Below are 227,842 nucleotides of genomic sequence, written 5' to 3' on the forward strand. Positions count from 1 at the left end.
CCGAGCCGCGGTGGCAGCGTGCCAACCGATTCCACCACCACCCAGTACGGCACCTACACCAACCTGCGCCTGAAGCTGGCAGAGCCGCTGACTCTGGTGCTGGGCGCGCGGGTCAGCTGGTACCGCAACAAGAGCGACTCCTATACCGCGGCCTGGGACTACTGGGTGAACAACCGCAGCCAGGAAAATGGCCAGGTCACGCCGTTCGCCGCCGTACTGTACGACCTGAACGGCCAGTGGACCGCCTATGCCAGCTACGCCGACATCTTCCAGCCGCAGAGTGACAAAGTGAACGCCGAGCGGCAGTCGCTGCAGCCCAAGACCGGTGCCAACTACGAGATCGGCATCAAGGGCGAGTTGCTCAATGGTGCGTTGAACACCTCGTTCAACCTGTTCCGCACCCTCGAGAAACACCGCGCAGAAAGCGACTTCAACGACGCCTGCCCGTCAGGCGATGGCTATTGCTACACCGACAGCGGCAAGGTGCGCGCCCAGGGTTTCGAGGCCGAGATCAGCGGCTCGCCCATCGAGCGCCTGCAGCTACTGGCGGGTTACACCTACACCCAGACCAAGTACCTGAATACCATCGAAGATACTGACCCCACCGAGCTGACCTTCACTTCCAGTTTCATCCCTCGGCACATGCTCAAGGTGTGGGGTGACTATCAGCTGGACGGTGCGCTGCAACGCTGGACCCTCGGTGCCGGCCTGAACAGCCAGAGCGATAACTTCCGTACCACCGGCACTACCCGCGTCGAGCAGGCGGGCTACACGGTGTGGAATGGCCGCGTGCAATACCGCGTCGACCCGAACTGGACTGTCGCCCTCAACGGCAACAACCTGTTCGACAAGAAGTACTACGCCACCATCGGCGCGCCGTCCTGGGGCAACTTCTATGGCGAACCGCGCAACTTCATGGTGACTTTGCAAGGCACGTTCTAACCAGAAAGCAGGGGCCGCTTTTGCGGCCCATCGCCGTCTTGCACCATCACTCCGTTGCTTTATCTGAGGAAAGCTGTGGAACAGTTGCACGATGATCGCGGCTAGAGTCCGTTCGCCACTTCACGCTCGCCGCCCATGTATTGCTGCAAGCGGCTGCGCAGCCAGCGCTCGGCTGGGTCGCTGTCGGTGGTACCAAGCCAGACCATTGCCAGTTCCAGTGCCGTGGTTTCGAACGGCAGTTGCTCGGCCTGCAGGTTTCCCCAGCGCTCCATGCCGTGCGCGGCATAGTCCGGGCAGCAGGCCAGCAGGTCAGTCCCGGCCAGAATTGCCGGCAACGAACTGAACTGCGGCACCGACAACACCACCTTGCGTTCGCGTCCGATCTCTTTCAGCCAGTCATCGACCACCCCTTGGGTATTGGCGGTTGGCGATACCTGAACGTGCGGGCGGGCGCAGAACTCATCCAGGGTCAGTGGCGTGGCTGTCTTGTCCGCGCGCACGACACGGCCCTGCATGGTGCGCAGTACCTTGCGCTTGGCATTGGCCGGCAGCCCCTTGGTCTGGCTGATCCCGACTGTTACATCGCCTGCGGCCAGCAAGTCCGGGATACGCCAATAATCGACATGCTGCACAACCACCACCACATTCGGCGCCTCCACCCGCAGCGCCCGCAGCAGCGGCGGCAACAACCCCGACTCGACGTCGTCGGACAGGCCGATCCGGAAGGTCATCTTGCTGGTCAACGGATCGAAGTCGTGGGTCATGCTGAGGGCGATGGACATAGCGTCCAGTGCCGGGGTCAGGAGCCTGATCACCTCTTCGGCCCTGGCCGAGGGCTCCATGCGGTTGCCCACGCGGATCAGCAACGGGTCGTTGACCATCGTGCGCAACCTGGCCAGCGCAGCACTGACCGTGGGTTGGGCGACGAACAGCTTTTCGGCGGCACGGGTAAGGTTGCGCTCCTGCATCAGGGCTTCGAACACCACCATCAGGTTGATATCGGCTTTGCGCAGTTCGTTTCGGTTCATTGGCGCTCCCGGCCCGAGTTCTTGTCATAGGGATTTTGCACAAGACCGATGTTCCCACAAGGTCCACGTGGCCCTGGAGCCGCGCGCTGTCTTGCGCAAAATTTTTGATGCGTGCGCGATCCCTGTGGGAACGGGTTTACCCGCGAAGAGGCCGGACCTGCCGGCCACTATCCTTGGGCATTCACCGTTGTCTCCGCCACCACATTCGCGGGTGAATCCGCTCCCACACGGATCACGCGGCTCTCTCGATCTACGCAAACCCCTCAGGCCGTGGGGTTCCATCAGCATTACGGTTTCATCCAGACCGGCCGCTCGCCGCTGGACGGCGAAGGCCGTCCGTTCACCTTGCTGCACATGAACGTTCCCTCCGAGGCATGAACAGGGGGGCAAGCGTACTGCAGGGACGATGTCTAAATCTGGTCGTTACAGCCCATTTACTTCTCTTAAACATAGATCAAAGCAATCATTCGCCATGAATTGTCGAAGTAGAGCAATATTTGTTCAGGGTAGTTCATGTCTAGGCCACCTTTCGCAACCCGGCACCCAGCCAACGCCATATAATTGGATCCAATAAACAGGATGAACTGCATGCAAGCATTGGGAATGGATTACCGACACGGCGATGAAATTGCCAGCCATTGCCACGCTGAAGACCAGCTTGTCTATGCCGCCAGCGGTGTGATGCGGGTCAGCAGCGAGGGCGGCAACTGGGTAATCCCTGGTGGGCACGCGTTATGGGTGCCGGCCGGGGTCAGCCATGCCGTCCGCATGCAAGGCGTGGTGTGCATGCGCACCCTGCTGCTCGACGCCGGCATCGACCGCTGCCAGGTGATCGTGGTATCCGGCCTGCTGCGCGAACTGGTCCTGGCCGCTTCGCGCATGCTGGACCTGCGTGATGGCGAGCACGCACGGGCGCTGATCCTTTGCGAACTGGCGGCCGCCAGGCGCATCGATGCCTTTGTGCCCACGCCGCAGCACCCTCGTCTTGGCGCCTGGTGCGAACGCTTTCTGCAAGACCCGGCCCAGGACCTGACCCTGGAACAATGCGGTGCACAACTGAACATGAGTGCGCGCAGCGTGGCGCGACTGTTCCAGCGCGAGCTGGGTATGTCGTATGGCGAATGGCGCGCCCGCGCCCGGGTGATGCTCAGTCAGCAGTGCCTGGCTGAAGGCAAACCGATCCTGAACGTAGCGCTGGAGCACGGCTACCAGAGCGCCAGTGCCTTCGCCGCCATGTTCAAGCGCATCCTCGGCTACGCCCCCAGTGACTGGCAGAACGGCGCCATGCGCCACTCCTGAACTGTTGTCCCACTTGCGCGCAAGGTTGTCCCGCTTGCGGCAGCGCCGTCACCCCCGCCCTCGCTAACCTCGCATCACGACCCTTGAGCGACATTCGTGATGCCCTTACTGCAATCATTCCCCTTCCCTGCCCGGTTCGGCGCCGCGATCGGCATGCTCTGCATGTTGACCGCCTGCGCCCGGCCACCAACCCTTGCCGAGCCACCCGCAGCTTTGCAGGCAAACCCGCTGGCGAACGCACCGGCCGGTGTCAGCAGGCAGCCATTGCCGCAACGTTGGTGGGCGCTGTTCCAGGATCCGCAACTCGACCGCTGGGTACAGCTAGCCCTGGCCCACAACCAGGACCTGGCACAGGCCGAAGCCAATGTGCAGGCCATGCTGGCCGGTATCGGCGAATTTGGTGCGCAGCGCTGGCCATCGACTTCGGTAGGCTTTGCCGCCACCTACGGCAAAAGCACCGATGACCAGACCCTCGCCGAAGCGACCGACAGCCACGCGCCATCACAATGGCAGTTCAACCCGGGCATCGAGCTGGCCTACCAGGTGGATGTCTGGGGCCAGGTGCGCGCCGCCATCCAGCGGGCCCGGGCGCAAGCCGACGCCAGTGCCGCAGCACGGGACCTGATGCGCCTGCACGTGGTTACCCAGACCAGCCGCGCCTACCTCGACCAGTGCCTCTATGCCGCGCGCCTGGTCGAGGCGAGGCAGTCGCTGCAAACCCTCGAACGCAGCGTGCAGCTCAGCGAACGCCAGCACCGGGCGGGCGTGGCCACAGCGCTCGACAGCGAACGCCTGTCGGGCTTGCGCGAGCAGGTGCGGGCGCAGCTGCCGATGCTCGCCGCGCGGCGGCAGATGGCGCTTTACGAGCTGAGCATGCTGAGCGGCCAAGCCTCGGTGGCCGAAACCGCAACGTGCCCAGCCATACCCACGCTGTCGTTGCCGTTGCCGGCTGGCGATGGCTGGCATTTGCTCGAGCGCCGGCCGGATGTGCGCCAGGCCGAACGCGAGCTGCAGGCCGCGAGCCTGGAAACCGACATCGTCCGGGCCGACCTGTACCCGAAGGTCAGCTTCGGCGCCTCGCTGACGTCCTCGGACCATCACCTTGCCAACCTTGGCGACAGCCGCGCGGTGATGTTCGGTATTGGCCCGCTGATCCGTTGGGAGTTCCCCAACATGCAGGCCAACCGGGCACGGGTTGGCAAGGCCGAGGCGTTGCAGCAGGCGCAGGTAGCCCATTACCACAGCGTGGCGCTGAATGCGCTGAAGGACGTACGCCAGGCGCTGGCCAGATACGACGGTGAACGTCAGCGGTTGCAGGCACTGGATACGGCGCTGGTGCACAGCCAGCGTGGGTTTGCCCTCGCCCAGGGCAATTACCGCGCCGGTACGGTTGACGGGCTGGCCATGCTGGACAGCGAGCGGGAACTGATCCGCCTGCGGGCCAGCCACGTCGAGGCCCGAGGGCGACTGGCGCAGGCACAGGTCAACCTGTTCCGTGCCTTGGGCGGGCGGTAGTAGCCCGCAGCAAAAATCCATGGGGCCGCTGCGCGCCCCATCGCCGGCAAGCCCGCTCCCACAGGGATTGCACATCACCTGAGGTCAACACGGTCGAGGTGGGAGCTGGCTTGCCGGCGATGGGCTGCCTAGCAGCCCCTATATCAATAATGGAAACCGAACATGAATGTCGCCTTAAACCGAACCGCACCCGCCGAAACTGCACAACAGACAAGAGCCAGATCCCGTCGCCGCCTGGCCTGCATCACCAGCGGTAGCCTGGCAGCGATCACCCTGCTGGCCTTCACCAGCTACTGGCTCACCACCGGCCGCTACCTGGAGACCACCGACGATGCCTACATCCGCGCCGACTGGGTAGCCCTGAGCCCACGCGTGGCCGGCTACGTGGCCGAGGTCGAAGTAGCTGACGACCAGCCAGTGAACGCCGGCGATGTACTGGTGCGCCTGCAAAACCGCGACTACCGCGCGCGCCGCGACCACGCCCGTGCCGGCGTGGCCGAGGCACAGGCGGCACTGGCAGCCGCCCAGGCCAGCCGACAGGTGGCGAACGAGCGTATCTACCAGCAACAACAAGCCATCCTGCAGGCTGCAGCGGCCGTGCGCAGCGCCACCGCTGAACAACACCGGACTGAACTGGACATGCAACGCTATCGTGGCCTGGTGCGTGACGACGCTGCGACCGTGCAGCGCCTGGAAACCGCCAGCGCCCGTGCCACCCAGGCGCAAGCCGCACTGCAAGCCGCCCAGGCCGCGCTGCGCGAGCAACGCTCACAGCTGGCCATGGCCAAGGCCCGGTCAGCCCAGGCTGACGCCGAACTGCATCAGCACGCGGCAGCCTTGACCCGCGCTCAGGCCCACCGACAGCTGGCCGAGCAGGACGAACAGGACACCGTGATCCGCGCGCCGATCACTGGGGTGGTCGGCCAACGCCGCGTGCGCGCCGGCCAGTACGTGGTGCCGGGCCAGCCGCTGTTGGCAGTCGTACCCCTGCAGCAAGCCTATGTGGTGGCCAACTACAAGGAAACCCAACTGGCCCGCATGCGCCCCGGGCAACCGGTAGAAATACGGGTAGACAGCTTTGCCAGTCAGCCACTGCAGGGCCATGTGGCCAGCTTCTCTCCCGCCTCGGGCAATGTCTTCGCGTTGCTGCCATCGGACAATGCCACCGGCAACTTCACCAAGATCGTCCAGCGCTTCCCGGTGCGCATTTTGCTCGACACACCGCTGCAGGGCCCAAAAGTACTCCCCGGCATGTCGGTAGTGAGCACGGTCGACACCCGCCCTGCAGAGGTTGCCGATGCGCACTGAGCAAACCGTCTCGCTGCGCGCCTGGGTGGCAGTGCTTGGGGGCCTGTTCGGCTGCTTCATGGCCGGCATGAACGTGCATGTCACCAGCGCTGCGCTACCAGAAATCCGCGGCTCGCTAGGCGCCAGCTTCGAGGAAGGCTCGTGGATCTCCACCGCCTACCTGGTGGCGGAAATCGTGATGATTCCGCTGACGGCCTGGCTGGTGGAAGTGTTCTCGCTGCGCCGGGTGATGTGGACCGGCTCGCTGATCTTCCTGCTCGCCTCGGTGGCCTGCTCGTGGGCGCCCAGCCTGGAAGCGATGATTGCCATCCGGGTGGTCCAGGGGGCTGCGGGAGCCGTACTGATCCCGCTTTCATTCCAGCTGATCATCACCGAGCTGCCGGCCAGCAAGATGGCCATGGGCATGGCACTGTTCAGTCTGGCCAACAGCGTGGCGCAGGCAGCCGGGCCGTCGATTGGCGGCTGGCTGACTGATGCCTTTTCGTGGCGCTGGATCTTCTACCTGCAGCTGTTCCCCGGCATCGCGCTGCTGTTCGCCATCGCCTGGTCTATCGACGCCAGGCCGATGAAGCTCGAATTGCTGCGCAAAGGTGACTGGCTGGGTATCGGGGCCATGGTGACAGGCCTGGGTGGCCTGCAGATCGTACTGGAAGAAGGCGGCCGGCTGGACTGGTTCGGCTCGCCGTTCATCGTCGGCATGAGCGTGCTCGCCGGCATTGCTCTGGTAGTGTTCGTGGTGACCCAGCTGTTCGGCCAGCGTGCATTCATCAACCTGCGTTTGCTCGGCCACTACAACTTCGGCGTCGCCAGCGTGGCGATGTTCATCTTTGGCGGTGCCACCTTCGGCCTGGTGTTCCTGGTACCCAACTACCTGTCGCAGTTGCAGGGCTTCAGTGCGCACGACGTGGGCGTAACGCTGATCGCCTATGGCGTGGTGCAGCTGCTGCTAGCCCCCTTGATGCCACGGTTGATGGGCTGGACCAGTGCCAGGTTCATGGTCGCCAGCGGCTTTCTGATCATGGCCCTGGGCTGCTGGCTGGGGGCGAGCCTGAGCGCCGACAGTGCCGACAACGTGATCATTCCGTCGACGGTGGTCCGTGGCATCGGCCAGCCCTTCATCATGGTGGCCTTGTCGGTGCTGGCGGTGGCCGGGCTGGACAAGCGCGAAGCGGGTTCGGCCTCGGCGGTGTTTTCGATGCTGCGCAACCTGGGGGGTGCGATGGGTACGGCGGGTTTGACGCAACTGGTGGCGACGCGCGAGCGCTTTCACAGTGAACGTATTCACGAGCAGGTGACGGTGTTCGAGCCAGGCGTGCAGGAGCGCATCAACCAGACGGTACAAAGCTGGTTGCCGCATCAGCAGCAGATGCTGGAGGGGTTGGCGGGGACCATTCGGCGCGAGGCCTACCTGATGGCCTACAGTGATGCCTTCTACCTTGCCTGCCTGGCACTGCTGGGATGTGCGCTGGCGGCACTGCTGTTGCGGACGCAGCGGGCCACATGAGGCAGCTGTTAAACTGCCGGACATCCCGTATTCCCGACCGAGCAAAACCATGAATCCGACGCGCTACGCCACCGTGGCAAAGCACCTGATGGAGGGTATTGCCAGCGGCCATTATCCGGTGGGCAGCCTGCTGCCGACCGAGCATGAGCTGTGCGCCCTTTATGCTGTAAGCCGGCACACCGTGCGCGCAGCCATCGACCAGTTGCTCGGTCAAGGCCTGGTATCGCGTCGCAAGCGCGTGGGCACTCGGGTCGAGGCCAGCAGCCCGCGCGGGGGGTATTCGCAGTCGCTGTCCAGCGTGGCTGATATTGCCCAGCAGGCGCAGACCCAACAGCGGCAAATCCAGGAGGTGCGCCACTTCGTCGCCGACCTAGGCGAGGCGGCGCGGTTGGGGTTGGTGCCGGGGGAGCATTACTTCTGTGTGTCGAGCATTCGCGTCGATCGTGCGCATCATGCCGCGCCGCTGTGCTGGACCGATGTGTACGCCCCGCGCGACTATGCCGAAGTCATCGAACTGGCGCGCGCGCACCCCGACCAGTTGATTGCCGGGTTGATCGAGCGGCACTTTGGCCGGCCCATCGGGGTGGTCGACCAGCAGGTGCGGGCGGTGTTGCTGACGGCGGAGCTGGCCCGGGCGTTGAAGGCCGAGGCGGGATCCCCAGGGTTGAAGATCATTCGCCATTACCGCGAGGAGAATGGTGACTTGATGGCGGTTTCCGAGACGGTGCACCCGGATGACCGCTTTACCCTGGTGACCCAGATGCGCCGGGACCGTTCTCCATCCTGATCGCGCACACGGGGCCGCTGTGCGGCCCATCGCCGGCAAGCCAGCTCCCACAGGGACCGCGTCGGGCTTGAAGGCTGCGCGGTCCCGTGGGAGCTGGCTTGCCGGCGATGGGCTGCGAAGCAGCCCTCATGGCCCTGACCGACGAACCCAAGGCATAGCCCTGGCCCTGCGTTTTACATCCCCAAAACGCGTTCAGCTTCCAGCAACTGCTGCCCCCGCCCCGTGCTCACCCGATGATCCCGCGCCAGCCAGCCATAGATCGTCGGTAGCACGAACAGGGTAAACAAGGTCCCCACCAGCATCCCGCACACAATCACCACCCCCAGCCCGAAGCGGCTGTTGGCCCCGGCGCCGCTGGCGAACAGCAGCGGCAGCACGCCGAAGGTCATCGCTGCCGTGGTCATCAGCACTGGGCGCAAGCGTATCTGTGCAGCACGGACAATGGCGGCAGCACGATCCAGGTTGTCGCGCACCTGGATCTCGTTGGCAAACTCCACCATCAGGATGCCGTGCTTGCTGATCAGGCCGATCAGCGTCACCAGGCCAATCTGGGTGTAGATGTTCAACGTGGCCCAGCCCAGCGCCAGCGGCAGCAGCGCACCGCAGATCGACAGCGGCACGGTGACCAGAATGATCAGTGGGTCGACCAGGCTTTCATACTGCGCCGCCAGCACCAGGTAGATCACCACCAGCGCGGCGAGAAACGCCCACATCAAGGCAAAACCCTCCTGCACATACTGGCGCGATTCCGATTGCCAGTCGTGGCTGAAGCCCGGCGGCAATTCGGCGGCAAGCTGTTCGAGAAATGCCACGGCGTTGCCCATCGACACACCCGGCGCCGGGATTGCCTGCAGGGTGCTGGCGTTCTGCTGGTCGAACTGCAGCAGGCGGTTGGGCGCTACTTCGATATCCAGGCGCACCACGCTGGCCAGTGGTACCAGGCTGCCGTTTTCGGCGCGCACATATTGACGGTTGAGCGCTGCAGGCGTCAGGCGCTGGTCCTGGATACTCTGCGGAATCACATCGTAGGAACGCCCGAACAGGGCAAACCGGTTGAGGTACTGCTCACCCACCAGCACACCCAGTGACTCGCCTATGGCCTGCATGCTGATGCCCAGGCTGGCCGCCTTGGCCCGGTCGACGTGCACCTTGATCAGCGGGTTGTTGTAGTCGAGGTCGCTGTCCACCACGGCGAACAGGCCACTGTCGCGAACACGCTGCTTGAGCACTTCCATGGTCTGGTAAAGCTCGGGGTAGCCCTGGGCGCTGCGTAGCACCATCTGCACCGGGAGGCCGCCACTGGAGCCCGGCAGTGCTGCAACCTGGAAGGCGAAGATGCTACTACCTTCGATATCAGCCACAGCCTGCTGCAACTGTGCCTGCACCTGTGCGGCGGAACGCTCGCGGGCCTGCCAGGCACTGAGGTTGATACCACCGAAACTCACGGCCGGGCCGTCGGTTCCGTTGATGATCCAGGTATCAGTGGTTTCGCCGATGGACTTCATCACCTGGTCCAGTCTGAGGGCAAAGTGCTCCACATAATCCAGGCTGGCATGCTGCGGCGACTTGATGGCGGTCAGCACCGCCGCCTGGTCTTCCGGTGGCGCCAGCTCCCGCTGGGGCAACAGGTACAGCCAGGGCAGGCTCAGGCACACCAGCAGCGCCACGCCAGCGCTGATCCAGCGATGCGACAAGGTATAGGCCAGCACCCGCCCATAGCTGCCAGTCAACGCCGCAAACAACCGATCGGCCATGTTGGCCATCGCGCCATGCTGCTGACCGGGTTGCAACAGCAACGAACTCATCACCGGCGACAAGGTCAGCGCGACGATGCCGGACACGATCACCGCGCCCGCCAAGGTGAGGGCGAATTCGCGGAACAGCGTGCCGGTCAGCCCGCCCATCAGGCCGATCGGCGCATACACCGCCGCCAGGGTCAGGGTCATGGCAATGACCGGCCCGGCGATTTCCCGCGCCCCGGCCAATGCCGCCGCGACCGGCGACTTGCCCTCTTCGATGTGGCGGTGCACGTTCTCCACCACCACGATCGCATCGTCCACAACCAGGCCGATGGCCAGCACCATCGCCAGCAAAGTCAGCAGGTTGAGGCTGAAGCCGAACAGCAGCATCAGGCCCGCGGCGCCCAGCATCGACAACGGAATGGCCACCACCGCGATCAGCACGTTGCGCAACGATCCCAGGCACAGCCAGATCACCAGCACCACGATCAGCATCGCCTCGACCAGGGTGCGCAGCACCTCGTTGATCGACGCGTCGATGAAGCGCGCAGTCTCATAGGCCAGCGCCACCTTCACGCCGGGAGGCAGGGTCTGCTGGATTTGCGGCAGCAGTTGGCGAATACCCTCGACGATCAGCAGCGGGTTGCCGGTCGGCGTGGGGAACAGCCCCAGATGCACGGCAGGCTCGCCGTTCATGGTGGCGCTGGTCTGGGTGGCCGCCGCGCTCAGCTCGACCGTGCCGACATCGCGCAGGCGCACCAGGTCGGTGCCATCGTTGCGGATGATCAGCTCACGGAAGTCCTCGACCCGGGTCAGGTCGGTGTCCACCTGGATATCGGCCAGCACGTACTGCCCGCGCACCTGACCCGGGGTCGCCTGGTAGTTGTTGGCGCGCACGGCCTGCGCCACGTCCGCTGCCGTCACCCCGCGCCCGGCCATCTGTTCGCTGTCCAGCCACAGGCGCATGGCCAGGCGCTGGCCGCCGAACGACTGCACCTTGGCCACACCCTCGATGCCAGAGAACTGCGGCTCGACTACCCGCGACAGGTAATCGCTGAGTTCCGGTATCGACAGGCTGTCGCTGGCAAAGCCCACGTAGGCCACGGCAGTGGAGTCGCCTGCCGACAGCTCGACCACCGGGTCGTAGGCCTTTTCCGGCAGGCGATAGCGTACCTGGTTGACCTTGGCCATGGCCTCGGCCAGCGCCTGGGTCGAATCGCGGTTGAGCAGCATGCGCAAGGTGATCAGGCTTCGCCCCTGCTGCGACGATGAGGACAGGTAATCGATGCCCTCGACCGACGACACTGCCTGGGTGATCGGCTGGGTCACGAAGCCTTGCATCAGCTCGGCGGAGGCGCCGGGGTACTCGGTGCTGATGGTAATGGTCGAGCTTTCCAGCAACGGGTACTGGCGAATCGGCAGCTTGCCCATGGCAAACAGCCCCAGCAGGATGATCAGGCTGCTGACCACCAGCGCCAGCACCGGACGGCGCACGAACACATCGGTGAATTTCACGACTGCCGCCCTCCCTGGCTGGCCTGCAGGCTGTCCTGGGCCAGCGGCTCGACCGTCATGCCGTCACTGAGCTTCAACTGGCCGGACACCACCACACGGTCACCGGGGGCAAGGCCGGTAGTGACTTCCACTCGCCCCTGCCAGCGCTCGCCGGTGGTCACCTGCACCCGCTTGACCCGGGTGCCGTATTGCGCATCGTTGATGGCGACGAACACGGTCTGCCCGTAGGCGGTGTAGGTGATTGCGGTTTCCGGCACGGCCAGCACGGTCGAAGGCTGCGCGGCGTCCAGGCGCACACCGGCATACATGCCCGGCTGCAACTGCCCGGCCGGGTTGGGCAAGGCTGCCTGCACGTGCACCAGGCGCGCCTTGCTGACCACCGGGTCGACCGCTACTACCCTGGCCTGAAAATCTTGCCCGCGCGCGGCGTCCACCGTCAGTGCCAACACTTGGCCGACATGCACGTCAGGGGCGGCCTGTTCGCCCAGGGCAAAATTCACATGCAACTGGCTGATGTCCGCCAGGCTGACGATGGCCTCGCCAGCACCCAGATACTGGCCCTGATGCACCCGACGAATACCCAGTTTGCCGGCAAACGGCGCGCGGATGGCCTTTTGCGCGATCAGCGCCTCGACATGCTGCAGTTCACCGCTGGCCACATCCACGGCAGTGGCGGCGTTATCCAGGAGTTCCTGCGACACGGCATTCACTGCCCGCAGCTTGCGGCTGCGTTGCAGTACCACTTCGGCGTTACGCAACCTGGCCCGCAACTGCACCCGTTGCGCCTGCTCCGGCGCATCGTTCAGCTGCACCAGCAATTGCCCGGCAGTTACCACCTGCCCCGACTCGAAGGCAATGCGGGTAACACGCCCCGCCATTTCGGCCGCCACCTGTACCTGATTCACGGCCTCCAGCTCCCCCGAAGCAAAGGTCTGCCGTGCCAGCGGCACCTGCTCGGCCGTGGCCAGCGCCACCTTGGTCGCCGGCCACGCCGCCGCAGCGGTTGGCGGCGCACCGCTGCCCACCAGCGCACAGGCAGCGGCCAGCACCCCGGCAACAACGCCAGCACAGGCCAGTAACGTCCGTTTGTTCATGCAGTGCTCCGATCATCAGGAAAAGCGGTTGCGGGGAAGACCGGGCGGGACTATAAGAGCTCAACTTAACTTGAGGTCAACTGGCATGGCAGCGGACAACACGCGGATGCTCACAGTGGGTGAAGTGGCCAGGCGCAGCGGTGTGGCGGTGTCTGCGCTGCACTTCTACGAGACCAAGGGGCTGATCGCCAGCGTGCGTACGGCAGGCAACCAGCGCCGCTATCCCTCGCTGGTGCTGCGCACGTTGGCGATCATCAAGGTGGCGCAGCGCACGGGTATTCCGCTGGAGGAAATCAAGCACGCGTTCAGCCGTTATGCGCCCAACAGCAAGCTTACGGCGGCCCAATGGGGCGAGATGTCGACGGCCTGGCGCGAAGACCTGAACGCCCGCATTCGCACGCTGGAGGCATTGCGCGACAGCCTGGACAACTGCATTGGCTGCGGTTGCCTGTCGCTGGAGGATTGCCCGCTGCGCAACCCTGAGGATGTGCTGGGCAAGGAAGGTGCCGGGGCGCGGATATTGGAGAGGAAAGCCCGATAGCGTGGTGGCTGTCCAGCTGCCATCGGGATCGCATGAGGGCTGACAGGTGCTTGCCGACGCATTTGCAGCGCTTGTGAAATCGAGCGCCGCGCGGGCGGCGCTCGATTTCACAAGCGCTGAAAATGTTGTGGCAAGCATCTATCAGCCCCGTCCAGCCTCCCCCCTGCACACAACTGGAACTAAACAGTTACCCCCGTCCCCTAACCTTCTGCTGCTAACTCAATGCATTTCCCAGGAGGGTTTACCCCATCATGAAGCGCGAACAAATCGAAGGTGTTGCAGAGAACCTTGCAGGCAAGGCGCAGAGCGCAGTCGGTCGCCTGGTTGACGACCCGGCACTGGAAGCTGAGGGTGATGGCCGTCAGGTCGCCGGGCAGGTCACCAAAAGCTACGGTGATGCACTCGATAGCGTCTCCTCGTTCGTCAAGGCAAAACCCTTTACCGCCCTGGCCATAAGCGCCGCCGTCACGCTGGTGGTATCTCGCCTGCTGCGCCGCTGAGCGCTGGCGGCAAGCCGTCGCAACCCGGTGCCAGGTACCCACCCGGCCCGGGCCATCACCAGATGGCAATGTCGTAGGTCAGGTACAAACGGTTGCTGTCTCGCCCCCGGGCAAAGTCAGAGCGGTACACATAGTTGCGCAGCTTTACCCCCAGCCCCTGCAACGGGCCGGCCTGCACCACATAGGCCAGTTCCGCGTCACGCTCCCACTCCTTGATACCGGCGGCACCCGAGCGGCTATTGTCTCCGCTCAGGTAACGGGCCATGAACGTCAGCCCTGGCACACCGGCGGCAGCGAAATTGTAGGCATAGCTGGCCATCCAGGTCTGTTCCTGTTCCTCGACGAACTTGCCGATTCCCACGTTGCTGAACGAATACACCGTCGCACCGCTGATGTAAGGCAAGCCTGCTTCACCATCCAATACCTGATAGCCCGCGCCGACGGTATGCCCTGAGTGCGCATAGGCCACCTGCCCGCTGAACATGTCGTTGTCGATGGGGCCAGCGTAACCCGCTCCGCTGTCCCGGCTCTTGAAGTAACGAAGGTCCGTGGTAAACACTCCGCCAGCCAGCGGCAAGTCGTGGACCACACCAACGAAGTCCTGGCGGTAAAAATGCTCGAGCTGGCCATGGAAGTAGCTCAGGCGCAGTTGTTTGCTTACGGCATAATCGGCCCCGGCAAAGGTGAAATCGCCCGCCTGCCCACCACCATAGCCATCCAGGTAGAGCCCGGTACTGTCAGACGAGTCGCGCTGTTTGAAGCGGTCCAGGTGGCCGGCAGTCAGCGCCAGCCCGGCGATATCGGTGCTGGTCAGTTGCGTGCCTTGATAGGTTTGCGGCAACAGCCGCGCATCGTTGTAGACCAGCACCGGCGTCCTGGGCAGCAGGGTGCCGTGCTTCACTACGGTCTGCCCCATACGCGCCTTGGCCGTGATCCCCGCGCTGGCAAACGCGTCAGCCGCACGCCCGTCATCGTGTACCGGCAAAAGCCCCGTCCCGCTGCGCCCACGGCCTGAGTCGAGGCGCACGCCCAGCAGGCCAACGGCATCGAAGCCCACGCCCAGGGTGCCCTGGGTAAAACCCGACTGGTAGTCGAGCAGAAAACCCTGCGCCCACTCCACCCGCTCGCTTTTGGCGCTGGCAGCGGCGCGGGCACTCATGCCCTGTTCATCACGGAAGTTCTCGTTGAAATAGACATTGCGCAGCTGCAGCTTGAGCTTGCTGTCATCGACGAATCCGCCGGCGCCGGCAACAGGCAGCCAGCCGCAAAGCAGGCCACAGGTGGCCCCACGGAACACAGCTCGGGACATGATCGGTACTCTGTTGTTGTTGTCAGAATGAGCAGTAAATGAGCGCCCGGTAGCGCCTAGACGAAGAAGGACAAGGCTCCGGTAAGCAGTGCCAGCGCGGTGATCACCAGGGAGGTCAGCACCGCCCATTTCACCGTAGCTTTCTGAAAGTCACCGATGTCACGGTCGACCATGCCCACCAGCAGCAGGGTCGATGCGACCAACGGGCTCATCAGATGCACCGGCTGCCCCAGCACCGAAGCGCGGGCGATTTCTACCGGGTCGATGCCATACGCCGCCGCTGCGTTGGCCAGGATCGGCACAACCCCGAAGTAGTAGGCGTCGTTGGACAACACGAACGTCAGCGGCATGCTGGTCAGCGCCACCACCAGCGGAAACCAGTGGCTCCAGGCTTCGGGGATCCAGTCGACGAGGGTCTGCGCCAGGGCGTCGACCATTTTGGTGCCAGAGAAGATGCCGGCGAAGATACCTGCGGCAAACACCAGCAGCACCACCGTCATGGCATTTCCCGAATGGGCGAGGATGCGTTCTTTCTGCAGGTCCAGCTGCGGATAGTTGATCATCAGCGCGGCGACAAAGCCGATCATGAACAGAATGGCGGCATGCATCAGCCCCAGCACCAGTGCGGTCATCACGGCAATCACCAGCACCAGGTTCACATAGGCCAGGCGCGGGCGCTTGTGCGGGTTGTCGCCGAGGATTTCCTTGATGTAGCAGTTGCCACCACCGGACTCCAGGGCAATGTTGCCGATCCGGCGGCGCTCGGCGCGCCCCAGCAGGAAGGCGGTGAAGACCACCCAGGCGGCGCCGCCGATCATGGTCGGCAGCATCGGGATGAAATACTCCGTGGCGTCCAGCCCCAGCGCGGCAATGGCGCGGGTGGCGGGCCCGCCCCAGGGGCTCAGCCCGCTCATGATGCTCAGCGACAGCATCGACACGGTGGCCAGAACCATCGGGTTCATGCCGATCCGTTTGTACAGCGGCAGCATGGCGGCACAGGTGATCATGTAGGTGGTAGTGCCGTCACCGTCCAGCGCCACCAGCAGCGACAACAGTGCGGTGCCGATGGCAATCTTGATCGGGTCGCCGTTGACCCGCTTGAGGATCTTGCGGATCAACGGGTCGAACAGGCCGGCGTCGATCATCAGGCCGAAGAACAGGATGGCGAACAGCAGCAAGGCCGCCGATGGCGCGACCATCTTCAAGCCGTCGAGCATCATCTTGCCCAGCTCGGGCGCGAAGCCGCCGACGACAGCGAAAACGATCGGGACTACGGTCAGCGCAACGATTGGCGACAGGCGCTTGCTCATGATCAGGTAGGTGAAGGTCACCACCATGACCAGGCCCAGGAGTGCGAGCATGGTATTTCTCTCTTGTTTTTATTGTGCGTGGCCACCTGCCGGGCAGGCAGCCCCCTGCCCGCCCGGCATCGCTGTGATGCCGGGCGGGCGTTCAAGTCAGGTTGGGTATAACGCCGTTCAGACGTGACGGCGTGGTTCTGCGGGCCAGGCCGGCTGTTCGGGTTCGACTGCAGCGGTTTGCGCCGGCTGCTCGCCGTCCAGGGTTCGCAACAGTGTTTGCCGGTCACAGGCGTTTTCCGACAGCGAAATCACCACGGTGGCCACCGCGTTGCTGGCAAGGCTGGTCAGCGCGCGGGCCTCGGACATGAAGCGGTCGATGCCGATCAGCAGGGCCAGGCCGGCAAGCGGGATGTCGTGGATCACGGTCAGGGTCGAGGCCAGGGCCACGAAACCGCTGCCCGTCACCCCGGCAGCACCCTTGGATGACAGCAGCATGATCGCCAGCATGGTCAGCGTCTGCCCAAGGGTGATATCGATATTGCAGGCCTGGGCGATGAAGATGGCTGCCAGCGACAGATAGATGGCCGTGCCGTCGAGGTTGAATGAATAACCGGTCGGCAACACCAGGCCCACCACGCCTTTCTTGCAACCCAGCTTCTCGAGCTTTTCCAGCATGCGTGGCAGCACGGGCTCGGTCGAGGAAGTACCGAGCACCACCAGAAACTCTTCGCGAAAGTAACGCAGCAGTTTCCACAGGCTGAAACCATTGGCACGGCAGATACCGCCCAGCACCACCAGCACGAAGAACGCGCAGGCGATGTACAGCGTCCCCACCAGCTTGGCCAGCGACCCGAGCGAGGTAATGCCGTACTGGCCGACGGTAAACGCCAGCGCACCGAAGGCGCCAATCGGGGCGAAACGCATCAGGTAACCAAAGATGCGGAAGACCATGGTGGAAGCGGATTCGAGTACATCCAGCACCGGCTTGGCTTTCTCGCCCATCGATGACAACGCGAAACCACAGAGCACGGCGATGAACAGTACCGGCAACACTTCGCCCTTGTTGAATGCGCCGATGAAGGTGTCGGGAATGATGTGCATGAAGAAGTCCACCACGCCCAGCTTGGCTGCCGAGGCCGTGTACTGGCTGAGGCCTTCGGTGCTGAGGGTGGCAGGGTCGATGTTCATGCCTGCGCCAGGCTTGAACAGGTACACCGCCGCCAGCCCGATCGTCAGGCTGACCACGGTCAGGCCCAGGAACAGCAACAGGGTCTTGCTCATCAACCGCCCCAGCGAGCGCTTGTCGGTCATGCCGGCGATGCCCGTGACGATGGTGCAGAACACCACGGGGGCGATCATCATCTTGATCAGCTTGATGAACGCATCACCCAGCGGCTTGAGGGCCACGGCCTGTTGCGCCCAGAAGTGCCCAACCACCACGCCCAGCAGGACGGCGCAGAGGATCTGGAAGTACAGCGATTTGGCGAGTCTCATGAGGCATCACCCATTGTTGAAATTGTGCGGATGCGCTTGTTGCGAATGTGCAGGTTGGATAACGGCCTGTGCCTACCCCGCCAACCTGCGGAATGTAGGGGCGTAAACGAAGCCTGAGAAGAGCCGCCGGGCAGTTCGTACCACCGATGCCTGCAGGGTCTTGCCATCAGCACCACTGCGCGACAGCGCAACGTCGATACCGCCGCTCGGGTGTTCCAGGCGCACCTCGGTCAGTTGCCCGGCGCTTTCGCCCAGCAGGTCGCCTATCACGGTGCCGGGGCTGACGCTGGCAGTCGCCAGCCCGACCGCACCGGTGATTGCCAGTGCACGGTGGCAGCTGTGCGGCATGAAATAGCGAACCTGCAGGGTGCCGTCGTACCGAGGCTCGGACACCAGCACCGGCTTGGGTATCACCATGCCACTCACATCACCCAGGCCCATGGCCTTGCCGGCCTTCAGGCGCAGCGCTTCAAGGCGCTTGAGCAGGGGGCCGTTGGCGTCCAGTTCGGCTGGGGTTTCCGACCCGGTGATACCCAGTTGGCTGGCCGCTACAACCATCATGGGCATGGCCATGTCGATGCAGGTGACCGGCACGCCGTCGATGACATCTTTAGCCTGGCCAGTAGGGAACAGCTTGCCCGTCTTGCTGCCGACGGCGTCGAGGAAGGTAATGTGTACCGGGGCGGCGGTACCGGGTACGCCGTCGATGGCGGTGCGGCCTTCATAGCGCACGATACCACCAGGTGTTTCCACCAGCGAATTGACGAAGGTACCGGTGTTCAGGTTGCGAATGCGCACCAGCGTCTTGCCTTCCTGGCCTTTGACCAGCCCCTGTTCGATGGCAAACGGGCCAACGGCGCAGAGCATGTTGCCGCAATTGGGTGCGGTGTCCACACGACGCTGGGCGACCATGACCTGCACGAACAGGTAGTCGACGTCGGCGTCGGCATGCAGCGAGGGGCTGACGATCGCCACTTTGCTGGTCTGCGGGCTGCCGCCACCGATGCCGTCGATTTCCAGTTCATGACCGGAGCCCATCAGGTTGATCAGCAATTCGTCGCGTTCGACCACATTGGCAGGCAGGTCCCAGGCGTGGAAGATCGGCCCTTTGGAGGTGCCGCCGCGCATGAGGACGCAAGGAATTCGTTGCATGATTTCGCACTCTTGTTGATCAATGGGCATCATTGATGCTGTGAGCAAAAGAGTGACAGGCATGGATAAATCAATCCAATGCAAATATCGTAGCCATTATTGCGACTCACAAAATAATCGCGGAATGTTCGCCGGCAGGATTCGCTATGGAATATGAGCTTCAAGACATTCGATCTTTCGTGAAAATCGCCGAACTTGGCAGCTTCCACGAAGCAGCAGAGGCGCTGCACTTGTCCCAGCCAGCGCTGAGCCGACGGATCAAGAAGCTGGAAGAGGGCCTGGGCACCTCGTTGCTCGAGCGCACCACACGTCGGGTCAGCCTGACCAGCGTGGGCCGCGATTTTCTGCCCAAGGCCAGGCGCCTGCTGGATGACTTCGAGGACTCGATCCTCAGCATCCGCGAACTGGCCGAGCGCCAGACCGGCCAGGTCACCCTCGCCTGCATCCCGACAGCGGCGTTCTATTTTCTGCCGTCGGTGATTCGCGACTACAACCAGCAGTACCCGAAAATCCGCATTCGCCTGCTGGACCTCAGTGCCAATGACGGGCTCGAAGCCGTGCTGCGTGGCGAGGCCGATTTCGGCATCAACATGATGAGCGGCCAGCACCCTGACATCGAGTTCGTCTCGCTGGTGCAGGAGCATTTCGTGCTGGCCTGCAGGCGCGACCACCCGCTGGCAAACCGTGAAGCCGTGACCTGGACCGAGCTGGCCGACTACCGCCTGATCGGCGTCGGCCGCCTGAGCGGCAATCGCATGCTGCTGGACCACGCGTTGTCCGGGTTGAACCTGCGGCCCAAATGGTTCTATGAGGTGCAGCACTTGTCCACTTCGCTGGGCATGGTGGAGGCCGGGCTAGGGGTGTCGGCCATGCCCAGCCTGGCAATGCCCAGCGCCGACCACCCGACCCTGGTCAGCGTGCCGCTTAACGAGCCGCAGGTGACCCGAACGCTGGGGCTGGTCTATCGCCGCGGGGCCTCTTTGTCACCTGCAGCGGAGAAGTTCGTGTCGATCCTGTTGGAGAAATGGCCCAACCGCTAGAAGCGCAGCCGGGTTGTGGGGCCAATGCGCCCCCTGTAGAAGCGGGTTCACCCGCGAACACGGGCGCAGCCGGTGCCACACCCCACGTCGCCAGCCTGGCGCTCAGTCGCTCTTGCCCAGCACATACCGGTCAAACTGCTCGATATGCTCATCCAGGTTGTCCTCGAGCATCATCCGGTACTGATCGCAGAAATACTTCAGCAGCTCCTCCCGCGCGGCACCCAGCTCCGCCCCGGATTTGAAACTGCGGGCGCTCATCCAGGCATTGAAGCGCGCCGCACCAAAGGTCAACGAAGCACTCACCTTGCCCAGGTCCTCGAGTTTTTCGATCTGCTGGTTCGCCAGTTCGATATGCGCGTCGGCGCGGTCATAAAAGGCCTGGTCGGTAATTTGGGTCATTGCGCTTCACCTTGTTGCGAGAGTCGAACCGGGGGCCAAGCCTTGCATGTCGCGGCGCATACGTGCAAGGCTGAAAAAGGATCACCCATTACAGAAAAGGAAGCAAAGCACCTTATGCTTGGAATCACACGTATCCATCGCTATTTGCGCCCACTGCCTGCAAAACGTATTGCAGCCAGTGGGCGTGACCTTAACGGCAAACCAGGCGCACGCCTGGCCTCGAAGCTCGCAACACTCCTCTGCACGCCCCGCTCCGCCCCGCCTTACCTGTGCGTCACGCCTGAGCGCCCCCCTGTCGATCGTGTCCCTCCTACCTGACTGCCAACGCGGCAGCTCACACGCCATGCCCGCTATTCACAGGCGGGATGTCTGACACGACAACAGAGGCAACACCCCCATGCTTTTTTTCCACGGTAAACGCATTTTCAGCGCCATCTTCGATATGGACGGCACCCTCTTCGACACCGAGCGTTTGCGCTTCAAGACATTGAAGCAAGCCTCACTCGAGATCTTCGGCAAGGCCCTGGGCGAGCACACCCTGATCGGCTCGCTGGGCCTGAGCGCGAAGAAGGCCGAAGCCCTCGCCAAGGCGCACAACGGTGAAGACTTCCCTTATGCGCAAATCCGCCAGCGCGCGGACGAACTTGAGCTGGAGTACGTGCGCAACCACGGCGTCCCGATCAAGGCGGGCTTGCTGGAGGTACTGGAGCGGCTGCGCAAGTCGGGGCTGACCATGGCAGTCGCCACCTCCAGCCGCCGTGCCATTGCCGAGGAGTACCTGATCAACGCCAATGTGCTCAAGTACTTCGACATCACCGTGTGCGGTGATGAAGTCAGCCAAGGCAAGCCCCACCCGGAGATATTCCTCAAGGCCGCCCGCGCACTCAATTGCGAGCCTGACCAGTGCTTCATGGTCGAAGACTCGGAAAACGGCATGCTTTCGGCCATCCGCGCAGAAGGCCAGGCCATCCTCATCGAGGACATCAAGCCGCCCGCGCCAGAAATCAAGGCCGGCGCACTCAAAGCCTACCGCAGCATGCAGGAGTTCCTGGCCGACTTGAGCGAGTGCGTACCCGACCTGGGCATGCCAGCGCTGAGCGAACCCTTCCCGGCTTCGTTGAACCAGTTCCGCGTGGGCATTCATGGCTTCGGAGCCATCGGCGGCGGTTACCTGACGCAAGTATTCTCCCATTGGGACGGCTATACCCGGCCTTGCGAAATCATCGCCGCCAGCCGCTCGCGCATGCTGCGCGAGAGCGTCAGCGCATTTGGCCGCTACAGCGTGCGCTACGGTGCGACTTCGTTCGACCAGACCATCGACAACGTGCGCATGATCGACATGGACGATGATGCTGCCGTGATCGACATGTACAACGCTGCCGAAATCATCGGCCTGAGCCTGCCCGAACAGGCCATCCGCAGCCAGGCCAGGGTGATTGCCCAGGGCCTGCTGCAACGCTTTGAACGCCGTGGCCGCGAACTGACCCTGATGATCGTGCTGAACAAGGTAGGCGGCGGCGCCTTTGTGCGCCGGCACGTTGAAGCTGAACTGGCGTTGCTGTGCCCTCCGGCAATCAGCGAGCAGGTCTTGCAGAAGACCCATTTTGCCGAAACTGTGGTCAGCCGCATTGTCTCCAAACTGGGCAACGACGCGTTGGTGCGACAACTGCGCATCAAGTCGCAGATGTTCAGGAACAGCCTGGAAGACGAACCTGCCGTCACCCGCAAGCCCGCTGCGGCCCTGCCTGAATACGAACGGCTGATTGGCCATTTCAGGCCCTTTGCCCAGCCCAGCAGTGCGATGAACCAGCTGCATCTGATCCTGTTCAACAGCGAACCCGACATGCCGCTGTATGTAGAGCACGGGAGCGAGCTGCTCGAACGCCTGCGCCAGGTGACGACAGTGCCTGACATCACCCAGATCCAGGTCATCAAGAACCGTCTGTGGAACGGCCCGCATGCCATCGTTGCCTGGTATGCAAGCCTGCTGGGCCACGACTCGGTAGGCCAGGGTATGGGTGATGCACGCGTCAGCGAACTGGCCGAACGCCTGATCCGCCAGGAAGTCGGGCCCGCACTGGTGGCGCAATACCCGCAGATGGCGCAGGTGGTGGACCGTTTTGCCAACACTTTCCTGGAGCGCTGTACAACCTCGTTCAAAGACCCTTGTGCCCGGGTGGGGCGCGACCCGTTGCGCAAGCTTCAACGCAACGAACGCATCTTCAGCAGCATCGACCTAGCACGCAAGCACGCCATTGAAACCCCGGCACTGACCCTGGGTGCGGCGCTGGCCATTCATCATGCACTACGCTGCAAAGATGCAAGAAACCTGGAGGCTCAGGCGATCAGGCAGGTGTATGCGGACAACGATGGCAGTGTCGAGGCCGTGCTGACCCATGCTGGCAGCCACCACGGCAAGCGTTTCCCAGGGCTGGACCCGATCAGCGACGCGCAACTGATCAGCGCCATTGCCACGGCCTTCCGGCAGTACCCGCAGGAGGCTGCAACGAGCAGGCGAGACGACCTTTGCGTAGGTGCATGACCTATTGATGTAGCGGACAGGCTCTGGTGCCTGCCAGATAATGTTTATACAGGCTTCACCGGGGCTGCTTTGCAGCCCGGGTCAAGCACTGCCATCAAGCAACAATGCCGCGAGTTTCGCCAGCTCGAACCGACCAACCGGATCAACACCGTCTTCCATCATCCAGGTTGCCGACAACCCTGCCCACGCCAACGCCCATTGCATCAGTCTTTGCCGATCGATATGGGCAGCCTCGCAGATGATCCCGACTTGCTCTTCCGGGCTATGGGAGACTTTCAGCATGGCCGGTATATCGCCATGGCGAACAGGTAACAATTGGCCATTGAGCGATGCGAAGGGATCACCGTCGATGGTCAGCGCCCATACCTTCAAGTACCGATCAAATACTGAGTCGTTCAATTTTGCGTTTTCGCCCCTGTCAGTTCTGGTTTCCCACAATTGCCGCAATCAGCACCTGAACTTCACAAAAACAAGCTCAGGGTCGCCCTCATCCAGGTTTTCAACCTGGCCACTGCCGATGAAACCGAGTTTGCCGAGCAGCGCCTGCATTGGCAGGTTCGACGCGTTGGTCGAGGTGAACAGCTTGGCGCCGAGCGACCGGGATTCCAGTTCACGAACGATGGCTGCCCCTACGCCACGGCGACGTGCCGAACCCAGTACCACAACCAGCGGGATGAATTCCTGCCCGAAAAATGAGTGGTCCAGTACGCCGTAGCCCAACAGCAGCTCAGTATCGTCAGCATCCGTTGCCACCCAGCACTGGCCGCAAGCTACCGCACGGGCAATGAACTCCCGTCGGCTTTCTTCGCGCTGCGCGATGACATCAAGATCAAAAAGCGCATCAAGGTCGGCTTGCCAGGCAAGCCGCACAGGTGATTCGAGAACCATTGCTTCACCGTATAGACAGGTCAGGGAAAAACCCGATCAATCGTGTCACGATTGACAAGGTTCAGTGCACTGGAAAGTAGCCTTTTTTGATCGGTCCAGCGGACTATCAGGCAGCTGCGGTTCTATGGCTTTTCCTAGGTAAATTATTTTCAATCAGACGACCAGAAACTGTGCCGTAGGTAAGAGTTTCGCTGCACAGAAATATATCAATTAACTCGACAACATAAGCTCCAGACAACTTGTAGGAAAAATCTGAATTTCTTTTCAGGCCACTTGATCGCCTTTGGCTGGTGTTAGGTTTTTAACCTCAACCATGCACAGGGAATTTGTATATGCGCGTCAGCCTAGAGGGAAAAGGTCAGGCAGTAGATGGTGATGTCACCACAACGGGCGCTGTCTGTATTGCGACGGGGCATGGTTATCTGGATGAAGGCCGAATGGTGCTCCGTGAAGGCGACCACACTACGCCATGTCCTCGTTGTGGGCAGGTGGGAACTGTCGCCGAAGGTGTGGAGCACTTCATTTCCGATGGCCAGCGGGTGGCCATGGACGGTGCGCTGGTTGTCTGTGGCTGTTCGCCGGGCAGCAACCGGGTGGTCGCGCCGTTGTATGAAGCACCGTCGTCTCTGCATGCCATTGCGGGGCGTGCCAATACTCACTTTGCCGAGCCCTCACCCACGGTCTACCCCGAACGCATTTCACAACCTGTGATAGGCGCATTGCCCGATACGCTGGAGCCTGGCTTCTACGTAGTCCCTCGACGCATGTCGTTCCCTCAGGTGCTGCTGCAACTGGCCGAGCACGATGCCACGTTGCCGATTTCCCGGTTGCAGCGACTCAACCCGACGTTTGCACAAGGCTTCAAGGCCGGGGAAATCTTCGTTATCGGTGATCCTGACAACGGCAATGCCTGCACGCGCGAAGAGGGGGCACTGATGGCAGCAGCGCAACATGCACGCCGCGCACTGGAGGTACTCGACTTCGCTGAAGCGGATTTCATGATGGATCACCAAGCTGAAATCGCCGGGTTGCTCAGTAACGCCAGCCTGTCCATGGGGGTGGGCAAGGACATGCTTGATCAAGGTTTGAAGCAGGTGAGTCATACACTGACGAGTATCGAGCAGTTGCACCAGCGGGAGTTCATGCGCCATGGCCACTTGAACAGCCCGGGCTTTTTCGCTGAACGGCGGCGCCTTCTGCAGCAGCTGGATGGACAGCTGAAAACAGCATTTCTGAACAAACAGTTGGGCCTTGGGAACTATGAGCGTTTGAGGAAGAGCTTGAATATCTCCACCAAAAGCCTCGTGCACCATTGGTCGAAAGCAGGCGGACCGGGGCAGATTCCCGGGTATGCGACTCATCTGGATAAGGTGGCGCGCCTAAGCAAGTACCTTGGATATGGAGGATATGCAGCAATTGGGGTGGGTGGGACTTCGTCCTACCTGAAAGTCCAAGAGGTATGTCGAGCCGGAGAAACCGAAGCTTGCAAGATGGTGCGACTCAGGGAAACTGGAAGTTTTAGTGGGAGTATTGTTGGTGGTGCTGCGGGAGGCTTCATCTCCGGGCTAGCTGTCACTTCAGTCTGTGCGGCTTTCGCTATTGGCACAGCAGGCATTGGGGCTCCAGTGTGCGGCATTGCTCTTGTCGGAGCTGGTTCGATGGCTGGGGGTTTGGCTGGCGAGGCTGTAGGGGAGGTGCTTGGAGAAAAGATCCATGAATTCATCGCTGATTGATATCAATAGTTGGCCACTGACAATCCAGCTATTTTTTCTAGCGGCGCCATTTGCTTTGAGTGCTATTGGCCTGACAGTAAGCGGCTGTGTTGCATGGTCTAGCGAGTTTGAGGTTCTTGATAGCTCTATTCGAACCAATGCCTATTTAGAGCAGATGAAGCGCTTTTTGGGGACCACTACCTACCGATCGCGATGGATGGTGGTCTGTGCTGTCAGCGGCCTCCTGACCTTTCCTCGTTTTCATTCAAGAATAGGCGTTGTTGATGCTGATGAATTAAAGGCTTTTCCTACAAGGCTGAGACGAAAGTTGGTTTTTTCGAGCTGGCTCATACTAATAGGCATAGCGTGGCTAGCGGTCGCCTATGTGATGGTGAGTCATTAGATCGTTACCCCTTCGTGAACTCTCGAAAAGGGTGTAGGCACTTAGCACGTCAGACCCGCATTCGCGGGTCGTCCTCCTTTTGCCCGACCGATCGTTGACGCTTCCTTGCCGCTCCCCTCCCCTCACATGACAGACACCAGCGATGACACATCGCTTGCATATGACACAAAGTGTCATTATGATCGCCGTGTGTCCTGACGACCCCTACGTCGCTCAGCCCAGAACCGCCCCACTCCGGCAGGTACCCCCATGACGACCACCATGCACACCCCCAAGGACCAGTTGGTCAAACTCGCCCAGCAGCAGATGCTGACGGCGCTGGCCGACAACACCTACACCGCACGGCAAAAACTCGCCCTCACCTGCCGCATCCTGTTTGACGGCGGCCATGACTCTGGCCTGGCCGGGCAGATCACCGCACGTGCGCAGGAGCCTGGCACCTACTACACCCAGCAACTGGGTCTGGGCTTCGACGAAATTGCTGCTTCCAACCTGCTGGTGGTGGACGAGGACCTGACCGTGCTGCAAGGCCGTGGCATGGCCAACCCGGCTAACCGCTTCCACAGCTGGCTGTACCGCGCCCGCCCCGACGTCAACTGCATCATCCACACCCACCCGCTGCACAGCGCGGCCCTGTCGATGCTGGAGATGCCGCTGGCGATCTCGCACATGGACCTGTGCCCGCTGTTCGATGACTGCGCATTCCTCAAGGAATGGCCCGGTGTGCCAGTGGGCAACGAAGAAGGCGAGATCATCGCCAACGCGATCGGCAACAAGCGCGCGATCCTGCTTTCCCACCACGGCCTGCTGATCGCCGGCGGCTCGATCGAAGAAGCCTGCGTGCTCGCCCTGCTGTTCGAGCGCGCGGCGAAGATGCAGCTGCTGGCCATGGGCGCCGGAGAAATCCGCCCCATCCCTGAGGCACTGGGCAAGGAAGCCCATGACTGGATCTCCACCCCCAAACGACATGGCGCCGCGTTCGGCTATTACGCCCGCCGTGCCTTGCGTGCCCACGGCGACTGCCTGGGCTGATCGAAGCTGTACTCTTTTCCTCAACAACGGCAAAGGTGCCTGGTCATGTCTACACCTGTAATTCGCGGCGTCATCGGCTACACCATCACTCCCTTCACCGCAGACGGCACGCTCGACCTGGAGGCCCTGGGCACGTCCATCGACCGCCTGATCGCCGACGGCGTACACGCCATTGCACCACTGGGCAGCACAGGCGAAGGGGCCTACTTGTCCGACAGCGAATGGGAAAGCGTGGTGCGCTTCAGCCAGGCACGCATTGCCGGGCGCGTGCCCAGCGTGGTCAGCGTCTCAGACCTGACCACCGCGCGCACCGTGCAACGCGCCCGCCTGGCCCAGACCTGCGGCGCCACGGCGGTGATGGTGCTGCCTATTTCCTACTGGAAGCTCACCGAAGCCGAAGTGATCGCCCACTACAAGGCGATCGGCGCGGCCATCGACATCCCGATCATGCTCTACAACAACCCGGGCACCAGCGGCACCGACCTGTCGGTGGAGCTGATCCTGCGCATTCTCGACGAAGTGCCAAATGTGACCATGGTCAAGGAAAGCACCGGCGACATCCAGCGCATGCACCGCCTGTTCACGGCCAGCGACGGCCAGGTGGCCTTCTACAACGGTTGCAACCCGCTCACCCTGGAAGCGCTGGTGGCCGGCGCCACCGGCTGGTGCACCGCTGCGCCCAACCTGATCCCGGCGCTGAACCTGGCACTGTGGCAGGCGGTGCAGCAAGGCGACCTGGCCGAAGCCCGGGCGCTGTTCTACCGCCAGTACGAACTACTGGAATACATCACCCGCCGCGGCCTGCCCACCACCATCAAGGCCGGCTTGAAAATGCTCGGCCAGGATGTCGGCGCCCCCCGCCTGCCCCTGCAGCCGCTCGACGCCCAGGGCAGCAGTTGCCTGAAGGGCCTGCTGGACACATTGCGCGGCTGATCGACCTCACCGACGCCTGCGCGGCAGCACCCCGCCGCCGCGCAGCGCCCCGCCGGGAACAGATGAGCCAGAAGCTTCAGGTGTTTCCCGACAAAGGGTCGAGGCATACAGAGCCCGCTGAATCAGCGGGTTCCGTCATTTGAAACCTGCATCCAGCAAACAGAGGCAACCATGGACGCGCCTGCACAAAGCTCTTCAGCACCGCTACGGCTGACAGACATCCTTCACCCCGTGATCGCGGGAATCGTCTCGGTCATCGTCAATTACGGCGGCACCTTCATCCTGGTGTTCCAGGCCGCCAAAGTGGCCGGATTGAGCCCGGAGCTGACCGCTTCGTGGGTGTGGGCGGTGTCGATCGGCGTCGGCCTCAGCGGCCTGGCCTTGCCCTGGTACACCCGCGCACCGGTGATCACCGCCTGGTCCACGCCAGCCGCCGCGTTCCTGGTCACCGCTCTGGCCAGCGTGCCCTACAGCGAGGCCATCGGCGCCTACCTGCTCTCGGCAGCCGGCTTCGTGGTGCTGGGGCTGACCGGGTGTTTCGAGCGCCTGGTACGGGTCATTCCCGCCGGGATCGCTGCCGGGTTGCTGGCCGGCATCCTGCTGCAGTTCGGCATCGGTGCCTTCGCCGGGCTGTCGGTCGACCCGGCCCTGGCCGGGCTGCTGATTGCCGCCTACGTGGCGTTCAAGCGCTTCAGCGCTCGCTACGCCGTGGTGGGCATTCTGCTGCTGGGGCTTGGCTACCTGCTGCTTCAGGGGCAGGTGGGCGTGGCAGCGCTCAAGCTGGAATTCGCCTCGCCAGTGTTCACCGCCCCCAGCTTTTCGCTCAACGCCGCCCTCAGCGTGGCCCTGCCACTGTTTCTGATCACCCTGACAGGCCAGTACATGCCCGGCATGCTGGTGCTGCGCAACGACGGCTTCACCACCAGCGCCAACCCGATCGTTGCGGTCACTGGCCTGGGCTCGTTGCTGATGGCGCCGTTTGGCTCGCACGCCTTCAACATTGCGGCCATTACCGCAGCCATCTGCACCGGCAAGGAAGCCCACGAAGACCCGCGCAAGCGTTGGGTTGCGGGGATTGCCGCCGGTGTCTGCTACATCCTGGTGGGGGTGTTCGGGGTGACCCTGGCGAGTGTGTTCATGGCCCTGCCGGGGACGTTCATTACCACCCTGGCCGGCCTGGCCCTGCTGGGCACCATCGGCGGCAGCCTGGCCAGCGCAATGGCCGATGCCCGCGCTCGCGAGTCGGCACTGATCACCTTCCTGGCGGCAGCGGCCAATATCAGCCTGTTCGGCATTGGCGGGGCCTTCTGGGGCCTGGTCATCGGCCTGCTGGCCCATGCGGCGCTGAACGGCCGCCTTCCTCGGGTCAGCCGCAGCGCCCGTTAAACGGGCCCACTCCCTCAGCGCGCGCCACAGGCGCGCAGCGCTCGACAGGTATCGATATGCCGCGAACACCCAAGCTTCTTACCCAGGTTGCTGCCGTGCACTTTGTCAGCCATGTGCACATCATGCTGATCCCCGCCCTGCTGCCCGTGCTTCCCGGCCTGATGGGGGTCGGCTTCGTCGAGCTCGGCGTCGCCCTGGCGGTGTTCAACATCGTCTCCGCCCTGGTGCAGGCCCCGTTGGGCTATGCGGTCGACCACTACGGTGCACGCAAAGTGCTCAAGGCCGGGTTGCTGCTGGGAAGCCTCAGCTTCGTGCTGGTGGCGGTCAGCCCAGGCTATGGGGTGCTGCTGGTGGCCATGGCCCTGGCCGGCCTGGCCAATGGCGTGTACCACCCTGCCGACTATGCGTTGCTGGCCAAGGGCATCGAGCAAAGCCGCCTGGGCCGGGCGTTCTCTATTCATACCTTCGCAGGCTTCCTCGGCGCGGCGGTTACGCCGGCGGTATTTCTGGGTATCACCGCCTTGTTCGGCCTGCAGGCAGCCCTGGCGACGGGCGCGGCATTGGGGGTTGCGGCGTGGCTGTTGATCTCGGTGCCCGGTAGCGGCGTGTATCAGGTTGCCGGCCCAGGCAACAAAACTGCCGCCGCCTGCGCTGATGCGGCCGGCCGCGTGCGCTTGTTCACGCCGATGATCGGCGTGTTGACGGTGCTGTTCATCCTGCTCAACCTGAGCACCAGTGCAATCGAGAAATTCTCCGTGGCCGCTTTGGTCCAGGGGCAAGGCCTGACGCTGGCCTGGGCCAACACTGCACTGACCGCCTTCCTGCTCTGCAGCGCGGCGGGAGTGTTGTGCGGTGGAACCCTGGCTGACCGTACCCGCCGCCATGGCCTGGTGGCGGCACTGGCCTTCGCGCTGGCGGCGGCGCTGACCGCGCTGGTGGCCCTGGGGCTGCTGCGGGACTGGCCGCTGGTGGTGGTGCTGGGCGCGATCGGCTTGCTGACCGGGGTGATCGCCCCATCGCGGGACATGCTGGTCAAAGCGGCTGCGCCGCCAGGGGCCGAGGGTAAAACCTTCGGGCTGGTCTCTACCGGGTTCAATATCGGCGGCGCCATCGGGCCGGTGGCGTTCGGCTGGATGCTTGACCAGCGGCTGGCCAACGGGGTGTTTGCTGCGTCGATGGTGTTCATGTTGCTGACGGTGCTGCTGACTGTGGCGCAGGAGCTGGCAAGGCGGTGCTCGCCCCAAGAGATGCAGCGCCTGTGAAATCGAGCGCTGCGCGGGTTCCGTCGGCCTGCTCCGGGTACAACGGGCGCCCAGCCACTGCAGCGGAATATCAGGCGAGGCCCAGCGACATGCAGGACATTTCTGTACCCCCAGGTCTCAAGCCTGGATAAATTTACCGGCCGCCATTGGTCGCCACCCCCCCGGATGGATTAAAGTATCACCCCTTGCCAGGGCCGCTGACTTCAGCCGCCTGCGGCCCCACACCAGGAACCGTCGACGATGGAACACCGTGAAGCGCTGATCGCGCTGCGCACCTTTCTTTCCACCCAGATCCTAGGCCAGGAAAAACTGGTCGAACGGCTGTTGATCGTGCTGCTGGCCGATGGCCATATGCTGGTGGAAGGTGCTCCGGGGCTGGCCAAGACCAAAGCCATCAAGGAGCTCGCCGAAGGCGTCGAGGCACAGTTCCATCGCATCCAGTTCACCCCCGACCTGCTGCCAGCCGACATCACCGGTACCGAAATCTATCGGCCGGAAACCGGCAGTTTCGTGTTCCAGCAGGGCCCGATCTTCCATAACCTGGTGCTGGCCGACGAAATCAACCGCGCACCGGCCAAGGTGCAGTCGGCGCTGCTCGAAGCCATGGCCGAGCGCCAGGTCAGCGTGGGCCGCAGTACCTACGACCTGTCGCCGCTGTTCCTGGTCATGGCCACGCAGAACCCCATCGAACAGGAAGGCACCTACCCGCTGCCCGAAGCCCAGCTCGACCGTTTCCTGATGCACGTGAAAATCGGCTTCCCCGACGCCGCGGTAGAGCGACGCATCCTGGCCCAGGCCCGCGGCGAGGCCCTGGGCGGCGAAAGCAAACCCGAGCGCCGGGTCAGCCAGCAGGCCATTTTTGCCGCGCGCAAGGAAATCCTCGGGTTGTACATGGCCGACGCGGTTGAGGAATACCTGGTGCAGCTGGTGATGGCCACCCGCACCCCGGCCAAGTTCGACGCCGAACTGGCCGACTGGATCGCCTACGGCGCCAGCCCGCGCGGCTCCATTTCGCTGGACCGCTGCTCGCGCGCGCACGCCTGGCTGGCCGGGCGCGACTTTGTCAGCCCCGAAGACATCCAGGCGGTGCTGTTCGACGTGCTGCGCCACCGCATCATCCTCTCGTTCGAGGCCGAGGCGGCGGGGATCGACCAGGACCGCGTGGTCCAGCGCATCCTCGACGTTGTCGCCGTTGCCTGAACCCATGCCCACCACCCAGCTGGCACAACCCGGCATCCGCATCGGCCTTGCCGAGCTGATCGACATGCGCCATCGCGTGCGCGAAATCCAGCTGTTTTCCAAGCCCGGCCAGCGCAGCCCGCTGGTAGGCCTGCACCACTCCAAGTTGCGCGGGCGCGGCGTGGATTTCGACCAGGTGCGCGTGTACCAGGCCGGCGACGACGTGCGCAACATCGACTGGCGCGTCACCGCCCGTACCCAGGAGCCGCACACCAAGCTGTTCCACGAAGAGCGCGAGCGGCCAATCTTCATCCTCGTCGAGCAGAGCCAGCGGCTGTTCTTCGGCTCCGGGCTGATGTTCAAGTCGGTGCTCGCGGCCCAGGCTGCAGCGCTGTTCGGCTGGGCCGCGCTGGGTCATAACGACCGCATCGGCGGGCTGGTGTTCGGCGACAACGAGCACCACGAAATCAAACCCCGGCGCAGCAAGCAGAGCCTGCTGCAACTGCTCAACCGCCTGGCCAAGGTCAACCAGGGGCTGCACACCGAGGCCACGCCCGGGGCCGACAGCCTGGGCCTGGCCCTGCGCCGCGCCCGCGAAGTGCTGCGCCCCGGCAGCCTGGCCATCGTGATTTGCGACGAGCGCTCGCTGAGCGCACAGGTGGAACAGCACCTGGCCATGCTCTCGCGCCATTGCGACCTGCTGCTGCTGCCGGTGTCCGACCCGCTCGACCATGCCCTGCCCGCCGCCGGCCTGCTGCGTTTTGCCCAGCGCAGCGCGCAGCTGGAGCTCGACACCCTCGACGCCAACCTGCGTCAGGCCTACCGTCAGCAGGCCGAAGCGCGCATCGAGCGCTGGGAGCTGATGGCGCAGAAGCTGCGCGTGGTGCTGCTGCCACTGAGCACGCAGAGCGAAATGATCGAGCAACTGCGTGAACACATGAGCGCCCAGCGGCCGCGGAGCGCCTCATGAACCCGCTTGACCAGCTGCACCCGCTGATCGAGCCGGCGCCGGTCGGGCTGTGGCCACCCGCGATCGGCTGGTGGCTGCTGCTGGCCTTGCTGCCGCTGCTGGCCTGGGGCCTGTGGCGGCTGCGCCGCTGGCGCCCCACCAAGCGCCGCATCGTGCGTGCCGAACAACCGCTCGACCCGGTGCGCGTCGAAGCCCTGGCCGAGCTGGCCCGCCTGCCTCGCCCGTACGACGGCGCCCCGGCCGGTGCGTGGCTGCAGCAGATCAACGCCCTGCTCAAGCGCCTGTGCCGCAACCATTATCCGGGGGCCAACAGCCATACCCTCAACGGCCGCCAGTGGCTGGCGTTTCTCGACAACCGCTGTCCGGCCGCCGGCCTGACCCGCTGGATGGTGCTGGTCGAAGGCGCCTACAAACCCGAGTGCAAGCTCGACGACAAAGCCATCGTCGGGCTCAGCCAGGCCGTCGAAACCTGGATCCGCAAGCATGTTTGAACTGGCCTGGCCTTGGGTCTTCACCCTGCTGCCGCTGCCATGGCTGGCGCGCCTGCTGCTGCCTGCCGCCGACAGCGGCGAGCCAGTGCTCAAGGTGGGCTTCCTGAACGAACTGGAAAGCCTGGCCGGGCGCCGTGCGCGGCTCAACCTCCCAACCTGGCGCCAGCAGGCGCCGTTCGTCATCATCTGGCTGTTGCTGCTGTGCGCCGCCGCCCGCCCGCAATGGCTGGGCGAGCCGGTGCCGGTGGCCGCCAGCGGCCGCGACCTGCTGGTGGCGGTCGATGTGTCCGGGTCCATGGACTTCCCCGACATGCAGTGGCAGAACGAAGACATCAGCCGCCTCGATCTGGTCAAAGCGCTGCTTGGCGACTTTCTGCAAGACCGTGAAGGCGACCGCGTGGGCCTGATCCTGTTCGGCAGCCAGGCCTACCTGCAGGCCCCGCTCACCTTCGACCGGCGCACCGTGCGCACCTTCCTCATGGAGGCGCAGATCGGCATCGCCGGCAAGAACACCGCCATCGGCGACGCCATCGGCCTGGCGGTCAAGCGCCTGCGCGAGCGCCCGGCACAAAGCCGGGTGCTGGTACTGATCACCGACGGTGCCAACAACGGTGGGCAGATCCACCCGCTGACCGCCGCGCGCCTGGCAGCCCAGGAAGGCGTGCGCATCTATACCATCGGTATCGGCGCCAACCCCGAAGCCAGTGGCACCCCCGGCTTGCTCGGCCTCAACCCGAGCCTGGACCTGGACGAAGCCGCGCTCAAGGAAATCGCCGACATCAGCCACGGCGCCTACTTCCGTGCCCATGACGGCGCCGAGCTGGACGCCATTGGCGACACCCTGGACCAACTGGAGCCGGTGGCCCAGCAACCGACCCAGGCGCGCACGGCCAAGGCCCTGTACGCCTGGCCCCTGGCCCTGGCGCTGCTGCTCAGCGTGCTGCTGGTAGGAGCGGTGCAATGGCCCGACAACCTGCTGCATCGCCTGCTGCGCAAGCCGCGCTTCCTGCAGCCGCACCCGGAATGGCGCCAGCGCCTCAAGCGCCTGCGTCTGAGGAGACGGCGATGATCGACCTGTGGCCACAATGGCTGCGCCCGCTCTGGCTGCTGGCCGTGCCGCTGCTCGGCTGGCTGCTGTACAAGCTGTGGCATCGGCGCAAACGTGCCGGGCGCTGGCAGATGATTCTACCGCCGGCGTTTCATGGCGTGCTGCTGGGTGGCGGCAGCGGCAGTAGCAGCAAGCTGCCGTGGGTGGCCCTGGGCCTGGCCTGGGCGCTGGTGATCCTGGCCCTGCTCGGGCCCAGCTGGCAGCGCCTGGAAGAAAACCGCCAGCGCCCGGCCGACCCGCTGGTGATCCTGCTCGAACTGACCCCGCAGATGCTCGCCGAGGACAGCCCGCCCAACCGCCTGGAGCAGGCCCGGCGCAAGGTTCTCGACCTGCTCGAACACCGCCGCGACAGCCAGACTGCACTGGTGGTCTATGCGGGCTCCGCGCACACACTGGTGCCGTTGTCCGATGACCTGGCCACCACCCGCAATCTGCTCGAGGCCGTCGACCCGTCGATCATGCCCAAACCCGGCCAGCGCGCCGACCTGGCCGTGCAAAAAGGCCTGGCGCTGCTGGCCCAGAGCGGCCTGGGCCAGGGCCGCCTGTTGCTGATCGGTTCGGCGCTCAGTGCAGCCGAGCGCCAGGGCATCGCCCAAGCCCTTGGCCGCCAGGGCCCGAGCCTGTTGATGCTGGGCATCGGCAGCCGCGAAGGCGCACCGGTGCGCCAGGCCAACGGTGAATACCTCAAGGACGATCAGGGCGGCATCCTGGTACCGCGCCTGGACAGCAGCAGCCTCAAAAGCTTCATCAGCGGCACCGGGGGGCGCTACCGCCATGCCCGCATTGACGACCTCGACCTGCGTGGCCTGGGCCTTTTCGACAACCCGCGCAGCGCCCGCAACGACGGCCAGACCCTGCAGCTGGACAGCTGGGCCGACCAGGGCTACTGGCTGCTGATCCCGCTGTTGCTGCTGGCCGCCTGCGCCGGCCGGCGTGGCTGGCTGTTCTGTTTGCCGCTGCTGCTGGCACTGCCTCAGCCCAGCCAGGCGTTCGAGTTCAACGACCTGTGGCTGCGCCCCGACCAGCAAGGCCAGCGCCTGCTTGAGCAAAACCGTCCGGCCAGCGCCGCGCGCCACTTCCACGACCCGCAATGGCGTGGCATGGCCCTGTACCAGGCCGGCGATTATGCCGCTGCCGCCGACGCTTTTTCCCAAGGCGACACGGCCGCAGCCCACTACAATCGAGGCAATGCCCTGGCCCGCAGCGGCGAGCTGGAAGCCGCGCTCGACGCCTACGAGCAAGCCCTGGAGCGCCAGCCCGACCTGCAACTGGCGCTGGACAACCAGGCGCTGGTGCAACAAATGCTGCAACAGCGCGAAGCCCAGGCCGAAGAACAGCCGCCACACAGCGATGCCCAAAGCACACCCGGCAGCGAAACCGAAGGCAACAGCAGTTCGGCCAGCAGCCCCGCGCAAGGCACGCCCGGCAGTGACCCACAAGCCAACGCCGAACAACCCGGCGAAGGCAGCAACAACACCCAGGCCACACCCGGTAACCAGGCAGGCGCGGATGACAGCGTCATCCAGCCGCCCCAGCGACCGGTATCGACCAGCCTCGATGCCGAACAGCGCCAGGCCCTGGAACAATGGCTGCGGGAGATCCCGGATAATCCGGCGGAGCTGCTGCGGCGCAAATTCTGGTATGAACAGCAATTGCATCAGGAAAACCCACGATGAGTCGCTTCGGCGTCTTTATTCTCAGTGCACTCTGGGCCGTACTGGCCCAGGCCGAACCGCTGCTACAGGCGAGTGTTGACCGTACCCGCCTGGAAGCCGGCGAAAGCCTGGAGCTGACCCTGGAAAGCCAGGACGTGACGCAGTTCGGTAAGCCCGACCTGCGCGCCCTGGAAGGCGACTTCGAAGTGCGCGGCACGCGCCAGCTCAACAGCCTGCACACGCTGGACGGTGAAACCCGCGCCAGCACCCGCTGGATCATCACCCTGCTGCCACGCCGCAGCGGCAGCCTGCGCATCCCCGAGCTACAGCTGGGCCAGTCGCACAGCCAGGCGATCGAGCTGCAGGTGCTGCAGGCCGATGCCAGCCGCCAGGACAGCGCCCAAGTGTTCGTCGAGGCAACCCTCGACAGCACCGAGGTCTACGTGCAGGCCCAGGCCGTGCTGACCTTGCGCATCTACCATTCGGTGGCGCTGTACGACGACAGCAGCCTCAGCCCGCTGCAACTGGAAAATGCCAAGGTCGAGCCGCTGGGCGAATCGCGCACCTATGAAAAGGAAATCAATGGTGTGCGCCACGGCGTGATCGAGACCCGCTATGCGCTGTATGCCCAGCAAAGCGGCAGCCTCGACATCCCGCCACTGACGTTCACCGCCACCGCCGCTGCCAGCAGCGATGAAGCGCCGCAAGGCAACGGCACGGCCCGCGCCGGTCGCCAGGTGCAGGTCAGCTCGCTGCCTTTGCGCCTGGCCGTGCGGCCGATTCCGCCGGCCTGGCCCGCGGGTGTGCCGTGGTTGCCAGCGCGCAGCCTGACCCTGGAAGAACACTGGAACCCCGACCCCGGCACCCAGCAGGTGCAGATTGGCGATTCGCTGACGCGCAACATCACGCTGCGTGCCGATGGCCTGTCCAGCACCCAGCTGCCACCGCTGCCGGCCACCGAAATCACCGGCCTGCGCCGCTACCCGGACCAGCCGTTGCTGCGCAACGAAATCAGCGAGCGTGGCATGACAGCCAACCGCGAAGAGCGTGAAGCGCTGGTGCCGACCCACAGCGGCACACTGGCGCTGCCGGCGCTGGAGGTGACCTGGTGGAACACCCGCGAAGACCATCTGGAGCACAGCAGCCTGCCGGCGCGCACACTGGATGTGCAGGACAACCCGGCCTTGAGCGCCGACACGCCGGTGGGTGAAAGCAGCAGTGTCAGCGCCCTGCTGTGGCCGTGGCAGCTGGCCACCCTGATGTTTGCCCTGAGCACAGTGCTGGGCTTTGCCCTGTGGTGGCGTGCGCGCTCGCGACCGGCGGTGCTGCGTGCCGCGCAGACCGGGCCCAGCCCGCGCACCTTGCTGGATGACCTCAAGCGCGCGTGCCAGGCCAATGATCCCCATGCCACTCGCCAGGCGCTGGATGCCTGGGCGCGACAGCAGCCGGAGACCCTGGCTGAGATGGCAGCGCGCTTTGTGCCGTTGTCGGATGCGCTGGATGGGTTGAACGGGGCGCTGTACAGCGAGAGCGGGCAGTATTGGCAGGGGGAGGATTTGTGGCGGGCGATCGGGGTTATTCCCTCGGCGGAGCAGGTGTTGGTGCCGGCTGGGGAGAATGGCAGCTTGCCGCCGCTTTATCCGAAATGATCCGGCTGGTGGGCGGCGTATCCGGGGGGGGGGGATCACAATGGGCCTGCCGACAATTCTCCGGCTTGGGTTACCATACCCCCTTCACGCAACGCCCATCCCCAGCCAAGCCCTCGCTTGCTCGACTCGACACCAACAGGTCATCCATGCGTCTGTTTCATACCTCCGACTGGCACCTGGGCCAAAGCCTGCACGGCCAGGAACGCGACTTCGAACACGCCTGCTTCCTCGACTGGCTGCTCGGCCAGCTGCGCCTGCGCCAGCCGGATGCGCTGCTGATCGCGGGCGATATCTTCGACACCGTCAACCCGCCGGTCAAAGCCCAGGAACGCCTCTACGACTTCATCGTCCAGGCCCACGAGCAACAGCCCAAGCTGGACATCGTGATGATCGCCGGCAACCACGACTCCGGCTCGCGCATCGAGCTGCCCGCCGCGCTCATGCGCCGCCTGCGCACCCATGCCCTGGGCCGCGTGCACTGGCTGGACGAGGGCCAGCTGGATGCCGAACGCCTGCTGATCCCGCTGACCAACGGCCGTGGCAAGGTCGCCGCCTGGTGCCTGGCCCTGCCGTTTCTGCGTCCGGCCGAAGTGACTGGCCCGCAACTGGGTGACGACTACCTGCAGGGCATCACCCAGGTGCACCAGCAACTGATCGCCGCCGCGCAGAAAAAGCGCAAGAAAGACCAGGCGCTGATCGCCATCAGCCACGCCCACATGGCCGGTGGCGCGGTGTCGGAAGACTCCGAACGCAGCCTGATCATCGGCAACGCCGAAGCCCTGCCGGCCAAGCTGTTCGACAAGGCCATCAGCTACGTCGCCCTGGGCCATCTGCACAAGCCGCAGAAGGTCAACCGCGAAGAGCGCATCCGCTACAGTGGCTCGCCGATCCCGCTGTCGTTCGCCGAAGTCAACTACCCGCACCAGGTGCTGGAAGTGGAGCTGAACGGCAGCGATCTGGTCAGCATCGAACCCCGCCCGGTACCGCGCGCCGTGGCGCTGCAACGGGTCGGCCCGGCGCCGCTGGGCGAACTGCTGCAGCAACTGGCCGAACTGCCGGTGATCGACCTGCTCGAAGACCCCAACCGCCAGCCCTGGCTGGAGGTGCGGGTGATACTGGATGAACCGCAACCGGACCTGCGCCAGCAGATCGAAAGCGCACTCCAAAGCAAGGCCGTGCGGCTGATCCGCATCAGCGCCGAATACGCCGGCCGCAACAATGCCGAAGACGATGGCCTGGCCTTTGTCGAACTGTCGCAGATGACCCCGCAGGACCTGTTCAGCCGGGCCTGGGAACAGGCCTACGGCAACCCCGCCGACGAGCAGGCGCTGGCCGACTTTGCCCTGCTGTTGCAGGACGTGCAGCTGGAAGAGGAGCAGCCATGAAGATTCTCGCCATTCGCCTGAAGAACCTGGCATCGCTGGCCGGCCCGATCGACATCGATTTCACCGCCGAACCGTTGGCCAGTGCCGGCCTGTTCGCCATCACCGGGCCTACCGGCGCCGGCAAAAGCACCCTGCTCGACGCCCTGTGCCTGGCGCTGTTCGGCACCGTACCGCGGCTCAACGACATTGGCCGCGAGGCCAAGGTGCCGGACGCCGACGGCGAGATCCCCACCTCCGACCCGCGCAACCTGCTGCGCCGTGGCACCGGCAGCGGCTTTGCCGAGGTGGATTTCGTCGGCATCGACGGCCGTCGCTACCGCTCCCGCTGGGAAGCCAACCGCGCCCGCGACAAGGCAAACGGCAAGCTGCAACTCAGCCGCCAGAGCTTCTACGACCTCGACAGCGAGCAGGTGCTGGCCAGCGCCAAGAACGAATTCAAGGCACTGGTCGAAGCCCGTCTGGGCCTGAACTTCGAACAGTTCACCCGTGCGGTGATGCTGGCCCAGAGCGAGTTCGGCGCCTTCCTCAAGGCCGACGACAAAGACCGCAGCGAACTGCTGGAAAAGCTCACCAACACCGCCATTTACACCCGCCTGGGCCAACGTGCCTTCAGCAAGGCCCGCGAGGCCGGCGACACCCACAACGCCCTGAAGGACCGCGCCAGCCACCTGCTGCCGATGGCCGCCGAAGCCCGTGCCGAGCTCGACCAGCAGTTGGAGCAGGCGCAGCAGCAGTTCAAGGCCGACCAGGCCGGCGAGCGCCAGCTGGAACAGCAACGCAGCTGGCTGAATGAACAACGCCAGCTGCAGGCCCAGCACAGCGAGGCCAGCAACGCCCTGCAGGCCGCCGAACAGGACTGGCAGCAGCTGGCCGAGCCACGCCTGGACCTTGCGCGCCTGGAGCGCCTGGCCCCGCAGCGCCACCAGTTTCACCGCCAGCAGACGCTGAATGCGCAGTTGCTGCCACTGGCGACGAAGATCACTGAACAACACCAGCAGCAAACCGAACTGCAGGTGCGTACTACCGAGCTCGAACAAGCGCAGGTCACCGCGCGCCAGGCCCTTGCCGATAAGCAGGCACAGCACGGCGAAAATGCCCCGCGCCTGCGCCAGGCTTTTGCCGTCCAGGACAACCTGGCGCGGCTGGATCAGGAGCTGGTGACACAACACAGCACCCGCCAACAGGCCGAGCAGGAAGTTACCGACGGCCAGCAGCACGTGCAGCAGCTGGAGGCCAATCAACAGCGCAGCCTGCAACAATTGGCACAGATCGACACGGCGCTCGCCGACAGCCAGCACCTGGCGGGCCTGGCCAACGCCTGGCACGCCTACCTGCCGCAACTGAAGCAGGTGATGCAGATCGGCGCCCGCCTGGCCAAAGGCCGTGAAGAACTGCCCGGCCTGCAAGCTCTGGCCAGCCAGGCCAATGTGCACCTGCAAGCCGAGCGTGACGCCCATGACCTGCTGTTCCGCGAGGCCAAGGCCGAGCCCCAGGCCCTGGCGGAGCAGATCGACCTGCTGGGCAGCATGCTGCAGGAAAACCGCAAGCAGCAACGCGCCGTTGAAGTGCTCGCGCGCCTTCATGGCCGTGAACAGGAGCTGCGCCAACAGCTGAATGCCGTGCGCGGGCGCCAGCAGCAGGCCATGCAGCAGCGCCAGCAGCTGATCAGCCAGGGCACCGCAGCCAAGGCCGAACTGGAAGCCGCCGAGCAGGCGCTCAACCTCACCCGCCAGTTGCTGGAACGCCAGCGCCTGGCGCGCAACACGAGCGTCGAAGAGCTGCGTGCCCAACTGCGCGACGGCGAGCCTTGCCCGGTGTGCGGCAGCGCCGAGCATCCCTTCCATCAACCCGAAGCGCTGCTGCAAAGCCTGGGTCGCCATGACCAGGCAGAAGAAGCCGCCGCGCAAAAGCAGGTGGAAAACCTCAACAGCACGCTGGTGGAGCTGCGCACCCAGCTGGGGGTGATCAACGCCCAGCTCAAGGATTATCAGCAGCAACAGCAGCAACTGGATGAGCAGCTGCAACCCTTGATGGCCGAGGTGCAGGCGCACAGCCTGTGGCCGGCACTTGCGCCGCAGGACGACAAGGCCCGCCGCGCCTGGCTGGACAGCCAGCTACGGCGTCTGGACGAAGTGATCAACCAGGACGAGAAGCGCCAGAGCGCGCTGCTCGCCCTGCAACGCGACGCCGCCCGCCTCAACCAGCAGCTGCAAGCCGCGCACGATGCCCAACAGCAGGCCCAGCGCCATCTGGAGCAACAGCATCAGGCCCTGGCAAACGACGAGCAGCAGCTGCAGCAAGGCCTGAACGACCTGGCCGGCGTGTTGCCCGATGAAGCCCTCAAGGCCTTGAACGACGACCCGGCCAATGCCTTTCTCGCCCTCGATCAGCAAATCGCCCAGCGCCTGCAACAACTGGAACAACGCAAGGACGAGCAGGAGGAACAGCAAGCCCGTCAAGCTCAGCTGGACAAGCTGCGCGACCAGCAACAGGCGCGCGCACAGGCGCTGCAGCAATTGCAGCAGAAACTCGCCACACTCGACCAGCAGCGCCAGCAGGCCCAGGCTTCGCTGGCCGAACTGCTGGGCGAACATGCCAGCGCCGAAGCCTGGCAACAGCACATGGACGCCGCGCTGGAGCACGCGCGCGCCCTCGACGCCGACACCGCCCAGCGCCTGCAGGCGTTGCGCACCCAGGGCGTGCAGCTGGCCAGCGAGCTCAACGCCAATGCTCAACAGCATCAGGCGCTGGACAACGAGTGCCAGCAGTTGCAAGGGCAGATTGCGCAGTGGCGCAGCGAACACCCTGAACTGGATGACGCCGGGCTGGATCGATTGCTGGCCATGGACGATGCCCAGGTCAGTGAACTGCGCCAGCGCCTGCAAGGCGCCGAAAAAGCCATTGAGCAGGGTCGCGTGCTCCTGCAGGAGCGCGAACAGCGCCTGCAGCACCACGCCGCGCAAACCACCGTGGAAACTTCGGCCGAAGCGCTGGAGCAAGCCCTGGCCGACTTGCGCGAACGCCTCGCCGGCCATGAGCAGCAATGCGCCGAATTGCGTGCGCAGCAGGCCGACGACCAACGTCGCCAGCAGGCCTCCCAGGCCTTGGCAGCAGAAATCGAGCAGGCCCACCAGCAGTGGCAACGCTGGGCGCGCCTGAGTGGGCTGATCGGTTCAGCCTCGGGCGATGTATTCCGCAAGATCGCCCAGGGCTACAACCTCGACCTGCTGCTGCACCACGCCAACGCCCAGCTACGCCAACTGGCCCGGCGCTATCGCCTCAAGCGCGGCGGCAGCGCCCTCGGCCTGCTGGTGCTGGACACCGAGATGGGCGACGAGCTGCGCTCGGTGCACTCGCTGTCGGGCGGTGAAACCTTCCTGGTGTCGCTGGCGCTGGCCCTGGGCCTGGCCTCGATGGCTTCCAGCACCCTGCGCATCGAATCGCTGTTCATCGACGAAGGTTTCGGCAGCCTCGACCCCGAGTCGCTGCAACTGGCCATGGACGCCCTCGATGGCTTGCAGGCCCAGGGCCGCAAGGTGGCGGTAATTTCCCATGTACAGGAGATGCACGAACGCATCCCGGTGCAGATCCAGGTGCGTCGTCAAGGCAATGGCCTGAGCGATGTGGAGGTGTGCGGGTGATTCTCTACTCGTTCCGCCGCTGCCCATGGGCCATGCGTGCGCGCCTGGCACTGCGCTATGCCGGGTGCCAGGTGCAGATCTGCGAGGTGGCGATGAAGCACAAGCCGGCAGAATTGCTGGCCTTGTCGCCCAAGGGCACGGTGCCAGTGCTGGACACCGGTGCCGGGGTGCTGGAGGAAAGCCTGGATATCATGCGCTGGGCGCTGGAGCAGAACGACCCGCAGGACTGGCGGCTACAAGGCGACCCGGCCGCAGCGCAGCAAGCTGAGGATCTGATTGCGCGCAATGACAGCACGTTCAAGGTGCAGGTAAACCTGTACAAGTATGCCGAGCGCTATCCCGAGCATTCCCGCGAGCATTACCGCCTGCAGGCCGAGGCCTGGCTGGCGGAGCTCGAAGGCCTGCTGGATGGGCGGGGCAACTTGCTGGCTGACCATCCAAGCCTGGCCGATGCCGCGTTGCTACCCCTGATGCGCCAGTTTGCCGGGGTCGAACCGCTGTGGTTCGCCGAGGCGGCTTATCCGCGGGTGCGGAGCTGGCTGGAGAGGTGGCTGGCTTCGGAGCTGTTCAAGTCGGTCATGGCCAAATGAAATCTGCTCCTGCACTGGCCCTATCGCCGGCAAGCCAGCTCCCACAGATACCGCGCTGGGCGTGAGGCCTGCATATCCCTTGTGGGAGCTGGCTTGCCGGCGATAGGGCCAGTACAGGATTCAATGGTTATGTTTGCCACTCAGGGCCGCGTGGAAGTTGGCACTCTGGCGCAGGTACTGCTCGGTGTAGCTGTGGTTTGCGGATGCCTTGCGAGTGGAATCGGCATGGGCATGCGTGGGCAGTACCACTGAGGCAGAAATGGCGGATGCGGCGATGACCGGGAAGAGATTGAAGTTCATCTGGGCTGACCTCGACGGCGGTGGTTTGACGGTGGCCCGTTTGGGCCTTGGATCAAACTTACGCCGCAGAGGCCGCATGCAAAAATTCATTGCGGCAGTATCGATTATCACGCCGATCGATATCACTCCAGGAACTTCAGGTCCGAAGGCGCCTCCTGCTTCAGCGTCTGCACCGTCTCCAGCAGCTTGCCGCTGCGCGGATCGCGGCGCATGACCACGATCTGGTTGCTCTTCTGGTTGGCCACCAGCAAGAAGTTGTCACTCGGGTCGAGGGCAAACTCGCGCGGGTGATCGCCTTCTACCGACCGCCGCTGCAGAAGCGTCAGCTGGCCATCGTCCTTGCCCACACTGAACACCACGATCTGGTTCGCCGTGCCGCGGTTGCTGACATACAGGAAGCGCCCGTCGGCCGACAGGTGCAGCCCCCCCGCCGCCTTGGCTGCCGCATCCGGCTGTTCGGTCAGCGGCAAGCGCTGGCGCGGGAGCAGCGCAGCGTCCTTGACGTCGAACATCACCACTTCGCCGCTCATTTCCAGCGTCAGGTAGGCATGCCGGCCCTTGGCGTCGAACAGCAAATGACGGGGTCCACTGCCCGGCGGCAAGTCCACCGCAGCAGGGCTTGCCGGGCTCAATGGCTTGTCCACGCTGGCACCGTCATAGCTGTAGATGAACACCTTGTCTGCGCCCAGGTCGCAGGCGTAGACATGCTGGCCGTTGGGCGACAGTACCAGCGAATGCACGTGAGCACCGGCCTGGCGCTCGGGGTTGACGCCGCTGGGCTTGTGCCGCAACTGCTGTACCAGCGGCTTGAGCTTGCCGTCCTTGGCCACCGGGATCACCACCAGGCTGCCACCGGGGTCGGGTGCAACTGCATAGTTGGCCACGAACAGGTAACGCTGGTCACGGCTGAGGCTGGCGTGAGTTGGCTCGTCGCCCTTGGTGGTCACCTGGTTGAGGGGCTTGATCTCGCCCTTGGTGCTGACGCTGAAACTGCTGGCGTGACCACCGGGGGTTTCATTGACCGTGAACAGCTGACGCTGATCGGCCGACAGCACCAGCCACGACGGGCTGACGCTCTTCACCACCTGCTGCGGCATGGGGTCGATATGGCCGGTTTTTTCGTCGAACTGGTAACGGTAGATACCCTGGCTGGCGCCATCGGTGTAGCTACCGACCAGCAACGTGGCGGCATGGGCGTTGAAAGTCAGGCTCATCAGGCTAGCGGTCAGCAGGCTGGTCCAGATCCGGTTCATCTTGGTCTTCATCCGGGGCACGAAAGGCACTCATACAGACTAGCCGATGCTCGCCATTGGCATCGTCGAGCTGCCATTCATCACCGTTGGCGATGGCGGCGGCGACTTGTTCAGAGGTGAAAGACCAGCGGCGCAGTTGACGGCCGTCCATGCATTCGATGGTCAGGCCGGTTTCGTCGCTGGTGAAGTCGAAGGCATGCAGGCCGTCGATCAGGAGCATGTCGCAAGACTGCAGGGCGGTGGCGAGGGGGGACATGGAGGTACCAATTTGAAATGAGCCGGCATTATAGCCTTGGGGCTGCTTTGCAGCCCATTCGCAGCACTAGGCTGCTCCTACAGCAGATCGCGAACGCCCTGGCAGGAGCAGCCTTGTGCTGCGAATGGGCCGCACAGCGGCCCCCTGCGATTCAATGGGCGAAAATCGATCCCCCTTCCTTGCCCACCATCTTCTCAGGCTTGATCAGGAACCGCGCCAGCGCCGGCAACAACCACAGCGCACCGAACATGTTCCACAACAGCATGAAGGTCAGCATCAGCCCCATGTCCGCCTGGAACTTGATCGCCGAGAAGATCCAGGTGCACACCCCGATGGCCAGGCACAACCCGGTGAACAACACCGCCTTGCCGGTCGAGCGCAGGGTTTCGTAATAGGCCTCCTGCAACGGCAGCCCGGCACGCAGGAAGCTTTCCAGACGGCTGTAGATGTAGATGCCATAGTCCACGCCAATGCCCACCCCCAGCGCCACCACCGGCAAGGTCGCCACCTTCACCCCGATCCCCATGTAAGCCATCAGTGCGTTGCCCAGCACCGAGGTCAGCACCAGCGGCAGCACGATGCACAAGGTGGCGGCAAACGAACGGAAGGTGATCAGGCACATCACCGCCACGCAGATATACACCAGGATCAGGATGGTCAGCTCGGCCGACTTGATCACTTCGTTGGTCGCTGCTTCGATCCCGGCGTTGCCCGCCGCCAGCAGGAACTGCAGGCCTTCCTTGTTATGGCTGTCGGCAAACGCCTTGGCCGCAGCGGTGACCCGCTCCAGGGTTTCGGCCTTGTGGTCGTTGAGGAACACCAGCACCGGCGCCAGCGAGCAGTCGCCGTTGTACAGGCCGTCGGCGCGGGCAATGGAGTTGTTGAGGATATCGGGGTTGCGCGACAGGGTTTCCCATTTCAGGTTGCCCTCGTTCATACCCTTGATCACCTGCTTGGACACAGTCACCAGGGAAATTGCCGACTGCACGCCGGGCGTGTTCTGCATGGTCCACATCAGCTCGTCGATCGGGGCCATGGTCGCGTGCACCGAGCACTGCTCGGACGGGGTCTTGACCATGATTACCAACACATCTGAACTGGTCGAGTAGTTGCTGATGATGAAGTTGTTGTCCTGGTTGTAGCGCGAGTCTGGGCGCAGCTCTGGCGCGCCCTGGTCGAGGTCGCCGATTTTCAGGTTCTGGCTGTACCACAGGCCACCGGCAAAGGCGACCAGCGCCAGCACCACGGACACCGGTGCCACCTTGGCGCTGGCGAAGTTCGACAGCAGGCGCCAGAACGGGTGCTCGCGGGTCGCGTCTTTCTTGCTGCGCTCGACCGCCTTCTTGCTGATGCCGACATAGGAGATGGCCACCGGCAACAGGATCAGGTTGGTGAACACGATCACCGCCACGCCGATAGAGGCGCCGATCGCCAGTTCGCGAATCACCCCGATGTCGATGATCAGCAGGGTGATGAAGCCCACCGCATCGGCGAGGATGGCAATCATCCCCGGCAGGAACAGCTGACGGAAGGTACGCCGCGCTGCCGTAAGCGCATTGTCGGCGCCGCTCGACTGCAGGGCGATGCCATTGATTTTCTGCACCCCGTGGGAAATACCGATGGCGAAAATCAGGAACGGCACCAGCATCGAGTACGGGTCCAGGCCAAAGCCCACCGCATGCATCAGCCCCAGCTGCCAGACCACCGCTACCAGGGTGGTGATGAGCACGGCGATGGTGCTGCGGATACACCAGGTGAACCAGTACAACAGTACACAGGTAATGGCCAGGGCGACGCCGAAGAACATCGCCACCATCACCAGGCCATCGATCAGGTCACCGACCTTCTTGGCGAAGCCGACGATGTGCACTTTCACATTGGGGTTTTGCGCCTGGAACTTGTCGCGGATCTTTTCTTCGAGCAGGTGCGAGAACTGCTGGTAGTCCAGCTTCACCTGCTTGCCCGGGTCCTGCGGGTCGGGGTAGCTCTCCAGCAGCGGCACGTCGACGATGCTGGACTTGAAGTTGTTGCCCACCAAGCGCCCAACCTGGCCGGACTTGAGCACGTTGTCACGCAAAGTGTCGAGGCTGTCCTGCGAGCCGTTGTAGGTGTTGGGGATCACCTCGCCACCGGAAAAGCCCTCTTCGGTGACCTCGCTCCAGCGCACGCTGGGGCTCCACAGTGACTTCAGCCCGGCGCGGTCGACGCCCGGTATGTAGAACACCTCGTCATGGATCTGCCGCAGGGTCTCCATGTAGTCCTTGTCGAAGATGTCGCCGTTCACCGCTTCCACCGAGATGCGCACGGTGTTGCCAAGGTTGGCCAGGTCGTTGCGGTGCTCCATCATCTGCTCGATGAACGGGTGCTGCAGCGGGATCATCTTCTCGAAGCTGGTGGAGGGGCGAATCTGCGTGGCCTGCCAGAACAGGAAAATGCTGACCAGCACGCACAGGGCGATGACCACGGGGCGGTTGTTGAAGATCAGGCGTTCGAGCAGTGTGGCCTTGTCCTGGTGGTGCGGCTGCATGCTGATGCTCTCCCTGCTGGTCATGGACGCACCTGCGCGGCAGGCTGGTCCGCACCTTCGGCGCTGGCCAGGTGTACACCACCCTGTCCCACCAGCAGCAGGCCACCGTCGGCCAGGCCGCTGACGCCGGCCAGGGCAATGCGGTCGGCGCGGTTGTAGACGCTGAAGGTGTGGCCGTCGTCGCTGCTGCGCAGCACGCTGCCGCCATTGCCGACCAGCACCAGGTTGCCATTATCGAGAAGCGTAGCGCTTGCCAGGCCGAATTCGAGCGCGCCGCGCGCGGCCTTCAGCTCGATAGGCTGCCAGCTGTCGCCGAAGTCGGTGGAACGGAACAGGTTGCCGCGCAGACCGTAGGCCAGCAGGGTGTGTGCCTGGGCAGTGCCGATCACGCCGAACAGCGAGCCCTCGTAGGGACCCTGGACCTTGGCCCAGGTTTGACCGTTGTCGGCGGAGCGGAACATGCCACCCTGCTCGCCAACGATGAACAGCCCGGCGTCACGCACCCGGGCGATGCCGTTGAGGTGCAGCTGGTCGGGGTTGTCCAGGCGCTCGGCCGCGTCCTGCCAGTGCTGGCCGCCGTCAGTGGTTTCCAGCAAGGCGCCGTAGGCACCCACGGCAAAACCGTGCTGGGCGTCAAGGAAGGTGATGTCGAGCAAGGGTGCTTCGCGGGCAAGGTCTTCGAACTGCTTGCTCCAGGTGGCGCCACCGTCGCTGCTGGCGAGGATTTGCGCGTCATGGCCGACCGCCCAACCGCGCTTGTCGTCGAAAAAGAACACGGCGGTGAGCAGTTGCCGGGTGGGTACCCGGGCCTGGGTCCAGGTGCTGCCCTGGTCATCGGAGAACAGGATGTGGCCGCGATCCCCCACCACCACCAGGCGTTTGCCGGCATGGGTGGCGCCGATCAGCAGGCTTTGGCTGGCCTTGGCCGATTCGGTGGAGTATTCGTCGGCTGCGGCGGCCTGGGCGCTGTCGGCCCATACCCCCAATGCCAGCGCCAGCACTGCGCTGGCGGCCAATGGCCAGGCACCACGCCTGGTCTGCGTCATCACCCGCTGCTTCATGACCATCCCCTGTTGTGTTGTTCTTGTTGGGTCTGTGCTGTGAAAAGCCTGTGTTAGAGGCTTGGGGGGATCGTATCGGGGAAGGTTGCGCGATTACAACGCGCGGGACGTTATGTTTTGTTAACCGGAAAAAACCGGGGCCGCTGCGCAGCCCATCGCCGGCAAGCGCGGCTCCCACAGGAATACCACAACCTTCAAGTCTGTGATTATCTTGTGGGCTCCCACAGGACTATCACAACCTTCGGCGCTTGTGATTATCTTGTGGGAGCCGCGCTTGCCGGCGATGGGCTGCACAGCAGCCCCGGTTTCTAGCAGGCTTACGCCAGGCTCTTGCTCACCACTTCATAGACATCGCTGGACAGCTCGCCGGACGCGAGAATCCGCTCCAGCTCGCCTTTCATCAGGCCCTGACGCGCAGCGTCATACTTGCGCCAGCGGGTCAGCGGCGCCAGTTGACGCGAGGCAATCTGCGGGTTCAGCGCATTCAGCTCGATCACCAGGTCGGCCAGGAAGCGATACCCCGAGCCATCCGCCGCATGGAAGTTGACCAGGTTCTGCCCGGCAAACGCACCGACCAGCGCACGCACCTTGTTCGGGTTCTTCAGGGTGAACGCCGGGTGCTGCATCAGCGCCTTGACCCGCGCCAGCCCGCCCGGCAGCGTGCTGGCCGCCTGCACGCTGAACCACTGGTCCATCACCAGCGGGTTGTCCTTGAAGTGCTCGGCAAAGGCTTCCAGCGCCCTGGCCCGCTCGGCTTCGAACGGCGAGTTGACCAGCACCGCCAGCGCGGTAAGGCGCTCGGTCATGTTGTCGCAGTGCTCGAACTGCTCCAGGGTCGCCTCCAGCACCTGCGGCTTGCCGCTCTGCATCAGGTACGACAGCGCGATGTTCTGCAGGCTGCGGCGGGCGAAGTGCTCGGCCGAGGCCACGTAGGCAGTGCCGCGCGACACCTCACGATGGGCCTGGTAGCGCGCCCACAGGGCGTCGAACAACTGTGCGGCGATCTGCTTGCGGGCGAACTCGCGGGCATTGTGGATGGCATCCACGTCGGCCACCTGGCTGATTTCGGTCAGGTAGGCCTCACCCGGCAGCGAGAGCATTTCCGCGACCATGGCCGGGTCCAGCGATTCATTGCCCAGGACAGTGCCCAAGGCCTTGATCAGCCGCTGGTCGAGCTGCAGCGCTTCACCGCGCTGGTGCTGGCCGATCAGTTCCTGCAACACCTGCACCGACAGCTGTTGGCCCGCTTCCCAGCGGTTGAAACCGTCGCTGTCATGCTGCATCAGGAACATCAGCTGATCGCGGTCGTAAGGGAAGCTGAGCTTGACCGGGGCGCTGAAGCCGCGCAGCAGCGACGGCAGCGGCTTGGCCTTGAGGCCATGGAAGGTGAAGGTCTGCTCGGCCTCGGTCACCGACAGCACGCGGCTGCTACCCTGGGCAGCGGTTTCGCCAGCCAGTTGCAGCGGCAGGTCATTGCCTGCGGCATCCAGCAGACCCAGTTCCACGGGAATCACGAACGGCAGCTTCTGCGCCTTGTCCGGAGTCTGCGGGCAGCTCTGGCGGAAGGTCAGGCTGTAGGTCTGCGCGGCGGCATCATAGGCTTCACTGACGTCCAGGCGGGGGGTGCCAGCCTGGCTGTACCAGCGCTTGAACTGGGTGAAGTCGACGCCATTGGCGTCTTCCATGGCCTTGATGAAATCGTCGGTGGTCACCGCCTGGCCATCGTGGCGCTCAAAATACAGGTCGCTGCCCTTGCGGAAGCCATCGGCACCCAGCAGGGTACGTACCATGCGCACCACTTCGGCGCCCTTCTCGTACACGGTCAGGGTGTAGAAGTTGGAGATCTCGATGAAGCTGTCCGGGCGCACCGGGTGGGCCATGGGGCCGGCGTCTTCGGCAAACTGATGGGTGCGCAGGTAGGCCACGTCCTCGATCCGCTTGACCGTGCGCGAGTTCATGTCGGCGCTGAACTCGGCATCGCGGAACACCGTGAAGCCTTCCTTCAGCGACAGCTGGAACCAGTCGCGGCAAGTAACGCGGTTACCCGACCAGTTGTGGAAGTACTCGTGCGCGACCACACCTTCGACGCGCTGGTGCGCGGCATCGGTAGCGGTTTCGGCGCGGGCCAGCACACAGCTGGAGTTGAAGATGTTCAGGCCCTTGTTTTCCATGGCGCCCATGTTGAAGTCATTGACCGCGACGATCATGAAGATGTCCAGGTCGTACTCACGGCCATAGACTTCTTCGTCCCAGCGCATGGACTTCTTAAGGCTGACCATGGCGTGGTCGCACTTGTCGAGGTTCTCGGGCTCGACGTAGATGCGCAGCATCACATCACGGCCTGACTGACGCGTGAAGTTGTCCTCGACGCACCACAGGTCACCGGCCACCAGCGCGAACAGGTAGGCTGGCTTCTTGAACGGGTCTTCCCAGGTTGCCCAGTGGCGGCCATCCTCGGCCGGCCCGCTGCCCGTCGGGTTGCCGTTCGACAGCAGGACCGGGTAGCGATGCTGCTCGGCGATCACCGTGGTGGTGAAGGTGCTCATCACGTCCGGGCGGTCGAGGTAGTAGGTGATCTTGCGGAAGCCCTCGGCCTCACACTGGGTGCAGAACATCTTGCCGGACTTGTACAGGCCTTCCAGCGCGGTATTGCTTTCAGGGTGGATCTTCACACTGGTATCGAGGGTGAAGTTCGCGGCCTTGGGGTGCAGGGTCAGGCTGTCGGCTTCGAGCCGGTAGTCGCCCGGCTGCAGTTCCTGGTCATCCAGAGCCGCGCGCTGCAGCTCCAGCTGCTGGCCATCCAGCACCAGTGGCGGCAGGCCGGCCCCGCGCTCGGGGTTGCGGCGCATGACCAGTTGCGCATGGACCAGGGTGTGGTCCTCGAACAGTTCGAAGGTCAGGTGCGTCTCGTCGATCAGGTACTCGGGCGCCTGGTAGTCCTTGAGGTAGATCACTTGCGGTTGTTCGGTACGCATGTGCAGGTCCTTTTTACTGGAGCACGGCCAACTGGTAGGCCGTGTACTTGCGAATATTGATCACACCGGTATCGAAGATCAGGTACTGGCCCTTGATACCCATCAGCGTACCTTCAACCACTGGGTTCTTGTCCAGGTTGTGGCTGACGATCTTGGTCGGGTAGGCCTCGACCGGGTAGCGCATCTGCACCACTTCGGCGTCGGCCAGCGGCTGGATGGCCTGCAGCCCGAAGCGTCCCTGCAGCTCGCGCAGGCCGTCGGCGCAGGCATCGAAGATCTGGTCGCGGATGGCCGGCAGGTCCAGCACCTCGGCGTCGCTCTTGAGCAGCGTGCGCCAATTGGTGCGGTCTGGCACCTGGCTGCGCAGGATATCCTCGACCAGCCCGGATTGCTGGCGGGTGGCCACGCGCATGATCGGCAGGGCCTGGCTGGCACCCTGGTCGAGCCAGCGGGTGGGCAGCTGGGTGGCGCGGGTGATGCCGACCTTGATGCCCGACGAGTTGGCCAGGTAGACCACGTGATCGGTCATGCAGAACTGTTCGCCCCACGACGGTTCGCGGCAGGTGCCGGCGTCATAGTGGCATTTTTCCGGGGCCATGATGCACACATCGCACTGGGCCAGCTTGGTCATGCACGGGTAGCAGTATCCCTGGCTGAAGCTGGTCTTGGTGCGCTTGCCGCAATGGCTGCAGTGAATGGCGCCGAGGTATTCCAGGCGCAGGCGCTGGCCAATCAGCGGGTTGACCGGCACCTGCGTGTCATCCAGGCGAAAGCTGTACTGCACCACCGGTGCCTGCAGGCTTACCGTCATCTTGCTCAAAGAGCCACGAGCGAGTTCGATCAATGTACCGAGTCCGACTTGAACAGAATATTGGCGATCGGCGCCGACTTGGAGGCGCATTCCTGCGGGCCCATGTAGCCGGTGCGCTGGTCTTCGGGCAGGTTTTTCATCTCCCAGGCAATAACGGCCTGCAGCGACAGTTCTTTCTGCTCGGCGGTGAGCTTGCGGCCATCCGACCATTTACCGATTTCCACGGCCAGTTTCAGGCTCTCGTAGATATCCGGGGTGATGTTTTCGATCATTTGCGCGAAAGTGGACATAGTGTCTCCTGATTCAAGCCGACAGTTTACGCCGGGCCAGCGCCCCGCCCAAGAGCCCGGTCAGGCATCCGATGAGCAACCCGCCGACATGCGCGGCGTTGGCGATCTGGCCCAGGCCCAGGGTGCCGACCACGCCGGTCAGGCACACCACGAGCCAGATCAGCATCATCACCAGCACACCCTTGGGCAGGTTGAAGTAACGGTTGGGGGCAAGCCACTGGTATAGCCAGATGTGCCCGAGCAGGCCGTACAGCACGCCGGACAGGCCACCGAACAGGCTCGGCCCGCTGGTGTAGTGCTGGGCCAGGTTGGACACCAGGCTGAACAGCAGAGTCAGGCCCAGCAGCATCCACGGGCCCTGGCGCAGCTCGATGCGTTTGCCCAGTTCCCAGTACCACAGGCTGTTCATGGCCAGGTGCAGCACGCCGAAGTGCAGCAGCATGGGCGACACCAGGCGCCACCACTGGCCTTGATCCAGGCTTTGTGCCAGCGAGGTGAAGTACAGGTAGTCGCCCTGCACGCGGAAGTCGAGGAAGGTGAACCAGCTGATGGTGGTGAAGTTGTCGCCCAGGCTGGTCAGGCCGGCGACGATGAAGCACAGCAGCAGGGTCAGGGTGGTGATTTTGCAGGCTTTGGCCTGGGCTGCCAGGGAAGGTTGCGTGGGGCCATTAGCGGGTAAACCCGCTCCTGCGGGGTCATCGGTTGCCGGGATATCGGCGTTACCCTCCGGGAAGCGCTGGTAGAGTTCGCGGACGTCTTCGGCCAGGGTATCGGGGGCCCAGAGCACCTGGACCTCGCCCTCTTCACTGACCCGGTGCGGCACCTGCAGGCGCTGCAGCAGGTGGACGAAGCCGCTGAGGTCGACCGACAGCGGCAGGCGCATCACTTCGATAATGTTCATTGGTTGGCCTGTGGGCGGTCGACGTCGACCCAGACGAACTTGTGCGGGTCGATGCGGGTTTCATCATCCAGCCGGTACGCAACCATTTTGCCGTAGAGCACGGCGCTGTAGTCCAGGCAGGCCAGGTTGGGGCGGATGGGCGCGGGATGGCCGCTGCGCCAGTAGTGGCCGACAAACAGCAACGGCTCGTCTTCGCCATAGCGCAGCAGGGCGTTCTTCTGGCTGTGGCTGAGCGGTGCACTGGCCACCGCTTCGGGCAGGGCATCGGGCTGGAACACGATGTCGCCGTAGGTTTGCGGGTCTTCTTCCCAGAACTTGGTGCGGAAAAAGGCGCGGGTCAGGCCATCGCCGCCGGTCAGGGTCAGGCCGTCGGGCAGGCGCATGTCGGTGCCGCGCAGCAGGCGGTTGCACACGGTGGCGGCGAAGCTGTTGCTTACCGCCGAGGCCTGGATGAAATGCTGGTCGATACGCCCATCGGGGTATTGCTGGCGCAGCGGCTCGATCAGCCGTGGGTCCCAGCAGGCATGCACCAGGCGGAAGCGCCCGGCGTCGATGAACAGCGGCAGCTGGTAGAACCAGTTGACGAAGTCGTGCCAGTCGCCCGGGTGTTGGGCGAACTGGGTGAGGGTTTCGTCTATCAGCCGGGCATGGCGTGGCGTATGTTCACGCACGTATTCCTTGCCGCTGCCGGGCAGCGCCGGGGTCACCCAGCCGAGGGCGTTGTATTCGTGGTTGCCCATGATGCAGAACGCCTGCCCCGCCTCGACCATGTCGTGGACGATGTGCAGCGCCTCGCGGATGCGTGGGCCGCGGTCGACGATGTCGCCAAGGAACAGCGCCTGGCGCCTCGGGTGGCGCCATACGCCGGCTACACGCTTGTATCCGAGGGCGTCGAGCAGGCGTTCGAGGGTGAGTGCACAGCCGTGCACGTCACCGATGATGTCGAAACTTCGCGCCGGATCGAGCATCAGTCGTCCCTGCTCCCCAGGCGGCTGCCCCAACCGAGCTTGGTGCGGCAGACCTCGTAGTAATTGTGGTCCAGCGGGTGGATCAGCCGCAGTTTCTGTGGTTTCTTGCTGACCGTGATGGTATCGCCGGGGGCGCAGGTGAAGTGGTTCTGGCCGTCACAGGACACCTGCGGGTAGATCTGCAAGTCCTTGGACACCACGATCTTGAGCTCGCTGTTGCCGTCGACCACGATCGGCCGGCCCGACAAGGTGTGCGGGTACATCGGCACGATGACGATGGCATCGAGCTTGGGGTGCATGATCGGGCCGCCAGCCGACAGCGCATAGGCGGTCGAGCCAGTGGGGGTGGCGACGATCAGGCCGTCGGCCTTCTGGCTGCAGACGAACTGGCCGTCGATATAGATCTCGAACTCGATCATGCGTGTGGACTTGCCCGGGTGCAGCACCACATCGTTCAGCGCATCGCCCTGGCCGATGGCTTCGTGATGGCGACGCACCTCGGCCTGCAGCAGGAAGCGGTTTTCCACCAGGTAGTGGCCGTCGAGCACTTCGGCGACCTTTTCTTCCAGTTCGTCGGGGCGGATGTCGGTAAGGAAGCCCAGGTTGCCACGGTTGATACCCAGCACCGGAATGTTGTGCCGGGCCAGGGCGCGCGCAGCGCCCAGCAGGCTGCCGTCGCCGCCGACGACGATGACCAGGTCGCAGACTTCACCCAGCAGCTTGCGGGTGGAGGTTTGCAGGCCGTGACCGGGCAGCACTTCGGCGATGGTGTCCTCGAGGATCACGTGCAAGTGGCGGTCGAGGAGGAATTTTTTCAGTCGGCGAATGGTGTCGAGCACCTGCGAGCTGCCAAGGCGACCGATGATACCGATATTGCGAAATTGCTCCATGGGGCTCCTGCGAGGCTCTGCGGCGGGTGACGATGCGCCGATTATGGGCGAAACCACCGGGCAGCGGCAAACCGGCTATGCTCGCAGCATGACGCCATTCGCCCAGCTCGACGACCTGCCCCGGCAACTGCAGCGCCCCGCCGTGCGCGACCTGGCCTGGGCGCTGCTGTCGCCGCCCTTGCTCAGTGCCCCGCCCTGCCCCCAGCGCCACCCATTGGCAGGCAGCCTTTGGGCGGATCAACCGCGCCAGCTTGAAGACTGGCTGCGAGCGCTGGATGCCGACGATCGCCCTTTGCAGGACTGGCTGGCGAAATTGGGTAGCGGGCGCCTGGGGCACTATTACGAACGGCTGTGGCAGTTTGCCCTGGGCCAGGCGCCGGGCATCGAACTGCTGGCGGCCAACCTGGCGATCCGCGACGGCGGGCACACCCTGGGTGAGCTGGACGTGGTGCTGCGCGACCGCGACGGGGTGCACCATCTGGAACTGGCCATCAAGCTGTATCTGGGGCCGGAAGGCTCCGGACACGACCCCTGCACCTGGCTGGGGCCGGGCTGCCATGACCGGCTGGGGATCAAGCTTGGGCACCTGGCGAAGCACCAGTTGCCGATGTCGGCGGGGGCACACAGCCGCGTTCTGCTGGCCCGGCTTGGGGTTGGCCAGGTGCAGGCACATGCATGGCTGGGCGGCTACCTGTTTTATCCATGGGCCGGACATGCCGAGCCGCCGGCGGGTGCCAACCCGCAGCATCTGCGCGGGCGTTGGCTGCGGCGGCGGGACTGGGTCATGGCTGAGGGTGAGCGCTGGCAGCCACTGCAAAGGCATGCCTGGCTGGCGCCGGCGCGGGTAGAAGCGGGTGAGTGCTGGCAGGCAGAACAGTTTGCGGCCTGGCTGCATGTGTTGGCACGGCAGGCGCCGGCGCAGTTGCTGGTGCGGCTGAAGCCGGATCCCGACGGTACCTGGCAGGAGGCAGAGCGGGTGTTTCTGGTGGCTGACAGCTGGCCATTTTTGCCCGAGGCATGATGTTGCCTGTACCGGCCCTATCGCCGGCAAGCCAGCTCCCACAGGTACTGCGCAGGCCTCGGGCTCAACGCCGTACCTGTGGGAGCTGGCTTGCCGGCGATGGGGCCAGCACAGACAACACAGTTTTCACAGACCCAGCGCAATGATCTGTTCCCGGTAACCCTTAAAGTGGTACCTGAGCGCCAACAAGAGCGCCATCCCGACCTGATGACGAGGAACGACCATGGTTTCATCCACCCCCGCGACCCATTACGCGCGCCTGTCGATTGCCCTGCACTGGCTGATGCTGGTGCTGCTGGCAGCCGTCTACGCCTGCATCGAACTGCGCGGCCTGTTCCCCAAGGACAGCGCTGAACGCAACCTGATGAAAGACCTGCATTTCATGCTCGGGCTCAGCGTGTTCGTGCTGGTCTGGCTACGCCTGGCCGTGCGCCTCAGCCGCCCGACCCCGCCGATCCTGCCCAAGCCACCGGCCTGGCAGACCGGCCTGGCGCACCTGATGCATCTGGCGCTGTACCTGATGATGATCGGCTTGCCGCTGGCCGGCTGGCTGATCCTCAGCGCCGCCGACAAGCCGGTGCCGTTCTACGGCCTGGAGCTGCCGCACCTGATCGGCGCGGACCCGGACCTGGCCAAGTTCATCAAAGGCTGGCATGAAGGTATCGGCAGTTGGGGCTACTGGCTGATCGGCCTGCATGCACTGGCAGGGCTGTATCACCACTATGTGCAGCGCGACAACACGCTGCTGCGCATGCTGCCTTACAAGTAGCCGCGCCGACCCTGCAGGCCACCGGTATGCACGAAGATCAGGCGAGTGCCGGGCGCGAACAGCCCGGCCTCGACCTGTTCGCGCAGCGCCATCAGCGCCTTGCCAGTGTAGAGTGCTTCGAGAGATACGCCGGTGTGCTGCTCGCAGTGGGCGACGAAGGCTAGCAGCTCATCGTCGAACGTGCCGAAGCCACCCCGGCAAGCATCGTGCAGCTGGTAGCCTTGTCCGCCTGCCAGTGCCGCCACCGTTTCCGCCACGCCATGATCCCTGGGTACGGCCAATGCGCCATGCACGGTGTGCGCACCCGCCTCGGCCATTACCAGCCCGGCCAAGGTGGTACCTGTACCGGCAGCCAGCCACCAGCTGTCATAGTCCGACCAGCCCAATGTCGCGATTTGTGAGCGCGCCTGCTGCAGGATCAGTGCACAGCCTTGGGCACCGGCCAGCCCGCCGCCGCCTTCGGGGATGCAATGCCAACCGGGGTAGTGTGCCTGCCAGGGCTCCCAGAACCCTGGTTCGTTGCGTGCGCGATAGCCGCCATAGCCAAGCCAGTGCAGCTCCATGCCCAGCGCCTGCAGGTCGCGCACCGTGGGCGTGTCCTGGGCGTGGCCCCGCAGCAGGCCGGCGGTGGCAAAGCCGAAGCGCTTGCCGGCGGCGGCAAGCGCGTGCAGGTGGTTGGAATGGTTGCCGCCGAGGCTGATCAAGCCCGGGGCTTTGCTGTTGCCAGCTTGCAGCAGATGATGGCGAAGTTTGAACCACTTGTTGCCGCTGATCAGCGGGTCGATCAGGTCCAGGCGGAGGATCGCGGCTTCAACCCCGCCGTGTTGCAGCCAATGCAGGCTCAGGGGTTGCAGGGGGGCTGGGGGAAGCTCGAGTGCATGCATGCATCGCAGTTTACAGGGAAATCGGGTCGCTTTGCGCCCATCGCCGACAGGCCAGTTCCCACAGGCCTGAAAAGCTACGCGGCACCTGTGGGAGCTGGCTTGCCGGCGATGGGCCGCATAGCGGCCCCGGCATCCTCAAAGCTCAGCCGCCAGTCTCGACCCTTGATTGATCGCCCGCTTGGCATCCAGTTCGGCCGCCACATCAGCCCCGCCTATCAAGTGCACCGACTGCCCCTGCGCCACCAGCCCTTCCTGCAGTTCGCGCAAGGGATCCTGCCCGGCGCAGATCACCACGTTGTCCACCGGCAGCACCTGCGGCTCGCCGTCCGCCACGCGAATATGCAAGCCGGCGTCGTCAATACCCAGGTATTCGACACTGCTCAGCATCTGCACCCGCTTGTTCTTCAGCCCGGTCCGGTGAATCCAGCCGGTGGTCTTGCCCAGGCCATCACCCACCTTGGATTTCTTGCGCTGCAGCAGGAATACCTGACGCGCCGGGGCATGCGGCTCGGCCTTGATCCCGGCCACACCACCGCGCGCTTCAAGATGGCGATCGATGCCCCACTCCTTCCAGAACGCATCACGGTCCTGGCTGGTGGCCACGCCCTGGTGTACCAGGTACTCGGAAACGTCAAAACCGATGCCGCCCGCACCAATCACCGCAACCGCCTTGCCCACCGGCTTGCGCTCGAGAAGCACATCCAGGTAGCTCAGCACCTTGGCATGCTCGACCCCGGGAATGGCCGGGGTGCGTGGGGCGATACCGGTGGCCAGGATGATCTCGTCAAAGCCACCGTCTACCAGCGCCTGGACGTCGACACGGGTATTCAGGCGCAGGTTCACGCCCGTGCTGGCCACCTTGTTGCGGAAGTAACGCAGCGTTTCATTGAATTCCTCCTTGCCCGGCACGCGCTTGGCCACGTTGAACTGCCCGCCGATTTCGCTGGCGGCGTCAAACAGGGTCACCGTGTGGCCACGCTCGGCCGCCACCGTGGCCGCAGCCAGGCCGGCCGGGCCTGCGCCGACCACGGCAATACGCTTCACCTGCCGCACAGGCAGGTAGTTGAGTTCGGTTTCATGGCAGGCACGCGGGTTGACCAGGCAGCTGGTCAGCTTGCCGCCGAAGGTGTGATCCAGACAGGCCTGGTTGCAGCCGATGCAGGTGTTGATGTCATCAGCCCGGCCGGCGGCCGCCTTGTTGACGAAATCCGGGTCGGCCAGGAACGGCCGAGCCATCGAAACCATGTCCGCATCACCCTCGGCCAGCACCGCCTCGGCCACCTCGGGGGTGTTGATGCGGTTGGTAGTGATCAACGGAATGCTCACCACGCCGCGCAGCTTGGCGGTAACTTTGCTGAACGCCGCGCGCGGCACCTTGGTGGCGATGGTCGGGATACGCGCTTCGTGCCAGCCGATGCCGGTGTTGATCAGGGTCGCGCCAGCCTGCTCGATGGCCTTGGCCAGCAGCTCGATCTCGTCCCAGGTGCTGCCCCCCTCCACCAGGTCGAGCATCGACAGGCGGAAGATGATGATGAAATTCGGCCCCACCGCGCCACGCACCCGGCTGACGATCTCCACCGCCAGGCGCATGCGGTTCGCATAACTGCCGCCCCAGCGATCGGTACGGTGATTGGTATGGGCAGCGAGGAACTGGTTGATGAAGTAGCCTTCCGAACCCATGATCTCGACGCCGTCATACCCCGCGCGCTGGGCCAGCACCGCGCAATTGACGAAGTCGGCGATCTGCTTCTCGATGCCCGCTTCGTCCAGCTCCTTGGGCTTGAACGGGTTGATCGGTGCCTGGAGCGCACTGGGCGCCACTTGGCGCGGGCTGTAGGCATACCGCCCGGCATGCAGGATCTGCAGGCAGATCTTGCCATCGGCAGCATGTACCGCCTCGGTGACAATGCGGTGCTTGTCGGCCTCTTCTTCGGTGCTGAGCTTGGCCGCACCGGAGTACACCCCACCCTCATCGTTGGGCGCGATACCACCGGTCACCATCAGGCCGACGCCACCACGGGCGCGCTCGGCAAAATACGCCGCCATGCGCTCGAAACCACCGGGGCGTTCTTCCAGGCCGGTATGCATCGAGCCCATGAGCGTACGGTTACGCAAGGTGGTGAAGCCCAGGTCCAGCGGTGCGAGCAGGTGCGGGTAGCGGTCGGCGGCCATGGAAAGGTCCCCAGGTGGCGTGATCACGGAATGCGGGTGCCTCACCGGGCCCCGTCGATTGTCTGTCAGCGACATTAAACAGCCGTTTGAATCTGCTCAATGATCTTAACTCACAAGTTCATGACCCTATCGAACAGCTGGTCGCGCAATTGTGCCGGTGGGGTATCCTTGGTGGCGTCGATAGCAGGTTATGAACAAATGACCTTCCGCTGGCAGACGGTTTGCTCGTACCCTTGTCACGGTTTCAACTGAAATAGACACGGTTCAATGCGAAAACTCCTGGCAAGCGCCTTGGCGCTGGTGATGATCGCCGCCCTTTGCGGCTACGGCTTCTGGACCCAGCAGCGCCCGGAAGGCCACTACCTGTCCGACCTGCGCATCGAGCTGGCACTCAACCATGGGGTGCCAGGTGAGCGCGGCAACCTGCTGGGCGTCGAGCCACTGCTCTACCCCAGTGATTACCAGAACCTGCAGCGCCTGCACCGCAAGCTGGCCGCTTACCTGGAGCAGGCGCGTGCCCACGGGCTGGTCAGCCCACGCACAGTGGTGGTGCTGCCGGAGCACATCGGCACCTGGCTGTGGGCGCGCGGTGAGAAAAACGAGCTTTACCAGGTGACACAAAGCCGCGAGGCCCTGCAATGGCTGGAGCTGAGCAACCCGCTGCGCTACGGCCTGGCCATGCTCGGCAGCGACGGCGACGACTGGCGCGCCGATGCGCACCTGCGCATGAAGGCCGAACAGATGGCGGCGGACTACCAGCAACTGTTCGGCGGCCTGGCCAAGGAGTTCGGCGTTACCTTGGTAGCCGGCTCCATCGTGCTGCCTGCGCCCTATGTGAAACACGGCGTACTGCATGCCGGCCGTGGCCCGCTGTTCAACAGCAGCGTGGTGTTTGCCGGTGACGGCTCGCTGCTGGGAGAGCCCCAGCGCCAGCAGTTCCCCGACAGCGAAATGCGCCGCTACGTCCACGATGGCCGCCAGCACCCGTTGCAGGTCGTGCAAACCCCTGCCGGGCGCCTGGGCGTGCTGGTGGGCAGCGACAGCTGGTACCCGCAGAACCACCAACAGCTGGCACAGCAGTCGGTACAGCTGATTGCCAACCCGGTGTTCCTGTCCGGCAAGGGCAGCTGGGACGCGCCGTGGCGTGGCAATCGTCATCAGCAGGCCAGCAACGGGCTTGCCTTGCAGCGCGGTGAAGTCAGCGAGCGCACCGCCTGGCAACGTCTGACCGAGGCAGCCGGAGCCAGCGTCAGCAGCATCAGCGTGTTCATGCGGGGGCAGTTCTGGGAGCAGGCCGGTGATGGCCAGGGCTTTGCACGCCAGTCGGGTGAGTTGCTGGCGGGTACGCCAAGCCCCGGCGCCCGCCTGCTGAACCTGTGGTTGTAGGCCCATGCCCCGCCCCCGCGTGCGCCTGGGCGACCTGTCGGTCGGCTTTGTCCAGCCGCTGAGCGAAGCCCTGCTCCAGCTGGGCCATGACCCCGAGCCGCTGCTGCGCCGCTATGGCCTGGACGCGGCACGTCTGGGTACAGCGGGCGCGCGCTTGTCGATCCCCCGCTACATGCACCTGGGCCACGCCGCCATCGAACTGTGCGGGGAGCCTGCGCTGGGCCTGTACATGGGGCGCCTGAGCCGCCTGGCGCATGCCGGCCTGGCCGGGGTCACTGCGGCCCAGGCGCCCACCCTGGGCGAGGCGGCGCGTACCCTGCTGCGCTTCGAGCCGCTGTATGCGGCCAACTACCGTGGGCACTCCAGCTTCCATGAAGATGCCCACGGTGCCTGGCTGCGCTTCTACTCCATCAGTCCTTACAACGCCTACAACCGCTTTGTGGTCGACTCGCTGCTGGCTGGCTGGCTGGCACAACTTGCGGACCTGGCCGGTACGCCGGTGCACGCCGAACGCCTGGAAATAGAATTCGCCGCGCCCGCCTATGTTGCCAGTTACCAGCCCCTGTGCAGCTCACCCGTGCAGTTCAATGCCGACGGCAACCAGCTACGCCTGAGCCAGGCTACGCTGCAGCTGGCCAACCCACGGCATTGCCCGAGCACCTGGCAGCACCTGCTTCAACTTTGCGAGGGCGAGTTGCAGCAGCGCACACGGGTGCGCAGCCTGGGTGAGCGCATCACGCACCTGCTGGGCCCGCTGCTGCATGGTGGCCGTGAACCGGACCTGGAAGAAGTGGCGCTGCACCTGCAACTGCCGACCTGGACGCTACGCCGCAGGCTGGCCGAGGAAGGCACGCGGTTTCGCGACTTGCTCAGCGAGACACGGCGCGACCTCGCCGAAACCTACATCCGCGATACGGAGCTGGCCTTCGGCGAAATTGCCTATCTGTTGGGGTTTGCGTCGGCCGAGGCGTTCCAGCGCGCGTTCAAGCGCTGGACGGGCCTTACGCCGGGGGAGTTCCGCCGCAGCCAGCGGCGGGCGGGCTAAAGCTCGGTGGCGTCGTCAGCCGGTTCCGGGGTGTCCAGTTCGTAAGCCTGGGTTTCGAGTAGTTCTTCCTGGTATTCATCCATGGCCCTGCGTCCTCTTGCTCATTTATCTTGGTCGGTATCGCCTTCAACCTAAGCAGGTAGGGTGAAGAAATGATGACAAGCTTATGAGTGGTAAACGTAGCAGGTGTTCCGGAAGTTATCGCCGCGCGTCTGTTACAGAAGTTGTGTACGTTCCGCACCGGTCGATCAAAGAGAGGGGGAAGCGGCTTCGGCAGGCTGCGCGTCTTGCTGTACCTGAATCGGCGCCGCATCCGCGGGCGGCGCCACAGGCTGCGAGCCTTGGCTGTCATCCACTACTGGCGCCGCTACCGCCTCAGTGGCCGGTGCAGCAGCCTCAGGCACCGGTGCCGCTTCAGGGGCTGGGGCTGGGGCTGGAGCCGGAGCTGGAGCTGGAGCTGGAGCCGCAACAGCCTGCTCGGGCAGGCCGAGGGTCACGGTCGGCTTTTCGGCCTTGGGCGCCTCGGCCTTGGGCTTGTCCACTTTCTTCGGCTTGGGCAGGTAGCTCTCCACCAAAGCGAAATAGCGGTCATAGAACTGCGCCGCCGTCACCGTCTCGCTGGCCACCTTGACCATCGAGTCGTCACTGGAGCCGATCGGCATCGACACCGAACCGAGCACCCCCACACCCAGGCTGGCAGAGGTGTTGGACTTTTTCAGCGCGTAGCGATCCTGCAGGGCGTTGGCGAACATGGTCGAGCGCTGCTCGTCACTCGCGTCCGGTGCGCAGGTGACGTTGAAGCTGATCTGCAGGTGATTGTCGCTGTTCTGCTGAAAGCTCTTGTTACCCACCACCTGGTTGGCGCCGCTGTTGGTGATGATGTAGCCCTGGCTGAGCAAGGCACGCCGGGCGGCCTCGCAAGAGCCGGCGTCGCTCACCGGAAAGCTGCGCGAGTAGGTGCCCGAGTCATCGAAGTTCTCGTGCTCGTAGACGGCGGCCTTTTTCGAAGAGCAACCGCTCACCCCCGCCAGCACCAGGGCCAGCCCGAGCGCACCAAAGACGGAAGATCTGGTCATTGCGAATTCCGGGTATGTCGAGAAGGTGCCTATTGTGCAACACAGCAGGCAGGCACAGGAACCGCTGGTCGGTGAAGAACCTGTCAGGTTGGTGTAAATCCGGGTAAAGACAAAGGATCGCCAGGTGCAGAAACGAAAAAAGCGACCCGAAGGTCGCTTTTTTCGTAGCTTCAAGGCGTTCAAGGGGCCTTGAGGCGAAGATGGCGCAGCGGACGGGACTCGAACCCGCGACCCCCGGCGTGACAGGCCGGTATTCTAACCGACTGAACTACCGCTGCGTATCATTCAGGCTTGCGCCCGATTGAAACCTGGGTCTACCCTTCCGGCGCAGTGGCCTCAGGGCAGGCACAAAAAAAGCGATGACGTGATCGCTTCCTCTGTGTGTGCTTCAAGGTGTTCTAGGGACCTTGAAACGAAGATGGCGCAGCGGACGGGACTCGAACCCGCGACCCCCGGCGTGACAGGCCGGTATTCTAACCGACTGAACTACCGCTGCGTATCGTTCAGGCTTGCGCCCGATTGAAACTGGGATCAGCCAAAGGCAATTTGCCTTGTGGCTTCAGACCGGTGCCAGGCACCCATCTGTTACTTGAAAATGGCGCAGCGGACGGGACTCGAACCCGCGACCCCCGGCGTGACAGGCCGGTATTCTAACCGACTGAACTACCGCTGCGCAGTGCATTCCTCTCCGGCATTCAGCTTCTTGCGAAACCGTTTGCACCAGGAACTCTCAGGAAGTGGTGGGTGATGACGGGATCGAACCGCCGACCCTCTGCTTGTAAGGCAGATGCTCTCCCGGCTGAGCTAATCACCCCGCGATGTTGCTTGTTGCGTTTGCTTCGCTGAGGCCGCGAAATTTACGCAGGTGGCGAATCTAAGTCAATAGCCCCATTGAATTTTTTTCAAAAAGACAGGGCAGAGCATCACGCTCAGGTGTAGATCATCTTGCGGGTCATGCCGCCATCGACCACAAACTCCTGGCCGGTGACAAAAGCCGCCTGACGCGACAACAGCCAGGCCACCATGGCCGCTACATCTTCGACGGTCCCTACCCTGCCCGTGGGGTGCTGGGCATGGTCGGCTTCGGTCAACGGCTCGGCACGGCGCTGTGACGGGTCGCGGGCGTCGATCCAGCCCGGGCTCACCGCATTGACGCGGATCTCCGGGGCCAGGCTCATGGCCAGCGCATGGGTCAAGGCCACCAGGCCGCCCTTGCTCGCCGCATAGGCTTCGGTGTCAGGCTCGGACTGGCGCGCCCGGGTAGACGTCAGGTTGACGATCGCCCCATTGTGCGCACGCAGGTACGGCGCACAATGCTTGGCCAGCAGCATCGGGCCGTTGAGATTGACCGCCAGCACGCGGTTCCACTGCGCCAGGCTGAGGCTTTCGAGGGTCTGGTTGTGCGGGTTGGCGATGGCCGCGTTGCACACCAGCGCGTCCAGGCGTCCAAACTGGCCCAACACCTCGGAGACCCCGGCGCTGACCTGGGCCTCGTCGGCGACATCCATGGTGATGAACCAGGCATTGTCGCCCAGGGCCTTGGCCGCCTTGGCACCACGCGAGCGATCAAGGTCGCTGAGCACCACCTGCCAGCCTTCGCAGATCAGCCACGCGGCAATGCCCAAGCCGATGCCGCGGGCGGCACCGGTTACCAAGGCTACCCGGCCGTTGTGGCCGGGCACAGCGCCGCCGATCTCCATCACAGCGCGGCCAGCCCACGCGCCAGGTCGGCCTGCAGGTCGGCCACGTCTTCCAGGCCCACGGCAACGCGGATCAGGCTGTCGCGGATACCTGCGGCTTCTCGCTCCTGCGGCGACAGGCGGCCGTGGGAGGTGGTAGCCGGGTGGGCGATGGTGGTCTTGCTGTCACCCAGGTTGGTGGTGATCGAAATTACCCGGGTAGCGTCGATGAAGCGCCAGGCGCCTTCCTTGCCACCCTTGACCTCGAAGCTGACCACCGCACCAAAACCACTCATCTGGCGCTTGGCCAGTTCGTGCTGCGGGTGGCTCGGCAGGCCGGCGTAATGCACCTTTTCCACGCCATCCTGCTGCTCCAGCCATTCAGCCAGCGCCTGGGCGCTTTCGCAGTGCGCGCGCATGCGCAAGCGCAGGGTTTCAAGCCCCTTGGTGAAGATCCAGGCGTTGAATGGGCTGAGGGTGGGGCCTGCGGTACGCAGGAAGCCCACCACTTCTTTCATCTGCTCGGCACGGCCGGCAACCACGCCGCCCATGCAGCGACCCTGGCCGTCGATGAACTTGGTGGCCGAATGGAACACGATGTCGGCGCCCAGTTTCAGCGGCTGCTGCAGCGCCGGGGTGCTGAAACAGTTGTCGACCACCAGCATGGCCCCACGAGCATGGGCAATTTCGCTGAGGGCGGTGATATCGACCAGCTCGGCCAGCGGATTGGATGGCGACTCGACGATCAGCAGCTTGGTATTGGCTTTTATGGCCTGTTCCCAGCCACCGAGGTCGACCAGAGGCACATAGTCCACCTGCAGGCCGAAGCGCTTGAAGTATTTTTCGAACAGGCTGATGGTCGAGCCGAAGACGCTTTGCGACACCAGCACATGGTCGCCGGCACTGCACAGCGACATCACCACGGCCAGAATCGCCGCCATGCCGGTGGAGGTGCCCACGGCCTGCTCGGCGCCTTCCATGGCCGCCAGCCGCTCCTCGAAGGCGCGTACGGACGGGTTGGTGTAGCGCGAGTAGACGTTGCCCGGCGTTTCACCGGCAAAGCGCGCAGCAGCATCGGCTGCCGTGCGGAACACATAGCTGGAGGTCAGGAACAGCGCTTCGCTGTGCTCGCCCTCCGGTGTACGGTTTTGACCGGCGCGTACCGCCAGGGTGTCGAATCCGACACCCTCGAGGTCGCTGTCCAGTCGCCCGGCATCCCATTGATCCGTCATGCCGTCGCTCCCTGAATCAGTTGTTGTAGAGGTCGATGATCGCGCTGACCGCCTGGTGCTTGACCTTGGCCAGGTCATTACGGGCCTGCTCGATACGCTCGAGGTAGGCTTCGTCGATATCGCCGGTGACGTACTCACCGTTGAATACCGCGCAATCGAAGTGATCGATCTTGATCTTGCCGCCACCGACCGAATCGATCAGGTCCGGGAGGTCCTGGTAGATCAGCCAGTCGGCGCCGATCAACTCGGCCACCTGGTCGGTGGTACGGTTGTGGGCGATCAGTTCGTGAACACTCGGCATGTCGATGCCGTAGACGTTGGGGTAGCGTACAGCCGGGGCTGCGGAGCAGAAGTAGACATTCTTGGCGCCAGCTTCACGGGCCATCTGGATGATCTGCTTGCAGGTGGTGCCGCGCACGATCGAGTCGTCCACCAGCATCACGTTCTTGCCGCGGAATTCCAGCTCGATGGCGTTGAGCTTCTGGCGCACCGATTTCTTGCGCGCGGCCTGGCCGGGCATGATGAAGGTACGGCCGATGTAGCGGTTCTTGACGAAGCCTTCGCGGAACTTCACGCCCAGGCGATTGGCCAGCTCCAGCGCGGCCGTGCGGCTGGTGTCCGGGATCGGGATAACCACGTCGATATCATGCTCGGGGCGCTCGCGCATGATCTTGTCGGCCAGCTTTTCACCCATGCGCAGACGGGCCTTGTACACCGAGATGCCATCGATGATCGAGTCCGGGCGCGCCAGGTACACGTGCTCGAAGATGCACGGCTGCAGTTTTGGCGCTTCGGCGCACTGCTTGGTGAACAGCTGGCCGCCTTCGGTGATGTACACCGCTTCGCCCGGGGCCAGGTCGCGGATCAGGGTAAAGCCGAGCACGTCGAGGGCCACGCTTTCGGAGGCGATCATGTACTCCACGCCTTCGTCGGTGTGGCGCTGGCCGAACACCACCGGGCGGATGCCGTTAGGGTCACGGAAACCGACGATGCCGTAGCCGGTGATCATCGCCACCACGGCGTAACCGCCGACGCAGCGGCTGTGCACGTGGGAAACTGCAGCGAATACGTCTTCCTCGGTGGGCTGCAGCTTGCCGCGCACCGCCAGCTCATGGGCGAACACGTTCAGCAGCACTTCCGAGTCGGAGTTGGTGTTGACGTGGCGCAGGTCGGACTCGTAGATCTCCTTGGCCAGCTGCTCGACGTTGGTCAGGTTGCCGTTGTGTGCCAGGGTGATGCCATACGGAGAGTTGACATAGAACGGCTGGGCCTCGGCCGAGGTCGAGCTGCCCGCAGTCGGGTAGCGCACGTGGCCGATGCCGATGCTGCCGACCAGGCGCTGCATGTGGCGCTGCTGGAACACATCGCGCACCAGGCCATTATCCTTGCGCAGGAACAACCGGCCGTCATGGCTGGTCACGATACCGGCAGCGTCCTGGCCGCGGTGCTGGAGGACCGTAAGCGCGTCATACAGCGCCTGATTGACGTTCGACTTACCGACGATACCGACGATGCCACACATGCGACGCAACCCCTACTTTGACGAAACTTGAGTGAATAGCGCTCAGGGCTTAGCAGGCCCGAGCAACTGTTCCTTGAACGGAAGATCAGCGGGAGCGCTGATCAGTCCACCGGGCGTCCATTGGCCGGTAAAACCCAGGATCAGGTTTTTCGACCAGTCGGCGACCAGGAGAAATTGTGGTATCAGGCGTGATTCCTGCCACCAGGTATCTTGTTGCACCGGCCCCAGGCTGATCAGGCCTATGGCCACCACCACCAGCAAAGCCCCGCGCGCGGCACCGAATGCCATGCCCAGGAAACGATCGGTGCCGGACAATCCGGTCACGCGGATCAGCTCGCCGACCAGGAAGTTGACCATGGCCCCCACCAGCAAGGTGGCGACGAAAAGAATGGCGCAGCCAGCGATGACGCGCATCGATGGCGTCTGGATATAGCTCTCAAGATACACCGAGAGCGAACCGCCGAACATCCAGGCAACCGCACCGGCAATGATCCAGATGAGCAAGGACAAAGCCTCTTTGACGAAGCCGCGCTTGAGACTGATCAGTGTGGAGACGGCGATGATCGCGATGATCGCCCAATCAACCAGGGTAAATGCCACGGTGCTGCCTGCAGACGTTTGAGGCGGCGCATTTTACCAGAGCGCAGGGCTGGGAGTAAGCGGAATGTCAGCTGGATTGGTGTTTGCTTCATCGCCGGCAAGCCAGCTCCGACAGGGATCGCGCAAGCTTCTGGAATCAGGGGAAAACAGCTGCTTCCACCGGGATTGCACATGACTTGAGGCCGATGCGGTCGAGGTGGGAGCTGGCTTGCCGGTGATGGGCGGCATAGCCGCCCCGCGGCTATCAGCTGCGCTCGGGCTGGAAGCGCACGACAAAGCCCTTGAGACTGTTCTGGCGGTTGACCGCATCACGCACGCGCTCGGCCTCGGCCCGCTCGATCAGCGGCCCGACGTACACCCGGTTCATGCCACCCGCCGAACGGATATAGGCGTTGTAACCCTGGCTACGCAAGGTCTGCTGGAGTTTTTCTGCCCCTGCACGGTTGGACAGGCTGGCCAACTGGATAGACCAGCTGACCGGCAAGCCATTGACATCGATCTTCGAGGGCGCTGCAGCCTTGGCCTCGACTTTAGCTGCAGGTGCCGACGCCTGCGGCTTGACCGGTTGGGCCTGGGCCTGGGCCTGGGCCTGGGCCTGAGCCTGCGGCGACGGCGTGATCGGCTGGCTGGGGGGGCTGGCCGGTGCCGTCGACTCGTTGACCACCACCGGCGCCGGTTGCGGTTCTTCCGGAATCACCTGTGGCTCAGGCACGGCGACCGGCTCTACCTTCACTTCCGGCAAGCTGGGCATGGCCGGTGCCTGCGGGGCCTCGACGTGCACCTGGCGCATCTCGTCCTCGCGGGTGAACAGCATGGGCAGGAAAATCACCGCCAGCGCCACCAGCACCAGCGCACCCACCATGCGCTGTTTAATCCCTTTATCCAGCACTGCCATCTACTCCACCCTCATGGGCGTGCCGCTCCAGCCATTCCAGCGCCTGGGCAACACAGAAAAACGAACCGAACAGCAGGATCTGGTCATCCGCCGTCGCCTGCGCGCATTGCCCCTCAAGGGCGGCGTCGACACTGGCATAAGACTTCACTGCGGCGCCGAGGTTCGTCAAGGCCGTAGCCAGTTCTGCAGCCGGGCGGCTACGCGGGGTATCCAGCGGCGCCACGGCCCAGTGGTCGACCAGACCCTGCAGCGGCGCGACAACACCGCCCAGGTCCTTGTCCGCCAGCAGGCCGAACACCGCCAGGCGGCGCCCCTTGAGCGGCCGGGCTGCCAGGCGTCGGGCCAGGTACTGCGCAGCATGGGGGTTATGCCCCACATCCAGCAGCAGCTCCACCCGCTTGCCCTGCCAGCTCAGCACACGGCGGTCGAGGCGACCGGTGATGCGGGTATCCAGCAGCGCCTGGCGAACCTGCCCTGCGTCCCAAGGCAGGCCCATCAACAGGTAAGCCTGCAAAGCCAGGGTAGCGTTTTCCATGGGCAGATCGAGCAGCGGCAGGCCGCCTAGTTCGACTTGCGCGCCATCGGCTGCAGTGCCGCGCCAGCTCCAGCTGCCATCGGTGCTGCTCAGGTCGAAATCACGCCCGCGCAGGAACAACGGCGCGGCCAGGTCGGCAGCCTTGTCCAGCAACGGCTGCGGCGGATCCAGGTCACCGCACAACGCAGGCTTGCCCTGGCGGAAGATGCCGGCCTTCTCGAAGGCCACCCGTTCGCGGGTATCGCCCAGGTAATCGACATGGTCGACGCCGATACTGGTCACCAGTGCCAGGTCGGCATCCACCACATTGACGGTGTCCAGGCGACCACCAAGGCCCACTTCCAGCACCACGGCATCCAGCTGCGACTGGTAGAACAACCAGAACGCGGCCAGAGTGCCCATCTCGAAGTAGGTCAGGGAAATTTCGCCCCGCGCCGCCTCGACGGCGGCAAAGGCGTCGCACAGTTGCTGATCGCTGGCCTCTTGACCCTCGATCAGCACCCGTTCGTTGTAACGCAACAGGTGCGGCGAGCTGTACACGCCAACCTTCAGCCCCTGGGCACGCAACAGCGAGGCTACGAAGGCGCAGGTGGAACCCTTGCCGTTGGTGCCGGTTACCGTCACCACGCGTGGCGCCAGCTTGCCCAGCGCCAGCCGGGCAAGCACCTTCTGCGACCGCTCCAGGCCCATGTCGATGGCCGAGGGGTGCAATTGCTCGAGGTAGGCGAGCCATTCGCCCAGGGATCGTTGTTTCATCACGCGACGGCAGCCGCCTCACGCGCTTGCTCCGGGGTTTCCTGGCCGGTCATCTGCGCCAGCAGGCGGGCCAGACGCGGGCGCAGTTCGCCACGGGAGATGATCAGGTCGATGGCGCCGTGCTCCAGCAGGAACTCGCTGCGCTGGAAGCCTTCTGGCAGCTTCTCGCGCACGGTCTGCTCGATCACCCGCGGGCCGGCGAAGCCGATCAGTGCCTTCGGCTCACCGACGATAACGTCGCCGAGCATTGCCAGGCTGGCGGAAACACCGCCGTACACCGGGTCGGTCAGCACCGAGATGAACGGGATGCCTTCCTCGCGCAAGCGCGCCAGCACGGCAGAGGTCTTGGCCATCTGCATCAGCGAGATCAGCGCTTCCTGCATGCGTGCACCGCCAGAGGCGGAGAAGCAGATCATCGGGCAGCGGTTTTCCAGCGCGTAGTTGGCAGCACGCACGAAACGCTCGCCGACGATGGCGCCCATGGAACCCCCCATGAACGAGAACTCGAAGGCGCTGACCACGATCGGCATGCCCATCAGGGTGCCGCTCATGGAGATCAGCGCGTCTTTCTCGCCGGTCTGCTTTTGCGCGCCGGTCAGGCGGTCCTTGTACTTCTTGCCATCACGGAACTTCAGGCGGTCGACCGGCTCCAGGTCAGCGCCCAGCTCGGCACGGCCTTCGGCGTCGAGGAAGATGTCGATACGCGCGCGTGCACCGATGCGCATGTGGTGGTTGCACTTGGGGCAGACATCCAGGGTCTTTTCCAGCTCCGGACGATACAGCACGGCCTCGCAGGCCGGGCACTTGTGCCACAGGCCTTCTGGCACCGAGCTCTTCTTCACCTCGGAACGCATGATCGAAGGGATCAGTTTGTCGACTAACCAGTTGCTCATGCTTTCTTTCTCCAGTATTGGCAGGCGGGGGACCGGTGTCGCCGGCCCTGCCCTTGAGCTCAAAATCTTATGGAACGTTGCTGGACCGGCCGCGAGACTTCCCGCGCGCCACTCCAGCGCTAATGTGTTGTTTTGCCGTCAGATGTACTGACGACTGCCGCGCAGGGCTGCGAAAGTTATGGACGATGGCGCGCAGCCAGCCGTCACATCTGCCATCACGCCTGTTTCACCGCACGCATGAAGGCTTCGATTTTAGCCGCATCCTTGATGCCCTTGGCCTGTTCGACGCCGCCGCTGACATCCACCGCGTAAGGCTGCACCTGGGCAATGGCCCGACCGACGTTATCGGCCGACAGCCCGCCGGCGAGGATGACTGGCTTGCTCAGGCGCGCCGGCACCAATGACCAGTCGAAGGCTTCACCGGTTCCCCCGGGTACGCCCTTCACGTAGGTGTCCAGCAAAATACCGCGGGCACCCGAATAGGTTTTGCAGGCTGCTTCCAGGTCGTCGCCCGGGCGTACGCGCAAGGCCTTGATCCAGGGGCGGTGGAAACCCTCGCAGTCCTGCGGGGCTTCATCGCCGTGGAACTGTAGCAGGTCCAGCGGCACCACTTCGAGGATCTCGTTCAGCTCGCAACGCGTGGCGTTGACGAACAGCCCGACCGTGGTCACGAACGGCGGCAGCTCGGCGATGATCGCCCGAGCCTGGAGCACGTCCACAGCCCGGGGGCTCCTGGCATAGAAGACGAAGCCGATGGCATCGGCACCCGCTTCGGCAGCGGCCAGTGCGTCCTCGATGCGGGTGATCCCGCAAATCTTGGTGCGTACATTGCTCATGGACAGCGAACCCTGCTGGTTACGGTGAAAGGCCGGATGTTAGCAAATGACTTTAGCGCCCGTCAGTCAGCCAACGCCTCGAAACCGGTCAGAAAGTGTGGGCCAATGTAACGCTGGGGCAGCGCGAACTCCTCCGGGTACTCCACCTGCACCAGATACAGCCCGTAAGGATGTGCGGTCACCCCGCCTTCGCTGCGGTTGCGCCCTTCCAGCACCTCGCGCGCCCAGGTAACCGGGCGCTCGCCGGCACCAATGGCCATCAGCACCCCGGCAATGTTGCGCACCATGTGGTGCAGGAAGGCGGTGGCGCGCACGTCCAGCACGATCATCTGGCCATGGCGGGTAACGCGCAGGTGGTAAATGTGCTTGATTGGCGACTTGGCCTGGCACTGGCTGGCGCGGAAGGCGCTGAAGTCGTGGGTGCCGAGCAGGAACTGCGCGGCTTCGGCCATGCGCTCGACGTCCAGTGGACGGTGGTTCCAGGTAACTTCCTCGGCCAGGTGCGCCGGGCGGATCGGGTCGTTGTAGATGACGTAGCGGTAGCGCCGGGCACAGGCCTTGAAGCGGGCATGGAAGTCGGCCGACATCGGCCGCGACCAGACCACGCTGATGTCGTGCGGCAGGTTGAAGTTGGTGCCCATGGTCCAGGCGCGTTCGTCGCGCACGGCGCGGGTGTCGAAGTGCACGATCTGCCCGCAGCCGTGTACGCCGGCATCGGTACGCCCGGCGCAGACCACCGCGATTGGCTCGTTGGCCACCGTGGACAGCGCCTGCTCCAGCGCTTGCTGCACGCTCGGCACACCGCTGGCCTGGCGCTGCCAGCCGCGGTAACGCGCGCCCTTGTATTCCACGCCCAGGGCGATACGGGAGTAGCCTTCGGCCGCAGATTCGGTGGCGGCGCTGTCGATGATGTCCAAGAGCATGAAACCTGTGGGGTGTACGGAATGGCGGGGATTATAACGACAACGGCAGCCGCGTAGGGCTGCCGTTGAAGGTGTATCGCGTTCCAGGACCTCGATCAGACCAGTCGAGACAACATGTCCTCGGCTTCCTGACGCTGGGTGTCGTCGCCGTCCTTGACTACCTCATCAAGGATGTCGCGCGCGCCCTGGTTGTCACCCATGTCGATATAGGCACGGGCCAGGTCGAGCTTGGTGGCCACTTCATCACTGCCGGAGAAGAAGTCGAAGTCGAGGTCGTCCAGCGGCTCTGGCTCCGGCTGTGCAGCCGCATCCTCGCTGGTGAAGTGCGGCTCCAGCGACGGCGACTCGAGGCTCTGCGACAGTTTGTCCAGCTCGGCGTTGACGTCGTCCAGCTCCGAAGCGAAGCTCTTGGCGGCTGGCGAGTCATCTTCCAGCGACAACGACAGGTCGAAGTCTGACGGCAGGTCGAAATCGGAGATCGGGTCGAACGCCGGCACGCTGTCGAAGGCATCCAGCTCCGCAGCGACATCCACCGGGGTCTCTGCCACTGCTTGCGGGGCAGCCGGGGTGACAGGCTCGGTGATATCGAGGTCGAAATCGGACAGGTCCACAGCAGGCTGGGGCTCGGCCTGGGCCAGCATGGCCTCGAAGTCTGCATCGGCCTCAGCCTGCAGCTCGGCGTCCACGGCAAACGGTTCTTCTTCAGGCTGCGCCTCTTCCAGCGAAGGCTCATCCAGTACCGGTTCGTCGGGCTCGGGCGCCTGCGCCAGCGGCTCGTCCAGCAGCGGTGCTGCCAGCGGGTCCTCTTCGGGCAGGTCTTCACCCAGGCTCAAGTCAAAGGCGCTGTCCAGGTCCTGCTCGTCCAGGCCTGGCTCATCGAGGGTCGACACTTCGTCGAAGGCATCCAGTTCAGCCTCCGGCTCGAGTGCTGCCTCAGGCTCCGCTTGCGCTACAACATCCGGCTCGGGCTCGAATTCCGGCACTTCTTCAGGCACAACGTCAGCCACCGCTGGCGCTTCAGGCTGATCCTGCAGCAGGCCCTGCACGTACTGCTCATCCATTTCGGCAGCCAGCGCCGCCGCACCCAGGCCGGCTGCGGCCAGGCTGAGCATCGCCGGGTAGCGTTCCTTCAGCCCGGCGACTTCTGCAGCATTCTGCTCGGTTGCCGGCAGCTTGCGCTCCTGCTCGACGAACGCGCTCTGGTCACCTTGGCGGGCGTACACGTCCATCAGCTTCAGGCGCAGGTCATCACGCTGCGGCGCTGCGGCCACGGCGGGCTCCAGCAGCTCGGTAGCGCGGTTCAGGCGGCCTTCGGCCAGGCATTGATCGACCTCCGCCAGCAAACCGGGGTACGGATCTGTTTCAGGCTCGGGCAGCGGTTCGGCGACTGGCGCAGCCGCTTTTTCTGCAGCAACGGCAGCGGCGGCCGACGCGGCCACCACGGCTGGCGACAGGGTGACGCTGGGCTCCGAGACTTCAACGCCATCAAGGCTATCGGTATCGGTGTCAAAGCCCGTGCCTTGCTCTTCTTCCAGTGCCCGCGCCATCCGCAAGTGTTTCTCGGCCTCTTGCTGGGCCTTGCGCTTGCGCGCCAGCAGCCACAGCAGCAGGGCCAGTACCAGAAGGGTAGAACCGGCAATCAGCCAGAGCAGCCACGGGTTGCCGAGGATCTGCTGGAGTGCGCTGTCCGGCTGGCTGGCAGGCGCTGGCGCGGCAGCAGGTGCCGACTCGGGCGCGGTGTCGACGGCAGCGGGCGCTGGCTCGACCGAAGGCTGCGCAGCGGCGGCTGGCTGGCTCACAGCAGCGGCAGCCGTTGCCGGGGTGGCTGCGCCCTGCCCTTCGAGGCGCGCGAGCTGGTTGTTTTTCAGCTCGATCAGACGCTGCAGCTTGTCCAGCTGGCTCTGCAGGTCGGACATGCGGCTTTGCAGTTCTTCGTTGTCACGGCGGCTGGTGTCCAGACTTTCCTGGGCCAAGGCCAGCTTGTCGCTGAGGGCTTTGGTCTGACCGCCACTGGCCTGGTTGCCCGGGCTGACCAGGCGCAGGTTGTCACCTTGGGCGATAACCGACGGCGCGGCCTCGGCGGCGCCACGGCGGGTGGCGTCCAGCTGGCGGGCACGCGGGCCCAGGCGGCGGCCTTCACGCCAGGCGGCATACTGTTCGGCCACCTCGCTGTTGGCCTCTCCCTGCGCGATGTTCTGGACCTGCTGCTGGTCGGGCAGGCGCAGTACCTGGCCAACCTTCAGCTGGTTGATGTTGTTGCCGATGAATGCGTCCGGGTTCAGCGCCTGGATGGCGATCATGGTCTGCTGGATCGAGCCACCCTGGGTGTTGCGCGCGGCAATCTGCCACAAGGTGTCGCGGCGCTGGGTGGTGTAACTGCTGGCACCGGTGACCGCCGAGGCAACGTTGCCGGCCGCCTGCTTGTCGCCCTGGGCCCTGGCCTGGTCGAGCAGTACGCTGTAGTCACGCAGCAGACGGCCTTGCGGCCACATTACCTGGACCAGGAATTTGACCACTGGCCCCGGCAGCGGTTGGCTGGAGGTCACCCGCAGCACGCTTCTGCCGTTGGGGTTGATCACTGGTGTGAAGGTCAGGTCTTCGAGGTAGGTCGGAAACGCCACCCCGGCCTTGCTGAACTCTTCCGGGGGCGCCAGGCTCGGCGCTACTTCGGCCGCCTTGAGGTCGCGCACGTCGAGCAATTCGATCTCGGCGTCCAGCGGCTGATTCTGTGCCGACTTCAGGGTCAGCTCCCCCAAGCCCAGGGCATTCGCCATGCCAGACGACAGCGCGGATGCTGCAGCCATGGCCAGAACCAGTTTGCGAATTCGAAGCATGACCTCTTCCCTTGTATGAATCGTCCCGAAACCTGCATGCGGAGCAGGACAAATATGCTCGCCAGTATCTTTTACGGCATGTGTTTAATCAACAATTGTGCCACTTGCACGGCATTGAGCGCGGCGCCTTTGCGCACGTTGTCGGTGGTGAGCCAGAGGTTGAGCTGCTGGTCTTCATCAACACCGTGACGTACACGACCAACATAGACCACGTCTTGGCCCACTGCGTCACCTACCGGGGTCGGATAATCATCACGCTCCACCAGCTCGAGGCTGTCAGCCGCCTCCAGGGCCTGGTTGACGGCGTCCAGGTCGACCGGGCGACGGCTTTCTACGGCCACACTGAAGCTATCGCCGAAAAACACCGGGACTTGAACGCAGCTCACGGAAATCTTCAGCTCAGGCAAGTCCAGCAGCACGCGCAGCTCGCTGACCAGGCGGCGCTCCAGCAGCGTGTGGCCCTGCTCATCGGCTGCGCCGACCTGGGCCAGCAGGTTGAACGCCACCTGACGGTCGAAGAAACGCGGCTCAAGCGGGCGGGCATTGAGCAGTTCGGCGGTTTGCCGGGCAAGTTCGCTGACCGCTTCGCGGCCTTGTGCAGACACCGCCAGCGCGGCCATCACCTGCACCCGCTCGATGTCCAGCAGGCTTTTAAGCGGCGCCAGCGCCACGGCCAGGGCAACGGCGGCCGAGCATGGGCTGACAATGCGTGCCGGCAGTGCCAGGCCGGCCAGGCGTTCGGCGTTGGCTTCGGGCACCAGTGCCAGGGCATCGTCCAGGCCACCGGACAGGTCGATGACCGAGCAGCCGGCCTGCAGCGCCTTGCCGGCGAAGCTGCGGCTGACAGCGGCGCCGGTGGCGAAGAAGGCCAGCTTGACCTGGGCGAAGTCGAAGCTGTCGACTTCACGCACCTTGAGCTTTTTGCCGGCGAACATGACGCTGCTGCCTGCCGATTCCATGCTGGCCAGCAGGTGCAGGGTGCCGACCGGGAACGCCAGTTCTTCGAGGACCTGTACCAGGGTTTCACCGACGCTGCCGGTGGCGCCGACGACGGCGATATCGAATGTTGGGTTCATGCGGGCTGCCTCTGGCGAAACGGGAGCGGCACTTTACTCGGATTGTTGGGGCGAGGCCAATGCCGTCTATGCGCTTCTCGTATCGGCCTCGATGAACATTTGCGGATATAAAAAAACCCGCGCTGTCGCCAGCACGGGTTTTCGGTCACAGCAGAACGATCAACGCTCCAGCAGGATCCGCAGCATGCGGCGCAGCGGTTCGGCGGCACCCCACAGCAGCTGGTCGCCCACGGTGAACGCACCCAGGTACTGCGAACCCATGTTCAGCTTGCGCAAACGGCCAACCGGTACGTTCAGGGTACCGGTGACGTTGGTCGGGCTCAGTTCCTGCATGCTGATTTCACGCTGGTTCGGCACCAGCTTCACCCAAGGGTTGTGCTGGCTGATCATGCCTTCGATATCGGCGATCGGCACGTCCTTGTTCAGCTTGATGGTCAGCGCCTGGCTATGGCAACGCATGGCGCCGATGCGCACGCAGATACCATCGACCGGGATCGGGCTCTTGAAGCGGCCGAGGATCTTGTTGGTCTCGGCCTGGGCCTTCCATTCTTCGCGGCTCTGGCCGTTTGGCAGCTCCTTGTCGATCCAAGGGATCAGGCTGCCCGCCAGCGGCACACCGAAGTTCTCGGTCGGGTACGCCTCGCTGCGCATCGCTTCGGCCACCTTGCGGTCGATGTCGAGGATGGCGCTGGCCGGGTTGGCCAGGTCTTCGGCGACGGCCGCGTGGGTGGCGCCCATCTGCTTGATCAGCTCGCGCATGTTCTGCGCACCGGCACCCGAAGCTGCCTGGTAGGTCATGGCGCTCATCCACTCGACCAGGCCGGCTTCGAACAGGCCGCCCAGGCCCATCAGCATCAGGCTGACGGTGCAGTTGCCGCCGATGTAATTCCTGGTACCGGCGTCCAGCTGCTGGTCGATGACCTTGCGGTTGACCGGGTCGAGGATGATCACTGCGTCATCCTGCATGCGCAGGGACGAAGCAGCGTCGATCCAGTAGCCCTGCCAACCGGCTTCACGCAGCTTGGGGAACACCTCGTTGGTGTAGTCGCCGCCCTGGCAGGTCAGGATCACGTCGAGGGTCTTGAGTTCTTCAATCGAATAAGCGTCCTTGAGCGGCGCTGTATCCTTGCCGACGTTGGGGCCTTGGCCACCGACATTGGAAGTAGTGAAGAACACCGGCTCGATGAGGTCGAAATCCTGCTCCTCCAGCATCCGCTGCATGAGCACGGAACCGACCATACCGCGCCAACCGATCAGACCTACACGTTTCATCGCAACTACACCTTTGCTAAAAGTGGGCCGCCACCAGGAATTTGGGGTGGCGGGCCAGAGAGATTACAGATTCCGCAGCGCTGCGACTACTGCGTCGCCCATTTCCTGCGTACCTACTTTACGGCAGCCTTCCGAGAAGATGTCGCCGGTGCGCAGGCCCTGGTCCAGGACCAGGCTTACCGCCTTCTCGATGGCATCGGCGGCAGCCGTCTGGTTGAAGCTGTAGCGCAGCATCATCGACACCGACAGGATGGTCGCCAGCGGGTTGGCGATGCCAAGGCCGGCGATGTCCGGCGCCGAGCCGTGGCACGGCTCGTACATGCCCTTGTTGTCGGCATCCAGCGACGCCGAAGGCAGCATGCCGATGGAACCGGTCAGCATGGAAGCTTCATCCGACAGAATGTCACCGAACATGTTGTCGGTCACCATCACGTCGAACTGCTTGGGTGCACGTACCAGCTGCATGGCAGCGTTGTCGACGTACATGTGGCTCAGCTCGACATCCGGGTAGTCCTTGGCCACCTCTTCGACCACTTCACGCCACAGCTGGCTGGAAGCCAGGACGTTGGCCTTGTCCACCGAGCACAGCTTCTTGCCACGTACCCGGGCCATGTCGAAGCCGACACGGGCAATGCGGCGCACTTCGCTTTCGCTGTACGGCAGGGTGTCATAAGCCTGGCGCTCGCCACCTTCCAGCTCGCGCTGGCCACGCGGGGCACCAAAGTAGATGCCGCCGGTCAGCTCGCGGACGATGAGGATGTCCAGGCCGGCGACGATTTCCGGCTTCAGCGACGAGGCATCGGCCAGTTGCGGGTAGAGGATGGCCGGGCGCAGGTTGGCGAACAGACCCAGTTGCGAACGGATTTTCAGCAGGCCGCGCTCCGGGCGGATATCACGCTCGATCTTGTCCCACTTCGGCCCACCCACGGCGCCCAGCAGCACGGCATCGGCCTTGCGCGCACGCTCCAGGGTTTCGTCGGCCAGCGGCACGCCGTGCTTGTCAATGGCAGCGCCGCCGATCACGTCGTGCTGCAGGTTGAAACCGAGCTGGAACTTGTCATTGGCCAGGTCCAGCACCTTGACCGCTTCGGCCATGATTTCCGGGCCGATACCATCACCTGGGAGAATCAGAATCTGCTTGCTCATGCTTTCCTCTATTCATTCACGCGGTGCGGCCATGCGGGCCCCACCGAAAGGTTCTTAACGCTCTGCCCACAACACCAGCACGTCGGTGCTGAACGAGCCATCGGCCTCGATCTGGTAATACTGCCGTACTTCTTCACCCATCGCTTGCTGCAATTGGCGAATGGCCACGCGCATCGGCTCGGGCGTACGCATGCGCTCGACCCAGGTGCTCCACTCAAGGCGCAACGGCTGGCGGGTGTGACTGCGCACATGCAGGCCGGCTTCGCTGACCTGGCGCTGCCATTGGGCGGCGGAGTAGTCGCGCACGTGGCTGGTGTCGCGCAGCACTTCGACCGTTTGCAGGTAGGTGTCGAGCAGCGGGCTGCCGGGTGACATCACATCGATGAACGCCGCCACGCCACCAGGCTTGAGCACCCGACGCACTTCGCGCAGGGCCAGGCCCAGGTCGCTCCAGTGGTGGGCGGAGTAGCGGCTGAAGACGAAGTCGAACGCGCCATCGGCGAACGGCAGGCGCTCGGCCGCGCCGCGCTCGGTGGTGATATTGGCCAGGCCGCGCTCGCTGGCGGCGCTGGCGACCACGTCGAGCATGGCTTGCGAGAGGTCGTAGGCGACCACTTCGGCGACCAGCGGGGCGACGTGGAAGCTGACATGACCGGCACCGCAGCCCAGGTCCAGCACGCGGGCATGGCCCTGGCCTGCCAGCTCGGCTTGCAGCAGGGCAAATTCACTGCCCTGGGCGTGCACGGCGCTGCTGAGGTAGGCGCTGGCCTGTTCGCCGAACTGGCGCTGGACCACATCGGTGTGCTGGGTGCTGGTCATGGCTAAATCCTTTGGTATTTTTTGTTGCCTGTGTCGGCCCTATCGCCGGCAAGCCAGCTCCCACAAAGAACCCACAGTATTAAGACCTGTTGTATTCCTGGGGGAGCGGGTTTACCCGCGAAGAGGCCGGCACAGCCAGTACAAATGCCGGCTATATCAATCAGGCATCACGGAACAGCCAAGGCTGGCTGGCGCGGTGCTTGCCCTCGAAGGCCTTGATCGCATCGCCGTCCTGCAAGGTAAGGCCGATATCGTCCAGGCCATTGAGCAGGCAGTGCTTGCGGAACGCGTCGATTTCGAAGTGCAGCACCTTGCCATCCGGGCGGGTCACTGCCTGCGCCTGCAGGTCAATGGTCAGCTGGTAACCCGGGTTGGCCTCGACCTGCTTGAACAGCTCGTCCACTTCCTCATCGCTGAGGATGATCGGCAGCAAACCGTTCTTGAAGCTGTTGTTGAAGAAGATGTCGGCAAAGCTTGGCGCGATCACGCTACGGAAGCCGTACTCGTCCAGGGCCCACGGGGCATGCTCGCGGCTGGAACCGCAACCGAAGTTCTCCCGCGCCAGCAATACACTGGCACCCTGATAACGCTCGTGGTTGAGCACAAACTCATTGTTCAACGGGCGTTTGCTGTTGTCCTGATAGGGCTGCCCCACGTCCAGGTAACGCCATTCGTCGAACAGGTTGGGGCCAAAGCCGGTGCGCTTGATCGACTTCAGAAACTGCTTGGGGATGATCTGGTCGGTGTCGACGTTGGCACGGTCCAACGGCGCGACGAGGCCAGTGTGCTGGGTAAAGGCTTTCATGCTGCGCTCCCTTGGATCAACTCGCGAACATCGATGAAGTGGCCAGTCACCGCAGCAGCGGCAGCCATGGCCGGGCTGACCAGGTGGGTACGCCCACCGGCGCCCTGGCGGCCTTCGAAGTTGCGGTTGGAGGTGGACGCGCAGTGCTCGCCACTCTCCAGCCGGTCCGGGTTCATCGCCAGGCACATCGAGCAGCCTGGTTCACGCCATTCGAAACCGGCTTCGACGAAGATCTTGTCCAGGCCTTCACGCTCGGCCTGGGCCTTGACCAGGCCCGAACCCGGCACAACGATGGCCTGCTTGACGGTAGCCGCCACCTTGCGGCCCTTGGCGATTTCCGCCGCAGCACGCAGGTCTTCGATACGCGAATTGGTGCACGAGCCGATGAACACGCGGTCCAGCTGGATATCGGTGATGGCCTGGTTGGCGGTCAGGCCCATGTACTTCAAGGCGCGCTCGATCGAGCCACGCTTGACCAGGTCGGCCTCGGCGGCCGGGTCCGGTACGCGCTGGTCGACGGCCAGGACCATCTCGGGCGAGGTGCCCCAGCTGACCTGCGGCTTGATCTGGCCGGCATCCAGTTCGACCACGGTGTCGAACACCGCATCGTCATCGGAAACCAGGTCTTTCCAGGCTTCTACAGCACGTTCCCACTGCTCGCCCTTCGGCGCGTACGGGCGGCCTTCGACGTAGGCAACGGTGGTGGCGTCAGTGGCCACCAGGCCGACACGTGCACCGGCTTCGATGGACATGTTGCAGATGGTCATGCGGCCTTCCATCGACAATTCGCGGATCGCGCTGCCGGCGAACTCCATGGCGTGGCCGTTACCGCCGGCGGTGCCGATCTTGCCGATCACGGCCAGGACGATGTCCTTGGCGGTAACGCCGGCAGGCAACTGGCCTTCCACGCGCACCAGCATGTTCTTCATCTTCTTGGCGACCAGGCACTGGGTGGCGAGCACATGCTCTACCTCGGAGGTACCGATGCCGTGGGCCAGGGCACCAAAGGCGCCATGGGTGGAGGTGTGCGAGTCGCCGCAGACCACGGTCATGCCTGGCAAGGTGGCACCCTGCTCCGGGCTGATGACGTGGACGATGCCCTGGCGCACGTCGTTCATCTTGAATTCGACGATGCCGTATTCGTCACAGTTCTCGTCAAGGGTCTGCACCTGCAGGCGCGATACCTGGTCGGCGATGGCCTCGATGCCGCCCTTGCGCTCTGGCGTGGTCGGCACGTTGTGGTCTGGCGTGGCGATGTTGGTGTCGATGCGCCAAGGTTTGCGGCTAGCCAGGCGCAGGCCTTCGAAGGCTTGGGGCGACGTCACTTCGTGGATGATGTGGCGGTCGATGTAGATCAAGGACGAGCCGTCATCACGGCGCTTGACCTCATGGGCTTCCCAGAGTTTGTCGTAGAGCGTTTTGCCAGCCATCAGACTGTTCCTCATCAGCGTTCTTTCTATGCCAAAAACCCCTTGGCTTGTATGGACGATGCTATGGGGTTAGATTGAATAACTCAAATTCATAATTTTTATGCTTTGGATAACCCAAAGGAATACAAGCCCATGGATCTGGCCAACCTCAGTGCCTTTATCGCCATTGCCGAAACCGGCAGTTTCTCCGGGGCGGCCGAACGCCTGTTCCTGACCCAGCCGGCCATCAGCAAACGCATCGCCGGCCTGGAGCAGCAACTGGGCGTGCGCCTGTTCGACCGCCTGGGTCGTGAGGTGACATTGACCGAGGCCGGGCGCGCCTTGCTGCCAAGGGCCTACCAGATACTCAATGTGCTCGATGATACCCGACGGGCCCTGACCAATTTGACCGGGGAAGTGAGCGGTCGCCTGACCCTGGCCACCAGCCATCACATCGGCCTGCACCGCCTGCCCCCACTGTTACGGGCATTCACCCGCCAGCACCCCGCCGTAGCGCTGGATATTCAGTTCATGGATTCGGAACAGGCCTACGATGAGATTCTGCATGGCCGCGCCGAAATTGCCGTGATCACCCTGGCCCCCGAGCCCCACCACCTGGTCAAGGCCGTGCCGGTGTGGGACGACGCCCTGGATTTCGTCGCCGCCCCCGAGCACCCACTGGCGAACGACCAGGCCGTCAGCCTGGCGGATGTCGCCCGCCACCCGGCGGTGTTCCCCGGCGGCAACACCTTTACCCACCATATCGTCCAGCGCCTGTTCGAAAGCCAGGGCCTGACGCCGAACATCGCCATGAGCACCAACTACCTGGAAACCATCAAGATGATGGTCTCGATCGGCCTGGCGTGGAGCGTGCTACCGCGCACCATGCTCGACGAACAGGTTGCACCCATCGCCTTGCCCGGCATACAGCTGTCGCGCCAGCTAGGCTACATTCTGCACACGGAGCGAACGCTGTCGAACGCAGCCAGGGCATTCATGGCACTGCTCGACAGCCACGCAGGGCCCGCCTGACCGGTAGTCAGCTCGGCATTTCCAAGTTCAAGGACGCGTCATTCGCCAAAGGTCTGGTACCGATGCCCAAATCAGCAAACCGCTTTTTGCGCCTGCCGCGCATACCGGCGGCCGACCCCCAGGAATCGGAGCAAGCCTGGCAGAATGCCCCACAACTGCTGGCCGCGCTCAACGGCGCGCGCCTGGGAGCCTGGCTGTGGGACATCGAAAGCGGCCGGGTAAGCTGGTCACGGGGTACCCAGGCCCTGTTCGGCTTCGACCCGCAGCGCCCGTTGCCGGCCGATGTCGACTACCTCGACCTGCTGCCCGAAGAAGACCGCGCCCGCACGCGCCAGGTGTTCCAGGCGGTGTTCAATGGCGAGCCGGTGGAGCAGGCGATGCGCCACCGCATCCGCTGGCCGGACGGCAGCCTGCACTGGCTGGAAATAAACGGCAGCCTCACCCTTGACCAGCATGGGCGGCCGCAGATGATCGGGGTAATCCGCGAAATCACCCGCCAGCGCGAGCGCGAAACCGCGCTGATCAATTCGGAAAAACGCTTCGCCACCCTGTTCCACCTGAGCCCCAACGCCATTTTGCTGACCCGTCGCCACGACGGCATGATCTTCGAGGTCAACCAGCACTTCGAGGACATGTTCGGCTGGCCCGGTAGCCAGGTGATCGGCAAGACCAGCCTGGAGCTCGGCCTGTGGGCCAACCCCGAGCAGCGCCATCAGGTGATTGAATCGACCCGCGCCAACAACGGCCCGCTGATCCTCGAAGTGCAGTTCCGCGCCTCCAGCGGCAAGGTACATGACGGGATCCTGTGCACCCAGGGCATCGAACTGGAAGGCGTGACATTCCTTATAAGCACCTTCGTCGACACCACCGAACGCAAGCGCGCCGAACAAGCCCTGAAGGACAGCCAGGAACGCCTTGACCTGGCCCTGGACTCGGCGCAACTCGGCACCTGGGACTGGCATATCCCCAGCGGCATGCTCTACGGCTCGGCGCGGGCTGCGCAGCTGCACGGCCTGCCGCCCATCCCGTTTCACGAATCGTTCGATGCCTTTTTCGAAGGGGTGCCCGAGGACGAGCGCAACTCGATGCGCCAGGCCTACCGCAGCCTGCGCGAAGGCCCGGCGGGCAACTACCAGATCACCTACCGGGTACAGCTGGAAAACGGCATATCGCGCTACATCGAAAGCCGCGCGCGGCTGTACCGTGACGACCAGGGCAACCCGCTGCGCATGGCCGGCACCCTGCTCGACATTACCGACCAGGTGGAACGCGAGCAGCGCCTGAGCGCCTCTGAAGAGAAATTCGCCAGCCTGTTCCAGGTCAGCCCCGACCCCATCTGCGTGACCCGCCAGGACACCGGCCAGTTCATCGAGATCAACCCGGCGTTCACCCAGACCTTCGGCTGGGCCACCGACCAGGTGATCGGCCGCACCGCCGAAGAAATCGGCCTGTGGGCCGAGTCCATCGAGCGCGCGCAACGCATCGAACGGGTCATCCGCGAGCAGGCCCTTAGCAACGTCGCCGTAGTGGTCAACCACCGCAACGGCGCGCCGCTGACCTGCGTGATTTCCAGCCGCCTGATCACCGTCGACGACCAGCCCTGCAGCGTCACCACCCTGCGCGACATCACCCAGCAGCAACGCGCCGAGGCGGCCCTGAAGTCCAGCGAGGAGAAGTTCGCCAAGGCCTTCCACTCCAGCCCCGACGCGATCACCATCACCGAACGCCACAGCGGCCGCTACCTGGAAATCAACGACGGTTTTTGCCGCCTGACCGGCTACAGCACCGCCGAGGTGGTCGGCCACACCGTGTACGAGCTCGGCATCTGGGCCGATGACAAGCAGCGCGCCGCCCTGCTCGGCGAATTGCGCGATCGCGGCCGGGTGCACCACCGCGAGATGCTTGGGCGCAACAAGCGCGGCGACATCCTGACCGTGGAGGTGTCGGTGGAGCCGATCACCCTCAACGAGATCGATTGCCTGCTGCTGACCGCCCGCGACGTAAGCCAGCTGAAGAATGCCCAGGCGCAGATACGCCACCTGGCCTACCATGACCCGCTGACCAACCTGCCCAACCGCGCCCTGCTGATGGACCGCCTGAGCCAACAGATCGCCCTGCTCAAGCGCCACAACCTGCGCGGTGCCCTGCTGTTCCTCGACCTCGACCACTTCAAGCACATCAACGACTCGCTGGGCCACCCGGTGGGCGACACGGTGTTGAAAATCATCACCGCACGGCTGGAGGCCAGCGTCCGCCTGGAAGACACTGTGGCGCGCCTGGGTGGCGATGAGTTCGTGGTACTGCTCAGCGGCCTGGAGGGCAGCCGCGAGTTGGTGGAAGAGAAAGTTCGCGAGCTGGCCGATACCCTGCGCGAACTGCTGGCCGAACCAATGACACTGGACGGCCAACGGCTACAGGTAACGCCCAGCATCGGTGTGGCGCTGATCCCCGACCATGGCACCACCCCGGCCGACCTGCTCAAACGCGCCGATATCGCCCTGTACCGGGCCAAGGACTCCGGGCGTAACACCACCCAGCTGTTCCACACCACCATGCAGAAGGCCGCCAGCGAGCGGCTGCGCATGGAAAACGACCTGCGCCTGGCCCTGGCCCGCGGTGAACTGGCGCTGCACTTTCAGCCACAGGTAGACGCCCGCGACAACCGCATCGTCGGCGCCGAGGTGCTGCTGCGCTGGCACCACCCGCAGCTGGGCCAGCAACCGCCAGGGCAGTTCATCCAGGTGCTCGAGGAAAGTGGCCTGATACTGGAAGTTGGCAGCTGGATCCTCGACGAAGCCTGCGATGCCTGCGCACGCATGCTCGCCGACGGGCTGATCGATGCCGATGATTTCAGCCTGTGCGTGAACATCAGCCCGCGGCAATTCCGCCAGAACGACTTTGTCGGCCGGGTGCTGCGCAGCCTGGACGACTACCGCCTGCCGCGGCAGATGCTGAAACTGGAAATTACCGAAGGCATCGTCATCCAGAACCTTGAGGACACCATCAGCAAGATGCGCGAGCTGAAGCGCTACGGGGTCAGTTTTGCCATGGATGACTTCGGCACCGGCTACTCCTCGCTCACCTACCTCAAGCGCCTGCCGGTGGATGCGCTGAAAATCGACCAGACCTTCGTCCGCGATGCGCCCATCGACCCCAACGACGCCGAGATCGTCCGCGCCATCGTCGCCATGGCCCGCAGCCTGGACCTGGCGGTCATTGCCGAAGGGGTCGAATTGACCGAGCAACTGGAGTTTCTCGAACAGCTGGGCTGCCACCTGTATCAAGGTTACCTGCACAGCCGGCCACTGCCGCTGCAGGAGTTTCGGCAGATGCTGATGGAGGCGCCGGCGGATTACTGATCACCACAGACGCAAAAAGGGCACCCGAAGGTGCCCTTTTTTTCACATCAGCGCGATCAGTTCAGCGCTGGCTTGTCGCCATTGATCGGGATGCGCTTGGCCTTGGCTTCTTCAGGCACGATGCGCAGCAGGTCGATGCTGAGCAGGCCATTGGCCAGGCCTGCGGCCTTGACTTCGATATGGTCGGCCAGGCGGAAAGACAGCTTGAAGGCGCGCTGGGCGATCCCCTGATGCAGGTAGGTCACTTCAGCGGCAGCATTTTCGCGCTTGCCACCGGTCACGGTCAGGACACCTTTTTCAACCTGCAGGTCGAGATCCTGCTCCTGGAAACCGGCTGCAGCAACCACGATACGGTAGTGGTCTTCGGCATGCTTTTCCACGTTGTAGGGCGGGTAGCTGCTACCGGCCTCGTTACGCGCTGCGGATTCGAACAGGTCGTTGAAACGGTCGAAACCAACAGAATGACGGAACAGTGGAGCGAGAGAGAAAGCGGTAGTCATGGTCATGAACTCCTGAGATTCAGCAAGTAAGTCATTACGCGACCCGACTTCGGCATCGCGCACTCAAGAGATATGGCCGAGAGAAATCCTTTCAAGGGGCAAGCAGAAAAAATCTGGATTATTGCTCTGGATTGGCCTTTCGCGGGTGAATCGGCCCGCTCAGGCTACACAGGCCTCGAAGGAAGGCGCATCCCCCCCCAACAACCGACTGATCCGCGCGCAATCATCTTCCCGGCGCAACTCGGCAAACAGCACCACCGCCTCGGGGTAACTACGGGTCAACATCGCCAGCCATTGCTTCATGCGCCCCGGCGCATAACGCGGCGAAAGCTTGTGCTGGGCCTGGCGCCAGAATTCGCGCAGCAACGGCAGCAGGTCATCCCAGCTCATCGGCTGATAATCCCGACCATCACTCGCCGCAGCAATCTGCAGGCCCAGGTCGGGGCGCGAGACCAGGCCACGGCCCAGCATGATGTCCTCGGCCCCACTGACCTCCCGGCAACGCCGCCAGTCATCCACGGTCCAGATCTCGCCATTGGCGAACACCGGCACCTTGACCACGTCCTGCACCCGCGCCACCCACTCCCAGTGTGCCGGTGGCTTGTAGCCCTCGACCTTGGTCCGCGCATGCACCACCAGGTGCGCAGAGCCACCTTCGGCCAGTGCCGTGGCACATTCCAGCGCGCCATCAGGGCTGTCGAAGCCCAGGCGCATTTTCGACGTCACCGGGATATGCGCGGGCACTGCCCGGCGCACTTCACGCACGATGGCGTGCAACAGCTCGGGCTCTTTCAGCAGCACCGCCCCACCGCGCGACTTGTTCACGGTCTTGGCCGGGCAACCGAAGTTCAGGTCGATCACCGGTGCGCCCAGCTGACAGGCCAGTGCGGCATTGTCGGCCAGGCACACCGGGTCCGAGCCCAGCAACTGCACGCGCATGGGCACCCCGGCGGCTGTGCGGGCGCCCCGCCGCAGCTCGGGCGCGAGCTTGTCGAACGAGGAAGGCGGCAGCAGGCGGTCGCACACGCGAATGAATTCGGTGACGCACCAGTCGATACCGCCCACGCGGGTCAGCACGTCGCGCAGGATGTTGTCGACCAGCCCCTCCATGGGGGCCAGGGCAATTTGCATGTCGGGGTCTCGGCGGAAAAAGCCGGCAGTCTAGCAAACATTGCCGGCGTTTCAGCCGCCGATCAGCGCCTGGCCGTAACCCTCGACAAATTCTGCCGGCATACGCTTGGGTTTGCCGCTGGACAATTCGATGCAGGCGAAGGTGGTCCGAGCCCGCAGCAGGGTAACGCCGTCACGCGGGCGCTTGAGCTGGAAGCGCCGGGTCATGCGCAGGCGCTGATCCCAGTCGATGATCCAGGTGGCCAATTGCAGCTCGTCATCTTCATAGCCGGCGGCCAGGTAGTCGATTTCGTGGCGCACAACGGCCATGGCCCGGTCCAGCCGGCGGTACGCGGCCAGGTCCAGGCCCAGGCGCTGGGAATGGCGCCAGGCGCAGCGTTCCAGCCAGGTCACGTAGACGGCGTTGTTGGCGTGGCCGAGGCCGTCGATATCCTCGCTGCCGACGCGCAGGTCGATGACGAAGGGTGTTGCCAGGTCCCAGCTCATGTTCGCTTCCTTGGCGCAAAATTGCGATTTAGCAGCGACCGGCAGGGGAAGTCCAGCCCTTGGATGGATTTACCGGGCTCATCAGGCGCTTTGCCGCGCTGGCGCACCCGCCCTGGCGAGCAATTCGAGCACGGCTTCACCCAGGCGCGGGTCGGCTAGCAGCCGTTGGTGGCCGCCCGCCTCCAACATCAACAGCCGGCTGTCGAACCAGGCCTTGTGAATGACCTGGGCTTCATCGGCAGCCACCAGGGCGTCATCGGCAGCGTGCACTACCAGCCCCGGAAGCTCCAGCTGGTAACCGGTAACATCCAGCCGCGCAACCTGCATGCCCACATCCCGCTCCACCTGGCGAATGAACGCAGCCCGTGCACGCGCCGGCAGCCCCAGGTGACGGGCAAACCCTCGCAACACCCCCAGCAACCGCGCCGGGCCCGCGATGCTCACCGCCGCCTCCGTGCGCAGGCCCATCTGCAAGGCCAGCAGCACGCTGGCAGCGCCCATCGAATGGCCAATGACCGCACGCAGCGGCGGCAACTCGGCGGCGGCCTCGAGCAGCGCCCTGGCAAACAGCACCACGTTGGCCTGCTCACCCGGCGAGCGACCATGCCCTGGCCCCTCCAGCGACACCACCGTGTGCCCGGCCTGGACCAGGGTTTCAATCAAGGCGGCGAACTGTGTGGGGCGGCCTTCCCAGCCGTGCATCAGCAGCACCGTCGGCCCCTGCCCCCAGCGTAATGCCGACAGGCCGAAGCGCAAGGTAATGCGCTCGGCACTTGCCTGCATGGGCAATTCCCAGTGCCGTGGCGGCAGGTTGCGCGGGGTCATGAAGGCACGGCGCATCTTGCCAGCGACGTGCTCGGGGGCCAGGCGGCCCAGGGTGCCATTGACGCCACGAATCCAGCTCAGGGTAGTCATTGCCATGCTCCAGGGTTACAGCACTGCCGATTTGGCGGCGCGCAGGATTCGGTCAGAAAGGTCGCTGGTGCCCAAGGCGCGGGCCAGGGCCAGCCCGCCGACCATGAGGGCCAGGTCGGCCAAGGCCTTGTCGGCATCCTCGGGGCGGTCGACCATGGCCGCTGCCATCAGCTCGATGTGCTCGGCCAGTACCTCACGGAAGGCTTCCGGCAGGCGCTGCATTTCTGCCAGTGAGTTCGGCAGCGGGCAGGCATGCACCTCGGCATCCCGGTGCTTGCGCGACAGGTAGAACGCACTGGCCAGCGCGCGCCGCCCGGCGCCATCGAGGCTGGGGTCGACCTGCGAAAGCAAGGCACGGCGCTCACCCAGCAGTTGGCTGAATGCTTCGAGCATCAGCTCGTCCTTGCTCTCGAAGTGGGCATAGAAGCCGCCAACCGTCAGGCCTGCCGCACCCATTACCTGGCTCACACTAGGCTCGGCCGGGCCATGCTGGATCAAGGCACTGCGCGCCGCCTCGAGGATGCGTTCGCGGGTTTTGCTCTTCTTGTCGCTCATGGGGCGGTCGCCGGGAAAAATATGATGATCGAAATATTATCCATATCATATTTTTTGGCAAGCAGATTTTCTCGCCGCCCGTCGGCAGCGGAATTTTCGCGAGGGAGAAAAACAAAAGGCCCATTCAATAAGCGAATGAGCCTTTAAAGTCCCGCAAAACGCGGGTAAACGTGGCGTCCCCTAGGGGACTCGAACCCCTGTTACCGCCGTGAAAGGGCGGTGTCCTAGGCCACTAGACGAAGGGGACGTAACCTTCGCGAAGATTCACTAACGTGAACCCTGGCAGAAATGGTGGAGCTAAGCGGGATCGAACCGCTGACCTCCTGCATGCCATGCAGGCGCTCTCCCAGCTGAGCTATAGCCCCGAAACAAAAGGCTCATCAATAATCGACGAGCCTTTCAAGCCCTGCAAAACGCAGGAAAAGTGGCGTCCCCTAGGGGACTCGAACCCCTGTTACCGCCGTGAAAGGGCGGTGTCCTAGGCCACTAGACGAAGGGGACGTAACCTTCGTGCCGGCTTGCTTACGCAAACCGCGGCAAAATTGGTGGAGCTAAGCGGGATCGAACCGCTGACCTCCTGCATGCCATGCAGGCGCTCTCCCAGCTGAGCTATAGCCCCGGATTTCTAGCCTCGCGGCCCAGCGACATAATGAAACATCGCTTGTGTAAAACTGGCGTCCCCTAGGGGACTCGAACCCCTGTTACCGCCGTGAAAGGGCGGTGTCCTAGGCCACTAGACGAAGGGGACGAACCTTCTTACCTTCAAGACCCGGTTGCTGGACCCGGTCTTGCTTGCCAGCCTGAGCTGCCAAGCGGAATTTGGTGGAGCTAAGCGGGATCGAACCGCTGACCTCCTGCATGCCATGCAGGCGCTCTCCCAGCTGAGCTATAGCCCCACAATGTCGCTTTGAACCGAATCGCTGGCTGGGTGCCTGGCGTTTCGTTTTCGTTCATCGCTGTGGACGGGGCGCATATTAAGATCGGATTGCACTGCTGTCAAACGAAATTTCGAAAATATTCAAAAGTTTTTTCACAGATAACAATCACTTACCGCCCTGTCCTAGTTTTTCCGGGTTTAGCTGGACCTGTGGAAGCGGGCGTGCCCGCGAATGCGATGGTAGATCAAACACCGCATTCGCGGGCACGCCCGCTCCCACAGGTCAGGTGCAAAGCTGAATCAGGCGATTGAGGCCAGCAGCTTTTCCCACTCTTTGTTTTCTTTCTTCGACACACCGCCCAGCAGGTCCAGCGCCTGGCGCAGGCGATAGCGGGTCAGGTCCGGGCCGAGGATTTCCATAGCGTCCAGTACCGACACCGAGCTGGCCTGGCCAGTAATGGCAGCGAACATCAGCGGCATGGCGTCGCGAAGCTTGAGCTCCAGCGCCTCGACCACAGCCTGGATGCAACCGGTGATACGCTCTTTTTCCCACTGGCGCAGGCTTTCGAGCTTCCACAGGATCAGCTGGATGACCTGGCGCACCTGGTCGGCAGACAGTTTCTTGCTTTCGAACAGCTTGGCGTCCAGCTTCAGCGCGCCTTCGAAGAAGAACCCGCCCAGCGGTGCGACCTGGCTGAAGGTTTCGACCCGGCCTTGTACATGCGGGGCAATCTTCATCATGTAGTCGCTGTTGAACGCCCACTTCTGCAGGCGCGTGGCGAACTCCTCGACCGGCAGCTCACGCAACCACTGGCCGTTAAGCCAGGACAGCTTCTCGATGTCGAAGATCGGCCCGCCCAGCGAGACGCGCGACAGGTCGAAGTGCTCGACCATCTCGGCCAGGGAGAACTTCTCGCGCTCGTCCGGCATCGACCAGCCCATGCGGCCCAGGTAGTTGAGCATCGCCTCGGGCATGAAGCCCATGCGCTCGTAGAACGTGACCGAAGTCGGGTTCTTGCGCTTGGACAGCTTGGACTTGTCCGGGTTGCGCAGCAGCGGCATGTAGCACAGCTTGGGCTGCTCCCAGCCGAAGTATTCGTACAGCTTGATCAGCTTGGGCGCCGATGGCAGCCACTCTTCGCCACGCAACACGTGGGTGATGCCCATCAGGTGGTCGTCGACCACGTTGGCCAGGAAGTACGTCGGCAGGCCGTCGTTCTTCATCAGCACCTGCATGTCCATGCGGTCCCACGGGATCTCGACGTCGCCACGCAGCATGTCAGGCACTACACACACGCCTTCGCTCGGCACTTTCATGCGGATCACGTGCGGCTCGCCAGCGGCCAGGCGGCGCTGCACTTCCTCGGCGCTCAGCAGCAGTGCGCGGCCGTCATAGCGAGGGGTTTCGCCGCGGGCTTGCTGTTCGGCGCGCATCTGCTCCAGTTCTTCGGCGGTGCAGAAACAGTAGAAGGCGTGGCCGGCGTCGACCAGCTGCTTGGCGTATTCGGCATAGATCGCGCCACGCTCGCTCTGCCGGTACGGGCCGTGCGGGCCGCCGACGTCCGGGCCTTCGTTCCATTCGATGCCGAGCCAGCGCAGGGCGTCGAAGATCTGCTGTTCCGATTCGCGCGTGGAGCGCAACTGGTCGGTGTCTTCGATGCGCAGGATGAACTCACCGCCGTGCTGCTTGGCAAAGCAGTAGTTGAACAGGGCGATGTAGGCAGTGCCGACATGGGGGTCGCCGGTAGGCGATGGCGCGATACGCGTGCGTACGGTGGTCATGGAGGGTCTCGAACGAAAGATGAAACAAAGGCGGGATGTTAGCAGGAGGCAGGCACCGGGCTCCAGCAATGGCGCGAACGTCACTTGTCGACGGGCCCTGCACCACTGTTAAATTTGCTTACATTTCTGCAACGATAGCCGCCATGCCTACCCAACTCAAACGCCGCCTGGCGATCTTTTTCACCTTGGTGGCCATCATCGCCCTCGCCTTTCTGGCCCACTGGTATTTCAAGGGCCGCTTCTACGAAGGCACCGACAACGCCTACGTGCAAGGCGAGATTACCCGCATTTCCAGCCAGCTGGGTGCCCGCATCGACACGGTGCCGGTCGAGGACAACCAGCACGTCGACAAAGGCGACTTGCTGGTGCGCCTGGAGGCCGCTGACTTCGAGCTGGCGATCGAACGCGCCCGCGCTGCCCTGGCTACCCGCGAGGCCGAACACGCCCAGGCGCAAAGCCGCCTGACCCAGCAGGGCAGCCTGATCGCTGCCGGCCAGGCCCAGGTGGCGGCCAACCAGGCCACCTTCGACCGCTCGCGCCTGGACCTGAGCCGCGCCGAAAAACTGCGCAAGCCAGGTTATGTCTCTGAAGAACGGGTCACCACTCTGTCGGCGGACAGCCACGTGGCCGGCTCCCAGGTCGACAAGGCCCGCGCCGACCTGCAAAGCCAGCGCCAGCAGGTGAACGCCCTGAACGCCGACCTCAAGCGCCTGGATGCGCAAATCGCCAACGCCCGCGCCGACCTGGCCCAGGCCGAGCTCAACCTGAGCCGCTGCGAGATCCGCGCGCCCATTAGCGGCACCATCGGCCAACGCAACGCCCGCAATGGCCAGGTGGTGCAGGCAGGTGCCTACCTGCTGTCGATCGTGCCGGACGAAGACATCTGGGTGCAGGCCAACTTCAAGGAAACCCAGATCGGCCATATGCAGCCCGGCCAGCGCGCCGAACTGGTATTCGACAGCTACCCGGACACCCCCGTCGAAGGTCGGGTCGACAGCCTGTTTGCCGCCTCAGGCGCGCAGTTCAGCCTGCTGCCGCCGGACAATGCCACCGGCAACTTCACCAAGGTGGTGCAGCGTATTCCGGTAAAACTGACCTTCACCGCCGACAACCCGCTGCGAGGGCGGATCCGCCCCGGCATGTCGGTCACCGCCACCGTCGACCTGCGCAGCGAAGACGAAGGCCCCCATGGCCGGTGACGCTTTGCTGCGGCCTGTTGCCGAGCCCAGCCGGCGCGACTGGATTGCGGTAATGAGCGTGATGCTTGGCGCCTTCATGGCAGTGCTGGACATCCAGATCACCAACTCGTCGCTAAAGGACATCCAGGGCGCGCTGTCGGCGACCCTGGAGGAAGGCTCGTGGATTTCCACCTCCTACCTTGTCGCGGAAATCATCATGATCCCGCTGACCGCCTGGCTGGTGCAGCTGCTGTCGGCGCGACGGCTCGCGGTGTGGGTCTCCGGCGGTTTCCTGCTTTCGTCACTGCTGTGTTCGATGGCCTGGAATTTGGAGAGCATGATCCTGTTCCGCGCCCTGCAGGGTTTTACCGGCGGCGCGCTGATCCCGTTGGCGTTTACCCTTACCCTGATCAAGCTGCCGGAACACCACCGCGCCAAAGGCATGGCCATGTTCGCCATGACCGCCACCTTCGCCCCCTCCATCGGCCCTACTCTAGGCGGCTGGCTCACCGAAAACTGGGGCTGGGAGTACATTTTCTATATCAACATTCCGCCGGGGCTGGTGATGATCGCCGGCCTGCTGTACGGGCTGGAGAAGAAAGAAGCGCATTGGGAACTGCTGAAAAGCACCGATTACGCGGGCATCCTCACCCTCGGGCTGGGCCTGGGCTGCCTGCAGGTATTTCTTGAGGAAGGCCACCGCAAGGACTGGCTGGAATCACACCTGATCGTCGGCCTGGGTAGCGTTGCGCTGGTCAGCCTGATCACCTTTGTCATCGTGCAGTTTTCCAAGCCGCATCCCCTGATCAACTTGCGCATCCTTGGCAACCGCAATTTCGGCCTGTCGAGCATCGCCAGCCTGGGCATGGGCGTCGGCCTGTACGGGTCGATCTACCTGCTACCGCTGTATCTGGCGCAGATCCAGGGCTACAACGCCTTGCAGATCGGCGAGGTGATCATGTGGATGGGCGTTCCCCAGCTGTTCCTGATCCCGCTGGTGCCGCAATTGATGAAGGTGATTTCACCCAAGGTGCTGTGTGCGCTGGGGTTCTGCCTGTTCGGCGCCGCCAGCTTCGGCTCGGGTGTACTCAACCCGGACTTTGCGGGGCCGCAGTTCAACCATATCCAGATCATCCGTGCGCTGGGCCAGCCGATGATCATGGTGACCATTTCGCTGATCGCCACGGCCTATATCCAGCCGCAGGATGCCGGCTCGGCTTCGAGCCTGTTCAATATCCTGCGCAACCTGGGTGGGGCGATTGGTATTGCCCTGCTGGCCACCCTGCTGGATGCGCGGACCAAGGTGTATTTCGATTACCTGAGGGAGTCGGTGGTGCCAAGCAACCCGCAGGTGGCGGAACGGTTGGCGCAACTGGCGGAGCGGCTGGGGAATGACAGTGCGGCGCTGGGCAAGTTGAGCGAGATTACCCACCAACAAGCGTTGATCATGGCTTACAACGATGCCTTCCACTTTGTCGGGATCGGGTTAGCAGTGAGCATGATAGCGGTGTTGATGACCCGCAAGTTGCCGCAGGGGTTGAAGGCTGGGGAAGCCCACTGAATTTTCGGTTGCCTGTAGCGGCCTCTTCGCTTGAGCGAGCGGGCTCGCCCGCGAAGAGGCCATTGCAGATAACGTGGCAATCAGCTGGTAATCAACCGCTCGCGCAGCTGGGTAATCTCGTCGCGCAGTTGCGCTGCCGCTTCGAACTCCAGGTCGCGGGCGAACTGCATCATCTTCTCTTCGAGCTGCTTGATGCGCTTGGTGATCTCGCCCGGGGTACGCAGTTCGGCCTCGTAACGGGCGCTCTCCTCCGCCGCCTTGGCCATGCCCTTGCGCTTTTTGCTGCGCGAGCCGGGCACAGTGGCGCCTTCCAGGATATCGGTGATGTCCTTGACCACGCCCTTGGGGACGATGCCGTTGGCTTGGTTGAACGCGATCTGCTTTTCCCGACGACGCTCGGTTTCATCGATGGCCCGCTGCATGGAGCCGGTCATGTTATCGGCGTAAAGGATGGCCCGACCGTTGAGGTTACGGGCGGCCCGGCCGATGGTCTGGATCAGTGATCGTTCGGAGCGCAGGAAACCTTCTTTGTCGGCATCGAGAATCGCCACCAGCGACACCTCGGGCATGTCCAGGCCCTCGCGCAGCAGGTTGATGCCGACCAGCACGTCGAAGGTACCCAGGCGCAGGTCACGAATGATCTCCACCCGCTCCACGGTGTCGATGTCGGAGTGCAGGTAACGCACCCGCACGTCGTGATCGGCCAGGTAATCACTGAGATCCTCGGCCATGCGCTTGGTCAACGTGGTCGCCAGCACCCGCTCACCCGCCGCGACCCGCTTGCGGATTTCCGAAAGCAGGTCATCCACCTGGGTCAGTGCCGGGCGAATTTCGACCTGCGGGTCGACCAGGCCGGTCGGGCGTACCACCTGCTCGACCACGCGCCCGGCATGCTCGGCCTCGTAAGGGCCCGGGGTGGCGGAAACGAAGATGGTCTGGGGGCTGACATTCTCCCACTCGTCGAAGCGCATGGGCCGGTTGTCCAGCGCCGAGGGCAGGCGAAAGCCGTACTCGACCAGCGTTTCCTTGCGCGAGCGGTCACCCTTGTACATGGCGCCAACCTGCGGAACGCTGACGTGAGACTCGTCAATTACCAGCAGGGCATCGGCTGGCAGGTAATCGTACAGGGTGGGCGGTGGCGCCCCGGCGGGCCGACCGGACAGGTAGCGCGAGTAGTTCTCGATGCCGTTGCAGTAGCCCAGCTCCAGGATCATCTCCAGGTCGAAGCGGGTACGCTGCTCCAGCCGCTGCGCCTCTACCAGCTTGTTGCCCTGGTGCAGGTACGCCAGGCGATCTTTCAACTCTTCCTTGATACCCTCCATGGCATCGAGCAAGGTCTCGCGCGGGGTCACGTAGTGGCTCTTGGGGTAGAAGGTGAAACGCGGCAGCTTGCGGAATACTTCGCCGGTGAGCGGGTCGAAGGCGGCGATGTTTTCCACCTCGTCATCGAACAGCTCGATGCGGATGGCCTCGAGGTCGGATTCGGCCGGGAAGATGTCGATCACATCACCGCGCACACGGAAGGTGGCCCGGGCAAAATCCATTTCGTTGCGGGTGTACTGCAGGTCGGCCAGGCGGCGCAGCAGCGCGCGCTGGTCAAGCTTGTCGCCGCGGTCCACGTGCAGGACCATTTTCAGGTAGGTCTCGGGGCTGCCCAGGCCGTAGATGCACGAGACCGTGGTCACGATGATCGCGTCGCGTCGCTCCAGCAACGCCTTGGTTGCCGACAGGCGCATCTGCTCGATGTGGTCGTTGATCGAGGCGTCCTTCTCGATGAAGGTATCCGACGACGGTACATAGGCCTCAGGCTGGTAGTAGTCGTAGTAGGAAACGAAGTACTCCACCGCGTTGTTGGGGAAAAACGCCTTGAATTCGCCGTACAGCTGCGCGGCCAGGGTCTTGTTCGGCGCCAGCACCAGCGTCGGCCGCTGCACCTGCTGGATGACGTTGGCGATACTGAAGGTCTTGCCCGAGCCGGTCACCCCGAGCAGCGTCTGGTGCGACAGGCCCGCCTCGATACCTTCGACCAACTGGCGGATGGCCTCGGGCTGGTCGCCGGCCGGCTGAAAACGGGTGACGAGCTGGAACTCGGACATGACGGACCTCGCGGTGTTGCAGCAACTGTAAATTTAGCCAGTAGTCTATACCCAAATGCGCCCCTAGGGTGGCGCTTTCAAGGCGCAGCTGTGAACGCTTGCTACGGTGGACACGGCAATTGGACCAATGGTCGAAAAATATTTGCGCAAAACGTCTGAAAAGGTGCGCCAGAGTGTCGCGGTGACCGGTCGGTATCACTATACTGACTCCCCGTTTGTGCACCGCTTCAGTGCATTCGGCTGGAGCGTGTACGTCCTATCACACTCCTATTCAGAGCCAAGGTAACAATGAGCCTGTTTTCCGCTGTCGAGCTGGCACCCCGCGACCCTATCCTGGGCCTCAACGAAGCATTCAACGCCGACCCACGTACCGACAAGGTCAACCTGGGCGTAGGCGTGTACTGCAATGAGGAGGGCCGCATTCCGCTGCTGCGCGCCGTGATCGAAGCCGAAACCCAGCGTGCCGCCCAGCACGCCTCGCGCGGCTACCTGCCGATCGACGGCATCGCCACCTACGACCAGGCCGTGCAAAAACTCATCTTCGGCGCCGAGTCACCACTGCTGGCCGCTGGCCGCGTGGTCACCGTGCAGGCCGTTGGCGGCACCGGTGCGCTGAAGATCGGCGCCGACTTCCTCAAGCGCCTCTCGCCAAACGCTGTGGTAGCTATCAGCGACCCGAGCTGGGAAAACCACCGCGCACTGTTCGAGACCGCCGGCTTCCCGGTACAGAACTACCGCTACTACGACGCACCGAGCAACGACGTCAACCGCGCCGGCATGCTCGAAGACCTGAACAGCCTGCCGGCCGGTTCTATCGTCGTGCTGCATGCCTGCTGCCACAACCCGACTGGCGTCGACCTGGGCCTGGACGACTGGAAAAACGTGCTGGAAGTGGTCAAGGCCAAGGGCCATGTGCCGTTCCTCGACATGGCCTACCAGGGCTTTGGTGACGGCATCGCCGAAGACGCGTTCGCTGTACGCCTGTTCGCCGAGTCGGGCCTGGACTTCTTCGTTTCCAGCTCGTTCTCCAAGTCGTTCTCGCTGTACGGCGAGCGCGTTGGCGCACTGTCGATCGTCACCGCCTCGAAGGACGAGAGCACTCGCGTGCTGTCGCAGGTCAAGCGCGTCATCCGCACCACCTACTCCAACCCGCCGACCCACGGCGCGACCATCGTCGCTACCGTGCTCAACAGCGAAGAACTGCGCCTGATGTGGGAAACCGAGCTGGCTGAGATGCGCCAGCGTATCCACGGCATGCGCCAGCAAATGGTCAGCCTGCTGGCTGAATATGGCGCCAACCGCGACTTCAGCTTCGTTGGCCGCCAGGCAGGCATGTTCTCCTACTCGGGCCTGACCGTTGAACAGGTCGCCCGCCTGAAGAACGAGTTCGGTATCTATGCCCTGGACACCGGCCGCATTGCGGTAGCTGCGCTGAACCAGAGCAACATCCACGTGGTCACCAAGGCCATCGTCGAAGTACTGTAACTGCTTGATTGCAATATAATTTGCCTGGGGGAGGGTTGACTTCCCTCGGGCAATTAGTAAGATATGCGCAGATTCCGCGATAGCTCAGTCGGTAGAGCAAATGACTGTTAATCATTGGGTCCCTGGTTCGAGTCCAGGTCGCGGAGCCAAAATTTGAAAAACCTCCAGTTGCGCAAGCACTGGAGGTTTTTTTGTGCCCGCCCCCCCTAACAGCCGGTTCGACCTCCCCATCGGGCGTTTGAGCAAGAAGGCCGGAGCGTCACTGGCGAGTTGATCCAGGCTCAGTGCGCAGCCCCTGAGGCCGGATAGGGCAATGTGACCTCGCTACCCTCCTCTACCAGGCTCCAGACCAACAGCTTGGCTGGCTGGGTGTCGCTGGCGTTGCGCGACACGCTGTGCACGGTACCCGGTGCCTCGTACCAGTAATCGCCCGCTTTGTAGGTTTTCTCCGGCTCGCCGTTCAGCTTCGATATCACCGCGCCTTCAAGCACGTAGGCCATTACCGCGCCCGGGTGCTGATGCGCGGGTGATGCCTCGCCAGGTGCGTAGCTGACGGTGAGCATGATGGCATTCTTGCCGGGGGCGTTGCTGGGCTGCTGTTGCTGCAGCAGCTTGACCTGGCTGGCAACGTCGCCGTGCGCCCAGACAGGCGCCTGGGCGGCGAGCAGACCGAAGAGGATGAGGGCTACGGGTTTCATGGGGGCTTCTCCTGCATGGCGATTGCCTGCAGGTTAGGCCCCGGGAAGCGAGAGGCAAATGGCCAATCCGGGGTAAAAGCAGGAGGCCAGAGCAGACCCCGGGCCCTTAGTGGCTACGCCCGATCGGATAGAACTCGCCGTGGCTCCACACGCCAAGCCATTCCTCCCCCGCTATCGCCTGCGGCACCGCCAGTTCCACCAGTTGGTAGAACACATTGCGATGAATCAGCGCCTCAAGGTTGCTGCGCATCAGCACATAGGGCGATGGCTCCTGCGTCAGCGGGTCGGTCACCACGCGCAGCGGGTTGGCCGGCCCGGCCTCGACCTGGTCCTCGACATTGCTGGTGAAGCGCAACACTTGTTGCTCACCGTCACCCAGCACTTCAAGCGCCACCGCCACGAACGGCGCGTCGTCGACGCGAATACCGACCTTCTCGACCGGGGTGATCAGGAAATAGTCATCGCCGTCGCGCCGCATGATTGTCGAGAACAGCCGCACCATCGGCTTGCGCCCAATCGGTGTACCCAGGTAATACCAGGTGCCATCACGGGCGATGCGCATGTCGATATCACCGCAAAAATCCGGGTTCCACAGATGCACCGGCGGCAGGCCCTTGGCCTTGGGGATTTGTGCCAGGAGGTCATTGGCCTTGCCCGAATCGCTCATCTTGCTTGCCTCATTCACTCATGCCCAGAAGGCTACGAGCGTACTCGCGCATCGGCGCCGCAAGCAAATCCCGCGGCGTGTTGTCGTGGAACGTCAACAAACCGCCACGGCTCTTGATACGAGCGGTATCTATCAGGTAGCGGGTGTTGGTTTCAATCAGCATCATCTGCACCACGCCGGTGTCCCAGCCCAACCGGTCGACGGCCTGTTCGTCATACCACTCGTCACCATTGCCGATACGGTCGTCGGTGCGCGCGAAGCGAGTGTACAGCACATAGTCGGCGCCCACAGCGCGGGCCTGGGCAATGGCCTCTTCCAGGCCAAGCGGGCCTTGCGCGCGGCGCACCAGCGGGAAGTACTCGACGAAGCTCTTGAAGGCCTCATCGGCCACCGCGTTCTGCCGTGGCACCGGCCCTTTGCCTGGGGGGACGAATGCACCCTGACCGATGAAGATGAAGGAATCGGGCTGCAGGCGGATCGACAGCGTGCGACGGGTCTCGCTGTGGTCCAGCAGACCAGCATCGCTCATGTGGTAACGGACGCCCTCGCCCATATCGCTGACATTCATGCAGCCGCCCAGCGCCATCAGCGCCAGCAGCAAGACCAGGCTACGCATCTTTCCTCCAGTGGCCGGCGACGAAAAACCGGCGAATAGCCGGCGGATGCAGCTTTTGCGCCAGCTTCAGCCACCGATCACTTTCATCACCGTCACGCCACCGGCAAACGCCAGGTCCTGCTTGTCTGCCAGCGCCTTGACCAGCAACCGCTGTAAGGCCGGCAGCGCCTGATGGCGGGGCTTTTCCAGCAGGTCGCCGATGAAGTGACGGTTGCCCGACGACAGGCAACCATGCAGCCACCCCGTAGACGACAGGCGCAGCCGCGAGCAGGTGCGGCAGAACGGGACGCTCTCGTTGGCGATCACACCGAAGTGGCCTTTGCCGGGGACTTGATAACGCAAGGCAGTGGCGTCCAGCGGCGCGTCGACCTGGGCATAGGCATGCTTGCCGCCGATCAGTGCAAGCAGTTGATCAAGGCCGACAAACTGCTGCAGGAAGGCATTGCGGTCACGCGCCAGGTGGCCCATGCGCATCAGCTCGATGAAGCGCAGCTCAAAGCCGCGTTCAAGGCAATAATCCAGCAGCGGCAGTACCTGGTCGAGGTTTTGCCCGCGCATCGGCACCATGTTCACTTTCACCCGCATACCCAAGGCACTGGCCTGCTCCATGCCCGCCAGCACGCTGCTCAGGTCGCCGCCCCGGGCGATCGTACGGAAAGCCGTGGGGTCGAGGGTATCGAGGGACACATTCAGGCGCCGAATACCAGCTGCCTGCAGCTGCGGCAGTTTGCGCGCCAGCAGCTGGCCATTGGTGGTCAGCGAGATATCGTCGAGGTCGAGCTTGCTCACGGCGGCAAGGAAGGCATCCAGGCGCGGGCTGACCAAAGGCTCGCCACCGGTGATGCGCAGGCGTTCGATGCCGGCGGCTTCGATCAGGTAGGCCACGCCGCGAGCCAGGGCATCTGCGGACAGTTCGTCCTGTGCTGCTACCAGGCGCTTGCCGTCGGGCACGCAGTACGTGCAGGCATAATTGCAGGCAGCCGTCAGGCTGACACGCAGGTTGCGAAAACGCCTGCCTTGACGATCGACGATCATGGATGACTCCGGCACTGATGATGGGGGGCTGGCAAAACCTGACTCATAAATCAGGTTTTTGCAAGCCCCGGGCACATTGCCGAGTGTTGTCGGGGTGTCAGCTCGAGGGTTCAGGGTCGCGCTTGCGCTTGTTGCCCATACGCACACCGATGTCCATCAGGAACTGGAAGAAGCCTTCCTGATCCTCCAGCACATTGCTCCAGAACGGCGAGTGGTACAGCGCCACGGCGCCATGCACCAACGCCCAGGCGGCGCAGTAGTGGAAATACGGCGGCACGTCTTCGAGCTTGCCTTCGCTGATACGGCCCTTGATCAGCTGGGTCAGGCGGTCGAAGTTGGAGGCACGAATGCTGTGCAACTGCTCGACCATTTCCGGTACCTGGTTGCCCTTGACCACCTTTTCTTCAAGGCGGTCGAACAGCCGGTAGCGTTGCGGATCGCGCATGCGGAACTCGAAGTAGGCGCGCGACAGGGCTTCCTTGTCGCGGTCGACGTCGGCCGAGTGCAACAGCTCGTTCAGGTCGCGCTCATAGTCGAGCATCAGGCGCAGGTAGATCTCCGCCTTGGACTTGAAGTGCTTGTAGATCGTGCCTTTGCCGATACCCACGGCGTCGGCGATCATCTCGACGGTGACACTGTCCTCACCCTGTTCGAGAAACAGCTTGAGCGCGGTGTCGAGGATTTCCTGTTCGCGGCGGCGAAATTCACGGACCTTACGAGGTTCTTTCTGCATGGGAAGGACTGGATGACAATCGAAGCGGTTTATTATGCCTATCTTGCGGGAAATTGCACGGATCATCCACGCACGGCAGTGTTTCACGATGCTTACGGCCATTCGCTGAAGGAGGAATGAAAGCGCGGCGTATTCCAAATCTGTTTAAAAAACGATCAATAAACACTGGCACTGCGCCAAACCTGGCCAATACTTGAAGTGTTGGCGCGACGCATCCCCCCCGAGTGGCGCGCTGATAAAGGTGCTCAGGGACCGCGTACCTTTGTTTTACTCCTAATGGTCTTAACCCGGATTCCCCCCCCAGAACCCGGGTTTTTTTTTGCTTGCGCACGGGCTGCGAATCAGCGCACCCGCGCCAACGGGAACAACCGCTTGAAGTTGGCAGTGGTCTGCTCCGCCAGTTGCTCGTAGCTGGCCCCCCGCAACGAAGCCACATACTCCGCCACGTCCCGCACATACTGCGGCAGATTCGGCTTGCCCCGATGCGGAATAGGCGCCAGATACGGCGAATCCGTTTCCACCAGCAAGCGGTCAACCGGCACTTGCCGCGCCACTTCACGCAGGGCATCGGCATTGCGGAACGTCACAATGCCGGACAGCGAGATGTAATACCCCAGGTCCAGCGCCGCCTTGGCCATTTCCCAATCCTCGGTAAAGCAGTGCAGCACGCCCGCCTGGGGCAGGCTGGCCTCACGCAACAGCGCCAGAGTGTCGGCCCTGGCCGCCCGGGTATGCACGATCACCGGCTTGCCCGTTTGTCGCGACGCCTCCAGGTGCAAGCGGAACGACGCCTGCTGCAGCTCGGCTGCCTCCGGCTCGTAATGGTAGTCCAGCCCGGTTTCACCAATCGCCACCACATGCGGGTGGGCCAGCTCGCGCAGCAGCCACTCCAGCGCCGGGGTTTCGCCTGGCGCCAGGTCCAGCGGGTGCACACCCACCGAGCAATCGACATCAGCGTACTGCTCGCTCAGCGCCTTCACCGCGCCAGCGTTCTCGGCACTGACGCCGATACACAGAAAATGCCCGACCCCGCGCTCACGCGCTGCCTGCAGGGCAGCATCGAGCGACCCTTGGTGGGCACTGAGGTCAAGACGGTCGAGGTGGCAATGGGAATCTACGAGCATGGGATAACGGCACACATGAAGAAAAGGAAAATCAGCGGGCGCCCGGCAATTGCAGCCAGTGCGCCAGCAGCGATTCAAGCAACAGGACACGGTTGAGGTTGGCCTTGCCCAGCACCTTCTGGCGCTGCTCCAGGATCCACGCCTGCACTTCCAGTACCTTGGCCTGGGGGCTTTTTTGCGCAAGGTATTGCAACACCTTGCGCATATCGGCCAAGCCTAAACCTTCCTCGTCCTGGGTCAACTGATAGCGCAGGACCAGGTGCGCCCAGTCGCAGAACCAGTCGAACAGCAGCAACAACGGCACACCGCTCCAGGCATCGGCGAGCTGACTGGGCGATTGCTGCTGCTTGAGCAGCTTCTTCACCCCGTCGGCGACCAGCGCACGCTGCTCGCGCACGCCTTGCGCCTGCAAGCTGACCGCCATCAGTGGCGACCCGGCAGCCAGGGTCAGCAGCTCGTCACGCTCGGCCTCATCGCTGTCAGGCAGGGCCCCGGCAAGCCACGCCCGGCTCTGCGCCAGGCTGGGCTGCGGACAGGCTACCTGCTGACAGCGGCTCTTGATGGTCGGCAACAGGCGGCTGGGCTGATGGGTGACCAGCAGCAGCACAGTATCGCCGGAAGGCTCCTCAAGGCTTTTGAGCAGTGCATTGGAGGCGTTGACGTTCATCGCCTCCACCGGCTCGATCAATACCACCTTGCGCCCGCCCTGCTGCGCGGTCTGCACCACGAAGGCCACCAGGTCGCGCACTTGGTCGACCTTGATCGGCTTATCGGCTTCTTCTGGCTCAAGGACGAAGTTGTCCGGGTGGCTGCCGGCCCTGAGCAACAGGCACGACTTGCACCCGCCACAAGCGTCCAGGCCCTGCGGTTGCTGGCACAGCAGGCGGGCCATGAGCCGCTCGGCCAGCGCTCGCTTGCCGATACCTTGCGGGCCATGCAGCAGGTAGGCGTGCGCGTGCTGGCTGCGGCCGGCCAGCTGTGACCACAGCGCCTGCTGCCATGGATAGGCCTCAGCCACGGCAACGTTCCAGGATACTTGGCAACAGGGCGTCGATGGCACGCTGCACAGCCTCGAGGGATTGTGCGGCATCCAGCAGGCTGTAGCGCTGCGGCTCGCGCTGGGCGCGCTGCAGGTAAGCGTCGCGCACGGCTTCGAAGAAGCCCTGGCCTTCCTGCTCGAAACGGTCCAGGCGGCCACGGGCGGCGGCCCGGGCCAGGCCCACTTCGACGGGCAGGTCGAAGACCAGGGTCAGGTCCGGGCGCAGGTCGCCCTGGACGAATTGCTCCAGGGTCGCGATGCGCTCGACCGACAAACCGCGACCACCGCCCTGGTAGGCATAGGTGGCATCGGTAAAGCGGTCACACAAGACGATAGCCCCGCGATCCAGGGCTGGACGAATCACCTGAGCAAGGTGCTGGGCACGCGCCGCGAACACCAGAAGCAGCTCAGTGTCGGCCGCCATGCTCTCATCGCTGGGGGCCAACAGCAGTTCACGGACCTTCTCGGCCAATGGCGTGCCGCCAGGCTCACGGGTCAGCACCACGTCCAGGCCATGCTCGCGCAGGCGTGCGGCCAGGTAATCACGATTGGTGCTTTTGCCCGCGCCTTCGGGGCCTTCCAGGGTAATAAACAAGCCGCTCACAGGCAGTCCTTAAGGTTGTTCGTCGGGCGTCGGCCGTTCGGCCGCTTGCGCGCCCCCGGCAGGGGCATCCTGCGCAGGTGGCGCATCGGGCGCTGGCTCCGCGTCCGGCTCATCCGCCGGCGGTGCTTCAGGCGGCGCGGCTTCATCAATACCCGGCTGCGACTCAGACTGCGGCGCGGGGCTGGAACGGTAGTCCGACCGGCGCTTGAGCTGGAACTCGCGCACCGCCGAGTTGTGATCGTCAAGGTCGTCGGAGAACACATGGCTGCCATCGCCACGGGCGACGAAGTACAGGCTGGTGCCGTCCGACGGGTTGAGGGCTGCGTGAATCGCTTCGCGACCGACCATCGCGATCGGCGTCGGCGGCAGGCCAGTGATGGTGTAGGTGTTGTAGGGCGTCGGCTCGCGCAGGTCGGCGCGGGTGATCTTGCCGTTATAGCGCTCACCCATGCCGTAGATCACAGTCGGGTCGGTCTGCAGCATCATGCCCAGGCGCAGGCGCCGCACGAAGACGCCGGCGATCTGCCCACGCTCCTGAGGGATGCCTGTCTCCTTTTCCACCAGCGAGGCCATGATCAGCGCCTGATACGGGTCGCGGTACGGCAGGTCGGTGGTGCGTGCGGCCCATTCCTTGGCCAGCACTTCATCCAGGCGCATGTAGGCCTGCTGGAGCAACTCGACATCGCTCATGCCGCGCACGAAGCGATAGGTATCCGGGAAGAAGCGACCCTCGGGGAACACGCCGGCATGGCCGAGCTTGTCCATTACCTCGGTGTCCGACAGGCCTTCCAGGGTGTGCTTGATCTTTTCGTGCCTGGCCACGGCCGAGCGCACCTGTCGGAAGGTCCAGCCTTCGACCAAGGTCAGGTTGTACTGCACCACGTCGGCACGGCGCCAGGCATCGAACAGCTGCTCGACAGTCATGCCGGGGGTCAGGCGGTATTCACCGGTGTGCAGGGGGGTACCCGCCATGTTGAAGCGCCAGTACAAGCGCAACCAGACGGCATCATCGAGCAACCCCTCGGCCTGCATGCGGTAGAACATGCGGTTGGGGTTGGTGCCATTGGGCACGTCAAGCAGGCGTTCCTGCGTTACGTGCAGGGGCTGCTCCAGGACCGAGTTGATCTTCCACGCCGACCAGCCAAGCGCCAGGCCGGCGAGGATCAAGCTCATTTCCAGCAACAGCAGGAGTTTGCGTCTCACGAATTCAGTTTTCCAGTAACGTACGGGCAACGGCCTGCAGTTTACGGGTGAGCGGGCCCGGCGACCAGTTTAGCGCGGCTACGCCACGCACGGGCCAGATGCCGTACACGCTATTGCAAACGAATACTTCATCAGCCTGCTCCAGCGCATCGAAAGGCAAGTCGCAAACCTGTACCGGGATACCCAGCAGCGCAGCCTGTTCCAGCAGCGCCGCGCGCATGACCCCGGCCACACCGCAGCGGTGGAGGTCGGCGGTTAACAGCACACCATCGCGGACCATGAACAAGTTGCTGTACACCCCTTCGATCACCCTGCCCTGCCCGTCACGCATCAGGCCTTCGGCATGCTCGCTGTCCTGCCATTCGGCGCGGGCCAGCACCTGCTCCAGGCGGTTGAGGTGTTTGAGGCCGGCCAGCAGGGGTTGTTCCCCAAGCCGGGTCTGGCAGGGGAACAGCCGCACGCCGTGTTCGGCATGCTCCACAGGATAGCTGGGCAACGGGCTGCCCTGCAGGATACGCCGCGGCGCGGCCGTCGCAGCCGGGGCATAGCCACGCTGGCTGTCGCCACGAGTAAGGATCAGTTTGGCTACGCCGTCACCCAGCTGGCCGGCATAACGCATCAGTTCGTCGCGCACCAGCGCCAGGTCGACGCTGATTGCCAGGCGCTGGCAGCCCAGCGCCAGGCGTGCACAGTGGCCGTCCAGCAGGCTGGGCCGGCCGCCACGCACGGCGATGGTCTCGAACAGCCCATCGCCGTAGGCCAGCCCGCGGTTCTGCAGGTTGACTGCAGCAGCCGGCTGGCCGTCGATCCAGCTTTGCATCAACCGGCGAACCGGCGGAACACCAGCGAGCCGTTGGTGCCACCAAAGCCGAACGAATTGGACAACACCACGTCGATCGGCATGCTCCGCGCCTGGTGCGGCACGAAGTCGAGGTCGCAGCCTTCGTCCGGCTCGTCCAGGTTGATGGTGGGCGGTGCCATCTGGCTGTTGATCGCCAGCACGCTGAAAATCGCCTCTACCGCACCGGCGGCGCCCAGCAGGTGACCGGTCATCGACTTGGTCGAGCTGACCGCCAGCTTGTAGGCATGCTCGCCGAACACGCGCTTGATCGCCGCCACTTCAGCGACATCGCCCGCGGGGGTCGAGGTGCCGTGGGCGTTGATGTAGCTGACCTGCTCTGGCTGAATACCGGCATCACGCAAGGCATTGGTCATGCAGCGGGCAGCGCCTTCACCGGTGTCGGGTGGCGAGGTCATGTGATAGGCATCGCCACTCATGCCGAAACCGACCAGCTCGGCATAGATGGTCGCGCCGCGGGCCTTGGCGTGCTCCAGCTCTTCGAGCACCAGGGCGCCGGCACCGTCGGACAGCACAAAACCGTCACGGCCCTTGTCCCACGGGCGGCTGGCCCGGCTTGGCTCGTCATTGCGGGTGGACAATGCGCGTGAGGCCCCAAAACCGCCCATGCCGAGGCCGCAGGCGGCCATCTCGGCGCCACCGGCGATCATCACCTCCGCTTCACCGTAGGCGATGTTGCGCGCGGCCATGCCGATGCAGTGGGTGCCCGTGGTGCAGGCAGTGGCAATGGCGTAGTTCGGCCCCTGCAGACCCAGGTGGATCGACAGGAAACCGGAGATCATGTTGATGATCGAGCCCGGCACGAAGAACGGCGAAATACGCCGCGGCCCCGAATCGTGCAGGGTGCGGCTGGTTTCCTCGATGTTGGTCAGGCCGCCGATACCCGAGCCCATGGCCACGCCGATGCGCTCGCGGTTGGCGTCGGTGACCTCCAGGCCCGCATTACGCACGGCCTGGAAACCGGCCGCCAGGCCGTACTGAATGAACAGGTCGAGCTTGCGAGCCTCTTTGGCCGACAGGTATTGCTCGACCTCGAAGCCTTTCACCGAGCCGCCAAAACGGGTGGAGTAGGCAGACAGGTCCGTGTGTTCGATCGAACCAATGCCACTGCGGCCAGCCAGAATGCCCTGCCAGGTGCTCGGTACATCTGTACCCAGTGGCGACAGCATACCCATACCGGTGACCACGACGCGTCTACGCGACACAGTACTCTCCTTTTCTAATGACAGAGTTTCTTGCCATTGCATTCAACGCAACGGAATGAAATGGCAACAAGCTCTCGACGCTCGGGGATCGAGACCCCGACAAACGAAGCAGGACGCTCGCAAAGAAAAAACCGCACGCCGGCAAAGGCAGTGCGGTTTTTCCCGACAAGAAGCGTCGACTACAGCGTCTTAGGCCTTGTGGCTGTTGACGTAGTCGATGGCAGCTTGAACGGTAGTGATCTTCTCGGCTTCTTCGTCAGGGATTTCGGTCTCGAATTCCTCTTCCAGAGCCATCACCAGCTCAACGGTGTCAAGCGAATCGGCACCCAGGTCGTCGACGAAGGACTTCTCGTTGGTCACTTCCTCTTCCTTGACGCCCAGTTGCTCGGCGACGATTTTCTTGACGCGTTCTTCGATGGTGCTCATACCTAGTTTTCACTCCTAATGGACATATGTCAGGCAGCTGGCCGGTGGCTAATTTTATAGAAACACGTTTGCTTTTCAAGCTAAACGCACCTTAAAACTGGCCACCCTACCCGCTGCCTGGAATCTGGTTGCAGCTTTATAACGGATTTTAGGCTCGCAGTATGACTCTTTTTTTACGAAATCCGTCACATTGAGTTGCAGTGTTACATGTACATCCCGCCGTTGACCGGCACAGTAGCACCGGTTACGTAGGCTGCGCCGTCGGAGGCCAGGAACGAAACCACCTTGGCGATTTCATCAGCCTGGCCCAGGCGGCCCAGCGGGATCTGGGTTTGCAGGGCCTCGCGCTGCGCTTCTGGCAGTTCGCGCGTCATGTCGGTGTCGATGAAGCCCGGGGTTACCGAATTGACGGTAATGCCACGCGAGCCCACTTCACGCGCCAGGGCGCGACTGAAGCCTTCCAGGCCGGCCTTGGCGGCAGCGTAGTTGGCCTGACCGGCGTTACCCATGGCACCAACGACCGAGCCGATGCTGATGATACGACCCCAACGTGCCTTGGTCATGCCACGCAGCACGCCCTTGGACAAACGGTAGAGGCTGTTCAGGTTGGTGTCGATCACGTCGAACCACTCGTCGTCCTTCATGCGCAGCATGAGGTTGTCACGGGTGATGCCGGCGTTGTTGACCAGGATCGCCGGAGCACCGAACTGCTCGCCAATGGCGCCCAGCACAGCTTCTACAGACTCGGCGCTGGTGACATTCAGTTCCATGCCGGTGCCGGCAATGCCGTGCTCCTTCAGGGTGGCAGCGATGCGTTCGGCGCCAGATGCCGAAGTAGCGGTGCCGATCACGGTCGCGCCCTGGCGGCCCAGCTCGAGGGCGATGGCCTGGCCAATGCCACGGCTGGCGCCGGTGACCAGTGCAACTTTACCTTGCAGGCTCATGCAAGCTTCTCCAAATCAGGCCAGAGCCGCGCGGGTGGCGGCAACGGCGTCAGGGGTGTTGAGGTTGTAGGTGGTTACGCCCTCGGCGCAACGCTTGTTCAGGCCAGCCAGAACCTTGCCCGGGCCGCACTCGACCAGGTTGACCGCACCGTTGGCAGCCAGGGTCTGCACGCACTCGACCCAGCGTACCGGCTGATACAACTGGGCCAGCAGGTCTTTTTTCAGCGTAACGAGGTCGGCTGCGATAGCAGCAGTTACGTTCTGCACCACCGGAATCTGCGGAGCCTTCCAATCGATGGCGTTGACTTCATCGGCGAAACGATCGGCTGCCGGCTTCATCAGGGCACAGTGCGAAGGTACGCTTACTGGCAGCGGCAAGGCGCGCTTGGCGCCTTTGGCTTTGCACAGCTCCATGGCGCGCTCCACCGCGGCCTTGTTACCGGCGATGACCACCTGGCCTGGCGAGTTGAAGTTGACAGCGCTGACCACCTGGTCTTCGGCCGCTTCGGCGCAAATTTCCACGACTACAGCGTCATCCAGGCCGAGAATGGCGGCCATGGCGCCGTGCCCGGCAGGCACGGCTTCCTGCATCAGCTGACCGCGACGCTCGACCAGGCGAACGGCGTCCTTCAGGCTGATGCTGCCAGCAGCGACCAAGGCGCTGTACTCACCCAGGCTGTGACCGGAAACGAAGGCCGGCTGCGCGCCGCCCTCCTCCAGCCACAGGCGCCACAGCGCGATGGACGCGGTGAGGATGGCCGGCTGGGTCTTGTCGGTCTGGTTGAGTTGTTCTTCCGGGCCTTCCTGGACCAGCTGCCACAGGTCGTAACCCAGTGCCGCGGAAGCCTCCTTGAAGGTTTCGATGATCACTGGCTTCTCGGCGCCGAGCTCGGCGAGCATGCCCAGCGACTGGGAACCTTGACCGGGAAAGACGAATGCGAGAGATGCAGACATTGAACAAGCCCTTATGATCTTGTCGTCGGATAGGGTGCGCCGGGCGCTCGGCCAGGCGCGGAATCTGAAAGCTTGGATGAAGACACGGACCAAGCGGTCACATTTAAGCACTTCATCGGGATTCTGCCTAAGGTCTTTGTTCCTTCAGCCACGGCCCTCTCGCGGGTAAACCCGCTCCCACAGCGGCCGTACAGATCACAACAACAGGTCTTCCAGCCGCCCATGCAGGCGCTGCGGCAAGTTTTCCTGAATTTCGATCAGCGCCCGCTGGATGGCACTCTGAAAGCCCTGCACGCCAGCCGAGCCATGACTCTTTATAACGATACCCTGCAAGCCAAGGAAGCTCGCGCCATTGTGTCGCGCCGGTGCCAGGTCGGCCTGCAGGCGCTTGAGCAACGGCATGGCCACCGCCCCCGCCGCCCGCGACAAAAGGCCACCCTTGAACAACCGCTCGATACGCGCACCGATCATCGTCGCCAACCCCTCGCTGGATTTGAGCAGGATATTGCCGACGAACCCGTCGCAGACCACCACGTCAGCCTCACCGCGATACAACCCGTCACCTTCCACGAAGCCTACATAATTAAGGCCCCGCGCATGCTGCAACAGGCTGGCCGCCAGCTTGACCTGCTGATTGCCCTTGATGTCTTCGGTACCGATATTGAGCAGCGCCACACGCGGACGGTGCACCCCCAGGGCCTGGGCGGCCACCGAGCCCATCACGGCGAACTGGTAGAGGTTCTCGGCGCTGCAGTCGACATTGGCGCCCAGATCAAGCAGCTGGCAGTAGCCCGCCTGGGTCGGGATCGCCGCCACCATGGCTGGCCGATCAATACCCGGCAACGTCTTGAGCACGAAACGCGAGAGCGCCATCAGCGCACCGGTATTGCCGGCACTGACGCAGGCGTGGGCCTTGCCGTCACGCACCAGTTCGAGGGCAATGCGCATCGACGAATCCGGCTTGCCCCGCAATGCCTGGGATGGCCGCTCGTCCATGCCGATCACCTCGCTGGCCGCCACAATTTGCAGGCGCGCGCGATCTGCAGCCGCAAGGCCGCTGACAAGATCTTCAAGGAGGGAGGGTTGACCGACGAGGGTCAGGTGCAGCGAGGGAGTAGCCGAAAGGCAGGCAATGCTAGCCTGGACAATGCTGCGGGGACCGAAGTCCCCGCCCATTGCGTCGATCGCGATGATCTGAGCGGACAAGGATTACTCGTCAGCGCCCTTGTCGACCACTTTGCGACCACGGTATACGCCTTCTGGCGAAACGTGGTGACGCAGGTGAACTTCACCAGTGGTTTTCTCTACCGACAGCGCGTTTTCCGACAGAGCGTCGTGCGAACGGCGCATGTCACGGGCAGAGCGGGATTTTTTGTTCTGCTGAACAGCCATAATTGATTAACTCCTAAACGTTTGGGTCACGCTTTAACTGCGCCAAAACACTGAACGGGTTGGACCGCGATACCTCGTCCTTGCTCGAATCGGGCTCGTCTGCGCCCGCCGGCTGCTGGCATTCTTCCGGATGATGAGCAGGCACGATGGGCAAGGCGAGCAGAAGCTCCTCCTCGACCAGTGACTGCAGATCCAAAGGATCTTCGCCCAGTTCCAGCACGTCATAGCCTTTCGGCAACGACTGGGTATTCGCACCCTCCTTCACCACGGCGTAAGTACATTCGCTGTGGATTGGCAGGGTGACCAGCTCAAGACAACGCTGGCAAACCATTTTGACTTCGATGTCCAGCTCGGTGTGGATAACCACCACGTGCTGTTCATCTCGTTCAAAATCGAACTTCGCCTGCACCGTACCGACATTGTCGGAAAGCGGGTCGCAGAGTCTTTCCAAATCAGCGAGTTGCAGCGAACCGTTAAGGGTTACGCCACGATCGGCTAATTTGCGCGGGTCAACGTGAGGTGGAATCGGGTCATTCAACATAGGCGCAGCATTCTAGGGATGCCCCCCGCCCCTGTCAAAGGAAATTAGGCGGCATCGTGCGTGATAGAATTAGTTCAACTGATTCAGGAGTCTACCATGCTTCCTCTGTTACTGGCTTCCAGCTCTGCCTATCGCCGTGAACTGCTCGCACGCCTGCGCCTGCCCTTCACCTGGGCAAGCCCCGATATAGACGAGCAGCGCCTCGCTGACGAGCCGGCAGTGGACCTGGTGCGCCGGCTGGCCAGGCAGAAAGCCGAGGCATTGGCAGGCAGCCATCCCGGGCACCTGATCATCGGCTCGGACCAGGTGGCGGTACTGGGCGAACAGGTGCTCGGCAAGCCCCAGACGTTCGACCGGGCGTGCGAGCAGTTGCTGGAGTGCAGCGGGCAGCAGGTGAGCTTTCTGACCGGACTGGCATTGCTGAACAGCGCCACCGGGCAGTGCCAGGTGGACTGCGTACCGTTTACCGTGACCCTGCGCGAGCTGGACCGGGAGCGGATCGAGCGGTATGTGACGGCGGAACAGCCACTGGATTGCGCCGGGAGCTTCAAGGCCGAGGGGTTGGGGGTGAGTTTGTTCAAGAGCACCCATGGGTGCGATGCGACCAGCCTGATCGGCCTGCCATTGATTCGGCTGGTGGATATGTTGACCAAGGAAGGGGTGGTGGTTCCTTGAGCCTGGCTTGAGGGTTGTGGCGCCTGGGAAATCGAGCGCCGCGCGGGCGGCGCTCGATCTCAGAAACACCACAAAATGCGTGACGAACTTCAGCGCAACTGCGGCCCCTGGAACCCCATCCACATCGCCAGGTGCTCAGCCACGCTGGCCCCCACGCGCTTGGAAAACCGATCAAACGGCGATTCCTGCACAGTGAAGTCCACCAACTCCTTCTCGCCAACGATCTCACGCGCCACATAGCTGGCACTGCCCAACCCATCCACCAGCCCCAGCGCCTTGGCCTGCTCACCCGACCAGACCAGGCCACTGAACAGCTCCGGATGCTCCTTGTCCTTCAGCCGGTCACCGCGCCCCTGCTTGACCATGGCAATGAACTGGTTGTGCGTGGTATCGAGCACGCCCTGCCAGAACCGGGTTTCCTCGGGCTTTTGCGGCGAGAAAGGATCAAGGAAGGCCTTGTGCTCGCCCGACGTGTACAAGCGCCGCTCGACACCCAGCTTCTCCATTGCGCCGACAAAGCCATAACCGGCCGCCGTGACGCCAATGGAGCCCACCAGGCTGGCCTTGTCGGCGTAGATTTCGTCTGCCGCACTGGCGATGTAATAGGCACCGGAAGCGCCAAGGTCGGTAATCACCGCATACAGCTTGATGGCCGGGTACTCGGCACGCAGGCGGCGAATCTCGTCATACACGTAACCCGCCTGCACCGGGCTGCCGCCCGGGCTGTTGATGCGCATCACCACACCCTTGGTCTTGCCGTCCTTGAACGCTTCGCGCAGGCTTTTGACGATGTTGTCGGCACTGGCAGACTCCTGATCGGCAATCACCCCGCGCACCTCGACCAGCGCGGTGTGGCTGGCACTGCGCGACGCCGCCTTGTCCATGTCCATCAGCGGCGAAAACAACGCCAGCAGGCCGAACAGATACACGAAGGTCAGCAGCTTGAAAAAGATGCCCCAGCGCCGCGCCCGGCGCTGCTCCTGCACGCTGGCCAGCAAGGTCTTTTCCAGCAGCCTCCAGCTTTTGCGCTCTTCGCGCCCCTCGGGCTCGGCCTCGGCCTCGGGGGCTTTCCATTCGTCTGCCATGCTTACCTACCTTGGAAGTGGAATCAGGGAACCCGCCAGCCACTCGCGCAGCTGGGAAAAATGATCGATGCACACCTGCGGAGCAAATTCGGCCAGCGCCTGCAGCGACATGGCACCGTAGCCCACAGCCACCGAATGCATGCCAGCATTGCTGGCCATCAGCAAGTCGAAGGCCGAATCGCCGACCATCAGCGCCCGCCCCGGTTCGACACCACAATGGCCGAGGATTTCCTCGAGCATCAACGGATGCGGCTTGCCACGGGTTTCGTCGGCGGCGCGGGTAATGTCGAAGAACTGGTCCAGGCCATTGGCCTTGAGCACCCGGTCCAGCCCGCGCCGGGCCTTGCCGGTCGCTACCGCCAGGCGGTAGCCCTCGGCGCGGAACGCATCCAGCGATTCGATGACGCCCTCGAACAGCGGCGATGGCTGCTGATCCAGCGCCATGTAGATATCGGCATAGTGCTGACGAAAGCGCTCGACCTGCGCCGGCTCCAGGTGCGGATACAGGGTATGGATGGCCTCGCCAAGCGCCAGGCCGATAATGCCCTTGACTGCATCATCGCTGCTTTGCGCCTCACCGGCACGCTCGGCGGCGGCATTCATGGCCTCGACGATACGCCCAATGGAATCGGCCAGCGTGCCATCCCAGTCGAAGATCAGTAGTTCATAGGCTTTTTTCATGGATCAGGGCGCACTCAACCGCTCGATGGTTTTCGCCCAGACTTCGTCCACCGGTGCCTCGAGCTTCAGCTCACCACCGTCCGGCAAAGGCACGGTCAACGCATACGCATGCAGGAACAGGCGCTTGCCGCCCAGGTCACGGATCTCGCGACTGAAGTCTTCGTCGCCATACTTGCTGTCGCCGGCAATCATGTGCCCGGCATGCAGGGTGTGCACACGAATCTGATGGGTGCGACCGGTAATGGGACGCGCCTCGACAATGGTGGCGAAATCGCCAAAGCGGCGCAGCACGCGGAACAGGGTCAGTGCCTCCTTGCCCTCGTCGTTGACTTCGACCATGCGCTCGCCAGAGCGCAGGTTGCTTTTGAGCAACGGCGCGTTGACCTGTTTTTTTGCGGTTGGCCAGTGGCCGCGCACCAGCGCCATGTAGCGTTTGTCGACACCATCGCCGCGCAACGCGGCATGCAGGTGGCGCAGCATGCTGCGTTTCTTGGCAATCATCAGCAGGCCGGAGGTGTCGCGGTCCAGGCGGTGCACCAGCTCCAGCTCCTTGGCGTCCGGGCGCAGCTGACGCAGCGCCTCGATGACGCCAAAGCTCAGGCCGCTGCCGCCGTGCACGGCAATGCCGGCCGGTTTGTTCATCACGATCAGGGCCTTGTCTTCGTAGACAATGGCCGCCTCAAGGCGCTGCAGCAGGCCCTGGGCCACCGGCGCCGGAGCATCACGCTCGGGCAGGCGGACCGGCGGTACGCGCACGATGTCACCGGCCTGGATCTTGTATTCCGGCTTGACGCGCCCTTTGTTGACCCGCACCTCACCCTTGCGCAGGATGCGGTAGACCAAGGTCTTGGGCACGCCCTTGAGGGCCGTGATGAGGAAATTGTCGATGCGTTGGCCGGCAAGCTCCGGCGCGACTTCGATCAGCTGAACGCCGGAAGTCGGAGGGGTATTGGTCGTCATGGCGGGATCATAACAATTTTTTATGGAATTGAAGCACTTAATCATTGCTGCTATAGTCGCGAACGCCGCCAAAAGCGGCAGGCCAGCGGAATCAGGCTCTTGGCCGGTCCCTGACCATCGCAATTCTCCAGGACGCGAGGCCGTCCTACGGGGTTTTCGCCAGTTTACCGAATTGCCTGGAATCGCCACCAGCGCTGTGTAGAGAAGACCGAAAAAAACGACAAGTGCGGTGTTTCACCTGCTTACCCGATTCTTTTCGCTGTACCTCTGCCCGCCCCGTCGCTTCCACGCAACGCACGGCGAATGCTTCGGAAATACCTGCCTTGGACATGAATGGCGTCAGCGTCGAACCAGCGCTGGCGAAAAATGCAACCCGTTGCGGATTCAGCGCGCGGCAGCACCCGAATTATCAGGGATACGTGCAGGGTGGAGATGCACAGCCCTCGGACCGTGTAGCACCGCGTCCGGCCACCGGCCCACTGATATGGCCGGCGAGCGGATAAGGTCCTGAACAGATGCCCCCGGGCGTCCACGGCTGAAGGTTGATTCCTCCTCCTGACTGAGTGCACAAGGCCCGCTTGGTTGATTCGGATTCCAATTCGAAGCCACCGGGGCCTTGTTGGCACCGCAGCAAACAGGACGCGTCGTCGCGACAACGGCAGGCTGGGCAACCGGCTGGTGCCGAACGTCGCTCGACACGGGGGTGGCCCCGCCACCCTTTGCGCACCTTGGCACCGACCATGAGACGTCGTGTGTGCCGAACGCCGTTTCCGGCAGCCCGGAAACCGACGGTACAACATGAAAAGAATGCTGATTAACGCAACTCAACCCGAAGAGTTGCGTGTAGCCCTGGTGGACGGCCAACGTCTCTACGACCTGGACATCGAGTCCGGCGCGCGCGAGCAGAAAAAGGCCAACATCTACAAAGGCAAGATCACCCGCATCGAACCCAGCCTCGAAGCCGCCTTCGTCGACTTCGGTTCCGAACGTCACGGCTTCCTGCCGCTGAAAGAAATCTCCCGCGAATACTTCAAGAAAGCCCCTGAAGGCCGGGTCAACATCAAGGAAGTGCTCAGCGAAGGCCAGGAAGTCATCGTCCAGGTCGAGAAGGAAGAGCGCGGCAACAAAGGCGCCGCCCTCACCACCTTCATCAGCCTGGCCGGCCGCTACCTGGTGCTGATGCCCAACAACCCGCGTGCCGGTGGCATCTCGCGCCGCATCGAAGGCGAAGAGCGCAACGAGCTGCGCGAAGCCCTGAACGGCCTGACCGTACCGGGCGACATGGGCCTGATCGTGCGCACTGCCGGCCTTGGCCGCAGCAGCGAAGAAATGCAGTGGGACCTCGACTACCTGCTGCAGCTGTGGACCGCCATCAAGGAAGCGTCCCTGGACCGCGCCGCGCCGTTCCTGATCTATCAGGAAAGCAACGTCATCATCCGCGCCATCCGCGACTACCTGCGCCAGGACATCGGCGAAGTGCTGATCGACAGCATCGATGCCCAGGAAGAAGCCCTCACCTTCATCCGCCAGGTGATGCCGCAGTACGCCAGCAAGGTCAAACTGTACGAAGACAGCGTACCGCTGTTCAACCGCTTCCAGATCGAAAGCCAGATCGAAACCGCCTTCCAGCGCGTGGTCGAACTGCCGTCCGGCGGCTCGATCGTGATCGACCCGACCGAAGCCCTGGTGTCCATCGACATCAACTCGGCGCGCGCCACCAAAGGCAGCGACATCGAAGAAACCGCCCTGCAGACCAACCTGGAAGCGGCCGAAGAAATCGCCCGCCAGCTGCGCCTGCGTGACATCGGCGGCCTGATTGTCATCGACTTCATCGACATGACCCCGGCGAAGAACCAGCGCGCTGTTGAAGAGCGCGTACGCGAATGCCTGGAAGCCGACCGCGCCCGCGTGCAGGTTGGCCGCATCTCGCGCTTCGGCCTGCTGGAAATGTCCCGTCAGCGCCTGCGTCCATCGCTGGGCGAAAGCAGCGGCATCGTCTGCCCGCGCTGCTCCGGCACCGGCATCATCCGTGACGTCGAGTCGCTGTCGCTGGCCATCCTGCGCCTGATCGAAGAAGAAGCCCTGAAGGACCGCACCGCCGAGGTACGCGCCCAGGTGCCAATCCCGGTGGCCGCGTTCCTGCTCAACGAGAAGCGCAACTCGATCACCAAGATCGAACTGCGTACCCGTGCGCGCATCATCATCCTGCCGAACGATCACCTGGAAACCCCGCACTTCGAAGTCCAGCGCCTGCGCGACGACAACCCGGAAGTGCTGAACAACCAGTCCAGCTACGAGATCGCGGCTGCCGAGACCGAAGAGGCGCCGGTGCCGACCGCCACTCGCACCCTGGTACGCCAGGAAGCTGCGGTCAAGACTGCCCCGACCCGCGCCAACGCGCCGGTTCCCGCCGCCGCTGAAGAGCCGCAGCCTGCCGCCCCCGTCGTCGCCCCAGCCCCGAGCGCTCCGGAGCCGAGCCTGTTCAAGGGCCTGGTGAAGTCGCTGGTCAGCCTGTTCGCCGGCAAGGACGAGCCCGCCGCCGCACCGGTTGTCGCCGCCGCCGAAAAACCGGCCGCCGAGCGCAGCCCGCGCAACGAAGAACGCCGTAACGGCCGCCAGCAAAGCCGCAACCGCAACGGCCGCCGCGACGAAGAGCGCAAGCCGCGCGAAGAACGTGCCGAACGTGCTCCACGCGAAGAGCGTCAGCCACGGGAAGAACGCGCACCACGTGAAGAGCGTGCACCGCGTGAAGAACGTGCCCCACGTGAAGAACGTGCACCGCGTGAAGAACGCGCACCACGTCAGCCACGCGAAGATCGCCGCAGCAACCGCGGTGAAGAGCGCGTGCGCGAGCTGCGTGAACCGCTGGATGCCACCCCACCAGCCGAACGCGAAGAACGCCAGCCACGCGAAGAGCGTGTAGCCCGTGAAGAGCGTGCTCCACGCGAAGAACGCGCACAACGTGAAGAGCGTGCACCGCGTGAAGAACGCGCACCACGCGAAGAACGTGCGCCGCGTGAAGAACGTGCACCACGTGAAGAACGTGCACCACGTGAAGAACGCGCACCCCGCGAAGAACGCGCCCCACGTGAAGAACGTGCACCGCGCCCACCACGCGAAGAGCGTCAGCCAAGCGCCGCTGAAGGTACAGCCGAGCAGGCTGCCGAGCTGGCCGAAGAGCAACTGCCGAACGAAGAGCTGCTGCAAGACGAGCAAGAAGGCACCGATGGCGAGCGCCCGCGTCGCCGCTCCCGTGGCCAGCGTCGTCGCAGCAATCGTCGTGAACGCCAGCGCAATGCCAATGGCGAGCTGATCGACGGCGACGAAGAAGGCAGCGAAGAGCAGCCACAGCAGCACCAGGCCACCGAGCTGGGTGCCGAACTGGCCGCCGGCCTGGCCGTCACTGCTGCTGTCGCCAGCAGCAATATCAGCGCCGACGCCGAGGCCCAGGCCAATCACCAGGCCGAGCGCGCCACCGCCGAAGTCGCTGCCACTGCAGAAACCGACAACAGCGAAGCCGTCCAGCCGGTTGAGCAGGCTGAAAAAGCCGAGCAGGTCGAAGCGGTCGCCAAGGCTGAAGAAGCCGCCGTTGCCCCAGCTGTGGAGCAACCGGTCAGCGAGCCTGTCGCCGTGGTCGAGGCAACTGCCGAGCCTGTGGTGGAAGTGGCTCCAGCGCCGGCTGCCGAAGCAGCACCGGTGATCGAGTCGACCGTTGTTGCCGAAGCCGGGGCTGTTGAAGCACCGGCAGAAGCCCCCGCTGTCGAAGCCGGTGAAATCGAACAGGCTCCGGCCGTGATCGAAATCGCTCCGGTTGCCGAGCAAGCTGCCCCGGTTGTCGAAGCCCAGCCAGAAGTGGTGGCCGAGCCTGCACCTGCAGTGGTCGAGCCTGCAGTTGACGAAGCCCCTGCTGTGGTAGAGCCTGCCACTGTCATGCTGTCTAACGGCCGTGCGCCGAACGACCCGCGTGAAGTGCGCCGCCGCAAGCGTGAGGCCGAGGCTGCTGCCAAGGCCGCACAGCAAGCTGCTGTAACTACCGAGGAGCCAGCCCTGGAAGCCGCCGATGAGCACAAGCCTCATCACGGTTGATAACCAAGGCTGAATGAAAAAGCCCCGCCAGTGCGAACTGGCGGGGCTTTTTCTTGGCCGGGGGTTTTGCCTGCAACAGCGAACAGGCCAGTACAGGCAAGGAATCAGTAGAGATTAGGCTCCATCTCCAGCTCAACCCCAAACCGCTGCAGCACATCCGCCTGGATCTCCAGCGCCAGCGCATGCATCTGCGCCCCGCTCGCCTGGCCGTAGTTGACCAGCACCAGAGACTGCAAGCGATGCACGCCCGCATCCCCTTCGCGATAGCCCTTCCAGCCCGCCTGCTCGATCAGCCAGCCCGCTGCCAGCTTCACCTGCCCATCAGCCTGGGGATAAGCCACCACCCCCGGATGCTGGCCACGAATACGCTCGACCAGCTCAACCGCTACCACCGGGTTCTTGAAAAAGCTTCCGGCATTGCCGAGCTCCGCCGGGTCTGGCAGCTTCTCGCGGCGAATGCTGCAGATCGCATCACTGACCGCCTGAGCTGTCGGCTGGGTCACGCCCTGCTCGGCCAGGCGCTGGCGCACCGGGCCGTAGTCCAGGTGCGCCCGCAAGGTCCGGCTCAAGGCAAACCGCACACGCAGGATCAACCAGCGGCCCGGGCTGCGCTTGAACAGGCTGTCGCGATAACCGAAGGCGCACTCCGCCAGCCCGAAGTCATGCAGCTGACCGGTCTCACGGTCCAGCGCGGTCAGGCCGGCGAACACGTCCTTGATCTCCACCCCATAGGCACCCACGTTCTGCATCGGCGCAGCCCCTACCGTACCCGGGATCAGGCTGAGGTTCTCCAGCCCGCAGTAGCCCTGCGCCAGCGTCCACTGCACGAACGGATGCCATGGCTCACCGGCCTCGGCCTCGACTACGACACGTTCGCCGTCATCACTGAGCACGCGGCGACCGCGGCTGGCCATGTGCAGCACCAGCGCATCGATATCACGGGTCAGCAACAGGTTGCTCCCGCCCCCGATCACCAGTACCGGCAGCCCCCGTTGGTGCGCCATGCTCAGGGCCTGGCGCACTTGCTGGTCATCGTGCGCCTGGCTGAAATACCGCGCCTTCACGTCGATGCCGAAGGTGTTGTACGGCTTGAGCGATACCTGCTCCTGCCACTGCACTGTCATAGCCGCCCCTTGATTTCCAGCACCAGCGCCTGGCAGGCCGCTTCAACCAGGTCGAGCACCTGCTCGAAACCGTCGGCACCGCCGTAATACGGGTCTGGCACTTCATCCAGTGCAGCACCGTAGCGGCGCAGGAACAGGTCAAGCTCACCTGCCGAGGTATGCGGGCGCAGGGCGCGCAGATCGCGGAGGTTGCTCTCGTCCATGGCCAGGATCAGGTCATATTCGGCAAAATGTGCCGCCTTGACCTGCTGCGCACGCTGCTGCGACAGGTCGTAACCACGCGCCAGCGCGGCTTTGCAGGTACGGCTGTCGGGGGCCTTGCCGACGTGCCAGTCACCGGTGCCGGCCGAGGCCACATGCACCCGGTCGGCAAGCCCGGCGGCTTGCAGTTGCTGGCGCAGCACGCCTTCGGCGGTGGGCGAGCGGCAAATGTTGCCCAGGCACACGAACAGGACGCGCATCAGGCCTCCAGCAAGCGCCGCACGCGCTCCAGGTCTTGCGGGGTATCCACGCCCACGGCAGGCGCCTCGATGGCGTCCTCGACGTGAATCCGCACCCCATGCCACAGGGCCCGCAGTTGCTCCAGCGCTTCGGTCTGCTCAAGCCAGCACGGGCCCCAGCTGACGAAGTCCTGCAGGAAGCCGACGCGGTACGCGTACATGCCGATGTGGCGGCGGTAAGGTACGCCCGGCGGCAACTGGCTGCGGTCATTGGCGAAGGCATCGCGGGCCCACGGCAGCGGCGCGCGGCTGAAACTCAGGGCCAGGCCATGCTTGTCGCTGACCACCTTGACCGCATTGGGGTTGAATACGGTTTCCGGCTCATGCACCGGCTCGGCCAGGGTGGCGATGCCAGCCTCTGGGTGAGCGGCCAGGTTGGCGGCCACCTGGTCGATGATCACCGGCGGGATCAGCGGCTCGTCGCCCTGCACATTGACCACGATGGCGTCGGCGGGCAGGCCGAGCTGCGCAGCCACTTCGGCCAGGCGGTCGGTGCCCGACTCGTGATCGACACGGGTCATCAGCACTTCAGCACCAAACGCCTGGCAGGCCTCGAAGATGCTGGTGTCGTCGGTGGCGATGACCACCCGGCTGGCGCCGCTTTTGCGCGCCTGTTCCCAGACATGCTGGACCATCGGCTTGCCGGCGATCAGCAGCAGCGGTTTGCCCGGCAGGCGCGTGGACCGCAGGCGGGCGGGGATCACCACAGTGAAATTCACGCTCATTTGTCCAGACGCTCGTCGTCGGTCAGGGTCCGCGCTTCGCTTTCCAGCATCACCGGGATGCCGTCGCGGATCGGGTAGGCCAGGCCGGCGCCCTTGCTGATCAGCTCGGTCTTGTCGGCGCTGAGCTTGAGCGGGCCCTTGGTGATCGGGCAGGCCAGGATATCGAGCAGTTTGGTGTCCATTGGAGGCTTCCTTGAGGCCAGATGGCCGGAAAATGAAAAAAGCTCAGGGCTTGCGCAGCAAGCGCCGCAGCTGGCTGTCGAACCAGGCGCTGAACGCCGCGGTGGGCTGGGCCTCGACGGCCAGGTACCACCAGTCGTCAGCAGCGAAGGCCCGGCATTTAACCGCGTCCTTCTCGGTCATCACCAGCGGCAACGGCGGGCTGAAAGCCAGGCGCTCGGCGCTGAACTGCGCATGGTCGGCGAAGGGGTGCGGCAGCGGCTGCCAGTTTAGCCCCAGCAGGGTGTTGAAGAAACGTTGCGGGTTGCCGATACCGGCTACCGCATGCAGACGCTGGCCGGCGGGGAAATAATCGAGCGCGCGGCGCTCGCCACTGCGCAGGTTGACCAGCGCGCTGGGCTGCAGGCAGAAGCCGAAGCCATCGGCGCGGTCTGCGCTGGCGCCGTTGAACAGTACCGCGTCAGCGTCTTGCAAACGTTCGGCAGGCTCACGCAGGGGGCCGGCGGGCAGGCAGTGGCCGTTACCCAGGCCGCGGGCAGCATCGATCAGCACCAGCTCCAGGTCGCGAGCCAGGCGGTAGTGCTGCATGCCGTCATCACACAGGATCAGGTCGAGGGGTTCGCTGGCCAGCAGTGCCTGCACCGCGCGCGAGCGGTCGGGGTCGATCATCAGCGGCACGCCGGTGCGCTGCACGATCAACAGCGGCTCGTCACCCGCCTGGGCAGCCAGCTGGTCAGCCCGCACCCGCCAAGGCAGCTGTGGTGGCTTGGCACCATAGCCACGGCTGACCACGCCGACCTTCAGGCCCTGCTGGCGGCAGTGCTCGATGAGCCACAGGATCATCGGCGTCTTGCCGGTACCGCCCACGGTAATGTTGCCCACCACGATGACCGGCACCGGCGCCCGGTAGCTGGCGCTTTCACCACTGAGAAAACGCGCCCGCTTGCCCGTGACCACACGGCGGTACAGCGCCTCCAGCGGGCGCAGCAGCGCCAGCGCCGGGTGGCCGGCGTACCAGGCAGCGAGCAGGCGGTCGGCGAAGGCCATCAGGGCGTGCCCTGGGCCGCCTCGACGGTGGTCATGCGCAACTGGCTGAAGCCGAGCTTGCCGGCGGCATCCATTGCAGTGACCACCGCCTGGTGCGGGGTCTTGCCGTCGGCACTGATAGCCAGCGGCAGCTTGTTGTCGCCGCCCGACTCACGCTCGATCGCCTCGCTCAGGGTGGCCAGGTCGCTCTTGGGCAGCAGGTGGTTGTTCACCGAGTACACGCCTTCGGCGCTGATGGTGATTTCCACCAGCTTGCCCTGCTCGGCCGGCGCCGGCTCGGCGCTGGCGGCCTCGGGCAGCTCGACGCGCAGCTGGGTCTCGCGGGTGAAGGTGGTGGTGACCACGAAGAACAGCAGCAGGACGAACACCACGTCGATCAGCGACGCGAGGTTGATGTCGACGTTCTCCCGCTGGCGATTGCGCCGAAACTTCACGCCTTGCCTCCGGCCACTTCCACTTCACGGTCGCCCTGGATCACCTCCACCAGCTTGATCGCCTCCTGCTCCATGCCCACCACCAGCTCATCAATGCGGCGCAGCAGGAAGCGGTGGAAGAACACCGCCGGAATGCCGACCATCAGGCCGGCAGCAGTGGTCACCAGCGCTTTGGAAATACCACCGGCCAGCACTGCGGCATTGGCGGTCATCTGCGAGCCCATGAAGGCGCTGAAGATGTCGATCATGCCCAGCACGGTACCCAGCAGGCCCAGCAGCGGGGCCATGGCGGCGATGGTGCCGAGGGTGCTGATGTAGCGTTCCAGCTCGTGGATGACACGCGAGGCGGCCTCCTCGATGCACTCTTTCATGATTTCGCGGCCATGGCGGGAGTTGGCCAGGCCTGCCGCGAGGATTTCACCCAGTGGCGAGTCGGCACGCAGGGCCTTGAGCTTGTCACTGGTCAGTTGCTTGTCCTTGATCCAGATCCACACCTGGCCCAGCAAGTGCGGCGGGGTGACGCGACTGGCGCGCAGGGTCCACAGGCGCTCGCCGACGATAGCCATGGCAGCGATGGAACTCAGAATGATCGGCAGCATCATCCAACCACCGGACTTGACCAATTCCCACACAGTAAACGCCCCTTCGGAAAAAGGCCGCCACTCTACCATAGGCGCGCCGAGGGCTCATCTGCCAGAGGTCAGGGAATTGGTGGGGGCCGGGAGGTGTTTGCCGCGACATTTTCAGCGCCTCCGAGATCGAGCGCCGCACGAACCCGCCAAAACCGCCGCTGCCCGCGCATACCCTCAACCGCCCCGTGCCCCCCCAAAACCAGCCGCAATGCCCCCTCCACCTCCGTGTCATGCATCACCACCCCATGCCGCCGATACCGCTCCACCACCTGCGCATGCGGATGCCCAAAGCTGTTATTGCGCCCCCGGGAAATCAACACCCCCTGCGGCGCCGTCGCACGGATGAAAGCCTCGGTGGACGAACTCCGGCTGCCATGATGGGGCGCCTGGAGCCAGTCGATTCGGGGCATGTCAGCCTGCGCAAGCCAGGCACGCTCCGCTGCGGCCTCGATATCACCCGCCAACAGCAATCGCTCACCCTGCGCCTCGACCAGCAGCACACAGGAGCGGTCATTGCTGCTCTGCCCGTCAGCCCAGCGCCACAGCGAAAACCGCACACCATCCCACTCCCAGTGCTCGCCGCTGCTGCACGGCTGCAACTGAACATGCTCCAGCGCTTCGCCCCCGATCATCCGCCTGACCGGCAAGCCCCGCTCGACGGCCGCTGCACCGCCCGCATGATCGGCATGCGCATGGCTGATCAACATCATGTCCAGGCTGCCCACCCCCAACTTGCGCAAGGTCGGCAGCACCACCCGCTCACCCAGGTCACTATCCCCCCTGGCCGGCCCGGCGTCGTACAGCAGGTTGTGATGGCGGGTACGCAAGAGCACCGCCAACCCTTGACCAACGTCCAGCTGCAACACCTCGACCTGCCCCAGCGGCACTGGCTCCCGGGGCACCCACAGCGCCAGCAGCATCACCCCGCCCAAACCGCGCAGCGGCACGCCGCGGGGTAGCAGCACCAGCAACGCCCCAAGGCACACCAGCAGCCAGGCCCACAGTGGCGGGGCCGGCGGCAGCCACGCCGCGCGCTGTTGCGCCACCAGGTCCAAACCTCGGAACAACAGGTCCAGCAGCCCACCCGCCAGCCACAACAACGCCTCACCTGCCCCGCCCAGCGGCAGCAGCAGCGTACCCGACAGCGCCAACGGCAACACTGCCAGGCTGATCCACGGCACTGCCACCAGGTTGGCCAGCGGCGCACTCAGGCTGACTGGCAGGCCTGTAGCCAGCAGCACCGGCAATAAACCGATGGCGATCACCCACTGCGCACGCGTCCAGGCCTGCCAGGGTCGCCAGCCGCCCAGGCGGGCACTGAAGCAATAGATAAGCGTGGCCACGGCGGTAAACGACAGCCAGAAGCCAGGCAGCAGTGCCGCCAACGGCTCGACCAGCAACACGGCAACCAACGCCAGCAGCAAAGGCAAGAACGCCCCAAGGTGGCGAAAACGCAGCCTCCAGAGCAACACCACCGCCAGCATCAGGCAGGCCCGCTGCACCGGCACGCCGCCACCGGCCAGCCAGCCATAGGCCAGCGCCGCAGCCATGGCCAGGCCACAGGCCCAGGGCAACCAAGGCAACCGCGCAGGCCACAGGCCCCAACGGGCCAGCCCGGCGACCAGGCCATACAACAAACCAGCGACCAGCCCGATGTGCTGCCCGGAAATTACCAGCAGGTGCACCGTGCCGGTGGCCTGCAGCGTCTGCCAGTCCTGCCGGGCCAGGCCCGCGCCATCGCCCAGCACCAGCGCCACGAGCGCGGCTTGCCGGCCATTGGCGTCCACGGCCAACAGGCGCTGGCGCAGCGAATCACGCCAGCCGCCAGTAACCGGCGCCAGCAATTGCCCGGCTTTGACCGTGCCCGTGGCGCCAACGCGCCGCGCCAGCAATTGCGCTTCGCGGTCTGGCCCATGCGGGTTGAGCAGCCCGGCCGGGCGCTGCAAGGTCACCGCCAGCCGCCATTGCTCACCCGCCCGCAGCGGTGGCCCGTCGAACCAGTTCAGCTGCAAGCGCCCTGGTAGTTGCGCCCGCCGCGACTGGGCGGCCTGCAGCTCGAAGCGTACGCTTTGCGCCGTGCGCGCCGGCAGACCCACCACCCTGCCCTCCAGCCACAAGGTGCGACCGTCCAGCGCGGGGGCCAGGCGGTCATCCAGCGCCTGCTGCGCCAACCAGCAGGCCCAGCACAGCCCCAGCAAGAAAACCCCCAACGGCCACAGCCGGCCGAACAGGCTGGCAACCGCACAGGCAGCCAGCAGCATCAGCCATCCGACCGATGGCAAGGCGGGGAGAAAGCCCAGGGCCAGAAGCCCGAGCGCGAGCGCCAACATCCCTGTGCGCATGAGATAGAGCTCCAGAAGCGAAATCACCTTCTGAGGCATAGCGCAATTGTCGGCCCAGCTTGCTCAACAATTGTCACAAACTCTAAACGAGGCTGAACGGGAATAAGGGCATACTGCCTCGATCAACGCCCCGGGAGCCTACATGCCGCGCCGACTTTTCAAACGCTACATGCCGGATCCGACCAGCATTCGCGAACACAAGTCCTTACGCTTTTTCGGCAAGCTGCTGCACGACCCGAACCTCTGGCACCTGAACCGCCATTCGGTAGCACGGGCCATGGGGGTAGGCCTGTTCGCGGCGCTGATACCCATCCCCATGCAGATGTTGCTGGCTGCCGCGCTGGCGATCCCGGTGCGTGGCAACCTGCCCATTGCCGTCAGCCTGGTGTGGCTGACCAACCCGCTGACCATGCCGCCGGTGTTCTTCGTCACTTACATGACCGGCGCCTGGCTGATGCAAGTCCCGCCACGCAGTCTGCCCGACGCCCTCACCTTCGAATGGATCACCGACCAGCTGGCGACCGTCTGGCAACCGTTTCTGCTGGGTTCGGTGGTGTGCGGGGTGGTGCTGGGCGTCGCTGCCTACTTCACCACCCTGCTGTACTGGCGCTGGTGGATTGGCCGGCAGTGGCGCCGGCGCAAGCTGCGTTGCTCATGCACGCATGCCACGGCCGCTGACCAGCAGGCGAACGCACAGGGTATAGAGCACCGCAGTGGCCACCAGCATGAAGGTGATCGCCGTACCAATACTGATATCCGACACCCCTAGAATGCCGTAGCGGAACGAGTTGACCATGTGCAGCACCGGGTTGGCCAGCGACACGGTCTGCCAGAACGGCGGCAGCAGGTTGATCGAGTAGAACACCCCACCCAGGTAAGTCAGCGGCGTCAGCACGAACGTCGGAATGATCGAAATGTCATCGAAGTTGCGCGCGAACACTGCGTTGACGAAGCCCAGCAGCGAAAAGATGGTGGCGGTCAGCAGCACCACGACCACCGTCACACCGAGGTGATGCACCTGCAAGTCGGTGAAGAACATCGACAGGATGGTCACGATCACCCCCACCGCCAAGCCACGCAGCACGCCGCCCAGCACATAGCCGACAAGGATGATGTGCGGCGACACTGGCGACACCATCAGCTCTTCGATCGAGCGTTGGAACTTGCTGCCAAAAAAACTCGACACCACGTTGCCGTACGAGTTGGTGATCACCGACATCATGATCAGCCCCGGCACGATGTACTGCATGTAGGTGAAGCCACCCATGTCGCCGATCTGCCGGCCGATCAGGTTACCGAAGATGACGAAGTACAAGACCATTGTGATCGCCGGCGGCAGCAACGTCTGCGGCCAGATACGCAAGAAGCGCCGCACCTCGCGGTAGACGATGGTATTGAGGGCGACCCAGTTGGTGCGCAGTTCCACACTCATACCGCCACCTTCGACAGGTTTTTTTCCACCAGGGACACGAACAGCTCCTCAAGTCGGTTGGTCTTGTTGCGCAGGCTCTGCACTTCGATGTTCTGCAGCGCCAGCTGGCCGAACAGCGCGGTGATGCCGATGTCCTTGTCCACCTGCACTTCCAGGCTATGCGGGGTCAGCAGCCGGCAGGGGTAACCTTGCAGCACAGGGGCGCTGGCCAGGTCCTGCTTGATGTCGAGCACGAAGGTTTCGACATGCAGCTTGCCCAGCAGTTTGCGCATGCTGGTGTTCTCGACGATGGTGCCGTGGTCGATGATCCCGATGTTGCGGCACAGCTGCTCAGCCTCCTCCAGGTAATGCGTGGTGAGGATGATGGTGATGCCCTTCTGGTTCAGCTCGGTGAGGAAGCTCCACATCGAGCGGCGCAACTCGATATCAACGCCCGCAGTAGGCTCGTCGAGGATCAGCAGGCGCGGTTCGTGGATCAGTGCGCGGGCAATCATCAAGCGACGCTTCATGCCGCCGGACAGCGAACGCGACTGCACGTCGCGCTTGTCCCACAGCCCCAGCTGGGTCAGGTACTGCTCGGCGCGCTCCTTGGCCAGCTTGGGCGGGATGCCGTAGTAGCCGGCCTGGGTGACGACGATGTCGAAGGTTTTCTCGAACTGGTTGAAGTTGAACTCTTGCGGCACCACGCCCAGGCAGCGCTTGAGCGCCGACGGCTCGCGGTCCAGGTCGTGGCCGAACACGTTGACCGTGCCGCTGGTCTTGTTCACCAGGGTGGAGAGAATGCCGATGGTGGTGGACTTGCCGGCGCCATTAGGGCCGAGCAAGGCGAAGAAGTCGCCTTCGGCAACGTCCAGGTCGATGCCCTTGAGGGCCTGGAAACCGTTGCCGTAGGTCTTGGTCAGCTGTCGGATGGACAGGGCGGAACTCATAGCGGGTCACTTACCGAGGAAAAAGGTGCGGGACACGCCAGGCAAAGTCACTGGCGCAGTGAGTGCGGCCCATGGTGCAAGGCCGGGCCGCACAAGTACAGTCATGTGTATTGATAATGACTATCGAGGCACGCGTTGTGTTCGATCAGGTCAGTGCAGTCATCACCGCAGCCTGGTAGGCCGGGCGTGACTTGAGCCGTTCATACCAGGCTTCGAGGTGATACATGGCCGGGCGTTCGATGGGCATCTCGAACCAGGCATAGATGAAACTACCCAGTGGGATGTCGCCCATGCCGATCTGGTCACCGGACAAGTACGGTTGTGTGGCCAGGGTTTCGTCGGCGATGGCCAGCAACTGCGCGCACTGTTTGTGGGCAGCGTTGATGCCAACCCAGTCGCGCTGGTCTTGCGGGGTGCGCAGCAGGCCCCAGAACAGCGGGCGGAACGGCGCGGCGAAGGATGAGGTGGTCCAGTCCATCCACTTGTCGGCCAGGGCGCGCTGGCGCGGGTCTGCCAGGTACCAGCCCTGCTGGGCGCCGTACTCGGCGCACAAGTAGCGGACGATCGTATTGGACTCCCACAGGGTCAGGTCGCCATCTTCGAGCATCGGCACCAGGCCATTGGGGTTAAGGGCGCGGTAGTGCGGCTCGTTGACCACGCCGAAGGCGCCGCCAGCGTCGATGGATTCGAAATCAAGGCCCAGTTCGTGGGCGATCCACAGCGCCTTGCGTACATTGCTCGAATTCTTGCGGCCCCAGATCTTCAGCATGGCAACGTCCTTATGAATGCGCAGGTGGCACAGTCTACTCCAGAGTTTCGTCGCCTGTACCGGCCCGATCGCCGGCAAGCCAGCGCTCATAAGTACCACGCAAAGCTTCAACCCGTGGTGACCTGTGGGCGCTGGCTTGCCGGCGATTTGGGCAAGTACGGAAAAACAAGGATCTGAAACTCCCGCCGCCACACCCTGTCACTGTTCTGACCCTGTCGTTCCCGGCGTTGCGTCTAAGCTATCCGGGACGGCTCAAGCCCTTGGTTCCAAGGAGGACCGATTATGTTGCTGTTGTGGTTGGTAGTGCTGGTGGTCGGCGCGGCGTACCTCACGCACCGGCGCCTGGCGCCCTTGCAGATCCTGGGCACCATGGCGGCGTATGTGCTGCTGATGGGCATTTTCAGCAGTGCCCCTGGCTGGCTGCTGACGTTGATCTGGATCGTGCTGGCGCTCAAAGTCGCCTTGGTCGCGCTGCCGGACTGGCGCCGCAAGGTATTCACCGGCCCGGTGTTCAGCTGGTTTCAGCGCACCCTGCCGCCGATGTCGCAGACCGAGCGCGAAGCGATCGACGCCGGCACCGTGTGGTGGGACGGCGAGCTGTTCAGCGGTCGCCCCGACTGGCGCACCCTGCTCGCCTATCCGGCACCCAAGCTGACGGATGAAGAACAGGCCTTCATCGATGGCCCCACAGAAGCACTGTGCGCCATGGTCAGCGACTGGCAGATCGGCCAGGACATGGACCTGCCAGCCGAAGCCTGGGCGCATATCAAGGACCATGGCTTCTTCGCCCTGATCATTCCCAAGGAGTACGGCGGCAAAGGCTTTTCCGCCTACGCCCACTCGCAGGTAGCCATGAAGCTGGCCACCCGCAGCGGCGACCTCGCCTCCACGGTGATGGTGCCCAACTCGCTGGGCCCGGCCGAACTGCTGCTGCATTACGGCACCGACGAGCAGCGCAACCACTACCTGCCGCGCCTGGCCCGCGGCGATGACATCCCCTGCTTCGCCCTGACCGGCCCGCTGGCCGGCTCCGACGCCGGCGCGATGCCCGACACCGGGGTCATCTGCAAAGGCCAATGGCAGGGCGAAGAAGTCATCGGCTTGCGGCTGAACTGGGAAAAGCGCTACATCACCCTGGGCCCCGTCGCGACGCTGCTGGGGCTGGCGTTCAAGGCATACGACCCTGACCACCTGCTGGGCGAACAGGAGGAACTGGGGATCAGCCTCGCACTGATCCCCACCGACACCCCGGGTGTGGATATCGGCAAGCGTCACCTGCCCTTGGGGGCCGCGTTCATGAACGGCCCCAACAGCGGCAAGGACGTATTCGTACCGCTGGACTTCCTCATCGGCGGCCAGGCCATGCTCGGCAAGGGCTGGATGATGCTGATGAACTGCCTGTCGGTCGGCCGCTCGATCTCCCTGCCCGCAGTCGGTACCGGCGCCGCCAAGTACACCAGCCTGGTCACCGGCCAGTACGCCAACATCCGCGAGCAATTCAATGTGCCGCTGGCGGCCTTCGAAGGCATCCAGGAGTCGCTGGCTCGTATCGGCGGCAACGCCTGGCTGATGGACAGCGCACGCCTGCTCACGGCCAAGGCCGTGGACCTGGGCGAAAAGCCCTCGGTACTGTCGGCGATCCTCAAGTACCACCTCACCGAGCGCGGCCGCGAATGCATCCAGCACGCCATGGACGTGCATGGCGGCAAGGGCATCATCATGGGCCCGAACAACTACCTGGGGCGCAACTGGCAAGGGGCGCCGATCTTCATCACCGTCGAAGGCGCGAACATCCTCTCGCGCAACCTGATGATCTTCGGCCAGGGCGCCATCCGCTGCCACCCGTTCGTGCTCAAGGAAATGGCCCTGGCCGGGCGCGATGACCGTGAGCAGGCGTTGCGCGAGTTTGACGACTTGCTGATGAAGCACATCATGTTCGCCACCGGCAACGCTGCCAGCACGCTGGTGCTGAACCTGGGCCTGGGTCGCCTGGAGCGCGTGCCCGGTGATGCCTTGAGCCAAGGCTACTTCCGCGCGCTCAACCGCCAGGCTGCCGCCTTCGCGATGATGGCCGACCTGTCGATGATGCTGCTGGGCGGCGCGCTCAAGCGCCGCGAACGCCTCAGTGCGCGCCTGGGTGATGTGCTGAGCTACCTGTACCTGGCCAGCGCTGCGCTCAAGCGCTACCACGACCTGGGCTCCCCTGAACACCTGCAGCCGCTGTTGCGCTGGGCCATGGAAGAAAGCCTTGGCCAGGCCGAGCGCGCGCTGGACCGCCTGCTCGACAACTTCCCCAACCGCTTCGTCGGCTGCGCGCTGCGGGTGCTGGTGTTCCCCTTCGGCCGTCGCCATACCGGCCCCTGCGATGAACTGGATGCCGAAGTGGCAGAGCTGATTGGCCGTCGCAAGGGCGACCCGGCGCTGGAAGAACTGCTGGCGGGCTGCTATCGCCCGCAGGGCGAAGATGACCCGGTTGCAGCCTTGCAAAGGGCCAGCGACCTGCTGGACGATGCGGCGCCAACAGGTAAAGCATTGCACCAGGCCATCAAAGAAGGAAAAGTACAGCCTGCACCTGGCCAGTCCGCCATCGACGCCGCTGTCGAGGCCGGCGTGCTGCAGCCGGGCGAAGGCCAGCGCCTGCACGAGGCCGAACAGGCGCGCCGCAAGGTGATCGATGTCGATGCCTTCGACAAGGCGCAGCTGCTACCTGAACCGGGCAAAGTGCGCTGACCCTTCGCGGGCAACTGGGGGCGGCGTATACTCCGCCCCCGTTTCAGCCATACCGAGGACCCATTCCATGGCCACCCCCCACCTGGAATATCACCTGCAACTGCTCCAGCACCTGCGCACCATCCTGGTGGCACTGGGTGAAGCAGAGCAGGTGCCAGAAGAAAGCCACGCCCTGTTCCTCGAACGCTTCGACGAACTGCTCACGCTGTTGCCACAGGATCCGCTGGAAAGCCAGTACCTGGGCCAGGACCTGATCTGCCAGGTGATCCAGCGCTACCCGCAGATTGCCCATCTGGTCCCGCGTGACTTGTTGTGGTTCTTTGCCGGCGACTGCCTGCACTTCATGCCGGATGATGAGCTGGCGCTCTACCAGCAACTGGAAGAGCGTCGCTATGAGGCCGAACAGGCCGATGAACCTTTTGACTGGAACCAGGAAAAACAACTGCTGAGTTTCAATGGCGGCGACAGCTCGCACTAGCAACCTTTCCCCGACGCCTCGACCCTGCACCGCGAGGCGTCTGCACCTTCTCGGCACCGCGCCACCTCTGCCTTGTCGCCAGCGCACAACTGTTCTCCTGCGCTCGCCCGCCGCTCTCCCCGCTTGCCCCCCTTACATGCAATTACGTCATGCCCTCTGACGGTAACGCATCCAAATCATAATTCAGAAAACACTTATTGCACCCACAGCACTCAACACAGCATCGGTAAATATCCGCCACCACACACAGAAAATACAACAGCAAATAACCCCGCCCCCTATACATAAATAAATAACAAATAAACGGCTTAAATTCCCATTGAAATAAACCAAGTACCATCAATAGAATCAGCGCCGAAGCGCAGCAGTGGCAATGCATAACGCACCCACATATAGCCGTGACTTCAGCAGTACTCCATCACAACTTGACTCAGGAATTATCGAACCCATGAAACAATCCCTCGTGGCACTTTCGCTCGGCCTGCTTACCCTCACCGCAGGCACTTCGGCTTTCGCCAGTACCGGCACCAACCTGAAATTCGAAGGCCGCATTACCGCGGACGGCTGCCCGATTGAAATCGTCAATCCTGGTGACAACAGTCCCGTCAGCGTTGTCAGCCTGGGTGACGTGCCAGCCAGTAAGTTCGAGAACGTGGGTGAGGAATATGTTGGCAAACGCTTCGATCTGGTAATTCGCGATGGGGCCAAATGCGGCTTCGCTGACAATAGCGCTACCGTCACCTTCACCGGTACCGCCGATCCAAGCGGTGACTACTTCGCGGTGACAGGAGGCTCTGACGGCGCAAAAGGTGTGGCCATTTCGCTGCGTGATAAAGACAGCAAAGTCATCAAGCCCGGCACCGCCACTGATGCGTATGATCTGAATAACACCGGTGAAACGCGCCTGCCGTTTAACGCCTACTACCGCTCCATTGCGCCTACGGTGACCGCTGGCGCAGCCTCTGCAGTGGTAACCTTCACCGTCGATATCATCTGATAGCAAGCGCGCCCGGCCTGGCCTGGCGTGTCACTTCGTTTCGTCGCTTCACCCAGGCGTCCTCGACGTCTGGGTCCCAAAGGAACCTCCTTCATGCCCGGCTTATTTCCAGCGGCGGCATGCCTGCGCCCGTTCATGGGCGCCTGCATGGCCATATTGCTGTACACCTTGCCCATTACCAGTGCCCAGGCGGCGTTGGCCTTGAACAATACCCGACTGGTGTTCCACAGTGACAAGCGCAATACAACGGTGGTCGTGCGCAATCCCAGCACGCAGACATATGCCGTGCAGACGTGGATCAACACCAGTGCCGATGACAATACAACCGCCGTACCGTTTCTGCCAGCGCCACAGTTGTTCAAATTGCTACCTGGCAAAGAGCAGCTTGTACAAATCAATGGACTACCCCGCACACTGCCCGACGATCGCGAGTCGCTGTTTTTCCTCAATGTCCAGGAAATACCCGAAGCCAGTGACGCGCCTGGCAATACCCTCAACATTGCGATGCGAACCCGCATCAAGATGTTTTATCGACCGCAGCAACTGAAAGATTCGTCCACCAGCCAATTGAAATCCCTGAAGTTTTCATTGATAGAAAAAAACGGTAAGCCCTATTTGCGGGTTGATAACCCCTCACCGTTTCATGTCACCTTCATTCGCCTGAGCGTGCATGGCCCAGGGCAGCAACACAAACTAAGGAACACCGCCATGGTAGCGCCCTTCGCTGCACAGGATTACCCCGTTGACGGTATTGCCCGAAGCGCCGGCTTGCGCGCCGAATTTTCCGTTATCAATGATTACGGTGGATATACCACCCCACTGACTTCACCTATTCATTTGCCCAACTAGGGCCGGCCTCGCAGCAACAAAGGACATTACCATGTTCCTCCCCTCACTACGCTGGTGCATTTCGCACAGCCCGCGCAGCGCACTGTTGCGCGTGTTGGGTGGCTCCGCCTTGGTCGCACTGCCGTGCGCACACGCAGACTCAGGCTTCCAGAGCGGCTTCCTGCGCCAGGTACCGGGCCAGCCTGAAGAGGTTGGCGTCTGGTCCCTGAGCAAACTCACCAGCGACCAGGCACTGGCGCCTGGCGTTTACCGCGTCAGCGTGCAGGTCAACCTCGAACCGGTCGGTCAACATGAGCTCGACTTCCAGCCGAACCCGGACGGCGAACTGCAACCTTGCCTTGCCGCAAAGCTGCTGGGCGAATGGGGCCTGCGCCTGGAAGCGCTGGCCAACCCGGATGATCAGAGCAAAGATTGCCTGGACCTCACGGCAGTGGTGCCGGGCGCGCAAGTCATCTTTTCACCGGGGGAGCTGCACTTGGGCATTTCAATCCCCCAGATCGCCATGCGCCGAGACAGCGCCGGGCAGGTCGACCCGTCTCGCTGGGAAAGCGGTATCAATGCCGCCTTCATCAGCTACCAAGCGTCGACCCTGCAAGGCAACAATCGCTACGCAGGCCGCTTCAACAGTGGCGACCTGTACCTGAACACTGGCGTCAATCTAGGCGAGTGGCGCCTGCGCAGCACACAATCCTGGCGCCACGACAGCCAGGGCGGGCGTGAATGGACCAGAGTGCAAACTTTCGCTCAGCGGGATATTCCGGGTACCCGTGCCAATATGACCCTTGGCGAAACCTTCACCGACAGCGACGTGTTTCGCTCAGTCCCGATCTCGGGTGTGCGTGTGGCGTCTGACATGAGCATGCTGGCCGACAATCAGCGCGGTTACGCCCCCATCATTCGCGGGGTAGCGCAAAGCCGGGCAAAGGTCGAGGTCTGGCAGAATGGCTATCCGATCTATTCGACATACGTCAGCGCCGGGCCCTATGCCATCGACGATCTCAGCACAGCAGGCAGTGGCGAGCTGGAAGTCGTCCTGACCGAGGCCGATGGCCAGGTACGGCGGTTCATACAGCCGTTCTCGACCATCAACAGCCTGATGCGACCGGGTGTCTGGCGCTACAGTGCAACCTTGGGGCGCTACAATCCTTCTTCTCAACTCGACACCCCCCTGCTCTGGCAGGGCACACTGGCACTTGGCACCCAGTGGAACACCACCCTTTACGGCGGGTTGATGGCAAGTGAGTTCTACCGCGCGGGCAACCTGGGCCTGAGCAAGGACCTCGGCAACTTTGGGGCGCTGGCCTTCGACGTTACTCAGGCATTCAGCACAATAGACAACACCCATGAGCGCGACGTGCAGGGTACGAGCTACGCATTGAAGTACGGTAAAGCGTTCACTAGCAATACCAACTTGCGTTTCGCAGGTTACCGCTATTCGACACAAGGTTACCGTGACTTCGATGAGGCGCTGCGCCAGCGCAGCAATGACGCAAAGTTCAGCGGCGGCCGCCGTAGTCGGCTGGAGGCATCGGTGCACCAGAGCCTGGGCAGGAGCAGTTCGATGACCCTCACCTTGTCACACCAGGACTACTGGCAGCGCAGTGCTACCCAGCGGCAGTATCAGTTCAATTTCAACACCCATCACCGCGGTGTCAGTTACAGCCTGTTCGCCTCACAGTCATTGGCCGACCGCTACGGCAGCGATCGCCAGTTCGGCCTGAGCGTGTCGATGCCATTGCATTTCGGCCGCCCCCTCAATGCCTCTTTCGGCCTGCAGCACAACGCCAGAGGCCACAGCCAACGCACTACGCTCAGCGGCAATGACACCGAACGCGCACTCAGCTACAGCGCCAGCCTCAGCCGTGACGAAAGCGACCGTAAAACTGCAGCCCTGTCCCTCGGCCACCAGGCGCCCTACGCAAGCTTGAGTGGTGGTATTACCGAGGGCAGCGTTTATCGCAGCCTGTCGTTGAATGCCAGTGGCGCTGTGCTGCTGCACGCGGATGGGCTGGCATTCGGTCGCTACCTGGGTGATACCGCAGCCTTGGTCGAAGTCCCCGGCGTGGCCGATGTCGGCCTGCAGAACGCGGTCGGCACCCGCACCGATGCCCACGGCTATGCACTGCTGCCCCACCTGCAACCTTACAGGGCCAACGCGATCGTGCTGGAAACCGACCGCCTGGACCCTGATGTGCAAATCGACAATGGCACCGCACAAGTGGTGCCACGGCGAGGTGCAGTGGTGAAACGACGCTTTGAGGCCAGCCGCGTCTCGCGCCTGGTGCTCACCCTGCACGGCGCGGGCGGCCAGCCCCTGCCCTTTGGTGCCCAGGTGCTGGGTAAAGACGGGGAGCCGATCGGCATGGTTGGGCAAGCCGGCGTAGTCATGCTCACCAGCCCGAGTGTGGATCACCCCTTGCTGGTGAGCTGGGGCGACCAGCCCGAGGCCAGTTGCCAGCTACACGTCGACCCGCTGGCCGCCCCGCTGGTCGACGGTTATCGCCTGCAAACCCTCACCTGTATCTAGCAAATCAATCGCACGGCAGCCTCGCAAGTGGCTGCCCTACGCGCTTCAGGAAAGCCATGAAAGACATCAAGAAAAACCTGCGCCGAGCCTTGCTGATGGCGCTGGTCTGGCCAGCAGCTCAGGCTATGGCAACGTCCGACCGAGACGAGCGGTGCTGGTTCGACCCCCTGCGCGGCGCCGGGATCATGCAATATGAACGGAACCTGGGCACCCTCTACGTCCCGCGCGATGCTCGGATCGGCAGAACGATCGCCACTTTCGGATCAACGTCTCTTCCTGACAGAAACCTTTTGGTCCTTACCTGTGATCCCAAGGGCAAGCGAATCAACTTCGACATGGCAGCCTCCTTCGGTGTTCACCCCCCCATAGCCACTGTTGACAGCCACCTTTCGGATGCACCTATCCTGAACACCAGCATCCCCGGCGTCGGCGCGATCATAATGATGGGGCTTCCGTTTCAGGGGGGAACCGACCAATTCAACCCGGAACCTTCACCCTATGTGCCATTCACCTCCTGGTACGAGCAAGTGAGGTTGGCCCCCGTCGAGATGTTCTTTTTTAACCACACGCTCACCTTGGTCAAGACGGGCGACTTGTCACCTGGGATCCATGTAGTGGACGGCCCACTGATCACTGGCCACGTGGATACCGGCCTGGGCAAGGTACTCGAATTCAGCCTGCGGGCATCGATCATCCAGACCCAGTGCGATGTACTCGCTGCGACCAGCGCCTTACCGGTGGATCTCGGCGAATGGAACACCAAAGACTTCACCGGCCCGGGCTTCACCACGACCGCGAAGCCTTTCCGGATTCGCTTGAGCAATTGCCAGGTGGATAGCGATCCGGACAATGAGACGTTGGCCACCATCGAGCTCCATGGCATCAATGGTTCAAAGCCAGTAGGCCCCGCGGGAGAACACGTGTTCAGCCTGACCGACGACTCCGATGCACGCGGCGTGGGCATCCAGATGCTCTACGCCGGGAAGCCGATGCAACTGGGCACGGAGCACGAACTGATACCCTTGAAGAAGGGCGAGGTACCCTTGGACTTCGAGGCTCGCTTCTATCAGCTGGAGGCGAGCGGCGCAGTAGGTGCTGGCCTTGCCAAAGGGGCCCTGAACTTTACCATTCGCTACCGCTAGCAAAACAAGGCCGGCCATGACACCGGCCTTGCTTCAGCGTAAGCCCTCAGCCAGATGAGGTCGCGGACAGGACGTTCTCGGGGTCGTAATGATAGAGGCAGTGTTCACCTGTGGAGGTCTCGACCCCCAGCAGGCGGTTGAGTGAGTCATAGATCAACACCCGGCCTTGCTCATCCCTGGTCAAATTGCCATTCAAGTCGTACTCCAGTTCGACAGGCGACAGCGGGGCAGGTGGGACGATTCTGGTCAGTTGCGCCGGGTCGGCGATATTGGTGAACTCGTACCGCGTTAGCTGTGGGCGGGCTTCCTCCGGGCTCTGGGTGCTGACCGAGATGATGTTGTCGACCGCATCGAAGCCGAACGTCTGGCGGGCAATAACCTTACCGGAGGGGTCGACAGGCGCCGCGGGGCCCGTGCAGGTGTAGTTCTGCAGCCGACCACGCCGATCATACTGGTATGTTTCGTGACGCAGCAGCTTGAGGTAGCTTGGGTCAGCTTTCTTGTCGAGCTCTTCCAGGATTCGATAGTTCAGGCAATCGAACTGGTCATAATCCTGCTTGAGGGTTTGCAGGGTGTCGCCAAAATCGAAGGTACGGAGTATCTCTCTGTCGAACTCGTCATATTCAAGCCGGGTGGTCAACGCCTGCCCCGTCACGACATCCTGCGTGGAGTAGGACGCCATGCGCCCCTGCTCGTCATACTCGAACGTCGATATCAGCAACAACTGCTGCGCTGCCGGTTCACGACGCATTCGGTAGCGGGAGTTCGCAGCCACCGGCGCGCTCAACGTAGTTTTCACCAGGCGGCCGAAGTCGTCATACTCGTAGCACTGCATCTGGTTCAGCACGTCCAGGTAACCGCGCAGGCGACTGCGGTAGCTGTAGTCGTAAACCATGGTGAAGGCTTCACCCTCCACGGTCCGCGTCTCTGTCCGGACCTCACCATTGCCGAGGAAGTAGTCTCGGTCCATGAGATAACGGGTGCCATCGTCAGCACTGTTCTCTTCGCAATGCCTCAGCCTGGCGTTTTTAGGGTCGTAGTCATATTGCGCGGTTTTTCCGGCCAATACCCGCCTTACCGGCTCCTCACTGAGCGAGGGGTCATACTGGTATTCGATCACCCTGCCGTCAGCCGCTCGCACCCTGCACGGTTGCCGTTCGCCCGGGGCGAACTCGAACACCTGTCGCCGTCCGCCTGTCGTCGCCATGATGCGCCGCTCGAGGCCATCGAATTTCTGCAGACCGAGCAAACGCGCCGTCGCCTCGGAACTACCCACGCTGATGCTTTCAGGCAGGTCATTGCGACTATGAAAGGCGTACGTACGATAAACCTTGTTGGTACGGTCCGGCAGGCCATGTTCTAGAACACGGTCAAAAACGTCATAGCGATATTGGTCGATGCGCTGGCCGGTACCGCTCCCGCGTTTTTCCGCGCTGAGGCGACCGAGGCCGTCGTACTCATTGACCTGCAGGCTGACCACAGTACTGCCGTCGAGGGCAAAACGCTCGATCCGCGACGGTTTTTCAAACAGGTTTTGCCAAGTTTCGGTGATACCGCTACAGCGTACTCCACCCACTTCTCGCCAGGTGCGATGCACCGGGCCATCCTTGCTTGCCACCTGATCGACTTCCTCGACCTCGGTCACACCCTCGGGCAGCGTGACACTGTACTGCTGACCCCAGTCGTCGTAGTGGTAGGTGCTGGTCAACTCGAGCAGGCGATCACCCAGCCAATCGATCTCTGTTTCCTTCGACAGCTGGCCGAGCTCGTCGTATTGCGCGCGATAAATAGGCCGGGATGCACCGGCGAACGTGGCGCTGTCCCGGTCTTCACGCTCTTCGAAGACCGGGCGACTGAGGCCGTCGAACAGGGTATGGGTCTCTACCTGCTTGACATCGGACGCCCATTGCTGAGCCTGCTCGTTGTCGTAAGCGCACAGGAAATACTTGTACCGACGGTAAGCCTCGGTTGGCTTGCCTAGCGCAACGATTTCAACAATCACTCGGCGCAAAGCATCGTATTCATAGCGGATTTCGACATCGTTATCGTCCCGATTGAGCACCGGCTCACCCGTTTCAAGGCCATGCTGCAAGATAATGGTCTTGGTTTCGCCGTCAAAACCTACCTGCGTTTGCAGGGTCTGCAATGCACGCGTGTCGTCAGGCAGGCTGTAAACGTAATGCGTTGCGGTGTCGAGCGCCTTGCCCGGCTCGTCGCCCGGGTAACTCAGGGTCTGCAACTGCACTCGACCATAGCTGAATGGCTCGGCAGGGGCGTCGAAATACACCCTGGCGACTTTTTCGTGGAATTCGCCAGGCTGTGCGCCAGGCTCGCTCAGTGTCTCGACATCGACCAACCGCCAGGCTTTCTTCAGATAGCCGCCCAGCGGCATCAACTGCCTGTACTGGTACTGCTGGATCAAGGTACGCGCACTGCCCTGCCCTGTAGCTGCAGGCTTCACCTCCCTGGATTTCAGGTTGCGCACGAAACCGTGCGGGTCCCCTTCCTCTGCGCCCTGATACCAGACATTGGTCTCAAGCACCTTGTTCGGCAGTAACCGAGTCAGCACATTACCGTGGGTATCGTAGGTTGTCGCCTGCGTTTCTTCGCGCTGCTTCAAAGGGTTGCTGACCAGTGACCAGCGTTGGGTTTCCTGGTGGGGCAACTGGAAGAAAGGCGGCTGCTGATCGAACGAACCGTCCACTTCCCCATAGACGCTGAACGCCTGCAGCCGTTTGTCTCCCTGAACGGTGTCCTGGTCGGTCAGCAGATGAAAACGGTTGAACGTACGCGTGATCGAGCGCACGGTTCTACCCTGCACTTCATGGCGCTCAACGGTCTGGTAGGTATACCCCTTGTCTACCCGGTAAAGGTTGTCCAGGCCTTCATCAGACCAAGGAACCGTACTGCCGCCACCGATGAAATTGTGCGCGTCGGGGTATTCATAGCGCACCACGCTGGCAGGCTGGCCAAAACCTGGCAGCGTTTCGTGAAGGGTGACCCGTGGCAGATTTGCCCGGTTGGCGCTGGGCGGGAACTGGTGCCCGGCGTCCTCGTGAAAAATCCGCTCGTGGCCGCCAAAAGGCGTACGCACCTCGCTCACACAAAGGTACCCACGCACATCCCGATAGGTGAAGCGCCAACGTGCCTGGTTGGCCGTGGGCAGGGTGATCTCGCTGACCCGCAAGTCGCTGCCGCTCAAGGTCATGCCATAGCGCGCCAGCGGGTCGCCGCCCGCGCCCCCGTAGGGATAGCACAGGATTTCGACGCGGCTGTTGCCCACACGCTGCAACGTCAGCAGTGTTTCATCCTCATCCCGCACCTCACTCAGTAGCACGTGACCGTTCTGAAAAGGCGTGTATTGCAGGTACAGCACATGGCCAAGCGGCGAATGCAGTTCGATGGGCAAGGCAACCTGGCCTGCGCCCGAGCCCATCGTTTTCAGCACCTCGACCAGGCCGGAGCGATGCTCCACACGGAAACGCTCGGCACCGTCGGGGCCTGCAGGTTCCGGGTACAGGTCGAAGTGCCGCAGCTTCTGCTCGCTCATTTCCAGGCGCCCGGTAGACGAGGAGGTACCGGTAATCTTGTAAGACTCACCACTGCTCAGCGTCACGAGGTTATTGCGCACTTGCGTAAGTTGCAGATTCCAGCCTTTGCCGAACCCGGAATCCTCGTTGTTCAACGGGCTGTAGAACAACGTCAGACCGAAATCCGGGCCCTGCAGGGCGTTGCCCTTCAATGCAGGCAGTTTGATGGACATCGTATATTGACCGGTACGCGGATCGACACCGGTTTCAATATAGGCAGAGAAATTGAAAGCGTTGGAGTGCACAGCGGTGGATGCGCTCATGGTCGCTCTCCCTCTGCGACAGAGGCGGAGCCTCCTGGCGCATAGACAGTTGCGCAACTCAGCTTGCCTTCAATATTGCCGCTACTGTAGCGATCATGACTTTTAATCAGGCCCGGTTGAATGATAGTTCCTTCTTTCACGTTTACGAGATTTCGAATGTCTACCCACTTTGAGGTGGTGGGGTGCTTGATTGCCCGCACACCAAACATCCAGTCGCCCCCCGCGCAACTCAGCTCGGATGATAAATGCACGTTCGTCGTGGACGGGACATCGACGAATCTGAAGAACGTCACAACGTCATTTTTACACACGGTATCGGACATTTTATTGAATTTGTGTCCACTTTCCGGAATACCGATTGAGCATTGCCGGCCGCCAGGCCTCTGCTCGCCATCCATCTTTTGCGCAAACTCGATTCTGGGATTGAGCTGCTTGGGCAAATTCGGTTGATCGGCCCAGGCAAAGCTACACACTGAGAGCAAACAGGCGAAAACGCTGTTCAAGGTTGTTGATTTCATACCGACTCCCCCGCATTCAAGTTAACCAGGCGAATGATCGAGTCATCGCCGGCCGTTGGCCGTGAAGGCACGCTGTGCACCAATACGTTTCGATCACCGATTGTGGTGGAAGGCAGATAATCGAGTTGCACCACATGGACATGCCCCAGTGCATCATGCAACTGCACGCGTAATGGCCTGGACAGTTTCGACAGCACGTTCGGATCAACCTCACCCAGCGCACGATTCATGTTTCGGTAGTTGGCGATCACCAACAGCCCCGCTTCGTATTCCGAGCGCACCGGGCGATGGTAATCTTCCGTCCCCAGCAGGTCCTTGATTCGTTTATCGAAAGAAACAGCAGTGGGTTCCGGCTCGCCATGATTCTGGAACATATATCCCGTGTAACTGTAGAAGCGCTCATTCGAGTAAGGGCTTTCCCAGCGAGCGATCGACGTGTTGACATCGCCCTCCTCATCACTCGCCTTGGATTTTATGAACTCCGCTGTATAGAAAGTCCCGCTCCGGTAGTCCAGCAACCAGTAGTCTTCAGTGACCGGGTGCATGTCGAAGGCTTCATGTTGCGGGTCCACAGGGACGCCTGGAGGATCCATAACTGCACCACCACCAACCACACGCTTGCGAGTCAACGTATAATCGCTGGACTTGTACGGCTCCGGTGTCCGCACCTGAACCTCGATGGTGGCGTTGCGATGATCCGTGTCATTGGAATAAAACCACCTGCCACTCGCGGACTTGAAACCCGCGTAAAACACTTGCGACCCCGACGTTCCGCGGCGGTGCAGGTGGAGCGTCTGGCGTATGGTCCGGTCCTCCGGACCACGCGGCGTTGCAGATTGCATGGGGCCTTCATTGGCCAATACGAACCGGTTTTTTGTCAGGCTGGTACGCCAGACATTGCCATACTCCTTGCCGATTCCTTCCTCGTTGTCGCACAGGCTGGCAACTTTCTGCCCTGCGCGGTCGAAAAGCGTGAGCGTGCCAATTTCTGTCGGACTCAACTTGTAGTCCGCGCCATCCGCTTGCAAGGTTTCCACGGTGAACTCGACTTCCAGTTGCTGGAAGCCACTGGAGCCGACTGTCCCGCGCACGCCCTCGGGGCTTTTGCCAACCGTGACGGTGAAGCGCTGCAGTGCCACCCAGCTGCTCAGTGGCTTTACCGGCGTCTCTTTCAGCACGCTATAGCCCGATGCGAATACCACGCCATTGCGCACCACTTCACAGGCCACCACATTGGGTTGCTGTATGCCTTGTGTAGAGGCCGTGAACTGCCCCGATGGGGACACGTTGCCGGGGCCTGACAACATTCGCCAGCGCCGCTGTTCATTGGGCATGATGCGGTTCACTTCGCGCAGCTGGGTGGTGCCACCGAAGGCCTGTTTCGGCACGAAGGGTGGGTCGAGCGCCACCAGGGGCTGGTTGTGAACCAGAACGAGAGCAGTGCGATTCTGCTCCGCCGACTCGGCCTGCAGTTCCTGCACACTAAGGACTCGCCGCCGGGCTTGTCCACCCGGTACGAACCTTGATCGCCCGCCTCCCACATACGCCAGCTCGCCCAAAGGCTGGCCCAGCAATCGGAATCTGACCGGATCATTGCCCGCGTTCCACACATCTATCCCATTTGCACTCTGCCTGGGCTGATAGGCGCCAGCAACGGGCATCGCCAGCACCTCCGCGGACGTCACCAGCAAGCGAGCAGAGGCCTTGTAGGTATCGTCACCTTTCTTGAATTCCGCCGTGATGATGACGTTCAGCACATCCTCCCCTACCTCGTCCGCAGCGGGGGCAGTGTAGAGGCCATCGGCGCTGATCGTGCCATGCCCTTTATAGTCATGGCTTTGTGGATTGAGCGCTGACCAGGCGCTGGCTTTTTGCTTCTTGTCCTCGCCATCGTACAGTTCGAACTGATGCGTTTGGCCCGCCGGCACAACCGTACCCATGGCCGGCTTTACCTTCATGCTCATCAGCAACGGGTTTATATTGCCGAACAGGGCTCGATCCAGCGGCGTATGGTCTGCCGTTTTGACAAAGGCATTGAGTTCCGGAAACAGCAGGGTAGCGAGCAGCTCGAAGCCTTCAGCGGAAGCGTACTTCAACAAATCCTTGTTCAGCACCAGCGTGGCCGAATAGTCGCCTTCGGGGAGCAGATAAGGGTATGCGCCATCGGGCTGTTCGCCATCAGTAGCGTTGCCACGCAGGCGCATGAACACCAGCACTGCGCCATCACCGTAATTGTCTGCATTTCGTATACGTGCCCCGGGGGCCGCTTGGGTGCGCAGTATGAAGTTGGTAGGGGTCAACTCGTCATAACCGGCGAAGTCCACCGTGCCCAGTTCAAACATCACGCAGCGCGCTGGCATGGCGCCTAGCCAATCTCCCAATGCCCTGTCCAGCTGTTGGTGGAGGTGGTCCTTGTCTTCCTCCTCCTCATCGAAGAGCTTGCTGGTGAACTTCGCACCCTTGGCCAGATTCAGCGCGACCCGACCATAGGGGGCCACCTCACCGCGCACGGTCTGGAGGTCGACCTCCATTGTCAGCGAATGCCCCTGCGCTTCGGTGATTACATAGCTGCGCAGCAGTTCCCCGTTGAAGGTCAACGTGCCGCTGATGATGTTCAAGGTCAGCGTGGCCTTGGAGTCGCTGACCGAGGCGCTGCTGAATGACAACATCGGCGTGCCGAACTCGAGCCCTTCCACCGAGACTGTCTGACCCACCGCCTTGCGCTTGAGTATGTCGCTGAACGGTGGAAGAAAGTTGTTCTCCGCAAGACGTTGCAGATACTGCTGCTCCAGCAAACGATTGAGCTGGCGACGGCTGTACACCGCGACTGCGCCCCAGCCAAGCGTCACCGATCCTTGCTTCATTTTTTCAAGCAGTTGCTCCAATGAATAGAACATGGCTTCAACCTCCAAGCGACGGTGCGGGGGCCACGCGCAGGCCTGCCGGGCTGGCGGCGCGATGCATGGCTGCAAAATGCTGTGACAAAGGCAGCTGCAGCAGCAGGTGGCCTTCGAAGATGAAATCGGAACCCTCTAGCGCCCATTTGCCGATGATCAGGGTGAAACGCGCGTCGGAATCAGCAAAGGGCGGCGTGTAGTGGTCGTTTTTCTCGCCATCGATCGTGCCAGTACCATCAATCGGCAGTTTCCACTCCACGTCCACCAGGTCCGTGCCGTAGGCGCGGCCCTGCAATTGGAACTTGCCGTCTGGCCGTTGGGTAAGCGTCACCGCGATCTCCGGGCCGCGCTGGCGCACCAGCACATAGGTCGAACGCACCTCGTCTGTCAGCGTGTTGCGCACCCTGACTTCGTCGAGTACATAGGTTTCGTTGCCTTCAACCTTGGCACCTGTGGTGTAGGTGCAACGCTTGCCATCAGCATCGGGTGCTACCGAACCGCGTCCGTCCTCCCCGGCGTCAGCCACCGACCACTCCAAGGCTCCGCCCAGGGTGCCGGCCGTCAGTGGAAAAGTGTCATCGACGTAGCACACCTGAACCAGCGGGTTGACCGTCATTGCAGAGGGCACCACGGTGACCAGGGTGGTGCTGTTCTGGCCGGTTTTCGAGTCAGTGGCGACAACCGTGGCGCGCATCGGCTCGCTTCCCATGGCATGCGCTGGAGGAGCCCGGTAGTCACCGGTAGCGGGATCGATCCGGCCAAGGTCACCGACGCTGCCAGGGAGCTCCCGCAACGACCATGTCACGTTTTCCAGCGGCGGGTTGACGGTAAAGGCATGACGCTGTGCCGGGGCCAGTGTGATGGGTGGATCGACGATACGAAACCCTGCAGCGCCACCGTCACTGGCAAACAAGGCCATGCCATTGGGCAGTTCGTGCCGGAACGGCGCGAGCTTGTACCACCCCGCCAACGTGGCGCCGTCCAGCACTTGCTCCGGAATCAACGCGGTCAGCTGCTTGGCCAGGCCTTCCAGTACCGCCTGTTTGATCAAGAACGCGACAAACGCGCAGATCTCGTCGCGTAGCTCGGCCGGCATGTTGGTCGGCAGGCCACTGACAGGGGTCACTTCGGCCGACTGCTGCCATGGCCACAACACTTGCCCGAGCAGCATGCCGCCGGCGCTTTCCTCGGATGACGCCGGTTCATTCAAGTTGAACAACGTCTGCAGGTTGAACTGGAAGGTCGCCGTGTGAGTCTGCTCCGCTCCGTTCGGCTTGGCGCTGTAGGTCAATGACAGGGTGCAGTGGGACTTCCAGTGCTGACGTACTTCATCACGCTCGAACGAGATACTGAGGGGCGATTGGAAATCAGCCTGAGACTCCTGGCCCTGCGCATTGCTCAGGGCTGATGTGCAGCAGCAGCATCCTTGGCCGTGTTGGCTGGCGATCCGCGCATCGGTATCGGCGTCAAGCGGAGCGCCGGCCACGGCAATCTCGAACGCCTCACAGCTGAACTGATAAGCGTTGCTCTCGTAGGTGCTTGGGTGCACAGGCAGCAGACCAGCCTTGGCATCCAGGCGCTGCAGGTTGTTATCCGCGTCGAAAGTGGCGTCGAACGCCCCACCTTCAAGCATATGCTCAAGGCCGACACCGTAGGCGGCCCGATGCAGGAAGCGCGAGGTCAGCAACACACTGCTACTCACCGGTGTTTCCAGGTCGTCAGGTAACAGGAAAGGATACCCGGAGTCCTCGCCTGGGAAGTCGCCCGTCGGCCCGCTGTCAACGCCTGCGAAGATGACTAACGCAGGCGTGCCATTGGCTTTACTGACATGGGTACGTACCTCAGTGCGGCGCACCTGCAGGTAAGGGTTGCCGATGGGTGTCCTGAACGTCACCAAAGGATAGATTTGCCGGGCACTGCCCAGGCCGCTGAGCACATCCTTGAAGAAGCGCCCGGCGGCCAGGCGCTGGGGCAGGCCGCCGCCCAGATCGAGTTCGGTATCAGTGCCATCGCGCAGGTCGGCCCTCACGCCCTGGGCATCGCTGGCAAGCACCAAGGCCTGCGACACTGGCAGCGGGTCCAGCACATCATGCACCGCCAGACCGAGCAGGCCGTCGACCTTGTCCACGGTCAGGTGCGTACCACCCTCAAGGGCGATGCGTTGCTGGACCTTTGCCGAAGCATGCGCTGCCTGCATGGCCGCCAATACTGGCGGCCCCATGCGGTAGCCGGTCAGGATATGGGTAACGCCGGAACCCGGCAGGGCGATCTCGCCTTCGATATCGCCATGGGCACTGTCCTCTTGGCTGTAATGCGCCTGCTCGACCAGCTGGTTCAGTTGCTCGGGACGTGTGGCAAATGTGAGGTCCCAGTTAAGATGGCTTGTTTGCTGTTTCATCCAAGCCGTGATGACCGACAGATAATTGGTAGCCATGATTTAACCCTGTTCCATTGATGTGCTGGACTGCATGCGTGCACCCACGCGTTGTGCAGCCTGTTCGAGGGCCTGATAAGCGTTGATGTGCTCACCCAAGGGCAGCGGCAACACGATGAAACCCTCCAAGCTGAAGGGGAACCCTGGCGAGGGCTGCCAGAAGGCGCGGACAACGCAGAAATGTGCAGGGCTCTCGGCGGTCGCCTGGTAGTAAGGCTTACCGCCCTGATCGATGTCGATCCGCCCCGGGCCATACGCGACTGTCAGTTCACTGACGCCGGCCGCCCCCCCCGCACTGATGGAAAGCCAGACTCTGCCCAACTTGTCATCGCGTTCGTCCACCAGCACATCAGCGGGGCGGTTCCCGGTCATCTGGGTGACGATACATAGCGTCCGGCGTTCATCGGTCAGGCTGTTGCGCACCTCCACCTCCTCGACCACGAACGATTTCCCCACCACGTCCTTGCCTGGGTGATAGGTGTTGGCCGTGCCGGTCGGATGCGCCAGCTTGCCAAAGGGTTGTGAGCCCAGGATGCGCCATTGCAGTTCACCACCGGTCACGTGCTCGGCCTTGAGGCTGACCCCCTCGTCGCCCGATTGACATACGTCCAGCAAAGGGCTGACCTGAAGGGCGTGCTTGACCACGGTGAGCAGTGCTGAACTGAAAAAACCGCTGACCGGATCCGTGGCGGTGACCCGTACTCGGGTGAACTCACCCTGAATACCTGTGCTGCCCGGCGCCAAGTACAAGCCGTTGGCATGCTGATCGAAATGGCCCGCGTCGTCCGTCGCCCCCTCGACCGACTCGGCCGACCACTTCACACCGGCTTGCGCAGGCACGCATGCAAGCTGCAACTTGTCGCCGTGGACCAGGATCTTTTCCAGCGGCGTCACGGTGAACGTGGTCGACCGCGGGTCGACGCGGCCGAAACAGATGATGTCATTGGGCATATGCTGTTCGCGGCTCAAAATTGCGCCACCGAAATTCAGCTTGATGGTTTGCTCGACCACCTCATCCATACGTAACTGGGTGGCAAGGTCCTTGGCGAGCGCGGCCCTCATCGGCCCAAAAGCTCTCAACTCGCCTATGTCGAGGTAGGACGTGTAGGGGAGCATCAGGACAAACATCATATGTTTCACATCCAGCGCCCCTCCCGTCGACTCCCCATCCCATGGGAAGAGCCGCTCAGGGTACTTGAGCATTCCTGGTTGTGCGATAAAGCTGGACAACTCCAACGTGGCGCCTTGAAGATCCTTAATCCGCCATTCACCGCGCACTGTTAAACTGGTTTCACACTTCCAGATGCCCACGACAAAATCCGGGTTCACCCAGGGGTGCGGTGCGTAGCTGACTTCCCGGTACGCCTCCAGTAGGGTGAAAACTTCATGCCGACCAGTCAACAGTTCCAGCGTGACGCGATCTGCCACCACGTTGATTTTCAAAATGCCTGCAAGGGGAACTTTATCGGTAACCAGAAGAGCATCAATTTCACAGTGAACGCTGCCTCTAGCATCGTTTTTGCCTTGGTAGCTAAATGTCTTGCGCTCTGACAGAACGGCCAACTCCCCCGCCGTTGCGATCGCTGACATCTCACCGTTTGGCGTCCGCTCAATCTTGAATTCCACGTTCTGGAAAATGTCACGCGGAAGGAGCCTGATGACGGTCGCAAGCGCCACGCGTTTACGCTCGAAAAGCACACTGGCCGAGTAGACGTCACTGTCATCAGGGATCAAGTAGCGGTATTCCGGCCCTGGTATATCTGGCTGCCCGCTGCCTGCAACCATGCTGATCAACCCGACTACCGCGCCATCAACATCTTCATCATCCTCTTCCATCGGCGAAGGATTGACCGCCGGATTACGCTGAGTGAACAGTCGGAACGATTCGGGTCGAAGCAGTTCATCATTACCTTGCTCGATACGCCCTAGTGACCAGATGCGTTTGCTGTCGGGTAACGCCTTGAACAAGGTCTTGAAAAAATCGCCTCCCAATTCTCGAATACGTCTGGAATCGGAGAAGGTCACCACAAAATCATCACTGTTGCGCAAATCGAGGATCAGGCCTGCCTCCTCACTCACATAGCCTGGCACATCGGCAAGCTCAAGGCGCAGGCGCAACTCCGGGCCCACCAGGGGTTCAATCCGGTCAATGCGCTGGGGATACCAGTGTGCACCAACCTTCTTCAACCCTACCTGGTTACCGCCAACGATCCTCATGCGCAGGCTGGCCCGCGAGCTTGTGATTTCGGCGTTGTCAAAAGACAAGCGCGGATGATCCAGGATAAAGTTTTGCATATAAACTTTATAACCATTGTCCGCAGGCGTTTCGCCGTTTATCGGCTCCAGGTAGGAGCCTGTGTGAAAACGCCTTATATATTCCTGGATCAACAAGGGGTTGGCCTTGTTCTTTTCAATGGCAAAGATCGAATCGCAGTTCAGCATTCGATCGCCGGCCTGAAGCCACGCCAGCAGCGCCGCCTTCGAATTATTCGACACGGGTAACCTCCGAAATTAATTATATTCAGCCAACCAGTTTAATATCGGCAGAGCGAAAGGCTCGCCACGTCTCACCGTCATCGAAACTGGCATATGCTGTCAGTCTCAGGGTGCTGTTCAAATTCAGGCCTTCGAGAAACTGTATGGGAAGAAGCGCTTCAATGCTGCCGTCATAGTACTCATCCTCGGTCACTTCCGCGGTGCGCGGGCGTAGAACATGAGTGGGGGGTTTACCGGTTCTCGGCTCACCCTCTGCCTCGATGCCGAGCAATTGCCCTTCTGCCATGAACGTCCAACTGTCCTGCGTGCAGAGGGCCCCGTGCGTTGGAACTTCGCTCAATTTCAACTGCCCGTTTTCAACGCCTGAAACCTGGATAGGGAGGTAACTTGCGCTGTCGAAATCGGCCACCCGCAAGTCAAACTTTTGCGACTCCCTAGGCGCCTCGCCGTGACGCGTGAGGGTGTAGTACACGTCAAGCCGCCTGCCCAGGTTGGCCGCCATTGCCGATCGCGGCACCCTGAACAAGCGCTGGTCGCCAGAAGCAGGCTGAGGCACGATGACGTTCCCTGTGCTGCCGTGTCCCTGCCAGTGGAGCCTGATCTGCGGCGCAGGCACCTCTCCCTCGCCGAGTTCTGCATCCTGCGGAATCCTGACTTCAGCCCCACTGCCCAGGTTGCGTGGGTGGACCGTGGCTTGGTGCGACTCATCACCAGGCTCCTGCACTGCATGTTTGATTACCGGCAGCGGCAGGTGGAGTTTGCGTTGCAGTATCACAGTGAGCACCTGCGAGCGCTTCTGCACGCCTTGCCGCGCAAATTCATAGCTGAAAGTGACCTGCTTGCCACGGTTCTCGTCGCTCTGCAGCCACGCGCGGTCCAAAAGCACGGCAACCTGCTTGCCGTCCAGGGAGCTCACATCCGCGCGCAAACTTCGCAATGTCACTTGAGGACCCACTGCGTAGAGCATCAACGAATCACCGACTCGCATCTGCGGGTCAACCTCCAGTTCCAACCACACCCCGTCTTGATAGGCTTCGTCATCGGGGTCCAGGGCGCCCCCCGTATGCCCGTCGATGCGGGGTGGCGGCAACAGTGGCGCGGGTGCCGGGTCGGTGGGTTCGGGTTCGGGTTCGGGTTCGGGTTCGGGTTCGGGCCAGACGATCTCGAAGCGCTGCACCAACGACTCGCTGCTAGTACCGCTGGCGTACTTGATGCGGTATTGCAACAAACCGTAACCATCCAGGTAGTTGTATACATCGCCATATTCCAGGTGCCACAACAGTGGCTGACCGATGTCGTGCTCCTCAACTACATATTCCTGCTGAACCGGTGTGCCCTCTGTAGTTTCGTTATAGAAAGGCGTCCAGGTCAGCGTAATCTCGTCACCTTCGCTCATGGCCGCATACGGCGCTGTCGCCAACAGCACGCCCTCAGGCTTCAGCGCACTGGCATCGATTTTCCCCTGATGGGCGTCCTGAAGGTGGGGAACCGGTAATGACCAGTAGCCTTCGTCCGGCCGCTGGACATAAAAGGCCCGACGCAGGGACTCCTCACTGAGCGGCTCGCCTGCATCAGTCACTTGCATGTACGAGTAGAAAACCTGACCACCGCGCAAGGCGTTGATTTGGGCGTTAGCGATTGGAAACAGCCAGCCCTTTACGGGGTCCAGACGAAGGACTTGGCGAGCCCCAAAGATATCATCGGCCGTATTGTCCGCCCTGCACCCTCGCCAGTTGACACGTACGTAATCCCCTTCGGCGATACCGGGGTATTTGATCCAGGTCTCCAGCTCGGCATCGCCTAGTGCATCCAGGCTGACCGAGTTACTTCTTTCATCAAGGTGCGCGACCTCTGGCATTTCCATTGTGGCGTCTCCGTTGCAACACAGGGCCAATCGGCAACTTGAGCTAGATATAACACCCGCCCTGTTGCTCGACACCTGGCAAAACTGCTAGGTGCCAGCCCAGGTAACTTCAACTACTGTCGACCCGTATCGCAGCACCGCGCTGTCATGTTCCAGCTCTGTACAGCATGGGCGCATTGAAAGTTGAAACGCCTTTGTTCATTCCTCATGCACACGATGAGACACACCACCATGAGCTCAGAACCTTCAATTCACTCCAACGCCCTTAACTTCATGAGTTTCATGGAAAACGGTGTCGATACGCGCACCGGCCAGTACACGTTGTCGATCAAACTTCCCGACCTGCGCGCCAATGACTTCCAGGGCCCCGACCCGGAACTCAGCCTCAACTTCAGCCCGCTCAACAAGAGCGACTCTGGCTGGGGCAAAGGTTGGAACCTGTCACTGACCCAGTTCACTGCGCACAACCAAGTCGTCACCACCTCTACCGGTGAAACTTTCAAGGTCACCGGAACCGCCGGCGACCGCCTGCACCTGCGCGAGCAACGGCTGGCGCACTTTCATTTGTATCGCGAACCTGCCGGCCCCGGTGGCAACGCGCGTTATCGGGTGGTACACCGTTCTGGCGTGGTGGAAATTCTCGAAGAAATGGGCAGCATGACCGGGCGCATCGCCCTGCCGGTGCAGATCTATTCGGCGACAGGGCACCACATCAGCCTGGCGTACCAGCCGTTCAACCCGGCCTACATGATGCTCAGCTCGATCACCGATGGCAGCGGGCAGATCCTTCTGGAAGTAGAGCGCAAGGATGGCCGCATCGAGTTGCGCGAACGGCCTTACCAGGGCGATGACGGCCAGCCCTTCGCCCGCTATGTGATGAACCTGATCAACACCGACTGGGTCGAATCGGTTGTTTTGCCAACCGCCGAGCATGCAAGCTGGCGCCTGGATTACAGGCAGGTGCTCGATCATCTGTGCCTGAGCAAGGTCGAGAACCCTACCGGCGCTCGGGAATACTTGCTTTATCAAGATGCTGGGCATCAGTTCCCAGGTACCAGCCGCCCCCTGGCCTTGCCCCGGGTTACCCGCCACATCATCGAGCCAGGTCAGGGACAACCCGCATTTCAGCGAGCCTATGTCTATCCGGGCTCGCACAATTTCCTGGGCTTCGGCAGTGGCATTGGTTGGAGTGACGACGGGCTGGACAACCTCTACAAGTACTCGGCCGACTACGAGTATCAAACCGTCGAAACCTTATGCGACGCAGATAGCAACCCACTGCAGAGCGTTACCCGTACCTTCAACCGTTTCCATCTGCTGACTGCCACCAGAACCGTCCAGAACAACTGCGTTCATGAAATCAACACCACCTACAACCTCAGACCAGGCTCATTCGACGAGCAGGCGCCAACCCTGCAGATGCCGATCAGGGAGCAGACCCGCTGGTCATTGGCCAACGACATTACCCGCAGCCGCCTGGAAACGGTTGAAACGCAGTACGACACCCATGGCAACATCACCTGGCGCAAACTGGCCAGCGGGGTGACCGAAACCAATACCTGGTACGGCGTAGAGGCTGAAGACGGGTACCCGGGGGATGCCAATGGTTTCGTTCGGCACCTCAAGAGCCGGACCACCACACCCTCCAGCGACGGCCAAGGGCCGGCACCCACCCTGACCCGCCACTACCGGTACCGCGCCCTGACGCCGCTGGCGAGCGACACCATCACGCTTAGCCCAATGGTTGTCGAGCACACCGAAACACTGGTGCAGGAAGCCAACCCGGCAGAGGTGCTCGCGCAAACGGTGAGCGCCTACATTGACGCGCCGTTTGCCAGCCTGCTGCATGGCCGCCTCTATCAGCAGACGCTCAAACGCAACACGCTGGAAACCACCACCCAGTATCAGTTCAGGAGGATGGTCGACCCACTCAGCCAGCACCCGGTGCTGGAAACCCGCACCACCCTCATCGGTTATGACGGCGCGCTGCGCTCAACCGCTGAAAGGCGTTCGCTGCTGGTCGGTGAGACGGTCTTCGAATCCGATGAGAACGGCGTGCAGACACATTGGGAATTCGATGCACTGCGCCGTGTTATCCGTGAGCGGGTATCGGCCGGGACCGACTTCGAGGCGGGCAGACGCTACGCCTATGAACTGTGTGCCCGCGACGGGGACATCGCCCGGCATCGAGTGACCAACGCGCGCGGTATCACTACCGAGACGGTACTGGACGGCCTGGGCCGGCCTGTCCTCGAGCAAAGGGACAACGTTCATCCCTCACGGCCGGGCAGCTTTTTCAAAGTCATGACCCTTGAATACGACGCTTTCGGCCACCGGGTCCAGGAAACCGTTACCGACTGGCTGCAAGGTAGCCAGTTCCTGACGCTGACCAAGCGCATGAGGTATGACGATTGGGGTGAGCAATGCTGCTCCATTGGCCCGGATGGCGTTGAACAACACAACGTACTCGATCCTATCGGTAATGCCGCTCACAAAGGCGCCATCCGTTACACCTGGCGCGAAGGCGGCAAGCTGCAATCACGTACCCGGACACACACCCGCAACGGTGTCAAAACCCAGGTAACCCACGTGGCGCGGGCGATCAGCGGCAAGACCGAGACCTGGCTCAACCTGTTCAACAAGCCCGTGCGGCGCAAGCGCCTGGATGCCTTCGACGAGCTGCTCGGCGAGCGCAGCTACACCTATGACGGCCTCGGACACACCCTTAGCGAAAGGGATGAACGCAACCACACCACACTATTTTCCTACGACCCCTGGGGCCGCATGCTGAGCACCCGGCAGGCCAACAATACACAGCTGACCCGCACCTACGCCGAGCATTCCAGCGAAGAGCTACCCGCCAGCCTGGTGGTGACCCCGGCGAACGTCTCGTTACCCGCCCGCGAAATCGGTGCGCAGTACCACGACGGGCTGGACCGCCTGGTCGGCGCTACCACGGGCGGGCGGACTGAGTATTACCTGTTCCGTGAAGGCGAAAGCATGCCACGCCAGTACATCACCCCTGCCGGGGACACCATCGAGCTGGATTACAACCTGCAGCTCACCAACATGCCGACCAGCAACAATGCGCCCGAAGACCACGCCCGCTTCGGCTATCACCCCACCAGCGCGCGTTTGCTTAGCAGTGACAACGGGCAAGGCAAGCGACGTTACGAATACAACATGGCCAACCAGCTGACTGCAGAACACTGGGACGACGTGCACACAGGCAAGTCCTGGAGCAGGACCCACGTCAGCACCTTGCATGACCGATTGAAAAGTACACAAGAAGCCAATGGTGTACCTACCACGCACGAGTACTACCCGGACGGTCGCTTGAAATCTACGCTTCAGGGCCAGTTGCAGGCAGTCTTCGAATACGATGAGCTGGGCCGCGTGCAACTGATCACCAGCCACGACCGGGCAGGCAGCCATTCGCTGCAAACGGCGATTGAATATGATGATCATGATCGCGAATTAAAGCGCTCCTGGCGCCAGAGCGGTCAGCCAGATCGCCTGCAGGAATCGGCCTGGGGCGCGGATGACTTGATGCTCAGCCGCACACTGCATGTCGCCGGTGTTTTGCGTCTTGAAGAAGGCTTTGGTTATGACAGCCATGCGCGTCTGGTCCGGCACACCTGCAAGGGGCCGGACTTGCCGCGCGACACGCTGGGCCGCGGTATCGAATCCCAGGTATTCACCTTCGATGCCTTCAACAATATCGTGATCACAATTACCAGTTTCACCAGCGTGCCGCGCCCGGAAAGGGCCGAGTTCATTCATGCGGAACGCGACCCCTGCCAGCTGCAACACATCAAATACACGCCTGCGCGTGCCGAGCCGGACCCCTGGTTCAGCTACGACGCCAATGGCAACCTGACCCGCGACGAGCGTAACCGCCCGGTGCGTTATGACAGCCAGAACCGGTTGCTGGGCCTGAACGCTGCGGGCCAGCCCGATACCTATGGCTATGACGGCAATGGCCTGCTGGTCAGTCGCCACGACGCCGGCAAGCGCACCCTGCTGCTGCATGACGGTGAACGATTGCGCCTGGCCGTGCGTGACGGCGTGCAGACACTGTACCTGCACCACGGCGAGCAACCGCTGGGTGTGCAGCAAAGCGGCAGCGGCGCGCACTCACCGTTGCTGCTGCACACCAGTGCCAGCCACAGCGTGATTGCCGAAAGCCAGGCCGGTAGCACGCGGGCCATACGTTATACGGCATACGGCGAAGGCCACAGCGACGACCCTGCGCTGGCTGCGCTGGGCTACAACGGCGAGGCGCTTGACCCGCACAGCGGCTGGTACCTGCTGGGCAACGGCTATCGTGCCTACAACACGGTGCTGATGCGCTTCCACAGCCCGGACTCGCTCAGCCCGTTCGGCGAAGGGGGGCTGAACTATTACGGCTACTGCCTGGGCAACCCGGTTACCTTCCGCGACCCTACCGGGCATTTCAGCACCGGTTACAGCGGTACCAGCCAGTCGCGGCAGGAGCTTGAGCGGCATCGGATCTCGCCGCGCGTGGAGCTCGGTGTGATGGGCTGGATCGGCATGGGTGTCGGTTTCATTTTCGCCGCCATCGCCTCGGTGGTGGCGATTGCGGTGACGTATGGTGCAGCTACACCAGCGGTAGCCAGCGCTTGGACGGCAGGCACGACAGGTTTCGCCATAGTAGGTGCCGGTGGGGCAGCCGTCGGTGTAGGCGCGGGCACGGCAGCCGCAGCACCAGCCGTCGCGGCAGGTACAGTTGCGACAGCGGCATTCTCCGCAGCATTAGCAGCGTCAGCAGCAGCGGCAGCAGCGGGAGCTGCGGGAGCTGCGGGAGCCGCGGGAGCAGGCACGCTCAGCACCGCCTTCAACGTTGCGACTTCGATCATCACGGCAACGTTGACAATCGCAGGTACGGCGGTACAGACGGAGGGCGTTCTTGCAGGGAATGAGACACGCAGCAATATCGGCATGATCTTGAGCTACGCGGCGGCAGTCGTAGGTCTCGCTGGCGGCGGTCTGGCATATGCTGCAAGTGCACTGCGAACGGCTCCAAAAGTTGGAATTTATTCACAAAGTCAAATGATGAAAAACCATCTAAATTACAACGGACAAGCAACCCCTAAAAAAGCACCAGTGGGCCTGGAAAGACTCTGGTACTACATGCCTAAAGAAGAAGCTTTTAAAATCCCAAGAATATAAGCTTAACGCTCTCTTATGTCCCTCCACACATATCTTTGCACTGCGAGGATCCAATATGAAAGACTCAACATCGCTTTCAGACAACCGCAGCAAAGCTGAAGAAACCCGCAAGCGCTATCTGAAGTCAAAAACAGCCAACTTACCGCCATCCCCAAAGAGCCTGGACGCCCCCGATGTCAAAGGCATCATCGATCCCTCAGATGGCACTCTGCACCGAGATGCCTTGACGGATGATCTTAAAGTCCGCATTCCGCCATGGCCATTTCTACCGAACGACCCCAAGTTGGACTCGGAAATACTACAGCTGGAATATTCCCTGACCGGTACCAATGACTCTTTCAAAGACATCGGCACCCCGGAGGAATGCTTTCCGCCGATCGTGCCGGACGATTTCCCTATTCCCGTGTCATACCCTAAGGGCCATATCCCCGCCAATGGCGCGCTATGGATCCGCTACAGGCACGAAGATTACATGGGAGTTCACCGTCGGTCGGAGGCCATCAGGCTGATCTGTGACAGCATCCCGCCATGGGGTGAACAGATAGTGCCGAATCCGGTACAGCTGCCCGCCGGCTACATCAACGAAACCTACCTGGCCGCGCACCCCGGTGGGATTGAAGCCATTTTACCGCCCCGGGCAAATCAGCAGCCGGGCGATACGTTCAAGCTGTACTATCTGGAGAAATGGCCAGAAGAACAGAGCGAATTCGGCACGCCAGCGGCCCAGGGGCCCGTTCCCGATGACCGCAAGGTGATGATCCCGGTCGACCAGATACGGCGCATGGGCGATGGCCGCTTCTTTATCACCTACTTCGAGTTCGACAAAGCGACCAACAAGAGCCGCATGGCTTTCCCGGGCTCGGTCGACGTAGTGCTCGGGGACGAACCGGAAGATCTGCAGAAACCACAAGTACCGCTGACACTGGACGGCGTACTTGACCTGAAGGATGCGCAGCTCGGGGTCACGGTGGACATCCCGGAGTACAAGAACCGCGGCTTGCGTGACACCATCGAAGTCACATGGCACGGGGTAACCCCAGCCGGCTCCGTGTTGCGCCCTGAGCCTGTGGGCTCACGCCCCTTCCCTATCAGCGTCCCGGTTCCCCCGGACGTATTGCGCGAGGAGTACGGCGCCAGTACAGGTGTAGAAGCCACCAACGTCAGCTATCGAATCTTGCGCGGCGAGGTGCCCTATGGCCCGGCAAATGACGGCATCAACGTCGACTTTTCCATCGCAGGCCCCGGGCGCCCCGACCCGGACCCCGAATGGCCGGCGCCTGTCAACCCTTACTTGACCGCACCGCAGATCACCAGCGAGTCGGGGCTGAGCAACCGACTGGTGCGGGCTGACGCCGGTAAGGACGCGACGCTGAGTATCGATCTGTACGACCGCATCGAGGTCGGACAGGTCGTCGACTTCTATTGGAATGGCATCCTGATGGATGAGGCTAGCTGGGTGGTCGACCGGGTGACTGGCGCGGTCAAGCAAGTCACGATCCTGTGGAAGTACATCCATGCGGCCGGCAACAACCCGAGGCTGCCGGTGCACTACACCGTGCGCGCAGCAGCCGACGCGCTCAATGAACAAGAGTCGGAGCGCCAGTACGTCGATGCCGACGCGGTGACGATTACCCCGGATGCCGGGCAGTTCGAGGGGCTGACGCCCCGAGACTGGCTGAGTTGCTCATCCTTGTGGGACCCGGACGACGCTACAGCCCCTCCTGCATTCAGGATCAGGATCCCGGCCAGTGCCCAGTACAACCTCGTCCCTGGCGACAAGATCACGCTCGAATGGACGGTCGTCCAGGGGCTTGACGGTGAAGTCCCCATCGACGTGGGCCTCCCCGAAACGCTGACGCTGACTCAATCAATGATCGAGGACGGCTTCGTCTGGAAAATTCAGCCGTACGAGGATCGTATTCTGCCGATCTATGTCCCTTCACCGCTGGCGGCACGCGGCCGGGTGAAGTACAGCTTCCCCGGAAAAGGGCTGGTATCGGCTCTCGCGGAAAAAAGAGTCAGCATCGCTGACAACGGCACAGGGAGCACTTGCGATTTGACCCGCCCCTGACCGCCGCTGGCAGCGGCCTTTGGATATCGGGCCGCCGCCAGCACTAAATGTAGGACTTATCCTGGTGAATTGTAGGGTAATTCCTACATTCATCGCGAAGTGGCGCACATAGGCTGACGGCCTGAAAGATCCCCCTACAAAAAGGAGAGATGGATCTTACAAACGCAGCCATATACACAAGGAAATTCCATGTCTAGCCACCCGCGATCAACTTTCTATTCTCTTCGGCATCTGACCCTGCTGGGCAAACTGAGCCCGCTGCTGCTGGCAACCTCCGCCTGGGCCCAGACCAACGTTACCAAGGACACCCTGATCGATGCCGGCAGCGCACTCGACAGCTACCGCGTCATAGGTCCCGCCACCTTGACGGCCAATGGCGCGAAGATGTTGCAGGTGTTTGCAGAGGCGGGCGCCACAGTCACGTTCAGCGACAGCCGTATCGACGCCTTGAACAATGCCAACGGTCTCACCCTGTGGGGGGCAGATGCTACCTTGCAGCGCACCACTGTGGTGAGCGAGTCCCGCGGCCTGAGCCTGACAGCGGATGGCAGCGCGGGCAGGCACTCACAGGCGCTTGTCATCGACAGCAACATAAGCGGCGCACGCCAGGGCGCGCTGGTCAACGACAGTACGCTCGAACTGCAACGCAGCGAGCTGCGTGGCACTGGCGCAGCCGGCCTGGGCGCCGATTTGTTCAACGGCACGCTGATAGCCCGCGAAGGCTCCACCATCAGCGGCAGCCAGAACGGCGTACGCCTGCGCGAAGGCAGCAGCCCTTCGGGCAACTCCACGCTGGTGGTGGACAACAGCCTGGTCGAGGGCGTGAACGGATCGGCAATCGTCGTGGGTATCGGCGCCATCCGCCCGGCTTCTGCGCACATCGACGTGCTCAACCGCTCGACCCTGCGCGCGGGCAATGGCGTGCTGCTGGAAGTGGAGCACAGTGCTGACGCGACCTTGCGGGTGAATGACAGCCAGCTGGAGGGCGACGTCGTCGTCGCCGAAGGCGGCAGTGCCGCAGTTCAGCTCGAAAATTTTGCCACTCTCAAAGGGCGCCTGGAAAACGTCGCCAGCCTGGCCATCGACAGCAATGCCCAATGGGTGATGGTCGGCGATGCCCATGTCGGCGCATTGAGCATGGATGGCGGCTCGGTGCGCTTTGGCGAGCTGAAAGAGTTCTTCACCCTCTCGCTGGACAGCCTGGCGGGCAACGGCACCTTCGTGATGGAAGCTGACTTCAGCAGCGGCCAATCGGACAAACTGGACGTGACCGGCAACGCCAGCGGCAACCATACCTTGCTGATCAACAGCAGTGGCCACGACCCGCACGCGGAAAACAGCCTGCACATGGTGCACACCGGCGGCGGCGACGCGCAATTCGAACTGCAAGGCGGGCCGGTGGACCTGGGTGCCTACTCCTACGACCTGGTGCGCAAAGGCGACAACGACTGGTTCCTCGACCTGACTACCCGAGTGGTCAGCCCTGGCACGCAATCGGTCATGGCCCTGGCCAACGCAGCCCCAACCATCTGGTACGGCGAACTAGGCACCTTGCGCAGCCGCATGGGTGAGGTGCGACGCAACCCGGCCAACTCCGGCGCCTGGGTGCGTACCTTCGGCAATAAATACAATGTCGCGGCCAGCGCTGGCGTGGCCTATCAGCAGCATCAGCAAGGTTTGTCGTTCGGCGCCGATACCCCCTTGTCAGCCGGTGATGGCAACTGGCTGGTCGGGGTTACGGCGGGCATCAGCACGTCCGACCTCAACCTGGCACGTGGTTCATCTGCAACCGTCGACAGCTACCACATCGGTGCCTATACCAGCTGGTTCGAGGCCGAAAGCGGCTATTACTTCGACGCCACGGCTCGGCTCAACCGCTTCGAGAACAGCCTGGACGTACGCCTGAGCGACGGCAAGAAAACCGAGGGGGACTACACCAGTCAAGGGCTGGGGGTTTCGCTGGAAGTCGGCCGGCACCTGAGCCTGGCAGACGGCTACTTCCTCGAGCCATTCGCGCAGCTCTCGGGGCTGGTGGTGCAGGGCAAGGACTACAGCCTGGACAACGGTATGAGTACCGAGGGCGAACGCACACGCTCGCTGCTGGGCAAGCTCGGCGCCACAACTGGGCGCACCTTCACCGCGGCGGACGGGCGCACCCTCCAGCCCTACCTGCGCGTCGCGGCCGTGCATGAATGGGCCAACGATAACCAGGTCAAGGTGAACGGCAACCGCTTCGCCAACGACCTGTCCGGTACGCGCGGTGAGGTTGGTGTGGGCCTGGCGCTGTCATGGGCAGAGCAATGGCAAGCGCATGCCGACTTCGACTACAGCCACGGCAGCAAGATCGAACAGCCCTGGGGCGTCAATCTCGGGGTGCGGTACAGCTGGTGAACACTGAGGGAAGGCCGTAGCGCCTTCCCTTTTTCGTCTCAACGTCAGGCTCGGAGAAGGCCGATGACTCGTAAAAGAACCACCCAGGAAACCACAGCCCCGTGCAATACATCGACCGCAGCGCCGTCACCGGCCACGGATACGGCACTGCTCGTTCCGCCAACGGTATTGGACCTGGTGCCTGATGTGGAGGGAGCGCCGAGCAATGTCGTGGCGTTTGTCGCCACCTACAAGCCATTGCGCGTCGAGTTCCCGCTGTGGGCACACTCGGCGCCAGAGCTGGGGACCGAGTACCTGACGTTGTACTGGAATGGTAAAGAGGTCGAGAAAAAAGCGTTCGACAAGCCAATTCAGCCTGCAGATCTGTATATCCTCGCACCTGTCCGCTTGATGATCGAAGGCGAGCATGATCTGCATTACGACGTGCTCAACTACGCGGGTGAACTTTCCGAGTCGCGGCCGCTGACTGTTTACATCGACAAGACCCCCCCCTTGCTCCCAGATGAAGACCAGCTGGAGTTTCCCCCGCTAATCATTCGTGATGGGGTGACCGAGGACTACCTGAAGGCCAATGACGACGAGGTCACGGCCAAGGTTCCATCGTTCTTTGGCGCCGAACCCGGTGACAGCGTGAAATGGTACTGGAGCGCCGACCCGGTCGGGCGACAGATGGTCGGCATCATCACGCTGACCGAAGCCGACATCGAAGTCCTGGGTACTCGAAGTAGCAGCAAACCGCTGCAGCTGGTCTTTCCAGGCGACTTTATTCGCCAGTCCGGCGAGGGCACTCGCTTTGCCCGTTATGAAGTCCAGGACCGGGCCGGCACGGCAACTCAGCGAGCCTTGGCGTGCTCGGTAAAATCAGACCCGTCCCCCCCACCCCGCGAGCTGCCACCGCCGCGCATCAAAGAGGCGACAGGCAGTGATTTCTTCAGCACGCTGGAGCCAGGCAAGGCCGTCAATGGCGTCACATTCGTCATACCGGACGATGCCGACATCAGGCCCGGTGAAACAGTCACCGCATACTGGGGCGAACCAGGCACACTCGGCGGCTACTCCACCAGCACACCCACCTCGCCAGGTGCACGTGAATACCTGATCCCTCGCGTGCATGTGCCGCCGCACATGAACAGCCGGGTCGAGTTGCATTACCAGATCGACAAACCTGACGTGCCGCCATCACCTTTGCACTTTGTCACAGTACGGAAAATCGAAGGCCTGCCAATGGTCCAGTGCACCAAAATCATCAACGGCGCGTTGAACGTGCGCAATCTGGGCAGCGCCACCTTTACGCTGGGCGACTGGGAATCCGGCATACATCACAGTTCGTCAACGCCTGGATCCTTGGGGTGAGCCGCACCAATACCGAGGTGGAAATCACACTACCCATTGCCAATGCGCTACCCGTTCCTACCGAAGCTGGCGAGATGGTGCTGGGTAACGTGAGCGAAACCGACCTGCGGAAGTTGGCCCTCACCTTCCAGTTCCATGTGCTCGTCGAGGTGTCATTCGACGGCAAGGTGAGCTGGCTGAAGTTCCCGAGTGCCGCTGCCCAGCTGGAAGACAAGGCCTGATCCCAAGCAAAAAAAAACGCCACTCGAAAGAGTGGCGTTTTTGTATTTGGAGCGGGAAACGAGACTCGAACTCGCGACCCCGACCTTGGCAAGGTCGTGCTCTACCAACTGAGCTATTCCCGCAATTTGAAGCTTTACCGCTATTGGCGTGAAGCGCCATGAAGACCTTCACCACCACTGTACCGCATAGACGCCACAGTATTTAAACTGGAGCGGGAAACGAGACTCGAACTCGCGACCCCGACCTTGGCAAGGTCGTGCTCTACCAACTGAGCTATTCCCGCATTTGGCGTCCCCTAGGGGACTCGAACCCCTGTTACCGCCGTGAAAGGGCGGTGTCCTAGGCCACTAGACGAAGGGGACACACAACACTTTTCAGTGCACCAGGACCTGAACCTCACGATTCAGACTGGATTTCTATTTCCTGCCCCGCCGTTAAGCGTTGCCGGATAATTTGGAGCGGGAAACGAGACTCGAACTCGCGACCCCGACCTTGGCAAGGTCGTGCTCTACCAACTGAGCTATTCCCGCAATTTGGCGTCCCCTAGGGGACTCGAACCCCTGTTACCGCCGTGAAAGGGCGGTGTCCTAGGCCACTAGACGAAGGGGACACGCTGCTGGCATTGCTGCCTGCTTTCACTCCCTGCCGCGTTTCGCTGTGTGCTTTACGCTGCAAGTGGCGCGCATTCTATGGATGGTTGGAACATGCGTCAACCCCTTTGTAGAAATTTATTTAAATCAATGACTTCCGGGTCGGTAGGGGTGCAGCTGCGCGTCAGGTGGTCGATATAGAGAGAGGGCCAGCACAGACATACGGCGCCTGTTCGCTCACGCGCAAACTCACTACACTCAAAGCTGCAATTCTTCTTCAATGAGGCATTAACGGTGACACCACTTCTGATCACCCTGCTCATCGTGGCGGGTATCGCGTTGCTGATCGTGATCGGCTACCTCAACAATGTGGTCGAGAACGGCAAGCTCGAGCGCGCCCGGATGAAGATCGAGCTGGCCGACCGCCTGCGCCGCTGCGGTGAAATCACCGAGACCTTCCCCGGCCAGTTCATGACCCCGGCGCTGAAGCTGCTGCTGACCCGTCTGGAGCTCAACCTGAACCAGCGCCAGTTGGCGGTGGACAAGCACAATGCCGAGCTCAAGGCGCGCATTGCCGAGCTTGAAGGTTTGATAGCCCAGGGCGAACAGATCCCGGTCAACAACCCGCCCAACCCGATCCAGACCGAGGTCAAGGCCAAGGACGTGCGTTTCTTGCTGGAAGCCTTGCACAACCAGGTCACCCGTGCCGCCCAGGAGGGCTTCCTGCCTGCCGCCGAGGCCAAGCACTGGGTCAAGGAAATCCGCCATATCCTGGTGCTGCTGCACATCGAGTTCTTCAACAGCCTCGGCCAGATGGCCCTGCAGAAGAACCAGCCGGGCCAGGCCCGCCTGGCGTTCGAGCGCGGGGTGCAATACCTGCGCAAGCAGCCGGAGCCAAAGGTGTATGAAGAGCAGCTGACCTATCTGGAGAAGCTGCTGGCCCGCGCCAACGCCCAGGTGCTGGACAAGATGGAACCGGCGCAGGACGAGCAGAACGAACTGACTGAAGGGCTCAAGACCGATGAGGAAGAGACCTGGAAGAAGAAGGTGATGTACGACTGATGCATTAACCTGTACCGGCCTCTTCGCGGCTAAAGCCGCTCCCACAGGGACCGCAAGGCCGTCAAGCCTGATGCAGTCCCTGTGGGAGCGGCTTTAGCCGCGAAGAGGCCAGTACAGGCGACACACCAATCAGCAGTCAGTCAACGCCAGAAAAACCGCCGCCAACCGCTCCAGCCCAATTTGGTCCGCTTCGCTGAACCGACCGAGCTTCGGACTATCCAGGTCCAGCACACCAATCAACCTGCCCTCCTTCACCAGCGGAATCACCAGTTCGCTGTTCGACGCACTGTCACACGCGATATGCCCCGGGAACGCGTGCACGTCTTCCACGCGCTGGGTTTGCCGGGTAGCCGCCGCCGCCCCGCACACACCTTTGCCGAATGGAATGCGCACACAGGCTACCTGGCCCTGGAACGGCCCCAGCACCAGCTGTTCGTTGCGGTTGAGGTAGAACCCCGCCCAGTTCAGGTCGTCCACCTGGTTGTACAGAAACGCCGAAAACTGCGCGGCGTTGGCGATGAAGTCACGCTCGTCGGCAAACAGTGCCTGCACTTGCGCCGCCAGCAGGTTGTAGCCGTCGAGGCCGGCGCCACTGGCATTGAGGTCGATCATTTACTTTTGCTCCAGCAATTGCAGCCCGACCCAGTAGCGGGCGAACTGATAGGCACAACGGCCATTACGGTTACCGCGGCCGGTAGCCCAGCGCACGGCGAGGATGTCCAGGGCTTCGTCACGCTGCCAACGCAGGCCGGCCGGGCTTGCCAGCTGGCCGATCCAGTGCTCGACCACATTGAGGAAGTGGTCCTGGGTGAAGGGGTAGAACGACAGCCACAAGCCAAAGCGGTCCGACAAGGCAATCTTGTCTTCCACCGCTTCGCTGGGGTGCAGCTCACCGTCAACCCGCTTCCAGTTCTCGTTGTCGCTTTCTTTCTCCGGCACCAGGTGCCGGCGGTTGGAGGTGGCGTACAGCAGCACGTTGTCCGGGGCCTGCTCCAGCGAGCCGTCGAGCACGCTCTTGAGCACCCGGTAATCGCCCTCCCCGGCTTCGAACGACAGGTCGTCGCAGAACAGGATGAAACGCTGCGGCAGCTTCTGCAGCTGCTCGACCACCCGTGGCAGATCGGCCAGGTGGTCGCGTTCGATTTCGATCAGGCGCAGCCCGGCGTCGGCATGTTCGGCCAGCAAGGCGCGCACCAGCGACGACTTGCCGGTGCCGCGTGAACCCCACAGCAGCGCGTGGTTGGCGGGCAGGCCATTGATGAACTGGTGCGTGTTGCGGCCCAGCTGGTCACGCTGCTGGTCGACGCCGATCAGGTCGCTCAGGCGGATATCCAGGCTGACTTCCAGCGGCAGCAGGTAGCCGCTACGGCCATCGCGCTGCCAGCGCGCGGCCAGGGTGGTGCCCCAGTCGATGTCCGGGCGTACTGCCGGCAACAAGGGTTCGAGGCGCGCCAGTACCGATTCGGCGCGGTCCAGAAATGCAATCAAGCGAGCGTCCATCAGGGCTCCTGAAAATTCGGATTTGGGGCCTGCTGTGCCGGCCTCTTCGCCACTGAAGCCGCTCCCACAGGTTTTGTGGTATCCCTGTGGGAGCGGCTTCAGCCGCGAAGAGGCCGGTACAGGCCGGTGAGCTATCAAGGCTGAATGTGTGACAGGCCCGCCAGCAGCCGGGGCTATTCGGCTATGCTTGCGCAGCGCAAGGGACGTGAAACCGGCTCGGGACTCATGGATATCAAGTTCACCAATCGCCTGTCATACAAGCAAGCCCGGTTGACAGTCCTGGTCGGCTTCATCCTGGGAACATTGCTCAGTCTCATCCAGATCGGCATCGATTATGCCAGCGAAGACGCGTCCATCAACCGCGAAGTGCGTGCCTTGCTGCAAATCAGCCACAACCCGGCCTCGCGCATCGCCTACAACATCGACTCGGAGCTGGCGCTGGAGCTCACCCGCGGCCTGCTGCAGTCGCCGGCAATCATCCGCGCACGGCTGATCGACAACAACGACACGGTGCTGGCCGATGTCGAGCGCCCCCGCCTGGAGGATCGCTACCGGCCACTGAGCGACTTCCTGTTCGGCGAGAAGCGCCAGCTCGACGAGCGCCTGTACCTCACCCACATGCCCGAGGAGTACCTCGGCACCCTCTACCTGGACGTCGACACCTATGCCTTCGGCAGCCGCTTCCTGGAGCGTGCCGGCATTACCCTGCTCAACGGCTTTGCCCGCAGCCTGGTGCTCACCGGCATCCTGCTGGGGCTGTTCTACATGATGCTGACCAAGCCGCTGGTAACCGTGATCGGCGCGCTCAGCGGCAGCGACCCGCGCAAGCCGCGGCAAACCCGCCTGGCATGCCCACACGGCCACGAGCACGACGAAATCGGCGTGCTGGTGAAGGTCGCCAACCAGCAGTTCGTCAGCATGGCCACCGAGATCGAACAGCGGCGCACGGCGGAAAACCGCCTCACCCAGTACCTCAACGAGCTGGAAGACATCGTCTCGGCGCGCACCAATGAGCTGAAAGCCAGCAACAGCAGCCTGAGCCTGTCCAACCAGGAGCTGGAGATCGCTCGCTGCCGTGCCCTGGACATGGCCCAGGCGCGCGCCGCCTTCCTGGCCAACATGAGCCACGAAATCCGCACCCCGTTAAACGGCATGCTCGGCATGATCGCCCTGGCGCTGGACAGCCCGCTGCCCAGCGAGCAGCGCCAGCAACTGGCAATCGCCCACGACTCGGGCAAGGTGCTGGTGGAGTTGCTGAACGATATCCTCGACCTGTCCAAGTTCGACGCCGGCCAGCTGGAGCTGGAGCGCATCGCCTTCGACATGGGCTCGATGGTCGAAGACACCGCCAACCTGCTGTCGCAAAACACCGCACAAAGCGTCGAGCTGACCTGCCTGATCGCCCGCGACTTCCCCAGCAGCGTGCTCGGCGACCCCACACGGGTGCGGCAGATCGTCAGCAACCTGTTGTCCAACGCGCTCAAGTTCACCCGCTTCGGCCGCGTGGACGTGCGCCTGGTGGCCATCGTCGGCGGTGTGCGCCTGGAAGTGCGCGACACCGGCATCGGCATCCCCGAAGACGCCCAGGCGCGCATCTTCCAGCCGTTCACCCAGGCCGGCGCCGGCATTACCCGCCAGTACGGCGGCACCGGCCTGGGCCTGGCACTGACCCGCAACCTGTGCAAGGCCATGCACGGCCACCTGCACATTCGCTCCGAAGCGGGCTTTGGCAGCTGGTTTACCGCCGAGCTGCCGCTGGCCGTGCACACCGAAGCAATCCCGCCGGCGCCGCTGCATGGCCGTGTGGCAGCGCTGAGCGCCGCCGGCAGCGGTCTCAATGAACTGCTGCAGGAATTGCTGCCCGGCTGGGGCCTGAGCTATCAGCGCCATGACAGCGTCACTGCGCTGGACGCCGCCACCATCGACCTGTTGATCACTGACGATGTGGACCACCTGTTCGAGCTGCGCCCGGCCCTGAAAATACCGATTCTGCTGGTAACCGCCTATGGCAATTTCCTGTCCAGTGAGCAGTCGCTGGCCCTCGCCCCCTTGCACCAACTGGCCCGGCCCCTGGCCCGCAACGCCCTGTACCAGACCCTGCGCCGCACCCTGCAAGGCCAGGAGCCCGAGCACCCGCTGGCCAGCCCCGCCATCAGCCGCGAGCAAGGCCGCGCGCGGATTCTGCTGGTGGAAGACAACCCGGTGAACCAGCTGGTGGCCAAGGGCATGCTGGCCAAGCTCGGCTGCCAGGTGCAACTGGCCACCCAGGGCGCCGAGGCCCTGGAGCTGCTGGAGCAAGACGCGTTCGACCTGGTACTGATGGACTGCAACATGCCGGTGATGGATGGCTACGAGGCCAGCCGGCGCATCCGCCACAGCGGGCGCTGGCCAGATCTGCCAATCGTCGCCCTCACCGCCAACGCCATGCCCGAAGAGCGCGAACGCTGCCGGGCGGCGGGCATGAACGACTACCTGGCCAAGCCGTTTCGCCGCGAAGAGCTACTGGCGCTGGTCGACCACTGGGTGCCGCTTAACGGCTGAGCAGGCGCTCGATGTCCGCTTCCAGGGCTTGCGGCTTGGTAGTGGGGGCATAGCGCGTGACCTGGCCGCTGGCCGGATCGACGAGGAACTTGGTGAAGTTCCACTTGATCTTCTGGCTACCCAGAATGCCCGGCGCACGCTGCTTGAGCTCGACAAACAGCGGGTGCGCCCCCGCGCCGTTGACCTCGACCTTGCGAAACAGCGGGAAGCTCACGCCGAAATTGCGCTCGCAGAACTGCGCAATCTCCCGCGCTTCGCCCGGCTCCTGCTTGCCGAACTGGTTGCACGGAAAGCCCAGCACCACCAGGCCGCGCTCGCGGTAGTGCTGCCACAGCTGCTCCAGGCCTTTGTACTGCGGGGTAAAACCGCACTGGCTGGCGGTATTCACCACCAGCAGCAGCTTGCCCGGGAAGTCGCCGAGCTTCTTGTGCTCGCCGCCCAGGGTCACGCAGGGGATGTCCAGCATCGATGCAGCCATGGTCGGGCTCCTGTCAGTCGCGCGGGCGCAGGTCGATGCACACCGAGTTGATGCAGTAACGCAGGCCGGTCGGTGGCGGGCCATCGGGGAACACGTGGCCCAGGTGCGCATCACATTTGGCACAGGTGACTTCGGTGCGGATCATGCCGTGGGTAGTGTCACGGATCTCGATCATTGCGCTGTCTTCGATCGGTGCGTAGAAGCTCGGCCAGCCGCAGCCGGAGTCGAATTTGGTCTGCGCATCGAACAGCGCCAGGCCGCAGCAGATGCAATGGTAGATGCCGTCGCGGCGCTCGCTGTTGTACTTGCCGCTGAACGGTCGCTCGGTGCCCTTCAGGCGGCAGACCTGGTACTGCTCGGGGTCGAGCATCGACCGCCATTCATCCAGGGTTTTTTCGATCTTTTTCATGTAGGGACCTCGGCAGGCTGAATTTCACCCCGCGCCGTCTTTTCCGGGGCGCGGGTGGCACGTATATTAGTTGGCTTCGTGTGCCAGGCGTTCAGTCTGGCACCCGCGCCCTGCCCTTTCAAACCTTTCGGCGGGGCATTGTGCGTATTCTCAACCGGGATCCCATCATGCAGTTCAGCAAATCGAACAAGCTCGCCAATGTCTGCTACGACATTCGCGGCCCAGTGCTCAAGCACGCCAAGCGCCTGGAAGAGGAAGGCCACCGCATCCTCAAGCTGAACATCGGCAACCCGGCGCCGTTTGGCTTCGAGGCGCCCGATGAAATCCTTCAGGATGTGATCCGCAACCTGCCCACCGCACAAGGCTACAGCGACTCCAAGGGCCTGTTCAGCGCGCGCAAGGCGGTGATGCAGTACTGCCAGCAGAAGGACATCGAAGGCGTCACCATCGAGGACATCTACCTCGGCAACGGTGTGTCCGAGCTGATCGTGATGTCGATGCAGGCGCTGCTGAACAATAACGACGAGGTGCTGATCCCGGCGCCGGACTACCCGCTGTGGACCGCCGCCGTGAGCCTGGCCGGTGGCAAGCCGGTGCATTACCTGTGCGACGAGCAGGCCGACTGGTTCCCCGACCTTGAAGACATCAAGGCCAAGATCACCCCCAATACCAAGGCGCTGGTGATCATCAACCCGAACAACCCGACCGGCGCGGTGTATTCCAAAGAGCTGCTGCTGGGCATGCTGGAGCTGGCACGCCAGCACAACCTGGTGGTGTTCTCCGACGAGATCTACGACAAGATCCTGTACGACGAAGCCGTGCACATCAGCACCGCCTCGCTGGCCCCCGACCTGCTGTGCCTGACTTTCAACGGCCTGTCCAAGTCGTACCGGGTGGCAGGCTTCCGTTCCGGCTGGCTGATCATCTCCGGGCCCAAGCACCACGCGCAAAGCTACATCGAAGGCATCGACATGCTGGCCAACATGCGCCTGTGCGCCAACGTGCCGGCGCAGCATGCCATCCAGACCGCGCTGGGCGGCTACCAGAGCATCAACGACCTGGTGCTGCCGCCGGGCCGCCTGCTGGAGCAGCGCAACCGCACCTATGAGCTGCTGAACGACATCCCCGGGGTAAGCTGCGTGAAGCCGATGGGCGCGCTTTATGCGTTCCCGCGGATCGACCCGAAGGTTTGCCCGATTCTCAACGACGAGAAGTTCGCGCTGGACTTGCTGCTGTCAGAGAAACTGCTGATCGTTCAGGGTACCGCGTTCAACTGGCCGTGGCCGGATCACTTCCGCGTGGTGACCTTGCCGCGGGTGGATGACCTGGAAGCGGCGATTGGGCGGATTGGCAATTTCCTGAAGGGGTATTCGCAGTAGGGTTTGATTGGGGTGGCGAGAGGGTTCGACGGGGGGTAGGTGGTGGCGCGGAAATCGAGCGCCGCGCGGGCGGCGCTCGATCTCCTAGGCGCCGCAATTCTCAAAGTGAACACCATTTCTTACATCCTGCAACGCTCTACCCCAAAGCCCCCACGCCATCCTCTGCCATACTCCGCCGTACACAGTTTGAAATAGTCGCCCGATTGAATCAGCGCCGCAGGGCCCTTATATACCCCGCAGTAAGCGACAACTTATCCGTCAGGAGAACGTAACAACCATGATGCGCATTCTGTTGTTTGTAGCCACCAACCTTGCGGTGGTGCTGGTTGCAAGCATTACCCTGAGCCTGTTCGGTTTCAACGGGTTCATGGCGGCCAACGGCGTCGATCTCAACCTCAGCAGCCTGCTGGTGTTCTGCGCCGTGTTCGGCTTTGCCGGCTCCCTCGTCTCGCTGTTCATCTCCAAGTGGATGGCGAAGATGACCACGGGCACCCAGATCATCAGCCAGCCGCGCACCCGCCATGAGCAATGGCTGCTGCAAACGGTCGAGGAGCTGTCCCGCGAGGCGGGCATCAAAATGCCCGAGGTGGGTATCTTCCCCGCCTACGAGGCCAACGCCTTCGCCACCGGCTGGAACCGCAACGACGCCCTGGTAGCGGTTTCCCAGGGCCTGCTGGAGCGATTCTCGCCCGATGAAGTGCGCGCGGTGCTGGCCCACGAAATCGGCCACGTGGCCAACGGCGACATGGTCACCCTGGCGCTGGTGCAGGGCGTGGTGAACACCTTCGTGATGTTCTTCGCCCGCATCATCGGCAACTTCGTCGACAAGGTCATTTTCAAGAATGAAGAAGGCCAGGGCATCGCCTACTACGTGGCAACCATCGTTGCCGAGCTGATCCTGGGCATCCTGGCCAGCATGATCGTGATGTGGTTCTCGCGCCGCCGCGAGTACCGCGCCGACGAAGCCGGTGCACAACTGGCCGGCACCGCCGCCATGATCGGCGCCCTGCAGCGCCTGCGCGTGGAGCAAGGCCTGCCGGTGCACATGCCCGACACCATGAAGGCGTTCGGCATCAACGGCGGTCTCAAGCACGGTCTGGCCGGGCTGCTGATGAGCCACCCGCCACTGGAAGACCGTATCGAAGCCCTGCGCCGTCGCGGTTGATTCATCAGGCAAACGAAAAGGGCGACTTCGGTCGCCCTTTTTTGTACGCCTGTCAGCGGCTGACCCGGTAAACCCGCTCCAGCAAACTGGATACCCCGGCCTGCACAAACTTCGGGCTGCTCCCGATCACCTGCACCCCCTCCAGCTCAACTACCTGCCAGCCGGCAAACCCGCGCCGCAACTCTCCATCCCCCACCGAAAACGGCGGCCCGGCCAGCAGCGACTGGTCATATTCCAGCGTCACCACCAACCCTCGGCAACTCTCCGGCAACAAAGCCGATAGCGCCTGCATGTACGTCGCACGCATTTCTACCGGCAACGCAATCAGCGCCGCCCGGTCATAAAGCCCCACGCAGTCGCCAATGTCCTCACTGCGTAGCGCAAAGAAATCGCCACACCACAGCTCCAGGTCACCACTGCGCCACACCTCAAAGGCCCCGCACTGCCGCACCTCGGCTTCAAGACCATGCTCGCGAAAGAAATCCTCCACCGCCCGCCGCGACAGCTCCACGCCCGATACCCGATACCCCTGCCCCGCCAACCAGACCAGGTCCAGGCTCTTGCCACACAGCGGCACCAGCACGCGGCTGCCCGGCGCCAGCTGCAGCTGTGGCCAGTACTGCTGCAGGTAGGGGTTCACCTGCGCCTGGTGAAAGCCGATCTGATTGTCTGCCCATCGCTGCTGCCAGAACGCTGGCTCCATGATCACTCCCGATTTTTAGATGGTTTGTTGGTAAAACTTGGTTTGGATTTCGATCTGTACTTGCTCGAAGATGAGTGCATCTTAACCCTCAGGACCCCGCCATGCTGCCCAGCCTGTTCATCTCCCATGGTTCCCCCATGCTCGCCCTGCACCCCGGTGCCAGTGGCCCAGCCCTGGCCGGGCTCGCCAACGCTCTGCCACGGCCGAAAGCGATCGTGGTGGTGTCGGCGCACTGGGAGAGCCGCGAACTGCTGGTAACCGGTAGTGCACAGCCGCAAACCTGGCACGACTTCCACGGCTTCCCGCCCGCCTTGTATGCGGCGCAATACCCCGCGCCCGGCGAGCCCGGCCTGGCCGGCCAGGTCAGTGACTTGTTGCAGGCTGCGGGGTTGCCAGCGCGGCTGGACGCGCAGCGGCCATTCGACCATGGCGCCTGGGTGCCGCTGTCACTGATGTACCCGGAGGCCAGTATTGCGGTGGTGCAGGTTTCGCTGCCCAGCCACAGGGGGCCGCTGCTGCAGGTAAAGGTCGGCCAGGCGCTAGCGCAGTTGCGCAACGAAGGTGTGCTGCTGATTGGCTCGGGCAGCATTACCCATAACCTGGGCGAGCTGGACTGGCACGCCGGGCCCGAGGTGATCGAGCCTTGGGCGCTGGCGTTCAGGGATTGGGTGGTGGAGAAGCTCCGGACGGATGATCAGGAGGCATTGCTGGGCTATCGGCAGCAGGCGCCGTTTGCCGTGCGTAACCATCCGAGTGACGAACATTTGCTGCCGTTGTTCTTTGCCCTGGGGGCTGGGGGCAGGTTTGGGGTGGTGCACCAGGGGTTCACCCTGGGAGCGCTGGGCATGGACATTTATCGGTTCGACTGAAGATCGCCGGGGGCGCTTTGCACCCCTTTCGCGACACAAGGCCGCTCCTACAGGGGACCGCGCGCCGCGATGGATTGCGCAGCAGCCGCAAAATGGTTCAGGCAAAAAAAATCCCCAGCCGAGGCCGGGGATTTTTTTATTGCGCCAGGATCAATCCTCGCGATAGCGACGCAGCTTCAGCTGCTTGCCGGCCACGCGGGTGTCCTTGAGCTTGGTCAGCAGCTTCTCGAGGCCGTCTTCCGGCAGCTCGACCAGGCTGAAGCTGTCGCGCACCTGGATACGACCGATCGCATCACGGGCCAGGCCACCTTCGTTGAGGATCGCGCCCAGCAGGTTCTTGGCTGCGATGCCGTCACGGGCACCCAGGGCAGTACGGCAACGTACGCGGCCTTCGGCCAGCGGCAGCGGCGCACGGCGCTCGCGGTCACCACGATCACCACGGTCGCTGCGCTCGCCACGGTCCGAGCGCTCGGTACGCTCGCCACGCGGGGCACCCACGCCCGGCACCAGCGGCTGCTCACGCTCTACCGCTGCCAGGTCCAGCGCCTGGCCATTGGTGGCCTTGCGCAGCAGGGCCGAAGCCAGGGCACGGGCACTGCAACCCAGGTCGGCGGTCAGGCGGTCGAACAGTTCGCCATGGGTGGCTTCTGCTTCGGCTACCAGCGGCGCCAGGCTCGAGGTCAGCTTCTTGATGCGGGCATCCAGCACAGCCTGAGCGTTCGGCAGGCGGGCTTCGGCAACTTTCTGCCCGGTAACACGCTCGATCACCTGCAGCATGCGGCGCTCACGCGGGGTGACCAGCAGCAGTGCACGGCCATCGCGACCGGCACGGCCGGTACGGCCGATACGGTGTACGTAGGACTCGGGGTCGTACGGCATGTCGACGTTGAACACGTGAGTGATGCGCGGTACGTCCAGGCCACGGGCAGCGACGTCGGTGGCGACGACGATGTCCAGGCGGCCATCCTTGAGCGATTCGATCACGCGCTCACGCTGGTTCTGGGCGATGTCGCCGTTCAGCGCGGCAGCCTTGTAGCCCTTGGCTTCCAGCGCGGCGGCCAGGTCCAGGGTGGCTTGCTTGGTACGTACGAAGGCGATCAGCGCGTCGAACTCTTCCACTTCCAGCAAGCGCAGCACAGCCGGGATCTTCTGGTCGGCATGGACCATCAGGTGGGCCTGGTCGATCGCGGTGACGGTCTGGGTCTTGCTCTGGATCTTGACGTGTTTGGGTTCGCGCAGGTGGCGTTCGGCGATCGAGCGGATCGACGACGGCAGGGTAGCGGAGAACAGCACGGTCTGACGGGTAGCCGGGATTGCGTCGAAGATCACTTCGAGGTCATCCATGAAGCCCAGCTTCAGCATCTCGTCGGCTTCGTCCAGTACCAGGTACTGCACGGTCGACAGGACTTTTTCGTCACGACGCAGGTGGTCGCACAGACGGCCTGGGGTGGCCACGACGATTTGCGCACCGTTACGGATGGCACGCAGCTGTGGGCCCATCGGGGCACCACCGTATACAGCTACCACGTTAACGCCCGGCATCTGCTTGGCGTAGGTTTCGAAAGCGGTAGCAACTTGCAGCGCCAACTCACGGGTTGGCGCCAGGATCAGGGCTTGCGGCTCGCGCTTGCTCACATCGATCTTGTTGAGGATCGGCAGGGCGAAGGCAGCGGTCTTGCCGGTGCCAGTCTGCGCCTGGCCGATCATGTCGTGACCGGCGAGGATGATCGGGATCGATTGTTGCTGAATGGCGGACGGCTCTTCGTAGCCGGTCGCCAGAACGGCAGCAACAATATTCGGATTAAGATCGAGAGCGGCGAAGCCGCCGGTTTCCTGGGTCATGGGTCTGCCTCTAAGTGCATCCGCAAAGACCCATGCTGCAAAGCTGCACATGCCTTGAAAGACCGGAAGGTCACCCAGGCAGCTTTGTCGGCGGGGATTTGCGAAAACGATTGAAAAAGAAAACTTGGGAAGGTCCGCCTAGCGGACGTGCAGCCGAAGCTGGACTCGGAGGATTTGCACCACCTGATTTTGAGGTCCGCTAAAAGACCGGCGCGTACTATACCCGAAATAGCGCAGGAAGTGAGGAATATTTTCAGGGTGCGGCGCCAGTATCGGGCCATCAGATGGCCTGGGGCTGAATCGATAATGCTTTACTGCCTGCACCGGCCCTATCGCCGGCAAGCCAGCTCCCACAGGGACAGCATCAGGATTGAGATCACTGCACTCGCGAAGGGGTACATGAATCTAAAGCCAAAAGCGCCCCCTGTGGGAGCTGGCTTGCCGGCGATAGGGCCAGCAGCCACAGCACAGTTTCATCAAGTAGCGGGGCGAATCTCGCGGATCAACCCTTCAAGGCCATACCCCAAGGTCGGGGCCAAAGCCTGCGCCCGTGCTCGCAGCCCGTCCATATCCAGCATCTGCTCCAGGTCCGCCGGCACCAGCAATATCACATTGCCCTCCTTCACCGGCAACTCCCAGTAATGCCGGTGGTACAACCCGCGCAGCAACGCCGCGCCCAGCGGCTTGCCGTCATCGGTGGCCCACTGGTTGATCACCAGCCACCCACCCGGGTTCAGCTGCTGCTGGCAGTTTTCCAGAAACTTCCACGCCAGGTGCCCTACCCCCGGCCCATGGTCGGTATACAGGTCGACGAACAGCAGGTCGGCCTTCTCTGCCGTGGGCAGCAACTCCAGGGCATCGCCGATACGCACGTACAGCCGCGGGTCGTCATCCAGGCCCAGGTGCTCCATGGCCAGGCGCGGCACGTCCGGGCGCAGCTCGATGGCTTCGATGTCTTCCAGCGGCAGGAACTTCATGCAGGCCTGGGTCAGCGTGCCGGCACCCAGGCCAAGAAACAGCGCGCTCTCCGGTTGCGGATGGCACAGCGCCCCGACCAGCATGGCGCGGGTGTAGTCATACTCCAGCCAGCTGGGGTCGGCCGTGAACACGCAGCTCTGCTCGATGGCATCGCCGAACTCCAGAAAGCGGTAGTCGTCCACTTCATACACGCTGATGACGCCAAAGGCATCCTCCACCCGTGCCAGTAGCCGCTCTTCCCGTTCCGCCGTCATGCTCACACCCGCCCGCGCAAAACGCGCATTGTCCGTCAACACCCGTGATGCAACAAGCACAGCGCCAACTGATACCATGGCCTGAAGCCTATAACCTACAAGACCGAGCCCGAGATGAACCAACCGTGGAGCCCCGACAGCTGGCGTGCCCTGCCGATCCAGCAGCAACCGACCTACCCCGATGCCGCGCACCTGCTGAAGGTTGAGCAAACCCTGGCCAGCTACCCGCCGCTGGTGTTCGCGGGCGAGGCACGCGAGCTGCGCCGGCAGTTTGCAGAGGTCACCGAAGGCCGCGCCTTCCTGCTGCAGGGCGGCGACTGCGCCGAGAGCTTCGCCGAGTTCTCGGCGGCAAAAATCCGCGATACCTTCAAGGTGCTGCTGCAAATGGCCATTGTCATGACCTTTGCCGCCGGCTGCCCGGTGGTCAAGGTGGGGCGCATGGCCGGGCAGTTTGCCAAGCCACGTTCGGCGGGCGATGAAACCATCGGCGACATCACCCTGCCAGCCTATCGCGGCGACATCGTCAACGGCATCGGTTTCGACCCGAAAAGCCGCATCCCCGACCCGGAGCGCCTGCTGCAGGCCTACCACCAGGCCACCGCCAGCCTCAACCTGCTGCGTGCCTTTGCCCAGGGCGGCTTTGCCGACCTGCACCAAGTGCACAAGTGGAACCTGGACTTCATCGCCAACTCGGCGCTGGCCGACAAGTACCACCAGCTGGCCAACCGCATCGACGAGACCCTGGCGTTCATGCGCGCCTGCGGCCTGGACAGCGCGCCGCAACTGCGCGAAACCAGCTTTTTCACCGCCCACGAAGCACTGCTGCTGAACTATGAAGAAGCCTTTGTCCGCCAGGACAGCCTGACCGGCGACTACTACGACTGCTCGGCGCACATGCTGTGGATCGGCGACCGTACCCGCCAGCTGGACGGGGCCCACGTCGAGTTCCTGCGCGGCGTGCACAACCCGATCGGGGTCAAGGTTGGCCCCAGCATGAATCCCGAAGAGCTGATCCGCCTGATCGACGCGCTCAACCCGGCCAACGACCCGGGGCGTTTGAACCTGATCGTGCGCATGGGTGCGAGCAAGGTCGGCGATCACCTGCCGGGGCTGATCCGCACCGTCGAGAGCGAAGGGCGCAAGGTGCTGTGGAGCTCGGACCCGATGCACGGCAACACCATCAAGGCCAGCAGCGGTTACAAGACCCGTGACTTTGCGCAGATCCTGGACGAGGTGAAGCAGTTCTTCCAGGTGCACCAGGCCGAGGGCAGTCATGCCGGCGGCATCCATATCGAGATGACCGGGCAGAACGTCACCGAGTGCATCGGCGGCGCCCGGCCGATCACAGAGGATGCGCTGTCGGACCGCTATCACACCCACTGCGACCCACGGATGAACGCCGACCAGTCGCTGGAGCTGGCCTTTCTGATTGCCGAGACGCTCAAGCAGGTGCGGCGCTAAAAGCATTCGCGGGCACGCCCACTCCCACAGGTTTTGCACAAGACTTGAGAGCTGTGCAGTACCTGTGGGAGCGGGCGTGCCCGCGAATAGGCCGGTAAGCCCACCGACAAACTCAGCCTATTTACGCAGCGGATCATCCCAGAAATGCCGCTCGGCCTCTTGCTGGATATCTGCCCTGCTCAACCCCAGGTCATGCAAGATCGCATCGCTGAGACTGGCCAGCTCCCGCCGCTGACGGTGCAGTTGCAGCCAGCGCAACGGGCGCTGCAAGGCAACATGCCACAGGTGATTCAGGGAAAGCACAGGTTGCCGGATGCTGCTGACTTGACCTTTCATCGTGAAGCCCTCCGTGTTGATGGCCTCAGTTTCACGCCGGGCTTAAGATCAATCCAACGAATGTTTCTGATGCCATGCATCTCGGAGATTGATGCAATGTCCCAGTACCAGAGCCTCGACCCGGACGTACTGCGCACCTTCGTCGCCATCGCCGAACAAGGCGGCTTCACCCGTGCCGGCGAGGTCGTCAACCGCACCCAGTCGGCGGTGAGCATGCAGATGAAACGCCTGGAGGAAGACATCCTGCAGCGTCAGCTGTTCGAGCGTGATGGTCGGCAGGTACGCCTGACCGCCGAGGGCCAGGTGCTGCTGGGCTATGCGCGGCGCATCCTCAAGCTGCACGGCGAGGTGTTCAACACCCTGCGCATGCCACACATGGTCGGGCAGGTGCGCATCGGCACGCCAGACGACTACGCCATGCGCTTTCTGCCGACCATTCTCTCCAGTTTTGCCCAGGCCTACCCGCTGATCCAGGTTGAGGTGCACTGCGATTCGTCGCGACAACTGATGCTGCGCCAGGACCTGGACCTGACCATCGTCACCCGTGAACCGGGCAACGAGATTGGCCAGCTGCTGCGTCAGGAACGGCTGGTATGGGCGGCTGCCGAAGGCTTCTGCCCGCAGGAGCAACGGCCGATGCCTGTAGCGTTGTTCAACACCGATTGTTTCTGCCGCGCCTGGACGTGCAATGCGCTTGAGGCACAGGGCATCGATTACCGCATTGCCTATACCAGCCCAAGCCTGGCGGCGATCTTTGCCATTGTCACAGCGGGGCTGGCGGTGACGGCGCAATTGCAAAGCCTGATTGGCGGAAACATCCGCATATTGGGTGAACAGGATGGGCTACCGCAGTTGCCAGTGGCCAATGTGATGCTGGTGCGCAGTACCCAGAACCCTTCACCGATTACTGACTGCATGGCCGATTATATCGTCGAAGGGTTCAAGTAAGCCGGGGGCGCTTCGCACCCCATCGCCGGCAAGCCAGCTCCCACAGGGTTATCACAGGCCCGAACACTGTGGGGTGCCTGTGGGAGCTGGCTTGCCGGCGATGGGCCGCAAAGCGGCCCCAAATTCTCAAAGTTCAAAGCCGAGCATCACCGCGCACACCACCAGGAACACGCAGAACATCGCCCGCAGTACCTTCTCCGGCAAGGCATGGGCCAGCCTCACCCCCCAGCTGATGCTGAGCATGCCACCCACCGCCAGTGGAATCCCCACCCCCCAGTCAACGCTCTGGTGCACGCCATAGGTCACCAGCGTCACCAGGGTACTCGGCGCCGCCAGCGCCAGCGACAGCCCCTGCGCCACCACCTGCGTGGTACCGAACACGCTGGTCAGGATCGGCGTGGCCACCACCGCCCCACCTACCCCGAACAACCCGCCCATGGTGCCGGCAAAGCTACCTAGCACCCCCAACCAGGGCCAGGCATAGCGCAACTCGGCACTGGGCGGCGTAACCCTCATGAACATGCGCGCCACGTTCCACACCGCCAACGCCACCAGAAAGCCGACAAAGCCCAGGCGCATGGAGTGCGCATCCAGCCCCACTGCCCAGATCGATCCCAGCCAGGCGAACAGGAAGCTGCACAGCGCCAGCGGTACTGCGTGGCGCAGCTCGATGCGGTTGCGTTGGTGGTAGCGCCACAGCGCCAGCAGCACGTTCGGCACCACCATCACCAATGCCGTGCCCTGCGCCAGCTGCTGGTCCAGCCCAAACAGCACGCCCAGCGCCGGAATCGCGATCAGCCCGCCACCTATGCCGAACAGGCCACCCATGGTGCCCAGCGCAGCGCCCAGCACGATATACAACAACCACTCGATCATCAGGGCCTCGTCCGCCTGTCTATGAATGCGAGCATGCTAACGATTGCGCGCTAGCGGGGAAACGCACAGCAACGCACAATGGCTGTGCGTTTTCCGCAAAACCAAGGCACCCATGAGCCCCGACACCCTGACCGACCAACTGAGCCTGTTTCTCGATGTGCTCGAGACTGGCAGCTTTTCCGCCGCCGCCCGCCGCCACCCGCTGACCCCATCGGCCGTGGCCCGGCGTATCGACAACCTGGAAAGCGCCGTCGGCAGCCGCCTGTTCACCCGCAGCACCCACGCCGTGCGTGCCACACCCGCCGGCAACGCCTTCGCCGAGCGGGCCCGGCGCATTATCGAGGAACTGCGCCTGGCCCGGGCCGAGGCAGTGTCGCTGAGCAGCGCCCCCGAAGGCCTGATCCGCATCGACGCCCCCGCGGCCTTCGGTCGTCGTCACCTGGCCCCGGCCATCGCTGATTTCCTGGTGGCATACCCGGGCCTGGACGTTCAACTGCGCCTGATCGACAGCTTTGTCGACATGCATGGCAGCCACCTGGGCGAGGTCGACCTGGTGTTGCGCGCCGGCCCGCTGGCCGACACCCGCCTGGTCGCCACGCCGCTGGCGTACATGGTGCGCATCGCCTGCGCCAGCCCTGCCTACCTGGCCAGCCGCGGCATACCCACCTGCCCCAGCGAGCTGCCTGGGCACCACGGCCTGGACTGGGACGGCCTGGCGCCGCCTTTCGCCTGGCGCTTCAGCGTGGCCGGGCAAACCCGCTTGTACCGCCCCGCGCGCATGCGCATGGCCGCCAACAACGCCGAAACCCTGCTGTTCGGCGCGCTGGCCGGTTTGGGCATCGCCCACCTGCCCACTTGGCTGATCAGCGAATACCTGCTGCGTGGCGAGTTGATACCGCTGTTTTGCGACGGCGGCCTGCCCGCAGCCGAGACCAGTGGTATATACGCGCTACGCCTGGCACATGAAACGAACTCTCGCAGCCGTTTGCTGCTCGAATTTCTCAAGAGCCGCTTCAGCCCGATTCCACCCTGGGACCTGGCCTTGCGCAGTGAACTGCGCCAGTAACGCGCGCACTAATGATCAGCGTGCCAGACTATCCCATTGATTATTCCAAGGACCTGCATGAACGCCGACACCCAAGCCTCCTGTGACGAGCTGCTGCTGGACAACCAGGTCTGTTTCGCCCTGCACTCCACCTCGTTGCTGATGACCAAAGTCTACAAACCGCTGCTGCAGGCCCTGGGCCTGACCTACCCGCAGTACCTGGCCATGCTCGTGTTGTGGGAACGTGACGGGCTGACCGTGGGCGAGATCAGCCAGCACCTGCTCACCGACCCGGGCTCGCTGACCCCACTGCTCAAACGCCTGGAAAGCGAAGGCTTGCTGCAGCGCAACCGCAGCCGCGAGGACGAACGGGTGGTGATGGTGCAACTGACCGACAAAGGCCGCGACCTGCAAGACAAGGCCAAGGACGTGCCGCAGTGCATTCTGAAGGCCAGCGGGCGCAGCCTGCAGCAGCTTCAGCAACTGCAGGCTGACCTGCTGAACCTGCGCGAGAACCTGCAGAAAAACCTCTGATTGCTATGCTGTGCAATGGCCGTTCGGCGGACCGGTAATTATTTATCTTGCGCGCAAACTAATTGCGCGCTAATTTAAATCCCACACCAACCCTGCCCTCCTGCAACAGGGAGCGCACAGCACATTAGCGAGGCTCAAGATGCAAAAGGTCACTCCGCTGTACATCGCAGAAGCCACCTCCACCGGTGGGCGTGACGGTAAATCCCGCTCCAGCGACGGCAAGCTGGAAGTCAAGCTGAGCACCCCAAAGGAGCTGGGCGGCGCAGGGGGTGAAGGCACCAACCCCGAGCAGATGTTCGCTGCCGGCTACTCGGCCTGCTTCATCGGCGCCTTGAAATTTGTCGCCGGCCAAGAGAAAAAAGCCCTGCCGGCCGATGCGTCGATCACCGCCAAGGTGGGCATCGGCCAGATCCCGGGCGGTTTTGGCCTGGACATCGACCTGCACATCAACCTGCCGGGCCTGGCACAGGCCGATGCCGAAGCGCTGGTGGAAAAGGCGCACCATGTGTGCCCGTATTCCAACGCTACACGCGGTAATGTGGACGTTCGGTTGCATGTGACCGTGTAAATCCCAGGCATAAAAAAACCCGGCCTTGGCCGGGTTTTTTTGCAGTTCGCAAGAAGGATTACTTCTTGGAACGGCCCTTGTACACGCCACCTTCACGAGTGTCGATGTCGATCCACTCGTCGATGTTGATGAAGTCGGCAACCTGCAGTTCGGTACCGTTCTTCAGCTTGGCAGGCTTCATGACCTTGCCCGAGGTGTCGCCGCGAGCAGCGTTTTCAGTGTAGACAACCTGACGGCTGATGGTGGTCGGCAGTTCAACCGATACCAGGCGGCCTTCGAAGAACACGGCTTCGCAGATGTCTTCCATGCCTTCTTCGATGAACGGCAGAACGGCCTCGATGTCTTCGGCGTTCAGCTCGTACATGGTGTAGTCGGTGGTGTCCATGAAGGTGTACGAGTCACCGCTGATGAACGACAGGGTCGCTTCTTTGCGATCCAGGATCACGTCGTCCAGCTTGTCGTCCGCACCGTAGACGGTTTCGGTCTTGTAGCCGGTCAGCAGGTTCTTCAGCTTGGTCTTCATGATCGCGCTGTTACGGCCCGATTTGGTGAACTCAGCTTTTTGTACCAGCCACGGGTCGTTGTCGATCCGCAGGACGGTACCGGGTTTCAGTTCTTTACCAGTTTTCATTGCGAAGTATCCGAATCTGGATGGATTTATAAAAATCGAGGCCGCATATCATAGCCAATTTCGGTAAAACTGTACCAGCGTCATGGCAAGGTCCGGCTGAGCGGCCTGCCGGGCTGCCCAATCGCGGGCGTGCTGCTGCAGTTCTGGCCAATGCTGGCGGGCCGCTTGCCACGCCAGGCCCATGTCGCGACCCATGTTCCAGGCACGCCACAGGCCAAGCAGTGCGGCGTCGGCAGCGTCTGACAGGCCACGTCGATAATGCCCGAGAAATGCTTCGAGCTTTTCCCAATGGGCATTTTCGTCCTGCACGTAGATGTGCCATAGCATCGGCTGACCGGCCCACTGCGCGCGTACAAATGAGTCTTCGCCGCGCACCGCATTGAAATCACAGCTCCAGAGCAGCCGGTCGAAATCGTCCTGGCTGACGAAAGGCAACACTTGCACGGTCAGCGCCCCGCGCTTGTGCACCGCACCTACGTTCAACTGCGCTTCGCCCAGCCACTGGCCAAGGCCGGCAACAACCCGCCCTTGCGGTACCAGCAAGTGGCAGGGCTGGGCGTCGGTGGCCAAGGCATCGAGCCAGCTGGCCAACTGCGGGTTTTCGTAGGCGAATAGCGAGATCAGCAGTGCACCCGGCGCTGGATGCACGCCAAGCCCGTGCAGGAATGCCTGGCGAACGTCGGCAGACTGCTGGAACGCGTCACGCCGTGCCAGCAGCGAACCCTCGCGCAGCAGGCCACCGGTTTTTTCGGTAAAGCCGGGGAAGAAAAACACCTTTCGCAGGCCGTTGGGCTGTGGCGAGGGCAAGCCATGACAACCTTCCACCCAGTCTTCGGCGCTGAGGTATTCGAGGTTGAGCCACAGCGGCGGCACGGAGCGCGCGCGCATCGCATCTACATACGCAGGCGGCAGCAGGCAGGCGAACGCACCGATTACCACCTCGGCCGGCGCCACCGGCAACCAGGTCGCCGGCCACTGCCGCACATCCACGCCGTGCTGCCATTGCTGGGCGGCAGTGGCATCCGCCCCGGGGCACATTGGCACAAAGGCATTCAGGTCATCCACCCACAGGCGCACCGCCAGGTTGTGCTCAGCGACAAGCTGGCGAGCCAGGCGCCAGGTCACGCCGATGTCGCCATAGTTGTCGACGACGCTGCAGAAGATGTCCCAGGTGGCTTTCATGTGCCCCTCCCCTTGCCTACTGAAAAACGCGGATTTTGCCCGACAGCATGCGACAATGCACCCCGCCCCACCCTGCCAAGGAGGTAGCCATGCCCCGCCCACGTGAACTGAAGATCACTTTGAAGCCGCTGCCGTTGATACTCTGTGTAGCCTTCGGCCTCTGGCTTGGCGCCGTCGCCATCGCCCTGAGCCTGTGGCTGGCCCTGCAACTGTGGCCGGCCCAGGTACTGCCGGTGGCCCAGGCCGTGGCCCCGGCGCTCGCGCCGGCTGTAACCCCGGCGGCACAGCCGATGGACGCGCAGGGTGAGATGTTCGAACGCTACCAACACATCCTGAACAAACAGCAACAGCAGCAGGCTGCCGATGCCGCCCAGGGCAACCCGCGCAACCTCAACAGCCCCAGGTGCCAGTTCTGGCTGCAGCAGAACCGCACCGCGCCCACCGACAAAAGCCAGGCCAACGTGCTGGAGTTCTGCTACTGATCATGAACAAGCCCCACCTGCTGGCACAGATCGTCGCCACCCTCGAGCATGATCTGGAGGTGCTGACCCGTGCGGCGCAAACAGCCTACGAAACCGCCACCGCCGAAGAGAACATCGCCGAGAACAAGTACGACACCCTCGGGCTGGAAGCCTCGTACCTGGCTACCGGGCAAGCCCGCCGCAGCGCCGAAATCCGCCAGGCGCTGCTGATCTACCAGCAGTTGCTGCTGCGTGAGCATGACCCGGCGCGCGGGGTGCAGGTCAGCAACCTGGTGACGCTGGAAGATGAGCACGGCGGCCAGCGCCGGGTGTTCCTCGGGCCCGAGGCTGCCGGCCTGAAGATTGGCCAGGGGGATGAACTGGTGACGGTGATCACCCCGCGCTCGCCCCTGGGGCAGCAATTGCTCGGCAAGAAGGTGGATGACGAGGTGAACCTGGGGCCGCAGGTACTGTTCATAGTGGATGTGGTCTGAACTGGCCTCTTGACAGGCACAGGCGCTACACAGTCAAAGGGTTTGCAAGGCATCGAAGCGCCCCGCCAACCCCTGCTCGGCAAATTGCTCCACGACAAAATCGACAAACGCCCGGGTCTTGCCGGGCAACAGCTTGTGTTGGGCGAAATACAGGCTGATATGCCCATCGTCTACGTACCAGTCCGGCAACACCCGCCGCAGGCGCCCGGCCTGCAGGTAGGGCACGGCAAACGGCAGGCTTACCAGGGCCACCCCCAACCCCTGCTCGGCCACCGCACACGCCGCATCCGAATCGCTCATGGTCATCGCCTGGCGCAGTTGCAGCGGCTGCTGCGCCTGCCAGCGGCTGGTCAACGGCCACGACCGCACCCGCCCGCTTTGCGGTGAGCGGATCAGGATGCCGTCATGCCGCTGCAGTACCTGCGGGTCGTTGATCGGTGCATGCCGATCCAGATACCCCGGCGCCGCCACCAGCACCCGGTGGGCTGGGGTCAGTTTGCGCGCCACCACCCCCGGCGGCAGCTCGAAACCGCCACCAATCGCTGCGTCGAAACCCTGGCCGATCAGGTCCACCTGGCGGTTGTCGAAATGCCAGTCCGGGGTAATGGCCGGGTAGCGCCGAAGGAATTCAGCCAGCAAGGGCAACACATACAAACGCCCGAATACCGTGCCCATGCTCACCCGCAGCAGCCCGGCAGGCTGGCCTTCGGAACTGGCCAGGTTGGCCACGGCGTACTGGATAGTGCGAAAGCTATCGCTGATCTCCCCAAGAAAACGCTGCCCCGCTTCGGTCAAGGTCAGCTTGCGGGTACTACGCTGGAACAACCGCACCCCCAGCCGCGCTTCCAGCTGGGCAACATGCTTGCCCACGGCAGCCGGGGTGATGCTGAGGCGCCTGGCGGCTTCGGCAAAACTGCCGACCTCGGCACTGCGGATGAAGCACTCCAACGCGTTGAACGATTCCATGGCCATGATTGGCAACCAAAGGTTTACTCTGCTGATAGTTATTGCCATCTTATCAGCAGGTAATCGAGCGCCGATACTGCGCCCATCCAAGGCATTTCAGCCTGGCTTCCAGCAGGAGATGAGCATGTCCAAGCAATTTACCCTCGAAGGCAAAGTGGCCCTGGTACAGGGCGGTTCCCGTGGCATTGGTGCGGCCATCGTGCGGCGCCTGGCCAAGGAAGGCGCACAGGTCGCTTTTACCTACGCCAGTTCCGAAGGCCCGGCCAAGGCCCTGGTCGATGAAGTCAAGGCATCTGGTGGCAAGGCCTTGGCGCTGCGCGCCGACAGCGCCGATGCCGCTGCTGTGCAATTGGCCGTGGATGACGCCGTGAAGGCCTTCGGCAGGCTCGACATCCTGGTCAACAACGCCGGCGTGCTTGCCGTGGCGCCATTGCTAGACTTTGACCTGGCAGACTTCGACCGCACCCTCGCCATCAACGTGCGCAGCGTGTTCGTCGCCAGCCAGGCCGCGGCGCGCTACATGGGCCAGGGTGGGCGCATCATCAATATCGGCAGCACCAACGCCGAACGCATGCCGTTTGCCGGTGGCGCGCCGTATGCCATGAGCAAGTCGGCGCTGGTTGGCCTGACCCGCGGCATGGCCCGTGACCTGGGGCCGCAGGGCATCACCGTGAACAACGTGCAGCCAGGGCCGGTGGACACCGACATGAACCCGGCCAGCGGCGAGTTTGCCGAAAGCCTGATCCCGCTGATGGCGATCGGGCGGTATGGCGAGGCCGATGAGATTGCCAGCTTCGTGGCTTACCTGGCGGGGCCTGAGGCGGGGTACATCACCGGGGCCAGTTTGACAGTGGATGGGGGGTTTGCGGCCTGATTGGAGGGTTGCCTGTGTGGGGCTGTGTGCGGGCAAGTCTGCTGTTTTTGTAATCGCATCGGGTTGCCCGCCTTAGTGCACGGACTTGAGACAGGTGAGGCTGCAGTAATGCCCACCGAGAAATCCAGTCAAGCCAACAAGGCTGACAACCATGGCCTGACAGGTTTGGTACGTTGCAACAAATGTGGGAGCGGGTTTACCCGCGAAGCGCCGCGCGGGCGGCGCTCGATCTCACAGGCGCTGCATATCTTGCGGCAAGCACCTGTCAGCCCTGATGCAATCCCAATGAGAGATTCCATGACCATAGAACAAGGCTCATCCTTCGCCAGCCCCCAAACTCTGCTCCATCACCTCCAAAAACGCCCGGGCGGCCGGTGTCGGGCTGGATGACCACACGGCATAAAGGTGCCGCACCGGCGCATCCACCAACCGCGCCACCGCCACGCCGTCTATACCTTCGGCCACCCGCTCCGGCACCAGGCCGACCGCCATGCCCCGCTGCACGAACTTCTCGACCAGACGCACATGCCCAATCTCGAACTGCACCCGATGCTGCAACCCCGCCGCCTGAAACGCCTCGTCCGTCTGCCGTCGCGCCCCGGTGCCTTCGGGGAAGTCCACCAGCACTTCACCGGCCAGATCGGCCAGCGCCAGCTGCGCCCTGCCCGCCAGCCGATGGCCCGGCGGCAACAACGCCACCAGCGCTTCCCTGGCCAGCAAACGATGCTGCACACCCTGCACCACTTCGCCCTGCCACAGGCCGATGAAACCTACGTCCAGGCGCCGCTCGATCACATCGGCGATCAGCAATTCGCTCTTGGCCGTAAGCCAGCGCACGTCCACATCCGGGTAACGGCCGTGAAACACCGCCAGCAGGTCGACCAGATCCAGCGCGGTGAGCGAGCTGATTTCACCAATCGCCAAGCGCCCACGCACTTGGCCGCAAGCCGCCGCCACATCATCCGCAATGCGCCGGGCCGCCTCCACCGCCGGCCTGGCGCTGAGCACAAAGGCCTCGCCGGCAGGCGTCAGGCGCACCCGCCGCGAACTGCGCTCGAACAGGCTGACGCCCAGGTGTGCCTCAAGGCGCGCCACCTGGTGGCTAAGCGCCGACTGCACCACATGGCAACGTTCAGCCGCACGGGTAAAACTGCCGGTGTCGGCCACGGCGAGGGCGTACTCAAGCTGCTTGAGGTTCATTGATCTATCTGTTTTCGAGATTGATAAGTTGAAAACTATACATTGGCGTCATGCCTGACACTTCCAGATAATCACCACCACTTACTACTGCCCGCCACGAGAACCGCATGAACACCCCCACTCTCAGCCGCGCCCTGATCCTGCTGATGGCGACCGCCACCGGCCTGGCCGTGGCCAGCAACTACTACGCGCAACCGCTGTTGCACAGCATTGCCCAGCAATTTGGCCTGAGCACCGCCAGCGCAGGCAGTATCGTGATTGCCGCACAGCTCAGCTACGGCGCCGGGTTGCTGTTGCTGGCGCCACTGGGCGACCTGTTCGAACGGCGCCGGCTGATCACCGTGATGACCGTCATTGCCACCCTGGGCCTGGTCATCAGTGCCTGCGCACCGAGCCTGCCGTGGTTGCTGCTCGGCACCGCGCTGACCGGCCTGTTCTCGGTGGTGGCGCAGATCCTGGTGCCCATGGCCGCCGCGCTGAGCCCGCCGCACCAGCGCGGCCGCGCGGTCGGCACGCTGATGAGCGGCCTGCTGCTGGGCATTCTGCTGGCGCGGACCGCTGCCGGCTTCATGGCCGAACTAGGCGGCTGGCGCAGCATCTACGTGCTGGCTGCCGTACTGATGGCGGTCACCGCCGTGGCCCTGTACCGCAGCCTGCCACAGCACCACAGCCATGCTGGTTTGAAGTACCCCGCACTGATCGGCTCGGTGTTCCGCCTGTTCATCGAAGAGCCGGTGCTGCGCCTGCGCTCGCTGCTCGGCCTGCTGGCGTTCAGCCTGTTCGCGCTGTTCTGGACGCCATTGGCCTTCCTGCTGGCGCAAGGCCCGTACCACTATTCCGATGCAGTGATCGGCCTGTTCGGCCTGGCCGGTGCGGCGGGCGCGCTGTCGGCCAACTGGGCCGGGCGCCTGGCCGACCGTGGCAAGGGCTCGCTGGGGACCACGGTGGGGCTGGTGGTGTTGCTGCTGTCGTGGGTACCGCTGGGGTTTGCCCAGCAATCGCTGCTGGCCTTGCTGCTAGGTGTGCTGATGCTCGACCTGGCGGTGCAGCTGGTGCACGTGAGCAACCAGAACGCAGTCATTGCGCTGCGGCCCGAGGCGCGCACGCGGCTGAATGCCGGGTACATCACCTGCTATTTCATTGGCGGGGCACTGGGGTCGCTGCTGGGGACGCAGTTGTTCCAGCGCCAGGGCTGGATGGGGATTGTGGTGGCAGGGTTGGTGATTGGCGCTCTCGCATTGCTGGCGTGGCTGCTGGCGAACCGCAAACCTGCCACATCAGTTGGGTAGGCGCGTGCCGGCCTGAGGGCGACATTGCACCGCACTACCCTCCGTCGTATTGCCGTTGACTTGCCTGCCCGGGCAGCGCTCAGTAGGCGCTGGTCAATGCCCTTTCCCTGACAGGACGACGTTATGACAAGACTCACGGTGCAATCCGGCGATTTCTTGCAAGGTGAAGGCGAGTATCGCAACGGATCGCTCACACTCAAGACCCCGCGCAGCCCCTCCCCGGGCGAGCGGATTTCCCTGGCACGTATCAGCGACCTGAGGCTAGCCAGCCTGGAGTCCAGCCGCAGCTTCGGCAGCACCCTTGGCTGGGGCGTGGCCGGGGCGTTGGTGGCCGGGCCGGTGGGGTTGCTGGCCGGGCTGTGGCTGGGTGGCAAGGAAGAAGAAGCCACCTTCCTGGCCACCTTCAAGGATGGGCGCAAGCTCATGGCCATTACCGATGGCAAGACCTGGTCGAAGATCGATGACAACTGGCGGCAGCACAAGCGGCCAACCCGCGCAGACTGACTGAATATCGCAAGGCCTGGATCGTTTTGTATTGAAGGCGGCTGCTAAGATGCCGCCTTTTTTCATGGCCTGTGCGGGCCTCTTCGCGGGTGAACCGCGCCTACAACGGGTGGCGATGCCCCTGTGGCAGCGGGTTTACCCGCGAAGAGGCCCGCACAGGTGTCGCGCATCCAGGAGCCCCCGCATGCCCCCGCGTCACCCCCGCCTGCCCCTGAGCCTGCTCAGCCTGGGCCTGGCCCTGCATTGCCCCAATGTGCTTGCCGAAGACAGCGTGTTACTGGCCCCGCTGCAGGTTTCCGACAGCTACGCCAACGATGGCTACCAGGCACGCCAGGCTGCAGTGGGCGGCTTCCAGCCCGCACCCTTGCTCGACACCCCCGCCTCGGTCAGCGTGTTCAGCCAGCAATTGCTGGAAGACCGTCAGGTGCGCAAGCTCAGCGAAGTGCTGCAAAGCGACGCCTCGGTGGGCGAAAGCTATGCGCCCATCGGCTACTACGAAAACTTCAACGTGCGCGGCTTCGAACTGAACGCCGCCAGCAGCTACCGCATCAACGGCCGGACCATCGCCGGCGAGCAGAACGTGGCCCTGGAAAACAAACAGCAGGTCGAGCTGCTCAAAGGCCTGTCCGGCCTGCAGAGCGGCGTGTCGGAGCCCGGCGGCCTGATCAACTACGTGACCAAGCGTGCCGAAGACGTGCGCAGCGTCACCGTGTCGACCAACGAACAAGGCGAGCGCTACCTGGCCACTGACCTGGGCGGCTGGTTCGGCAGCGAAAAGCAGTTTGGCCTGCGCGCCAACCTGGCCCATGAGGACATCCGCTCTTACGTCGACCACGCCGATGGCAAGCGCGACTTCGCCTCGCTGGCCTTCGACTGGCAGATAAGCCCGGATGCCACCTTGCAACTGGATGCCGAATACCAGCACCGCGAACAACGCTCGGTGCCCGGCTACCAGCTGCTCGGCGGCAACCAAGTGCCCCACGGCATCGACCCGGATGACCGCCTGGCCTACCAGCAGTGGGCAAAACCCGTGCAGAACGACTCGCTGAACCTGGGCGGGCGCTTCGAGTACCGCTTCAACGAGGCCTGGACCGGCACCTTGAGCGCCTCGCGCAGCAAGGTGGTGATCGATGACTACAGCGCGTTTGCCTGGGGCTCGAGCGAAGGCGCGTTCTTCGCCAGCAATGGCGACTACGACATCTACGACTTCCGCAGCCCCGCCGACACCCGCCGCACCGATGAGGCACAGGCCATGCTCGCCGGGCGCTTCGAGGCGCTGGGAGTGGGCCATGAGCTGACCCTGGGTACCAGCGCGCAACGGCGCACGCTGGACCAGCGCCCCAGCTATATGGAGTGGATCGGTACAGGCAACATCCATACCGGTGCTCCAGCCCTTGACCCGTCCAATAAGCCCATCAGGTCTAGCGAACGTCGCCTGGACAGTCGCCAGTACGGGTTGTTCGTCAGCGATCGCATCAGCTTCAACGAGCAATGGCAGACCTTACTGGGTGCCCGTGAAGTACGTCTGGACGAAAAGACCTGGGATGAGGACGGCGTTGCCGGGCGCCATACCCAGCAATACAAGTTGCTGCCGAACGCTGCGCTTATCTACAAGCCGCAGCCGGACACCACTGTATATGCTAGTTACGCCGAAGGCCTGTCAGCGGGCAGTGCGGCACCTTGGTTCGCAGAGAACAAATTCGAAATCCTCGCACCTAGCACGTCCCATCAGCTCGAGCTGGGCCTCAAGCACGACTGGCAGGGCCTGAGCCTCAGCGCCGCGCTGTTCCAGCTCCGCCAGGCCTACCAGTACGCGCGCCCGGACGGTGCCGGCAACTTCACCTACGTGCAGCAAGGCCGGCAGAAAAACACCGGCCTGGAGCTTGGCGCCAGCGGCTGGGTAACGTCGAACCTGCAGGTGCAGGCCAGCGCGGCGGCCATTCGTGCACGGGTGCAGAACAGCGGCACCGATGCCTACGAAGGCCATCAGGCGATCAATGTGCCCAGGTTCCGCGCTGCGCTGCACGCGGAGTACAGCCTGCCGGTGCCGGGGCTGGCGCTGCTGGGTGGGGCGCGCTACAGCGCCAGCAAGTATGCGAGCCAGGCGGGCAATGTGCAGGTGGGCGGGTATACCGTGTTCGATGTGGGTAGCCGCTACCGTACGCAGGTAGGCGGGTATGACACGGTGCTGCGGCTGACCGTGGATAACGTGTTCGACAAACGCTACTGGCGCGATGTGGGGGATTACCTGGGGGACAACTACCTGTTCCAGGGTGCGCCGCGTACTGCCCGGCTGTCGGCTTCGGTCAGCTTCTAGCGGGTTGGGGCTGCCTTGCAGCCCATTCGCAGCACAAGGCTGCTCCTACCGAGAACGTATCAGCAGCAGGTTCGCGGTCATTTGTAGGAGCAGCCTTGCGCTGCGAATGGGCCGCAAAGCGGCCCCAAAAAAGTAGCAGAAACAAAAAGCCCCCGAGCTTTTCAGCGCGGGGGCTTTTCGTAGAATGTGGCGGTGAAGAAGGGATTTGAACCCTTGATACGATTTCTCGTATACACACTTTCCAGGCGTGCTCCTTCGACCACTCGGACACTTCACCGTTTCTCTTCAAGCCCTGCGGCCTGTCGAGGTGCGCTAATTTAGTGAAAGACATTCCCTTTGGCAAGCATTTTTTTCAAATTTTTCATGTATTTGCACTTGAGCCACGCTGAGCGCTGACCGACCAGTCAGCCTTGCTGCTTTACCTTGCCCCTGGCGCTGGGTAACGTCGTCGCCACGCCAACAAAAGGACTCTGCCATGAGCGAGCTGATTACCTACCACGCCGAAGACGGCATCGCCACCCTGACCCTGAACAACGGCAAGGTCAACGCCATTTCGCCGGATGTCATCACCGCCTTCAACGCCGCGCTCGACCGCGCCACCGAAGAGCGTGCGGTGGTGATCATCACCGGCCAGCCGGGCATTCTCTCGGGCGGTTACGACCTCAAGGTGATGACCAGCGGGCCAAAAGAGGCAATCAGCCTGGTCACTGCCGGCTCCACCCTCGCCCGCCGCCTGCTGTCGCACCCGTTCCCGGTGGTGGTCGCCTGCCCGGGCAACGCCGTGGCCAAAGGGGCCTTCCTGCTGTTGTCGGCCGACTACCGCATCGGCGTCGAAGGGCCGTACAAGGTCTGCCTGAACGAAGTGCAGATCGGCATGACCATGCACCATGCCGGCATCGAACTGGCCCGCGACCGCCTGCGCCGCTCGGCTTTCCACCGCTCGGTGATCAATGCCGAGGTATTCGACCCGCAAGGCGCGGTGGATGCCGGCTTCCTCGACAAGGTGGTGCCGGCCGAGCAGTTGCACGATGCGGCACTGGCAGCGGCGCGGGAACTGAAAAAGCTGAACATGCTGGCGCACAAGAACACCAAGCTGAAAGTGCGCAAGGGGCTGCTGGATGCGCTGGACCAAGCGATCGAGCGGGATCAGCAGCATATGGGCTGACCTTGCGGGCCTCTTCGCGGGTAAACCCGCTCCCACACAGGTATGAATGCCCGTTGTAGGAGCGGGTTTACCCGCGAAAGGGCCGGAACAGACTTACACCAAGGTTTGCCCCAACCAGTGCACACCCGTACACTCCCCCGCGACTGTCTGGTGTGAGTCGTACCATGCTTTACTCGTTGCGCATGCTCCTGCTGGCGCTGCATTTTCTTGTCGTCGGCGCCGTTGGCCTTGTCATTGGCCTGTGCCGCCCCTTCAACCCCGACAACAGCCGCCTGTTCGCCCACCTCTACAGCCTGCCGGCTACCTGGCTGATGCGCATCAAGGTCAAGGCCGAGGTAGGCCCGCTGTGGGACCAGCCGCCCGGCTGCGTGATCGTCGCCAACCACCAGTCCAACTTCGACCTGTTCGTGCTCGGCCAGGCAGTGCCAAAACGTACTGTGGCCATCGGCAAGAAAAGCCTGGGCTGGATCCCGCTGTTCGGCCAGTTGTTCTGGCTGGGCGGCAACGTGCTGATCGATCGCAACAATGCCTACCAGGCGCGCAAGGCCATGCACAAGACCACCCGCGTGCTGCAGGCTGACACCTCCATCTGGATTTTCCCCGAAGGCACGCGCAACCCTGGCGAGCACCTGCTGGCCTTCAAGAAAGGCGCGTTTCACATGGCCATCGAGGCTGGCGTGCCGATCGTGCCGGTGTGCGTCAGCCGCTATGCCGGGCGACTGAACCTGAACAGCTGGCGCCAGCGTACGGTGATCGTGCGCTCGCTGCCGCCGATTGCCACGGCAGGCATGACGGTGCGGGACCTGCCGGTGCTGATCGAACAGTGCCGGGCGCAGATGCAGCAGTGCATTGACCGCATGGAAGCGGAATTGGCCGAAGGCTAAATCGGCGCCCGTGCAGGTTGCCCTCGCGCCGGCTACGGCCCAAGCTGTAACCCGTGTTCAATCGGGGAAGCGCACAACCATGGGGCGAGTCGTGGCATCGGCGGTGTACAGCGCCGGCAGAAAGGTCACCAACATCAGCATCGACGAAGGCAGCGAATGGGCGCGCAAGCCGGGGCACTTCGTGTGGATCGGCCTGGAAGAACCCAACGCCGAGGAGCTGGCCAACCTGCAGCGCCAGTTCAACCTGCATGAACTGGCCATCGAGGATGCCCTGGAAAAACACAGCCGGCCCAAGCTGGAAACCTTCGGCGATGCCCTGTTCATCGTTACGTATTCGCCGGTGCGCCACGAGGGCAAGCTGGAGTTCATCGAAACCCACATCTTCGCCGGCAACGGCTACATCATCACCTGCCGCAACGGCCACTCCAAATCCTATGCTTTGGTGCGCCAGCGCTGCGAGGCGCGGCCATTGCTGCTGGAGCACGGTGAAGATTTCGTGCTGTACGCCCTGCTCGACTTCGTGACCGAGAACTACCAGCCGGTCAGCGAGGCCATTCATGGCGAGATCGAAGAACTGGAGCAAAGCGTGCTCGGCGGTTCGCTGCAAGACGAGGACATCCGCCGCTTGCACAGCCTGCGCCGCGACATCCTGCGCCTGCGCCGCTACGTGGCGCCGATGGTGGAAGTGAGCGAAGAGCTGCAGCGGCTGAGCTTCCCGTTCATCGACAAGAACATGCGCCCGTACTTTCGCGACGTGCAGATCCACGTGACGCGGCAAATGGAAGACCTGGCCGGCATCCGCGACATCGCCAGCCAGACCATCGAGATCGGCATGCTGCTGGAATCGTCACGGCAGAGCATCGTGCAACGCAAGTTCGCGGCCTGGGCGGCGATCCTGGCGTTCCCCACGGCCATTGCCGGGATTTACGGGATGAACTTCCAGAACATGCCCGAGCTGGGCTGGCATTACGGGTATTTCGTGGTGCTGGGGGTGATTGTGGCGGGGTGCACAGGGTTGTATGCCAGCTTCAAGCGGTCTGGCTGGCTGTAAGAGAGCCCGGACCCTATGCAAGTCAGTCAAGGTTAATGGGGCTGCTGCGCAGCCCATCGCCGCGGTTCGTCGCCACGACAAGCCAGGCTCCTACAAGTACGGCGGATGGGTTGAATTTGGTGCGGTCTGTGGGAGCCTGGCTTGCCAGCGATGGGCCGCCAAGCGGCCCCGGCCATCAGGCGGCGTCGTGGTTGCTGGCCGGCTGCTGGATAAACCGCAACATCCATTCGCCCACCAGGTCGCCCTGGTGTTCGGTGGCCAGGCTGGCCACTGCCTTGTGGTACACCTCGTCGCCCAGGTACGCCTGGCGCGCATCGAGCAGCGCGCGGGAGTAGTCGTGGACGAACTCCGGGTGGCCCTGGAAGCACAGCACCTGGTCGCGAATGTGGTACGCCGCATTCGGGCAGAAATCGCTGGACGCAATCACCGTGGCGCCCTCAGGCAACTGGGTCACCTGGTCCTGATGGCTGATCAGCAACGTCAGCTCGGACACTTCCGGGTCCATCCACGGCGCATGGGCCGCCAGCGTGTAGCGGTGGATGCCCACGCCCCAGCCTTTCTCGGCGCGCTCGGCCTTGCCGCCCAGGGTCAACGCCAGCAACTGATGGCCGAAGCACACACCCAGCAATTTCTCGCCACGCTCGTACAGTTTCAGCAGATACGCCTTGAGGGTCTGGATCCAGGCATCGGTTCCGAACGAATCGGCCTTGCTGCCCGTCACAAGGTAGGCATCGAACACTTCATTGTCGGCGGGGTAGTCGCCGTGCATCACGTTGTAGACACAAAATTCGGCGGCGATCGGCTGACGCGAAAAGAGCTGCTCGAACATCCTGCCGTAGCCCTGATACTGCGCGGTCAACTCCGGACGCAGGACATCGGTCTCAAGGATGCAGATGCGTAACGACATAGGAATAGTCCTGAACGACATGAGTGGGAATCTGCTGTAGAGACTGACGCGAAAGGCACGTACAAGCAAGTAGGCTGCACTGACGAACGGTCACATTTTGTCGGTATGTCGCCAGCAGTTGCGCCAGTGTCTAGTCAGAGCATGCCAGCCGGCTGGCACAAGGCCTCATAGCCACACGGAATCGTGCGGCTATACGGTTAGAACAAAGGGTTCTCAAACATGCCTGACACACACCCTACTGTTGGATGTATATGCACTTACAAGAGGCAGGCAGTTCAGGCGCCATCGACGCCACTGCGATCGACCCGCAGTACGACAGGGAAGCCAACGGGTATTCAGGAATAACAACAAGAAGGCGGTCCGCCATGTTCAGACAATCGAAAATTCGCCAAGCTGGGCTCATTCTTTTCGCCACGACTTTGCTGTTGATCTTGCCGAACCTGACACGTTTGTTCGGCTGACTGCGGCGGTGGCGCCAGCGGGCAGTGCACAGGTAATCTGCTGGCCTTGATGGTCGGAGATTGCCCATGCGCCACTGCCTTGCCCTGTTGATGATGCTGCTGAGCCTGCCACTGTCGGCGGCGCAGCTGCACCTGGCGCTGGGCGCCAGCACGCGCGAGTGGAGCAGCGCCGAACTGCTCGGCCACCCGCAGGCGCGTGAAATCAGCATCGAACAGGACGTGTCCTATAAACGCCCCATGCACTATCGGGCGGTGCCGCTGGCCGCACTGCTGGAGGGTGTGAACGCCAGCGACCACCTGCAAGCAGTAGCGCTGGATGGCTTTGCCGCCGAAATGCCAGCTGCGCCGCTGCTGCAGCAAGGGCCTGCACGGGCCTGGCTGGCCGTGGAAGACCCGAGCAAGCCTTGGCCGCCACTGAGCAAGGGCAAGCCGAGCGCCGGGCCGTTCTACCTAGTGTGGACGGCGCCGCAGGCCAGCGGCATACGCCCGGAACAGTGGCCGTTCCAGATTTCCACCCTGCGCCAGCTGTCGCCGGTGGCGCAGCGTTTTCCGGCGCTGCTGCCCGACCCGACGCTGCCTGGCGACAGCCCGGTGCGCCAGGGGTTTGCGTTGTTCCAGCAGAACTGCCTGGCGTGCCATACGCTTAACGGCGCGGGAGATGCGCAGCTAGGGCCGGATTTGAACGTGCCGCACAACCCGACCGAGTATTTCCAGCCTGCTTACCTGCGCAAGCTGATACGTGACCCGCAGAGCCTGCGTCGCTGGCCGCAGGCGAAGATGCCGGGGTTTGCCGAAAGCGTGTTGAGTGAGCAGGAGCTGGATGCGCTGCTGGCTTATCTGGGGCATATGGCCGGGCGCAGGCCTTGACTGCGGTGCCTGGCCATTCGCGAGCATGCCCGCTCCCACAGGGATCGCACAGGTTTCAGGCCTTGTGAATATCTGTGGGCGTGGGCAAGTTTGCGAAAAAGCCACTACGGACCGTCAGGCAGTCAGCCGTTCGTGCTTGACGCCCCAGCCTTCCACTTCACCACCATAAGGTGTCACCAGCTGCTCGAAGGCCTCCTCGAAATCGCCAATCCCGCCATACGTGGCGTACATGACCTTGCTCAGCTCCAGGTGCCAGGCACCGTCGCCCATTTCGGTTACCTGGGCATTGAGGGATTCACCGCGAAACTGCCCGGCCGCACGGCGGGCCCCTGCTTCGTCGGGGAATACGGCATAGAACTCGATGGGGTGGATCCGGGTGAAGTCGAAACCGCCTGCTTTCATCTGGCGCAGGACGTTGCTGCTGATATCGTCGTTCTGGCTGCTCATGAATCGTCCTCCTGAATAAAGCAATGGATAGACTTTCCGTGCACTACGCACCTGCCGGCAGTGGCCGCGCAGTTCGAGCTGATGCAAGACGCGAATAGAAAAGGCACCAACCCGCAGAATAGGCAGGCACCTTCCACCAGCGTAGTGCCTGCAACGGCACCACGCAAACGTGTGGTTCAGGGCGCTTCGTGGATGCTGGTGATGGTGACGCCGCTCTGTTCCTTGAGCCAGCGTGCAGTGGGGGAAATGGCGCGGTCCTGGAAGTCGTTGAGGTCAAGCTCGTCCATCACCGGGAACAGGTGCGAACGGATCGCCCGCGCGGCGTCCTCTTCGCTGGGGATATGCTCGGCATGCAGCAGCAACCTGGACGGTTCGCCTTTCTGGTCGGCAAAGATGACTTCCCACTCTTTCATTGAACGAGCCCTCTCCATCAAATACCACAAGGTGTGTGATGCCTGAATAACTGACCTTGGGGTTGGGAGAATGTTCAGTCTGTGCCGGCCTCTTCGCGGGTAAACCCGCTCCCACACGGATACCATCAACCTCAGGCCCTGTGACTTCCCTGTGGGAGCGGGTTCACCCGCGAATGGGCCGCAAAGCGGCCCCTGTTGCCGCCTTACTTCGGCGTACCGTGCACTACACCCGCGGTGTTATCCAGCAGGCTCTTGGTCGCCGTCTGGATATACGCTTCCAGCTTCTTGAGCATTTCCGGCTGGTCCGGGCTTTCGATCAGCTCGGCCTTGAACTCGCTGCCCAGCTGGTAGCGGTACATGCGCGGGGTCATATCCTTGGACTCGATCAGGATACGGTCGCCCTGCACCAGGCCGACGATCTGCTCGCTGCCCGACGGCTTGATCATGCCCGAACCCTGGTCGCCCTCAGGCAGGTTGAGCAAGTCGCGGCCCCAGCACTGGTGCCGGGCCTGGCCACCCAGACGGCCCATGATGGTCGGCACGATGTCGACCTGGGTGCCCACGGTGTGGTCGACCGCGCCGAACTTCTCCTGGATACCCGGGGCGATCAGCAGCAGCGGTACGTTGAAGCGGCCCAGGTCCAGCTCGGTCACCTGCTGGTGGTTGCCAAAGCCATGGTCACCCACGATGACGAACAGGGTGTCCTTGAAGTACGGCTCTTTACGCGCCTTCTCGAAGAACTGGCCCAGCGCCCAGTCCGAGTAGCGCATGGCGGTCAGGTGCTCGTCCAGGCGGCCTTGCCCGGTAACCTTCTCGACCGGCAGGTCTTTAGGCAGCGCGTACGGGGTGTGGTTGGACAAGGTCTGCAGCAGGGCGTAGATCGGCTTTTTGCCATCATGCTTGGCCAGCTCCTCGTTGCCGCGGTCGAACATGTCCTGGTCGGACACGCCCCACGTCGGGTCGGAGAACACCGGGTTGACGAAGTCGTTGCGGCCGATGAACGTGGTCATGCCCTGGTTGCCGAAGAACCCGGACTGGTTGTCCCAGGCGAAGTCGCCATTGTACACGTACACGTCGTCGTAATTGCGGGCGCTGAGCAAGGCCGGCAGGCCCGACAGCTTGTGGCCGCCTTCCGGGGTCTGCATCAGGTATTCGAACCCGGGCAAGTTGGGGAAGCAGGCCATGGTGGCGAACATGCCCTGGTGGGTATGGGTGCCGTTGGAGAAGAAGCGGTCGAACAGCAGGCCTTCTTTGGCCAGCTTGTCGAAGTACGGCGTGATGTTGTTGGGGCTGCCCAGCGCGCCCACCGAGTGGCCGGCGAAGCTTTCCATCAGGATCACCACCACGTTCTTGATCGGCAGGGTGCGCTCGGCCGGCGGCAGGAAGTCGCGGCGGATGGCAGCCTCATCGGCATCGACCAGCGTGTCGTGGGCGGTCAGCAACTGCTCGCGCACGCTTTGCGTGGCCACAGCCTGGTCCAGCACCGGCTTCCAGATGTTGGCGCGGTCTTCGCCGAAGCGGCTCTTGGCGGCGTCGATCAGGGTCAGGGTGCCGTTCAGGCCCAACTGGTTGACGAAGTTGGAGTCGGTGGTAAAGGCATCACCCCAGCGCATTGGCGGGCCCTGGCGCAAGGTGCCACGGGCGGCGACCACGGCCACCAGCAGAATCACCATGAATACCGCCAGGCGGTTGTACCACGGCGCCACGCGCTGCACGCCATCGCCACGGGTGATGCGGTCGATGCCCTTGAACAACAGGCTCAGCAGCCAGGTGCCAAAGGCCCAGGCCAACAGGTAGCGCACCACCGGGAAACCGTACCAGAGCATGCTCATGACGGTTTTCGGGTCTTCCTTGATGTACTGGAACACCAGGCCGTTGAGGCGCTGGTGGAACTCGCGGTAGAAGTCCATTTCCATCAGGCCGAGGAACATCACCACGCTCGAGGTGAGGGTCAGCCAGAAACGGAACACGCCACGCCGGGCCATCGCCCAGGGGCTGAGAATGGCCAGCAGCAGCGGTATGCTGAGGTACACCACCACCCGCAGGTCGAAGCGCAAGCCGTTGAGGAAGCCCTCGGCGACGGTTGTATAGGGTGTATCGCCGATCATGTCGCTGTTGTAGACCAGCAGCGCGAGGCGCACGAGGCTGAGCATCAGCATGATCACCAGGGCGCTGAGCAGCGTGTAGGCCAGGTGGGATTTCAGGGTCGGCGAGAACGACGCTCGCCCGCCCCGTTGCTTCAGGGCGTCCGTGTTAGCCATGAATGGGAAGGTCCTAGGATTGCGGTTTGCGGAGATGGCGCTGGTGCTAGACCAACGCAGCATTGTGCGGGTGCGGATTCTGTTTAAACCAATGTGAAAATTTTGTCACGAGGGTGTTGCCGGTTTTGTCTGCGCCGGCCTTCAAATGCGCGCATTCCCCCGCGGGCCGGCAATCGCCCAGATCACCAGGCCCACCACCGGCAGCAGTGCGATCAGCAAGATCCACAACACCTTGATGCCCACCTCGCGGCCACTCTTGATCACGTTGAAGATGGCCCAGATATCCAGCGCCAGTATGATCAGCCCTACCAGGCTGTTGAATGTAGACCCCATGCCATGACTCCTGTGCTAAGGCTTTGCTGCACAGCATAGCCAGCTATCACGTCGATAGAGGGGAAACCTTGGCAATGCGGGCCGGTCACTGCATAAACTGCCTTATACGCCGAATCCGAGGTTCACATGCCCCCAGCCCAGAGTCACAGCGCCGCCCCGCCCTCCCCCCTCAGTGCCTGGCGGCAACAGATAGCCAGCAGCCCGTGGGTGGGCGCCGGCCTGGCGTTGAGCCTGCTGGCCGTGCTGGCGCTGCTGGCGGCGAGCCTGTGGAATGCCATTCATGGCGACCATGCCGAAAACCTGCACCTGGCGGCGCTGGGCGGGTTTGCCGGCTTCGGCGCCACCGCCCTGGGCGCGGTACTGGCCGTGGTGCTGCGTGATGTCAGCACGCGCAACCAGGATGTGATGCTGGGCTTTGCCGCCGGCATGATGCTGGCGGCCAGCTCATTTTCGCTGATTCTGCCGGGGCTGGACGCCGCCCGGGACATCACCGGCAGCGGGCCCGCCGCGGCCTTCACCGTGGTGCTGGGCATGGGGCTGGGTGTGCTGCTGATGCTGGGCCTGGACCGCTTTACCCCGCACGAGCATCAAACCGTCGGTGTGGTCGGGCCGGAAACCGAGCGGTTCAGTCGGGTGTGGCTGTTCGTGCTGGCAATCACCCTGCACAACCTGCCAGAGGGCATGGCCATTGGCGTGAGCTTTACCAACGGCGACATGAACATCGGCCTGCCGCTGACTACCGCCATCGCCATCCAGGACATCCCCGAAGGGCTGGCCGTGGCCCTGGCCTTGCGGGCAACCGGGCTGTCGAACATGAAGGCGGCTCTGGTGGCGGTCGGGTCGGGGCTGATGGAGCCGCTGGGTGCGGTGATCGGCCTGGGGATTTCCACCGGCTTTGCCCTGGCCTACCCGATCAGCATGGGGCTGGCGGCGGGGGCAATGATCTTTGTGGTCAGCCACGAGGTGATACCGGAAACCCACCGTAACGGGCACCAGACAGCGGCGACCCTGGGGTTGATGGGCGGGTTTGCGGTGATGATGTTCCTCGATACCGCGCTGGGCTGAACTTGAAGTTACCTGAACCGGCCTATTTGCGGGTGAACCCGCTCCCACAGGTGTTCCACTGCAATTGGGTCCAGTGATGATCCTGTGGGAGCGGGCGAGCCCGCGAAGATGCAAACGCCGAAATCAGACGTGGACAGCCACTTTCAGGGCTTCCAGGGCCGGCTCGACCTTGATGCCCACTTCAGCCCCAAGCGCCTGGACCCGCGCCAGGTCATGCTGCCCCACCATTACCATCTGCAGCTCGTCATCCAGCAACTGGCTGAAATTCAACAGCACATAACCGCCGGCCTCTTTGTTCAGCGCGCCCATCTGCACCTGGATGCGGTTAAGTGCAGTCAGCGGCTCGGTACGGGCCAGCTGCTTGGGCTTGAGGGTGAACGGCACGCTGTTGTCGAATGAATCGCTGATCTGCTGGAACAGGTCCTGGTAGCTGTCAGCCTGGAACACCACGGTGTCCGGCAGGCTGCCCAGCACCACCCATTCGCCCAGCGGCATGGGGAAGCTGTCGTCGTAATTAATGTCAGGGTTGGCGGCCAGGAAGGCGGCCGGGTCGGCGTAGGCCTGGGCGGCCTCGTCGGCAATGCGCTCGATGTCTGCCTCGAGCATGCAGCCAGCGCCGATGAGGCTGATGAATTCGAGCAACTGAGTTTTCATGAAAGGGGCCTGCGACGGGTGAAAAGTCGCCAAGGATAGCCGCAAAAGCCCCTTTGCTGTTAGCCGGCCAGCGCCTGCAGGCGCGCCGTGGCGTCCACGGCACCCATGGTCTGCGCCGCCATCAGGGCGGTGGCACCGCGGGCGTCCTGGTGGGCCGGGTCGGCGCCTTGTGCCAGCAGATAGTCGAGGATGTCGCTGCGGTTGAACATGGCCGCCAGCATCAGCGCGGTGCGCCCGTCCTGCGCGCAGGCGTCCACTGGCACGCCATGCTCCAGCAGCAGGCGGATCATGGCCAGGTCGCCTTTGAAGGCGGCGCCGGCGATGGGCAGTTGCCCGTTGTCGTTGGCGATCAGCGGGTCGGCACCCTGCGCCAGCAGCACGCGCACCGCGTCATGGTGGCCATGGTAGCTGGCCAGCATCAGCAGGGTGTCGCCCTTGTGGTTGCGCAGGTTGGCCGGCAGGCCGCTGGCAAGCAGGCGCGCGAGCATTTCGGCATCGCCGTGGCGGGCAGTGTCGAACACCTGTTCGGCGAAGGCAGCGGTTTCATCGGCAGTCATGGTGGCGGGCGCGGTTTGGCTGGACATCGGGAACCTCCTGGCAGAAATCGGTGCCTAAGTGTTTGTCAGGCTCACGCTTTGGGTCAAAGGTTCAGTTTCTATCGAGCCGATAGGCACAAGCCGGGCCGTGCAAAATGCACTGTGCAAATTGCACGACCTTGCAGGATGCACGGTAACCCCTCTGAAAAATCTTTATAAATCACTGATTTCAAAGGACTTTTCTGCAAATCAATTTCTGGCACGGTCACTGCAATCTACTTCATCACGATTGCCACACCACCTTTGTCAGGAGTTGATATGGACCTCATCCAGGAAAAGTTCGTTTCGGTATTCTCGGCTTATCAGGTCAATACCCAGCCCCGCCCCGATGGCGGCGTGCTGCTGACCTTGCGTGCTGCCGATGGCAAGGTGACCCGCCGGGTGCTGACCTACGGACAACTGCACAGCGCCGAACAGCTGTCCTGGGCGATCAGCGCCATTCGCCGCGATCTGGCTGAGCAGGCCAGTGAATTGCCGGTGATTACCATGCTGCAGAGCCAACAGCGGTTTGCCCTGCCGACCTATCGTTGATTTTTGTGGTGGTATCACGGGCCTCTTCGCAGGTGAACCCGCTCCCACACTGATCGCGTAACCCTCAGGGTTCGCGGTCAATCAATGGGGGAGCGGGTTTACCCGCGAAGAGGCCCGCGAGGCCACTACAGCTCGTCAATCCCCGGGAATGCCCGTGCAGTCAGATCTCCGGTAAACCGCGGTTCCACGCCCTGCTCGCTGCCAAACACGCGCACCGCGAGGCAAAACGGCGTATCACCCAGCTCCACCCAGCGCCGGGTCCCCGCCGGGACCAGCAGTTGGTCACCCTTCTCGCACAGCACCGAGTACACCCCTCCAGCAAGCCGCAGGCCAACTTGTGCGCGCCCGCTGACAACTGCAAATACCTCGTCGCTGTCGTGCACATGCTCATCGCGCACATCCACCTGCGCCGGGTCTTCCCCATCACGGTTGAGCAGCACGAAGGCCTTGCAGCCATGCGCCGTCATCAGCTGGTCCAAGTACCCTCGGCAGGCATCCAGTACCTCGTCCCGGGCCGTACCCGGGCGCACCCGCAGGCCGTGTTCGGCATGCGCAAAATGCACGCCCTGCTCGGCCAGGGTGGCGGCGATGTCATCATGGTGAGTCAGCACCTTGTTCGGCAGTTCCGGGCTGGCGGGGTGGAAAACGCTGAGAATGCTCATCAGGGGCGGGTCCTGGCAGGTTGCGAACAAAGGGCCATGATAACGGCTGCAGCCAAGGCTGCGGCACTGGCCATACCAAAGGTGAAGGCGGACCCCAGCAGCTTCCAGCTGTAGCCCGAATACAAGGCGCCCAAAGCGCCGCCGGTACCCGACAGCGCGGCGTACAGCGCCTGGCCCTGGCCCTGCTGGCGGGCACCGAAGCTGGCCTGGACGAAGGCAATGCAGGCGGCATGGAAGCAACCGAACGTGGCCGCGTGCAGCAACTGGGCGAATATCAGTACTGTCGGCTCGTCCGCCAGGTTACCCAGCAGCAACCAGCGCACAGCCGCCAGCAGGAAGCTGACCAGCAGCACCCGTTGCACGCTGAAGCGGGCGAACAGGCGGCTCATGAGCATGAACATCAGCACTTCGGCCACCACCCCCAGCGCCCACAGCAAGCCGATGGCACCCCGGCTGTAGCCCAGATGCTCCAGGTGCAGGGTGAGGAAGGTGTAGTACGGCCCGTGGCTGAGCTGCATCAGCGCCACGCAGGCATAGAATGCGATCACCCCCGGGGCGCGCAGCTGCTGCAGGAAACCACCCGCGCTGCGGCGCTCGCCCTGCTCCACCGGCTGGGCATTGGGCACCCACAGGCTGGCCGCGACGATGCCCGCCATGATGGTCACCAGCGCTACCGGGTAGATATCCAGGCTCAGCCATTCGAACAGCCGGCCCAGCCCCACCACGGTGAGGATGAAGCCGATCGAGCCCCACAACCGCACCTGGCTGTAACGCGCGGTCTGCCCGTGCAGGTGCGCCAGGGTTATCACCTCGAACTGCGGCAGCACGGCATGCCAGAAGAACGCGTGCAGGGCCATGACCAATGCCAGCCAGGCGTAGCTTTTGCCGAAGAAGATCAGGGCGAAGCTCGCCAGGGTCGCCAACGCCCCCAGGCGCACGATCAGCAGGCGCTGGCCGCTGCGATCGCCCAGCCAGCCCCACAAGTTGGGCGCCACGCAGCGCATCAGCATGGGGATGGCCACCAGCTCGCCGATGCGCGCCGGGGAAAAGCCCAGGTGGTCGAAGTACAGCGCCAGGAACGGGGCGGTGGAGCCGAGCAGGGCGAAGTAGAACAGGTAGAAAGTGGACAGGCGCCAGTAGGGGATGGGTTGCATGGGGTGGCCTTGTGGGAACCTGGGCCGGCCCTATCGCCGGCAAGCCAGCTCCCACAGGATCACCTCATACCTGAAGACTGTGGGGTACCTGTGAGAGCTGGCTTGCCGGCGATAGGGCCGGTGCAGGGGAATCAGCGCTGGCCCAGCACCGGGGTATTCACGCGCACATCGGCATTCTGCGCACGGTGGCGCAGCAGGTGGTCCATCAGCGCAATGGCCATCATTGCCTCGGCGATCGGTGTGGCACGAATGCCCACGCAAGGGTCGTGGCGGCCTTTGGTGATGACATCCACCGGATTGCCGTCAACGTCGATGGAGCGGCCCGGGGTGGTGATGCTGGAGGTCGGTTTCAGCGCCAGGTGCGCCACGATCGGCTGACCCGAAGAGATGCCACCCAGGATGCCGCCAGCGTTGTTGCTGAGGAAGCCTTCGGGGGTGAGCTCGTCACGGTGTTCGGTACCGCGCTGGGCAACGCTGGCAAAGCCGGCGCCGATTTCCACGCCCTTGACGGCGTTGATGCTCATCAGCGCGTGGGCCAGCTCTGCGTCGAGGCGGTCGAAGATCGGCTCGCCCAGGCCCGGCATCACGCCCTCGGCGACCACAGTGATTCTGGCGCCTACCGAGTCCTGGTCACGGCGCAGCTGGTCCATGTAGGCCTCCAGCTCCGGCACCTTGTCGGGGTCGGGGCTGAAGAAGGCGTTGTGCTCCACCGATTCCCAGGTCTTGAACGGGATTTCGATCGGGCCCAGCTGGCTCATGTAGCCGCGCACGGTGATGCCCTGGGTGGCCAGGTACTTCTTGGCGATGGCACCGGCGGCCACGCGCATGGCGGTTTCGCGGGCCGAGCTGCGGCCGCCGCCGCGGTAGTCGCGGATGCCGTACTTGTGGTGGTAGGTGTAATCGGCGTGGGCTGGGCGGAACAGGTCCTTGATCGCCGAGTAGTCCTTGGACTTCTGGTCGGTGTTGCGGATCAGCAGGCCGATCGAGCAGCCCGTGGTACGGCCTTCGAACACGCCGGAGAGGATTTCCACCTCGTCGGCTTCCTGGCGCTGGGTGGTGTGCCGGCTGGTGCCGGGCTTGCGCCGGTCCAGGTCGTGCTGCAGGTCGGCGAGGGAAATTTCCAGGCCGGGTGGGCACCCATCGACAATGGCGACCAACGCCGGGCCATGGCTTTCGCCAGCGGTGGTGACAGTGAACAGCTTGCCGTAGGTATTGCCGGACATGGACGCTCCGCGAGATCAGCCTGAAATGGACGAAAGCGGCAGTATACAGATGGATTGGTTGTCTGTACTGGCCCTATCGCCGGCAAGCAGGCTCCCACAGGTTTACCACAGGCCCAGGCATTGTGGATTCCCTGTGGGAGCTGGCTTGCCGGCGATGAGGCCGAACCTGCATACAAAGCCCGAGAACCTTCCCGCAGACATTGGGTCAAACCCTCATCTCCCCATGTAGTACCACCTGATGTCGCGCCTCGTCGCCTTGTTCCTGCTGTTGTGCTCCGGCCTGGCCCAGGCCGCCGCCCCCACCGTGCTGCAACGCCCGATTGACCTGGATACCGGCCAGGGCGTGCTGCACGGCAGCCTGCTGTTGCCGCAACAGGCCACCCCGCCACCGGTGGTGCTGATCATCGCCGGCTCCGGCCCCACCGACCGCAACGGCAACAACCCGGCTTCAGGCAGGGTAGACAACCTCAAGCGCCTGGCCCTGCTGCTGGCCAACGAGCATATCGCCAGCGTGCGCTACGACAAGCGCGGTGTGGCTGCCAGCCAGCCGGCCACGCCCGACGAGCGTGACCTCAGCGTGGAGCGCTACGTGGCCGATGTGGTCGCCTGGAGCCACAAGCTCAAGGCCGACCCGCGCTTTGGCCCGCTGATATTGATCGGCCACAGCGAAGGCGCACTGATCGCCAGCCTGGCCGCCGAGCGGGCCGGCGCCAGCGCCGTGATCACCCTGGCCGGCAGCGGCCGCCCGCTGGCCGATGTGCTGCGCGAGCAGCTGGCACAACGCCTGCCGCCGGCGCAGCTGGCCGGTGGCAGCGCCCTGCTCGACCGCCTGCAGGCCGGGCAGACCAGCCTGGAAGTGCCGGCGCCGCTGCGCCAGGTGTTTCGCCCCAGTGTGCAGCCGTACCTGATTTCGCTGTTCCGGCAAAACCCGGCTGCAGCCTTTGCCCGCCTGCCCATGCCCGCGCTGATCGTGCAGGGGCGCAACGACGTGCAGGTGGACGTGGTCGATGCCCAACGGCTGAAGGCCGCCAAGCCGGATGCGCAGCTGGTGTTGATCGACGGCATGAACCACATGCTGCGCATCAGCCCCAAGGGCATGAGCCAGCAGCGCGACAGCTACCTCAACCCCGAGCTACCGCTGGCGCAGGAACTGGGTGAGCGGATTGTGACGTTCATCCAGCATTTGCCTTCGGCGTGAGCTGAACAGGCTCAGGTCCTTGGCAAGCCTGCCGATACAGCAGGCATAGCCGAGGACAAGCCCCGATGACAACCACACCCGCCGCCGTAGAGCCGGCCGAAGAGGCCCAGCAACCCCCTGCCCTGCCCTGGGCCGACCTGGCCCCGGAACACTTCCAGCTGCTGCGCCTGGCCGCCCTGCCCACCGACCGCAGCACCGGCGCGCGGCCGCTGCGCTTTGTGCAGTTCGGCTATGCCGAGCGCCATGACAAGGCGCACAGCCTGCTGCGCATGGAGATCCAGCTGCCCGGGCAGAAGGTGCACAAAGAGCAGAACCGCCTGGACATCCGCGTCGACCATGCCGAGCACCTGGTGCGTATCGGCAGCGAGCATGGCCTGCAACTGGAGCCCGTCAACCGGGGCATCGGCCGCTTCCTGCTGGCCCAGGCTGCGCAGTGGCTGCAACGCCGCTGGTCGCATTACCGGGTCGAGGGCATGGCGCTGCCGAGCAAGGATGCGCTGAGCGAAGACTCGCGCCTGCGCCGTGACCACTGCTTGCGCGGGGTGGGTATCGCCGTGGAGTACGAAGACAGCCAGCACCTGAAGGGCCGCACCGTGGACATGCCCGTGGGCCAGCTGAAAGCGGCCTGGAGCAACGAGCGCCTGCAGCGGGTGGACATTCTGGATGCCGCCAACCTGCTGCAGCAGGCTGACCAGCAATTGCTGGAGAAGGAAGCGCAATTGCGCGAGCGCGATGAACGGGTGGCCAAGTACCACCGGGAAGACAGCGGGTTGCGCTTTACCATCACCTGCCTGGTGGCATTTGCGGTGTTTCAGGCGGGGCTGCTGATCTGGATTGCTACCCGCTGAGACCGCGTTGCCTGCTTCGCGGGTAAACCCGCTCCTACAGGGATAGCACCGGGCCCGAGGCCAGTGATGGCCTTGTAGGAGCGGGTTCACCCGCGAAGAGGCCCTGCAGGTCAGACCCGGGCTTTGAACAGTTCCTGATGCTGGCGGCACTGCTCGGAGGTCAGCATGAACACGCCATGCCCCCCGCGCTCGAACTCCAGCCAGGTGAAGTCCACCTCAGGGTACAGCGCCTCGACATGCACCTGGCTGTTGCCCACTTCGACAATCAGCAAGCCCTTGTCGGTCAGGTGGTCTGCCGCCTCGGCCAGCATGCGCCGCACCAGGTCCAGGCCATCATTGCCGCAGGCAAGGCCCAGCTCGGGCTCGTGGTGGTATTCGGCCGGCATGTCGTCGAAGTCTTCGGCATCGACATACGGCGGGTTGGACAGGATCAGGTCGAAACGCTGCCCCGGCAAGCCGCTAAAGCCGTCACCCTGCACGGTGAACACACGGCCGTCCAGGCCATGCCGTTCGATGTTCTGGTTGGCCACTTCAAGGGCCTGGAACGACAGGTCGGCCAGCACCACCTCGGCCTCGGGGAACACGTCGGCGGCGACGATGCCGATGCAACCCGAGCCGGTGCACAGGTCGAGGATGCGCGCCGGTTCGCTGGCCAGCCACGGCTCGAAGCGCTTTTCGATCAACTGGCCAATCGGCGAACGCGGCACCAGCACCCGTTCGTCAACGATGAACGACATGCCGCAGAACCAGGCCTCGCCAAGCAGGTAGGCGGCCGGCACGCGCTCTTCGATCCGGCGTTTCAACAGGTGCTGCAGGCGTACCCGCTCGTCGTCCTCGAGCATGCAGTCCAGGTAGCTGTCGGCCACTTCCCACGGCAGGTGCACCGCGCCCAGCACCAGCAGGCGGGCCTCGTCCCAGGCGTTGTCGGCACCGTGGCCGAAGAACAGATCATGCTCGTGGAAGCGGCTGACCGCCCAGCGGATGTAGTCGCGCAGCGTGCGCAGACGGGATGTGATCACGGGGTACTCCTATTTCAGACCGTACAAAAGTCTAACAGCCCAGGCCGTACATTTGTTCCCCCGGATCGCCCCCAGGCTAGCCACAAGCCAGTAACTACGCCGCTTGCGTTGTCAACCATTCCCATTGGCGCCAATGCAAGGGAGAATAGGTGTACAAAAGCCCTGCTCAAGGAGCCATTGATGTCCGTTCCAACCACGATGTTCCGCCTCACTGGCCGCGACTACCCGCCGGCCAAGCTGAGCCACGCCAGCCTGATCATCATCGATGCGCAAAAGGAGTACCTCAGTGGGCCCCTGCAGCTGTCGGGCATGGACGAGGCCGTGGCCAACATCGCCAGGTTGCTCGACGCCGCGCGCAAGAGCGGCCGTCCGATCATCCATGTTCGCCACCTGGGCACCGTTGGTGGCCGCTTCGACCCCCAAGGCCCGGCCGGCCAGTTCATCCCGGGGCTGGAGCCCCTGGAAGGCGAAACCGTCATCGAAAAACGCATGCCCAACGCCTTCAAGAACACCCAGCTGCACGAAACCTTGCAGGCGCTGGGGCACCTGGACCTGATTGTCTGCGGTTTCATGAGCCATTCCAGCGTCAGCACCACCGTGCGCCGCGCCAAGGACTATGGTTATCGGTGCACCCTGGTGGAAGACGCCTCGGCCACCCGTGACCTGGCCTTCAAGGACGGGGTGATTCCGGCCGCACAGATCCACCAATGCGAAATGGCCGTGATGGCCGACAACTTCGCTTGCGTGGCCCCCACCGCCAGCCTGATCTGAACGGCGGGCACGACCGCCCGGCAGCCGGGCGGAACCCGATGGGCGGCAGCAGGTCGAATTCCGGATATCCACAGAGGAGAGCGGAATGAAGCTCAAAGGCAGTTTTGACGCCAAGCGCCTGCGCCCGCGCGAACCGCGTAACTGGGGCGCTCGCCTGGCGGCTGGGCTGTCGGCCCTGCTGGCGACACTCGGCGTGCTGCTGGCAATGGCCGGGGTTGCCGGCCTGCTGGGCAACTACCCTGCGCTGGCGGAACTCAACGCCAACAAACCGCTGGCCGGCATCCTGGCCGGGGCGGGCTTGCTGCTGTTGTGGCTGGGGGTACGCTTTTGGCGGCGCAGCCGCATTCGCTTGCGCCGGGGGCGGGAATTGAACCTGTCGCCGCACCTGATGAAAAAACACGATTGATGTGTGTATAGCCTTTGCGGGCCTCTTCGCGGGTGAACCCGCTCCCACAGGGATGTCGGATTGCCCGGGCCTGTAGCGATCCTGTGGGAGCGGGTTTACCCGCGAAGAGGCCGGCACAGGCTGCAGAAGGCCCCACAGTCGCGTAAACTACGCCGCCCACGTGGAGGCATCATGCAAGACGACGATTTTTCCCTGTTCAAGGCCGAAGTGCGCGGTGTCAAACCGATCCGGCACGACCGCGCCGAAGTCGGCAAGCCCAAGGCCGACCGCACCCAGCTGGCCGGCCTGCGCCAGGCGGCGACCGTGCGCAGTGACAAAGCCCTGGTGATCGACGGCATGTCCGACCAGTTCGTCATCGACGTTGGCGCCGAAGACGAGCTGATGTGGCGCCGCGACGGCGTGCAGGAAGGCCAGTTGCGCAAGCTCAAGCTGGGCCAGATCCCGTTCGAAGGCAGCCTCGACCTGCACGGCATGACCGTGGAAAAGGCTCGCGAGACGCTGTGGGACTTCATCGCCGAAGCCACCAAGCTGGAAGTGCGCTGCGTGCGCGTGACCCACGGCAAGGCCGCACGCCTGGACGGTAAGCGCCCGATGATCAAGAGCCACGTCAACACCTGGCTGCGCCAGCACCAGCAGGTGCTCGGTTTTGCCTCGTGCAGCGCCCGCCACGGCGGCACTGGCGCGGTGTATGTGATGCTCAAGCGAACCATGCTCGAAGGCCGCGACGAGTAACGCCGCGCTTGCAGCGCCGCCGTTGCCGCCGTACCCTTCGTTTTTGCGATTTTTCCAACAGGTAGATCCATGTCCCTGGAACAGAACTACACCGAGATCCTCAGCGAGATTGGCGAGGACGTCTCCCGTGAGGGCCTGCTCGACACGCCCAAGCGGGCTGCAAAGGCGATGAAGTACCTTTGCCGCGGTTATGAGCAAACCCTGGAAGAAGTCACCAACAACGCGCTGTTCAGCTCTGACAACAGCGAAATGGTGCTGGTCCGGGACATCGAGCTGTATTCGATGTGCGAACACCACATGCTGCCCTTCATCGGCAAGGCCCACGTGGCCTACCTGCCCAAGGGCAAGGTGCTGGGCCTGTCGAAGGTGGCGCGCATCGTCGACATGTACGCCCGCCGCCTGCAGATCCAGGAAAACCTCAGCCGCCAGATCGCCGAAGCCGTGCAGCAGGTCACCGGCGCCGCAGGCGTGGCCGTGGTTGTCGAAGCCAAGCACATGTGCATGATGATGCGCGGTGTCGAAAAGCAGAATTCGAGCATGATCACTTCGGTGATGCTGGGCGAGTTCCGCGATAACGCCGCCACCCGCAGCGAGTTCCTCAGCCTGATCAAGTGATCGGTCGCTGACACCAGGCCGACCCTGCCGGGTCGGCCTTTTGCATTTCAGGAGTTGCCCATGATCGTCAAAGCCCTGCGGGTTGGCCTCGGCCAGCTCATCGTGTTCGGTGACTGGGTCAGCCGCCCGGCCAAGCGCAAGCGCGACGCCGCGGCCCAGGCCCGCGTCGAGCAAGCGGCCAAGGGCCTGGCGCTGTACCAGTTCCATGCCTGCCCGTTCTGCGTCAAGACCCGCCGCACCCTGCACCGCCTGAACGTGCCGTTGGCGCTGCGCGATGCCAAGAACGACCCGGTGCACCGCCAGGCCCTGCAGGAAGGTGGCGGGCGGGTGAAAGTGCCGTGCCTGCGCATTGAAGAGGCCGGCAAGGTGACCTGGATGTATGAGTCCAAGGCCATCATTGCCTACCTGGATGAGCGGTTTGCTGCCATTTGACAGCTTGTAGCTCTCCTGTCCGGGCCCTATCGCCGGCAAGCCAGCTCCCACAGGTTTACCACAGCCCCAGGCATTGTGGATTACCTGTGGGAGCTGGCTTGCCGGCGATAGGGCCGGTACAGGCTGAAGGTCAGCCCACCATCGGCACATGCCGTGGGTGGCTGGCGACGCGCTCCAGCCAGGCCCGTACCGCCGGGTAGTCGGCCAGGTCGAACCCGCCCTGCTGCGCCACATGGGTATAGGCATACAACGCCACATCGGCAATCGAATACTGCTCACCCACCAGGTACGGGGTCATCTGCAGCTGCCGCTCCATCACCTTCAGCGCCTTGTAGCCGCCCTTGTGCAGCTTGCGGTATTCCTCTACGCGGTCATCCGGCAGGCCCAGGTAAAACTGGATGAAGCGCGCCACGGCAATGTACGGCTCATGGCTGTACTGCTCGAAGAACTGCCATTGCAAAACCTGAGTGCGCAGGCGCGGCTCGCTGGGCAGGAACGCACTGCCATCGGCCAGGTAGTTGAGGATGGCATTGGACTCCCACAGGTAGCTGCCGTCTTCAAGCTCCAGCACCGGCACCTTGCCGTTGGGGTTCATGGCCAGGAACTCGGGCGTTTCGGTCTCGCCCTTGAGGATGTCCACCGGGTGCCATTGATAGGGCTTGCCCAGCAGGCTCAGCATCAACTTGACCTTGTAGCAGTTGCCCGACTGGTAATCGCCATAAACCTTGTACATCGCCCCTCCCCCTGTGAAACAGAAATGCCCATGTCGGGCGCCAACCTGTGCAGTTGTGTAATCCCGCCCAATAGTTGGCGACTGTACGGCTAAAAGCAATGGCCGCTGTATGGCAAGGATCAACCTTTCGCGCTGTAGTCTGAAAAAACTGCTTACACCTTTACAAGGATTTTGTTCATGACCGATGCCACTTCCGCACGCCTGCGGCCCCTGGCAGATACCTCCCCGTCGGCGGTTGTCGCCGGTTTTATCGCCATGCTGACCGGCTATACCAGCTCACTGGTGCTGATGTTCCAGGCCGGCCAGGCCGCCGGGCTGACCACTGCGCAGATCTCGTCATGGATCTGGGCGCTGTCGATCGGCATGGCGGTGTGCAGCATCGGCCTGTCGCTGCGCTACCGCACGCCCATCACCATTGCCTGGTCCACCCCCGGCGCCGCCTTGCTGATCACCAGCCTGGGCGGGGTCAGCTATGGCGAAGCGATTGGTGCGTACATCACCTGCGCCCTGCTGGTGCTGGTGTGCGGCCTGACCGGCAGTTTCGAGCGGCTGGTCAAGCGCATTCCGGCCTCGTTGGCGTCGGCGCTGCTGGCCGGCATCCTGTTCAAGATCGGCAGCGAGATCTTCGTCGCCGCGCAGCACCGCACCTTGTTGGTACTGGGCATGTTCTTCAGCTACCTGCTGGTCAAGCGCCTGTCGCCGCGCTATTGCGTACTGGCGGCGCTGCTGGTGGGCACGGCGTTGTCTGGCGCGCTGGGCTTGCTGGACTTCAGCGGCTTCCATCTGGAGGTGGCCAAGCCGGTGTGGACCACGCCGAGCTTTTCTTTGGCAGCCACTATCAGCATTGGCATTCCGCTGTTCGTGGTGGCCATGACCTCGCAGAACATGCCCGGCGTGGCCGTGCTGCGCGCCGACGGCTACCAGGTGCCGGCCTCGCCGTTGATTTCGGCCACCGGCTTTGCCTCGCTGCTGCTGGCGCCGTTTGGCTCGCACGGGGTCAACCTGGCGGCCATCAGTGCGGCGATCTGCACCGGGCCGCATGCCCATGAAGACCCGAGCAAACGCTACACCGCTGCGGTGTGGTGCGGGATTTTCTACGGCATTGCCGGGGTGTTCGGGGCGACGCTGGCGGCGCTGTTTGCCGCATTGCCGAAAGAGCTGGTGCTGTCGATTGCGGCGCTGGCGCTATTTGGCTCGATCATGAACGGGCTGACCGTGGCCATGAGCGAAGCGCGTGAGCGTGAGGCGGCGGTGATTACCTTCATGGTCACGGCTTCGGGGCTGACCCTGTTCTCGATCGGCTCGGCGTTCTGGGGGATCGTGGCTGGGGTGTTGGCGTTGGTGATCCTTAACCCCCGCAGGGTCTAACGGGAGGTCGGGGTTGTCGCTGAGATCGAGCGCCGCCCGCGCGGCGCATCGCGGATAAATCCGCTCCTACATTTGTTGCAACGTGGCCATGCCTGTGAGGCCATGGTTGTCAGCCGGTTTGCAAGACTCAAGACATGCGCCAAGGCTGGCAACCATGGCGTAACAGGTTCGGCACGTTGCAACAAATGTAGATACTCTGTTGGCGGTCAAGCTTTTCTGAGGTGTTCAGAGCTGAAAAGCTTGGCCGTATCAAATGGCACATCCCCGCGCATGCATGCCCAGATACCTGTCAGGTATTTGCGCATGACAGCGGCGATAGCTTGCATTTTTTTCTTGCCTCTACCGATCAGCGACTCGTAAAAGGCCTTTGCATAAGGGTCACAGCGCACCGCAGTCAACGCTGGCATATACATGGCTGCGCGTAGATACGCATTCCCACTCTTACCGAGCCGGCCTGGCTTGTCGATGCTTGTTCCAGATTGTGTCTGTCGAACATCCAGCCCCGCATGGCGTGCTACCTGAGAGGACTTGAGCAGTTCAGGCAGTGTGGTCAATTCAGCCAAAGCTGCAAGTGCCGTAACTTCTCCTATTCCGGGGCCTGCGAGTAGTTGCTTGTATTGCTGGGTGAGGGTTGGACATTGGGCGATCAGTTCGCGTCCTGCTTTACGAAAGCGCTCAATGCGAGTGTCCAGGGTGGCAATCGCCTCCTCCTGATCCTCGATCAAAATAGGAATGGTCGTAGCGGTCGCCTGCAGTGCATGCAGCTCATTTTTCGCCCTGGTGCGGTGTCCTACCAGCCGATTGATGTGCCGACCGAGGGCCCTGAGCTCAAGCTGTACAGGGCTTGGCGGTGTCCACAAGCGCGGCGTCATACGCTCGCCGTACTCGGCTAGCAACTGAGCATCTATTGCATCAGTCTTGCTGTTGACCAGCATGAGCTTGGCGAAGTTATGGAAACTTTTGGGGTTGATGACTGAAACAGGAAGGTCGGCCGCATGCAGCTCAAGCGCGAGGTCCAAATAATAGATCCCCGTGGCCTCCATCACGATCGTCTTGGGTTTGAGGGCCTGCAGTTTTTTCACCGCTGCCTTGCGGCCAGCGGGTGTCTGGGCGATGTCCCATTGCCCGACAGGGCGCCCATCTTTACGCACCCCAGCAATCGAAGTACGCGAACCGATATCCACGCCAACACAGACACTCATTCTTCCCACCGCATGTGAGTTAGGTAACAATGGCCTCCGGTTCCCCGACCTCGAAATTCATGCCGCTGCAACCTTGTAATGCGAAGTCCGACTAGTCGGCTTCTCGATACTCTTCGTAGTGGGCAATGAGGCGGGGGACCTCTCTACATACAAGGTCAGGGCAAGCCTGCCTTCAGGAGCGATCGGTCTCCCCGGAAGTGCTTCTCGAACCTGACCAGAATAACCTCTCTCGTCAGGGTCAGACACAACATACAAGGAGCGGATTTATCCGCGATGCGCCGCGCGGGCGGCGCTCGGTCTCAAAACCAGCAAATAACCTGAGCCGAGCCCTAAAGCCGGAAATGCCCCACCATCCCCTTCAGGTCGGTACCCAGCTGCGCCAGCTCGATACTCGACCGGGCATTGTCCTGCATCGCCAGCGCCGCCTGGTCCGCACTGCCGCGGATCTGCGTGACACTGCGGCTGATCTCTTCGGCCACCGAACTCTGCTGCTCGGCGGCCGCCGCAATCTGCTGGTTCATCTGCTGAATCAATGACACCGCCGCCGCAATGCTGCCCAACGCACTCTCCGTGTGCAACGCATCCGCCACCGCCAGGCGCACCAGCTCGGTACTGCCGCGAATCTGCGCCACCGATTGCTGGGCATTGCCGCGCAAGCTGGCAACCAAGGCCTCGATCTGTTCGGTGGACTGCCGGGTACGCCGCGCCAGCGCGCGCACCTCATCGGCCACCACGGCAAAGCCACGGCCCTGCTCGCCGGCCCGGGCGGCTTCGATGGCGGCATTCAGCGCCAGCAGGTTGGTCTGCTCGGCCACGCTCTTGATCACCGCCAGCACGTCGCCAATGGTGTGGATCTCGGCACTGAGGCTATCGATGCCGGCGCTGGCGGTTTCCGCCGCCGCCGCCAGCTGTTCGATGCGCTGCATGCTCTGGCGCACCACCTGCTGGCCGGAACCGACCTTGTCGTCCGCCGCCTGGGCCGCCTGCGCCGCCTGTTCGGCATTGCGCGCCACATCGTGCACGGTGGCGGTCATCTGCTGCATGGCGGTGGCCACCTGTTCGGTTTCTTCCTTCTGGCTGCCGACCTCACGGTTGGTCTGCTCGGTCACCGCCGACAAGGCCTGGGCGTTGCCCGCCAGTTGCTCGATACCCTGCTGCAAGCCGCTGACCATGCCCGACAGGCCCACCGCCATCTGCTGCATGGCCTGCAGCAGCTGCCCCACTTCGTCACGGCGCGGGGCCTGGGCAGCAAAGCCCAGCTCGCCGGCGGCAATGCGCTGGGCGCGGGCGATCACCTGCTTGAGCGGGCCGACCACGGCGCGGGTGATCAGCCAGGCCGCCAGCACGCCTACCAGCAGCGCCAGGCCGGTGGCCAGGGCGATGGCCACGGCATTGCGCTGCAACTCAGCCTGCAGGGCCTGCTGCTGCACCCGGAAGGCCTGATCGACACGGCCAGTCACCTGCTCGGCAGTGGCCTGCAACTGCGCCTTCAGCCCTTGCTCACGGGCCAGCTGGTCAGTGTATTCATTGAGTTTTTCCGAGAAGCTGCCAATGTGCCCGGCCACTTCGCCCAGCACGCTCTGGTAGCCGGCATCACCCACCGCGCCCTGCAGCTGGCCGACCAGGCTGGCCGCCTCCACTGTCTGGGCGATGCGTTGCTGGCCAGCGCCCTCTTCGCCTTTGCGGCTTTTTTCCAGGCGCACCCGTGCTTCGTCCATGGCCTGCAGCATCAAGCGCGAAACCTGCGCCACCTGCGCGGCCTGCTCCAGAAACTCGCCACCCTGCTGGCCCTGGGACTGCTTGAGGGTATACACGCCGTCATCGGCCAGCCCGGCCTGCAGCACATCCAGGTTGTTGGCGACACTGGACACCGACCAGCTGGCCGTGTCCAGCGCCAGCTCCTTGGCTTGCACCGCCTCGACAAACGCCTCGAATGCCTGGCCGTAAGCCGCCAGCTCGGTTTCGGCCGCCGCCAGCGCCGGCAAGCTGCGGGCGCGCTCGGCCAGGCCCTGCAGCCCAGTGCGCAAGGCCTCGGCCTGGTGGATGTCCGAGCTCAGGGCAAAGGCCTGCTCATGCTGGCGCAGGCGCAGCAGGTCGGTATTGAACTGCGACAACTGGCGCAAACCGTCGAAGCGCTGGCCGACGCTGTGCAGTGCGGCGATGCCGATGGCCGCCACCGCCACGGTCAGCAGCAGCACCAGGGCAAAGCCCAGGCCTAGTTTGCGGGCCATGCCCAGGTTGGCCAGCACACCATGCTTGCTCGTGCCCATCGCCGATCCCCTTTCAGCCAGTGAGGTTATCCAGAGGCCAAGGGTGGCAACGTTGTCAGCCGCTGAACAAGGGCTTGGCGCCGGAATAGTGTCAAATAGCTATGTATTGTCGTTTTTGGCTGCCTTGATGTCGTTTCTGGTGAATTCTCGAGTGCCATCACAAAGCCATCAAGCTTAGCCCAGCCTGATCCTTCACAAAGTCCGGAACAATATTAAATAGAAGCAACTCAAGTCCCGATTTATTCCGTTCCTTTCTTTATGAAGTTACCTTGGCGCCATTTAATTTGCGCCAAATCTGGGGCATCAAAAAAATATTAAAGAGCCACTACCGCGGCAGAAACACCGCTATCGTGATGCGTAACTGGCCCGCCCTCTGGACCCGTAGTGCATCAATGGAGTTCTTTATGAAAAGAGCCATTTTTACTGCAGTGGTCACCCCCTTGCTGTTCGGCAGTATTGCAACTGTTGCCCACGCCGCCACTTCCACAGGGCCGCTATTGACCCTGGGCGCGCAAGGCAGCTACACCGAGCTGGAATTGAATGGCCGCGGCAATGACACCGAGCACCTGCCTGAAGGCGGCGTGTTCATCAGCTACGGCAACAAGATGACGGCCAAGGCGGGCCTGGTCTACAACGCAGAAGCCAGCGGCATGTACTCGAAGCAGCATAACCAGAAGCTCAAGGACGGCCAGGCCGACCTGGACCTGGGCTGGCGCGTCGAGCTGAGCGAGCGCCACTCGCTGGACGTGCTGCTGGGCGGCGGCTACAAGTGGAACCGCCTGCAACCCAATACCAGCCGCTATGACGTCGACCTCACCAACCGCACCCCGTTTGCCAAGATTGCCGCCGGTTACAACTACCGCTTCAACAATGCCACGCTGCGTTTTGAAGCGGGTATACGGCAAGTTATCAATGGCGATTCGCAACTGGAAATACATGGCATCAGTAGCGAAGACGTTGATTTGAAAGATACCAGCAACCCCTTTGCCGAACTTAGCCTGCTGTTCAATCAGAACGGTTCCGTCCCGGTACTTGCTTCGCTGTATTACAGCCGCTACGAGTACGACCTGGACGGGCAGTTCCTGATGACCGATTCGGACGAGCAGACCCGCAATGAATATGGGGTGAAACTGGGTATCAGCTTTTAGCCCGAGCGGATCATGACCGGCCTGCTTGCTCAAGGAAGGCCTGGGCACGTGTATCCTGCCCATACGCGACATTGATGCGCAGCCAGTCGCTGGGGGCGCCCTGGTAATCGAAGGCACTGCCGGGTGTCAGCAACACGGCATGCGCCAGGGCCAGGCGCTCCAGGCTGGCAAAGCTTTGCCCCGGCATACGCGCCCAGATGAACATCCCGCCATACGGCTCGCAGAACACCTGCCACCCCCACTGCTCCAGCTGCCGCAGCAACCGGGCCATGTGCTGGCCCAGGCGCACACGCAGGCGCTGCACACTCTTGCGATAACTGCCATTGGCCAGCATCTGCCCCACTACCTGTTCGGCAAAGCGCGACGTGCCGATGCCGCTGACCATTTTCAGCTCGGCCAGGCGCGCCAGCAGCGCAGGGTCGGCGACCAGGTAGCCCACCCGCAGCGAGCTGCTGAGGGTTTTCGAGAAACTGGCCATGTAGATCACCCGCTGCTCACTGTCCAGGGTGGACAGGCGCGTGGCCGGGCCTTCCTGGAAGTCTGCATAGATGTCGTCCTCGATAATGCGCAGGTCATGCTCGCGCGCCAGCTCCAGCAGGCGGTAGGCCACCTTGGGCGTAAGGCTGGTGCCGGTTGGGTTCTGGTACAGGCTGTTGATGAACAGGCAGCGCGGCTTGTGCGCGGCCAGCAAGGCTTCGAGGGCAGCCAGGTCGGGGCCTTCGGCGGTGCGCGCCAGCGGCAGCATGTGCACCTGGTGCTGGCGCAGCAGGTTGTACAGGTTGTAGTAGCCGGGGTTTTCCACCAGCACCGTGTCGCCCGGGCGCAGCAGGGTGCGCACCAGCAGGTCCAGCCCGTGGCTGGCGCCGTGGGTGGTGAGGATGCGCTCGGGGCCGGCGGCGATACCGGCTTGCGCCAGGCGTTTGTGCAACTGCTGGCGCAGGCTGGCCAGGCCCAGGGGTGGACAATAGTCGAACAGGTCCTGCGGGTTGCCGCGGCTGACCTGGCGCACGGCCTGGGCCAGCTCGGTGGCGGCGCGCCAGCTGTTGGGCAGCCAGCCACACCCCAGTTTCAGCAGTTGCTCATGGCCTTCGCGAAACTGCCGCCAGCTGCCGTCGCCCGCGTCGCCCCAGGGTTGTGCGTCTTCCACCGGCAGCCCGGGTTTGCGCTCGGCGACGAAAAAGCCGGTGCCGTGGCGGGCCTCCAGCCAGCCGCTGGCGACCAGGCGGTCGTAGGCCTCGATCACGCACGACGCACTGACCGCCTGGCTGCGCGCCAGCGCACGGATCGACGGCAGGCGCGCCCCTGGGCGCAGGCGTTGCTGGCTGATCCAGGTGTGCAGGTGGTCGGTGAGTTGCTGCACCAAGGGGGTGGTGCTGGTGCGGTCGAGGGGGAAGTGCATGGGCCAGGTGTTCGCTGATTTTGAGCGAACAGTTAAGCATAAATGGGCGCTGGGTGTATCTGGAGAGGCGATGGGGCAGCGATCACAGTGAGCAGGCCCGGCGTTTTCGCAGGTAAACCCCGCCAATATGCCGGTACAGCCACCCAGAATCAGGACCCAACCCCATGCCCTGCGCCCCGGCCCGCCTGGCCTTCGCCCTCTGCCTGATCACCCTGGCGGTGAACCTGCAGGCCCCGCTGTACATCACCTACGCCGACCTGTCTGGCCAAGGCGCGGCAGCCACCGCCGTGGCCTTTTCCGGCTACGTGCTAGGCGTGCTCCCGGTACTGCTGGCCCTGGGCGGCCTGGCCGACCGGGTCGGCCGCCGGCCACTCATCCTGGCGGCACTGGCGCTGTCGATGATCGCCACAGTGTTGATGCTGCTGGCCCCCAGCCTGCAAACCCTGGCCCTGGCGCGCCTGTTGCTGGGCCTTGGCACCGGCCTGGCTTCGGCTACCGCCACGGCCTACATGGGCGAACTGATGGGCGGCGAGCACAGCACCCGCGCCGCCAACTGGGTTACCGCCAGCACTTCGCTGGGCTTTGGCCTGGGCGCCGCGCTGACCAGCCTGTTCCTGCTGCGCGGGCCCAGCCTGACCCCCGGCAGTTTCCACCTGCAGCTGTTGCTGGCGGCGCTGGCCGTCGTGCTGGCATGGCGCCTGCCCGACCCGCGCCCGGCACAGCGCCACCCCATGCTGCGCCTGCCCTTTTACCCGCGCGGCAGCGTGCCTTACGGCCTGGCGATTTTGCTGGCATGGGCCTGCGTGGGGCTGGTGATTGCCCTTCTGCCGGGCATCCTGCGCCAGCATGGCCTTAGCGACTGGTCGGGGTTCTCGACGTTTTGCGTGATCAGCTGCGGGCTGCTGTTCCAGCCGATGGCACGGCGCCTGAGCAGCCACACCGCCACCTTGCTGGGGCTGGTGATATTGCCGTGCAGTTATGCGCTGCTGGCCTGGGGCGCGCACGCCGGGCAGCTGGTTGCGGTGCTGCTGGGTGCGGTGGCGGCCAGCAGTGCGTGCTACGGGTTTGTCTACCTGGGCGGGCTGGCAGCGGTGAACCAGCTGGCGGGCAGCGAGAAGACCCGGGCCAGTGCCGGGTTTTTCCTGCTGGCGTACCTGGGGTTCAGCTTGCCGGTGATCTTTACCGGGATGCTGAGTGACCGGTTGGGGGCGGGGCTGGCCCTGGCGGTGTTTGGCGGGGTGCTGGTGCTGGGGTGCCTGGGTGTCGGGGTGGGTTTGCGGCGGGCTGACAGGGCCGTTTCACGGACAGATCCGCTTTTGGGGTGATAGGCCTTGGGGTGGGTTTGTGGGGGCGGGAAATTTACCAACATAAATTGCATCAGGGCTGACAGGTGCTTGCCATGAAATATGCAGCGCCTGTCAGCCGGGAGTGTCAGGTTTTTTGTGTGCGGGCCGGTAATGGCCTGCCGCCCGGCAGGCCTTGATTTCACCAGGTTGGCCTGATGAACCGATCTCCGTACAGAATCGCAAATTGATTCATCGCACTTTTCCAGTCATGCGCCGCTGACCCCCAGTTCGCTGTGATGTTGCGCAGCCCCAGCCAGATCAGTTTGGTCGCCGCGTCGTCGTTCGGGAAGTGACCGCGGGTTTTGATGATCTTGCGTAGCTGAGCGTTGATACTCTCGATGGCGTTGGTGGTGTAGATCACCTTCCGGATGGCCGGTGGGAAAGCAAAGAACGGAATCACTCGATCCCACGCCCGTCGCCAGGCAGTCACCACTGTTGGATATTGCGTGCCCCAAGGCCCGCTTTCAAACTCATCCAGTGCCTGTTCAGCCGCCTGGGCGTTGATGGCCTGATAGATCGGTTTGAGAGCCTTGGCCAAGGCTCGACGCTTGTCCCAGGCCGCATAAGCGAGGCTGTTGCGGATCAGGTGGACGATGCAGGTCTGCAGTGTCGTCTCCGGAAATACTGCACTGAGCGCTTCCGGCATGCCTTTGAGGCCGTCGGTTACGGCAATCAGCACATCCTCGACGCCGCGCGTCCTGAGGTCATTGAACACCTTCATCCAGAACTTCGCACCTTCGGTGTTCTCAATCCAGATGCCAAGAATATCGCGCGTTCCATCTGGCAAAACGCCCAGTGCCAAGTAGATCGCTTTATTGCGAACCAAGCCTTCTTCGCGAATTTTGACCCGCAGAGCATCAAAGAAAATGACCGGATACATCGGTTCCAGAGGCCGCTGTTGCCACGCGCCAATCTCCTCCATGACCTCGTCGGTCACGGAACTGATGAAGTCGGGCGAGACCTCTGTTCCATACTGCTCGGAGAGAAAGGCACGGATTTCTCTGACCGTCATACCGCGGGCATACATGGCGATGATCTTGTCGTCAAAACCGGTGTAACGGCGCTCATGTTTGGGGATCAAAATGGGCGAAAAGCTGCCATCCCGGTCACGAGGGATATCCAGCCTTAGCGGGCCATCACCAGTGAGTACCGTTTTGCCGCTCTTCCCATTTCGCTGGTTGGTTTCATCCTCCGGGCGCTGCGCGCCCGGTGGATAGCCCAGATGATGACCCAGTTCGGCATTCAAGGCTCGCTCTATCAGCGCCTTCTTGAATGCCGCAGAGGCTTCTTCGATGGCTTCTGCGGTCATCAGCGGAACAGCGGAAAACTGTTCCAGCAGCTCTTTCGGAACCTTTGGTAACTCTCGGAGCGGTTTTTTTTTGGTTGGCATACATGCACCTCTTACTCATGTTATGCCCGAACACAAAATTTCTGACACCCTCTGTCAGCCCTGATCCGAGCCCATGGAAACAGCAGCATCACCCAATCAGCCAACCAAAATCAAATCGCCGTAGCCCCACCATCCACGGTCAGGCAATGCCCGGTGGTAAACGCGGCGCCATCGCTGCACAGATACAGCACGGCGCTGGCGATTTCCTCGACCTTGCCGATGCGCCCCACCGGGTGCATGGCAGCGGCAAACTCGGCCTTGCGCGGGTCGGCCTCGTACGCACGGCGGAACATGTCGGTGTCGATCACCGCCGGGCACACGGCATTCACGCGGATGCCCTTCTTCGCATACTCGATGGCCGCCGACTTGGTCAGGCCGATCACCGCATGCTTGGAAGCGCTGTAGATGCTCATCTTCGGCGCCGCCCCCAGCCCCGCCACCGAGGCGGTATTGACGATCACCCCGCCGCCCTGGGCCAGCAGCAACGGCAACTGGTACTTCATGCACAACCACACGCCCTTCACGTTCACGCCCATGATGGCATCGAACGCTGCCTCGCTGCCCTCGGCCAGGCGGCCTTGCTCGGTCTCGATGCCGGCGTTGTTGAAGGCGTAGTCCAGCCGGCCATAGCTGGCGATCAGGCGTTCGTGCAGCTGACGCACCTGGGCGTCGCGGGTAACGTCGCAGGCAATGAACAGCGCTTCCCCCCCTGCAGCGTGGATCAGCGCCACGGTAGCTTCGCCACCAACCGGGTCAAGGTCGGCCACCACCACTTTCAGGCCTTCCTGGGCGAACGCCAGGGCCGTTGCCCGGCCAATGCCGGCGGCGGCGCCGGTGACCAGGGCTACCTGGCCAGAAAAGGTCATGCTCATCGCGTGCTCCTGTACAAGGGTGGAGGGATTCAGAGCATAGCCAGCCACCACTGGGCCGAGCAGCATCATCACACCAACGGTTGAGCTACCATGCTTGTCAGTGATGTTGGCCACCTGCCTACATCAACAAGGTAAATTGAACGCCTTATACCCTCCACTGCCCACAAGGACCCGCCATGACCCAGACCAACCGCCGCTTCCTGCTTGCCAAACGCCCGGTCGGCGCCGTGCGCCGTGACG

At 63.1% G+C, this 227,842-nt stretch carries 195 protein-coding genes, 17 tRNA genes and 2 pseudogenes (2 of these 214 cut by a window edge); 83 read left to right on the forward strand and 131 right to left on the reverse strand.

Annotation, left to right across the window (positions count from 1 at the left end; genetic code table 11):
* Positions 1-942: the 3' end of a TonB-dependent siderophore receptor gene (locus tag AC5O5R_RS19360; protein WP_494514646.1), read on the forward strand. The gene continues 1,545 nt to the left of window position 1, outside the view; only the last 942 of its 2,487 coding nucleotides appear in the window; its start codon lies off the left edge, out of view; it ends in the stop codon at positions 940-942.
* Positions 943-1,043: 101 nt separating this feature from the next.
* On the opposite strand, the gene AC5O5R_RS19365 is transcribed toward AC5O5R_RS19360, so the two are convergent.
* Complete coding sequence (locus AC5O5R_RS19365) at positions 1,044-1,970, reverse strand: LysR substrate-binding domain-containing protein (RefSeq protein ID WP_494514647.1); 927 nt, start codon at positions 1,968-1,970, stop codon at positions 1,044-1,046.
* 255 nt (positions 1,971-2,225) lie between these two features.
* Here AC5O5R_RS19365 and AC5O5R_RS19370 point away from each other — a divergent pair.
* The 6 genes and pseudogenes from AC5O5R_RS19370 to AC5O5R_RS19395 form a co-directional block, all read left to right on the forward strand.
* Positions 2,226-2,348: pseudogene (locus AC5O5R_RS19370) on the forward strand (GNAT family N-acetyltransferase); the annotation flags it as partial.
* 210 nt (positions 2,349-2,558) lie between these two features.
* Positions 2,559-3,269 carry an AraC family transcriptional regulator gene (locus AC5O5R_RS19375; protein ID WP_172227982.1) on the forward strand — a complete coding sequence of 237 codons (711 nt, stop codon included), beginning with the start codon at positions 2,559-2,561 and terminating at the stop codon, positions 3,267-3,269.
* 99 nt (positions 3,270-3,368) lie between these two features.
* Positions 3,369-4,784, forward strand: coding sequence for an efflux transporter outer membrane subunit (locus tag AC5O5R_RS19380; RefSeq protein ID WP_172227984.1), 1,416 nt, complete (start codon positions 3,369-3,371; stop codon positions 4,782-4,784).
* A 162-nt stretch (positions 4,785-4,946) separates the two neighbouring features.
* The gene (locus tag AC5O5R_RS19385; RefSeq protein WP_172227986.1) at positions 4,947-6,092 is read left to right on the forward strand and encodes an HlyD family secretion protein; all 1,146 of its coding nucleotides are present in this window, start codon (positions 4,947-4,949) and stop codon (positions 6,090-6,092) included.
* Positions 6,082-7,596, forward strand: coding sequence for a DHA2 family efflux MFS transporter permease subunit (locus AC5O5R_RS19390; RefSeq protein ID WP_172227988.1), 1,515 nt, complete (start codon positions 6,082-6,084; stop codon positions 7,594-7,596). The genes AC5O5R_RS19385 and AC5O5R_RS19390 overlap by 11 nt, the downstream gene beginning before the upstream one ends.
* A gap of 49 nt (positions 7,597-7,645) precedes the next feature.
* Complete coding sequence (locus tag AC5O5R_RS19395; protein ID WP_172230571.1) at positions 7,646-8,383, forward strand: GntR family transcriptional regulator; 738 nt, start codon at positions 7,646-7,648, stop codon at positions 8,381-8,383.
* A gap of 173 nt (positions 8,384-8,556) precedes the next feature.
* Here the strand turns inward: AC5O5R_RS19395 and AC5O5R_RS19400 are convergent, their stop codons facing one another.
* Together AC5O5R_RS19400 and AC5O5R_RS19405 are read right to left on the reverse strand one after the other, a co-directional pair.
* Complete coding sequence (locus tag AC5O5R_RS19400; RefSeq protein WP_172230574.1) at positions 8,557-11,637, reverse strand: MexW/MexI family multidrug efflux RND transporter permease subunit; 3,081 nt, start codon at positions 11,635-11,637, stop codon at positions 8,557-8,559.
* A complete protein-coding gene (locus AC5O5R_RS19405) occupies positions 11,634-12,731 on the reverse strand; it encodes an efflux RND transporter periplasmic adaptor subunit (protein ID WP_494514648.1) in 1,098 nt (365 codons plus the stop codon). The genes AC5O5R_RS19400 and AC5O5R_RS19405 overlap by 4 nt, the downstream gene beginning before the upstream one ends.
* Positions 12,732-12,816: 85 nt before the next feature.
* On the opposite strand from AC5O5R_RS19405, the gene soxR reads away from it, so the two are divergent.
* Both soxR and AC5O5R_RS19415 read left to right on the forward strand, forming a co-directional pair.
* A complete protein-coding gene (soxR, locus tag AC5O5R_RS19410; RefSeq protein ID WP_172230580.1) occupies positions 12,817-13,272 on the forward strand; it encodes a redox-sensitive transcriptional activator SoxR in 456 nt (151 codons plus the stop codon).
* Between the two features lie 251 nt (positions 13,273-13,523).
* Complete coding sequence (locus tag AC5O5R_RS19415) at positions 13,524-13,772, forward strand: CsbD family protein (RefSeq protein WP_172229409.1); 249 nt, start codon at positions 13,524-13,526, stop codon at positions 13,770-13,772.
* A gap of 55 nt (positions 13,773-13,827) precedes the next feature.
* Here AC5O5R_RS19415 and AC5O5R_RS19420 read toward each other — a convergent pair whose 3' ends face one another.
* The 4 genes from AC5O5R_RS19420 to AC5O5R_RS19435 all read right to left on the reverse strand — a co-directional run bounded on the left by AC5O5R_RS19420 (position 13,828) and on the right by AC5O5R_RS19435 (position 19,028).
* Complete coding sequence (locus AC5O5R_RS19420; RefSeq protein ID WP_172286486.1) at positions 13,828-15,081, reverse strand: OprD family porin; 1,254 nt, start codon at positions 15,079-15,081, stop codon at positions 13,828-13,830.
* A 56-nt stretch (positions 15,082-15,137) separates the two neighbouring features.
* Positions 15,138-16,442, reverse strand: a complete 1,305-nt coding sequence (locus AC5O5R_RS19425) for a CitMHS family transporter (protein ID WP_172229413.1) — start codon at positions 16,440-16,442, stop codon at positions 15,138-15,140.
* A 117-nt stretch (positions 16,443-16,559) separates the two neighbouring features.
* A complete protein-coding gene (locus AC5O5R_RS19430) occupies positions 16,560-17,876 on the reverse strand; it encodes a dicarboxylate/amino acid:cation symporter (RefSeq protein ID WP_172229415.1) in 1,317 nt (438 codons plus the stop codon).
* A 72-nt stretch (positions 17,877-17,948) separates the two neighbouring features.
* A complete protein-coding gene (locus AC5O5R_RS19435) occupies positions 17,949-19,028 on the reverse strand; it encodes a 4-oxalomesaconate tautomerase (RefSeq protein ID WP_172229417.1) in 1,080 nt (359 codons plus the stop codon).
* A 146-nt stretch (positions 19,029-19,174) separates the two neighbouring features.
* On the opposite strand from AC5O5R_RS19435, the gene AC5O5R_RS19440 reads away from it, so the two are divergent.
* Positions 19,175-20,068: a LysR family transcriptional regulator gene (locus AC5O5R_RS19440; RefSeq protein WP_172229419.1), complete on the forward strand. Its 894-nt coding sequence runs from the start codon at positions 19,175-19,177 to the stop codon at positions 20,066-20,068.
* Positions 20,069-20,170: 102 nt separating this feature from the next.
* Here the strand turns inward: AC5O5R_RS19440 and AC5O5R_RS19445 are convergent, their stop codons facing one another.
* Positions 20,171-20,467, reverse strand: coding sequence for a DUF3144 domain-containing protein (locus AC5O5R_RS19445; RefSeq protein WP_172229421.1), 297 nt, complete (start codon positions 20,465-20,467; stop codon positions 20,171-20,173).
* 397 nt (positions 20,468-20,864) lie between these two features.
* Between AC5O5R_RS19445 and mtlD the strand changes: the two genes are divergently transcribed.
* Entirely contained in the window at positions 20,865-23,009 is a 2,145-nt protein-coding gene (mtlD, locus tag AC5O5R_RS19450; protein WP_494514649.1) for a bifunctional mannitol-1-phosphate dehydrogenase/phosphatase, read from the forward strand.
* Between the two features lie 81 nt (positions 23,010-23,090).
* On the opposite strand, the gene AC5O5R_RS19455 is transcribed toward mtlD, so the two are convergent.
* Together AC5O5R_RS19455 and AC5O5R_RS19460 are read right to left on the reverse strand one after the other, a co-directional pair.
* Complete coding sequence (locus AC5O5R_RS19455) at positions 23,091-23,408, reverse strand: aminoglycoside phosphotransferase family protein (protein ID WP_172232796.1); 318 nt, start codon at positions 23,406-23,408, stop codon at positions 23,091-23,093.
* Positions 23,409-23,456: 48 nt separating this feature from the next.
* The gene (locus AC5O5R_RS19460) at positions 23,457-23,897 is read right to left on the reverse strand and encodes a GNAT family N-acetyltransferase (protein WP_172232799.1); all 441 of its coding nucleotides are present in this window, start codon (positions 23,895-23,897) and stop codon (positions 23,457-23,459) included.
* A 332-nt stretch (positions 23,898-24,229) separates the two neighbouring features.
* Between AC5O5R_RS19460 and AC5O5R_RS19465 the strand changes: the two genes are divergently transcribed.
* From AC5O5R_RS19465 to AC5O5R_RS19535, 15 genes are all read left to right on the forward strand, one after another.
* Positions 24,230-25,630, forward strand: coding sequence for a PAAR domain-containing protein (locus tag AC5O5R_RS19465; protein WP_172231377.1), 1,401 nt, complete (start codon positions 24,230-24,232; stop codon positions 25,628-25,630).
* Positions 25,611-26,012, forward strand: coding sequence for a hypothetical protein (locus tag AC5O5R_RS19470; RefSeq protein WP_172231374.1), 402 nt, complete (start codon positions 25,611-25,613; stop codon positions 26,010-26,012). Before AC5O5R_RS19465 ends, AC5O5R_RS19470 begins: the two co-directional genes overlap by 20 nt.
* Before the next feature lie 249 nt (positions 26,013-26,261).
* The gene (locus tag AC5O5R_RS19475; protein WP_172231371.1) at positions 26,262-27,044 is read left to right on the forward strand and encodes an aldolase; all 783 of its coding nucleotides are present in this window, start codon (positions 26,262-26,264) and stop codon (positions 27,042-27,044) included.
* A 45-nt stretch (positions 27,045-27,089) separates the two neighbouring features.
* On the forward strand, positions 27,090-27,977 hold the full coding sequence (locus AC5O5R_RS19480; protein WP_172231368.1) for a dihydrodipicolinate synthase family protein: 888 nt from the start codon (positions 27,090-27,092) through the stop codon (positions 27,975-27,977).
* A 171-nt stretch (positions 27,978-28,148) separates the two neighbouring features.
* On the forward strand, positions 28,149-29,363 hold the full coding sequence (locus tag AC5O5R_RS19485) for a benzoate/H(+) symporter BenE family transporter (protein WP_494514650.1): 1,215 nt from the start codon (positions 28,149-28,151) through the stop codon (positions 29,361-29,363).
* A 56-nt stretch (positions 29,364-29,419) separates the two neighbouring features.
* Positions 29,420-30,625 (forward strand): MFS transporter, encoded by a 1,206-nt coding sequence (locus AC5O5R_RS19490; RefSeq protein ID WP_172232752.1) that lies wholly within the window; start codon positions 29,420-29,422, stop codon positions 30,623-30,625.
* A 240-nt stretch (positions 30,626-30,865) separates the two neighbouring features.
* Positions 30,866-31,825, forward strand: a complete 960-nt coding sequence (locus AC5O5R_RS19495) for an AAA family ATPase (RefSeq protein ID WP_172286477.1) — start codon at positions 30,866-30,868, stop codon at positions 31,823-31,825.
* 4 nt (positions 31,826-31,829) lie between these two features.
* Positions 31,830-32,774: a DUF58 domain-containing protein gene (locus tag AC5O5R_RS19500; protein WP_172218542.1), complete on the forward strand. Its 945-nt coding sequence runs from the start codon at positions 31,830-31,832 to the stop codon at positions 32,772-32,774.
* Entirely contained in the window at positions 32,771-33,265 is a 495-nt protein-coding gene (locus tag AC5O5R_RS19505; protein WP_172218544.1) for a DUF4381 domain-containing protein, read from the forward strand. Before AC5O5R_RS19500 ends, AC5O5R_RS19505 begins: the two co-directional genes overlap by 4 nt.
* On the forward strand, positions 33,258-34,334 hold the full coding sequence (locus tag AC5O5R_RS19510) for a vWA domain-containing protein (protein ID WP_172218545.1): 1,077 nt from the start codon (positions 33,258-33,260) through the stop codon (positions 34,332-34,334). The genes AC5O5R_RS19505 and AC5O5R_RS19510 overlap by 8 nt, the downstream gene beginning before the upstream one ends.
* Entirely contained in the window at positions 34,331-36,049 is a 1,719-nt protein-coding gene (locus AC5O5R_RS19515; protein ID WP_172218547.1) for a tetratricopeptide repeat protein, read from the forward strand. Before AC5O5R_RS19510 ends, AC5O5R_RS19515 begins: the two co-directional genes overlap by 4 nt.
* Positions 36,046-37,677, forward strand: coding sequence for a BatD family protein (locus AC5O5R_RS19520; protein ID WP_172218549.1), 1,632 nt, complete (start codon positions 36,046-36,048; stop codon positions 37,675-37,677). Before AC5O5R_RS19515 ends, AC5O5R_RS19520 begins: the two co-directional genes overlap by 4 nt.
* A 146-nt stretch (positions 37,678-37,823) precedes the next feature.
* Positions 37,824-39,062 (forward strand): exonuclease SbcCD subunit D C-terminal domain-containing protein, encoded by a 1,239-nt coding sequence (locus AC5O5R_RS19525; protein ID WP_172218551.1) that lies wholly within the window; start codon positions 37,824-37,826, stop codon positions 39,060-39,062.
* The gene (locus AC5O5R_RS19530; RefSeq protein ID WP_172218553.1) at positions 39,059-42,703 is read left to right on the forward strand and encodes an AAA family ATPase; all 3,645 of its coding nucleotides are present in this window, start codon (positions 39,059-39,061) and stop codon (positions 42,701-42,703) included. Before AC5O5R_RS19525 ends, AC5O5R_RS19530 begins: the two co-directional genes overlap by 4 nt.
* A complete protein-coding gene (locus tag AC5O5R_RS19535) occupies positions 42,700-43,293 on the forward strand; it encodes a glutathione S-transferase (RefSeq protein WP_172218555.1) in 594 nt (197 codons plus the stop codon). Before AC5O5R_RS19530 ends, AC5O5R_RS19535 begins: the two co-directional genes overlap by 4 nt.
* A 120-nt stretch (positions 43,294-43,413) precedes the next feature.
* Here AC5O5R_RS19535 and AC5O5R_RS19540 read toward each other — a convergent pair whose 3' ends face one another.
* From AC5O5R_RS19540 to AC5O5R_RS19590, 11 genes are all read right to left on the reverse strand, one after another.
* Positions 43,414-43,593: a hypothetical protein gene (locus AC5O5R_RS19540; RefSeq protein WP_172218557.1), complete on the reverse strand. Its 180-nt coding sequence runs from the start codon at positions 43,591-43,593 to the stop codon at positions 43,414-43,416.
* 122 nt (positions 43,594-43,715) lie between these two features.
* Positions 43,716-44,846, reverse strand: coding sequence for a lactonase family protein (locus tag AC5O5R_RS19545; RefSeq protein WP_172218559.1), 1,131 nt, complete (start codon positions 44,844-44,846; stop codon positions 43,716-43,718).
* The gene (locus AC5O5R_RS19550; protein WP_172218561.1) at positions 44,812-45,102 is read right to left on the reverse strand and encodes a DUF5629 family protein; all 291 of its coding nucleotides are present in this window, start codon (positions 45,100-45,102) and stop codon (positions 44,812-44,814) included. Before AC5O5R_RS19550 ends, AC5O5R_RS19545 begins: the two co-directional genes overlap by 35 nt.
* Positions 45,103-45,253: 151 nt before the next feature.
* Positions 45,254-47,653, reverse strand: a complete 2,400-nt coding sequence (locus AC5O5R_RS19555; RefSeq protein WP_372242402.1) for an efflux RND transporter permease subunit — start codon at positions 47,651-47,653, stop codon at positions 45,254-45,256.
* Positions 47,650-48,675, reverse strand: coding sequence for a WD40/YVTN/BNR-like repeat-containing protein (locus AC5O5R_RS19560; protein ID WP_372242403.1), 1,026 nt, complete (start codon positions 48,673-48,675; stop codon positions 47,650-47,652). Before AC5O5R_RS19560 ends, AC5O5R_RS19555 begins: the two co-directional genes overlap by 4 nt.
* Before the next feature lie 332 nt (positions 48,676-49,007).
* Positions 49,008-51,665 (reverse strand): aminopeptidase N, encoded by a 2,658-nt coding sequence (gene pepN, locus AC5O5R_RS19565; protein WP_172218565.1) that lies wholly within the window; start codon positions 51,663-51,665, stop codon positions 49,008-49,010.
* A 13-nt stretch (positions 51,666-51,678) separates the two neighbouring features.
* Positions 51,679-52,509 carry a DUF2797 domain-containing protein gene (locus AC5O5R_RS19570; protein WP_172218567.1) on the reverse strand — a complete coding sequence of 277 codons (831 nt, stop codon included), beginning with the start codon at positions 52,507-52,509 and terminating at the stop codon, positions 51,679-51,681.
* Positions 52,506-52,766, reverse strand: a complete 261-nt coding sequence (locus AC5O5R_RS19575; protein WP_172218569.1) for a YeaC family protein — start codon at positions 52,764-52,766, stop codon at positions 52,506-52,508. Before AC5O5R_RS19575 ends, AC5O5R_RS19570 begins: the two co-directional genes overlap by 4 nt.
* A gap of 13 nt (positions 52,767-52,779) precedes the next feature.
* Positions 52,780-53,667, reverse strand: coding sequence for a rhomboid family intramembrane serine protease (locus AC5O5R_RS19580; RefSeq protein WP_172218571.1), 888 nt, complete (start codon positions 53,665-53,667; stop codon positions 52,780-52,782).
* On the reverse strand, positions 53,664-54,635 hold the full coding sequence (locus AC5O5R_RS19585; RefSeq protein WP_172218573.1) for a metallophosphoesterase: 972 nt from the start codon (positions 54,633-54,635) through the stop codon (positions 53,664-53,666). The genes AC5O5R_RS19580 and AC5O5R_RS19585 overlap by 4 nt, the downstream gene beginning before the upstream one ends.
* A complete protein-coding gene (locus AC5O5R_RS19590) occupies positions 54,635-55,525 on the reverse strand; it encodes an NAD(+) kinase (protein WP_016485536.1) in 891 nt (296 codons plus the stop codon). Before AC5O5R_RS19590 ends, AC5O5R_RS19585 begins: the two co-directional genes overlap by 1 nt.
* Here AC5O5R_RS19590 and AC5O5R_RS19595 point away from each other — a divergent pair.
* Together AC5O5R_RS19595 and AC5O5R_RS19600 are read left to right on the forward strand one after the other, a co-directional pair.
* The gene (locus AC5O5R_RS19595) at positions 55,524-56,546 is read left to right on the forward strand and encodes a DUF1853 family protein (RefSeq protein ID WP_172218574.1); all 1,023 of its coding nucleotides are present in this window, start codon (positions 55,524-55,526) and stop codon (positions 56,544-56,546) included. The genes AC5O5R_RS19590 and AC5O5R_RS19595 overlap by 2 nt on opposite strands.
* Before the next feature lie 223 nt (positions 56,547-56,769).
* A complete protein-coding gene (locus AC5O5R_RS19600; protein ID WP_494514651.1) occupies positions 56,770-57,315 on the forward strand; it encodes a cytochrome b in 546 nt (181 codons plus the stop codon).
* On the opposite strand, the gene AC5O5R_RS19605 is transcribed toward AC5O5R_RS19600, so the two are convergent.
* Positions 57,306-58,199, reverse strand: coding sequence for a 1-aminocyclopropane-1-carboxylate deaminase/D-cysteine desulfhydrase (locus AC5O5R_RS19605; RefSeq protein ID WP_494514652.1), 894 nt, complete (start codon positions 58,197-58,199; stop codon positions 57,306-57,308). The genes AC5O5R_RS19600 and AC5O5R_RS19605 overlap by 10 nt on opposite strands.
* A 135-nt stretch (positions 58,200-58,334) precedes the next feature.
* The gene (locus tag AC5O5R_RS19610) at positions 58,335-60,371 is read right to left on the reverse strand and encodes an NADPH-dependent 2,4-dienoyl-CoA reductase (protein ID WP_172286664.1); all 2,037 of its coding nucleotides are present in this window, start codon (positions 60,369-60,371) and stop codon (positions 58,335-58,337) included.
* A 267-nt stretch (positions 60,372-60,638) separates the two neighbouring features.
* Between AC5O5R_RS19610 and AC5O5R_RS19615 the strand changes: the two genes are divergently transcribed.
* Both AC5O5R_RS19615 and AC5O5R_RS19620 read left to right on the forward strand, forming a co-directional pair.
* Entirely contained in the window at positions 60,639-61,757 is a 1,119-nt protein-coding gene (locus tag AC5O5R_RS19615) for a nitrilase-related carbon-nitrogen hydrolase (protein ID WP_494514653.1), read from the forward strand.
* Between the two features lie 4 nt (positions 61,758-61,761).
* A complete protein-coding gene (locus AC5O5R_RS19620; protein WP_172218578.1) occupies positions 61,762-62,802 on the forward strand; it encodes an AraC family transcriptional regulator in 1,041 nt (346 codons plus the stop codon).
* A gap of 248 nt (positions 62,803-63,050) precedes the next feature.
* Here the strand turns inward: AC5O5R_RS19620 and AC5O5R_RS19625 are convergent, their stop codons facing one another.
* The 21 genes from AC5O5R_RS19625 to leuC all read right to left on the reverse strand — a co-directional run bounded on the left by AC5O5R_RS19625 (position 63,051) and on the right by leuC (position 83,131).
* Complete coding sequence (locus AC5O5R_RS19625; RefSeq protein WP_494514654.1) at positions 63,051-63,878, reverse strand: DUF2242 domain-containing protein; 828 nt, start codon at positions 63,876-63,878, stop codon at positions 63,051-63,053.
* 201 nt (positions 63,879-64,079) lie between these two features.
* A tRNA-Asp gene (locus AC5O5R_RS19630) sits at positions 64,080-64,156 on the reverse strand.
* A 141-nt stretch (positions 64,157-64,297) separates the two neighbouring features.
* Positions 64,298-64,374: transfer RNA gene (locus AC5O5R_RS19635), tRNA-Asp, on the reverse strand.
* A gap of 100 nt (positions 64,375-64,474) precedes the next feature.
* Positions 64,475-64,551 (reverse strand) — tRNA-Asp (locus AC5O5R_RS19640).
* A gap of 65 nt (positions 64,552-64,616) precedes the next feature.
* A tRNA-Val gene (locus AC5O5R_RS19645) sits at positions 64,617-64,692 on the reverse strand.
* 115 nt (positions 64,693-64,807) lie between these two features.
* Positions 64,808-65,578: an SDR family oxidoreductase gene (locus AC5O5R_RS19650; RefSeq protein WP_172218583.1), complete on the reverse strand. Its 771-nt coding sequence runs from the start codon at positions 65,576-65,578 to the stop codon at positions 64,808-64,810.
* Positions 65,578-66,789, reverse strand: coding sequence for an O-succinylhomoserine sulfhydrylase (locus tag AC5O5R_RS19655; protein WP_172218584.1), 1,212 nt, complete (start codon positions 66,787-66,789; stop codon positions 65,578-65,580). Before AC5O5R_RS19655 ends, AC5O5R_RS19650 begins: the two co-directional genes overlap by 1 nt.
* 16 nt (positions 66,790-66,805) lie before the next feature.
* The gene (gene purF / locus AC5O5R_RS19660; protein ID WP_172218585.1) at positions 66,806-68,311 is read right to left on the reverse strand and encodes an amidophosphoribosyltransferase; all 1,506 of its coding nucleotides are present in this window, start codon (positions 68,309-68,311) and stop codon (positions 66,806-66,808) included.
* Between the two features lie 42 nt (positions 68,312-68,353).
* Positions 68,354-68,911, reverse strand: a complete 558-nt coding sequence (locus tag AC5O5R_RS19665; RefSeq protein WP_172218586.1) for a CvpA family protein — start codon at positions 68,909-68,911, stop codon at positions 68,354-68,356.
* Positions 68,912-69,155: 244 nt separating this feature from the next.
* A complete protein-coding gene (locus tag AC5O5R_RS19670; RefSeq protein ID WP_172218587.1) occupies positions 69,156-69,806 on the reverse strand; it encodes an SPOR domain-containing protein in 651 nt (216 codons plus the stop codon).
* Complete coding sequence (gene folC / locus AC5O5R_RS19675) at positions 69,790-71,097, reverse strand: bifunctional tetrahydrofolate synthase/dihydrofolate synthase (protein ID WP_172218588.1); 1,308 nt, start codon at positions 71,095-71,097, stop codon at positions 69,790-69,792. The genes AC5O5R_RS19670 and folC overlap by 17 nt, the downstream gene beginning before the upstream one ends.
* Positions 71,097-71,990, reverse strand: coding sequence for an acetyl-CoA carboxylase, carboxyltransferase subunit beta (accD, locus tag AC5O5R_RS19680; protein ID WP_172218589.1), 894 nt, complete (start codon positions 71,988-71,990; stop codon positions 71,097-71,099). The genes folC and accD overlap by 1 nt, the downstream gene beginning before the upstream one ends.
* Positions 71,991-72,205: 215 nt before the next feature.
* The gene (locus tag AC5O5R_RS19685; RefSeq protein ID WP_172218591.1) at positions 72,206-72,826 is read right to left on the reverse strand and encodes a phosphoribosylanthranilate isomerase; all 621 of its coding nucleotides are present in this window, start codon (positions 72,824-72,826) and stop codon (positions 72,206-72,208) included.
* A 62-nt stretch (positions 72,827-72,888) separates the two neighbouring features.
* A complete protein-coding gene (gene truA / locus AC5O5R_RS19690) occupies positions 72,889-73,749 on the reverse strand; it encodes a tRNA pseudouridine(38-40) synthase TruA (protein WP_172218593.1) in 861 nt (286 codons plus the stop codon).
* A gap of 95 nt (positions 73,750-73,844) precedes the next feature.
* Positions 73,845-76,583, reverse strand: coding sequence for a FimV/HubP family polar landmark protein (locus tag AC5O5R_RS19695; protein WP_172218595.1), 2,739 nt, complete (start codon positions 76,581-76,583; stop codon positions 73,845-73,847).
* Between the two features lie 71 nt (positions 76,584-76,654).
* The gene (locus AC5O5R_RS19700; protein ID WP_172218597.1) at positions 76,655-77,659 is read right to left on the reverse strand and encodes an aspartate-semialdehyde dehydrogenase; all 1,005 of its coding nucleotides are present in this window, start codon (positions 77,657-77,659) and stop codon (positions 76,655-76,657) included.
* A gap of 159 nt (positions 77,660-77,818) precedes the next feature.
* Positions 77,819-78,931 (reverse strand): aspartate-semialdehyde dehydrogenase, encoded by a 1,113-nt coding sequence (gene asd, locus AC5O5R_RS19705; RefSeq protein WP_172218599.1) that lies wholly within the window; start codon positions 78,929-78,931, stop codon positions 77,819-77,821.
* 63 nt (positions 78,932-78,994) lie between these two features.
* Positions 78,995-80,077: a 3-isopropylmalate dehydrogenase gene (leuB, locus tag AC5O5R_RS19710; RefSeq protein ID WP_172218601.1), complete on the reverse strand. Its 1,083-nt coding sequence runs from the start codon at positions 80,075-80,077 to the stop codon at positions 78,995-78,997.
* 54 nt (positions 80,078-80,131) lie between these two features.
* Positions 80,132-80,896 (reverse strand): class I SAM-dependent methyltransferase, encoded by a 765-nt coding sequence (locus AC5O5R_RS19715; RefSeq protein WP_494514655.1) that lies wholly within the window; start codon positions 80,894-80,896, stop codon positions 80,132-80,134.
* 160 nt (positions 80,897-81,056) lie between these two features.
* The gene (gene leuD / locus AC5O5R_RS19720; RefSeq protein WP_172218605.1) at positions 81,057-81,701 is read right to left on the reverse strand and encodes a 3-isopropylmalate dehydratase small subunit; all 645 of its coding nucleotides are present in this window, start codon (positions 81,699-81,701) and stop codon (positions 81,057-81,059) included.
* Positions 81,698-83,131, reverse strand: a complete 1,434-nt coding sequence (leuC, locus tag AC5O5R_RS19725) for a 3-isopropylmalate dehydratase large subunit (RefSeq protein ID WP_172218607.1) — start codon at positions 83,129-83,131, stop codon at positions 81,698-81,700. The genes leuD and leuC overlap by 4 nt, the downstream gene beginning before the upstream one ends.
* A gap of 132 nt (positions 83,132-83,263) precedes the next feature.
* On the opposite strand from leuC, the gene AC5O5R_RS19730 reads away from it, so the two are divergent.
* Together AC5O5R_RS19730 and AC5O5R_RS19735 are read left to right on the forward strand one after the other, a co-directional pair.
* Positions 83,264-84,142: a LysR family transcriptional regulator gene (locus AC5O5R_RS19730; protein WP_172218609.1), complete on the forward strand. Its 879-nt coding sequence runs from the start codon at positions 83,264-83,266 to the stop codon at positions 84,140-84,142.
* A 62-nt stretch (positions 84,143-84,204) separates the two neighbouring features.
* Positions 84,205-87,501 (forward strand): PAS domain S-box protein, encoded by a 3,297-nt coding sequence (locus AC5O5R_RS19735; protein WP_172287679.1) that lies wholly within the window; start codon positions 84,205-84,207, stop codon positions 87,499-87,501.
* Positions 87,502-87,557: 56 nt separating this feature from the next.
* Here the strand turns inward: AC5O5R_RS19735 and AC5O5R_RS19740 are convergent, their stop codons facing one another.
* The 12 genes from AC5O5R_RS19740 to gltX form a co-directional block, all read right to left on the reverse strand.
* Positions 87,558-88,001 (reverse strand): Hsp20 family protein, encoded by a 444-nt coding sequence (locus AC5O5R_RS19740; protein WP_172232658.1) that lies wholly within the window; start codon positions 87,999-88,001, stop codon positions 87,558-87,560.
* A gap of 159 nt (positions 88,002-88,160) precedes the next feature.
* A complete protein-coding gene (locus AC5O5R_RS19745; RefSeq protein ID WP_172228044.1) occupies positions 88,161-89,132 on the reverse strand; it encodes a tRNA dihydrouridine synthase in 972 nt (323 codons plus the stop codon).
* 51 nt (positions 89,133-89,183) lie between these two features.
* Positions 89,184-89,618, reverse strand: a complete 435-nt coding sequence (locus tag AC5O5R_RS19750; RefSeq protein WP_172228045.1) for an acyl-CoA thioesterase — start codon at positions 89,616-89,618, stop codon at positions 89,184-89,186.
* 81 nt (positions 89,619-89,699) lie between these two features.
* Positions 89,700-90,533, reverse strand: coding sequence for an alpha/beta fold hydrolase (locus AC5O5R_RS19755; protein WP_172228046.1), 834 nt, complete (start codon positions 90,531-90,533; stop codon positions 89,700-89,702).
* 15 nt (positions 90,534-90,548) lie between these two features.
* A complete protein-coding gene (locus AC5O5R_RS19760; protein ID WP_172228047.1) occupies positions 90,549-91,088 on the reverse strand; it encodes a TetR/AcrR family transcriptional regulator in 540 nt (179 codons plus the stop codon).
* Positions 91,089-91,259: 171 nt separating this feature from the next.
* Positions 91,260-91,335, reverse strand: a tRNA-Glu gene (locus AC5O5R_RS19765).
* A 42-nt stretch (positions 91,336-91,377) separates the two neighbouring features.
* Positions 91,378-91,453, reverse strand: a tRNA-Ala gene (locus tag AC5O5R_RS19770).
* 60 nt (positions 91,454-91,513) lie between these two features.
* Positions 91,514-91,589, reverse strand: a tRNA-Glu gene (locus tag AC5O5R_RS19775).
* 42 nt (positions 91,590-91,631) lie between these two features.
* A tRNA-Ala gene (locus AC5O5R_RS19780) sits at positions 91,632-91,707 on the reverse strand.
* 53 nt (positions 91,708-91,760) lie between these two features.
* A tRNA-Glu gene (locus AC5O5R_RS19785) sits at positions 91,761-91,836 on the reverse strand.
* Between the two features lie 72 nt (positions 91,837-91,908).
* Positions 91,909-91,984, reverse strand: a tRNA-Ala gene (locus AC5O5R_RS19790).
* 281 nt (positions 91,985-92,265) lie between these two features.
* The gene (gene gltX / locus AC5O5R_RS19795) at positions 92,266-93,747 is read right to left on the reverse strand and encodes a glutamate--tRNA ligase (RefSeq protein WP_172228048.1); all 1,482 of its coding nucleotides are present in this window, start codon (positions 93,745-93,747) and stop codon (positions 92,266-92,268) included.
* A gap of 143 nt (positions 93,748-93,890) precedes the next feature.
* On the opposite strand from gltX, the gene AC5O5R_RS19800 reads away from it, so the two are divergent.
* A complete protein-coding gene (locus AC5O5R_RS19800) occupies positions 93,891-94,946 on the forward strand; it encodes an HlyD family secretion protein (RefSeq protein ID WP_172228049.1) in 1,056 nt (351 codons plus the stop codon).
* Positions 94,936-96,486, forward strand: coding sequence for an MDR family MFS transporter (locus tag AC5O5R_RS19805; RefSeq protein ID WP_172228050.1), 1,551 nt, complete (start codon positions 94,936-94,938; stop codon positions 96,484-96,486). The genes AC5O5R_RS19800 and AC5O5R_RS19805 overlap by 11 nt, the downstream gene beginning before the upstream one ends.
* Positions 96,487-96,566: 80 nt before the next feature.
* Here the strand turns inward: AC5O5R_RS19805 and uvrB are convergent, their stop codons facing one another.
* Entirely contained in the window at positions 96,567-98,582 is a 2,016-nt protein-coding gene (uvrB, locus tag AC5O5R_RS19810; protein WP_172228051.1) for an excinuclease ABC subunit UvrB, read from the reverse strand.
* 288 nt (positions 98,583-98,870) lie between these two features.
* On the opposite strand from uvrB, the gene AC5O5R_RS19815 reads away from it, so the two are divergent.
* Both AC5O5R_RS19815 and AC5O5R_RS19820 read left to right on the forward strand, forming a co-directional pair.
* The gene (locus AC5O5R_RS19815; RefSeq protein ID WP_494511455.1) at positions 98,871-100,067 is read left to right on the forward strand and encodes an amino acid aminotransferase; all 1,197 of its coding nucleotides are present in this window, start codon (positions 98,871-98,873) and stop codon (positions 100,065-100,067) included.
* A 73-nt stretch (positions 100,068-100,140) separates the two neighbouring features.
* Positions 100,141-100,216, forward strand: a tRNA-Asn gene (locus tag AC5O5R_RS19820).
* 132 nt (positions 100,217-100,348) lie between these two features.
* On the opposite strand, the gene AC5O5R_RS19825 is transcribed toward AC5O5R_RS19820, so the two are convergent.
* The 17 genes from AC5O5R_RS19825 to AC5O5R_RS19905 form a co-directional block, all read right to left on the reverse strand.
* The gene (locus tag AC5O5R_RS19825; protein ID WP_172231474.1) at positions 100,349-100,765 is read right to left on the reverse strand and encodes a cupin domain-containing protein; all 417 of its coding nucleotides are present in this window, start codon (positions 100,763-100,765) and stop codon (positions 100,349-100,351) included.
* A gap of 106 nt (positions 100,766-100,871) precedes the next feature.
* Positions 100,872-101,432 (reverse strand): DUF1285 domain-containing protein, encoded by a 561-nt coding sequence (locus tag AC5O5R_RS19830; RefSeq protein ID WP_172231477.1) that lies wholly within the window; start codon positions 101,430-101,432, stop codon positions 100,872-100,874.
* A 10-nt stretch (positions 101,433-101,442) separates the two neighbouring features.
* Positions 101,443-102,048, reverse strand: coding sequence for a DUF4823 domain-containing protein (locus AC5O5R_RS19835; RefSeq protein ID WP_172231480.1), 606 nt, complete (start codon positions 102,046-102,048; stop codon positions 101,443-101,445).
* A gap of 66 nt (positions 102,049-102,114) precedes the next feature.
* Positions 102,115-103,083 (reverse strand): GTP 3',8-cyclase MoaA, encoded by a 969-nt coding sequence (locus AC5O5R_RS19840; protein WP_172231483.1) that lies wholly within the window; start codon positions 103,081-103,083, stop codon positions 102,115-102,117.
* A gap of 97 nt (positions 103,084-103,180) precedes the next feature.
* The gene (locus AC5O5R_RS19845) at positions 103,181-103,816 is read right to left on the reverse strand and encodes a TetR/AcrR family transcriptional regulator (protein WP_014591919.1); all 636 of its coding nucleotides are present in this window, start codon (positions 103,814-103,816) and stop codon (positions 103,181-103,183) included.
* Positions 103,817-104,157: 341 nt separating this feature from the next.
* Positions 104,158-104,940 (reverse strand): TatD family hydrolase, encoded by a 783-nt coding sequence (locus tag AC5O5R_RS19850; RefSeq protein ID WP_172229526.1) that lies wholly within the window; start codon positions 104,938-104,940, stop codon positions 104,158-104,160.
* A 31-nt stretch (positions 104,941-104,971) separates the two neighbouring features.
* Entirely contained in the window at positions 104,972-105,958 is a 987-nt protein-coding gene (locus AC5O5R_RS19855) for a DNA polymerase III subunit delta' (protein WP_172229528.1), read from the reverse strand.
* A complete protein-coding gene (gene tmk / locus AC5O5R_RS19860) occupies positions 105,951-106,583 on the reverse strand; it encodes a dTMP kinase (protein WP_172229530.1) in 633 nt (210 codons plus the stop codon). The genes AC5O5R_RS19855 and tmk overlap by 8 nt, the downstream gene beginning before the upstream one ends.
* A 9-nt stretch (positions 106,584-106,592) precedes the next feature.
* Positions 106,593-107,786, reverse strand: coding sequence for an endolytic transglycosylase MltG (gene mltG, locus AC5O5R_RS19865; RefSeq protein WP_172229532.1), 1,194 nt, complete (start codon positions 107,784-107,786; stop codon positions 106,593-106,595).
* A 4-nt stretch (positions 107,787-107,790) separates the two neighbouring features.
* Positions 107,791-108,606, reverse strand: coding sequence for an aminodeoxychorismate lyase (gene pabC, locus AC5O5R_RS19870; protein ID WP_172229533.1), 816 nt, complete (start codon positions 108,604-108,606; stop codon positions 107,791-107,793).
* On the reverse strand, positions 108,606-109,850 hold the full coding sequence (fabF, locus tag AC5O5R_RS19875; RefSeq protein WP_494514656.1) for a beta-ketoacyl-ACP synthase II: 1,245 nt from the start codon (positions 109,848-109,850) through the stop codon (positions 108,606-108,608). Before fabF ends, pabC begins: the two co-directional genes overlap by 1 nt.
* Before the next feature lie 189 nt (positions 109,851-110,039).
* Entirely contained in the window at positions 110,040-110,276 is a 237-nt protein-coding gene (gene acpP / locus AC5O5R_RS19880) for an acyl carrier protein (RefSeq protein WP_008096410.1), read from the reverse strand.
* Between the two features lie 203 nt (positions 110,277-110,479).
* A complete protein-coding gene (gene fabG, locus AC5O5R_RS19885) occupies positions 110,480-111,220 on the reverse strand; it encodes a 3-oxoacyl-ACP reductase FabG (RefSeq protein ID WP_172229537.1) in 741 nt (246 codons plus the stop codon).
* Positions 111,221-111,235: 15 nt separating this feature from the next.
* A complete protein-coding gene (gene fabD / locus AC5O5R_RS19890; protein ID WP_494514657.1) occupies positions 111,236-112,174 on the reverse strand; it encodes an ACP S-malonyltransferase in 939 nt (312 codons plus the stop codon).
* A gap of 195 nt (positions 112,175-112,369) precedes the next feature.
* On the reverse strand, positions 112,370-113,380 hold the full coding sequence (gene plsX / locus AC5O5R_RS19895) for a phosphate acyltransferase PlsX (RefSeq protein WP_172232197.1): 1,011 nt from the start codon (positions 113,378-113,380) through the stop codon (positions 112,370-112,372).
* A gap of 3 nt (positions 113,381-113,383) precedes the next feature.
* On the reverse strand, positions 113,384-113,566 hold the full coding sequence (rpmF, locus tag AC5O5R_RS19900; protein WP_003247154.1) for a 50S ribosomal protein L32: 183 nt from the start codon (positions 113,564-113,566) through the stop codon (positions 113,384-113,386).
* Between the two features lie 13 nt (positions 113,567-113,579).
* Positions 113,580-114,107, reverse strand: a complete 528-nt coding sequence (locus AC5O5R_RS19905) for a YceD family protein (RefSeq protein WP_172232200.1) — start codon at positions 114,105-114,107, stop codon at positions 113,580-113,582.
* 96 nt (positions 114,108-114,203) lie between these two features.
* Between AC5O5R_RS19905 and AC5O5R_RS19910 the strand changes: the two genes are divergently transcribed.
* Complete coding sequence (locus tag AC5O5R_RS19910) at positions 114,204-114,782, forward strand: Maf family protein (RefSeq protein ID WP_172232202.1); 579 nt, start codon at positions 114,204-114,206, stop codon at positions 114,780-114,782.
* Between the two features lie 89 nt (positions 114,783-114,871).
* On the opposite strand, the gene AC5O5R_RS19915 is transcribed toward AC5O5R_RS19910, so the two are convergent.
* From AC5O5R_RS19915 to rluC, 3 genes are read right to left on the reverse strand one after another with little or no spacing between them, the layout of a single operon-like run.
* Positions 114,872-115,867 carry a S49 family peptidase gene (locus tag AC5O5R_RS19915; protein WP_494511462.1) on the reverse strand — a complete coding sequence of 332 codons (996 nt, stop codon included), beginning with the start codon at positions 115,865-115,867 and terminating at the stop codon, positions 114,872-114,874.
* A 6-nt stretch (positions 115,868-115,873) separates the two neighbouring features.
* Positions 115,874-116,548 (reverse strand): HAD family hydrolase, encoded by a 675-nt coding sequence (locus AC5O5R_RS19920; RefSeq protein WP_172233436.1) that lies wholly within the window; start codon positions 116,546-116,548, stop codon positions 115,874-115,876.
* A gap of 3 nt (positions 116,549-116,551) precedes the next feature.
* Positions 116,552-117,508, reverse strand: coding sequence for a 23S rRNA pseudouridine(955/2504/2580) synthase RluC (gene rluC, locus AC5O5R_RS19925; protein ID WP_172286050.1), 957 nt, complete (start codon positions 117,506-117,508; stop codon positions 116,552-116,554).
* Between the two features lie 798 nt (positions 117,509-118,306).
* Between rluC and rne the strand changes: the two genes are divergently transcribed.
* Positions 118,307-121,594: a ribonuclease E gene (rne, locus tag AC5O5R_RS19930; protein WP_494514658.1), complete on the forward strand. Its 3,288-nt coding sequence runs from the start codon at positions 118,307-118,309 to the stop codon at positions 121,592-121,594.
* Positions 121,595-121,698: 104 nt separating this feature from the next.
* Here rne and murB read toward each other — a convergent pair whose 3' ends face one another.
* The 8 genes from murB to AC5O5R_RS19970 form a co-directional block, all read right to left on the reverse strand.
* Positions 121,699-122,718, reverse strand: coding sequence for a UDP-N-acetylmuramate dehydrogenase (gene murB, locus AC5O5R_RS19935; RefSeq protein WP_172230902.1), 1,020 nt, complete (start codon positions 122,716-122,718; stop codon positions 121,699-121,701).
* Positions 122,715-123,179, reverse strand: coding sequence for a low molecular weight protein-tyrosine-phosphatase (locus AC5O5R_RS19940; protein WP_172230899.1), 465 nt, complete (start codon positions 123,177-123,179; stop codon positions 122,715-122,717). The genes murB and AC5O5R_RS19940 overlap by 4 nt, the downstream gene beginning before the upstream one ends.
* Positions 123,179-123,943 (reverse strand): 3-deoxy-manno-octulosonate cytidylyltransferase, encoded by a 765-nt coding sequence (gene kdsB, locus AC5O5R_RS19945; protein ID WP_172230896.1) that lies wholly within the window; start codon positions 123,941-123,943, stop codon positions 123,179-123,181. Before kdsB ends, AC5O5R_RS19940 begins: the two co-directional genes overlap by 1 nt.
* Entirely contained in the window at positions 123,940-124,125 is a 186-nt protein-coding gene (locus tag AC5O5R_RS19950) for a Trm112 family protein (RefSeq protein WP_003247142.1), read from the reverse strand. The genes kdsB and AC5O5R_RS19950 overlap by 4 nt, the downstream gene beginning before the upstream one ends.
* Before the next feature lie 43 nt (positions 124,126-124,168).
* Positions 124,169-125,170: a tetraacyldisaccharide 4'-kinase gene (gene lpxK, locus AC5O5R_RS19955; protein WP_172230905.1), complete on the reverse strand. Its 1,002-nt coding sequence runs from the start codon at positions 125,168-125,170 to the stop codon at positions 124,169-124,171.
* Positions 125,170-125,604 carry an ExbD/TolR family protein gene (locus tag AC5O5R_RS19960; protein ID WP_172231569.1) on the reverse strand — a complete coding sequence of 145 codons (435 nt, stop codon included), beginning with the start codon at positions 125,602-125,604 and terminating at the stop codon, positions 125,170-125,172. Before AC5O5R_RS19960 ends, lpxK begins: the two co-directional genes overlap by 1 nt.
* Positions 125,601-126,236, reverse strand: a complete 636-nt coding sequence (locus AC5O5R_RS19965; protein ID WP_172231566.1) for a MotA/TolQ/ExbB proton channel family protein — start codon at positions 126,234-126,236, stop codon at positions 125,601-125,603. Before AC5O5R_RS19965 ends, AC5O5R_RS19960 begins: the two co-directional genes overlap by 4 nt.
* 68 nt (positions 126,237-126,304) lie before the next feature.
* On the reverse strand, positions 126,305-128,578 hold the full coding sequence (locus tag AC5O5R_RS19970) for a DNA internalization-related competence protein ComEC/Rec2 (RefSeq protein ID WP_172231563.1): 2,274 nt from the start codon (positions 128,576-128,578) through the stop codon (positions 126,305-126,307).
* A gap of 142 nt (positions 128,579-128,720) precedes the next feature.
* On the opposite strand from AC5O5R_RS19970, the gene AC5O5R_RS19975 reads away from it, so the two are divergent.
* Entirely contained in the window at positions 128,721-129,347 is a 627-nt protein-coding gene (locus AC5O5R_RS19975) for a DUF2062 domain-containing protein (RefSeq protein WP_172231560.1), read from the forward strand.
* Here the strand turns inward: AC5O5R_RS19975 and AC5O5R_RS19980 are convergent.
* The 3 genes from AC5O5R_RS19980 to AC5O5R_RS19990 form a co-directional block, all read right to left on the reverse strand.
* A complete protein-coding gene (locus tag AC5O5R_RS19980) occupies positions 129,231-130,010 on the reverse strand; it encodes an ABC transporter permease (protein ID WP_172286055.1) in 780 nt (259 codons plus the stop codon). The genes AC5O5R_RS19975 and AC5O5R_RS19980 overlap by 117 nt on opposite strands.
* Positions 130,007-130,939, reverse strand: a complete 933-nt coding sequence (locus tag AC5O5R_RS19985; RefSeq protein WP_172226212.1) for an ABC transporter ATP-binding protein — start codon at positions 130,937-130,939, stop codon at positions 130,007-130,009. The genes AC5O5R_RS19980 and AC5O5R_RS19985 overlap by 4 nt, the downstream gene beginning before the upstream one ends.
* 145 nt (positions 130,940-131,084) lie before the next feature.
* Positions 131,085-131,708 (reverse strand): glutathione S-transferase, encoded by a 624-nt coding sequence (locus AC5O5R_RS19990; protein WP_172226209.1) that lies wholly within the window; start codon positions 131,706-131,708, stop codon positions 131,085-131,087.
* Between the two features lie 282 nt (positions 131,709-131,990).
* On the opposite strand from AC5O5R_RS19990, the gene AC5O5R_RS19995 reads away from it, so the two are divergent.
* From AC5O5R_RS19995 to AC5O5R_RS20020, 6 genes are all read left to right on the forward strand, one after another.
* Entirely contained in the window at positions 131,991-134,438 is a 2,448-nt protein-coding gene (locus AC5O5R_RS19995; RefSeq protein ID WP_494514659.1) for an acyl-CoA dehydrogenase, read from the forward strand.
* 67 nt (positions 134,439-134,505) lie between these two features.
* Positions 134,506-134,916, forward strand: a complete 411-nt coding sequence (locus tag AC5O5R_RS20000) for a PA2817 family protein (protein WP_494514660.1) — start codon at positions 134,506-134,508, stop codon at positions 134,914-134,916.
* 448 nt (positions 134,917-135,364) lie between these two features.
* A complete protein-coding gene (locus tag AC5O5R_RS20005; RefSeq protein WP_494514661.1) occupies positions 135,365-135,913 on the forward strand; it encodes a fimbrial protein in 549 nt (182 codons plus the stop codon).
* A 93-nt stretch (positions 135,914-136,006) separates the two neighbouring features.
* Positions 136,007-136,762: a fimbrial biogenesis chaperone gene (locus tag AC5O5R_RS20010; protein ID WP_494514662.1), complete on the forward strand. Its 756-nt coding sequence runs from the start codon at positions 136,007-136,009 to the stop codon at positions 136,760-136,762.
* A gap of 31 nt (positions 136,763-136,793) precedes the next feature.
* On the forward strand, positions 136,794-139,289 hold the full coding sequence (locus tag AC5O5R_RS20015; protein WP_494514663.1) for a fimbria/pilus outer membrane usher protein: 2,496 nt from the start codon (positions 136,794-136,796) through the stop codon (positions 139,287-139,289).
* A gap of 56 nt (positions 139,290-139,345) precedes the next feature.
* A complete protein-coding gene (locus tag AC5O5R_RS20020; protein WP_494514664.1) occupies positions 139,346-140,431 on the forward strand; it encodes a fimbrial protein in 1,086 nt (361 codons plus the stop codon).
* A gap of 46 nt (positions 140,432-140,477) precedes the next feature.
* Here AC5O5R_RS20020 and AC5O5R_RS20025 read toward each other — a convergent pair whose 3' ends face one another.
* Genes AC5O5R_RS20025 through AC5O5R_RS20050 form a run of 6 tightly spaced genes read right to left on the reverse strand, consistent with a single transcriptional unit; the run spans position 140,478 to position 154,493 of the window.
* Complete coding sequence (locus tag AC5O5R_RS20025; protein ID WP_172226188.1) at positions 140,478-144,284, reverse strand: RHS repeat domain-containing protein; 3,807 nt, start codon at positions 144,282-144,284, stop codon at positions 140,478-140,480.
* The gene (locus AC5O5R_RS20030; protein WP_172226185.1) at positions 144,281-144,802 is read right to left on the reverse strand and encodes a hypothetical protein; all 522 of its coding nucleotides are present in this window, start codon (positions 144,800-144,802) and stop codon (positions 144,281-144,283) included. Before AC5O5R_RS20030 ends, AC5O5R_RS20025 begins: the two co-directional genes overlap by 4 nt.
* The gene (locus AC5O5R_RS20035; RefSeq protein ID WP_494514665.1) at positions 144,799-147,699 is read right to left on the reverse strand and encodes a hypothetical protein; all 2,901 of its coding nucleotides are present in this window, start codon (positions 147,697-147,699) and stop codon (positions 144,799-144,801) included. Before AC5O5R_RS20035 ends, AC5O5R_RS20030 begins: the two co-directional genes overlap by 4 nt.
* Before the next feature lie 4 nt (positions 147,700-147,703).
* Positions 147,704-150,133 carry a hypothetical protein gene (locus AC5O5R_RS20040; RefSeq protein ID WP_494514666.1) on the reverse strand — a complete coding sequence of 810 codons (2,430 nt, stop codon included), beginning with the start codon at positions 150,131-150,133 and terminating at the stop codon, positions 147,704-147,706.
* A gap of 3 nt (positions 150,134-150,136) precedes the next feature.
* Entirely contained in the window at positions 150,137-152,629 is a 2,493-nt protein-coding gene (locus tag AC5O5R_RS20045) for a hypothetical protein (RefSeq protein WP_494514667.1), read from the reverse strand.
* A 25-nt stretch (positions 152,630-152,654) separates the two neighbouring features.
* The gene (locus AC5O5R_RS20050) at positions 152,655-154,493 is read right to left on the reverse strand and encodes a hypothetical protein (RefSeq protein WP_494514668.1); all 1,839 of its coding nucleotides are present in this window, start codon (positions 154,491-154,493) and stop codon (positions 152,655-152,657) included.
* 231 nt (positions 154,494-154,724) lie between these two features.
* On the opposite strand from AC5O5R_RS20050, the gene AC5O5R_RS20055 reads away from it, so the two are divergent.
* From AC5O5R_RS20055 to AC5O5R_RS20075, 5 genes are all read left to right on the forward strand, one after another.
* Positions 154,725-159,686 (forward strand): RHS repeat-associated core domain-containing protein, encoded by a 4,962-nt coding sequence (locus tag AC5O5R_RS20055; RefSeq protein WP_494514669.1) that lies wholly within the window; start codon positions 154,725-154,727, stop codon positions 159,684-159,686.
* Positions 159,687-159,741: 55 nt separating this feature from the next.
* Positions 159,742-161,757, forward strand: a complete 2,016-nt coding sequence (locus AC5O5R_RS20060; RefSeq protein ID WP_494514670.1) for a hypothetical protein — start codon at positions 159,742-159,744, stop codon at positions 161,755-161,757.
* 189 nt (positions 161,758-161,946) lie between these two features.
* Positions 161,947-164,148 carry an autotransporter outer membrane beta-barrel domain-containing protein gene (locus tag AC5O5R_RS20065; protein ID WP_494514671.1) on the forward strand — a complete coding sequence of 734 codons (2,202 nt, stop codon included), beginning with the start codon at positions 161,947-161,949 and terminating at the stop codon, positions 164,146-164,148.
* A 210-nt stretch (positions 164,149-164,358) separates the two neighbouring features.
* A complete protein-coding gene (locus AC5O5R_RS20070; protein WP_494514672.1) occupies positions 164,359-165,501 on the forward strand; it encodes a hypothetical protein in 1,143 nt (380 codons plus the stop codon).
* Positions 165,498-165,722, forward strand: a complete 225-nt coding sequence (locus AC5O5R_RS20075; RefSeq protein WP_494514673.1) for a hypothetical protein — start codon at positions 165,498-165,500, stop codon at positions 165,720-165,722. The genes AC5O5R_RS20070 and AC5O5R_RS20075 overlap by 4 nt, the downstream gene beginning before the upstream one ends.
* Positions 165,723-165,769: 47 nt before the next feature.
* Here AC5O5R_RS20075 and AC5O5R_RS20080 read toward each other — a convergent pair.
* The 5 genes from AC5O5R_RS20080 to AC5O5R_RS20100 all read right to left on the reverse strand — a co-directional run bounded on the left by AC5O5R_RS20080 (position 165,770) and on the right by AC5O5R_RS20100 (position 166,333).
* Positions 165,770-165,845 (reverse strand) — tRNA-Gly (locus tag AC5O5R_RS20080).
* A gap of 85 nt (positions 165,846-165,930) precedes the next feature.
* Positions 165,931-166,006: transfer RNA gene (locus AC5O5R_RS20085), tRNA-Gly, on the reverse strand.
* A gap of 3 nt (positions 166,007-166,009) precedes the next feature.
* Positions 166,010-166,085 (reverse strand) — tRNA-Glu (locus AC5O5R_RS20090).
* A gap of 92 nt (positions 166,086-166,177) precedes the next feature.
* Positions 166,178-166,253, reverse strand: a tRNA-Gly gene (locus AC5O5R_RS20095).
* A 4-nt stretch (positions 166,254-166,257) separates the two neighbouring features.
* Positions 166,258-166,333 (reverse strand) — tRNA-Glu (locus AC5O5R_RS20100).
* Between the two features lie 274 nt (positions 166,334-166,607).
* Here AC5O5R_RS20100 and AC5O5R_RS20105 point away from each other — a divergent pair.
* Positions 166,608-167,375, forward strand: coding sequence for a hypothetical protein (locus tag AC5O5R_RS20105; RefSeq protein WP_172231799.1), 768 nt, complete (start codon positions 166,608-166,610; stop codon positions 167,373-167,375).
* Positions 167,376-167,504: 129 nt separating this feature from the next.
* Here AC5O5R_RS20105 and AC5O5R_RS20110 read toward each other — a convergent pair whose 3' ends face one another.
* A complete protein-coding gene (locus tag AC5O5R_RS20110; protein ID WP_172222961.1) occupies positions 167,505-167,987 on the reverse strand; it encodes a GAF domain-containing protein in 483 nt (160 codons plus the stop codon).
* Positions 167,988-168,875, reverse strand: coding sequence for an ATP-binding protein (locus AC5O5R_RS20115; RefSeq protein ID WP_494514674.1), 888 nt, complete (start codon positions 168,873-168,875; stop codon positions 167,988-167,990).
* A 183-nt stretch (positions 168,876-169,058) separates the two neighbouring features.
* Between AC5O5R_RS20115 and AC5O5R_RS20120 the strand changes: the two genes are divergently transcribed.
* Positions 169,059-171,416: a hybrid sensor histidine kinase/response regulator gene (locus AC5O5R_RS20120; protein WP_494514675.1), complete on the forward strand. Its 2,358-nt coding sequence runs from the start codon at positions 169,059-169,061 to the stop codon at positions 171,414-171,416.
* Here the strand turns inward: AC5O5R_RS20120 and AC5O5R_RS20125 are convergent.
* Both AC5O5R_RS20125 and msrB read right to left on the reverse strand, forming a co-directional pair.
* On the reverse strand, positions 171,406-171,894 hold the full coding sequence (locus AC5O5R_RS20125) for a glutathione peroxidase (protein WP_172222950.1): 489 nt from the start codon (positions 171,892-171,894) through the stop codon (positions 171,406-171,408). The genes AC5O5R_RS20120 and AC5O5R_RS20125 overlap by 11 nt on opposite strands.
* Positions 171,895-171,907: 13 nt before the next feature.
* A complete protein-coding gene (gene msrB, locus AC5O5R_RS20130; protein ID WP_172222947.1) occupies positions 171,908-172,303 on the reverse strand; it encodes a peptide-methionine (R)-S-oxide reductase MsrB in 396 nt (131 codons plus the stop codon).
* Between the two features lie 167 nt (positions 172,304-172,470).
* Here msrB and AC5O5R_RS20135 point away from each other — a divergent pair, with 167 nt between their 5' ends.
* Both AC5O5R_RS20135 and htpX read left to right on the forward strand, forming a co-directional pair.
* Positions 172,471-173,682 carry a pyridoxal phosphate-dependent aminotransferase gene (locus AC5O5R_RS20135; RefSeq protein ID WP_494514676.1) on the forward strand — a complete coding sequence of 404 codons (1,212 nt, stop codon included), beginning with the start codon at positions 172,471-172,473 and terminating at the stop codon, positions 173,680-173,682.
* Positions 173,683-173,959: 277 nt separating this feature from the next.
* A complete protein-coding gene (htpX, locus tag AC5O5R_RS20140) occupies positions 173,960-174,847 on the forward strand; it encodes a protease HtpX (protein WP_003259721.1) in 888 nt (295 codons plus the stop codon).
* A 52-nt stretch (positions 174,848-174,899) separates the two neighbouring features.
* On the opposite strand, the gene AC5O5R_RS20145 is transcribed toward htpX, so the two are convergent.
* Entirely contained in the window at positions 174,900-175,550 is a 651-nt protein-coding gene (locus AC5O5R_RS20145; protein ID WP_494514677.1) for a thiopurine S-methyltransferase, read from the reverse strand.
* A gap of 101 nt (positions 175,551-175,651) precedes the next feature.
* Here AC5O5R_RS20145 and AC5O5R_RS20150 point away from each other — a divergent pair, with 101 nt between their 5' ends.
* Complete coding sequence (locus AC5O5R_RS20150) at positions 175,652-176,419, forward strand: DODA-type extradiol aromatic ring-opening family dioxygenase (RefSeq protein WP_494514678.1); 768 nt, start codon at positions 175,652-175,654, stop codon at positions 176,417-176,419.
* 150 nt (positions 176,420-176,569) lie between these two features.
* Here the strand turns inward: AC5O5R_RS20150 and AC5O5R_RS20155 are convergent, their stop codons facing one another.
* The gene (locus AC5O5R_RS20155; RefSeq protein ID WP_172222933.1) at positions 176,570-178,261 is read right to left on the reverse strand and encodes a DEAD/DEAH box helicase; all 1,692 of its coding nucleotides are present in this window, start codon (positions 178,259-178,261) and stop codon (positions 176,570-176,572) included.
* Between the two features lie 476 nt (positions 178,262-178,737).
* Complete coding sequence (locus AC5O5R_RS20160) at positions 178,738-179,493, reverse strand: spermidine synthase (RefSeq protein ID WP_172222930.1); 756 nt, start codon at positions 179,491-179,493, stop codon at positions 178,738-178,740.
* 114 nt (positions 179,494-179,607) lie between these two features.
* On the opposite strand from AC5O5R_RS20160, the gene AC5O5R_RS20165 reads away from it, so the two are divergent.
* A complete protein-coding gene (locus tag AC5O5R_RS20165; protein ID WP_494514679.1) occupies positions 179,608-180,954 on the forward strand; it encodes a class II 3-deoxy-7-phosphoheptulonate synthase in 1,347 nt (448 codons plus the stop codon).
* A gap of 117 nt (positions 180,955-181,071) precedes the next feature.
* Here the strand turns inward: AC5O5R_RS20165 and AC5O5R_RS20170 are convergent, their stop codons facing one another.
* Complete coding sequence (locus tag AC5O5R_RS20170) at positions 181,072-181,290, reverse strand: DUF1127 domain-containing protein (RefSeq protein ID WP_172222924.1); 219 nt, start codon at positions 181,288-181,290, stop codon at positions 181,072-181,074.
* A gap of 96 nt (positions 181,291-181,386) precedes the next feature.
* Between AC5O5R_RS20170 and AC5O5R_RS20175 the strand changes: the two genes are divergently transcribed.
* On the forward strand, positions 181,387-182,238 hold the full coding sequence (locus tag AC5O5R_RS20175; RefSeq protein ID WP_172285499.1) for a LysR substrate-binding domain-containing protein: 852 nt from the start codon (positions 181,387-181,389) through the stop codon (positions 182,236-182,238).
* Positions 182,239-182,364: 126 nt separating this feature from the next.
* Here AC5O5R_RS20175 and AC5O5R_RS20180 read toward each other — a convergent pair whose 3' ends face one another.
* On the reverse strand, positions 182,365-183,114 hold the full coding sequence (locus AC5O5R_RS20180) for a sulfite exporter TauE/SafE family protein (RefSeq protein WP_172222917.1): 750 nt from the start codon (positions 183,112-183,114) through the stop codon (positions 182,365-182,367).
* A 112-nt stretch (positions 183,115-183,226) separates the two neighbouring features.
* Between AC5O5R_RS20180 and AC5O5R_RS20185 the strand changes: the two genes are divergently transcribed.
* The 3 genes from AC5O5R_RS20185 to AC5O5R_RS20195 all read left to right on the forward strand — a co-directional run bounded on the left by AC5O5R_RS20185 (position 183,227) and on the right by AC5O5R_RS20195 (position 185,261).
* The gene (locus AC5O5R_RS20185) at positions 183,227-184,180 is read left to right on the forward strand and encodes a LysR family transcriptional regulator (protein ID WP_172222914.1); all 954 of its coding nucleotides are present in this window, start codon (positions 183,227-183,229) and stop codon (positions 184,178-184,180) included.
* Between the two features lie 57 nt (positions 184,181-184,237).
* On the forward strand, positions 184,238-184,693 hold the full coding sequence (locus AC5O5R_RS20190; protein WP_172222911.1) for a MarR family winged helix-turn-helix transcriptional regulator: 456 nt from the start codon (positions 184,238-184,240) through the stop codon (positions 184,691-184,693).
* A 139-nt stretch (positions 184,694-184,832) separates the two neighbouring features.
* Positions 184,833-185,261 carry an organic hydroperoxide resistance protein gene (locus AC5O5R_RS20195; protein ID WP_172285498.1) on the forward strand — a complete coding sequence of 143 codons (429 nt, stop codon included), beginning with the start codon at positions 184,833-184,835 and terminating at the stop codon, positions 185,259-185,261.
* 58 nt (positions 185,262-185,319) lie between these two features.
* Here the strand turns inward: AC5O5R_RS20195 and AC5O5R_RS20200 are convergent, their stop codons facing one another.
* The gene (locus AC5O5R_RS20200) at positions 185,320-185,892 is read right to left on the reverse strand and encodes an elongation factor P (RefSeq protein WP_172222905.1); all 573 of its coding nucleotides are present in this window, start codon (positions 185,890-185,892) and stop codon (positions 185,320-185,322) included.
* Between the two features lie 48 nt (positions 185,893-185,940).
* Positions 185,941-187,074: an elongation factor P maturation arginine rhamnosyltransferase EarP gene (gene earP / locus AC5O5R_RS20205; RefSeq protein WP_494514680.1), complete on the reverse strand. Its 1,134-nt coding sequence runs from the start codon at positions 187,072-187,074 to the stop codon at positions 185,941-185,943.
* An 89-nt stretch (positions 187,075-187,163) separates the two neighbouring features.
* Here earP and AC5O5R_RS20210 point away from each other — a divergent pair, with 89 nt between their 5' ends.
* Complete coding sequence (locus AC5O5R_RS20210) at positions 187,164-187,556, forward strand: hypothetical protein (protein WP_172222899.1); 393 nt, start codon at positions 187,164-187,166, stop codon at positions 187,554-187,556.
* A 2-nt stretch (positions 187,557-187,558) separates the two neighbouring features.
* Positions 187,559-188,029: a GreA/GreB family elongation factor gene (locus AC5O5R_RS20215; protein ID WP_494514681.1), complete on the forward strand. Its 471-nt coding sequence runs from the start codon at positions 187,559-187,561 to the stop codon at positions 188,027-188,029.
* A 33-nt stretch (positions 188,030-188,062) separates the two neighbouring features.
* Here the strand turns inward: AC5O5R_RS20215 and AC5O5R_RS20220 are convergent, their stop codons facing one another.
* Positions 188,063-189,001, reverse strand: coding sequence for a LysR family transcriptional regulator (locus AC5O5R_RS20220; RefSeq protein WP_172222893.1), 939 nt, complete (start codon positions 188,999-189,001; stop codon positions 188,063-188,065).
* Positions 189,002-189,119: 118 nt separating this feature from the next.
* Between AC5O5R_RS20220 and AC5O5R_RS20225 the strand changes: the two genes are divergently transcribed.
* Positions 189,120-189,869, forward strand: a complete 750-nt coding sequence (locus tag AC5O5R_RS20225; protein WP_172222889.1) for a 3-oxoacyl-ACP reductase family protein — start codon at positions 189,120-189,122, stop codon at positions 189,867-189,869.
* 315 nt (positions 189,870-190,184) lie between these two features.
* Here AC5O5R_RS20225 and AC5O5R_RS20230 read toward each other — a convergent pair whose 3' ends face one another.
* The gene (locus tag AC5O5R_RS20230; protein WP_172232457.1) at positions 190,185-191,069 is read right to left on the reverse strand and encodes a LysR family transcriptional regulator; all 885 of its coding nucleotides are present in this window, start codon (positions 191,067-191,069) and stop codon (positions 190,185-190,187) included.
* Between the two features lie 107 nt (positions 191,070-191,176).
* Here AC5O5R_RS20230 and AC5O5R_RS20235 point away from each other — a divergent pair, with 107 nt between their 5' ends.
* The 3 genes from AC5O5R_RS20235 (at position 191,177) to AC5O5R_RS20245 (ending at position 195,179) form a co-directional block, all read left to right on the forward strand.
* Complete coding sequence (locus tag AC5O5R_RS20235; RefSeq protein ID WP_494514682.1) at positions 191,177-192,358, forward strand: MFS transporter; 1,182 nt, start codon at positions 191,177-191,179, stop codon at positions 192,356-192,358.
* Between the two features lie 123 nt (positions 192,359-192,481).
* On the forward strand, positions 192,482-192,862 hold the full coding sequence (locus AC5O5R_RS20240; protein ID WP_172287296.1) for a hypothetical protein: 381 nt from the start codon (positions 192,482-192,484) through the stop codon (positions 192,860-192,862).
* A 184-nt stretch (positions 192,863-193,046) separates the two neighbouring features.
* Positions 193,047-195,179, forward strand: coding sequence for a TonB-dependent siderophore receptor (locus AC5O5R_RS20245; RefSeq protein WP_494514683.1), 2,133 nt, complete (start codon positions 193,047-193,049; stop codon positions 195,177-195,179).
* 187 nt (positions 195,180-195,366) lie between these two features.
* Here the strand turns inward: AC5O5R_RS20245 and AC5O5R_RS20250 are convergent.
* Positions 195,367-195,456 (reverse strand) — tRNA-Ser (locus tag AC5O5R_RS20250).
* Positions 195,457-195,654: 198 nt separating this feature from the next.
* On the opposite strand from AC5O5R_RS20250, the gene AC5O5R_RS20255 reads away from it, so the two are divergent.
* From AC5O5R_RS20255 to AC5O5R_RS20265, 3 genes are all read left to right on the forward strand, one after another.
* On the forward strand, positions 195,655-196,344 hold the full coding sequence (locus tag AC5O5R_RS20255; protein ID WP_172229391.1) for a crotonase/enoyl-CoA hydratase family protein: 690 nt from the start codon (positions 195,655-195,657) through the stop codon (positions 196,342-196,344).
* Between the two features lie 164 nt (positions 196,345-196,508).
* Complete coding sequence (locus tag AC5O5R_RS20260) at positions 196,509-197,228, forward strand: lysophospholipid acyltransferase family protein (RefSeq protein ID WP_172287298.1); 720 nt, start codon at positions 196,509-196,511, stop codon at positions 197,226-197,228.
* A 79-nt stretch (positions 197,229-197,307) separates the two neighbouring features.
* Complete coding sequence (locus AC5O5R_RS20265) at positions 197,308-198,279, forward strand: magnesium and cobalt transport protein CorA (RefSeq protein WP_172229387.1); 972 nt, start codon at positions 197,308-197,310, stop codon at positions 198,277-198,279.
* 175 nt (positions 198,280-198,454) lie between these two features.
* Here the strand turns inward: AC5O5R_RS20265 and AC5O5R_RS20270 are convergent, their stop codons facing one another.
* Positions 198,455-199,186 (reverse strand): amidotransferase, encoded by a 732-nt coding sequence (locus AC5O5R_RS20270; RefSeq protein ID WP_172229385.1) that lies wholly within the window; start codon positions 199,184-199,186, stop codon positions 198,455-198,457.
* Between the two features lie 527 nt (positions 199,187-199,713).
* On the opposite strand from AC5O5R_RS20270, the gene AC5O5R_RS20275 reads away from it, so the two are divergent.
* Complete coding sequence (locus AC5O5R_RS20275) at positions 199,714-200,514, forward strand: cytochrome c (protein WP_494511488.1); 801 nt, start codon at positions 199,714-199,716, stop codon at positions 200,512-200,514.
* Positions 200,515-200,628: 114 nt separating this feature from the next.
* On the opposite strand, the gene AC5O5R_RS20280 is transcribed toward AC5O5R_RS20275, so the two are convergent.
* The 4 genes from AC5O5R_RS20280 to AC5O5R_RS20295 form a co-directional block, all read right to left on the reverse strand.
* On the reverse strand, positions 200,629-200,961 hold the full coding sequence (locus AC5O5R_RS20280) for a ribonuclease E inhibitor RraB (RefSeq protein WP_172229381.1): 333 nt from the start codon (positions 200,959-200,961) through the stop codon (positions 200,629-200,631).
* A 176-nt stretch (positions 200,962-201,137) separates the two neighbouring features.
* Entirely contained in the window at positions 201,138-201,374 is a 237-nt protein-coding gene (locus AC5O5R_RS20285; protein ID WP_172229379.1) for a hypothetical protein, read from the reverse strand.
* A 203-nt stretch (positions 201,375-201,577) separates the two neighbouring features.
* Entirely contained in the window at positions 201,578-203,635 is a 2,058-nt protein-coding gene (locus AC5O5R_RS20290; protein ID WP_172286954.1) for an LTA synthase family protein, read from the reverse strand.
* Positions 203,636-203,776: 141 nt separating this feature from the next.
* Positions 203,777-203,968, reverse strand: coding sequence for a PLDc N-terminal domain-containing protein (locus tag AC5O5R_RS20295; protein ID WP_172230200.1), 192 nt, complete (start codon positions 203,966-203,968; stop codon positions 203,777-203,779).
* Between the two features lie 126 nt (positions 203,969-204,094).
* Here AC5O5R_RS20295 and AC5O5R_RS20300 point away from each other — a divergent pair, with 126 nt between their 5' ends.
* The gene (locus tag AC5O5R_RS20300) at positions 204,095-205,033 is read left to right on the forward strand and encodes a ZIP family metal transporter (RefSeq protein WP_172286955.1); all 939 of its coding nucleotides are present in this window, start codon (positions 204,095-204,097) and stop codon (positions 205,031-205,033) included.
* A 123-nt stretch (positions 205,034-205,156) separates the two neighbouring features.
* Here the strand turns inward: AC5O5R_RS20300 and AC5O5R_RS20305 are convergent, their stop codons facing one another.
* Positions 205,157-205,687: a hypothetical protein gene (locus AC5O5R_RS20305; protein WP_172286956.1), complete on the reverse strand. Its 531-nt coding sequence runs from the start codon at positions 205,685-205,687 to the stop codon at positions 205,157-205,159.
* A 59-nt stretch (positions 205,688-205,746) separates the two neighbouring features.
* Complete coding sequence (locus AC5O5R_RS20310; protein ID WP_172230195.1) at positions 205,747-206,271, reverse strand: ankyrin repeat domain-containing protein; 525 nt, start codon at positions 206,269-206,271, stop codon at positions 205,747-205,749.
* Between the two features lie 270 nt (positions 206,272-206,541).
* Here AC5O5R_RS20310 and AC5O5R_RS20315 point away from each other — a divergent pair, with 270 nt between their 5' ends.
* Positions 206,542-206,814, forward strand: coding sequence for a DUF3509 domain-containing protein (locus tag AC5O5R_RS20315; protein WP_172230193.1), 273 nt, complete (start codon positions 206,542-206,544; stop codon positions 206,812-206,814).
* A gap of 125 nt (positions 206,815-206,939) precedes the next feature.
* On the opposite strand, the gene AC5O5R_RS20320 is transcribed toward AC5O5R_RS20315, so the two are convergent.
* The 3 genes from AC5O5R_RS20320 to aroC all read right to left on the reverse strand — a co-directional run bounded on the left by AC5O5R_RS20320 (position 206,940) and on the right by aroC (position 209,853).
* Positions 206,940-207,476 (reverse strand): oxidase, encoded by a 537-nt coding sequence (locus tag AC5O5R_RS20320; protein WP_172230191.1) that lies wholly within the window; start codon positions 207,474-207,476, stop codon positions 206,940-206,942.
* On the reverse strand, positions 207,476-208,630 hold the full coding sequence (locus tag AC5O5R_RS20325) for an MFS transporter (protein WP_494514684.1): 1,155 nt from the start codon (positions 208,628-208,630) through the stop codon (positions 207,476-207,478). Before AC5O5R_RS20325 ends, AC5O5R_RS20320 begins: the two co-directional genes overlap by 1 nt.
* Before the next feature lie 131 nt (positions 208,631-208,761).
* Positions 208,762-209,853: a chorismate synthase gene (gene aroC / locus AC5O5R_RS20330; RefSeq protein WP_172228851.1), complete on the reverse strand. Its 1,092-nt coding sequence runs from the start codon at positions 209,851-209,853 to the stop codon at positions 208,762-208,764.
* 235 nt (positions 209,854-210,088) lie between these two features.
* Between aroC and AC5O5R_RS20335 the strand changes: the two genes are divergently transcribed.
* Together AC5O5R_RS20335 and AC5O5R_RS20340 are read left to right on the forward strand one after the other, a co-directional pair.
* A complete protein-coding gene (locus AC5O5R_RS20335) occupies positions 210,089-211,051 on the forward strand; it encodes an alpha/beta hydrolase (protein WP_172228855.1) in 963 nt (320 codons plus the stop codon).
* Positions 211,052-211,116: 65 nt separating this feature from the next.
* Positions 211,117-211,899: a hypothetical protein gene (locus AC5O5R_RS20340; protein ID WP_172228849.1), complete on the forward strand. Its 783-nt coding sequence runs from the start codon at positions 211,117-211,119 to the stop codon at positions 211,897-211,899.
* 110 nt (positions 211,900-212,009) lie between these two features.
* On the opposite strand, the gene prmB is transcribed toward AC5O5R_RS20340, so the two are convergent.
* Positions 212,010-212,918 carry a 50S ribosomal protein L3 N(5)-glutamine methyltransferase gene (gene prmB / locus AC5O5R_RS20345; protein ID WP_172286959.1) on the reverse strand — a complete coding sequence of 303 codons (909 nt, stop codon included), beginning with the start codon at positions 212,916-212,918 and terminating at the stop codon, positions 212,010-212,012.
* Between the two features lie 180 nt (positions 212,919-213,098).
* Between prmB and AC5O5R_RS20350 the strand changes: the two genes are divergently transcribed.
* From AC5O5R_RS20350 to AC5O5R_RS20370, 5 genes are all read left to right on the forward strand, one after another.
* Positions 213,099-213,689, forward strand: coding sequence for a cysteine hydrolase family protein (locus AC5O5R_RS20350; protein WP_156859403.1), 591 nt, complete (start codon positions 213,099-213,101; stop codon positions 213,687-213,689).
* 85 nt (positions 213,690-213,774) lie between these two features.
* Positions 213,775-214,095, forward strand: coding sequence for a hypothetical protein (locus AC5O5R_RS20355; protein ID WP_172286960.1), 321 nt, complete (start codon positions 213,775-213,777; stop codon positions 214,093-214,095).
* A 171-nt stretch (positions 214,096-214,266) separates the two neighbouring features.
* Positions 214,267-214,827 carry a Smr/MutS family protein gene (locus AC5O5R_RS20360; protein ID WP_172228843.1) on the forward strand — a complete coding sequence of 187 codons (561 nt, stop codon included), beginning with the start codon at positions 214,267-214,269 and terminating at the stop codon, positions 214,825-214,827.
* A 69-nt stretch (positions 214,828-214,896) separates the two neighbouring features.
* A complete protein-coding gene (folE, locus tag AC5O5R_RS20365) occupies positions 214,897-215,442 on the forward strand; it encodes a GTP cyclohydrolase I FolE (protein ID WP_494514685.1) in 546 nt (181 codons plus the stop codon).
* Between the two features lie 60 nt (positions 215,443-215,502).
* The gene (locus tag AC5O5R_RS20370; RefSeq protein ID WP_172286829.1) at positions 215,503-215,874 is read left to right on the forward strand and encodes a glutaredoxin family protein; all 372 of its coding nucleotides are present in this window, start codon (positions 215,503-215,505) and stop codon (positions 215,872-215,874) included.
* A gap of 130 nt (positions 215,875-216,004) precedes the next feature.
* On the opposite strand, the gene AC5O5R_RS20375 is transcribed toward AC5O5R_RS20370, so the two are convergent.
* The gene (locus tag AC5O5R_RS20375) at positions 216,005-216,607 is read right to left on the reverse strand and encodes a glutathione S-transferase family protein (protein WP_172228837.1); all 603 of its coding nucleotides are present in this window, start codon (positions 216,605-216,607) and stop codon (positions 216,005-216,007) included.
* 177 nt (positions 216,608-216,784) lie between these two features.
* On the opposite strand from AC5O5R_RS20375, the gene AC5O5R_RS20380 reads away from it, so the two are divergent.
* Positions 216,785-217,975 carry a benzoate/H(+) symporter BenE family transporter gene (locus tag AC5O5R_RS20380; protein ID WP_494514686.1) on the forward strand — a complete coding sequence of 397 codons (1,191 nt, stop codon included), beginning with the start codon at positions 216,785-216,787 and terminating at the stop codon, positions 217,973-217,975.
* Positions 217,976-218,181: 206 nt separating this feature from the next.
* Here AC5O5R_RS20380 and AC5O5R_RS20385 read toward each other — a convergent pair whose 3' ends face one another.
* From AC5O5R_RS20385 to AC5O5R_RS20395, 3 genes and pseudogenes are all read right to left on the reverse strand, one after another.
* The gene (locus AC5O5R_RS20385) at positions 218,182-219,177 is read right to left on the reverse strand and encodes an IS110 family RNA-guided transposase (protein ID WP_494514687.1); all 996 of its coding nucleotides are present in this window, start codon (positions 219,175-219,177) and stop codon (positions 218,182-218,184) included.
* 329 nt (positions 219,178-219,506) lie between these two features.
* Positions 219,507-220,379, reverse strand: coding sequence for a methyl-accepting chemotaxis protein (locus AC5O5R_RS20390; RefSeq protein WP_372242898.1), 873 nt, complete (start codon positions 220,377-220,379; stop codon positions 219,507-219,509).
* A pseudogene (locus AC5O5R_RS20395) lies at positions 220,368-221,447 on the reverse strand (HAMP domain-containing protein); the annotation flags it as partial. The pseudogene AC5O5R_RS20395 and the gene AC5O5R_RS20390, both read right to left, overlap by 12 nt.
* A gap of 404 nt (positions 221,448-221,851) precedes the next feature.
* Here AC5O5R_RS20395 and AC5O5R_RS20400 point away from each other — a divergent pair.
* Complete coding sequence (locus AC5O5R_RS20400; RefSeq protein WP_172228584.1) at positions 221,852-222,595, forward strand: outer membrane beta-barrel protein; 744 nt, start codon at positions 221,852-221,854, stop codon at positions 222,593-222,595.
* 10 nt (positions 222,596-222,605) lie between these two features.
* On the opposite strand, the gene AC5O5R_RS20405 is transcribed toward AC5O5R_RS20400, so the two are convergent.
* Positions 222,606-223,994 (reverse strand): aminotransferase-like domain-containing protein, encoded by a 1,389-nt coding sequence (locus AC5O5R_RS20405; protein WP_494514688.1) that lies wholly within the window; start codon positions 223,992-223,994, stop codon positions 222,606-222,608.
* 164 nt (positions 223,995-224,158) lie between these two features.
* Here AC5O5R_RS20405 and AC5O5R_RS20410 point away from each other — a divergent pair, with 164 nt between their 5' ends.
* Entirely contained in the window at positions 224,159-225,319 is a 1,161-nt protein-coding gene (locus tag AC5O5R_RS20410) for an MFS transporter (protein ID WP_172286835.1), read from the forward strand.
* Positions 225,320-225,479: 160 nt separating this feature from the next.
* On the opposite strand, the gene AC5O5R_RS20415 is transcribed toward AC5O5R_RS20410, so the two are convergent.
* Both AC5O5R_RS20415 and AC5O5R_RS20420 read right to left on the reverse strand, forming a co-directional pair.
* On the reverse strand, positions 225,480-226,730 hold the full coding sequence (locus AC5O5R_RS20415) for an IS256 family transposase (RefSeq protein WP_494514460.1): 1,251 nt from the start codon (positions 226,728-226,730) through the stop codon (positions 225,480-225,482).
* Positions 226,731-226,840: 110 nt separating this feature from the next.
* On the reverse strand, positions 226,841-227,602 hold the full coding sequence (locus AC5O5R_RS20420) for an SDR family oxidoreductase (protein WP_172286836.1): 762 nt from the start codon (positions 227,600-227,602) through the stop codon (positions 226,841-226,843).
* Positions 227,603-227,778: 176 nt separating this feature from the next.
* On the opposite strand from AC5O5R_RS20420, the gene AC5O5R_RS20425 reads away from it, so the two are divergent.
* A protein-coding gene (locus AC5O5R_RS20425; RefSeq protein WP_494514689.1) for an NADP-dependent oxidoreductase crosses the window boundary here: on the forward strand, positions 227,779-227,842 show its 5' portion. It continues 938 nt past the right edge of the window; only the first 64 of its 1,002 coding nucleotides appear in the window; it begins with the start codon at positions 227,779-227,781; its stop codon lies off the right edge, out of view.

Source organism: Pseudomonas sp. 8_5_2, assembly GCF_059295255.1.

Excerpts from the sequence above, each read along its gene's own strand:
- AC5O5R_RS20300 (WP_172286955.1), top strand. The coding sequence starts at position 204,095 with ATGCCCCCAGCCCAGAGTCACAGCGCCGCCCCGCCCTCCCCCCTCAGT.
- AC5O5R_RS19390 (WP_172227988.1), top strand. The coding sequence starts at position 6,082 with ATGCGCACTGAGCAAACCGTCTCGCTGCGCGCCTGGGTGGCAGTGCTT.
- AC5O5R_RS19670 (WP_172218587.1), bottom strand. The coding sequence starts at position 69,806 with ATGGCAGTGCTGGATAAAGGGATTAAACAGCGCATGGTGGGTGCGCTG.
- AC5O5R_RS20290 (WP_172286954.1), bottom strand. The coding sequence starts at position 203,635 with ATGGCTAACACGGACGCCCTGAAGCAACGGGGCGGGCGAGCGTCGTTC.
- AC5O5R_RS19610 (WP_172286664.1), bottom strand. The coding sequence starts at position 60,371 with ATGGCCGCCGACCGCTACCCGCACCTGCTCGCACCGCTGGACCTGGGC.
- pepN (WP_172218565.1), bottom strand. The coding sequence starts at position 51,665 with ATGCGTACCGAACAACCGCAAGTGATCTACCTCAAGGACTACCAGGCG.
- AC5O5R_RS20065 (WP_494514671.1), top strand. The coding sequence starts at position 161,947 with ATGTCTAGCCACCCGCGATCAACTTTCTATTCTCTTCGGCATCTGACC.
- AC5O5R_RS19560 (WP_372242403.1), bottom strand. The coding sequence starts at position 48,675 with ATGACGCAGACCAGGCGTGGTGCCTGGCCATTGGCCGCCAGCGCAGTG.
- AC5O5R_RS20315 (WP_172230193.1), top strand. The coding sequence starts at position 206,542 with ATGGACCTCATCCAGGAAAAGTTCGTTTCGGTATTCTCGGCTTATCAG.
- soxR (WP_172230580.1), top strand. The coding sequence starts at position 12,817 with ATGGCAGCGGACAACACGCGGATGCTCACAGTGGGTGAAGTGGCCAGG.
- AC5O5R_RS20405 (WP_494514688.1), bottom strand. The coding sequence starts at position 223,994 with ATGCACTTCCCCCTCGACCGCACCAGCACCACCCCCTTGGTGCAGCAA.
- AC5O5R_RS20200 (WP_172222905.1), bottom strand. The coding sequence starts at position 185,892 with ATGAAAACTGGTAAAGAACTGAAACCCGGTACCGTCCTGCGGATCGAC.
- AC5O5R_RS19540 (WP_172218557.1), bottom strand. The coding sequence starts at position 43,593 with ATGAACTTCAATCTCTTCCCGGTCATCGCCGCATCCGCCATTTCTGCC.
- AC5O5R_RS19615 (WP_494514653.1), top strand. The coding sequence starts at position 60,639 with ATGCGAAAACTCCTGGCAAGCGCCTTGGCGCTGGTGATGATCGCCGCC.
- AC5O5R_RS20220 (WP_172222893.1), bottom strand. The coding sequence starts at position 189,001 with ATGGCCATGGAATCGTTCAACGCGTTGGAGTGCTTCATCCGCAGTGCC.
- AC5O5R_RS20230 (WP_172232457.1), bottom strand. The coding sequence starts at position 191,069 with ATGAACCTCAAGCAGCTTGAGTACGCCCTCGCCGTGGCCGACACCGGC.
- AC5O5R_RS20125 (WP_172222950.1), bottom strand. The coding sequence starts at position 171,894 with ATGGCTGCATCGATGCTGGACATCCCCTGCGTGACCCTGGGCGGCGAG.
- AC5O5R_RS20355 (WP_172286960.1), top strand. The coding sequence starts at position 213,775 with ATGAAGCTCAAAGGCAGTTTTGACGCCAAGCGCCTGCGCCCGCGCGAA.
- AC5O5R_RS20265 (WP_172229387.1), top strand. The coding sequence starts at position 197,308 with ATGGGGCGAGTCGTGGCATCGGCGGTGTACAGCGCCGGCAGAAAGGTC.
- AC5O5R_RS19990 (WP_172226209.1), bottom strand. The coding sequence starts at position 131,708 with ATGCTGAAGATCTGGGGCCGCAAGAATTCGAGCAATGTACGCAAGGCG.
- AC5O5R_RS20310 (WP_172230195.1), bottom strand. The coding sequence starts at position 206,271 with ATGTCCAGCCAAACCGCGCCCGCCACCATGACTGCCGATGAAACCGCT.
- AC5O5R_RS19825 (WP_172231474.1), bottom strand. The coding sequence starts at position 100,765 with ATGAAACCCGTAGCCCTCATCCTCTTCGGTCTGCTCGCCGCCCAGGCG.
- AC5O5R_RS19920 (WP_172233436.1), bottom strand. The coding sequence starts at position 116,548 with ATGAAAAAAGCCTATGAACTACTGATCTTCGACTGGGATGGCACGCTG.
- AC5O5R_RS20020 (WP_494514664.1), top strand. The coding sequence starts at position 139,346 with ATGAAAGACATCAAGAAAAACCTGCGCCGAGCCTTGCTGATGGCGCTG.
- AC5O5R_RS19415 (WP_172229409.1), top strand. The coding sequence starts at position 13,524 with ATGAAGCGCGAACAAATCGAAGGTGTTGCAGAGAACCTTGCAGGCAAG.
- AC5O5R_RS19940 (WP_172230899.1), bottom strand. The coding sequence starts at position 123,179 with ATGCGCGTCCTGTTCGTGTGCCTGGGCAACATTTGCCGCTCGCCCACC.
- AC5O5R_RS19760 (WP_172228047.1), bottom strand. The coding sequence starts at position 91,088 with ATGAGCGACAAGAAGAGCAAAACCCGCGAACGCATCCTCGAGGCGGCG.
- lpxK (WP_172230905.1), bottom strand. The coding sequence starts at position 125,170 with ATGGCCTTCGCCGACCGCCTGCTCGCTGCCTGGTACGCCGGCCACCCG.
- uvrB (WP_172228051.1), bottom strand. The coding sequence starts at position 98,582 with ATGTCCGAGTTCCAGCTCGTCACCCGTTTTCAGCCGGCCGGCGACCAG.
- AC5O5R_RS20360 (WP_172228843.1), top strand. The coding sequence starts at position 214,267 with ATGCAAGACGACGATTTTTCCCTGTTCAAGGCCGAAGTGCGCGGTGTC.
- AC5O5R_RS20190 (WP_172222911.1), top strand. The coding sequence starts at position 184,238 with ATGAACGCCGACACCCAAGCCTCCTGTGACGAGCTGCTGCTGGACAAC.
- AC5O5R_RS20165 (WP_494514679.1), top strand. The coding sequence starts at position 179,608 with ATGAACCAACCGTGGAGCCCCGACAGCTGGCGTGCCCTGCCGATCCAG.
- gltX (WP_172228048.1), bottom strand. The coding sequence starts at position 93,747 with ATGACCACCGTACGCACGCGTATCGCGCCATCGCCTACCGGCGACCCC.
- AC5O5R_RS20115 (WP_494514674.1), bottom strand. The coding sequence starts at position 168,875 with ATGGACGCTCGCTTGATTGCATTTCTGGACCGCGCCGAATCGGTACTG.
- asd (WP_172218599.1), bottom strand. The coding sequence starts at position 78,931 with ATGAAACGTGTAGGTCTGATCGGTTGGCGCGGTATGGTCGGTTCCGTG.
- AC5O5R_RS20060 (WP_494514670.1), top strand. The coding sequence starts at position 159,742 with ATGAAAGACTCAACATCGCTTTCAGACAACCGCAGCAAAGCTGAAGAA.
- AC5O5R_RS20325 (WP_494514684.1), bottom strand. The coding sequence starts at position 208,630 with ATGCAACCCATCCCCTACTGGCGCCTGTCCACTTTCTACCTGTTCTAC.
- acpP (WP_008096410.1), bottom strand. The coding sequence starts at position 110,276 with ATGAGCACCATCGAAGAACGCGTCAAGAAAATCGTCGCCGAGCAACTG.
- pabC (WP_172229533.1), bottom strand. The coding sequence starts at position 108,606 with ATGCAAAGCTGGATCGACGGCCAGCCGGCTGCTGCAGTCAACCTGCAG.
- AC5O5R_RS20410 (WP_172286835.1), top strand. The coding sequence starts at position 224,159 with ATGCCCTGCGCCCCGGCCCGCCTGGCCTTCGCCCTCTGCCTGATCACC.
- msrB (WP_172222947.1), bottom strand. The coding sequence starts at position 172,303 with ATGAAAAAGATCGAAAAAACCCTGGATGAATGGCGGTCGATGCTCGAC.
- AC5O5R_RS19830 (WP_172231477.1), bottom strand. The coding sequence starts at position 101,432 with ATGAGCGATTCGGGCAAGGCCAATGACCTCCTGGCACAAATCCCCAAG.
- AC5O5R_RS19910 (WP_172232202.1), top strand. The coding sequence starts at position 114,204 with ATGCTTCCTCTGTTACTGGCTTCCAGCTCTGCCTATCGCCGTGAACTG.
- AC5O5R_RS19950 (WP_003247142.1), bottom strand. The coding sequence starts at position 124,125 with ATGGACACCAAACTGCTCGATATCCTGGCCTGCCCGATCACCAAGGGC.
- AC5O5R_RS19985 (WP_172226212.1), bottom strand. The coding sequence starts at position 130,939 with ATGAGTTCCGCCCTGTCCATCCGACAGCTGACCAAGACCTACGGCAAC.
- AC5O5R_RS19440 (WP_172229419.1), top strand. The coding sequence starts at position 19,175 with ATGGAATATGAGCTTCAAGACATTCGATCTTTCGTGAAAATCGCCGAA.
- AC5O5R_RS19805 (WP_172228050.1), top strand. The coding sequence starts at position 94,936 with ATGGCCGGTGACGCTTTGCTGCGGCCTGTTGCCGAGCCCAGCCGGCGC.
- AC5O5R_RS19465 (WP_172231377.1), top strand. The coding sequence starts at position 24,230 with ATGCGCGTCAGCCTAGAGGGAAAAGGTCAGGCAGTAGATGGTGATGTC.
- AC5O5R_RS20270 (WP_172229385.1), bottom strand. The coding sequence starts at position 199,186 with ATGTCGTTACGCATCTGCATCCTTGAGACCGATGTCCTGCGTCCGGAG.
- accD (WP_172218589.1), bottom strand. The coding sequence starts at position 71,990 with ATGAGCAACTGGTTAGTCGACAAACTGATCCCTTCGATCATGCGTTCC.
- AC5O5R_RS19730 (WP_172218609.1), top strand. The coding sequence starts at position 83,264 with ATGGATCTGGCCAACCTCAGTGCCTTTATCGCCATTGCCGAAACCGGC.
- AC5O5R_RS20010 (WP_494514662.1), top strand. The coding sequence starts at position 136,007 with ATGCCCGGCTTATTTCCAGCGGCGGCATGCCTGCGCCCGTTCATGGGC.
- AC5O5R_RS19575 (WP_172218569.1), bottom strand. The coding sequence starts at position 52,766 with ATGTCCACTTTCGCGCAAATGATCGAAAACATCACCCCGGATATCTAC.
- AC5O5R_RS20170 (WP_172222924.1), bottom strand. The coding sequence starts at position 181,290 with ATGAAAGGTCAAGTCAGCAGCATCCGGCAACCTGTGCTTTCCCTGAAT.
- AC5O5R_RS19555 (WP_372242402.1), bottom strand. The coding sequence starts at position 47,653 with ATGACCAGCAGGGAGAGCATCAGCATGCAGCCGCACCACCAGGACAAG.
- AC5O5R_RS19600 (WP_494514651.1), top strand. The coding sequence starts at position 56,770 with ATGGTTTCATCCACCCCCGCGACCCATTACGCGCGCCTGTCGATTGCC.
- AC5O5R_RS20160 (WP_172222930.1), bottom strand. The coding sequence starts at position 179,493 with ATGACGGCGGAACGGGAAGAGCGGCTACTGGCACGGGTGGAGGATGCC.
- AC5O5R_RS19845 (WP_014591919.1), bottom strand. The coding sequence starts at position 103,816 with ATGCAGAAAGAACCTCGTAAGGTCCGTGAATTTCGCCGCCGCGAACAG.
- rpmF (WP_003247154.1), bottom strand. The coding sequence starts at position 113,566 with ATGGCTGTTCAGCAGAACAAAAAATCCCGCTCTGCCCGTGACATGCGC.
- AC5O5R_RS20305 (WP_172286956.1), bottom strand. The coding sequence starts at position 205,687 with ATGAAAACTCAGTTGCTCGAATTCATCAGCCTCATCGGCGCTGGCTGC.
- AC5O5R_RS20155 (WP_172222933.1), bottom strand. The coding sequence starts at position 178,261 with ATGACCCAGGAAACCGGCGGCTTCGCCGCTCTCGATCTTAATCCGAAT.
- AC5O5R_RS20005 (WP_494514661.1), top strand. The coding sequence starts at position 135,365 with ATGAAACAATCCCTCGTGGCACTTTCGCTCGGCCTGCTTACCCTCACC.
- AC5O5R_RS20340 (WP_172228849.1), top strand. The coding sequence starts at position 211,117 with ATGACAACCACACCCGCCGCCGTAGAGCCGGCCGAAGAGGCCCAGCAA.
- AC5O5R_RS19590 (WP_016485536.1), bottom strand. The coding sequence starts at position 55,525 with ATGGAGCAATTTCGCAATATCGGTATCATCGGTCGCCTTGGCAGCTCG.
- AC5O5R_RS20385 (WP_494514687.1), bottom strand. The coding sequence starts at position 219,177 with ATGAGTGTCTGTGTTGGCGTGGATATCGGTTCGCGTACTTCGATTGCT.
- AC5O5R_RS19365 (WP_494514647.1), bottom strand. The coding sequence starts at position 1,970 with ATGAACCGAAACGAACTGCGCAAAGCCGATATCAACCTGATGGTGGTG.
- AC5O5R_RS20050 (WP_494514668.1), bottom strand. The coding sequence starts at position 154,493 with ATGGAAATGCCAGAGGTCGCGCACCTTGATGAAAGAAGTAACTCGGTC.
- AC5O5R_RS20400 (WP_172228584.1), top strand. The coding sequence starts at position 221,852 with ATGAAAAGAGCCATTTTTACTGCAGTGGTCACCCCCTTGCTGTTCGGC.
- rluC (WP_172286050.1), bottom strand. The coding sequence starts at position 117,508 with ATGACGACCAATACCCCTCCGACTTCCGGCGTTCAGCTGATCGAAGTC.
- AC5O5R_RS19460 (WP_172232799.1), bottom strand. The coding sequence starts at position 23,897 with ATGGTTCTCGAATCACCTGTGCGGCTTGCCTGGCAAGCCGACCTTGAT.
- AC5O5R_RS19490 (WP_172232752.1), top strand. The coding sequence starts at position 29,420 with ATGCCGCGAACACCCAAGCTTCTTACCCAGGTTGCTGCCGTGCACTTT.
- AC5O5R_RS19980 (WP_172286055.1), bottom strand. The coding sequence starts at position 130,010 with ATGAGTGTGGAACTGCGCACCAACTGGGTCGCCCTCAATACCATCGTC.
- AC5O5R_RS20240 (WP_172287296.1), top strand. The coding sequence starts at position 192,482 with ATGACAAGACTCACGGTGCAATCCGGCGATTTCTTGCAAGGTGAAGGC.
- AC5O5R_RS19445 (WP_172229421.1), bottom strand. The coding sequence starts at position 20,467 with ATGACCCAAATTACCGACCAGGCCTTTTATGACCGCGCCGACGCGCAT.
- AC5O5R_RS20055 (WP_494514669.1), top strand. The coding sequence starts at position 154,725 with ATGAGCTCAGAACCTTCAATTCACTCCAACGCCCTTAACTTCATGAGT.
- AC5O5R_RS19695 (WP_172218595.1), bottom strand. The coding sequence starts at position 76,583 with ATGCTTCGAATTCGCAAACTGGTTCTGGCCATGGCTGCAGCATCCGCG.
- AC5O5R_RS20295 (WP_172230200.1), bottom strand. The coding sequence starts at position 203,968 with ATGGGGTCTACATTCAACAGCCTGGTAGGGCTGATCATACTGGCGCTG.
- AC5O5R_RS19550 (WP_172218561.1), bottom strand. The coding sequence starts at position 45,102 with ATGTCCCCCCTCGCCACCGCCCTGCAGTCTTGCGACATGCTCCTGATC.
- AC5O5R_RS19395 (WP_172230571.1), top strand. The coding sequence starts at position 7,646 with ATGAATCCGACGCGCTACGCCACCGTGGCAAAGCACCTGATGGAGGGT.
- AC5O5R_RS20120 (WP_494514675.1), top strand. The coding sequence starts at position 169,059 with ATGCTTGCGCAGCGCAAGGGACGTGAAACCGGCTCGGGACTCATGGAT.
- AC5O5R_RS20110 (WP_172222961.1), bottom strand. The coding sequence starts at position 167,987 with ATGATCGACCTCAATGCCAGTGGCGCCGGCCTCGACGGCTACAACCTG.
- purF (WP_172218585.1), bottom strand. The coding sequence starts at position 68,311 with ATGTGTGGCATCGTCGGTATCGTCGGTAAGTCGAACGTCAATCAGGCG.
- AC5O5R_RS19430 (WP_172229415.1), bottom strand. The coding sequence starts at position 17,876 with ATGAGACTCGCCAAATCGCTGTACTTCCAGATCCTCTGCGCCGTCCTG.
- AC5O5R_RS19815 (WP_494511455.1), top strand. The coding sequence starts at position 98,871 with ATGAGCCTGTTTTCCGCTGTCGAGCTGGCACCCCGCGACCCTATCCTG.
- AC5O5R_RS20235 (WP_494514682.1), top strand. The coding sequence starts at position 191,177 with ATGAACACCCCCACTCTCAGCCGCGCCCTGATCCTGCTGATGGCGACC.
- AC5O5R_RS20390 (WP_372242898.1), bottom strand. The coding sequence starts at position 220,379 with ATGCAGCAGATGGCGGTGGGCCTGTCGGGCATGGTCAGCGGCTTGCAG.
- AC5O5R_RS20275 (WP_494511488.1), top strand. The coding sequence starts at position 199,714 with ATGCGCCACTGCCTTGCCCTGTTGATGATGCTGCTGAGCCTGCCACTG.
- AC5O5R_RS19375 (WP_172227982.1), top strand. The coding sequence starts at position 2,559 with ATGCAAGCATTGGGAATGGATTACCGACACGGCGATGAAATTGCCAGC.
- AC5O5R_RS19650 (WP_172218583.1), bottom strand. The coding sequence starts at position 65,578 with ATGGAGATCGGCGGCGCTGTGCCCGGCCACAACGGCCGGGTAGCCTTG.
- AC5O5R_RS19835 (WP_172231480.1), bottom strand. The coding sequence starts at position 102,048 with ATGCGTAGCCTGGTCTTGCTGCTGGCGCTGATGGCGCTGGGCGGCTGC.
- AC5O5R_RS19655 (WP_172218584.1), bottom strand. The coding sequence starts at position 66,789 with ATGACGGATCAATGGGATGCCGGGCGACTGGACAGCGACCTCGAGGGT.
- truA (WP_172218593.1), bottom strand. The coding sequence starts at position 73,749 with ATGCTCTTGGACATCATCGACAGCGCCGCCACCGAATCTGCGGCCGAA.
- AC5O5R_RS20145 (WP_494514677.1), bottom strand. The coding sequence starts at position 175,550 with ATGGAGCCAGCGTTCTGGCAGCAGCGATGGGCAGACAATCAGATCGGC.
- AC5O5R_RS19580 (WP_172218571.1), bottom strand. The coding sequence starts at position 53,667 with ATGAACATTATCGAAGTGATGCGCCTGCCGCTGTCGGTCGACCTCAGC.
- AC5O5R_RS19975 (WP_172231560.1), top strand. The coding sequence starts at position 128,721 with ATGCCGCGCCGACTTTTCAAACGCTACATGCCGGATCCGACCAGCATT.
- AC5O5R_RS20180 (WP_172222917.1), bottom strand. The coding sequence starts at position 183,114 with ATGATCGAGTGGTTGTTGTATATCGTGCTGGGCGCTGCGCTGGGCACC.
- AC5O5R_RS19525 (WP_172218551.1), top strand. The coding sequence starts at position 37,824 with ATGCGTCTGTTTCATACCTCCGACTGGCACCTGGGCCAAAGCCTGCAC.
- AC5O5R_RS19620 (WP_172218578.1), top strand. The coding sequence starts at position 61,762 with ATGCCCCGCCCCCGCGTGCGCCTGGGCGACCTGTCGGTCGGCTTTGTC.
- AC5O5R_RS20185 (WP_172222914.1), top strand. The coding sequence starts at position 183,227 with ATGAGCCCCGACACCCTGACCGACCAACTGAGCCTGTTTCTCGATGTG.
- folC (WP_172218588.1), bottom strand. The coding sequence starts at position 71,097 with ATGAAACAACGATCCCTGGGCGAATGGCTCGCCTACCTCGAGCAATTG.
- AC5O5R_RS19380 (WP_172227984.1), top strand. The coding sequence starts at position 3,369 with ATGCCCTTACTGCAATCATTCCCCTTCCCTGCCCGGTTCGGCGCCGCG.
- AC5O5R_RS19485 (WP_494514650.1), top strand. The coding sequence starts at position 28,149 with ATGGACGCGCCTGCACAAAGCTCTTCAGCACCGCTACGGCTGACAGAC.
- aroC (WP_172228851.1), bottom strand. The coding sequence starts at position 209,853 with ATGTCCGGCAATACCTACGGCAAGCTGTTCACTGTCACCACCGCTGGC.
- murB (WP_172230902.1), bottom strand. The coding sequence starts at position 122,718 with ATGACAGTGCAGTGGCAGGAGCAGGTATCGCTCAAGCCGTACAACACC.
- AC5O5R_RS19605 (WP_494514652.1), bottom strand. The coding sequence starts at position 58,199 with ATGCATGCACTCGAGCTTCCCCCAGCCCCCCTGCAACCCCTGAGCCTG.
- AC5O5R_RS19475 (WP_172231371.1), top strand. The coding sequence starts at position 26,262 with ATGACGACCACCATGCACACCCCCAAGGACCAGTTGGTCAAACTCGCC.
- AC5O5R_RS19755 (WP_172228046.1), bottom strand. The coding sequence starts at position 90,533 with ATGACTACCCTGAGCTGGATTCGTGGCGTCAATGGCACCCTGGGCCGC.
- AC5O5R_RS20280 (WP_172229381.1), bottom strand. The coding sequence starts at position 200,961 with ATGAGCAGCCAGAACGACGATATCAGCAGCAACGTCCTGCGCCAGATG.
- AC5O5R_RS20320 (WP_172230191.1), bottom strand. The coding sequence starts at position 207,476 with ATGAGCATTCTCAGCGTTTTCCACCCCGCCAGCCCGGAACTGCCGAAC.
- AC5O5R_RS19585 (WP_172218573.1), bottom strand. The coding sequence starts at position 54,635 with ATGCTCGATCCGGCGCGAAGTTTCGACATCATCGGTGACGTGCACGGC.
- AC5O5R_RS19530 (WP_172218553.1), top strand. The coding sequence starts at position 39,059 with ATGAAGATTCTCGCCATTCGCCTGAAGAACCTGGCATCGCTGGCCGGC.
- earP (WP_494514680.1), bottom strand. The coding sequence starts at position 187,074 with ATGAAAGCCACCTGGGACATCTTCTGCAGCGTCGTCGACAACTATGGC.
- AC5O5R_RS19520 (WP_172218549.1), top strand. The coding sequence starts at position 36,046 with ATGAGTCGCTTCGGCGTCTTTATTCTCAGTGCACTCTGGGCCGTACTG.
- AC5O5R_RS19750 (WP_172228045.1), bottom strand. The coding sequence starts at position 89,618 with ATGAGCTGGGACCTGGCAACACCCTTCGTCATCGACCTGCGCGTCGGC.
- AC5O5R_RS20255 (WP_172229391.1), top strand. The coding sequence starts at position 195,655 with ATGAGCGAGCTGATTACCTACCACGCCGAAGACGGCATCGCCACCCTG.
- AC5O5R_RS19425 (WP_172229413.1), bottom strand. The coding sequence starts at position 16,442 with ATGCTCGCACTCCTGGGCCTGGTCATGGTGGTGACCTTCACCTACCTG.
- AC5O5R_RS20135 (WP_494514676.1), top strand. The coding sequence starts at position 172,471 with ATGCAGTTCAGCAAATCGAACAAGCTCGCCAATGTCTGCTACGACATT.
- AC5O5R_RS19740 (WP_172232658.1), bottom strand. The coding sequence starts at position 88,001 with ATGACTACCGCTTTCTCTCTCGCTCCACTGTTCCGTCATTCTGTTGGT.
- AC5O5R_RS19500 (WP_172218542.1), top strand. The coding sequence starts at position 31,830 with ATGCCCACCACCCAGCTGGCACAACCCGGCATCCGCATCGGCCTTGCC.
- AC5O5R_RS20370 (WP_172286829.1), top strand. The coding sequence starts at position 215,503 with ATGATCGTCAAAGCCCTGCGGGTTGGCCTCGGCCAGCTCATCGTGTTC.
- leuD (WP_172218605.1), bottom strand. The coding sequence starts at position 81,701 with ATGAAAGCCTTTACCCAGCACACTGGCCTCGTCGCGCCGTTGGACCGT.
- AC5O5R_RS20285 (WP_172229379.1), bottom strand. The coding sequence starts at position 201,374 with ATGAAAGAGTGGGAAGTCATCTTTGCCGACCAGAAAGGCGAACCGTCC.
- htpX (WP_003259721.1), top strand. The coding sequence starts at position 173,960 with ATGATGCGCATTCTGTTGTTTGTAGCCACCAACCTTGCGGTGGTGCTG.
- AC5O5R_RS19625 (WP_494514654.1), bottom strand. The coding sequence starts at position 63,878 with ATGACCAGATCTTCCGTCTTTGGTGCGCTCGGGCTGGCCCTGGTGCTG.
- fabG (WP_172229537.1), bottom strand. The coding sequence starts at position 111,220 with ATGAGCCTGCAAGGTAAAGTTGCACTGGTCACCGGCGCCAGCCGTGGC.
- fabD (WP_494514657.1), bottom strand. The coding sequence starts at position 112,174 with ATGTCTGCATCTCTCGCATTCGTCTTTCCCGGTCAAGGTTCCCAGTCG.
- rne (WP_494514658.1), top strand. The coding sequence starts at position 118,307 with ATGAAAAGAATGCTGATTAACGCAACTCAACCCGAAGAGTTGCGTGTA.
- AC5O5R_RS20175 (WP_172285499.1), top strand. The coding sequence starts at position 181,387 with ATGTCCCAGTACCAGAGCCTCGACCCGGACGTACTGCGCACCTTCGTC.
- AC5O5R_RS19995 (WP_494514659.1), top strand. The coding sequence starts at position 131,991 with ATGTTGCTGTTGTGGTTGGTAGTGCTGGTGGTCGGCGCGGCGTACCTC.
- AC5O5R_RS19840 (WP_172231483.1), bottom strand. The coding sequence starts at position 103,083 with ATGATCGTCGATCGTCAAGGCAGGCGTTTTCGCAACCTGCGTGTCAGC.
- AC5O5R_RS20260 (WP_172287298.1), top strand. The coding sequence starts at position 196,509 with ATGCTTTACTCGTTGCGCATGCTCCTGCTGGCGCTGCATTTTCTTGTC.
- mtlD (WP_494514649.1), top strand. The coding sequence starts at position 20,865 with ATGCTTTTTTTCCACGGTAAACGCATTTTCAGCGCCATCTTCGATATG.
- folE (WP_494514685.1), top strand. The coding sequence starts at position 214,897 with ATGTCCCTGGAACAGAACTACACCGAGATCCTCAGCGAGATTGGCGAG.
- AC5O5R_RS19510 (WP_172218545.1), top strand. The coding sequence starts at position 33,258 with ATGTTTGAACTGGCCTGGCCTTGGGTCTTCACCCTGCTGCCGCTGCCA.
- AC5O5R_RS20420 (WP_172286836.1), bottom strand. The coding sequence starts at position 227,602 with ATGAGCATGACCTTTTCTGGCCAGGTAGCCCTGGTCACCGGCGCCGCC.
- AC5O5R_RS20380 (WP_494514686.1), top strand. The coding sequence starts at position 216,785 with ATGACCGATGCCACTTCCGCACGCCTGCGGCCCCTGGCAGATACCTCC.
- AC5O5R_RS20035 (WP_494514665.1), bottom strand. The coding sequence starts at position 147,699 with ATGTTCTATTCATTGGAGCAACTGCTTGAAAAAATGAAGCAAGGATCG.
- AC5O5R_RS19745 (WP_172228044.1), bottom strand. The coding sequence starts at position 89,132 with ATGCAAATTGCCCTGGCCCCCATGGAGGGGCTGGTCGACAACATCCTG.
- AC5O5R_RS19915 (WP_494511462.1), bottom strand. The coding sequence starts at position 115,867 with ATGGCAGACGAATGGAAAGCCCCCGAGGCCGAGGCCGAGCCCGAGGGG.
- AC5O5R_RS20015 (WP_494514663.1), top strand. The coding sequence starts at position 136,794 with ATGTTCCTCCCCTCACTACGCTGGTGCATTTCGCACAGCCCGCGCAGC.
- kdsB (WP_172230896.1), bottom strand. The coding sequence starts at position 123,943 with ATGAGCGTGAATTTCACTGTGGTGATCCCCGCCCGCCTGCGGTCCACG.
- AC5O5R_RS19735 (WP_172287679.1), top strand. The coding sequence starts at position 84,205 with ATGCCCAAATCAGCAAACCGCTTTTTGCGCCTGCCGCGCATACCGGCG.
- AC5O5R_RS19545 (WP_172218559.1), bottom strand. The coding sequence starts at position 44,846 with ATGAACCGGATCTGGACCAGCCTGCTGACCGCTAGCCTGATGAGCCTG.
- AC5O5R_RS19685 (WP_172218591.1), bottom strand. The coding sequence starts at position 72,826 with ATGAGCAATGTACGCACCAAGATTTGCGGGATCACCCGCATCGAGGAC.
- AC5O5R_RS20375 (WP_172228837.1), bottom strand. The coding sequence starts at position 216,607 with ATGTACAAGGTTTATGGCGATTACCAGTCGGGCAACTGCTACAAGGTC.
- AC5O5R_RS20000 (WP_494514660.1), top strand. The coding sequence starts at position 134,506 with ATGGCCACCCCCCACCTGGAATATCACCTGCAACTGCTCCAGCACCTG.
- AC5O5R_RS19850 (WP_172229526.1), bottom strand. The coding sequence starts at position 104,940 with ATGCTCGTAGATTCCCATTGCCACCTCGACCGTCTTGACCTCAGTGCC.
- AC5O5R_RS19715 (WP_494514655.1), bottom strand. The coding sequence starts at position 80,896 with ATGACCAGCACCCAGCACACCGATGTGGTCCAGCGCCAGTTCGGCGAA.
- AC5O5R_RS20350 (WP_156859403.1), top strand. The coding sequence starts at position 213,099 with ATGTCCGTTCCAACCACGATGTTCCGCCTCACTGGCCGCGACTACCCG.
- AC5O5R_RS19905 (WP_172232200.1), bottom strand. The coding sequence starts at position 114,107 with ATGTTGAATGACCCGATTCCACCTCACGTTGACCCGCGCAAATTAGCC.
- AC5O5R_RS20210 (WP_172222899.1), top strand. The coding sequence starts at position 187,164 with ATGCCCCGCCCACGTGAACTGAAGATCACTTTGAAGCCGCTGCCGTTG.
- AC5O5R_RS19420 (WP_172286486.1), bottom strand. The coding sequence starts at position 15,081 with ATGTCCCGAGCTGTGTTCCGTGGGGCCACCTGTGGCCTGCTTTGCGGC.
- leuB (WP_172218601.1), bottom strand. The coding sequence starts at position 80,077 with ATGAGCAAGCAGATTCTGATTCTCCCAGGTGATGGTATCGGCCCGGAA.
- AC5O5R_RS19405 (WP_494514648.1), bottom strand. The coding sequence starts at position 12,731 with ATGAACAAACGGACGTTACTGGCCTGTGCTGGCGTTGTTGCCGGGGTG.
- AC5O5R_RS20195 (WP_172285498.1), top strand. The coding sequence starts at position 184,833 with ATGCAAAAGGTCACTCCGCTGTACATCGCAGAAGCCACCTCCACCGGT.
- AC5O5R_RS19480 (WP_172231368.1), top strand. The coding sequence starts at position 27,090 with ATGTCTACACCTGTAATTCGCGGCGTCATCGGCTACACCATCACTCCC.
- AC5O5R_RS20415 (WP_494514460.1), bottom strand. The coding sequence starts at position 226,730 with ATGCCAACCAAAAAAAAACCGCTCCGAGAGTTACCAAAGGTTCCGAAA.
- AC5O5R_RS19470 (WP_172231374.1), top strand. The coding sequence starts at position 25,611 with ATGAATTCATCGCTGATTGATATCAATAGTTGGCCACTGACAATCCAG.
- AC5O5R_RS19515 (WP_172218547.1), top strand. The coding sequence starts at position 34,331 with ATGATCGACCTGTGGCCACAATGGCTGCGCCCGCTCTGGCTGCTGGCC.
- AC5O5R_RS20225 (WP_172222889.1), top strand. The coding sequence starts at position 189,120 with ATGTCCAAGCAATTTACCCTCGAAGGCAAAGTGGCCCTGGTACAGGGC.
- AC5O5R_RS19800 (WP_172228049.1), top strand. The coding sequence starts at position 93,891 with ATGCCTACCCAACTCAAACGCCGCCTGGCGATCTTTTTCACCTTGGTG.
- AC5O5R_RS20030 (WP_172226185.1), bottom strand. The coding sequence starts at position 144,802 with ATGAAATCAACAACCTTGAACAGCGTTTTCGCCTGTTTGCTCTCAGTG.
- AC5O5R_RS19970 (WP_172231563.1), bottom strand. The coding sequence starts at position 128,578 with ATGCGCACAGGGATGTTGGCGCTCGCGCTCGGGCTTCTGGCCCTGGGC.
- AC5O5R_RS19595 (WP_172218574.1), top strand. The coding sequence starts at position 55,524 with ATGGGGCTCCTGCGAGGCTCTGCGGCGGGTGACGATGCGCCGATTATG.
- AC5O5R_RS20150 (WP_494514678.1), top strand. The coding sequence starts at position 175,652 with ATGCTGCCCAGCCTGTTCATCTCCCATGGTTCCCCCATGCTCGCCCTG.
- AC5O5R_RS19435 (WP_172229417.1), bottom strand. The coding sequence starts at position 19,028 with ATGCAACGAATTCCTTGCGTCCTCATGCGCGGCGGCACCTCCAAAGGG.
- AC5O5R_RS19385 (WP_172227986.1), top strand. The coding sequence starts at position 4,947 with ATGAATGTCGCCTTAAACCGAACCGCACCCGCCGAAACTGCACAACAG.
- AC5O5R_RS20245 (WP_494514683.1), top strand. The coding sequence starts at position 193,047 with ATGCCCCCGCGTCACCCCCGCCTGCCCCTGAGCCTGCTCAGCCTGGGC.
- AC5O5R_RS20040 (WP_494514666.1), bottom strand. The coding sequence starts at position 150,133 with ATGGCTACCAATTATCTGTCGGTCATCACGGCTTGGATGAAACAGCAA.
- AC5O5R_RS20215 (WP_494514681.1), top strand. The coding sequence starts at position 187,559 with ATGAACAAGCCCCACCTGCTGGCACAGATCGTCGCCACCCTCGAGCAT.
- AC5O5R_RS19505 (WP_172218544.1), top strand. The coding sequence starts at position 32,771 with ATGAACCCGCTTGACCAGCTGCACCCGCTGATCGAGCCGGCGCCGGTC.
- AC5O5R_RS20025 (WP_172226188.1), bottom strand. The coding sequence starts at position 144,284 with ATGAGCGCATCCACCGCTGTGCACTCCAACGCTTTCAATTTCTCTGCC.
- AC5O5R_RS19700 (WP_172218597.1), bottom strand. The coding sequence starts at position 77,659 with ATGAACCCAACATTCGATATCGCCGTCGTCGGCGCCACCGGCAGCGTC.
- leuC (WP_172218607.1), bottom strand. The coding sequence starts at position 83,131 with ATGGCTGGCAAAACGCTCTACGACAAACTCTGGGAAGCCCATGAGGTC.
- AC5O5R_RS19495 (WP_172286477.1), top strand. The coding sequence starts at position 30,866 with ATGGAACACCGTGAAGCGCTGATCGCGCTGCGCACCTTTCTTTCCACC.